Consider the following 230,686-nt stretch of genomic DNA (forward strand, 5'->3'; position numbering starts at 1 on the left):
GTTCGTTTCAGATTTGACTTCTACGGGGGAAATATCGTTATCGTGCTGAATCAAGAAATCCACCTCATAAGGTGGGTTCGTTGGTGTCCAGTACCGAAGTTACCTCAAACTGTATGTTCAATGTTTGAAGGACATGATTCTCGGTTAATGCCCGCCTTGAACTCAGTAAACAGCCGATTGCATTCGCCGAATGCAGTTGGTGCGAGCTGTGCCAGTCGGCGAAGCAGACCTACATCCACGAGATATATTTTGAAAGCAGAGGGATTGTCGTACGCCGATATCGGCAAGTTGGGCGCGTTGCTTCGGGAAATCTTATGCGCCAGACCGGCGTCCACCAGCCATTGCAAAGCGTCCTCATATTCTTGGGAGCGTGCACCTTCCTTCATAACTCGGTAGATGAATTTCTTGTTCTCTCGTGCAGGCTGAGATGGCATTGGGAGTCAAATCATTGAAATTTTAGGGAATTCGTTGGTATTAGGATGTTTGGCAAAATCTCGCTCATAGGCACCGATGATTCCGGACAGTGATTCTTGCAAGGCATTGACATCCCGTGCTTCCGTCCATATTTTGACGGATTCTGGCATGTCTCCGGTCACATAATACATCTTCAGTTTTTCGCACAGAGGATTGAAAAAGCGTCGGGAATTGGTTCGATGGAATCCGCTGTTGTGACATAGTTTGCGAGATTCTTGTCTCCGTTGGACAAGAGGAACTTGGTAAATGTCATCGGGTCGATTTGCATGAAGTTGACTTTGCCGACCGGAGGAAAGGGGTTTTCGCTAAGGTGATGCCCAGAAGAGAAATGGCGCAGGCGATGTGATACTGTGGCGCGTTATCGCAGAAGTATTTCGTGGAGTTGATGACTTTGGGGCAATCCTGAACTTGATCGAAAATAATCAACATTTTTCCGGCAGGATTTTCTGTCCGCTGTCCAGCATCAGATTTTGCAAAATCCGTTCTACGTCTTTTGTGGTTTCAAAGAGCTGCTTGTATTCCTCGTGTTCATCGAAGCTGAAATAAGCGGTGTTGTCGCAATGACGCTTGCCGAATTCCTTGAGTATCCAAGTTTTGCCGACCTGGTGCACGCCTTTTGAGAATCAAGGGTTTGCGATATGGGAATGCTTCCAATCCAGTAATTTCTGCAAAATTAGTCGTTCCATATACGCGCCACAACCACACTTTTATACCAAATTTTACTGGTTGTTCATCACATTTTTATAGCAGTTTTAGTGTACAGTAATCACACTTTTGTTATATTCATGTGTACTACTGGGTACGAGTTTATTCGCAAAAGAGTGTGTTTTCTCGGTATTTTTGTCGTGGGATGCTGGCGAATCGGGCAGGTTTCATGAGTTGGATCCTTATGTGGACGGCTGCTTTCTATAGAAGATGCCTGGGCCGGCGGGGCGTGAGTGAGCGGGATTAGGGGGCCTTGCGGGTTGACTCCCTGATGATGAGCTCGAATGGAGCAATGTCATGAGAGGCAAGAGGTGCATTCGTGTGCTCGATGCCGTCGTGGTGCAGTCTTTCTGTGATACGTTGCACGATGAGTTCTGCCATACGTTCCATGTTGATGGCTATGGTGCTCAATGGCGGATTGTAGAACGCTCCGTATGCGGCACCGTCAAAACCTATGACCTGTATGTCATCGGGGATTTGTAGTCCGGCGTCTATAAGGCCTCGCATTGCGCCTATTGCAACGGTATCGGATAGTGCGAATATGGCGTCTGGGGGATTGCTGGTTGTTCCGATACGATAGGCGGTCTCTCTCGCATGTTCAAAATCCCAAGTGGTGGGGATGCATTGTTCGGCAGTTAAGGTCATGCCGTGTTCTCGAAGTGCTTGCTGAGCTCCTTGTACGCGGAGTCGATGGACCGCATTGCTTTGTTCTGGATGGGCGATGCAGTCAGGTGATGGACCGAGTAGGATGGGGCGTCGCGCCCCTGTGCCGAGCAGGTGGGCCATGGCGGTGTATGAACCAGCTTTGTTTGGTGTATTTACTGTGGGCGCGTTGTTGTTGCCGGTATGCTCGTCGATGAGAATGAGTGGCCTATGTTGTGCCAGGCGTTGTGCTTCTTGACTGCTGATCTTCGGGGTTGCGAGTACGAGCGCGTCGCAGAAGAGTGAGGCGTGCTGCATGACATTCTTTTCACGCTCGGCTCGATATGATGTTTGTCGTACCGATGTTTGCATATTGTGCCGGTCTGCGGCAAGGGTGATAGCGCTTGCGAGTTCCGAGTAAAAAGGGATGTTGAAATCTTGAATGATCAACTCGATGATATTGTTGCGGCCGGAGCTGAGCGTACGTGCCGCGAGGTTTGGCTGGTAATCGAGCCGTTCTGCGGTTTGTAATATGCGCCGCCTGGTGGCTTCGCTCACGTTTGCGCGGCCGCGCAAGGCGTTGGATACAGTCATTTTGGAGACGCCGGCAGCTCTGGCGATGTCGGATAATGTTGCCAATGGTCTCCTCCTTATGTGAGAAACGCCTTATGTTGACAAGTGTAGTCCTACTGATTATCCTCTTTGTTTACCGATAAGTTTACCGATAAATATTCAGTATTGCAAATCTGAATATTGCGGGCACAAGCAAAGGAGCGTATGCCACATGTCAGCAATTCGGAAAGTCTTGGGAGCTGGGGTCGTCGCGGCGATGGCGGTGTCGATGGCCGCCTGCGGAAGCGCGTCGAGCGGGGCTGCCGGCGAAAATGGGAAAACAACGGTAACCGTTTGGGCATGGGAGCCTTTGATTCAGAAGTCCGTGGCAGGGTTCGAGAAGGAAAATCCTGATATTACCATCAAAGTTGTGAATGCCGGAACCAATAACGATGAGTACACGGCGTTAAGTAATGCGATTAGCGCGGGGTCCGGAGCTCCGGACTTGGTGCAGCTTGATTACAATGCCGTTCCTCAATTCGCCTATTCTGGGGCCTTGGAAGATTTGAGCACCTTCGGAGCAGAAAAAGAGATGGACCAGTTTACTACTGGAGCGAGAGCCGGTGTGACTGTTGACGGAAAGGTGTACGGCATGCCGATGGGAACCGGTCCTATGGCATTGTTTTATAACAAAGTGATTTTCGATCAGGCCGGCGTGACGGAGGCTCCTAAGAGTTGGGATGATTTCTACGAAGCGGCGAAGAAGATTCATGCGTTGGGTGATGACTATTACATTACGTCCGATTCCGCTGATGCGGGCTTCGCGCTTTCCATGATTTGGCTTGCTGGCGGACAGCCTTTCTCGATTGACGGTGACAAGTTGAGCATTAATCTCACTGACGACCCGGGAGTTAAGACTTTTACCGATTTTTGGCAGAAGATGATTGATGAAAATCTTGTTGATACCAAGACTGCTGGATGGTCTGAGGATTGGTATCGTGCCCTTGGCGATGGGCATATCGCATCGCTGATAACAGGTGCCTGGATGCCGATTACGCTCGAGTCAAGCGTGGCTGACGCTGCCGGCGACTTTCGTGTAGCGAATACACCCACCCCCACCGGCGAAGCGGTGAATTCAGAGAATGGAGGTGGAGCGTTGTCGGTAGTCAAGGGTTCGAAAAATGCGGAAGCTGCTTATAAATTTGCGCAGTACATCAGCTTGGGCGGAGGCAATAAGACGTTTACCGAGGGGGGAAGCTTCCCTCCGGATACCAAGACTTTGGAAGATGAGAATTTCTTGGGGAAGGCGGATGACTATTTTGGCGGACAGGAGGTGAATGCTGTTTTGGCGCAAGGCGCGAAGGACGTAAAAACATCATTCACATTCTTGCCTTATCAGGTCTATGCGAATTCGATTTATTCCGACACCGTGGGTAAAGCGTTCACTGATCCGTCCACAACGTTGATGGATGGATTCAAGCAGTGGCAGCAGAAATTGGTCGAATATGGCAAGCAACAAGGTTTCACTGTAAATCAGTGACAAGTTCATTTTGCTTGGTGATGTGTTTGCGTGGCATTACTCGGTGATGCCACGCAAACGCCTTTAAAGCTGTGGGGTATGGGAAGTGAGCGAGACCGTGAAATCGCCGTTGTTGTATGCCTATTTTCATGGAGATGAGCGGCGTGATAATGATCAGCAAATCTATTTCGCAGTGAGTGAAGATGGGCTCCATTGGGACACGTTGAATGATGGTCAGCCCATTCTATGCTCAAGCGTGGGGGATTGTGGAGCGCGCGATCCGTTCTTAGTGCGTTGCGCTTCAGGAGAAGTGGTATTGCTGGCGACGGATCTGAATACCAAGGCGTCGCAATATGCAGGTGATGATCATGCTCCGGATTGGCGGAAGATGGAATGCAATGGGCGCAAAGATTTTTTGATGTGGCGTACGTCGGATCTGGTGACATGGTCCAGCCCTCACATGGTGAATATTGCCGAGGGGCTGGGCGTAGGTAATGTGTGGGCTCCAAAGGCCACGTGGGTTCCTGGCGCCGGCGCTTATTTGGCGTATTGGTCAAGTACTCATGTGAGTGATGGATATCGCAAACAGCGTCTGTACGCGGCGTGGACGCGCGATTTCCAAGAGTGGTCGAAGCCGTTTGTGTGCGTAAACGCTGAACATTCGTGTATTGATGCGAATATCACTTGGCTGCAGGAGGCGGGGCAATGGCTATTGACTATCAAAAACGAGGACGCAAAGACGATTGGAATGTTTTTGTCTCCTCAATTATTTGATAGTAATGATCGATGGGCATGGCCGAATGGCATATCGTTGGATGATTTACCGCAATGCTTGCTGAGCTCATGTTTTAGGGCTTTTCGGCAAGAGCATGTCGGTGAACTGCATGGGGTTGAGGGGCCTTCCTTGGTGCTATTCCCCGATAATTCCGCAATTTTGTATGTGGACGAGTACATGGGTCTAAAGCGTGGGTATATGCCTTTATGTAGTGCAAACACGGCATTAGAAAATTCGTTTACATTGGCGGGTGACTATGCCATGCCGGTTGGGGCGAGACACGGTTCTGTGCTGCATGTAAGCAATGAAGAATATGCGTCCCTTGTGGGACGGTGGCGGCGTGGCGATACGACCAGGGGGCGTACGATGCGGTAGCTGCAGCGCGTATTTCTAGCTGCGAGGGGCTGAGCTTTTGTTGGGCAGCCGCGTGCTTTGTCATTCGGCGTCGTAGGGTTCTGACATGACAAAATTTTTTGGAGGGGGCTGGTTGTTGTTAGAGGGGTTTTGCGGAAGAAGCTCGGATGACGAGGTTGAGAGGTAGCTGCACGTGTTGTGGTAGGGGCTGGTCGATAAGTTCAATTGCGGTTTTAGCGATATCCTCGACAGGTTGTTGGAGGGTGGTCAGTTGTGGGCGCAGCCACTGTCCTATGTGTATGCCATCGCAGCCTATCACGGAAAGATGGTCTGGAATGGAGATGCCGTACTGTTCGGCAGCCCCGAGGAGACCGACGGCGGCTATATCGGAGCCGCAGAAAATCGCGGTTGGACGCTGCGTGGACTCAATGAGATAGGGGAAAATGCTGCTGCCAAATTCCTCGGTATAAGGTCCGGAAAATATGAGCTCTTGATCCAGGCGGATTTTCGCGTTAGCCAGAGCTGCGGAGTATCCTCGGAGCCGTTCGGACGAAGTGCTTAGGGAGGCGGGTCCTGATAGGTATGCTATGCGCCGGTGACCTAGGGATATAAGATAACTGACTGCTTGGTAAGCTCCGGAGTAGTTGTCGACCACGACACTGCTGACGTTTTGCAGTTTGGGGTCGTCTATGGTCTCATCTAAAACCACGAGGCGCATTGTTGATGCAGCGATTCGTCGTAGTGAGGGGTTGGACTCATTGAGTCCCGCATACAGTAGTCCGTGGTATCGGTTTTGTGTGGCAACCTCTTCAACGAGGGAACGTTCTTGTTCTCTATCGGCTTCGGATACTTTGATATCCAATGTGTAATCTCGGCTGTGTGCCGCTTGTGAGAGATTTTGGGCAAGCGAGCTGTAAAAGGGATTTTGTAGGTCCGGTACGATAAGGGCGAGAGTCCGTGAGTCTGTGCGAATACGGGGGCTATATCCATATAGGAGTACGGCCTCGTTGATTTTCTGTGCAGTGTCTGGCTTGAGGGCTAGGGATCCACGTAGATATCGGGATACGGTTGACGCAGAGACGCCGGCATGATGAGCTACCTGTGTTATGGACATCTTTTATCTCAAGCTTCGTGGGTATTGGCTATGTGTCCATTGTGTCTCGGCAGGAAGACATCTATGATTTGCGCAAAAATGATGCCTGCTAAATAGTTGTAAACAAACAAAAAATATCTATTAAAGTAGAGTGACTTGCGCAAAAAGCGCAAATGTTGTATCCTTCTTTTATCGATTTTGAAGACCAATGACGGTTGATGAATCGATGAGCCATATGAACAAAGGAGTTACCGATGGCCAAAGTATTGTTAGCTGGGGAATCGTGGATTTCCGCGACCACGGAGTATAAGGGTTTCGACCAGTTTACTAGTACAAAGATAGAGATCGGCTGCGAGCGTTTTTTAGAAGCTCTATCTGGCGCAGGACATGATGTCTGTCATCTTCGTGCGCATGATGTTCCAGAGCTTTTTCCTTGGACCATGGAAGAGCTTGACCGGTATGATGTCGTAATCCTATCCGACATTGGGAGTAACTCGTTGCTGCTGCCGGTGCCGGTGTTCGTGCAAGGGAAGCAAGCAGTGAATCGTTTGGATCTGCTGGGTGAATGGGTCAGGGGCGGCCATGGGTTATTTATGGCTGGAGGCTATTTATCTTTTGCCGGATTTGAGGGGAAGGCGCATTATCATGGTACGACGGTAGAGCGCGTGTTGCCTGTGCAGATTGCCCCATACGACGATCGGGTGGAAACGCCTCAGGGAGTCCAGGCACGATTGGTGAATGATCATCCTGTGATCGAGGGGTTAAGGGAGTTGTGCGTTGACAATACCCTTCCCCCGATACTGGGGTATCAGAAATTGTTGGCGGACGCTGGCAGTGACGTTTTATTGCAGGTCGACGACGACCCCATGCTGGTTGTGGGTACGTATGGTTCTGGGCGGACTGCTGCGTATGCTTCAGATATTTCTCCGCATTGGGCTCCCGAGTCTTTTATGGATTGGGAAGGGTACGGTCGCCTATTCGGAAATCTCGTCGCGTGGTTGGCGAAGGAGCGGTGATGATTACTGCTCGGCCATATTACGATGATGAGTTTTACGCAAATGGGTACAGGACTTGGTATCGAATCACGCCCGGAGCGCAGGGTTTGGAATCGGGGAAGGCTCCGCTGCTTTGCTTACATGGAGGTCCGGGTGCTGGGCATGACTATCTGCGGCCATATGCTGATTTAGCAAAGACCGGCAGAACAATTATTCATTATGATCAAGTGGGGTGTGGGAGGTCTTCCCATTTTCCTCGACGTGATGGGAGCTTCTTTACGGTCGGATTGTTTGTGGAACAATTGCATGCGTTGATTGAGCATTTGGGATTACGGGAATACCATCTTCTAGGACATTCTTGGGGTGGCATGCTTGCTGTGGAGCATGCGGTCGCGCGACCTGCGGGGCTGAAGTCCTTGATCATTGCGAGTGCGCCGCCATCCATCTCCGCCTGGATGAGGACGGCTCACGATCTATGGAAGCAGCAAAGTCCCGAACAGGAAATGGCCTTGAAGCGAGCTGAAGTCACTGGCGATTACGGTTCTCCGGAGTTTCAGCAGGCTAAAGATGAGTATTACCGTCTGCATTTAGGTGATTTCTGCGATAAGCCAGAGTGTCTCGCCGTGTCCGATGCGGAGTCAGAGCACGATGGGCATACCTATGAAATTATGTGGGGACCTTTCGAGTTCATGGTGACCGGTACTTTGCGGGACTGGAATCATGAGGGTGATTTATGGCGTATCAATGTGCCGACGTTGGTCATGGCAGGTGAGCATGATCAGGTAAATGAAGATACGGTCGGACCTTTCATGAAGTATATTCCCGAAGTGCAATCCCAATGGATTGAGCGCTCTTCGCATGTACCTCATTTAGAGAATCCACAGGCAACGATGCAAGTGGTTTCGCAATTTCTTATAGAACACGACTGATGATTCAAGGAGGTTTCATTATGTCGGATTTATCGCGGAAATCTGCTGATGATGGCGTTCAAGCTGCGTTGGAATCGCAGGGGTATAAACAGGAACTTCGACGTTCTTTGTCAACATCTGCCTTGGTGGTGTATGGTTTGGTTTTCATCGTGCCGATTGCGCCGATGTCGATTTTTGGCGTGGTGTTCAACCTTTCGCATGGAATGGTTGCGCTCACGTATATCATCGGTTTTGTTGCAATGCTATTTACTGCGATGTCGTATCGGATTATGGCTTGTACGATTCCGACGGCTGGTTCTGTGTACGCCTACGTTGGGAAGGGATTGGGTAAAAAGGCCGGGTTTTTGTCTGGTTGGATGATTCTCCTGGATTATTTGCTGTTTCCTACTTTGGCCTCCGTGCTTGGCGCAGTGGCGATGCATGCCATTGTTCCTCAGGTGCCGCAAATAGTATGGGTGCTCATTTACATAGCTCTTTCAACCGTGGCAAATTGTTTTGGCGTCCAATGGGCTGATAGCTTGGACAAGATCCTCTTGGTCTGTCAGCTTATAGTGTTTGTCTTGTTCACGTGGTTTGCAGTTTCTGCAGTAATACGCGGAGTAAATGGCGCTCATGTAACTGCGAGGCCGTTCTTTGATGCATCAAATTTCTCTCTGGATTTCGTGTTCACAGCTATCTCTGTAGCAGCGCTTAATTTTCTTGGATTCGATGCCATCTCGACTCTGTCCGAGGAGGCAAAAGGCGGCGGTCGTGCAGTGGGGCGAGCCATTATTATTTCGCTGGTACTGGTTATTTTCTGTTTTGTTGCGCTCACCGCACTTGCCACGTGGCTTGTTCCCGATGTGCAGAGTTTCGTTGGAGATAATCAGATTAATGAAGCATTCTTTAACATTGCCTATATGGTAGGAGGCACTCCGCTTAAGGTGGCTTGCGCGGCGGGTGTCTCTATTCTGTCGGCCGTAGGCAATGTGTTGACTTCGCAGGCAGCGGTATCCCGTGTGCTGTATAGCATGGGCAGGGACCACATGCTGCCAGGTGTTCTCGGTAAGGTTTCCTCGAAGTATCAGACTCCGTACGTTGCTATTTTGCTGGTAAGCGGTGTTGCTTTTGTGCTGGCTTGGATTTTTGTTGGTGACGTATCCATGATTTCATCATTGGTCAACGTTGGTGCCTTGGCATCGTTTGCTCTGTTGAATCTCTCAGTGGCGGTGCTGTTCCTCGTGAAGAAAAAGGAAAGGGGTTGGAAAGCTATAGTCACCAAGGGCGTGTTCCCAGGTATTGGCTTATTGGTCTTGGTGTACGTGTTGGCACACGCTCAGATGAATGCTCTCATTGTTGGCGTCCTTTGGCTGGTCGTGGGAGTTGCTGTGCTTGTTGCGCAACGCATGATGGGACGTAACGCAGAGCTCGAATTGTAGCTCATGCGTTGCCGGTGGAAGTAATAGGCGGGGGTTCCGAATTATCCGGTGCCCCCGCCTGTAAATTTTCTAGCGCAGCGGGCAACCTGCGCATACGAGGGATTCCGGGTCGGGCTGGCATCCGCCGGTGCCGCAGCCTGCCCGGGTGTCAAGCGATACTATGTCGAGCGTGCCGCGCTCGCGTGCCATGGTGACGATTTGCTCGACGAAATCTCGGGGAAGTCGGTACTTGTGAGCGCAATCGGCGACGGTGAGCCCGGCAAGCAGATCATGCACAATATGGTCGACGATTCCAATGCGGCGAAAGTCGCTCCCGCTCATAGCAGCCACCGCAATGCTTGGAAGGCGATAACGGCGAGCAGATAGGCGCAGATAAGACTCAGACCTACTGATTGCATGGCGACGCGAGTGCCGAATTGTCGCCGGAGCTCTGCGATCGTTGCCAGACAGGGTGTGTAGGCCAAAGTGAATAGCAGGAAAGCGATTGCCGCCGCCTTGCCGTGTCCGTTCGAAGCCTCATTGAATGACGAGCGAATTGCCGATCCGAGCATGCCTTCACCCTGTTGGCGCTCGCTTTGATTGTCGGTGTCGATGCTGTAGGACTGCGACATGGAGCCGACCACGACCTCTTTGGCTACGAATCCGGTGATGAGCGCGGCCGAAGCATGCCAATCGTCGAATCCTGCCGGAGCGAATACCGGTGCCACCGTATCGGCCACCACCCCATATACGGAATCGTGCACGTCGTCGACATGTCCGAAGCTGCCGGCATTCGCGGTGGCGGGGATGCCTTGCAGGACCCACAGTGCGATGATCGTGGTGATGATGATGGTGCTGGCGCCGCGCACAAAACCCCACAGGCGCGTGATAACGCTACGTACCAAGGTTATCACGCGTGGACGCTGGTAAGCGGGAAGACTCATCGCAAACGGCTCAGGTTTCAAGTCATGGAAGGCAAATCGTCGCAGAATCAAGCCGATAAGTAGGATGACCAACACGGACATGAGATACATGGCGAAGACCACCAGTCCGGCTTGGTTGCGGAAAAACGCGTAGGCGAGCACTACGTATACGGAAAGTCGCGCCGAGCATGAGGAGAAGGGGATCAGCATGCCGACGAGTACGCGCTGCCGGGAGTCGGGTAAGGTTCGGGTGGCCGCCAATGCAGGAAGATTGCAGCCGAAGCCGACGATAATGGGCAGGAATGCGCGGCCGTCAAGTCCTACTGATCGCATGGCACGGTCCATGACGAATGCGGCTCGTGCGAGATAGCCGGAATCTTCCAGAAGCGACAACAGTAAGAACATGATGCTCATTGGCGGAATGAATGTGGCGACGGTGATGAAGCCGTCTAAAATGGCATCGACCATCAGCCCGTGGAGCCAACTGTCCGTAGCGGTTGGGCCGAAGAGGTTGAAGATGATGTTGATGCCGCTGGTGCACCATCCGCGCACAGTGGTGTCAAACCATTCCTGTCCGGGGCCGGCCAGTGTGGTGGTCGCTTGGAACACGCCGAGCATGACAGCGAGGAATATGACGATACCCAATATGGGGTGGAGTAGAAGTCGATCGATGTAGTCAGAGATGGTGGCATGGTCGCGGCCTGCAAAATCGCAGTCGTCGATGATGCTGGCGGCCCAGGCGAATCGTTCGTCGGCACCGTCGTGCACCCATGCGTCGAGATCGGTGTGTTCCGGATCGTAGGGAGCGAGGCCGTGGGGCAGCGGTGTGCCGTCGAAACTTGCCTCGATTGCATCAAGCAAGCGTGCGCTGCCGCGTCCGGTGCGGCCGTCGACTTCCACTACGGGGATGCCGTCCAATGCTTGCGACAGGCGTTGCGGGTTGATGCCGGCACCTTCGGCTCGTGCCAGGTCATTCATGGTGAGCGCGACGACTGTGGGACGGCCGAGTTGCACGATCATGGCGAGGAAATATAGGGAACGGCTGATGTTGGTGGCGTCGACGACGGCGACGATGGCATCGGGACTCCTGCGGTTGCCGGTGCCGGTGAGCATGTTGACCGTGACGCGTTCGTCGGGGGATAGCGCCAGCAAGGAGTAGGTGCCGGGAGTGTCGACCACGTTCCACAGTTCGTTGCCGCGACGGTATCGGCCTTGTTCCAGTAGCACAGTTGTGCCGGGAGCGTTCATCACTTTGGCATGTGTGCCGAGAATGACGTTGAACAGCGAGGATTTGCCGACGTTGGGATTGCCCGCGAACGCGACGGTACGTGTCGGTCGGTTCGTGTTGCGGTGGGTATCGTGCTGCGAGCCCGACGGTGTGGTGCGTTTGAACACGGGTGATTTCGGCGCTGCTGACGCTGCAGGGTTGGTGCCATCAGTGTTGGTGTTGGGTGCGGTGTTGTTGGCGGCCGTATGTGTGGCACCTGGGTTCAGAGCGTTGTCGCCATGATCGGAGCAGCTGCATGCGCAACCGGATTCGGGGCATCGGGTGCGGCGGCTAGGCAGGAGAGCGGCGATGCCGCGTCGGCCGTGACAGGCGTGATGGTTGCTCATACGTCGATCCTTGTGTTTGTTGTGTTCGCTGGGTTCGCCGATTTCGTGGGTTTTTTGGTGTTGTACGTGGCGTTGTGTGAAGTGCTGCGAGAAGTGAGGCCTGCGTCTTGGCTGGGCGCGTGTGAGGTTTCCTGGTTGGCGTCAGATCCGGTGGGGCGTACTGGTGCCACAAAGATATGCGCCGCTGTGTCGCGGTCGAGGGCGATGCGAGCGGTGCCGCATGCCAGGACGCGTCCGCCGAATCCGGTTCGTTGTACGACGCGCACGGTCATGCCTGGACGTATGCCCAGTTCCGCTAGGCGAAAGGCGTGGCGGTCGTCGAGCGCGATGTCGGTAACGACCATGTGCTCATGCCGTTTTGCCGTGGATACGGTGATGTTGCGCTCGGTGGCTTGGTGTCCGACTGCTGGGCGGTGTGTTGGTCCGGTTGCTGTGCCGTCTGCCGTGCCGCCTGTCATGCCAGGCGGCATGCTGTCTGCGGTGCTGGCTCGTTCGCCGATTGGCGCGGCGCTTGTCTGCGATGACGCGATGCGCCGCTGGTATGCGTCATATTCAGTCATAATGCTGTTATTTGTAGCTGAATGATCGTCAATATACAAGAGTTTTGGAGAATTTTGTTCGAATTTTATCGTTTTGTGGAACATTGTCCGTATTCGTGGGCGTTATCACGCTCCTGGCCGCTCCTGTAGTGCGTCACCATGTTGCGAGCGTTCGTATGGTGTCTATGCCGTTGTTGCGGTATACATAATTGTTCCTTTTTGAGAATAGTTTTGTATATTCACGACTGGAGTTCTTAACGGAAGTCATGCTAAAAATGTGTGCAATACCAATGTTCGAGACCGTCACGAGTGAATCATGTATGCTGCTCTCGGCGCCAGTCACAGGCGGCAAGCGGTACTTCTGCTCGTCTCAGCTTTTGCCACAATGGTTCTCTGGCGATCACGTCGGCGAATGAAAACCGAACAACCTTATCCACGATTAGCCGGAGTTGATCCTCTCGGTATTTCTCATTGAGCAGTGTTTGTCGAAGATCGCCGTTGTGCAGCATGTGGTCGTCGGCGTATTTCACCTTGCCATCCAGCTCTCCAACAATGATTTTCCCCTGTGCCGATGTCCACAGAAAATCAACGCGATACTTTCGGGTGGGATCAGTGGGATTGGTAACGGTTTGTTGCAACTGTGGAAGTGCAAAACCGAGCTCTATCATCACGCCGTAGGCGAATGATTCACCCCCGTTGTCGGTTTTCCCTGTAGCGTAGTGCAACGCTTGGTCGAATTGGGCTTTGCCGTATCCTCGGAAGGCTGTTGCGGCCTGCATCAATTTTGGGAGCGTTGTCGTTCCGTGTCGCAATGCTGCGTCTGCTACTGCCAGTCCTTCGGGAAATGAATAATGTCTGGCGCAGTCAAACACTGTTCTTTCCAGGGAAGTTACGCGGACCCCGTCGAGTTTGACGGCCTTGATGTCTGTGGCGGCGCGACGCCGGCACGACGGGGTGCTGCGTATGTGCGATTTTGACGAAGTGGCTACTTCGATGGTCTGCAAGCGTCGTCCGATGCCGTCGAGCCCGTGCATTACTGCTGCGGATGCGTGGGTGAAAATCCAAGTCGGATGATTCTTGGATAGTGTGCGCAAAACTATGCGACAGCGTTCCGTATAGTCGTGTGACATCCACCATTGTCGCCGGGCATACAGGCCACGATAAGGTTCCACGACCTCTCCCTCGAGCATGCGCGCACGGAGCGAACGTCGCAGGCTTTCATTGTCTGGGTGGATGCATAAACGCGCGGATTCCGCAGACGCCAGTTTCTGTTCCAAAGCTGCAAATCGTCTCATGACGTGCACTATAGAGGGGTTGGGCTTGGGAGCGTGGCGCGGAGGGCATGTGTGGTCGAAAGCTAGGGGTGGCGTGTTGGGTGTGTGGTGGGGGCGGGGCGTCGGGAGTGCGTCATGGTTGGTTGGGGAAGCGTCGGGGCGTGCCTGGCATGTTTCGGCCGGCGGTATTTGCATGTTGCGGGCGCGTGTCGGCGCTCGCGGTCCGCAGCGCGTTGGGCTTGGCTCCTGTGTTGTCTGGAATTGTGCTTTTACCCTATCGGGGTGCCCCGCTGGCGCATAATCTATCGTCTTCTCCACCTGAAATTGTGCATTTACGCCATCGGAATGTCCCGTCAGCGCATAATGCATCGTCCGCTTCCCCGAAATTGTGCTTTTACCCCATCGGAATGGCCTGAATTCTGTGCTTTTTCCAACTCTAACTATCAAATTGTGCTTTTCCGACATCCGTAGGTGTGGTTTTGGGCCGCTACGGGTGATGTAGATGCACATTTCTCTAAGTTGAGTGATGTATATGCACACAAAATAGCCGCTATGAGTGGGGTAGTAGCACATTTTCTAAAAAGATTCGCATGGACTCTGGCTTATATGTAGGTAAATGCACATTTTTTGCTGTATGAGTGATGTGGATGCACATTTGTAGGGGGATGTATGCCCAGTCGCCGCGTTCTGTTTGCTGGCCTGCTGTTTGCTGGCCGCTTTTTAGTGGCGGGCTGTGGTGATCGGCTGGGGCTGCAGCAATTGGCTTTTGGTGGCTGGCTGGCGGCAGTTCGCCCCCGCCATTAGTCCTCCGTAAACCTGGCCCAAGCCCGCACTGCCCAAGCCCGCCCTGTCCAAGCCCGCCCTGTCCAAGCCCGCACTGCCCAAACCCGCCCAATTGCCACCCTCCGCGCGATGTAATTCGTATTTGGTGATACCTCGGACTAATATCGAACGGGTTCGAGACGGGGTGTGCCATAACATACCCGTTGTCAGCAATCACATGCAAGGAGGAACCGTGAAGAACAAGGTGCAGCTCATCACATACGCTGACCGCCTCGGTGCCGGCACGCTGAAGTCCCTGACGGACATGCTGCGCACCCGCTTCGACGGTGTGTACGATGGCGTTCACATTCTGCCGTTCTTTACCCCGTTCGACGGAGCGGACGCAGGATTCGATCCCATTGACCACACGACCGTCGACCCGCGACTGGGCGATTGGAACGACGTTGCGGAACTTTCCCGCACGCATGGCATCATGGTCGACGCCATCGTCAACCACATGAGCTGGGAGTCCGAACAATTCCAAGACGTTCTCGCCAAGGGCGAAGCTTCGGAACATTACCCGATGTTCCTTACGATGAGCTCCGTATTTCCCGAAGGCGCCACGGAAGAGGACCTCGCCGGCATTTACCGCCCGCGCCCGGGTCTGCCGTTCACGCACTACAATTTCGGCGGCACCACGCGTCTGGTATGGACGACGTTCACTCCGCAGCAAGTGGACATCGACACCGATTCCGATGCTGGCTGGGCATATCTGATGTCGATTTTCGACCAGATGGCCGCTTCGCACGTCAGCTATATTCGTCTCGACGCCGTCGGGTATGGGGCCAAAGATGCCAACAGCAGTTGTTTCATGACCCCCAAGACGTTCCAACTCATCAGCCGTTTGCGCGAAGAGGGCGTCAAGCGTGGCCTGGAAATCCTCATCGAAGTGCATTCCTATTACAAGAAGCAGGTGGAAATCGCTTCCAAGGTGGATCGTGTCTACGATTTCGCGCTGCCGCCGCTGCTGTTGCACTCCCTGTTCACCGGCGATGTGCAGGCGCTTGCCAAGTGGACGCAGCTGCGTCCGAACAACGCCGTCACCGTGCTGGATACGCACGATGGCATCGGCGTGATCGACATCGGCTCCGATCAGCTCGATCGCAGTCTCAAGGGGCTTATTCCCGATGAAGATGTCGATAATCTCGTCAACACCATTCACGCCAACACCAATGGTGAATCGCAGGCGGCAACCGGTGCGGCGGCCTCCAATTTGGATCTATACCAGGTCAACAGCACGTACTATTCGGCATTGGGTTGCAATGACCAGCATTATCTTGCCGCCCGCGCCGTGCAGTTCTTCCTGCCGGGCGTCCCGCAGGTGTATTATGTGGGCGCGCTTGCCGGCGTGAACGACATGGAGTTGCTGCATCGCACCAATGTCGGCCGCGACATCAACCGCCATTATTACTCGGTGGAAGACGTCGATGCGCAGCTGCGGCGTCCGGTGGTGCAGGCACTCAACGCGTTGTGCCGCTTGCGCAATGGCCTTGATGCGTTCGACGGTGAGTTCTCCTACGCCGTGGAAGGCGAGACGATTCGTTTCTCGTGGCAGGGTGAGCGCACCAGTGCGACGCTCGCGTTTACGCCTTGCGCCGGCTTGGGCGTCCAGAACACCACGCCGGTCGCGGTGCTTGCATGGACCGATGAGCGCGGCAGCCATGAGACGCATGATTTGCTGAACAATCCGCCTGTGGTGGAATAAGACGCTGATGCCGCACGGAGCTGGATGAAAAGCTTCGTGCGGCATTGCTATGAGTGAATACACCTTCTGTGATCAGTGTAAGAGAGGAACTATGGCACAGAAAATAACCTCGACGGAGGACGAGCAGGAAACGAGCTTGCATGATCCGTCCATTGTGAATGCGGGAGTCCAGGTGGCACGCATGTCGGAAAATCCAATTGCGACTGCGGAAGATCCCGACCCGCAGTCGGCGTTCATGGATTTGCGTGACCCGATGATGGCCGGCAATGGTACGCGGCCTTCGGTACGCGATGTGGTGCGGCTGACCGTTGGTTTCACGGTGAGTCTTATCGTCACCGGCATTGTGTGGACGGCGTTGTCGTCGATTCTGGTCCCGCAGCTGGTCGATCAGATTGCTCCGGGCGAGCGTGCGGCGTTTATCGGTTTGATCAACGGCGTGGGCTCGGTGGTGGCGCTGGTCGCCAACATTATGTTTGGTACGTTTTCTGATTTGACTCGTTCGCGGTTCGGTAAACGTACGTTGTGGATTGCCAGCGGCGGCGTATTGTGCGGTTTGTGCGTGTTCGGCCTGACATTCACCAAGTCGTTGCCGGTGATTTTGCTCTTGTGGTGCGGCATGCAGTTGTTCTATAACTGGATGAACGCGCCGTTTGTGGCGACAATGTCTGATCGTGTGCCGGATAAGTTCCGCGGTACGGTATCGTCATTCATGGGTGGCGGCGGCGTGTTGGGCCAGACCGCCGGTGCCTTGGTTGGTTCGCTGCTGATCAACAATATTTCGCTGGGTTTCTGCTACGGCGCGTTGGGCTTCGGCTTGATCGGCATCATTGTGGTCGGTATTTGGCCGCGTGAGCCTTCGAACGTGGATGAGGCGCGTGAGCCGTTGAGTCTGCGCATGGTGCTGCGTGCGTTCGTGCCGCCATTTGGCAAGAGCGCCCATAACTTCTACTACGCGCTGTTCGGGCGAATGATGATGGTGGCCGGTTATCAGATGATTACTGGCTATCAGTTATACATCATCAAGTACTACACGCTTGGTGACAAGGGATTGAGCGCGAAGGAGCTGTCGGTGCAGGCAGCGTCCATTATTGCAGTCATGTCGGTAATCACTATGGTGGTGTCGCTGATTGCTGCGGTGGTTTCCGGGCCTATCGCCGACCATTTGCATATGCGCAAGGTTCCGGTTGCGTTGTCAAGCTGCTTGTTCGCAGTGGGTGCGGCCATGCCGTGGATTTTCCACAATGCATTTGGTATGTACTTGTTTGCCGCCATCGCTGGTTTCGGATATGGCGTGTATAACGCGATTGATCAGGCGCTCAATATTTCGATTCTGCCGAATCCCAAGGAGGCCGGTAAGGATTTGGGTATTTTGAATATGGCGAATACGCTGAGTTCGGTGATTGGCTCTGCGTTGGCGTCTGCCGTCGTGATGTTTACCAATAACTACATGTATGTGTTCCCGGTGTGCATTCTTGTGGTGTTGCTTGCGGCGGTTTTGATTATGAAGATTCGTGATATTCGTTAATGCGTGATGCGGTGTCTGTGTGCCTTTTCCCGCTGATAGGGTCGCCGTTCGCGTGTTGGCGGCGTGGCCGTGGGCCGCGGCCGCGATGTGATGCGTGGCCTGCGTATTGGCATATCGCTGTGTGAGTTGGCGTGTCTCATGAATTGGCGCGGTCTGCATGTGCGGGCCGCGCTTTTTCATATGCGGAAGTGTGGCGACGCTGGGGTTGCGGTGTTTGTGTGCCTTTCCCGCTTGTGAGTCGCCGCCTGCGTTTCCCGTTTCGCTTGCTGTCCGTGTTCCCCGTTTCGCTTGCTGTCCGCTGCCCTTCGTCTCCGTTTCGGTAGGTCGCACGTCCGCGCTCTGAACTGCGCCCGGTATCTCCGTCTGGAAGCGTGCCGTTACCCCACTGATGCGGTTGCTGCCTGTGCTTCCCGTTTGAAAACTGTGCCTTTTCCCGCTGATAGGGACGCCGCCAGAGTTCTCCTATTTGGAAAGTGTGTGTTTACGCCACTGGTGGGTGGTGTTGTGTGTGTTTATGACACTCTGGAATGGAAGGTGTGTGTTTTCCACACTCGTGGAGCCCTGAAACCGAATGTACGGATGGTGGAAACATACATTTTCGTCTTCGGGGTCGGAGGAGGCGCGGTTTTTCGCCCCTATCGGTGCTGGAAACACACACTTTTGCGCGGGGCTGTGGTTGGGGGCAGTAGATGCGAGGTTGGCTGGATGCGAGGTTAGCTGGGTATGAGGTTGGGCGGGTTGGTGCACATGCGTTTCGGCCAACCCAGCCCCGCCCCGAACCCTGCTGGGCGTAGCATTACAACAGTTCTCCGTATCGCCGCACGTAGAGTGCTTTGGCGATGGTGGACAGTGTCAGATAGGCGATGACCGTGAGCGCAAGTGCGCCGAAGAACGGCAGCGGCACGGCTGCCAGGTCGAGGCCTGCTCCGAGCGGTGTGAATGGCAGTGCGGTGAGGGCAATGATGCCGAGCAGTCCCACCAGTGATGTGGGCAGGCTGGCGCGGCTGCCGATGAAAGGCAGACGCTGCGAGCGGAGCATGTGGATCACCAGTGTTTGCGTCCACATGGATTCGATGAACCAGCCGGCCTGGAACGTGGCGATGAAGACGGCGCGCTGTGCGGGGGCGTGCAGCTGGTCCCAGCCGAGGCCACCGGTAGCCATGGGGCAGATGACGAAGAACATCAGCGCATAGGTGGTCAGGTCGAACAGTGAGCTTACGGGGCCGAACCAGGTCATGAACCGCGGCAGCGAAGCGGCGGTCCACGGGCGTGGCTTGCGCAAATAATCGCTGTCCACGTTGTCCCACGGCAATGACGTGCAGGTGATGTCATACGCCAGATTCAGGGTGAGCAGTTGCACGGCGCTCATGGGCAGGAACGGCAGTGCGATACTGGCTACCACCACGGAAAGCATGTTCCCGAAGTTCGACGAGGCGGTGACTTTGATGTATTTCATCATGTTCGCGTAGATACGGCGGCCTTCGATAATGCCGTGTTCCAACACCATGAGATCTTTGTGCAGGAGAATGATGTCCGCGGTTTCCTTGGCGATGTCCACAGCGGTGTCAACGGAAATGCCAACGTCGCTAGCGTGCATGGCCGGTGCGTCGTTGATGCCGTCGCCCATGAAGCCGACGGTGTGACCTCCGTCGCGCAGCGCCCGCACAACCCGGGCTTTGTGCGCGGGGGAAAGCTTGGCGAAGATGCTGGCGTTGCGAGCGGCTTGGGTGAGCTGTTCGTCATCCATATGGTCAATGTCCGCGCCGAGCAGCACGCCGTCGTCGCCGAGTCCGACTTCGCGGCACACCGCCCGCGCCACGGCCTCATTGTCGCCGGTGAGTACTTTGACATCTACGCCGTCATCGCGAAGCGCGCTGATTGCCTGTGGAGCGGATGCCTTCGGCGGATCGAGGAACGCAAGATAGCCGATAAGCACCATATTGGATTCGTCGACGCATGAATATGACATCGTGTCGTTCGACGTATGTTCCAATCGCTTATGAGCCACGCCGATAACGCGCAAACCGTGTGTGTTCAACTGGGTCACGCGCTCGCGAACCTGCTCGGCGAGGGCGTCATTTATGGCAAGTACGGCATCGCCGATTTGCACATGGCTGCACGCAGTGAGCATTTCCTCCACGGCACCTTTGGTGATGAGCTGGCGTTTGCCGGCATTGTCTTGCACGACTACGCTCATGCGGCGTCGTGTGAAGTCAAAAGGAATCTCATCGATTTTGTGGTATCGGGTGTCGATGTCGCGCAGCTGCGGATCGTTGGTGGAGTGCTGCAGGGTGCGAGTGCGTTCGATAATGGCTGCATCGATGAGATTGCGCAGTCCGGTTTGATGGTAACTGTTGAGGAACGCGTGGCGAAGCACGCGAGTGTCCTCGCGTCCGGTGACGTCGAGGTGGCGTTCCAGAACGACGTGGTCTTCGGTGAGCGTGCCGGTTTTGTCGGTGCACAAAATATCGATAGATCCGAGGTCCTGCATGGCGTTGAGATTTTTGACAATGACCTGCTTGCGCGACATGGACACGGCACCTTTGGCCAGGCATGTGGTGACGATCATGGGTAGCATTTCGGGGGTCAGGCCCACGGCGACGCTGATGGCGAACATGAGCGCATCGAACCAGTTGCCTTTGGTCAGGCCGTTGATGAGCAGGATGATGGGCGCCATGACAAGCATGAATCGCACCAGTGTCATGGAGGCGGCTCCTACGCCTTTGTCGAAGCTGGTGCGGGTGGCCCGCGCGCTTTGCACGGTGGCTGCGATATCGCCGAACATGGCGTTGCTTCCGACGGCGATGACTATGCCGATGGCGCTGCCGGAGACCACGTTGGTGCCCATGAATGCCATGTTGGTGTAATCTGAGGGGCCGCAGTCGGCCGGGTTGGTCAGCGGTGCTGCGGTTTTTTCAGAGGGTTCGCTTTCGCCGGTGAGGGTTGCCTGATTGATGAATAGGTCGTTGGCCTCCACTATGCGCAGGTCGGCGGGCACCATGTCTCCGGCGGCGAGCTGCACTACATCGCCCACCACGACGTCGTCGAAGGCAACGTCCATGTCGCGCCCGTCGCGGCGAACTTGGCATGTGGTGGAAATCATGGCGTGCAGCCGTTCTGCGGCGTTGCCGCTTTTGGTTTCCTGCACGATACGCAGCGTGCCGCTGATGGCGACCATGGTCAGGATGATGATCATGGTGGTGGGGTCGGGGCGTGCGTCGAGCTGTGCGATTACGTCGGTGTAGCAGGTGATGGCGGCGAGCGTGAGCAGGATCAGGGTGAAGGGGTTGATGAATGCTTGGCGCAGCCGGGTGGGCCAGGAGGTGGTGCGCCTCCGTTCGATGATGTTGCTGCCGTGTCGTTCGGCGGATTGTGCGACAGCTTCGGCGGTGAGTCCGTTTGATGAGCTGTGTGTGGCGGCGTAGACGCGCTCTGCGGTCATGGTGGACAGGTCGCTGAGGCGCAGGCTTTCGGTTGATGCTGCCGGTGTGGTGATTGGCGTAACCGTTGCAGTAGCTGCTGCGGTTACGGTTGACGTGATGTTGGTATTGTCGTTGATGGGCGATGTGGTGTGCCGCTGGGTAATCATGCGCAGGGTCATGGGTTGGCCTGCCTTCCCTTGTTGTATTTCCATAGTGGACGTATCGGATATGCCGGCATAGCGGCATGGCGGTATGCATGTGCCGTATGCGTGGTTGTGTTGGCGTGTGAGCAACGATATGCCGGAGTGCTGTGTGGGCGACCGCAGTAACGGTGCGCATGGCGACTCGGTCTTGCCGGTTTGCTGCTGTATGGCGTGGATTGCGCCATGCATGGTAGCTCCGTTCACCGGCATCAAGTGTTGACTGCCGGTGAACGCAGGACGTGGCCTGTGCTTCATGCAAAGTTGCGGCTAGCGCTGATGGCGTGCGCCTGTCGGGGTGTCACACGGTTTATTGTCGTCGGCGTTGTCGGCGGTGCATAAGTCCGCTCCGGTACTGGAACTGCTATCCATGTGTTCACCTCCTTGCGCGTGTGAGGCCTCGGCCTCGTAGAAATTAGGCACTTTATCGATAAGTGCATTGCGAACTCGTCTACCATACCCGTTGCCGACGCATATGCCAAACTGGCATGTCGCAGTGTGGGCGCAACTATGGAAAACGTGCGTTGCGCTACCGGCAAAGGGGGGCTTATGTGCGATAGCGTGGGGGTAAAGAGTATGTGAGCAAGGAGGAGTTGGCTATGGACCCGGAACGAATGGAACCGCAGTCACTGCGGGGCGAGGCTGCGCAAATCGAGGTTGCGCGTGCCGAGCGCAATCACGGCGATGATAGCTCCACCGCTCGCCGTTTGCCGCTGATCACCCGTATATACGGGGGATTGGTATTGTTGGACGGCTTGCTCACCCTGCCCCAAGTGGTGATGGCCGCGCTGTTGGCAATCCGCGAATGGCGGCGAGGCAACACGCACGTCGACGCGCTTGACCTGACCACCATATTGAGCATCATCCAAGCTGGGCTGCTCATCGTGAACGCCGCTGCGCTCATCGTGTTTGGCGTTTTTCTCTTACGCAACTGCCGTCGATATGCGGCTCGCTGGGCCTACCTACTCATGCCGCTTACCCTTGCTGAAGGTATGTTGTCGCTGGCGCTGCGTGGATTGGGGCTCAACCTGGTGCCGCCGTTGATACAGTTGGTCATTCTGGTTGCGCTGTCCATCACGCTCGACCCCGCGCTGCTCGAGGAACGCCGCTTGCAGCGCGCCCTTAAGCGCATGGACGAACGCGACATCTACGAAGATGAACTCTCCCGCGGCATGGTCGGGCGCGACCCCAGCGGCAAAGGGTACATCGCTCTCGATTTCTTCAACATTTTCTGGTTGTTCATGGTTGGTTCCGTATTTGGGCTCATCATCGAGACGATTTACCATTTTGCGATTTTCGGCGAATATCAGGACCGTGCGGGAATCCTATGGGGGCCGTTCTCCCCCATCTATGGCTGTGGGGCGGTGATTCTTACGGTGTGCCTGAACCGTCTGTGGAGGGCTCATCCGCTGCTGATTTTCTGCACGAGCGCGGTGATTGGCGGCGCATTCGAATATGCGGTGAGCTGGTTCATGGAGGTGGCATTCGGCATTACCGCTTGGGATTACACGGGGCAATGGTTGTCGATTGACGGCCGCACATCGGGTAAATACATGTTCTTCTGGGGTCTGCTTGGGTTGCTGTGGATCAAGCTTATGCTGCCGAAGCTGTTGGCATTGATTAATTTGATTCCTTGGAAGATTCGCTATTCGGTAACCGCGGTGGTGCTGGTATTTATGTTGGTGAACGCGACGATGACGTTAATGGCGTTGGATTGCTGGTATGGCAGGGTTGCCGGCACGGCCCAAGATTCACCGGTGGCGCAGTTCTTTGCCAAGCATTTCGATAACGAATTCATGCAACATCGTTTCCAGACCATGCATCTTGACCCGTCGAAGGCTGGTCGAGTGTAGGTGGGGTTTGCTTGGTTCGCGCAGGTGCTGACCGGCGTTGCCAATAGGTGGGGCGGCTTGTTTCATATGCGGGCCGCCCCCTTTACGTTATGGTATTTTCGTGGCGCTCGCTAGGCGAACCGTTGCTAGTCGTCTACGTTAAACCGTAGTTCGAGTTGGTTCTCTGCTTGGTCGATGGTGTGTTCGATGTTGGAGAGTTCTTGATCGAGCTTCCAGAACGTGTCTCGGTCGATGGTTCCGGCGCGTGAGGCTTGTTCCACTCTGTCTTCGAGTAGGTCTTGTTCTCTGTCGAGCGCGTCGAGCGGAGCTTTGGCGGTGACGTATCCGTTGATGCGGTCGGTGATGGATTGGGGGACTGTTGTGGCGAGGGCAGTATTCACCGCTTCTTTGGTACGGTTGCTGAGGTCGTCGATGCTGGTGCTCAGACTGGCGGCGTCCGTGCCGGTGCTGCCGCTGTTGTTTCCGGAGTTTGTGCCGGCGTCGGAGCCGCTCGAGGTTCCGTTCCCGTTTGCGTTGCTGTTGGAGTCCTGTTGTTTGAGGGCGTCGATATCTTGTTGCATGCTGTTCAGCTGCGCGAGGATTTTGTCATCTGATGAGCTGGAGAACGGTGAACATGCGGTGAGTGCGCCGATGGCGAGGGTTGCGCCGAGTGCGGCAGCTGCCAGGCGGATGCCGGTTGATGATGTTGAATATTTCATGAATCTAGCGTAGCGAATAATGCGACGGCTTCACCTATATATCGCATACTATATGTGACATCTTCACAAGATTAGTCAATGCCTGAATGCCGCTCAGTAAAGGATGACAAGAGTCGGGCGTCCGCGCAAAGTGTAAGAAACGCAAGGAGAAGATGAGGCTAGGCGCGCTTTTTACAGAGAAGTTCTTTACGATGTGCACAGTTGCTGTTGATGCAAATCCACTGAGGACGACCTATGCGACAGGTTGCGTGGAATGGAGTGCTTGATGTCATTGCGTAAACGTATTTGCGATTGTGCCGTTGCGGTTGTCTGCGCGTCGATGCTGGGATTCGGATTCTCACCGTCAGCGATAGCGCAAGAGACCGATACACTGCAGACCACAGTGAGTGATTCTTCCACAGCATCGAGTGACGCCGGAGCGGAGGACAACGCGCGCGTGGAAGATCAGGACTCCGCCTCAGACTCACAGGACTCGCAAACTGAGGGTGATGTGGCTTCGCAGAAGGCAGATTCGGTTGGCGGAACAACCACGAATAGTGCCTCTTCGGCGGCGCGAACGTTAGGTGATCAGCCTGATGCAGTGTCGGCGGCCATGCCGGAGAATCCCTCGTATACGTTACCTGAACGTGTGGCGGACTCGTTGCCAGATGATGCTTCGGTAGTTGGTCCTGATGCTGTTGCGTTGGGTGATGGCACGTATGTGTCGCTGAGTACAGGTGAACCGCTGCAACTTGATGCAAGTGCGTTCGGTGATGAAGGGCAGGTCGATCCTCTAGCCTTGTCTGGTGGTCGTCATTTCGTGCCGATTACGGTACGGCAGGTGCGCGAGGCTATGGAGCAGCCTGCGAACCATGCGGAAACGTATGCATTGCCAGGCAACAGTTACGGTGCCTATTGGGGAACGTATAATGATACTCCCGCGTTTTTTGAAGCAGATGGCACGCTCTTTGCGCAGCAAGCCAAGGGTGTGATTGATGTTTCCGAGCATCAGGGAACGATTGACTGGCAAGCGGTGAAGAACGCTGGCGTTGATGGCGCGATTATTCGTGTGAGCTTCGGTCGATATAACCGTTTTGATAAGGAAGCGCAGCGCAATATCAACGAATGTAAGCGTCTGGGCATTCCGTTCGGCGTGTATTTCTACTCGTATGCATATGACACGACGTATGCCTCCGACGAAGGCTCAACGGCAGTGTCGTACCTGCGCCAGTTGGGCGTTGCGCCGGGTGACCTGTCATATCCGGTGTTCTATGACTTGGAAAACTGGCTGGGGCAGTGGCCTGGGTATGCACCTCCTACAAGTCCTTCAGCATATGAAGCTATCGTGAATGCTTGGTATGCCAAGCTCACCGCCGCAGGATACACCAATCTCAGCGTATACTCATATACCTCGTACCTTAACGGTCCGCTGAATACTTCCAGCATCAGAAACAAAACACGGTGGGTGGCAAGCTACGGCACACGCACCGGGTTCACCTTCTCTACCAACGATCGTGGATGGCAATACAGCGAAACTGGCAGCATCGCAGGTATTAGTGGCCCGGTGGATTTGAATGCGTTTGGCAACAAGGAGTATGTCCATGCTGATTTTCCTGGCATGGATTTAATGCAATTGGGAACTCCTAAATGCGACATTGAACCGGGAACGTATTATTTATTGTTGAGGAATGGGAAAACTCTAGATGTGGATCATGCATCTTTGGCTGATGCGGCAAATATTGTTGCTTATCCGCTAGAAGGTTCATCTAACCAGCGGTTCGTTATTAGATCAAAGTCTAATTGTCAGTATCAAATTTCAGCAGAGCACTCTGGGAAGGTGTTGGATGCGTCAGGTCCTTCTTCGAGAAACGGAACGCCGATAATACAGTTCGCTGATAACGGACAGCTTAATCAGCGTTGGGAGTTTTACTGCAATAGCGCTGGATACTGCTATATAGCATCGGTATATGCGGGCACGGAGAATAAAGTGATTGATGTCGTCAACGTTGATACATCGGGGGTTTCTTCGGTTAACTTGTGGGCTGCGAACGGTGGTGATAACCAAGGTTTCAGATTAGTGCCGTCCGGTGATTATTTAGCTGATGCTGATGGATGGGTTGTTCGTGATGGTGTTCGCAGGTGGTATGACAAAGGAATCATGGCGAGAAATAAAGAAGTTTATGATCCATCTCAAGGAGCATGGTATTTCTTTGGGACTGATGGTTTGCCGACGACGGGTATTGTGTCCTTGTCGGATGGCAGAGAGGTCTACTACGATGCAGATGGAAGGATGCTGTACGGGCAGCATTACATTGGGGGAAATTGGTATTACTTTGATCCAGCATCTGGCAGCATGTCCCGCAACGTTGATGTTTGGCTTGCGGAAGATAGTAAGTGGGTTCATTATGACGAAGCTGGACATATGGTTTATGGGCAACATTACATCAATGGGGCTTGGTACTTTTTTGATACGGTAACTGGTGCTATGGCGCATGGAGTTACATGGCTGTCCGATGAGAGTAAATGGGTATACTACGATATTGTGACTGGTAGGATGCAGTATGGCTTGCTGAATCTGAATTATGACGCTGAACATATTGGATGGTATTATTTCCTGCCTGGTTCTGGTGCAATGCAAAAGGGATCGGTTTGGGTACCTGAATGGAATCAGACGAGGTGGTTTGACCTCTGGTCGGGAAAACTTGCCGATTAAGCCAAGTATCTATGACTTTGGGCTTTTGTGTTGCTACATTAGCAGTAGTGGATTTAACGTAAGGAGAGGTTGAGACTATGAGCCTGGTAGAGTTTTCTAAGGAGGGTCATGCTCCCATAATTTTCTTTGTGCTTCCTTGTTATAACGAAGCTGAGGGACTCTCGTATACGGCGAATGTCCTTATGAAGAAGTTTCAAACCCTGCTGAACGGCAATGAGATTTCGACAAAAAGCCGGATTTTTTTGTAGATGATGGATCTACTGATTCCACTTGGGAGGAGGTGTCTTTACTCCATTCCACTTATCCGGACATATTTGGGGGAGTAAAACTAGCTCATAATCGAGGTCATCAAAATGCTTTATATGCAGGATTGATGTACGCCTATCAAGCGGGGTGTGATGCTGCCATATCGATGGACGCGGACTTGCAAGACGACGTTGATGCAGTTGACGAAATGATTCATAAATTTGCTGTCGAAAAATGTGAAGTTGTGTATGGTGTACGCTCTTCCAGGGGGCAAGATACATGGTTTAAGCGTGCTAGTGCGGAAATGTTTTATAAGATTTTTGCATGGATGGGGGCTGAAACGATTCCTGACCACGCAGACTATCGTCTTATGGGGCGGTCTGCGCTTGCAGCTTTGGCCGATTACGGCGAAGTTAATCTATTTTTACGTGGTATGGTTCCTTCCATCGGATTCACGTCTGGGAGGGTTTATTATGTGCGTGGGGTTCGTAAAGCTGGAGAATCTAAATATCCTCTAAGAAAAATGTTGGCTTTTGCATGGGAGGGAATTACCTCATTTTCAACAAAGCCGTTGAAGTTTGTCACAGGCTTAGGGATTTTTTCTTTATTGGTGGGCATCGTAGTGCTTGGATATACTCTTTTTTCGGTTTTTTCTGGGCATGTTGTAGCTGGGTGGGGATCCTTGATGTGTTCCTTATGGTTCGTGGGTGCATTTTTATTGCTGTCTATGGGAATCATTGGCGAATATGTCGGAAAAATATATATGGAGTCCAAGAAGCGTCCTCGATATTGCATCGAGAAGGTTCTTGAGTAGATCGCGCGCCTTTGATAGTCGCTTTTCTGACTGCCAGGATAAGAAAGACTTTTCACACTACGTTCGTAGTTGTCTTGGCGGATGTTTTAGGCGCAAAAGCGATAACTGCGGATTATACTGCCTTTTCGTATGTGGCGGGGTGATCTGGGCTTAGCGGAGTGGAAGGTATTTAAAATTCATCGCATTATGATTGTTGGTGCATGGTTTTGTAACATTGACGAGTGAATTTCTTGTTTCTGGAAGTCTCTGGAATCTAAGCTTAATACCTACGGGTCGATAAGATGCTTTTACTGTACGTCGGTGCGGGTATTTATACCGTTAGATGATATATCAGTGATGGAACGTAGTGCGAGGGCGATTGATCGGAGGGAAAATGGTTTGTTCTTCCTTATCTCGGCGAGTGTATCGTTTTTGTGTAGTTTTCTTTTTGATGTGTGCCTTTCTCATATGTGTGTTTTTGGGGATTGGCTCTGTTTTTTCTACAGCTTTTTTCCGAGTCGCCGATCAAGATATAGAAGTTAATCCGCTTAACGAATCAATAATGATCACGGCTGGTTTGCCTTCGGTATTTTTTTTGTTTGGAGTACTTGCAATCTTATGTATAATTCTGCCTTTGAGTGGGTTGCTGCGGTGGTGTCCGTCAAGGTGGAGACCGGCAATGCTGTTTATGGTAGTTCTCGTTATTTCATGTGCTTGGCTTTGTTTTTTGCAAGCGAAGGGTAGTTTTTGGTATAACGATTCGCAGTCGTTGCTGGAATCAGCGGCAGCATTCGTGCAGGGGGACTATGGTCGGTTCGTATCTGGGCAGCCTGAGGTAAGATTTGGCGTACCTAATTTTTATAACTATTTTTCATGGTATCCATATCAGCTTGGTGGCATGTTGTGGTTTGCTGCGCAGCTGAAAATAGTGGGCGTGGGAAACATCTTTGGACTTCAGATAATCAATGCATTTTTGACGTCTGGCATGGCGGTATGCATTTATTACATTACGCGAATGATGGGAATATCGGATAGGGTGCAACGTGTATTAATGGTGGTTATTGCGTTGTTTCTTCCCATGGAGATGCTTTCAGCATTTGTGTATAACAATACTGGTGGCTTATTTTTTGTTGTCGTGGGGATGCTATGTGTCCTCAGCGCGTGTCGTGCCGTCTCGCCAAGTAGGCGTTATGTTCTTCTTGGAACGGGTTTTTTGCTAAGTGCGGTTGCAATGAGCATAAAAGGTACTGTTGTGATCTTTGTGATCGCAGTGTCAATTGCATCTGTGCTATTTTTTTTGATGAGAAAGCAGTATGTAGGTGCAATTGGGGTTATTATTCTGTTCGTGATGGCAAAGCAAATCAGTAATTTGCCAGTTTTTGTTGTTGAACATATCACAGGCGTGTCTTTTGGCAAGGGTATTCCTCAACTTGCATGGGTGCAGATTGGTTTGGAAGGGAATGGTAATAATTCAGGGTGGTGGACCTCGGTTGCGTTGGATGCATACAATATCTGTGGGGGAGAGCTGTCTTGTCAGTCCAAGATGATTTCCGAATCGTTGAGGTCTATTGTGTTGAATTTTATGCAGAATCCTATTTCTGCCATGGATTTCTTTGCGCATAAATTAACTTCGGAATGGGCGGAGCCGACTTATCAGAGCTTATATTATTCCGGGGCTTCGGGAAATGGTGTTAGAATCTTACTTAATGATTTTCCTCGGCTATATAAGCTACTTATATCGTATATGAATGTGTTCCAGTCGATTCTTTATATTTTTGCCGCAATGGGGTTGTGGAAATCTTATAGAGAGAATGATGAAGTAGCCGGCTTTGTAAGGGGCTGCGTTGCGCTTACCGTCATTGGTGGTTTTACTTGTTTTCTTTTCTGGGAGGCAAAGAGTGTTTACACTTTCCCCTTCGCGCTAATGATGACGCCCTTTGCGTCACTTGGAATAGAAGACCTATTCCAAGTGATAAAGAGGCATAGAGGTTTTAGAGTCAAATGATGTGGAAGTGGCGTTCTCGGCACTTCCACGCTGGATTAAAGTCTTTTCCCTTGTAGTGAGGGATAGAACAGCACGTTTACTTTTGGAATATGGTAAAGCCCACATGCCAGGACGCAATCGAATGTGAACCGGATTAGAAAAAGCACAAAACCGGTGGCATGACCATCTGTCAGTGATGTAACTATGGGCATGACGATATTCCATGGGATTGTATCATCCTCCAAAAGATGTACGCAAAGCAGGGCAAGTGTGTATTGTCCGCAAAAAGCTAGGGGTGTGGCGATAAAATTAAGGTATCGGTCCAGTAATGCACTTATGCCCACTATGCAGGTGGATGCGGCCAATGAGCCGATCAGAGCGAGGAGAACATACCATCCTTTCCCGTATTGGTTTAATGCAATATTGAGTCCAGGGTAAAAGAGCAAAAAGACTATCCATGCCGCAGCTGGTATTGAATATAGCAATGTATGTTTATTGAGTAATGTGAATACGTTGTATTTTCTCAGTAGATAGCCCAAGTATACGTATAACGAAGCGGTCATGGCCGCTTGAATGCTCAGAGGGAACCAAAAGATGGATGAGCTGAAGTAACCCATGCAAAACGAAGCCAGTACGGCTAGTGGAGCGTATCTTTTGGCGGCAATGTAATGCACGAATAGTTGAGACCAGAATAATGCAAGCAAGAACCAAATGGCACCTATGCGGTAAGGTACTGGCCATAAATAATTAGGGGCTATATCACCCGCTCCATAAAATGCGGCGGCAGTCCAGCCCGCAAAAATTTCTTTGGCTCCGGTGTGGGTGCAGTAGGCGTATACAGAGTTGAGGAGTATAACGCCGGCTGCGGTAATTGAGTAGGTGTAGAGAAGTTCCTGTTTTTTTTCTTCCACGAGAAAGGACGTTCTGGTTTGAGGAAGTATCCCGACAATATGAAGAAGAGCGGCATGTGGAAAGAGAAGCATAGGTTCAGTGCCCAACTTTGGATCGATGGAGTGGAATATTCTGAACGTAGGATGCTGTGGCTTAAGATTACGCTCATTATGGCAATGCCTTTTGCAATGTCAAAATACCGTATTCGTGTGGCTTGCATCTGTTATCCTTCAAGAGTTTAGGTTGGCTGGATAGGTTGCTAGCTAACCAGTAGGTGAGTCGGATCTCTGCAAGAAAGTTTATACTCCCCAGGGGAAGAACACTGGGGAAGGCCGCGATGTGGTTCTGTTTATTCTAAAATCGTGCGTATGGGGCTAGCGAAAATGATGGCTCTGTCAAATTCGTATACATCGGTGAATGGGGAAAGATGATAGAATCTATGCGTCCGGAGCATTTGCGATCTTACGGCGAATTGGCATCTGTATTGAGAGAACTATGCGTTCATGAAAACATTGAAGAAGACGGCTCTCTTGCGGGATATACTAAAAGAGTTACTTCTATTTTGAATGAGGAGACTTCTCCTGAATTATTATCTTTGGGGTTTGCTGCTCTAGTGTCGAATGGTGTATGGAATACACCTTGGTGTTTGGATGAGGTTATCCGAGATGCCGAAAGACAAAGTGGCAATTTAGGTAAGATTGTCGTGTTTCTAGATTCTGGAGAAGGAAATATGCATCCGGATGACATCCGTTCGGATGCGTTCATGCTCCTTTACAAGCTGTGGCGAGAGTCGATATGGCTCTCTTTCCAGTTAACCTGTATGCACAGTGTACGAAATCACGTAAGTTCTCAAATCCAGGATTCTTTTGACTCTGTTGATCAGAGGCTGAAGGAAGTGGATATAGCCATGAACAATGCGGCGGATGACGTGCGTAAATTGCAAGAGAGGTCGAGTCTAAGTCATGTAGGAGTACTAGGCATATTTGCGTCGGTCGCACTCATTGTAAATGCAGGTATTTCTTTTTCTGGGGCGGCGGTAGAAGCGTCTGCAGGTATGAGTTTTACCAATATTGTGTTCGTTGTTGCGCTTATGGGCTTCGTCGTTCTTAATGCAACGGCGTTGTTGGTAATGTTCTTGTGGAAAGTTATCAAAGAGCAAGCTCCCTTTTCACGAGGCGCCATCCTCATATGGATAGTGACGAATATCCTACTCATAACGGGGTCTGCTGTGTCGATTGCACTGTGTCGGTAGGGTTATCAGCTTATGAAGCATAAAGCAGCGACTAACGATATTTTGGCGCACTTGATAGTATGATTATCTGTCAGTAATTTCTTTTATGGAGGCTATTGGACTCATGACAACATTAAAGTTTGCGAATGTGTTGCTGGAATCTAACCCTCGTGCTTTGGCTTACCCTTCGATGTATTGCGTGTCGGATGCACTGTTTACTCCAGATAACGGGGCGTGGTTGCTGCAAGGCGCAGGCGTGTTTGATTTCACCACGTATTTCAATGCGTTGTCGGTGCGGAAGTTGCGTGAGTTTACCACGGCTCGTGAGTTTTCCTTGCATGTGGAGCTGCGTGGCGCGTCGTGTGTGGTGGAGCAGGCGATGGGGGATGCGTTTGCGGCGGAGCCTTTGGTGGTGGAGGGTGTCTCTGCTTCGGTGCCGGCTTCGGACGAGTGGCGTTCGGTGGATTTGCCGTTGCGGGTTACGGACGATATGGTGCTTGTTGGGTTCCGTATTGTATCGGATGGTCCGGTGTGGCTGCGTGATGGGTATTATGCGTTGGAGTGCGACGGCGAGCTGCGTGACGTGGAGTTGGTGCTGTCGACCACGACGTTTAAGAAGGAGTCGTTCATCGAGCGCAACATCGCTTTGGTCAAGGATCAGATTCTGGGTTGCGATGATGACATTTCGCGTCATTTCACGATGTATGTGATCGACAATGGTCGCACGTTGGATGCGGTCGCGTTGAGTTCGGATCGTGTGCATGTGCGTCCGAACGAGAATGTGGGCGGTGCCGGTGGCTTCACTCGTGGCATGATCGAGGCGATGGAGCAGTCTCCCAAGGCGACGCATGTGTTGCTGATGGATGATGACGTGGCGGTGTCGCCGGAGAGCATCAAGCGTACGTACAATCTGTTGCGGATCGTGAAGGATGAGTACCGCGAGCGTATGATCAGCGGCGCGATGCTGAACTACGAGGTAGGCGAAGATCAGTGGGAAGATTTAGGACATATGACGCCTGTCGGCACGTTTGCTGCATGCAAGCCTCCTCTGCGCACCACGATATTCGAGGATTTGATTTATAACGAGTTGTATACTCCCAGTAAATGGCAGCAAGACAATATGTACGCAGCATGGTGGTATTGTTGCATCCCTCTGTCGGTGATTGAACGCAATGGTTTGCCGTTGCCGGTGTTTGTCCGCTGCGATGATGCGGAATATGGTATTCGCTGTAAGACAGGCTTTATCACGATGAACAGCCTGTGTATTTGGCACATGTCGTTCCACGTACGGTATAACGCAGCTGTGGAGAGATATCAGACCACGCGCAACACTATGATTGCGCAGGCGACCACGGGCATGGCTCCAAAAGCTGACTTTATGTATGAATTGCATAACAATATTCGTCTTGAGTTGAAGAAGTTTGGTTATGAGAACGCGGAGCTGTGTCTCGATGCGTTCGAGGATTTCCTCAAGGGGCCGGGGTTCATTTCGGCGAAGGGGCAGGCGGAGCGTAGCTTCATGGAGGCGAACCGTCGCAAGGAGCAGTTGGTCGGGTTCGAGGAGCTGCAGCGGATTGTGCGCGAGGATCCCGATCTGGCTGGCTTCGATTTGGCGTCGGTGGACAGGCAGCTGATCGACGGGGACAAAGCCCGAACGCGCGTGCAGCGTCTGCATGATTTGGTGACGGACAATGGGCAGCGTTACCTGAAGTCGGAGGGCGAGGGGTATGCGGTGATTCCGTTCCAGGGCTGGGTGTATCCGGCTGGTGTGATTCGTGGCAAGAAGAAGTTGATTGTGTTGGATTGGTACAACCGCAGGGGAACGATTCGGGTCAAGGATTCCGCGCGTTACGAGGCAATCAAGAAGCGTTACTCGCGTGATTTGCGGTACTACAAGGCGAACATTGATCGGCTGCGCAAGGAATACGCCGCGGCTCGCGAGGAGCTGACGTCCGTCGGGTTCTGGAAGAACTACCTCGACATGTAAGATGTCTGAAGATTTTCGCAGTGTCTCCACCTGCTGTTAAAAGGGCGGAGACACTGTATTTTGTTTTTACCGTCCGTTATAGATAACTTTGTTAGTATGGCATGCGTGAAAAAGATGGTTGATAGATTAGCGGAACGCTACGGCTACGCTTGGATTGTGCTCCGTGGCTTGGTGAAAACTGATTTTCGCCTACGGTACCAAGGTTCCTTCCTTGGCATTGCTTGGTCGGTGCTGAAACCGCTGATGATGTTCTGCGTCATGTACGTGGTGTTTGGCAAGTTTTTGCGTATGTCCGACGGAACACCCACATATCCGGTGGTATTGCTTTTGGGTATTAGTTCCTGGCAATTCGTTACGGAGTCAACAAATATAGGATTGCGTTCGGTGGTCGACCGTGGTGATTTGTTGCGCAAGATTCATTTCCCCAACTATATCGTAGTGGTTTCCGCCACCATGGGTGCCTTGATTAGCTATGCTATCAACCTGCTTGTGGTATTGGTGTTTGCGTTATTCGCGCGAGTGCAATTCACATGGCGAGTGGTTATGCTGCCCCTTAACGTGTTTGAACTGTATCTGGTCACGTTGGCAGTGACTTTGCTCATGTCTACGATGTACGTATATTTCCGCGATATCGCGCATATCTGGGATGTGGTCCAACAGTTGATTTTCTATGCCATGCCAATCATTTATCCATTGAGTTATGTTACGGATCGTGGCGGTATGCTCGCTACACTTGCGCGTCTGGAACTGCTGAACCCCTTCGCACAGACGATTCAAGATATTCGGCACAATTTCATTGCGCCGGAAACTCAGCCGACCATCTGGACGGAATTCGCCAATCCCTTGGTACAGATTATCCCCATTGCCCTGACGATAATTTTGCTTATCCTGGGTATTTATGTATTCCGTCGCAATAGCCGTAAGTTCGTCGAGGTGATGTAATGAGCGAGGAACAACACGAACATAAAGACTCTCCCGTAGTCCTATCTGCGGAACATGTCTCCAAGTCTTTTAAGCTGCCGACTGAGCAAGCCACCGGCATGAAGCAGGCGTTCATCAACTGGACTAAAGGCATCAAAGGCTATAAGAAGCAGGAAGTCCTCAAAGATGTAAGCTTTGAAGTGCATCAAGGTGAATTCTTTGGCATCGTCGGCCGCAACGGTGGCGGTAAATCAACCCTGCTGAAACTGATTTCACAAATCTATTATCCAGAAACCGGCAGTATCAATGTGCGCGGTAAACTCGTGCCGTTTATCGAGCTGGGAGTTGGCTTCAACCCGGAATTAACCGGTCGCGAGAATGTATACCTCAACGGATCGCTTCTTGGTTTTACCCGTGAGCAAGTCGATGATATGTATGACGACATTGTCGAGTTCGCAGAACTTGAAGAGTTCATGGACCAAAAACTCAAGAACTACTCCAGCGGTATGCAGGTAAGGCTGGCGTTCTCCGTTGCCATCAAAGCTCAAGGCGACATATTGGTGTTGGATGAGGTTCTGGCCGTAGGCGATGAAGCATTCCAACGCAAATGCGATGACTTCTTTACGGAAATTAAAAAAGACCCCACCAAAACCGTTATCTTGGTGACACATGACATGGGTGCGGTGAAGAGGTACTGTAGCAGAGCAATGATGATTGCTGACGGGCGCATAGTGACTATTGGCGATCCGGAGACCGTATCGCAGGAATACACGCTGGCAAATTTGGCAAGTGAGAGGAAACTGGCGGCTGAAAATACGCAAGCCCGAGGAGGGTTTGCGAATGGACTTAATGCGCAATGCCCCGTATTGCGCACATATCCGCTGGAAACAAAAATTTACCGTTCTTCGGATGTGTTCTCTTTTGCTGTGGAGTACCAGTATGATGAGCCGGGTGATTTTTATTTAGCGATTGCATTACATGATCTTCGTCGGGGAGGCATTAGCTATGACACCGGGGCGAAAGTATTGAAGATGCGTAACCACGGGCATCGAATTGTTCGATTTGAGTTTCCTCTTAACGTATTTAATGATGGTGAGTTTCGACTTATTACGTCATTGCGGGTTCCCAGTACATCGGATGACAATATGACGGATGCTGTGGGTGTTGCATTGGACGAAAACGCATGTGATTTCGTCATTCGAGATGAGCGTAATCGTGATTATGCGCTGCTGAGTGACCGAGCCCTGATGATTACGCAGGTTGGCGAGGACAGTGCTGAACCGCACGATGCGGCGTAATGGGCATGGCGGAAAGTTAACGGAAAGGACGGGAAACATGGCTGCAACCAAAACGTCAACCGCGTGGGAAAGTGTGGTTCGGGTGGTGTTCCCCGTCCGGGACGCCGACGAGGTATGGCCGTTATATGCGTTGGATTGGACGCAGCCCGTAGTCCCTGAAACGTTGCTTGATCCACGTATCGATATGCAACAGTTGGACATGCAGCGAATGAACCAAACGCAGATACAGTCATTGGTGCGGCGGAGTTTGGCGGGAAACAAAGCTCAAGGTGCCACGAATCGGGCGTTCTCGTTCGTTGGTCGTAATGAACTCATGGTGAGAGTGGGTGCCCGCGCTTCATTGTGCACATTCTTCAATGCATTTCCTGCTGCATATTGGCGTCGATGGACGCAGGTGCGCACAATCCGACTGGTATTAGAGGCTTGCGGTGAAGGAACAGTTGCTGCGCAACGGTCCAACGGACGTGGGTTGCTTTTTCCCGCTGGCACGGTCGCGGTGAACGGTGACGAGTGGCAGCGTTATGAAATCAGTGTTGCGCTTACTGACATGATGGATGGGGGTTATTGCTGGTTTGATGTCGAGGCTGGCAATGATCACGATATCCGAGTGCGCAATGCGCAATGGCAAGTACCGGCACAATGTCGAACCGCGGTTGCAGATACGTCGTTGTCCATTGCGATAGCCACATTTAACCGTCCTTCATATTGCTTGAGACAGCTGGAAACCATTGCGGCAGAGCCACAGTTGCGCGACCGTCTTGACACGGTGTATTGCACCGATCAGGGCACTGATTTGGTGTCGCAGCAGGAAGGTTTTGCGGCAGTGCAGTCGGAGCTTGGGCCGCAGCTGACGTATATTCGGCAGCGGAATTTGGGCGGATCCGGCGGTTTTTCTCGCGGCATGTACGAGACAGTTCGTCATGGTGTAAGCGCATATTGCTTGTTGCTTGACGACGATGCAATCAGCGAGCCGGAAGCGATTCTTCGCGCGGTGCAGTTTGCTGACTACACCATTAAGCCAACCTTGGTTGGGGGCGGCATGCTGCATCTGGACAATCGCACCATGTTGTATACGCAAGGCGAGAGAATTGACTGGCGGCGTATGTGGATGCACCCCTCATTGAATATGGGATACAACCATGATTTTGCCGCTGAGCCATTACGTGACACCCCTGCTCGTCACCAGCGCATTGATGAGGATTTCAACGGTTGGTGGATGTGCCTCATACCGGTGCGAGTATTGGAAGATGTCGGGCTTTCGTTGCCGGTGTTCATTAAGTTTGATGATATTGAGTATGGACTTCGTGCCAAACGTGCGGGGTATCCTACAGTTTGTCTGCCGGGAGTTGCTGTGTGGCATCAGGCATGGCACAGCAAGGATCCTGCACGGGGATGGGAAGAATATTTCACTGAGCGCAATCGGTGGATAGCCGCCTTGCTGACACAGCCTGGGAAACCGGTATCGCGTGTGTTGTTTGAGTTCTTGTATGGTGACGCGAGTCTTGGCTTACGCTTTACGTATTCGGCAATGGCGTTGCGGCATCAAGCATTGAAAGATGTTATGCGTGGACCTGCATACATCGTGGATTGTTTGCCGACCAAACTGGGCGAGATTCGCGCGTTGCGTTCCACCTTTGAAGATGCGCAGTCCGAAGACTCGTTTGAAGCGTTCCCGGACCCTGATCATGATGGTATCTCTCCTCGATTGCGGCCTACCGACGCCAAATATCGGTATCGCAATGCGTTGAAACTCATTGCAAAAAGCATGGTGTCGCGTAAGGATGCGAGTAAGGCGGAACGTCCAGATGTCGCTATTTCAGCGCAAGATTCCTCGTGGACATGGCTGGCATTTGAGGGTATTGATTCCGCATTGGTGACTTCTCCTGACGGTAACTCGGTAACCTGGTTGAAGCGTAATGACAGGCAGTTCCGAGCGTATGTGCGCGAGGCATATCATTTGGTCAGGAGTCTCAACAAGCATTGGACGCGTTTATCGGCGCAATATCGGAACTACAATCTGCCTTCTATGGAGACGTGGGAACGAATTTTTGCTAATGACATAAATGTGCAAAAGTTCGATAACAGCGGTGATGGCAGTGTCGAACATAAATAATGTTCGATATGATGTCAGTAACATTGACGATGCTTGAATCAGAGGAGGAATCCGCATCATGACGCAAACAACTTATCCTGATTTGGTGGTGGTGGGTGCCGGCTTGTTCGGTTTGACGGTGGCCCAGCAGGCCGCGGAGCGCGCGGGTGCGACCGTGCATATCATCGATATCCGCAAGCATATCGGTGGCAATGCGTATTCGTATTTCGATGAGGAAACAGGCATCGAGATTCATCAGTATGGCGCGCACTTGTTCCACACGTCGAATAAGCGTGTGTGGGATTACGTCAATCGGTTCACGTCGTTCACCGACTATGTGCATCGTGTGTGGGCGACCCATAACGGTGAGGTGTATCCGCTGCCGATTAACTTGGGCACCATCAACCAGTTCTTCCATGCGCATTACACTCCGCAGGAAGCGCAGAAGCTGATTGAGGGGCAGGCCGGCGAATACGCCCATGTGGAGCCGGAGAATCTCAACGATCAGGGCATCAAGCTGATTGGACGTCCCCTGTACGAGGCGTTCATCAAGAACTATACGGGCAAGCAGTGGCAGACCGATCCCGGCGAACTTCCGGCGAGCATTATTCGTCGCTTGCCAGTGCGCTTCAACTACGATAACCGCTATTTCAAGGATACGTGGGAAGGTCTTCCTGTGGATGGCTATACCGCGTGGTTCGAGCGTATGATCGAAGACCCGAAGATCAGCATCGAGCTTGGCGTTGATTTCTTTGACGAGAGCCAGCCGTTCAACAAGAAGGCGTTGGCCGAAGCGGGTGTTCCAGTGGTGTACACGGGTCCTGTGGATCGGTATTTCGACTATGAGTTGGGCGAGCTGCAGTGGCGTACCGTGGACTTCAAGGAGGTTCGTTATGCGGAGGACAACCATTTCGGCTGCCCGGTTATGAACTATTCCGATGCGGACGTGCCGTACACCCGCGCCATCGAGTTCAAGAACTTCAATCCCGAGCGTGCCGATCGGGTCAAGGCCGGGCAGACCGTGGTGTGGGAGGAGTATTCGCGCTTCGCCAAGCGTGGGGACGAGCCGTATTATCCGGTGAACACGGATGCGGATAAGGCGTTGTACCAGCGTTATGTCGATTTGGAGGCCGGGGAGAAGAATACGGTGTTCGGTGGTCGTTTGGGTACCTACAAGTATTACGACATGCACCAGGTCATCGATACGGCGTTGACGGCGTACGAAGAGCAGGTGGCGCCGCTGTTGCAGCGCTAATTGATGCTAAGGCGTGCCAGCTGCTTGAGCGGTTGGCGCGCCTTAGTGTAGACAAGTGCAGCTGCGGAAGCATCCATGCCGCAGTAGGCAATGAGGCTTAGGCGGAAAACTTGAATACGCGTTGCCAATAAGCGTAAGAGGTAGACGATGGAACGGCATAGCAACGGGCAAGACGATCGTAAGAGCGTACAAGCAGCAATTCATGCTGGAGTGGAGACTCGGTTGGTGACCCACGATGAAACCGTGGTGTATGAATCGGATGACACTACCAATTTTGTTGTTATTGACGCGCAAGTTTCGCCAGAACCATCACAGGGCGAGCCCCAGGAAGAATCGTCGACGACCTATCACGTTCAATTCGCTCAGATTCGAGGCGGTCAGCCTTCTGCAGTGTGCGTTGCCCGGCGCAGTGACGGCAAACTACTGCTGGTGTTGCACTGGCGTATTGCCACCCAAACATTTGAATGGGAGTTTCCGCGCAGCGTAGGGCTGGAAGGCGAAACCATAATAGGAACGGCTCGACGTGAGCTACGTGCTGAAGTGGGGTTGGAAGCGGACACGGTGGAAATCATGCAAACCATGCATGCCAATACCAGCAAGCTGCGCGACTCCATAGCCATCGTAGACATGAGCGTACAAGATGCGGAGGCAATGAGCGCGGACGAAGGAACGTACTGTTCGGATGGTGGCGCCGAAGTGAAGTTCATGTGGCGTGACGCTGCGCAAATCGACGCCATGATCCAAGCTGGCTCCATTATGGATGGTATTACTTTGGCGGCGTACGCCGTGCACCGTGTGTACGAGCGGTTGCGCTAATACGCTGCCTGGAAGATTATCGAACTGGAAGGGGCAGCGCTGCGGCGAGAGAGTCAATGTCCCTGTGCTTGATAGCGTTGTTCGGTTTGCTTTTTGGAAGGCCCCCACCATTGTTGATGGGTTTGATACCAGTTAATGGTGCTGTCTAGACCTGCTGCGAAATCAGTGAATTGCGGCTCCCAATGCAGTTCTCGACGTATCTTGCTTGCGTCCAAAGCGTAACGCCGATCAGCGCCGGGACGGTCGGCAACATGGTCAAAATCCTGGGGGCGATGCCCCATGCGCTCAAGAATCATGGCGAGCACATCGATATTGCTGTGTTCACCATCAGCTCCTATAAGATATGTTTCGCCAATGCGTCCTCGGGTGAGTACGGCCCATACTCCGGAGCAATGGTCTTCGACATGGATCCAGTCGCGTACGGCAAGGCCGTCGCCATAGAGTTTTGCGCGTAAACCGGCAAGCAGATTGGTGATTTGTCGGGGGATGAACTTCTCCACATGCTGCCACGGTCCGTAATTGTTGCTGCAGTTGGAAATGGTGACGGGCACGCCATACGTTCGATGCCATGCGCGGACTAGATGGTCGCTGGCGGCTTTGGAGGCAGAATAGGGGCTGGAAGGCCGATAGGGGCTCTCTTCGGTAAAGCGGTGTGGGTCATCGAGTGCAAGATCGCCGTAGACTTCATCGGTGCTGACATGGTGAAAACGGAGGTTGTGCCGTCGCGCGGCTTCCAGGAGTATATGGGTGCCGTCAATATTGGTGTGTAAGAATGGGCGGGCGTCGATGATGGAATTATCGTTATGCGACTCCGCGGCGAAATGGACAATGGCGTCCACGGCTGGACGTGGGCTGATATGGGTTGAATCATTGCCGAAAGCAGGATTGGTGATGTGCTCTACAAGCGCAGCGTCGGTGATATCGCCATGCATGAACGTGATCTGCTGGGGGTCGCAACCTTCAAGATTGGCGAGATTGCCTGCGTAAGTAAGAGCATCAAGCACGGTGACATACACTTCGGCATGGTGACGGGCAACGTAATGAACGAAATTCGCCCCAATGAAGCCAGCTCCGCCGGTTACTAGGATATGGCGGGGCTCTTCGACGGTGAATGAAGTTGGGCTCATGCAGCACATTGTAGGCGCAAGGGGCATACACTGGGAGAATGCGTAGGTTGATGATACCCCCGTGCGTAAAGACTCCACAGCGGGCTATTGGATTGCCGATGGTGTGACGCTGGCGTCATGGGCGTTGTATTGCGCGAAGAGATAAATGGATGGCCGACAAACCGTCGTCGGGAAGCACAGTTCAAGATGCTAAACTGCATCGTTGTAGCGTTCCGTTGGCAATACAGTTGATAAGACAGTTGAGGGGCGGCATATGAGTGAAACCGGCATGCACGACAACACCGGACAGACCGAGACGGGCGATGCGGTCCAACCGGTAGTGGATTCCCGAGAAGATGATTCCGTGACACAGGGGTCTCGCACTGTCGGTGAATATACGCTCAGTGATGGGCAGCAGGAGGCTATTGCTGTTTTGTCGAGCGCGAACGAATATACCAAGCAGTCGAAATGGCTCACGTTGCGCGAGCTGCCGTGGCGGGAGAAGCTGCCGTTTTTTGCTCAGCATTTTCTGGTGGGGTTGGTGGCCATCGTGGCTGCCGTCTCTATCGTCGGGGTATTGATATTCCACTTCGTTACCAAACCGCCGGAACCTAATTTGGGCGTCGGCATTGTGAACATGGGCAAGTCGTCATCAAAAGTGGAGCAGTTGGTCTCGTCGGCGGCCTCCAACGAAGGCTTGGATGCCGACTTGGTGTCCAGTGATGCAAATCTGACGCTAAATGTAGATTCGCAAGGTTTATATAGTGAGTCTGGCGTTATGGATTCCACGGTGTCGTTGACGGCTCGTATTCAGGCGGGTGATATCAATACGCTGATCGCTCCCCGCGCCACCTTTGAGTCGATGGCAGAGCATGGATGGATTGTGCCTTTGTCGCAGGTATTGTCAAAGGGTGTGGTGAACGTACTCGAACAAGGTGGCGTCACGGTGCAGGCTGACGTGCAGACTGGCGCGCAGGGAGATAAGCAGGCCGATGCGAGCAATAATGGCGATGCCAAGTCGGGCACATCCGGCAATACTGTTGAGAATGGGGCATCCCAGTCGCAAGTGCCTGCTGGCTTGGATTTGTCTCACGCGTTGCCGTGGACGGAGCAGGGGTTGCCGGCCGACGCTGTGCTGGCGTTCACGTACAGCAATCGTGGCGATGATGGGTATCGGCAGGCGCTAGTCGGATATTTCTACGAGGGGGCTCGCCGCCAGTAGGCTGTGAACGTCGCATGTCCTTCATGGCGTCGGTCTACACTGGCGGTCATGAGCAAACATCGCGATCGCAGCTGGGCTCCCGCTCCCGAACCGTTGCCGGCGGACGCCCGGGTCATTGACAATCACACGCATGTGGCGTCGGTGGTGCCTTTTTCGCGTGCCATGAGTCATGAGGCGGCCGCTAAAGGGCAGCCGGATGTGCCGGTGTATAGCGTTGATGAGTTGTTGGTGCAGGCGCAGTCGGTGGGTGTCGAGGGCGTGATCGATTGCGGGTGCGAGTTGCCTGCCTTGATGACGGCGGTCGATATGGCGCGTGAACATCCCGGCGTGGTGCATGCGGCCTTGGCGATTCATCCCAACGAGTCGGTGCTGCACGGGCATCGTGGGGCGCCTGGTCCTGATGGGTTGCCAGTGCGGTATAAGCCGCATCACGATGTGCCGTTTGACGAAGCGTTGCAGGAGGTGCGTCGCCTGGCCTTGACGTATTCGCGCGAGGTGGTGGCCATTGGCGAGACGGGTATGGATCTGTTTCGTACGGGTGAGTCGGCTATGGCCTTGCAGCGCCAGGCGTTCCGTGACCATATCGCGTTGGCCAAGGAGTTGAATTTACCGTTGCAGATTCATGACCGCGACGCCCATCGTGAGGTGATTGAAACGCTGTTGGCCGATGGCGCTCCTGAGCGAACGGTATTCCACAGCTACTCGGGTGACGCTGAGATGGGGCAGATCGTGCGGGAGCAGGGTTGGTATATGAGCTGTTCTGGCACGGTAGGGTATAAAGGCAACGAGGGTATCCGTGAGTCTGCGCGTATCGTGGGATTGGGGCACATTATGGTGGAGACGGATGCGCCGTATTTGACGCCGATGCCGTATCGTGGGCGAACTAATGCGCCGTACATGATTCCGTATACGTTAGATGCGCTTGCTCAAACGTTGGACTTATCCGTGGCCGATGTGGCTCGGGCGACTCGTGCCACCACGCGTGACGTGTATGGAGTGTGATTGCCCGGAAGCAAGGTTTCGCAGGGCTTGAGGGGTGTAGGGGGTCGGGTAGCCAGCGCTCATGTGGCATAATATAAAAAATTGTCAATCATATGTTCCCAAGGCGTAAAAGTTGCTGATAAGAACCGTGGTGTGTGTATTTCGTTAGGGAATGTGAGCGATGTAACAATGATTGTGTATATGCTGTGAATTATTGTGCGTATCGATACAATATGTTACATTTATATGTACTGTCGCACTATCTGAATCGAAGTATCAGTGGTGATAGGAGCAGTCATGGGTGGCAAACCTGTGGTGACCATTCTGGATGTGGCACGAGCCGCCGGAGTATCTACGGCGTCAGTATCGAACTATCTCAATGGCCGCCCATATATGAGTGACGCTATGCGTCGAAAAATCGCCGCAGCAGTTGATTCGCTGGGGTATCAAGTGAATGCTGCGGCGCGTAATTTGCGTTCTGGCCGCACCCATTTGTTGAAGTTGGTAGTGCCGGATCTGCATCAAGTGTATTTCGCCGATTTAGCGGAGGCGGTGTTGGCTCGCGCTCGCGAGCGTGGGTACGGTGTGATCGTCGAATCGACATCGAATAGCCGCGAACGTGAGCTGCAAAGTGTGCGCTCGATGGGTAATCGTCCGGCGGATGGTCTGTTGTTCAGCCCGCTGTTGATGGAATCCATGGATGCGCATGAGTTCGACGGCAACTATCCACTGGTGATGCTGGGCGAGCGATTGTTTGGTATTGCAGCACCGCATGTGGTGATTCGCAATCGTGAGGCGTCTGCAGCTGCGACCAAGCATTTGCTCGATGCTGGATGCCGTCGTATTGCGGTTATTGGCGGCCTGCATGAGTGCTTGCAAACCTCGTCGCGCAGCTTGCGGACCTTGGGGTATCGGATGGCGATGCGCGAGGCGGGGATTGAGGTTGATGAACGGTTGATTGTTGAAACGGAATGCTGGGATAGTGCTAGCGGTGCCCGGGCTGTGTCGGGGCTGCTTGACGCTGGTGTGGAATTTGACGCGGTGTTTGCGTTGAATGACAGCTTGGCGTGGGGTGTGTTGCGGACGTTGGTTGAACGCGGCAAGCGTGTGCCGGCGGACATTCAAGTGATGGGCTTCGACGATGTGGAACAGTCGAGTTTCACCTATCCGTCGCTGTCTACTGTCAATCCTGGGCGTGAGGATATCGCTACATTGGCAGTGAATTCGGTGCTTGCCCAAATCGAGTCGGGCGAACGTGGTAAGGCGGAGATGGTTCCGGTCTCATATTCGCTGGTTTTACGTGAGTCTTCCCCCGCTTTGTCGTAAATACTCACCAAATATGTGGCCCCACACGCTGTGTCGATCGTACCCCACTCGCTCATGGCGTGGGGTCGAAGGCATTCGCCCTCAGCATGGGATGCAAACACCTCGAAGTGGTCACGGAAACCGGGCCTGGCGTGAACGACAGACGGTGGAAGATAAACCGTATCCTCGCAGACCCCACCGTGAACGTCATCATCGTGGAGCATCGCGACCGGCTGGCGCGCATGAACGTGGGGCTGGCGGAAAGTGCCCTGAAGGCGCAGGCCAGACGGCTCGTCGTCGTGGACGGTACGGAGATGGAGGACGTTTTGGTTCGCGACATGACGGAATCGCTGACCTCGTTCCGTGCGCGGCTATACGGGCGGTGGGGCGCACGTAACAAGGCGCGGGAGGCGTTGCGGGCGGCGCGTGATGCTTGAGGCGGTGAAGATAGCGTTGGACTCCGCGCCGTGGCAGGAACGGATGAAGCTGAGCCGTATCGCGTCCGTCTTCGACAAAACTGTGCATTCGCCGCGGTCTTACGGCCTCGGCTAGGCTCCTCGAGGCAAAGGTGTGTGTTTACACCACTGGTGGGGTCGCGATCTCGCGCATTCACCACCCCCAGCCCCCAAAAAAGTGTGTGTTTGCGACATCGGTGGGGCCGCAATCCCGAACCCCTCTCCGTCCCCAATCCCGAAGGTGTGTGTTTCCGGCATCCGTACGTCCGGTTTCGGGATTCCAGGAGTGTGGTAAACACGCACCTTCCGGCCCAGGGTGTCGAAAACGCGCACAAAACACGATCCACCAATGGCGTGAACACACACTTTGCAAATGGGGTGTTCCGAGGGAATTTTTCCACCGGAGGCGCCTACCGAAACGGAAACGTGGGCGGGGCGTTGGTGGGGAAGTTGACGGTGTTGCAGGTGGGATGGCGCAGGGATGGTCTGGGGAGGTTGGAGGAGCGGGCAGTGATGTGGGCGGAGAGGACGGTATGGGTGGGCAAGGATGGAGTCGCGGGAGATGGTTGAGAATCATGGGGGCCGGATACGTGGTAGTGCTTCGCTTGTCGGCTCGATATGTTGCCGTGAAGAAAGTATTGGAACACAAGGTGGTTGCGGACCAGCCGGCTCCGTTCTCAAGGTAGCGTGCATCAGATGAGCGCTGATTATGCCGCCAATCCAAGTAAACTTCCAATGGAAACTTCCATTGGAAACTAGTGTTGGGGCGTTGGTTATATAGTGTGGACGCCCCAACGAATGGTCATCTGTACGTGGCTTAGGCGCTGAATGCTATGCCGAGCCAGCTGATTGGCGGCAGATTCACACTCAGCGAGCCGTCCTCGACACTACACTGAACGGCTTGCGGCGTGACGGCTTCGGGCTCTTGCGCGGTATTGGTGCGCTTGCAATCGTCGTCGTGCAACAGTTGCGCATCCGTGACGGTCAGATTCGCGGCCTCCTTCCCAATCACTGATGCGACAACGGCCGTGAAATCGTGGGCGATGGTCTCGTCGCGGTTCACGGCGAGCAAGCATCCTGTGCGCGACTCGGCATCCCAAGTCAGCACTGCTTCGATGGCCGGCACATCACCATACGTTTGCGTGCTGATGGTGGCGGTGCGCTCGCCGGCCAGCTGGTAGGCGGTGCCGTGTGCATGCCGTGCCGCGAACGCGAAGGGGTAGAAGGTGGTTTGTCGCCAGGCAGGTCCGCCCGGCTCGGTCATGATGGGAGCGATGACATTGACGAGTTGGGCGCGGGAGGCAGAGCGCACGCGGTCGCAGTTGGCGAGCAGTGTAATCATCAGCGATCCTTCGACCACCGCGTCGGCCACCGTATATACGTCTTCCAGCAGATGCGGGGCGATGGGCCACGGTTCGTGGTGTAGGCCTTCGCTGGCGGCGGCTTTCCATTCGGCTTCCTGCTGGTTCCATACGTCGGAATACCACACGCCCCATTCGTCGAAGCTGAGTGCGATGTCTTTGGAGCCGTTGTTGGCGTGTTTCGCGTCGTCGGCGGCTTGGGCGACGGTGGCAATGAACTGCTTCATGTCTTCGCTTGAGGCGAGGAAGTCTTGCATGCTTGCGGCGCCGCGATCGTAGTAGTAGGCGTGGCAGGACACGAAGTCGAGATGCGCATAGCCTTTGGTGAGCACGGCTCGCTCCCACTGGCCGAAGGTGGGCATGTGGGCGCTGGATGATCCACAGGCTACGAGCTCGAGGCCGGATTCGGCGAGTTTCATGGCATGGGCCACGCGTTCGACTTCCGTGGCGTAGGTATCGGGGTCCATGTGCCCGACTTGCCAGGGACCATCCATTTCGTTGCCGATGCACCACATGGCAATATCCATGGGCTCCGGGATGCCGTTGGCGACGCGGCGATCGGCAAGTGCGGTGCCGGGGGCGCCATTGACGTATTCGAGTTCGTCGAGTGCGGCGTGCAGGCCGCGGGTGCCCATGTTGACGGCAAGCATGATTTCGGTGCCGGTTTTGCGGCTCCACCGGTAGAAGTCATCAATGCCGACTTCGTTGGTTTCGGTGGTGTGCCAGGCGAGATCGCGGCGCACCGGGCGCTGTTCGCGCGGACCGGTGCCGTCTTCCCAGTTGTAGTTGGAGACGAAGTTGCCGCCGGGGTAGCGCACGCAGGTGACGCCGAGTTCGTTGACGAGGTCGATGACGTCTTGGCGGAAGCCGTGTTCGTCGGCGGTGGGGTGGCTGGGTTCGTAGATGCCGCCGTAGACGCAGCGTCCAAGGTGTTCGACGAATGAGCCGAAGATACGTCGGGGCACCGATGCTACGGTGCGTTGTGGAACGACAATGGTTGCGATATCTTGCATGGTTCTTTTATACCCCATAACTATTGTAATTTCAGCGTTTCGAGGTTTGTATTTGCGTAAACACTAAAAGCGTGTTACTCTGAAATAGAACGATACAGAAATTGGACAATAAAGTCCAGTTGTGTCATCCGAGGAAGGAAAGGACAGAACGATGAAGTTCGCAAAGAAGGCTGTTGCCCTAGTTGGCGCGGGTGCCATGCTTGTTTCCGTGGCAGCGTGCGGCTCCAGTAGCGCGTCTGACACCAAGACCGATGCCGACGGCAAGATTCAGCTGACCGTATGGTCGTGGGACTCCACGCTGCCTCGTACGGTGAAAGGTTTTGAGAAGGAAAATCCGAACATTACTGTCAAGGTCACCAATGCCGGTACGAATACTGATGAGTACACCGCTTTGAACAATGCTTTGCAGGCTGGCTCTGGCGCTCCGGATATTGCGCAGATCGAGTATTACGCACTGCCCGAGTATGCGATTCGTGACAGCCTTGTTAATCTGTCTGACCTGGGTGCTTCGGACTACTCCGACTTCTACACCCCTGGCACCTGGAGCTCCGTGAATGTCAATGGCGGCATCTATGCGCTGCCGATGGATTCCGGCCCGATGGCGCTGTTCTATAACAAGGATGTCTTCGACAAGGCTGGCGTTACTGAAGTGCCGACCACGTGGGATGAATTCTACGAGGCCGCCAAGAAGATTCGCGCGACTGGCGCCTACATTACCTCTGATTCCGGCGATGCAGGTTTCTACGATTCCATGACCTGGCAGGCCGGTGCGAAACCGTTTGCCACCAAGGGCGAGAATGTCACGGTTGATTTGGTCGGCAATGAGAAGGCCGAAAAGTGGAATGAATTCTGGCAGAAGATGATTGATGAAGATCTCATCGACACCAAGACCGTTGGTTGGTCGGACGATTGGAACCGTGGCCTCAACGATGGATCGATCGCTTGTCTGCTGACCGGCGCTTGGATGCCGTACAACCTGCTGTCGGGCGCTCCCGATGGTGCTGGTAAGTGGCGTGTGGCTCAGATGCCAACGTGGGAAAAGGGCGGCACCGAGAATGCTGAGAACGGTGGTTCTTCGTTGGCTATCATCAAGTCCGACGATGACGCCAAGGTCAAGGCTGCCTACAAGTTCATGGAGTATGCTTGCCACAATGCTGACGGCATCAAGGTGCGCGTTGACGGCGGTGCGTTCCCGGCTGACAATGACACGCTGTCCAGCGACGACTTCCTGAACATGACCGCGTTGTCTGACTCCGAAGGCAATCCGGTTGAGTACTTCGGCGGACAGAAGTTCAACGAAGTGCTGGCTCAGGCCGCGGCTGACGTGATTACCGGATACCAGTTCCTGCCGTACGAAGTGCACGCTCGTACCATTTTCGCCGATAACGTTGGGGCAGCGTTCTCCGATAAGTCCATCACGCTGGATGAAGGCATCAAGGCGTGGCAGAACAAGCTTATCGAATACGGCAAGCAACAGGGCTACACCGTGAACGAGTAGCATTTCTCCTTTGCACACACAATCAATGGCTGCCGGATGGCGTCGCGTACTGCGGCACTGTCCGGCAGTATTCGTTGTGGCGGGGTAGATCCGCCGAGAGGGGTTTGGACGTCAGGGCTATTGGCGCTGTGGCGAGGGGTATTCGTCTAGGGTCTTCTGGATGGTTTGTGATTGTCGCGAACCCGCATAATCGGCAGTGCTGCGGACTTGCAATACCGACTGGGTAGAGAGCCTCGACTACAATAGAGGGACACACGTGGGCGCAGTGCCCTCTAAGGGAGGAAAAGGAATGGCGAACAAGCCAGACGATTCGTTGCTGAAGGCGGCAACGTTCACGAATGCACCTAAGGTTTCGCGTCGCAGTCTCACTAAGGAAGAACGCGAGGAGCTTGCCAAGCAGCAGCAGGCGGAAAGCAAGGAAGCCGAGAAGCTCGACAAGGTGGCCTCCAGGGGTCCCCTGGCACGCTGGTGGGTGCGTCTGCAATCCGGGCCCGACAAGGTGAGCTTTGCCATGGCTGTCGTTGCGTTGGGCGTGGTGTATGGCGACATCGGCACATCGCCGTTGTACACCGCGCAAACGTTCCTCTCCGGACAGGGGGGTCTTGCCCACACTGATCGTGAAGCTGTGCTGGGTATGCTGTCGCTGGTATTTTGGTCGTTGACTCTGATCACCACCGTCAAATATGTGCTCATCGCCATGCGAATCGACAACAAGGGCGAAGGCGGCATTTTCGCGTTGTATTCGCTGATTCGTAAATATGGCATGTGGCTTGCGATTCCTGCCATGCTCGGTGGGGCGGCATTCTTGGCGGATTCCGTACTGACGCCGGCTGTGTCGATTTCCTCGGCGGTGGAAGGCTTGCGGTCCTTACCTCCGCTGGAGCCGTTGTTTGAAAACAATGAAAACATTACGTTGATGATTACCGTCGTCATCATTTTGGTGCTGTTTTCGGTACAGTCGCGTGGTACGGAGCGCATCGGCCGTGTGTTCGGATCGGTGGTGATGGTGTGGTTTGCCTTCCTCGCCGTTGTTGGCATCATGGCTATTGGCAACGATTGGTCCGTGCTGGCGGCGCTGAACCCGTGGTACGGCATGAAATTCCTGTTTAGCCCACATAATGCGGCGGGCATCGCGCTGATGGGCACGGTCTTCCTGTCCACTACCGGTGCCGAGGCGCTTTACTCCGACATGGGGCACGTTGGCCGTGGCAATATTTATTTCACCTGGCCATTCATCAAGGTTGCGCTGGTCTTCAACTATTTCGGTCAGGGCGCGTGGATGCTGCGCAACCAAAACAACACGGAACTGGCGAATGTGGATGGTTTGAACCCGTTCTTCCAGATGATGGACCCGAATGTGCGTTATGTGGCCGTCATTCTGTCAGTCACCGCCGGCATTATCGCCTCGCAGGCTTTGATCACCGGTGCGTTCACCATGGTGTCCGAAGCCACGGGTCTGAATTGGATGCCGCATCTGCAGGTGCGCTATCCTGCGCGCACCCGCGGGCAGTTGTACATTCCCGTCATCAATGTGGTGTTGTGTGTGGCGACGCTTGCCGTGCTGCTGTTGTTCAAGGATTCCGAACATATTTCTGCGGCTTACGGTTTGGCGTTGACGATCACTATGATCACTACCACCGTGCTGCTGGCGGTGTACTTGTGGTATCAGGGGCACCGGGTCGGAGCCGTGGTGTTCACCGTGGTGTTCCTTGCGATTCAGGTGCTGTTCTTTGTGGCCTCCATGGCGAAGTTCCTGCACGGCGGCTGGTTCACCATCTTGCTGACACTGGCGATTTTGTTTGTGATGTACACGTGGAACGAAGGGACGAAGCTGGAACGTTCGCAGCGTCGTCATATGACGAAGAAAGACTTCCTGCCGACGTTGGAGAAGTTGCATTCCGACATTCGTATCCCGTATTTCGCCGATAATATCGTGTATCTGACGTCCGATACGGAAATGAAGCGCTTGGATACGGATATTTTCTTCTCGATTTTCGCGGACCATCCCAAGCGTGCACGCGCTTGGTGGGCGGTTTCCGTACAGACGACGGACGAGCCGTTCACGCGTGAGTATTCGGTGGAAAACTTCGGTACGGATTATCTGTTCCGCGTGCGCATTCGCTTGGGCTTCAAGGTATCGCAGTCGATTCCGGCGTACCTGCATCAGATCATGCATGATTTGTCGCGTTCGGGCGAGTTGCCGCAGCAAAAATCCGTGTACCCGAAGGTGGATGCCGATCCGGGCATTGGCACAATTCGCTACGTGCTGATTCATAAGGCGTTGATGCCAGAGTCAAAGGTTTCCGACCACGGTGCATTGTCGTTGCAAGTCAAGTATGCGATTCGTCACGTGGCCGGTTCGCCGGTGAAGTGGTTCGGTTTGGCGCCATATAATCCGCTGGTGGAAACGCAACCGCTGTTCGTTACGACAAAGCGCCCGCCCAGGTTGAAGCGCACTGCCAGTGGGTACCGCGGTGGAGCGCAAAGTGGGCGGAGCACGGATCTTGGACGCGGTGCCGATGGTGGCAAGTCCCAGGATACTTCTCGCAGCATGGGGCGTTCGGAATCGTCCAAAGCTTCGGCCAACAAAGCCACGGCTGCCGATGGCGTGACCACTGCGGTGATTCAGAAAGTCACGGATACGGCCGACGGCGCGAAAGCTGCGGATGTTGCCAACTCTACGGATGTTGCCAAGGCCGCTAACACGACAAAGGCCGCTAGCTCCGCTAATGCTGCGGAAGGTGCTGCGAGCAAATCCTAAGTCTACGGCCGAGTTTTGAGTGCCAGATACGAGGCCCGAGTCTGCGTAGCCGAGTCCGTATGGTTCGGTGTGCGAGGCCGATCATGATTCTGAGCCCGCATCTCATTTTGGGGTGTGGGCTTTGCTTTTCTTAATTCTCCTCACCGGAGAAATGGTGCTTTTACCACACTGGTAGGGCCTGTTTTGTGTGCTTTTTCCGTCTCGTAGTGGGAAATTGTGCCTTTCCCGTAGTCTAACTGGGCTTTGATGGTCCGGTAGAGTATGGTTTTAGCACAATTTGATGCTCCGGATGGGGGTTTGCGCACTTTTGTGGTCCCTCTAGTGGGGTATTTGCACATTTTGGTTGGCTTATCTCGCTGACAGTCCGTAAAAGTGCGGTAAAAACACACTTTGGAAGGCTGTTGGTTTGGAAAGCTGCTGGTGGGTATAGGAGCAGTTTGCCCGGCACGGCGGAGACGTCGACGAACGGCTGGTTTCGTGTGACTCTGGGATGGTGGTGTTTCGGTGGCGTTGTCTTGTGTGCCGTTGAGATGGGTTGTGTGGCGGATGTGGTTTTTCTTGCATGCTGCCGGGGCGGAATAGGCATAACTGACGGATTTCCCGCATGCCTTTAGAATGGGCTATATGGCCGATTTGATCCCCTCGCTGGAACGTATTGAAGAACTGCATCGCAACATTGCGCCGTCGCAAGCGGCCTATGAGCTAATTCATACGCATTGCGTGATTGTTTCGCGCATCGCGGTAATGCTGGCACGGCATCAGAATGCGTTATGGGTGCGGCAGTGCTCGGCGTCGGGAGCGCAGGACGGTGCGCGGGATGGTGGAATATATGGCGTGCAAGCGGGTGAGGCGTTCGGCATGGAAACCGGAGCGGTGCACGGCGGCCGTCGTCCCATGCGGTTGCTGGACGAGCACCTGGTGATGGTTGGCGGTTTGCTCCATGATATTGGCACGTATCGCGTACTGGCACATGATGGTTCGGATGGGAATCCGCTTCAATTCGATGGTCCGCGTTACATTCTGCACGGTTTGTTGGGGTATGAGTATTTGCTGGAAAGCGGCATTGATGAGTCGGTGGCACAGTTTGCTCGTAATCATACGGGCATCGGCTTGACGCGCGAACAGGTGCGCAGCCAGGGGTTGCCGCTGCCGGAGGATGATTATGTGCCGGTGAACATCGAGCAGGAAACCGTGATGGTGGCAGATAAGTATCACAGCAAATCCACGCCGCCGAAGTTCTTGACAGCGCAGGCTTACGAGCGTAAGGCGGCGAAATTTGGTGAGGAGAATGCGCAGCGGTGGCGTGATGTGCTTGACCAGTATGGTGTGGTTGACGTGTCCGCGATGGCGGAAGAATATGGGATGAGCGTGCGCGCGTGACGAGAAGCGCCAATAAGCAAGGGCGGTCGGCTTGAGGAAACGGCGGCTGGCGTGAGGGAACAGTGGGCCGGCACGATGTTTTTCGAGTCGGCCCACCCACATGTGTGCGGAGGATTAGCGCACGGTGATGGCACTCCACGACACCGGCGGAAGGGTGATGGATACCTTGCCGCCGTGCGCGTCGAGCGTCGCGGAATCATTCGGATGCAGGGTCACGCGGTTCTGGTCGTCCAGGGTATTGCGTGCCCACATGTCGTCGTCGTGCAGGGTGACGGCTTCGAGTGATTGCCAATTGCCTGCGGGCAGCGTGATCTCGAGGGGGCGCTCGCCTTCGAGGAGACGGTTGACGGCAAAAATGGTTACCGAGCCGTCGGCTCCGCGAACGGCGACCGCGTTGAGTTCGGGAACGTCACCATAGCGTTCGGTGTGGAACGTGCCGGTGGACAGCTTCGGTTCCAGCACGGTGCCGCCCTTGGCGAGGCGTGCCGTGGTGGCGAAGGGGTAGAACGTGGTTTGACGCCATGCGGGGCCGCCCGGTTCGGTCATGATGGGGGCGATGACGTTGACCAGCTGGGCAAGGCTTGCGGCGTGGACGCGGTCGGCGTTGCGCAGGAGGGTAATCATGAGGTCGCCGAATACGACGGCGTCGGCGGCCGAGTAGATGTCTTCCAGCAGACGCGGGGCGACGGGCCAGTTGCCGATGCCTTCGGGATTGCGGCTTGGTTCTTCGTTGAGATACCACACGTTCCACTCGTCGAAGGAAATGTAGACGTTGTGCTTGCTCTTGAGCTTGGCTTTGGTGGCGTCGATGGTGGCGGCGACATCCTTGATGAAGCCTTCCATATCGACGCCGGCGGCCATGAAGCTTGCCATGTCGCGGCTGCCGTCTTCCTGCAGTTCGGGATGGTAGTAGGCGTGGCAGGAGATGAAGTTGACTTGTTCGTAGGTTTTCTCCAGTACGGTTTGTTCCCATTCGCCGAAGGTATCCATGACGTGGGAGCTGGAGCCGCAGACAACGAGTTCGACGTCGGGGTCGATCTGCCGCATGCCCGCGGCTACGGATGCGGCGAGCGTGCCGTAGTCTTCGGCGGTTTTGTGACCGAGTTGCCAGGGGCCGTCCATTTCGTTGCCGAGGCACCACATGCGAATGCCGAAGGGCTGATCGGCGCCATTGGCGCGGCGTGCTTCGGATAGGGCCGTTCCGGAGGGGACGTTGGCGTATTCGAGGAGATCGAGGGCGTCTTGCAGGCCGCGTGTGCCGAGGTTGACGGCTTCCATGAGCTCGTTGTTGCCGGTTTTGCGCAGCCATGAGGCCATTTCGTGCAGTCCGAACTCGTTGGTTTCGGTGGAATGCCACGCGAGGTCGAGGCGACGGGGGCGTTGGTCCTTGGGGCCTACGCCATCTTCCCAACGGTAGCCGGAGACGAAGTTGCCGCCGGGATAGCGCACGGTGGTGGCGCCGAGTTCGCGCACGAGGTCAATGACGTCTTGGCGGAAGCCTTCGTCATCGGCGGTGGGATGGTCTGGTTCGTAGATGCCGGTATAGACGCAGCGGCCGAGATGTTCGACGAAGGAACCGAACAGGCGGTCTTGTACTGGGGCTACGGTGAAGTCGTTGTCAACGACGAATGTTGAGGGCTCTTTCATGATGGTCCTTCCTTATTGGCTGTATCGCAAAAGAACAACGTTGTATCTCTGCGTGCGCAACGCCGGGGTTGCGCGAAGGGGTACAGTAAAAAGATACAACCTTGTACTTATAAATTCATGGTACCCTATCGAAAACTATTACGCAACATGTGGAGTTCGTTTATGAAAGATTATGCGATATGCATATAACGCTGAGAGGAATAAATGTCGGTTTTATGGGGCAAAATATGCGACAATGAAGAGAGAACCTGTTGCAAAGCAGCATGGGTATCGTGTCCGATGTGGAGGTATCAGCATGAGCGGGCGAGTGACCATCAAAGACGTGGCGAAGGAAGCTAACGTCTCCATTAAGACCGTGTCGAACGTGTTGAACCATACGGGGAGCATGCGTCCGGAAACGAGGGAGCGGGTCGAGGCGGCGATTAAGCGGTTGGGGTATACCTTGAATGTGGCGGCCCGTGCGATGAAAGTGGGCGGAACCCGGCTTATCGGTCTTAATATTTTCGATTTTTCGCAGCCGTTCGCTCCGTATTTGGCGGATTGCGTGATTGCCAGCGCTAAGCGGCGCGAGTATGGCGTCATCATTAACACGTATGGCATGTCGGTAAATGGCTTGCCGGAAAGCATCGCGGATACCTATCGTCTTGGTGCCGATGGTTGGATTTTCTTTACGGGGATGCCGTTGGCGCAGGAGGGGCAGCTTTTGCATCAGCCGTATCCGTTGGTGCTGGCGGGCGATTATTTGTCCTATGGCAAATCCGATATGGTTACGATGCCGAACATTGATTCGGTGTGTGCGACGGTGGGCAAGCTATTGGATTCCGGTGTGGATGATATCGCGTTGATTGGCATGCGCACGGATGAGCGGGATTGGCGGACGCTGGCCACTGCTACCGAAGGCACGGATGTGCTGCGAGCCCAGGGCTATGTCAAAGCGTTTGAGATGCGTGGCAAGCAGTGGAATCCGCAGCGGTTGCTCACGATGGATCAATGGACGCATACCGGAGGTTCGCAAGCAGTTGACAAGCTTTTGGATGGCGGTAAGCATCCGCAAGCCATTCTGTGTATGAATGATGCTTTGGCGTTGGGTGCGATAACACAGCTGCAGCGTCGTGGTTTACGCGTGCCGCAGGACGTGCAGGTGATTGGCTACGACAATGTGCCGGAAACCAAGTATGCCATGCCGGGATTGACTACGATGGATCCACATGTGGAGCAATATGCCGATCGTGCGGTGCAGATGGTGATTGAACGCATTGAGGGCTACGACGGTCCGGCCCGCACGTTTGTGACGCCGTATGACTTGGTGGAGCGCGACTCCACGATGCTCTAAACGGCAGACCGTCGGCATGGATGTGGTGACGAGCCTGAGCGTTGCGATACGCGAGCATGGTCTCGACTTGCACGGCTGTCCGTGGTAGGGATGGATATACCCTCCCGATAGGTAGCCGCATGTACCCTCGACATTAACCGCATATCGCGCACGCAACCAAGGAGCACTAATGAGCGCTGAACTTTCCACAACCGCAGCCAATGCAACTGCTGTCAATCCTGCATCTTGCACAGATGTGGCCGGCTCGGCCCACGACGCTGAATCCGGCGCTGCCTCTGCCGCTTCTGTGCCGTCTACCCTTGGCCCTGCGTCCAGCGGGTCGCCCGAGTCGCCGGACGCCGGGCATATCCGTACCGCGTACTTTGCGGGTGGCTGTTTCTGGGGTTTGGAACGCTACTACCAGGGCGTGGACGGCGTGGTGGACACCACGGTAGGCTATGCGCAGTCGCAGGTCGACCATCCGAGCTACGAGCAGGTTTGCCACGGCGAAACGGATGCGGTTGAGACGGTGATGCTGCGTTTTGACGAGCGTCGGGTGTCATTGCGCACGTTAGTCCTGCTGTTTGTGGATGTGGTGGATTGTTTCTCGGTGGATCAGCAAGGTCCCGACCGTGGTCGCCAGTACCGCAGTGCGCTGCTGTATCTCGACGATGCGCAGCGTGAGACATATTCCGAGGTGATGGCGTTGGTGGAACGTCGGGCACGTCGGGAGCCTGCCGTACTGGTCGAGCCATTGCGCAATTTCTTCCCGGCGGAGGCGTACCACCAGGATTATCTGATGACCAATACCGGTGGATACTGCCATATTTCGTTGGAAGCGATTCGTGATGTGGCGCGTCGCCAGCGGTATATCGATCGAGTGTGGCAGTTGGATGATGAACAGTTTGCGGTAACGCAGCTTGCTGCTACGGAGCATCCGTTTGACAATGCGTATGACCGGGAGTTCCGTCCGGGAATCTATGTGGATGTGGTGAGCGGAGAGCCGTTGTTCACGTCTGCTGACAAGTTTGATTCAGGGTGTGGCTGGCCGGCGTTTAGCAAACCGATTGATGGCAGTTCCTTGACGGAGCATCGTGACCTGACGCTGCCGGGGCGTCCGCGGGTGGAGATCCGCACTGCTGAGACACAGATTCATTTGGGGCATGTGTTTGATGATGGCCCTCGTGAACTCGGCGGTAAACGATATTGTATGAATTCAGCGGCTTTACGTTTTATTCCCCTGGAACGTATGGAGGAAGAGGGCTACGGGGCTTATGTACCGTTAGTGAAGACTCGTTCGTAATGATGGTGAACACAACGTCAAGTACTTGTTATTTGATAAACTATTGACCGATTGTGCACGCGCGATTTTGCAGGGGAGGACTGCATGGCATTCGAGGAACAGCTCGTGTCTCAGCGGAATGGTCGTAGCTCCGATGCGGAAAATACCGATGGCGGCATTACGCTGATGGATCTCATCCGCATTATTCGCAAGCATTCGATTACCGCGATTGTTGGTTTTGTGGTGATTTTCTTGGGCGTGTGCGCGTACACGGTGATTACGCCGGCGAAGTATTCGGCTACCGCGCAGACGTTCGCCACGTATAGCGATAGCACGGGCGATGATGGCGATATTTCCACGATTAATAGCGCCAGTTCGTATATCGCCAATCAGATTAAGTCGTATCCGTCTTTGGCGACTACGGAAGCGGTGTTGCAGCCGGTGATCGATAAGTTGGGGTTGACGACGACGGTGAGCGATTTGGCAGCCACGTTGACAGTGACGAATCCCGACAATACGGCGTTTGTGAATATTACCGCCACGTCGGAAAGCCCACAGGAGTCGGCTTCGGTGGCGAACGCGGTTGCCGATTCGTTGAGCAATGTGGTGGAGCATTCCTTGTATGCGTCGAATCGTCAGTCGCCGGTGAAATTGTCGGTGGTGCAGCAGGCGCAAGATCCGGTTGGGCCTAGCTCGCCTAAGGTGGCGTTGAATCTCGCCATTGCCGTGGTAGGCGGCGTGATTGTGGGTATTTTCGCCGCGCTGCTCAAGGATTTGTTGGCAACGCGCGTGCAGGAAGTGCGTGATTTGCAGGATGCGATTAATGCGCCGATTATGGGTCGTATTCCTACGGACGACGTGCTCAAGCGGAGTGCTCCCGTGGTGGTGACGGCGCCTGGCGGTGCGATTGCCGAAGAATTCCGCCGCGTGCGCACGAATTTATCGTTTACGGCTCCAGTGTCCGGTACCAAGGCTCGTTTGATTGTGATTTCATCGGTCAGTCCGAATGAGGGAAAGACGACGACGTCGGTGAACATCGCGGCAGCTTTGGCGGAAAATGGTGCCAGTGTACTATTGATTGACGCTGATTTGCGACATCCTTCGGTGGCGAACAAGCTCAATCTTGAAGGCAATGCTGGACTGACCCATGTGTTGTCCAAGCAAGCGGCGGTACGCGATGTGGTGCAACCGTATTGGAAGCCGAACCTGCATATTATGCCTGCTGGTCCGAAGCCTCCGAATGCGGCGGCTTTGTTGAACTCTACGACTATGAACGAGTTGATTAAGCAGGCGTTGAACCAGTACGAGTACGTGTTGATTGATACCTCGCCGATGATTGTGGCCAATGATGCCGCGGTATTCGGTACGCTCGGCAACGGCGTGGTGCTGGTGTCTGGTCGCGATGTCACCGATAAGCGTGAACTTCGTGACGTGGCGATGCAGCTGGATAACTTGGATGTCGCCGTTACGGGTTTCGTGTTCAACTTCGCGAAGGAAAGCAAGAAGTCGAGCAGCTACGGCAATTACTACTATGAGGATGAGCAGCCGAAGGAGGGGCGTCCCCGCCGGTCGGCTCATTCTCGCTGATTGAAGGCGATACATATCTATGACTGGGGGCGGCTGCCACTATGGGCAGCCGCCCCCAGCGCGTTTACGATCGATGTGTTATGCCTCCAGCGTGGTACGTGATGGGGCGTAGTGTTTAGCGCACCATATGGCTAGACCACACTGTGCGGCGTAGGACAGATGGCGCAGCGTGTGATATGCGTGCTTGTAGCGTAGTCTCAGCAACGCGTTGCATCCCCGTGGCGGTTATCGGCAGTATTGTGCCATGTTGTACGGTATACGCCGTATTGCGGCTTATTGTGGTTGCGTGGTTTGCGCGATAAGTGATAGCGCTTGGTTGATGTGGCGGTAAGCCTGTTCGAAATACTCCATGCTACGCCGGTACGGGTCGGCGATATTCAATGGATCGGGTAGCATCGGACGGATCATCGAAGCTTGGAATATCACGCTTTCCAAGCGTTCTTGACGTGTGGAGCCTTGCATGAGGCCGTTGTTGGCGCAGTAGGCGCACATATTGGCAAAATCGGCCAAGAGGAAAGTCCGACGGCTTGCGGTGGGGGCGATAGTGGCGATTTCTGTGCGCTGTGGCTGCTCAAAGCACAGAATTAGGTCGCTGGATTGCACAAGTTGAGGAGTGATCCGTTTGGAACGGAAGCCGCTGGCGTCAATGCCGTTGGCTTGTAGGATGTGTCCGCTGGAGGGGTCGATGGGATGTGAAGGCAGACCGCGTGTGCCGGCGCTGTCCGCAATCATGTCGGGTTCGGGAATATGTATGGGCAGCAGCAGCTCGCCCATGGGAGATCGACAGATATTGCCAGTGCAAACAAACAACCACTTCATATCCTCCACGATACCGGTTCGTGACGGCAAATGTGGGGATGTGACGATGTGTTGCGTGCGGTGTTGTTATGCGCGGCAGGCGAATCGAGATAGGGTGTGTGCGGTTGGATATAGCAAAGCCTCCGGGGTCTCCCGGAGGCTTTGTCTGATTAGGCTGTGTCGTAAACGACTAGCTCATTCAGCGAGCGTGAGCCTTGCGGATGGAGATCACCGCGATACCAGCGGCGGCCATCAGCACCACGGCAATGGCATAAGGAGCCACAGACGCGCCAGTCTCCTTCAGCGGGGTCTTGGTGGTGCCGGTGGTGTTGTTGTTAGTGCCAGTGTTCGGGACCGTAGCTTGAGCGGTCTGAACAGCGCCGGTTTCTTCATCTGTAGCAGTAGCCTTGATCACCGTGCCCGCGGAAACATTCTTCTGCAGGACATACTTCACGTTCAGGGTACCCTTGGCGTCAGCGTTGAAGGTCTTGGAGGCAATCTGTACGACATCCGACACGGTGGCAGTGTCATACGAGACGGCTACCCGGCCATTGGGAGTGAGACCAGTGAACGAGAACGATACGGATGAGCCGTCCGTGCTCGGCGTGGCGTATCCTTCGGCCATAGCAGTGCCCGTGATGGACAGCGCGCCGAACAGGGTAGCGACTGCAGCCACGAGAGCGATAATATGCTTCCTCATGATAATTCCTTAACTTTCTTACTCTATTTTGCAAAATAGTGCTTGAAATGAATCAACTCGCGGGGGGGGGGCTATCCATTAAGCCGCCCGTCAGGAGGTGTCCCTTCTCGCACACTTTGACAGTGTATCACAATCCCGTAATTTATGTGGAAGCAATATTACGTTTTGGAACTATCTAGTAAAAGCGTTGTAATTTTCGTAATTAAAACTATGAAGGAAGTGTAATGTAACGCTATAAAATAGATGTTTACGACAGTGTGTGTAATAAAAATATTCCATATCGTCGTATTTATATTGGAAAAATCTACAGACGGTGGATATCGTGAAGAATTGGCAAGTTGCCGGGAATGTTGAGCCGGTACGGGGGTGTGCCCCGTGGTGGCCGCGACGCTTCATGTCGCCGCAGCCACCACATGCGACACCGCTACTTCACGGTAGCGGGCAACAGATTCACCTCGAAGCGGAAACGCTCATCATTCAGGCGGTAACGGTCCTGCAGTTCAGGGCCGCAACTGTTTGATCCGATGCCGCTTTGCTGGTAGTCCACACACACCACCGTCGCCGAGGCGCGGTGCAACTCATAGTGATGGGCGCACGCGGTCAGCTCCTCCTGGGTATACGGCAACGCTTGGAAATCAAATCTCCGCAAGGGGTGGTCGGACGTATGCTCCGGGTTGGGTTGCGCTTGCAGCAGATGCAGCGACACATCATCATCCGAGATGCACGCCCAATCGCAGCCGTGATGATTGCCGTTCTCCTGCGGACGCACATACGGTTCAACAAAGGCATCAGGAGTGCCGTGGAACACACCATAATAGCTGGCCTGATGCTTGTCGACATAGCTTTCCGCAGGGCCCAGGCCGCAGTAGGAGACGCGATCCATGCGTTCCGGCAGGAACATGCGCAGACCGAAACGCGGCAGGAATGGCATCGCCATATCGCGCTGCACGTCCATTGATAGGCTGATCAAGCCATCCGGACGCACCTGCCACACGGTGTCAACGGTGGCGATACGCTGTACGATCGGCGCCACCAACGCGATGCGGCACTGTATGGAAACGCTTTGGTCTGTGGAATCGACATGTCCCTCAAGTGCGCGAGCATAGGCTCTGTCATATTGCGCGGACAGCCACTGTTCCTTGATATACCGGTCATTGTCGGTGGGGGCGCGCCAGATGTTCAGCTCCATCGGACGCTGCAGCAACTCGCGCTGGTTCACGCACAGTGACGTCCACAATCCCGTTCGGGTGTCCAATACGTAGCGGAACGTCGGAGAAGACACCGCAATGGTGCGGTTGGTGCGCGTAACGTGCAGCGGTGCGTGCTGTGTTGCGTTTGGCTCGGTCGTGCCGGCAAGCAGCTGCGTCACATGGCGATTGCGCGTGTCAGCGGTAGGAACCGCAACGTCATCGAAGCCGAGCATATCGTCCTGGTGTACGAACCGCGTGTTGCCACGTTGGCGATAGCGCACCAGTAGCGTAACCGTGCCGGTGGCGTTGCCTCCCAACGTGCGTAGGGCATCATCCCAGTGGGCAATGGTTACGGTGCCTTCCTTGTGCGGCGCTATGGCAAGGTCGCTATTCGGAGTGAGCGTGCCTGACCACACGGCCTCACCGTCATGGCGTAGTTCGACATCAACCGTAACCGCCCGGTCGAGCGTGAGGAAATCAAGATAATTGTGCAGGGTCAACGTGCCGGTTGCCGCATCGAAAGCGGTGACACGAGCCGGGCGATACACATTCTTAAACTCCAGCAATCCCGTATGCGGTGTGCGATCTGGATATACCAAGCCGTCCATGCAGAAATTGCCATCGTGGGGGTATTCGCCCGAATCGCCGCCATACGCATACATATGGCGTCCATCCGGCGTGGTGCCGCGGTCGATGGCATGGTCGCACCACTCCCATACAAATCCACCGGCAATGGCATCGTAGCGTTGAATCAGCGCAAAATAATCTTCCAAATCGCCTGGGCCATTGCCCATAGCATGGCTGTATTCGCACATCACATACGGTTTGGCGCCATTGTCGCCATCGTCGCCGTTGTTGCCATCGCCCTGCGGGCCTTGCGGCGAACAATAGCGTTCAACCTCGTCCAGTCCCGGATACATGCGGCTATGCACGTCAAGATTGCTGAAATCATACGTGCCTTCGTCGCTGACATACCGGGCGCTCTCATAATGGGTCAGGCGGCTGGAGTCGAAGGTTTTCGTCCAACGCAGCGCCTCCTCGAACGTGCGACCGAACGCGCACTCGTTGCCCATTGACCACATGATGACGCATGGCCGGTTCTTGTCGCGCTCCACGCAGCGACGAGTACGATCCACCGTCGCTTCACTATACGCAGGGTTATTCGCAATGCGCTCGTTCCAATGCTGCAAAGCGCGATCGCGCTCCTCGGGCGGTAGTATCGCCGAAAACGTGCCGTGGCTTTCGTTATCCGCCTCGTCAACCACATAGAAGCCAAAGCGGTCGAACAACGCGTAGAAATGCGGTGCGTTGGGGTAGTGGCTTGTGCGCACAGCATTGACATTATGCTGCTTCATCACTGCCAAATCGCGCAAGAACTGTGCTTCACTAATCGCCGAGCCGGTGACCGGATCACTGTCATGCCGGTTCACGCCATGCAGCACGACAGGACGGCCGTTGACGGTAAGCACCGATCCATTGGCTGCAACCTCGCGCACGCCCAAATATTCGTTAATCACCTCGCCCGGCGTGCGAATCACCACCGTATACAAATACGGGTCTTCGGCATTCCACAAATGCGGATGGTCTATCGTGAAATGCAACGTCACATCGGGGCGGAACTTGTCCGGAGCTTGCTCGCCGCCAATCGTAGCGTCACGCAACGGCTCATCCGGGTCATAAATGGCGCGTCCCAGCGAGACGCCGTCGGCGTCAATAATTTCCATATTGACCGACGTGTGCACGCCATCCAGGAACTGCACATCGCAATCCACCTGTGCACGGGCAGCGGTAAGGCCATCGGCATTTATCTCATGCAACGACGTATGTATGAAGAAATCCCACAGTGCTTCCTTCGGGCGGCGGGTCAGATACACGTCACGGAAAATACCGCTCGTGCGGAACTTGTCCTGATCCTCCATGTAACTGCCATCGCACCATTTGAGCACCAGCACCGCAATCGTATTCGTACCCTCATGCAGCAAGTCGGTGACCTCAAACTCACTCATGCCGTGCGAAACCTGCGAGTACCCCACGAAAGAACCGTTCAACCACACATAGAAACACGAATCCACGCCCTCGAATGTCAAAATATTGCGGGGTGCCAGCGGATCGGGAACGAACGTGAAATCACGTACATACGTGGCGCAAGGATTGTCCAACGGCACATGCGGCGGATCAAGCGGGAACGGATAGTTGATATTCGTATACTGATGGCCATCCACGCCAAGGTTCTGCCACACGCTGGGCACCGTGATGCTGCGATAGCCCTCGTCGGGCGTGTGTGGTGCGTTCGCCTCATAAAACGCCGGTTGATGACGTTCGGGCGCACGGCGAACCTCGTCGTCGAGAACATACAGATTGTCGTAATAGCGAAAATCCCATTCGCCGCTCAACATCAATATGCGTCCCGAAGAGACGCGGCGCTCGCCGCGGGTATCGCCGGGTTGCCGGGCGGGCACATAATACGCGCGATTAGGCAAGGTGCCTACGTGTAGATGCTCCATATCCTCGTGATAGTGGTGCACCAAAGGAATGAAACCGTCTTCGACCGTGCGCTCGGTGCCGTCGCAAGACCAGTGCGGGAAAGATGGGTTATCCATGCCAGGACTCCTTTGAAGCTGACGAAATACTCTTAAATTCTAAACCATGAAACACGTATGTGGGAGGGAAGGAGTCGCCAATGTGCATAAGTGGATAACTACACGGTATGCAGCGGCAAAATAAGCGAGGCGCGTGCCGCACCTGAACCGGTGGCACGCGCCTTGTAAAAACACTTGTTGGGAACCCTATGCTTGCTTGCGTTGGGTGAGCTGATAGGCGATGAGCAGAATAGCCAGCCAAATCGGGCCAACGATCACCGCCACCAAATAGCTCGGCGAGAAACACATCAGCACTACCACGCAGGCAAGAAACACCAACGTAATCCATGGGGATACGGAAGCGAACGGCATCTTGAAATGCAACCTGCCAAGCGCTTCCTCACCGCGCAGTCCCGCCAGCTCGCCCGGGCCTTCGCCCGCCGCCACACGCTTGCGGAAATGCATCTGAGTGATCAGCACTATGGTCCAATTGATAATGCCCGCAATCGTGGCGATCGACATCAGATAATTGAACGCAAACGCCGGCCACAGGAACACCACCACTACAGCAACCGCAGTAATCACTGCCGAAGTGAGCACACCTGCAACCGGCACGCCGCGCTTATTCAGCGTGCCCAGATAGGCCGGTGCGTTGCCCTGCTTGGCAAGTGAATACAGCATGCGCGAATTGGCGTATAGGCCGGAGTTATACACGCTCATCACCGCAGTCAGGCACACAAAATTCAGAATGCCGGCAGCGGCATGCACGCCCACCGAGTCGAAAATCTGCACGAATGGGCTGGTCTCACCGTCCAAGGTATCCCATGGCACCACGGCCATAATCACACCCAAAGCGGCAATATAGAACACCAAAATACGCCAAACGATGCCGTTGGTGGCCTTGGGAATCGTCGTGCGCGGTTCCTGTGCCTCACCGGCCGTAATGCCGATCAATTCTGTGCCGCCAAAGCTGAACATTACCACGCATAAAGCCATCAGCAGACCTGTCCACTGGCCGTTTGCGCCGCGAGACAGCAAGCCATGCGGCAGGAAACCATCGCCAACGGTGAACCAATTGGCAAACGACGCGGCCACGCCGGATGCGGTCGGCAAATGCAATAGCAGCACCAGCAGACCGCCCAGAATCATCGCGATAACCGCAACGATCTTGATAATGGCAAACCAAAACTCAAACTCGCCGAACTTACTGACGCCCAGCAAGTTGATGGCCGTGATCAACACAAGGAAAAACGCCGCCGACGCCCACTGCGGAATCGCAGGAAACCAATAATTCACAAAAGAGCCGACTACCGCAAGCTCGACCATCGACACCAGAATATAGTTGAACCAGTAGTTCCAGCCCGACACAAAACCGGCGCGCTTGCACCAGTAATGGGTCGCGTAATAACTGAATGCACCAGCCTTCGGATCCTCGACGCTCATCTCGCCCAATGCGCGCACGATCATGAAAATCGCAAGCCCGCCGACCAGATAAGCCAACAGAATCGAGGGGCCAGCGAGCGAAATCGACTCGCTGGATCCGTAGAACAGGCCGGTGCCAATCGCGCCACCCAGCGCAATAAGCTGGATGTGGCGGTTCTTCAACGACTTACGCAGTGACGCTGTGGCGGGCAATTCGCCGCCATCAGGCGCACCGTTGGTGTTGATTGGTGAGGAAGTCATGCCTCGTCGCCCTTTCTTCTCATGCGGCGCTGCCTGTAATGCGCCGCAGGGTTGGGGGTAATCTACGGCAGCGCATGTTGCGTGCGGATGAATTGTCCAGCATACGGGAAAATTGGGCGATATTGCGGACATTGGTCGGTGTGGGCGTTTTCTTCTGGCGGCATGTCGTATTTTGCGGTTTAATGGATACACAGGCTAACCCGTTGCGGCAGCGTGGTTCGTGGTGGGAGGTACGGCATGGCGAGCATTGTTTTTGAACACGTCGTCAAAGAGTATCCTGCAGGTCGAAGCGTGATCCGAGCTTTGGACGATGCCAGTTTTACGGCAGATGAAGGCAGGCTTACCGTCATTCTCGGGCAATCCGGCGCTGGCAAGACCACGGCGTTGAATATTCTCGGCGGCATGGACACCGCCACCAGCGGTCGGGTGATCGTTGCAGGGCGAGACATCGCTGCGTTGCGGGGGCGCGAACTCATCAACTATCGGCGTAATGACATTGGCTTCGTCTTCCAATTCTATAATCTCGTGCCCAATCTGACCGCTCTGGAAAACGTCGAATTGGCGGCGCATATTTGCGAAGACCACTACAACGCCGCTGAGACCCTGGCCCGTGTGGGGCTGGCGGACAGGTTGAACAACTTCCCGGCGCAGCTTTCCGGTGGCGAGCAGCAGCGGGTCTCCATTGCGCGGGCGCTTGCCAAGAAGCCTACATTATTGCTCTGCGACGAGCCGACGGGCGCCTTGGATTATGAAACCGGCAAGGAAGTGCTGCAGTTGTTGCAGGATATTTGCACGGACACCGGCATGACAGTGATCATCATCACGCATAATTCCGCGCTGGTACCGATGGCGCACAAGGTGATTCGGTTTCGTTCCGGCAAAGTGGTAGGGCAAGATGTCAACGAGCATCCCACGCCCATCGCCGATATCGAATGGTAGGCGCGAGATGGTGCGGGGCAGGCATGCGATGCGCGGCAAAAGCCGTGCGGGCAACGTATTCCTCAAAGATACGTTGCGTATGTGGGCGGGGAATTGGAAACGATTTGTATCCATCGCCGTCATTGCCATGCTCGGCGTAGCCGTGCTCGTGGGCATGTATGCGGGATGTCAGGATATGTTCCGTGGTGCGAGCCGGCTATACGAGGAGCAGCGGTATTACGATGTGCAAATCGTCTCAACCGCAGGTTTGACGGATGCGGATTTACGTGCGCTTCGGCAAGTGGACGGTGTGCAGAGCGTGCAGGGCGAGCATATGCAAGCCGCGCAGGTGTCGGTGAAGGGCTCGCGTAAGTCGGTGACGCTCACTGCGCTAGGCAGCCAGGAAATCAGCCGTCCCTACGTATTGCGGGGCTCCTTGCCTAAGCGCAGCGATCAGATTGCGGTTACCGAACAGTTTGTGGCGGATAGTGGCTTGGATGTGGGCGATACGGTAACGTTAAGCGCCGATAGCCAGCAAGAGACCGGTGAGCCTGCTGACGGGCAGACAGGCGGGCAACTGGGCGAACCGGCCGATGGGCAGGAGGGCGAACAGTCGCAAGCCGTCGATGTTCCCGAACACGCCACGATTTCGGCGGTGGTCATCGATCTCAACGATTTATCCAACCCCAATGGCTATGCAGGTGTGGCGTTTCGTAAGAACGCCGCCAGCGACTACTCGTTCTTCACCATGCCCACAGATGTCGGAGCGCCTTATGCGGCGGCATCGATACTGGTGGATGTGTCCAATCGCGAGCAAACCTTCAATGATGTGTATGAGCGCGAAGTCAACGATGTGGTGCATCGTATCGAGCGCAATGTGCAACAACAGCGTGAACAAGCACGGCATGACGAATTGGTCGATCAAGCAGTCGATATGGCTGCCGCGCGTATTGCCGCCGCGCAAGCCACGTCCACGCTCGACCGCGCCAGCGTCGAAGCAAGCGTGCCGGCAGTCACCTGGTACGTGAACACCAGAGCCACCACCGGCAGCTACAGTACGCTGAAATCCGACGTGCAATCCATCGAATCGCTGGGCCGTGTGTTCCCCGTCGTGTTCGTCCTCGTCGCCGTACTCATGAGCCTCACCGCCATGACCCGTATGGTCGAAGAAGACCGCGGGCTCATCGGCACATACTTGGCGCTTGGGTTTGGCCATCGCACCATCGCCCTGCGTTATCTCGGCTTCGCGCTGCTTGCCTGCCTCATCGGCGCCGGCGTGGGCGACCTTGTAGGATTCCTCGGCATACCGGCGTTTCTGCTGGTGGTTCTGCAAGGCCTGTATCTCGTGCCCACGGTGTCCCTGCAATACGACTGGGCATACGGCAGTATCGGCGTGCTGATTTTCGTAGTAGGCATAGGCATCGCCACCGTCATCGCGTGCTGGAACGAAGTACGGCACACCCCGGCTACGCTGATGCGTCCCAAAGCCCCCAAAGCCGGCTCGCGCGTACTCTTGGAATACTGCACTCCACTCTGGCGTCGCATGAGCTTCCTCAACAAAGTGACCGCCCGCAACCTCTTCCGTTTCAAGGGCCGACTGCTCATGACCATCGGAGGCGTCGCCGGATGCACCGCATTGATCGTATGCGGCATGGCCATCAACGACACCGTCGACACCTTGGGCGCTCGCCAATATCATGACATCGATCATTATGACATGTTGGTCGTCACTGACCCAGGGTCCTTCGAATCGCTACGAGAGCGCATCGCCGACGACGGTAAAGCCACGCATACACTGCCGGCCGAAGTCATCAACGGCGATATGAGCATCGGCGGCGAACAATCCGCAGACATTCAGCTGGTAGTCATCGACGATGCCGACGCCAAGGCGATAGGCACTATGATGAGCTGGCGATCCGTAGAAGACCATGAGTCCATCAGACTGGCCGACAACGGCATCATCGTGACCCAAAGCGCCGGCAACTCCCTCGGCATACGGGCCGGTGACACCGTAACCGTGCGTGGTGACGGCGTGCTCGGACAACGTTCGGCGCGGGTAGCTGCCGTCAGCCGCAACCTCATCGGCTCAAACGTATACATCAGCGCCGCATACTACCGCCAGCTCTTCGGCGAAGACATGACACCCAACGCACTTTACGCCACGCTACGCGGCAGCGACACCGCCAACATCGACTACGTCGACACACTCGCCCACGAAAGCGAAGTACTCTCCGCAACCAGCACCGCGCAACTGCTGCGCGACTTCACCTTCGACCTGATGAGCGCCGTCGTCGCCCTCATCATCGGCCTAGCAGGCGGCCTCGCGCTCGTCGTACTTTTCACCCTCGCCAATACCAATATCTCCGAACGAGTACGTGAAATGGCAACGCTGAAAGTCCTCGGATTCTTCAACCGAGAAGTACACGTCTACGTACATAAGGAAATGCTCATCCTCACCATCATGGGCATCGCCGTAGGCCTACCTCTCGGAGCATGGATCGCCGGATGGCTCACCGAAGCGCTGGCCATGCCCTCACTGTACTTCGCCGTATACATTGCGCCCACCAGCTACCTCATCGCCGCAGGCGTCACCTTCCTCTTCGCGCTCATCGTGCAATGGCTCACCAACCCCGCCCTTGACCGCATCGATCCCGTAAGCTCGCTCAAAAGCGTAGAATAAGCACGGCATCAAGCGTCGGTTAGAGAAGGAGAACGGTATGGCAACGCCCCGTGCGAACGAACAACCCTGGGTGGCGGTAGGAGCGCTCGGCGGCACTATTTCCATGACCACCGACAGCCACGGCGAAAGCGCAGTGCCTACACACGGAGCCGCAACACAAGCCGCATGGTTGACCGGCGGCGGAGTGGACGGCATAACCGTGCGCTCGCAGGATATCGCATTGGTTGGCTCACCGTCCATGACCGTGCGTGTGCTGCTGCAGGCGTTGGCGTTTGCACGGCAGGCCGTGGAAGATGGGGCGAGCGGCGTTGTGCTCACGCATGGCACGGACACCATGGCCGAAGCTGCGTATTTGTTGAGTGTGCTGTGGGATAAGGAAGCGCCGCTGGTGTTCACCGGAGCGATGCGTCCCGCAGATGTGCCGGGCAGCGACGGGCCTGCGAATTTGGCGGGTGCCGTAAGGGTGGCTGCTGATCCGTCGATGCGCGGTCTCGGTGTGCTGGTGTATTTCGCAGACTTTGTGCATAGCGCCACGCTGTGCGAAAAAATGGATTCGACATGGGTAAGCGCATTTGATTCGCCGGGCTGGGGGCCGTTGGCGCGTGTGGATGCGGAATCCATTACCCGCGTGCTGGTGCCGGGTTTCCGTTTTGCGCCGTTGCCTGATCCCGATCCCGAAGTGCCCATTCATATTCCTATCGTCACCGCCACGTTGGATGGGGATGGGTTTGCGTTGGCCGCTTTGGCGCAGGGCGTGCGCGAGCGTGAGGCTGATGGTGAGGGTGACGGTGTGTGCGGGCGATGCGAGGCCGTAGTGTTGGCAGGTGCCGGCTCGGGGCGCGTGTCGGCGCAGGCGGCGCAGTATGCCAAGGCGCTGGTGGCGCAAGGGGTGACGGTGGTGTTGGTGCGCAAGCCATCTCGTGGCGTCACTACGCGGGGAAGCTATGCGTATCCGGGGTCGGAAACGGATCTGATTGCCGGCGGGTTGATTCCGGCTGGCTTGCTGTCACCGGAAAAGACGCGATTGTTGCTGCATGTGCTGCTGCAAGCGGGGTATCGTGGCGAGGAATTGGCCGCCGAATTGCGGCGCCGCTGCCTGGCGTAACAGTACATGATGCAACATCGCGCCACGCGGGGATTTTGCCTTGGCATAGGTTGTGGTATTGTATTCACGTTGTGTGCTGCGTCAGCAGTTCGCAGTGGAGGATTCGCCTAGTGGTCTATGGCGCACGCTTGGAAAGCGTGTTGGTGTAACAGCCTCACGAGTTCGAATCTCGTATCCTCCGCCATCAAAGGCTTTGGCATTGCGCCAAAGCCTTTTTGTTTTCTCGAAGATTGATGGTGCGTGGCAGAAGTTGCGGCGCAGCCGAGTCGGGCAGATCCTGCGGCGCCGCAACTGTTTCGCTGCGATACAAGTCGCCGTCATAGAATGTGCTTGCGTGTCATCCTTATCGATATCGGTATTGCGCAATACCATCCGTGAATATATTCAAATCCAGATAGCGCAATACCGCGGCGATTGCCATAACCATGGACGCCACGAACGGTTGTTGCGCCGTGGTCGTGCATCGCGGCACTTCCGTTAGGGCTTCGCTGCCGTTCGTTGTGGCTGCGCGTTGTGTAAGGGTATTGTTGGCGGCTTGTAGAACGATTGGCGGGCGTCAGTTCTTTTTTTTGGGGGGGCATACGGTCCCTTCCTATCACCACTTGATATACGCAACAACACGCCGAATAATGCAAGGTTGCACTTGTGTGGAGAGCGCCTAGAATTGACGGCGTTTGCGGATGCGACGATAGTGCGGTCGTGGAGAGAGCGGCCTATATGTATTGGCTACGTCGGGCGTGAATCGTGGCGGCAACGAATGGCCGCGTGCCGGTAGGCCGGCACATTGACACACAGCAAACAAATCCAGAGAATGCGAGGGTTCCCTCACATGTACGTCGACCCCAATCGTAATCAGCAAGCCAGCAACCTGCGGTGGATCCTGCCATATTGTAAACCGGATCTACCTCGTATTTTCGGCTCCATCCTGTTGTTTATCGTCAACGACACCATGGCGCTTATCGTGCCGCTGTTATCGGGCATGGTCGTGGATCGTGTCATCATGCAGGGGCGTGTCGACGAGTTGACGCGCCTATGCGTCATGATGATTGTCGTCACTGTCGTGCGTGTGGCGTCTCGATACGGCTACCAAATGTGGATGGAACGCTTTGGCCAGAACAGCGTATTCCGCTTGGTTTCGGACGAGTACGAAAAGCTACACAACCTTGACTTTACCTACTTCAATCACACGCGCACCGGCGACATTATGAGCCGCATGACCTCGGACACGGACGCCATACGACATTTCTTGAGCTGGGTCACATACCAAGTGGCCGATTGCGTGGTGATGTTCGTAGGCGCATTATGCGTCATGGTCACCATTGACTGGCGTTTGGCGCTCGCATTGGCGGCGCTCACGCCCATTATCTTCTTGCTGACGCGGGGACTGTCAAGCCATGCACATCCACTGTTTTACGCGATTCGTAACTCGCTGGCATCGTTGAACTCGATGGTGGAGGAGAACATCGAAGGCAACCGCGTGGTCAAAGCGTTCGTGCGCGAGCCTTACGAGACGCACAAGTTCGACGATCACAACGACGATTACCTACAACGCAACATGGATCTCGCCTACAATTCACGGCGATACATGCCATGGTTGGACGGCTGCGGCTTCTCCCTGCAGCTCATCACATTGGGCCTTGGCAGCTGGCTGGTTATTCGCGGGTATATGACGCTCGGCAATTTGGTGAGCTTCAACAGCTACCTGTGGATGATTGACGGGCCGGTTCGCCAATCCGGCTGGCTGATCAACGATTGGCAACGTTTCAATGCAAGTTGCATTAAGATTCGTCGTTTGCTGACCTCGCATTCGCGGATCGTGGAAAAGCCTGACGCCCAGGAGGCGGTCAAGCAAGCGGTGGCGATTCAGTCTCAAGTGGGCGGTGCCAAGCCGGTGGCTCCCGACCGCATCGGCGGTGAGATTCGGTTCGACCATGTGAGCTTTGCCTTCCCGGATGACCCGGAAACTCCGATTCTGCGTGATATTGACTTCTTCATTCCCGCCGGTGGCAAACTGGGAATCCTGGGCGAAACCGGCGCTGGCAAATCCACATTGGTCAACCTGGTATCACGCTTCTACGATCCGACGCTGGGCCATGTGCTCATCGACGGCATCGACGCAAGGGACTGGCCGTTGACAACGCTGCGCTCGCAGGTGTGCATTGTGGCGCAGGATACGTTCCTGTTTTCCGACACCATTGGTGGCAATATCGGCTTCGGCGCGCGTGACAATTACGACGAGGAGTATATCCGACGTATGGCGCAGATCGCAGGTGCCGACGGGTTTATTCGTTCCATGCCGGAGGGGTATAACACCGTAGTGGGCGAGCGTGGCGTAGGGCTGTCTGGTGGGCAGAAGCAACGCTTGTCGTTGGCTCGCGCATTGGCCGATAATCCTTCGATTTTGATTATGGATGACACCACTAGCGCGGTGGATATGGAAACGGAAGCGGAAATCCAGCAGCATCTGCGTGAGATGGATGGGAGTAAAACCATTATCACCATTGCGCACCGCATTTCTTCGGTGAAAGATGCCGATTTGATTTTGGTGTTGGAGCGTGGTCGTGTGGTGGAGCGTGGCACGCATGCTGATTTGGTGGCCGCTCATGGCCGGTATTGGGAGATTTATCGCAAGCAGTTGGGCCTGCAGTCTGGCCAGTCCCAAGGTTTTGGCGAGTAGCGCAGAAGGAGAGGAGGAATCGTTATGGCACAACGTAATACATATCGTGAAGACGAAGAGTTGGTCGAGCAGATTAACTTCCGCGATATTCTGCGCATCAGCGCATATTTGAAACCGTATATGCCGCAAGTCGTGCGGATTTTGGCGGTGGTGATTGGCATGAGCTGCATTGCGGTAAGCGTGCCGTATCTGACCAAAATCATGATTGACGATGCCATTCCGAACAAGAACGTGCATGAACTTGGCGTGCTTGCTGCGGTACTGGCGGTATTGATTGTGGTGTACGAGCTGGGGCTGCGGTATCGCACGGTATCGATTACCCGCGTGGGGCAGATGATGCTGAAGGATATGCGCCGTGACTTGTTCACGCATATTCAAACGCTGCCGTTCAGCTACTTCGATTCGCGCCCGCACGGCAAAATTCTCATTCGAGTCGTGAACTATGTCAACACGTTGTCGGATACGTTGTCGTCCGGTCTTATCAATGTGATTTCCGACGTATTTACGTTCCTTATCACGCTGGTGGTCATGTTCGCGATTGATTGGGAATTGGCGCTATGGAGCCTGATGTTGTTCCCCGCGCTGATCGTGTGGGTGCGTGTATTGCAGTATTTCCAACGCCGGGCGTATCAGAAGCTGTCGAATAAGCAGAGCAATCTGAATGCGTACATTCATGAATCGATTGCTGGCGTGAAGACTACGCAGACCTTTGCTCAGGAGCAGGCGCAGTTCCGCACGTTCCAGGAACAGCAAAGCGAGGTGCGCGCTGCGTGGATGAAGGCGGTGCACATTCAGTTCCTGATGTGGCCTGGCGTGCAGCTGATTGCCACGTCCACGGTGGCGTTCATCTATTATGTCGGCATCATGGGCTTCGGCGGCGTGCAGGTGACGACCGGTGTGCTGATCGCGTTTGTCGGGTATGCCAATAACTTCTGGAATCCGGTAATCAATATCGGCAATTTCTATAATCAGCTCATTACCTGTTCGGCGTATTTGGAGCGCATTTTCGAAACGCTGGATGTCGAGCCGGAGATTACGAATGCGCCCACCGCGTGCGATTTGCCGCAGATTCGCGGCAAGGTTGACTTTAACGATGTGGTATTTCGTTATGAGGAGGGTGGCCGCAACATCCTCAACCTGGTGGACTTGCACGTTGAACCGGGCCATACAGTGGCGTTGGTCGGCCCTACTGGCGCGGGCAAAACCACGATTATCAACCTGCTGTCGCGATTCTATGATGTGTCCGAAGGCTCGGTGTGCATTGACGGCTACGATGTGCGCGATGTTACGTTGGAGTCGTTGCGGCGTCAGATGGGCGTCATGTTGCAGGATACGTTTATTTTCACCGGCAATGTGCGTGACAATATTCGTTACGGCAAGCTTGATGCGACGGACGAGGAGATTGAACGGGCCGCCAAGGCGGTGCACGCGCACGAGTTCATCATGGAATTGCCCGATGGCTACGACACGGTGGTGGAGGAACGTGGTTCGACGTTGTCTGCCGGTCAGCGTCAGCTGATTGCTTTTGCCCGCGTGCTGCTGGCCGATCCACGCATTCTTATTTTGGACGAAGCCACCTCGAATATCGATACGCGTACGGAGGAGGCATTGCAGGCTGGGCTGAACCATCTGCTCAAGGGGCGTACGAGCTTCATCATCGCACACCGCTTGAGCACCATTGAGAATGCGGACGAAATTTGCTACATCGATCATGGGCAGATTGTTGAGCATGGCACGCACGCGCAGCTGCTGGAGGCCAAGGGTGCGTATTACCGCCTGTATGAGTCGCAATACGCGATGATTCGTGTGGCCGTGGGAGCCGACGGCGTGTGACGGCCAGTCTGTCGCAGTGTGGTTGCGTGCGGCACGTGCCTGGTTGGGTGCGTGCCGCGTCGTCGTATGTCGGGCGGAAAATGCGCGTTCGCGGGGCTGTCGAACTCGGGGAAGATAGCGAGGTTCGGGTAAGTTGGTGGCTATGGCGTTAGCACTGTATAGAAGGTATCGTCCCGACACGTTTGATGGTGTTATTGGGCAGGATCAGGTCACTGTACCGTTGAAAAGAGCCTTGGACGAGGGCAAGCTGACGCATGCGTATCTGTTTTCCGGCCCGCGCGGATGTGGCAAAACGAGTTCGGCGCGTATTTTGGCTCGATGCGTGAATTGTGAGCAGGGGCCGACGTCGCATCCGTGCGGCGAGTGTGCCAGCTGCCGTGATTTGGCGACTGGTGGACCTGGTTCCATTGACGTGGTGGAAATCGATGCCGCCAGCCACAACGGTGTGGATGACGCGCGTGATTTGCGTGAGCGGGCGGGTTTTGCGCCGGCGCGTGACCGGTACAAGATTTTTATTTTGGATGAGGCTCATATGGTGACGCAGCAGGGTTTCAATGCGCTGCTGAAAATCGTGGAGGAGCCGCCGGAACATGTGATGTTTATTTTTGCGACAACCGAGCCGGAGAAGGTGATTGGCACGATTCGTTCGCGCACGCATCATTACCCGTTCCGTTTGGTGCCGCAGGAGATTATGGGACCTTACTTGGAGGAAGTATGCGCCAAGGAGGGGTTGAGCCCTGAGCCGGGTGTGCTGCGTTTGGCGATACGTTCGGGCGGCGGTTCGATGCGTGACACGTTGTCGGTGCTTGACCAGTTGATGGTTGGTGCCGTGGATGGGGTTATCGGGCATGATGCTGCGGTGGCGCTGCTGGGCTTTACGCCGGAAACGTTGATTGGCGAAGCGGTTGACGCGGTGATTGACGAGGATGGCGAGCGGCTGTATGGCGTAGTGCAGCAGGTGGTGGTCGGCGGGTATGATCCGCGCCGGTTTATTGAGGATTTGTTGGCTCGCGTGCGCGACATTTTGGTGTTGTCGTTGGGCGGAGAGCGTGCGGAGCGTGTGTTAAGTGATGACGCTGCCGAGCGTATGGAGGATGTGCGCAGGCAAGCGCAGGCGTTGTCGTTGGCTGATTTGACGGCGATGGCGGACACGTTGAATGACGCGCTCAAATCGATGTCGGGCACGACGTCGCCGCGTATGCGTTTGGAACTGCTGGCGGCGAAGTTGTTGGCGAATCGGCAGCAGCCGGTGGCCGCGTCACGCGCTGATGTTGCGATTGCGGGCGGGGGGGCGGCGTCGAATGGTGCGGTGGAGTCGGTCGTTGCGGCTGGAGGTGCGGCTGGCATGGCGGCAGGTGTCGCGACTACCGCTGCCGTTCAGTCTGCCGGGTCTGCCCCGGTTGCGGCCGTCGCACCTACTGGCAGTGCGCGAAGTGCGGCGTCCTCGGCTTTGGCGGCGGTACAGGCCGCACGCTCCGCGTATGCTCCATCGACGTCTGCGCGTATATCAGGAGCGTCAGATTCGCAAGGTGTGGCGACTACCGCGGCTGCCCCGGCAACATCTGAAGCATCTACGATGCGCACGGCCGCTGCCGCTCCTGCTGGTGCGGCTGCACAGTCAACGCGTTCGCTAGACGAGCGTTGGGATGCGGTGGTTGCTGCCCTGCCCGAATCGGTGCGTGATTATGTCACGCGCGACAAAGTTCCCACAGTTGCTTTGGCTGTCGATGGCAGTGGCAAGTCGCGTTTATCGATGACGTTCGACTGTTCGTTAAGTCAGCATGCGTTCGCGTTGGCGGTGGATACCAGTGCGCAATCGGGCGGTGAGAAAGCGGCCAAAGTGGTGTTGGCAGCGGCTCGTGCCGAGTTTGGTGCGGGGGTCATGATTGCCCCGTCGCAGGTGGCGGCCAATGGTGAACGGGTTGAGGCGGTAAGCCGCATGAGTCCCGAACAGTTGGCCCAGGTGAAGAAGCATATTGCTATGGTTAAAGCGAACGAGGCGTTGGCGGGGACGCGTAGTGCGGGGGCTGATGGCGCAGCTTCACGAGAGTCGCAGACGCAGGCTGAGTCCACACATGGTGATGCCGCGTCATCGTCTACTGATGACGACCATCACCGGGAGCATGAGGATCACCGGGAGCGGCGGGAACCGTCTGAACATCCCGGAGAGTCCCGACAGCGTGACGATAGCACGCAGCAACAGCATGATGCTGATCCGTGGGCGGAATCCGACCCGTGGGATATGTCTGCGCAGCAGGAACATACCGAGTCGACGGCGCAGTCTGAAGTGACCGTCGCGTCGCAATCCGGTAGCAAACATGTGGATGTGCCGGATGTAAGCGACGATATTGACCCGTGGGCTGACCAGCCGAGTATGGAAGAGTTGCGTGAACGTGCAGCCAAGGCGCAAGCCGAGCAGGCGCAGACGTCCGTGCCATCGAGAGCTGCTGCGATGATGCCTGCAGAGCATGCTGATTCGTCGGTTGTGGCTATGCCGTCTCATGATGTGCTTGGTGGGCAGATGAAGCCGTCGGCATTTGACGAGTGGTCGCGCAGCAATACTGCGCCCGACGCACCACAAGTCGCCGCTGAAGAAGATGAGTATTCGTTGTCAGACGAGAGCTTGAGCACGTCCACGTCACTGGATGTGCAGGAGTTGTCGCGGTTGTTTGAGGTAAAGAAAATCGAGGAGTTCGCGGCTGGAGATGCACGTCATCCGTTGGCGAAGACCCATCAGTAGCGGTTGTGTTATGGGTGAAGCCACTTGGCATGTTTCCTCATCATTCTGAGAGATGGTCGTGTGCGGGACAGCCGGGCGTTCGCCCTATGTCGCACTCGCGCGGAGTGGCTGTCGGACATCTCGGTATGATGGCGTGCGTATGCCATGCGCGACTGCGGACGAAAGGAAAGCCTGATGGCCTTGATGTATGACGGTGCGGTGCAGCGGCTGATTGATGCGTTCTCCGGTCTGCCGGGTATCGGTCCCAAGGGCGCGCAGCGTATTGCCTTTCATTTGCTAGGGGCCAGCGACGAAGTGGCACAGGGGCTGGTGGAGGCCATCACGGAAGTGAAGGAAAAAATTCGATTTTGTGAAATATGCGGCAATGTTTGCGAATCTTCGCCGTGTCCGGTATGCGTCGATCCTCGTCGTGACCATACGGTGATCTGCGTGGTGGAAGAGCCCAAGGATGTTATGGTGATCGAGCGCACGCGCGAATTCCGTGGTCTGTATCATGTGCTTGGCGGCACCATTAATCCGATGGCGAATGTGGGGCCGTCTGATTTGCGTATTCCCGCATTATTGCAACGGTTGCAAAATGGTGACGTTACGGAGATTATCCTCGCGCTTAATCCCAATATCGAAGGAGAGGCCACGACCACGTATGTCAGCCGGCTGCTCTCGCCTCTGGGCGTGAGGGTCACCCGGCTGGCCAGTGGTTTGCCAGTGGGGGGCGATTTGGAATATGCCGACGAGATTACGCTAGGTCGAGCTTTGGTGGGCCGCCGCGATGCATGATGCTGCTAATGGGAAAAATTGCTGCCTCGGGCGAAAAGGTCGTTGCGTTGCAAACATGGCGGTATTGATGCATTGTTTCATGGTTGGTTTCGCATGATGGGCGTGGATTGTGTGCGAGACATGCTCTTTTTCTATAATTAATTCCGGTGCGTAGACTAAAAGGCACAGTGTTCGAGCAGAAGACGGGAATATCGTGGCGCTGATCGTGCAAAAGTACGGCGGATCATCCGTGGCAGACGCGGAGTCGATTAAACGTGTCGCCAGACGAATCGTGGAAACTAAGAAAGCCGGGCATGACGTCGCGGTTGTGGTGTCAGCCATGGGGGATACCACGGATGAGCTTATTGATCAGGCGTTGAGCATTGACACCAATCCGCCTGCCCGTGAAATGGACATGCTGATGACTGCCGGTGAGCGTATCTCCATGAGTTTGCTGGCTATGGCGATTCATGCTGCGGGCGGGCAAGCGTATTCGTTTACCGGCTCGCAAGCGGGATTCATGACCGATGCGCAGTTCGGAGCCGCGCATATCAAGGCCGTCAAGCCTGACCGGGTGCAGCGTGCGCTGCGCAAAGGGTGTGTGGCTATTGTCGCCGGATTCCAAGGCATTAACGAAGGCGGCGACTATACGACGTTGGGGCGCGGCGGTTCGGATACATCGGCGGTGGCGCTGGCGGTGGCGTTGGGCGCTGACATTTGTGAGATTTACACGGATGTGGATGGCGTGTTCACCGCTGATCCCCGCATCGTGCCAACCGCCAGGCGCATCCCGGTCATCGACTATGAGTCGATTCTGGAAATGGCATCCTGCGGCTCCAAAGTGTTGGCATTGCGGTGTGTTGAGTACGCGCAGCGTTTCAACATGCCGTTGCATGTGCGCAGTTCGTTCTCGCATAGGCGGGGCACGTTGGTCGTGCCGGACGGCGCCGACCCGCGCACGCTGCCGAATATTGGATAACGGGTGTTGTCGGCTATCCGGCGGCAGCCGCCTGGGCGGCGGCCGACCTGCAATCGAGCGCAACTGCCGCAAAGTACGGCACGAGTTGAGAATGCTACACATAACTGAATAATCGACCGAACAACGAACCGAATAATGCGGAATCATCCGAACGCATGCCGGCCGGCACGATGGCCGACAGGCGACAAACACACAGTGGGAGGTGGCAATGAGCCAGGAAACGAGCCAGCAGGAGTCACGCCAAACATCGCTGGGAGATCTGTTCCCCGACCTGGGCCCGGAAACGCCCGTGATTTCCGGTGTTGCCCACGATCGCACCGAATCGTTGACCACACTGCGCGGTGTACCCAACGAGCCGGGCATGGCCGCCAAGGTGTTTACCGCTTTGGCGCAGGAGGGCGTCAACGTGGATATGATTGTGCAGGCTGGCGCAGGCATCGGTACCGCGGATATTTCATTCACCGTGCCCGGTGCAGTATCTCGCCGTGTGCAGGAAGTGTTGCAAGATAAGCAGGACGAGCTGGGATATCATTCTTTCGATGTGGATACCAACGTCGGCAAAGTTGCCGTTGTTGGTGTCGGTATGAAGACCCACTCGGGTTTGGCGGCGAAATTTTTCACGGCATTAAGTGAGCATGACATTAACGTGTTGATGATTTCCACATCGGAGATTCGTATCGCCGCGTTGGTGCCATTGCCTGAGTTGGATGATGCGGTCAAGGCGTTGCACACTGCCTACGGATTGGATGCTGACCAAGTGGAAGCCGTCGTGTACGGCGGTACGGGCCGGTAAGGAGGGACGACAATGGCACGGATTCATGATACGGGCGTCAACGTAGCGATTTTGGGGGCGACTGGACAGGTCGGCATGGTGATGCGTCGGGTGCTGGATGAGCGTGATTTTCCTGTAAAGGAGCTGCGATTCTTGGCTTCGTCGCGCTCTGCCGGGACGGTAGTGCGTTGGCGTGATGTCGACGTGACTGTCGAAGATGTGGCGACTGCCGACCTGAGCGGCATTGATATCGCTTTGTTTTCCGCTGGCGGCGGTACTTCCAAGGAATGGGCGCCGAAGTTTGCGGCCGCCGGCGCCTATGTGGTGGATAACTCCTCGCAATGGCGCATGAGCGACGGTGTGCCGTTGGTAGTGGCGGAAGTGAATCCGGATGATCTGGATGTTATCGAACGCCGTATTGTTGCCAATCCCAACTGCACTACCATGGCGTGCATGCCGGTGTTGAAGCCGCTGTCCGATGCGTTTGGTCTGCGTCAGCTTATCGTCAGTTCATATCAGGCCGTATCGGGTGCGGGGCGCGCCGGGGTTGAGCAACTGTTGCGTGAGGCCGGTGTGGCATTGGAACAAGGCGCTGATCAGTTGGTGTTTGATGGTGATGCCATTGATTTTCCCGAGCCCACACCTATCGCGCGCACTATCGCATTCAATGCGGTGCCGTTCATTGGTGCACTTGCGGCTGATGGTTCGTTGGAGACTGATGAAGAGCAGAAGCTGCGTAACGAAAGCCGCAAGATTCTGCATTTGCCGGATTTGGCAGCTTCCTGTACATGCGTACGTGTTGGGGTTTTTACGGCTCATGGTATGAGCATTAATGCGCGGTTTGATGCTGTGGTGGATGTTGACCGCGCTCGGGAGGTGCTGCGGAATGCGCCCGGTGTGCAGTTGGTTGATATTCCTACGCCGCACATGGCGGTAGGCAAGATGCCTAGTTTTGTGGGGCGGGTCCGACGGGATCCTGCGGTAGAAGATGGTACGGGGCTGGCGTGTTTTGTTACCAACGATAATCTCCGCAAGGGCGCTGCGCTGAATGCGGTCCAGATTGCTGAGTTGATCGTGCGTAAGCATATCGTGCGTCATTCCTAGGAATATCTGGAATTTTCCCATATGGGGAAGTGTGTCTAAGCCTCTTCGTCGATCGATGGGGGTGCCGAAGAGGCTTCGTTTGCCGTGAGTCGGAATGGAATCCTGAATCGCAATGATGCGAGTGGCTCCTTCCGTGTGGCGGGGGGGGGGGATTGTATACTATGTTTTATCTATTTTGTACAACAACTCTTGAATTTTTTTTAGGAACAGAGAGACGCGGTTCGTTCTCGTTCACATGAGAGGAAAGAATGATGAGAGCTTGGGAATCTAAGCTGATTGGCGCGACACTTGCTGTCGCGACGCTGATGGGAGGAGGCGCTGTCGGCGTGATGCCCGCGATGGCGTCTGAATCCCCGCGAACGTCCGTGAATGCGGCGTCAGGGACGATTACCTTGCATGGTAATGGTGGCAGTTCCGATGGCAAGAATACGATAACCATCGATGCGGTGCAGGATTCTTCTGGATCATGGAACACACCGTTGCCTCCCAACACGTTTGTTAAAGAAGGTTATCGTTTCTTAGGGTGGTCGACATACCAAGAAGGCGCAAATCAGGGGCATGTAGATTATGCCGATGGAGCAACGTTATCGTTGCAGAACGCGAATCTCTATGCCGTGTGGGCTTCTGCCAACGATGTCTATACCGTACGTTTTGACGCCAATGGCGGTTGGGGATCCATGCCGGCCATTTACGTGAAGAAAAACGGTAGCGTGACATTGCCCGACGGACAATTTCTGCGTGATAACTATAAGTTCCGCGGATATGCACGTACAGCCGATGATACGGTTAATGTGTTTGTACCGGGACGTCAATTCACGGCTACTGAAGACACGGTACTGTATGCCACCTGGACGAAAACGAACACCAATATCGGTGGCGCCGCACCGATGTTTGCTGGGCAGGATGTGATGGCGCGTGGCGTGGCGTTGCCCGAGGTTGATCTGACGTTGCCGGAGACCTCGTTGGGTTGGGATCCGACGTATAACTGGTATGACATCTACCAATATGACTCGAACTACTGCTGGGCGGCGTCTGCAAGTAACGCCCTGCACTGGTGGGTGCAGAACAACGCCGAATACATCAGCCGGTATTCCACCTATACTGGCAAGGACTACACGGAAACCTATAAAGCTGATCGGTCAAGCTCCATTTTTGATAAGGTGGGTTGGAACTTCGCCAACATTGGTGGGTGGAGCAGCAACATGTTCAATTGGTATCTGACGGGGAAGGTCGGCAACGACAAGACCGGTTATTACCGTGATGTGCTGGGTAACCACGATGTGGCCGACGTCATTTCCGTGGTGACAAAGGCCTCGTTCAACGCTACCGTTCGTGACGCCTTGATGAATGACAAGATGATTGCGGTTGCCCAACCGGGGCACGCTTTTACGATGTGGGGCGCGCATTTCGACGAGGACGGTTTCGTCGATAGGGCATACTTTACCGATAGTTCCAACATCAGCGGCGGCTTGTATGAGATGAATGTCTACTACAAGGACGGCAAAGCGTGGATTTCCCGCAGTGATACCGATCCGGAAGTTGACATCACGCAGATGACCACGGTGGATCTCAGTCAAAACGTGTGGGAGGAGTATTTCCGCCAGCATCCGAATCCACCCAAGCAGACCGTGCAAACTCGGGAGGCGGTTGGCACCGCCACCACCCAGGTCAAGGATTTGTCTTCCCTGAAGTCGGCGTTGAAGAACTCGCAGTACGGTACGATTCAGCTCACTGGTGATATTACCGTGGGCGCGAACGATACTCTGACCGTGGACCGTAGCGTCACCATTGACTTCAATGGACATAATATTTCCCGTAACCAATCCAATGGCAGCGTCATGACGATCGGCAGCTCGTCCGGCGGATCGATCGAGGTGACATTGCGGGGAAGCGGCGCCGTATCTGGTGGCAAGGCTGGCGTTACCGGCGCTGGTGGCGTGAACGCTGTGGGAAAGGGAACCAAGGTTACGATCGATGGTATCGATGTGCGTGATAACACTGGTTTGCTGGGCGGCGGTGTCCGTGTCGCCGCAGGCGCGTCGGTTACCTTGAAGAGCGGTACGATCAGGAACAATACCGCCGAACAGTCACGTTCCGGTAAAGGCGGAGGCGTGTTTGTCGAACAGGGTACCTTTACCATGGACGGCGGTACGATTACCGGCAATTCGGCGGATTTCTCCGGCGGCGGCGTAGCGGTTTCCTCCGCAGGCACGATGACCATGAACGGCGGGTCCATCACTGATAATCAAGTGACCAATGAGACCGCGTCGATGATTGCTGGTGGAGCCGGTATCGGTGCGTACAACGCTGGTTCCACCATCGTGATCAAACAAGGAACGATTACCGGCAATAAGGCATCTGGTGCCAATGCGTACGCCGGTGGTGTGTTGGTCAATGGCGGATTGTTGACCGTGTCGGGATCCGGTGTGCAGATTACCGACAACACGGCAACCAATACGACGTTCGGTTCCAACACCAGCAATGTGGTGCTTAATGGCGTCGCTGACCAGCAGGGACTTGAAGTTACCGGAGCCTCCAATGGCAGTCGTATTGGCGTGCAGTTGTTCGGCGATGCCACCGGCATGGTGGCGCCTGGCAAAGCTGCCGGCAAGAACGCAGCGTATGCAACCGTATTGGTCAGCGATAATCCCCACTACGAAATGACCGCCGAAGGCGCGTTGCAAAACAAGGGTACTGACTACATCAGCTTCAAGACGCAAGGTGAGATGTCGACCTATTACGGCGATAGCACCACATTGCGTTTGGCGGTGAAGGTCAACGGCGTCAATGCTACGAGTGGCAGTGTGACGGTGATTTTCCCGGATGGCACCGCAAAGGAAGCCGTGCGTCAATCGGATGGCTACTATACGGTGGATTTCGGCGTTGCCTCCCAAGGATTGGGCATGCACGTTGGGGACAATGCAGTGAAGGTCGAATATCGGGCTGCTCAGCATGCCAAGGCGAATGCTGCGGCAACGGCAAGCACTACCGTGAACTACACGCTGTATCCGTACACGTTGACGGGCGATACACTCGCATGGCATGGCGACAAGGGCAGAACCGTGGGTGACGGAAAGAGTGTCACGGCCACGATCAAGGAATCGGCCATACTGGCGCAAGACGTCGGCAAGGTCAATGTCGTGGTCGACGGCGGCAACGCGCAGACAGCCGGCAACCACGCCGCGCAGGCGATTGCGCTTAGCGGTTCACGTGCGGAATTCTATCAACTTGAACCAAGTTTGCAGCCGGATGAATGGCAACATGCGTACACCATTACGGGCAACGGTTTGGCTATTGATGTAACCCCGCAAGAGACCACGGCAAAGCCGGGCCAAACTGTCTCCTTTGATGCCGTGGTGAAGTCTGATGACACACCGGTACGTGAAGGAACGTTGACGCTGACCACCGCGAAGGGCAAAGCGTTGGGCGAATCGGTGCAGGTGTCCAAACAGGGCTTTGCATCGGTGTCTTACACAGTGCCTCAGGATGCCGATAACGGTGACACGGTGTTGACGTTGACGTACAGCGGCGATGGCTTTGCACGGTCCACGAGCGCGCCCGTAACCGTACATGTTGCCGCTCAGTTGAAGACACTGCACTTTGACGGCACGTTGGAAGCGTCCGGTCCATACAAGACCTCGTACAACGGTTTGGCCATCGTGAGTAAAGACGGGACCTTGCCGACGGATGACGAAGGCAATAAGGTCGAAGGCAAATGGAAGTGGCGCGTCGATGATTACAGTGCCTACCCGGAGGTTGCGGATACAACGCTGCAAACGGTGATTTTTGTGCCGAAACGTCACGCTTCTCAGTACGCCGAACTCATTCGCCAGGTTGATCCGAAGATCACCAAGATCCAAGGACCTAAGCCGGGAATGTGGTCCGGGAAAGCCACAGCAACGGCAACGACTGTGTCGTTGCCGCGAGTGGAAGATACCTTGAAGAATGACGCTCCTGCAGAATACGCGATCGCAGAGGTGGGAAAAAGCCTGTATATCCGACGGATAAGCGTGTATGGCAGCGGTCGCCGGTGTTCACTGGATTGCAGCCCAATACTCAATATGTCTTTGTCGTGCGATACGCCGAGACCGATAATTATCTAGTATCCTCGCCGTGTGACGATAAAATCACAGTAACTACGTCATCCATTTCTGGGGTCACCGCGTATGTAGCTCAATCGCCGACCGCGACGGCCGTCTATGGTACGAAGGGCAGCGAAATCACGCTGTCCGGAGGCGAAGTCAAACGCGACGGTCAGACGGTATCGGGAACATGGAGCTGGAAGAATACGCCATCGGATAATCTCAATGTCGGCAATACGCAAAGCTTCGTCGCGCAGTTTACGCCAAGCGACGGTACGCGTGGAACGCTGGAAGTACCCGTAGTTCCGGACATTACGCCGAAAAAACTTGCGACGCCAAGCGGTGTTGTCATTGCAGCTGCAACCGAAAATAGCGTGACGTTGAACGTGGTGCCCAATGAACAAGGTATTGCTGCGCAATACGGCATCGCCTCAAATGCGCAGGGAACCGATGCGTGCTGGCAATATGGTTCCCGCTTCGATGGCCTTGCGTCCGGTACGCAATACTGGTTTGCGATTCGTTATGTGGGTGAAGGTAATTACGCATCCTCGGACGTCACCGCATGGCAGGAAGCCTTGACTCAGGGAGAAACCGCTCCTCCAGTTGCCAATCCCACGGTGACGGTGACTGATTCCGAGAAAACCATTCACTATGGGGATGCATTAGCCGTCAACGTAACGTTGGACCATGTATCGACGGAAGGTGCGTTGACGCTGGTTGGAGCCGGCGATACTACCTTGGCGACAGTCCGCGTACAGCCGAATGCCACGCAGGCAACGCTGGAATACCAGACCGCGGGAGGGGTGCTGGATGCATCAACCTACACCTCGCTTCGTGTGGAACTTGCCGTCAATGGCAAAAAGGTATCGGCTGCGGTGCCTTCCGTGACAGTCACGCCCCGTGACGTGACTGTTACGGGCCTTACTGCCAAAGCTCGTGCATATGACGGGACAAAGCGTGTGGACATCGAAGGCACGGCAGCGCTGAGCGGACTTGTTGATGCCGATAGCGCCGATGTATCGGTTGCCGGCACGGCCCAAGGCACGCTATCGACAGCTGATGCCGGAACGCAGAACGTGACGGTATCTGGATTGACGCTCACCGGCGCCAAGGCCAGCCGATATACGTTGAAGATGCCTACCCTGCAAGTGGACATAGCCAAAGCTCCGGCGACGGTATCGGCACCGGAACGTGTGGAAGCTGTGGAAGGCGATGCATTCTCCAGCATTGCCAATGCGCTGCCGACCAAGGCAACCGGTGTTGACGGGAAAACCATTCAGGGATCGTTTGTATGGAAGGCAGATGGGAAGCAGCTGGAACAGGACACTAAGCTAACGGCTTCCATGACGTCGCTGGCCTATACCTTTACGCCGGATGGCAGCGCCAAGAATTATCGGAGCACCAGTGGTGAGGTATCGCTTAGCGTGAGTGCGTTCAAGCCCACCGTGACGATATCCTCTGCAACCACACACGTCACCTATGGCGATGTGCTCACCGTGGTCGCTCGTGTAGCTGGTTTGCATGGTCGGCAGGGTGAGATCTCGCTGCTCACGCAGGAAGGTTCCAAGCTGGTATCTACTTCCATGAGGAATGATGGTGAAGTCAAGCTTGCATACGATACGACGAAGCATGGTCTTGCCGTAGGCGATGCCGCTGGTTTGCGTGTGGTGCTCACTGTCGCCGACAACACGGCGACGGCCGAGCTTCCACAGCCAGTTGTGCTTGAGCAGAAGACACTTGCTGTGCAGTGGACGGGCACCGATTCGCGTGTGGCCGGTGACGGTAAGAAGGTACAGGCTTCCTTCGCGACGCAAGCGGTATCGAAGGGAGACGATGTGTCCTTGACGTTGCAAGGCGTCAATGATGACATCGTGGGTGCGAAGACGATTACGGCCAAGCTCACCGGAACAGACAGCGGATATTATCGACTCGATAATCCGACCGTACAATTCGAGGTAAAGGCTCGTGGCGCTCAGGTCGCTGCTAAGAACGTGACCGTGACGTATGGCAAGCATGCGGACGTGAGCGTTACGGTGAGTGGCGACGCGGCGACGCCGACTGGTTCGGTGAAGCTGTATGCTGGCGACTCCGCAAAGCCGCTGGCAACAAGTTCCTTGAACGGACACGGCACGGCGACATTGTCTTACGATACCGTGGCGAAGCAGCTTCCTGTAGGAGCCAACACGGTGACCGTGCGATATGACGGCGATACGACATATGCGTCTGCGGAGCACGCCATTACGATTACGATTGAACGGGTTGCGGTGACGGTACGTGGCTTGAGCGCCAAGAATCGTGCCTATGATGCCACGGCAAACGTAGCTATTGAAGGAACGCCGGTTTTGGAAGGCGTCATCGAGGCTGATCGTGATCAGATTCGCGTGGAATCGGTGCCGCAGGTTGGCACGGTGCAGACCCCGAATGCCCAGGCTTCGGCTCAGACGGTGCAGATAGCGGATATGGCATTAACCGGGCAGGGTTCCACCTATTACGAGTTGACACAGCCGCAGCTGACGGTAACCATCTCGCCGGCGCAGTACGCCGTGTCTGTGCCCTCGGCGCTGAAGGTGGTAGAAGGTGATACCTTCTCCTCGGTACGTGCACAGCTGCCGACCGACGCTGCCGGCGTTGGCGCGGAGCGTGTGCCCGGCACATTCGCGTGGTCGGTGGATGGAACGGAACTGAACGACGATACGACGATGGCGATGTCCATGAAGCAGCTGTCATATACCTTTACTCCGGCTCCATCGGCCACGAATTATGTGGCGGACCCACAGTCCGGCACGGTTGATTTGACCGTCACGCCGTTGCCTGATCCCGAGGTGACGGTTGCGGCATCGGCTTCGCAAATCACCTACGGCGATACGCTGACGCTAATCTCCCATATCTCTGGTCTGCACGGCCGTCAGGGAAAGATCGAACTCATTGTTGACGGCAAGCCATATGGTGATGCGCAGATGGTATCGAAGGATGGCGATGTGACGTTCCGCATCGATACCGCAGCAAAACAACTTGCCGTCGGCACGCGCACCATCGAAGCCAAGGTAAGCACGGCGTCGGTGCAAGTGCAGTCCTCCGCGATTGCGGTACAGGTAACGGCCAAGCCGATTGCATTGGTGTGGAGCAATGTGAACGATCGTAAGGTTTTGGACGGGTTGCATGTTGGTGTTGCTCTCGCGCAAGACAGTCTTGTGGGCGGCGACGAGGTGTCGGTGGCAATTACTGAAGACACCAGCGCCGTCGCGCAGGATGATCGTACTGCCGGTGATCATACGGTGCGAGCGCAACTATCTGGCAAAGATACCCAATGGTATACAGCGGATAACGCCTCGGTTACGTATACGATCGATAAGCGTACGGCGGGCATCGGGCATGATGCGGCGGCAGAAGACGGAGCTGACGCCAATATCGTGGAATATGGCAAGGTGTTGTCGTGGAAGGTTAGTGTGCAGGCGCCGGGGTTGCGACGCAAGGCGAGGTCTTTGGCCGAAACCCAAGGTACGTCTGATTCGGCGATGCCGATTCCCTCCGGTACCGTGCAGTTAATGTCGGAGAGCAAGGCCCTGGGCGAGCCGGTCGCATTGGATGATCAAGGTACGGCGGTGCTTTCGTATGACACATCATCGCGATTGCTGGATACCGGAATGAACCGAGTAGCTATCCGATATTCGGGCGATGCCATGTATGAGGGATACGATCAGAGCGTTGAGGTAAAACTCGACCCCATTGTGTTGTCTGCCCATGGTCTGGTGGCGGCTTCTCGTGCCTATGATGGTACGACACGAGTCAACGTGATATCGGATGAGGCGCTTCTGGATACGTCAGCTGTCCGTCAGGGAGATATCGTCACTCCGGTGTGGCCTACGGAAGGCACGGTTGTCGACCGCAATGTCGGTACCGGGAAGCAGGTCCATATCTCCGGCGTATCGTTGGCTGGTGATGCTGCCACATACTATACGGTGGCATATGAGGACCCGATCACGGTAGACATCACACCAGCCACGCTTTCGGCGTCGCAGTTGCCGGGAGTCTGCACAACGGTGGATACAGTGCTGGCACAAGATCTGCCAACCGTGTTGACCAGCCAGTATGGAGACACCGTCAAAGGCGCATTCACCTACATGCTGAATGGTCAGGTCATCGACCCGAACAAATTGAGGTTTGCTTCCCCGGGTGTCTATGAATTGCGGTACCGGTTCCAGCCTGATGAGTCAGATGCGAATTATACGGCTCAGCCGGTGGAAGGTACTGTGTCGGTGACCGTATTGGCTCGGTCGCAACAGCCGAACAATCAGGAGAACTCCTCGTCATCGAACCAACTCACCGAGGGCGAAGCGCAGTCGGTTCCGCGTATCGCGGATACGGGTGCGGCCACTTCCTTCTTGGCATGGTCGGCAGGTTTGCTGGCCTTGGCCGGAGCCGCGATGAGTTTGTGGCGTCGCCGGGTGCGGTGAGGCATCCAGTACACTGGAAGGTATGTCACGAGCAGCAATAGAGGCGAGTAAGCAGCTGGAACGTATCATTGCGTTGGGGTATCCCGACGTGGCGGATATGAGTGCCGATGCGTTCCGGGCGCTTGCTCGCCCTTTGCTTACCGCTTTGGCGCAGAGTGATCTTGGCGCAGGCATTCTTCTGGTACCCACGCGTGAACTGGTATCTCCGGAATCGTTGATCGCTCGAACCAGCATTAACCGTATGGCCGGATTCACCACCATGCCGCCGCGCGATATCGCCAGTTTCCTACCGCACGATGGTTTTGAACCTCCTGAGGGACCTTTCTACATTGTGGTGGATCCACATACTGGCACTTCCTACGTGAATCGTGAGCCTGACGTAGCCCGTAAGCTTATTGATTCCGATGAACGTTTGCCGCTTACGTTGGAGGAAGGTTTGGCTATCGCCACCCAGCACCCCGAATGGCTTCTCGAGAAAAACGGGTTCAACCTCTTGGGCTCGCGGAGTACCGATGGCAGGGTTCCTAGTATTTGGATGAGTCAAAACGCGCCGCGCTTAGGTGCGGTGTGGCCGAATTCGCGGCATACATGGTTAGGTAACGCTTACTGCACCGCCCGACGTGGTGTGAGTCTGTTTCACTAGAGGACACAACTGGCGGTTGCTTGATTGCTGCAGCTGATGGTAGAGATAGGGATGTTCTTTCGCTACAGCAATTTGTGCAGTCCGCGCAGCACCCCCATCAGTGCCCCGCCTACAAGCGTGGCGACCGTGGCGAACACCGTGGGGCGTCGCAGCTCATTGCGGATGCCGATGGCGTCGGTAACGCAATGGTCGGCGATGAAGATGCGCAGTTCGTTGCTTGAATAGCGGCCCACCACATCGGCCCAGGTGATCATACGCGTGTCATAGTCGGCCGGCGCTGCTTCGTGGAATGTGAACAGTCGGATACCGCGCAGTCGGGATTTCGGGCCATAGCAGGTGAATCCACAAGTTGGGGCGTAACCCAAATCCATGTCGTGCACATGTCCGACGAATGAGTTCTTGTGGTCGTGACCGCAGTACAAGGCGAAATAGCCGCCCGCTTTGCGCATGGCTTCGATTTGCCCCACATTCACGTCCGCGCAGCCAATGGCTTCGCCCAACTTGGAGCCAGGGCGGCATACGGCAGTGTTTAACGTGAAACATTTCCCGGCGAAGGCGCGGGCTCCTTCGACGGCGTTTGGTGTCCATGGTGGAACTTCGCGCAGGCAATCGTAAAACTCTTGCGGGGGAATGTGCTGGAACACGATGGAGGGTACGGGCTGGTCGTCGCCATTGGCCTGCGCAAGCTGGTGTTGCACGTCACCCAGCCAGGAGATGGCTGATTCGCTGGGGGTGCCGTAGCCATCGGCATCCGCCAAATCCAGTCCACGCGCATTCACCGAATAGGCGCGATACTGACTGTCGTCCTCGGTGTTGTGGGGGACGGGTGCGTCGTCGGGGTCATCGTCGGCATAGTCTCCGGAATTGACCATCATGATGCTCATGGCAATGCGTGAGTTGTCGTGCGTGCGGATGGGGATGGCGAAGGTGCCCGGTTCGATGCGGTACTGTTCGGCATCGCCCTCGGCGGGGTTGAGGCAACCGGGAAATTCACGGTACAAATCGTCTTGTTCGTCGGCAAGGATGCCGCATTGGAAATCGTGATTGCCGTAGGTGGCGGCGAATGGGACTCCGGCGTCGATGGCGGGTCCTAGGAACGCGGCGAAGGTGCGACGCACTTTGTCGCGGGTTTCCTGCATAAACTGCGGCAAGCGAGGATCGGCGCCGGCAATGGTTGGCTGATGACGTTGGGTGATGCCCGCAATCCACGCTTCAAATTTGGTGACTGCTCGCACGCGCGCGCCGGGATGTTCGCCGCGCCGACGCAGAAACGTGTCGATGTATGCCGGGTCATAGCCGCGAATTTGGTCGCCGGTGAACACGATGAGATCTGGGTCGGTGTGCGCAATGGCTTCACGAATCAGCCGAATGGTGTCGGGGTTGACTTCCGGACCATCTTGGACGTCGGCCATCTGTAGCACACGGAAAGTGCCATCCTTGCGAAAATGCATCGTCGTCATGTTCACACTCTAGCGCGTGTGCCTGAATGTTGGTTTGTTGTGTCGTCTTATGTGAGTGTAAGGCGTTCATGGCCTGCGTGTACAGGTGGAGATGTGGGCGCCGGTGAGCATCGTGAGTAATGAGCATATACGGCATTGATATAGCCTTATCAAGGTGTATGTCGCCACTTGGCGGAGAAATTGTGCATATATGATATTGGTAGTGACGAGATTGGACGCTGTGAGGGTGCATATCGCATATTGTGCTGGTATCAGCGGGGGTTTATGCACACTTTTCGCCGTGGTGGCGTCGGTAAGGCGGGTGTGGTCCGGGGTATGAGATGCCCGACGTTCGCTACGCGGAACGCCGTGGTACATAGGTGACATACAACGGCGTTATCATAACGAACCAATCACGCTATGGCGTAAGGGAACGAGCATTGGATGTTGTCGGTGGTTTTGGCCCAGATGCAATGCTTCGGTAAGGAGGAGAGATGGTTGGTGCAACGTCGGTGTTTGATCTGGCTCCAGTGGCGGCGGCGAACAATGGAGGCAATAATGATCCGTTGCTGCCGGCGGCGAAGTTTATTGGCGCCGCACAGCGTCCCAGCCGCATGCCGTATATGAAGTACGCGGCGTACGATCGGCAGATTCCCTTCGATTATCCCGAACGCACTTGGCCGGGCAAGCGGTTGCGGCGTGCGCCGCGTTGGTGCTCGGTGGATTTGCGCGACGGCAATCAGGCGTTGGCCAATCCCATGGATTCGGAACGCAAGCTGCGATTCTGGAATTTGCTGGTTTCCTTGGGGTTCAAGGAGATTGAGGTTGGGTTTCCGAGTGCTTCGGAAACGGATTACACGTTCATCCGCATGCTGATCGAGCGTGAGCTGATTCCAGACGATGTCACGATTGTGGTGCTGACCCAGGCGCGTGAACATTTGATTCGCAAGACCTATGAGTGTTTGCAGGGTGCTCGTCATGCCATCGTGCATTTCTATAACTCCGTGTCGGTGCTGCAGCGTGAGGTGGTGTTCGGCAAGGATAAGGCCGGCATCATGCAGTTGGCGGTTGACGCCGCCAAGTTGTGCAAGGAACTGGAGTCGGAGGCGGCCGGTACGGATTTGTACTACGAGTATTCGCCGGAATCGTTTACGGGCACGGAACCACAGTATGCGGTTGAGGTGTGCAATGCGGTGATTGATGTGATTCGTCCGACGCCGGAACGTCCGATGATTATTAATTTGCCGGCAACGGTGGAGATGACCACGCCGAATGTGTTTGCCGACCAAGTGGAATATGTGTCGGCACATTTGCAGGATCGTGATGCGGTGGTGCTCTCCGTGCATCCTCATAACGATGAGGGCATGGGCGTGGCGGCTACTGAGTTGGCGTTGCTCGCGGGAGTCGACCGTGTGGAAGGCTGCCTGTTGGGCAATGGTGAACGCACCGGCAATGTTGATTTGGTGACGGTGGGTTTGAATTTGCTCACGCAAGGCATCGATCCGCAGATTGATTATTCGAACGTGCCGGATATTCGCAAGACGGTGGAATATTGTAATCAAATCAAGATCTCCGAACGGCACCCTTATGCGGGTAATTTTGTGTTTACCGCATTTTCCGGATCGCATCAGGATGCAATTAAGAAGGGGTTGGAAGCTCGGCAGATTGCCGCCGACCGGGCGGGTGCCGATCTCGATCATTTCCTGTGGATGGTGCCGTACCTGCCGATTGATCCCAAGGATATTGGCCGCACGTATGAAGCGATTATCCGCGTGAACTCGCAGTCTGGCAAGGGCGGCATGGCGTACTTGCTGAAGACGAACCATAATCTTGATCTGCCGAAGCGTTTGCAGGTGGAGTTCGACCGTGTAGTGCAGGCGTATGCGGATGCGACCAAGAAGGAAGTCAAGGACGAAGAGATTTGGCGTCTGTTCAAGGATGAGTATCTGGCGGTGGAGGAGTCTGGCGTGACTGCCGCCGGTGCGGTGGTCGGCGATAGCAATGACGACACGTTGGAACAGTGGGGTCGTTTGAAGTTGCTGAAGGTGTCGGTGTCATCTGGCGAGGATGGGTCGGATACGGTGCTGAAGGCGCGTTTGCTGGATCGCGGGGCATGCCATGAGCCGGGCGCAGAACCGATGGTGCGTGAGCTTTCCGGCATGGGTAACGGTCCGATTGCCGCGTTCTTGAATGCGATTGGAAGTCTGGGCGTCACCGTGTCGGTAATGGACTACGCCGAGCATGCGATGACGGCCGGTACGGACGCTATGGCGGCCTCGTATGTGGAGTGCCAGATTGGCGAAGAGTCACAGAGCGAGATTATTTGGGGAGTGGGTATTGATTCGTCGATTACCACCAGCTCGCTGAAGGCGATCATTTCCGCCGTGAACCGCGCGCAGCGCTGATTATTGCGTGGTTACCGGGCAGCGCGCGGTAGCGGGCTGCGGTGTGACGGTACTGGTATGGAGACGGTACAAGGTCGGGATGTCGATGGTACGAAATCCCGACCTTGTTGGTAGTGTGCAGAGTATTGACGCGTGGTATTGGTGATGACTGGTTAGTCAATAATCCGACTTGTCGACAATCCAGATTGTCTGCAAGTCTATCATCCACCATTGTTACCGGAGTTGTCTCCGGACGTGCCTCCTGGTGTGGTGTTTCCTGTACCGCTGTCTGTCGACCCGCCAGGATTGGCATCGTTCCCGTTGTTGGTGGAGTCACTTCCGCCGGATCCTCCCGTGCCGCTGTTTCCAGTTCCTCCGGTGCTGCCAGATCCGTTGTTGGTGGCGTCGGAGGAATCTGTGCCGCCGCCTGTGACGTTACCATTGGTTGTGCCAGCTGAACCGGTGGAGGAATCCTCATCGGTAGTGGGTTGTTGTGCACTATCTTGCCGTTGCGTGGTGTAACCAGATCCGTATCCCCATGTGCCGTCAGGACCGCCGATTTTGCCATCGTCAGTGGCAGTGGGGAATGTTTCGTTGGCTGTGCCGGACAGAGCCTGCTTCATGTATTGGGTGAACAGGTGCACGGGGTAGTCGCTGCCGCCGCTCCAGCGTCCGAATGCGGGTATCTTCTGCGGGTTTCCGTTGGCGTCCGGATACCACATGGCAAACACGCTGACGACTGACGGGGTGAAGCCCACGAAGCTTGCGGCAAAGGAGTCGTTGGCGGTACCGGATTTGCCGGCGATGGCGTGTCCGATGGAGCGTGCTTCTGTCGCCGTGCCTGATTGCACGGTTCCGGTCATGGCTTTGGTGACCAGAGCTGTATCGTTGGCGTCGAATACGCGTTCGGTAGTGGTGGGAGCTTTATACAGTTCCTGATCGTCGTGGCTTTTTACGCTGGAGACGATGTGGATGGTGGGACGGTTTCCTTGGTTGGCGATGGTGGAGTACATGCGCGCCACGTCTTCGGTGGTGAGGGCATTGTTGCCCAGTACGGTGAAGGGGTTGGAACCATCGAGTGCATCGCTTTGCGCGCCTGCGGTTTTGGCGATTTCGGCGATTTTGGCAGCGCCGAGTTTTTCTTGCACTGCCATGTATACGGTGTTGACGGAGTCGGCGGTGGCAGTGTACAGGTTGATGGAACCGTAACTGGTGTTGCCGAAGTTGGACACGGGATCGCTGATGCCGTCGAAACGCTGTGGTGAGTTGCCGTTGAACCTGGTGTCGAGGCTGACTCCGCTTTGCACTGCGCCGAGGAGGGCCATGGGCTTCATGGTTGAGCCGATTTCGTACACCGACTGCGTTGCTTGGTTGAGTTGCTTAGTGAGATAGTCTTCGCCCGCGTAGATGGAGATGATGGATCCATCTTTGGGATTAACGGAAATGCTGCCGAATTCCATGCCGTCGGGTACGACGCCTTGCATCCCGTTTTGGGTAGGGCTGACCGTTTTATACATGAGGTCTTGTTTGGCTTTGTCGATGGTGGTGACGATACGGTAGCCGCCGGTGTCCAGTTCGTCGGCGGTGAATGCTCCGGAGTTGATGAGTTCGGAGCGGACCATTTGCAGCAGATAGCCGTTTGGGCCTTGATACACGTTTTGCGACGTGTAGTCGATGGTTTGAGGCATGCGCGCTTCTTGCTGTTCTTTGGCCGTGATGTAGCCGTCTTCCTGCATGATGCGCAGCACGCGCTTGAACCGCGATTCCGCCTGCTTGGGGTTGACTGCCGGATCCCAGGCGCTCGGCGCGGGTATGATGCCGGCGAGCATGGCGGCTTCGGAAATGGTCAGGTCTTTGGCGTCTTTGTTGAAGTATGCTTGGGCGGCGGCTTGGATGCCGTAGGCGCCGCGGCCAAGGTAAATGGTGTTCATATAGTTGCACAGCACGTCGTCTTTATTCTGTGCTTGGGCAATTTTCAGTGCGAGGAATGCTTCGTGCAGTTTGCCAAGATATGAGGTGGTTTCGCCCAGATAGTAGCGTTCTGCATACTGTTGGGTGATGGTTGAGCCGCCTTGGCGTGAGCCGGTGGTCACATTATTAATGAATGCTCGTGCAATGCCGATGGGATCGATGCCTTTATTGGTGTAGAACGAACGGTCTTCGGAGGCGACGATCGCTTGGCCGACATATTTTGGCAGGACGCTGCAGTCGATGATGTCACGGTTTTGTTCCGCGAACGTACCCATTGGGGTGGAGCCATCCGCGTAATACACGGTGGTGCGTTCCGCCATGGCGAATTTTTCGGGCTGCGGGATTTCTGTGGTGGCATACAGGTAGATGAAGGTGCCGATGCCGCAGGCGAAGAGGAAGCCAAGGATTCCTAGGGTCCATTTGAGTACAAGATGCTTATTCTTGCCTTTTGGTTGCGGGCCTTTCGAGCCGCTGGCCCGATGGGTGCCGCCGCCGAAATGGCGTGCTGCCGGTGTGCGCTTGTTGGTGTGTTTGGTGCTCGTGCGACGCGTGCCGGTTGCGCTGCCGGAACGGCGTGTGCTGCCGCCTTGTGCGGTGCCGCTGGTGGTGCGGCTGGTGCTGCCGCCGGTATGTTGCGTGCCGGAGCGTGCGTTACGATGCTGTTCAACCATGCGTTCCACGGTAATCTCATCCCCTGAACAACTGCGGGCATATGAGATGTAATGTGGCTTTTTTTGTGGCTTTTTCCCCTGAACTCTCACAAACGTGTGTATTCTGCGACGGTCGGTAACGCGATATTCAGCATATTGTCGTATAGCTGTCAGCTTGTTGCGATGCGGCGGGGTATGCTAAGTGGCGGTACTAATTCGTTGTATCGAAACATAATCGAGAGGAGCTGATCGAACCGTGAGCATTCGAGTGGCTATCGCCGGCGTGGGCAATTGTGCTTCATCGCTGGTGCAAGGTGTGCAGTATTACCATGACGCACAGGATGACGATAAAATTCCGGGTTTGATGCACAACAATTTCGGCGGCTACCGTGTGCGCGACATTGAGTTCGTGGCAGCGTTCGACGTTGATGCGCTGAAGGTTGGCAAGGATTTGAGCGAAGCCATCAAGGCCTCGCAGAACAATACGATTACGTTTGCCGATGTGCCGAATCTGGGCGTGGAGGTCCTGCGGGGGCCGACGTACGATGGCTTGGGCGACTACTATCGTGAGATGGTCGACGAATCCGAGGCCGAGCCGGTGGATGTTGCGCAGGTGTTGCGCGATAAGCAGGTGGACGTGTTGGTGAGCTATTTGCCGGTTGGTTCGGAAGAAGCGGACAAGGCATATGCGCAGGCGGCGCTGGATGCGGGCTGCGCGTTTGTGAACTGTCTGCCGGTGTTTATCGCCTCCGACCCGCAGTGGGCGGCGAAGTTCCGTGAGGCCGGTGTGCCGATCGTGGGCGATGATATCAAGAGTCAGGTTGGTGCGACGATCACCCATCGTGTGATGGCACGGCTGTTTGAGGATCGTGGCGTGCGTTTGGATCGTACCTACCAGCTCAATGTGGGCGGCAATATGGACTTTATGAACATGCTGCAGCGTTCGCGGTTGGAGTCGAAGAAGATCTCCAAGACTCGTGCGGTGACGTCGGTGGTGCCGCATGAGATGGAGGAGCGCAATGTGCATATCGGTCCGTCGGATTATGTGGCGTGGCTGGATGACCGCAAGTTTGCGTTCGTGCGTCTGGAGGGTACAACTTTTGGAGACGTGCCGTTGAGCTTGGAGTACAAGCTGCAGGTGTGGGATTCGCCGAACTCGGCGGGCATTGTGATTGATGCGGTGCGTGCGGCCAAGATTGCGTTGGATCGTCATTTGGGTGGTCCGATTTTGGCGCCGAGTGCGTATTTCATGAAGTCCCCTGCCGTGCAGTATGAGGATGGACAGGCTCGTGAATTGGTGGAGCGCTTCATTGCCGGCGAAGTGGAGGCCACCGAGGAGCAGTTGGATGCCGATGTGGCTGCGGCGAAGGCTGCCGGCAAGGATGTGTGGCGGGCGTAAGCACGTGTGACGTCCGAATATTTGGTTGAATAATCCCCGTGGTGAGTTGTTTACTGCGGGGATTCTTTGTAATTTGCGGATGATATACCGTTGTAACTATTGTGTATGACAACGTAGAAATTCTTGCAGGGATTCATATGGGATAAATACTGACATTGCAATATTTCAGCTATGGTCCATGGTCTCGATTGGTGGGATGCTCGCCGTATTTATAGTATAGTGATACGTTTTAATATATAGATCATTATCGTAAAAATGTCCATTTTTTGGGCATTAATATTGTTCACTATCTCTTTGTCTGTATTATTGCGCTCACCTATCTACCCATTCAGGGGGATGTAGAGTGAAGGGATACCGACCATGACTCATCGACGGTGGCCATCGTGGGTGGCTGTTGCTGTTGGAGCTGCCATGTTGGTGGCGACTCCCGGCACGGCGACTGCCGCGACTGGCAATCACATTGTGTTGCCGACATCAGTGCAATTGCCTTCTTCGGTACATTTATCGCCGCAGCTGGCGCAGACCACAGGCACGATTGATGCTTTTATCCAAATCGAAAAGCCTGCGGCGCTGGAAGCCAGCGAGCAGGCGAAGGAGCGACTGGACCGTTTGCGCAGTGCGGTGCCCGAATCGGTGAAGGAATCCCAGGCGGCGGCGGTGGGTGAGCGCAGCGCGCGGCAGGCTGTGACGACCGCCGACGATGTGTTCGAACAGCTGCGCAAATTGGACGGCAATGCGGTCAAACTGTATTCCACGGGGTATAGCATCGCTGGACTTGCGGTGAGGGCGGACGCCGAGGCGCTGCGTACGTTAAGCGAACGTTCTGGTGACGTGCTGCGTGTTTCGCTATTGCCGGTATATACTGTCTCGGACAGCGCGGTGGATACTCCGAGCGATGATGAGCAGGCGTCGCATGAGGGAGATACGAAGCATACGCAGGATGGTGGCGTATCCGAACGCGTCGATGCATCTGTGGCTGATGAGTCCAGTGAACAGAGCGCTCTGCCGAGTACCGAGGAGTCCGGGAAACAGGCTGAGGGCGTGGCGGCGAGCCATGAGGCTCCGGCGTCCGATGATGGTACGGATTCGACCCCGGTTCCCGAACCTCAGCTGCCCGCCAACGCCAACAGTGATCAATTGGTAAAAGCGGTGAATACTTGGCAGAAAACTCAAAAGACGGGCGCTGGCGTCAACATTGCCATCATGGACACCGGATTCGACTACACCCACGCCGATTTCGGAGGTAAAGGAACCAAAGAAGCCTATGAAACCGCGCTGAAGTCAACGGCGAACCCCTTGACCGACCCGACATTGAAAACCTTGTTGGATGCCAACAAGTATAAGGGCGGCTATGATTTTGCCGGAGCGAATTACGATGGCATGAACGTTATGCAGACCACGCCGGACGACAATCCCATCGATGGACCGGGCGGACACCATGGCACGCATGTTGCGGGTACCGCTGCAGGCTATGGCGTGACTCGCGATGGCAAGACCTTCACGGGTGATTATACGAAGCTCACTAATGCCGATGTGGCGGACATGGCCATCGGACCGGGCTCAGCTCCGCAGGCTGGTGTTTACGCGCTCAAGGTGTTTGGCGATAACGGTGGTAGCACTGGTTTGGTGCTCAAGGCGCTTGATTGGGTCGCTGAGCACAATCTGCAGGCGAAGGCTGCTGATCGTATCTCCATCGTCTCCATGTCGTTGGGAGGTTCGTTCGGTACTCCGGACGATCCGGAGAATGTAGCCGTAGATACACTATCGAAAACTGGCGTGCTGTCGGTGATTGCCGCCGGCAACGAGGGTGACGTTACCGATATCACCGGTTCTCCGGGCACGGCTGCCTCGGCGCTTACTGTCGCTGCCAGCCAAAGTGGCAAGGCCTTGCAGGATGCCGTGGGGATTAGCGCTGCTGGCATGGAGAACAAGAAGGTGGCCGGACAGTATTCAAGCAGCTATGGACAGTTCGATACGTTGAATCTCACCAGTCAAGTGGTGCGTGTCAAGGATCCGAATAACCTGGACGGCTGTGCCGCTTATTCTGAATCCGATAAGGCGGCGGTCAAAGGCAAGATTGCTTTTGTAGATTGGAAAGATGACGCGGTAGCCTGCGGCAGCAAAGTGCGCTTTGACAAGGCCCAAGAGGCCGGTGCTGTGGGTATTATGTTTGCCTCTCAGGCCAATATACCCGCGGCTGGGATCGCTGGTAACGCCACGTTGCCTGGTTTCCAACTTGCACGTTCTGTGGCCGAAGACCCGCAAGTCGTCAAGGCCATTGACGATGGTACTTTGCAGGTCCATATGGCCGGTAATCTCCGGCTGAGTCTGAACGCCGATTACTCTCGTGAATCAGAGGATACTATTGCACCGTTCACGTCGCGTGGTCTGCACGGATTCTATGACGGTACGGTTAAGCCTGATGTGGCAGCACCTGGTGTGGGTATTGTCTCCGCGTCGGCGGGCTCGGGAACCTCGTTCGAGGTCATGAGTGGTACCTCCATGGCGACTCCTCTGACGTCAGGCGTTACGGCTTTGGTCAAGCAAGCCCACCCCGAGTGGCAGGCCCAGCAAATCAAGACGCAGCTCATGAATACTGCCGACCATGACGTGCTGACGGCCGATCGCACTCGGGCCTATGGTCCCATGCGTGTAGGCACAGGACGTATTGATGCTTACGCTGCCGTGAATAACGACGTGCAGGTGTCTTCCGAGAATGCGACTGCTGTTACCGGGCAGTTTGGTATGGTTCTCGTGCCTCGTTCAGGCTATTCGCAGACCAAAACCTTTACGGTAACCAACATGTCTGATCGTCAGCGTGTTTACAATGTGGAATATTCTCCGCGGACCGAAACCCCGGGAGTGACGTATACGTTGAACACCAAGACTGTGACGGTTCCCGCGAAGGGCACTGCACAGTTCACGGTAACCTTGTCCATTCCCGACCAGTCGCTGTTGCGCCATACTCGAGACGTGACGCAAACCGCAGAAGAAGGAGGCAAGACGCGCAGTTATGTGACCGATGCTAGTGGCGTAGTGACGCTTACGGAGCAAGGGGCGCAGGAAGCGTTTGGTCTTCGTGTGGCGGTTGCCGCAGCTCCTAAGCCTGTTTCCGACACGCACGTGGAGGCGCAAGCAACTGCGGCCGGCGAAGGCGCGTTGCGCATCAGTGGTGCTGGATTGCATCAAGGCGAAGGCGCGGAGGCGTATATCGCTAAGGCGTATCCGATGATGTTGGGTGCGGAAGACCCGGCCGATGCTCAGTATGGACAGCCGGACCAGACCGCCAATCACAGTCTTGCCGCAGCCGATATCCGCGCAGTTGGGCAATCGTCTACCGCTCCGCAACTTAGTGATCCGTCACAGGGCATGCTCAATATTGGTATCGTCACGCAACGTGCGTGGAATCGATTGGGTAATTTGCTGTCCCCGATGGTAATCATTGACAGTACCGGTGATGGAAAGGCCGATTACGTCATGACCGTGAACACCAAGGTGGGCAGGTCTCAGACGGATACGGTATGGACCACGACATATAACGTGCAGGGCAGACCCGCCAAAGTCGTTGACGAGCAGCCTATCGACGATGCGTTTATCTCCGATTCTAATGCGGTAGTGCTGAGCGTAAAGCTCTCGGCATTAGGCTTCACGGCGCAAGATCAGCATGCGAAGATTCAATATTCCGCGGTCACGCAATCACGTTATGCGGCTAATAGCGCTGATGAAATCGACGGCACGGTGGAATTTGATGCATACCATCCGCAGGTGTGGTTCGGCGATGCCGGACAGCAAGGTGAAGGTACCTCTGCGATTGATGATGTGGACGGCGCTACGATCGCCATGCATGCGCAACCCGAAGAAAACGAGCCTTCTACCGGAGCCCATGCCAAGGCGCGCGCGGCTGCTGAAGACCCGTCGGTGATCCTGCCGTCCGTATTGACCATTCATTCTCGGGCTGCGGCTCCTACCGCGGACATCGATCCGGAGAATCCAGATGCGGTTTCGCCAACAATCGATATCGTGGATCCTGCGGTGGAGCATCCCGTTGACAAGGAAGCATTGCAGCAGGCCGTGGATCAAGCCAACGGTATGCAGGCCGACGGTTACACCGAAGCCTCGTGGGCTGCCTTTGCCAAGGCATTGGATGCGGCTCGTGCGGTGTTGGCGGATGATCATGCCAGCCAGCAGGATGTGGATGCGGCGTTGAACGCGTTGGCTGAAGCTCGTGCACAGTTGGCTCCTCGTCAGGAAAACAAGCCGGGTCAACCGGAGCAGCCGGCGAATCCCGGCCAGTCTGCTCAGCCTCGGCCGACCGTAACGCAGTCCTCACAGTCAGGTGCGCCGTTGCCGAGCAAGACTCCGTCGCGGACTGCTACGTCCGGCAGCGCAGTACTCGCGGTGCTCGTAACATCACTGGGTGCTGCAGGTCTTGGTGCCGCGCTCGTGTTGGGACGGCGCATCCGTCGTTAGGTTAACGCCATCTAAGACAAAGGGGGTTGGCAGTGATGCCTGTCGCATCACTGCCAACCCCTGTCATATGTGCGGATATGCCAGGCGCCCGGGTCCTGTGGAGGATATGCCGTGTGTTCCTCTTAGGACCGCACGTCCGGCTCCCGTTTACTGTACAAGCATTGGTGCAACGCTCTCCTCGTAAGCGGTGAGTGCGGTATCGATCACCTGGTGCATGTCGTAGTAGCGGTACGTGCCGAGACGGCCGCCGAACACCGTATTGCCCTCCTGCGCGGCCAATGCTTCGTACTGGGCGTACAGCGTCTTGTCGTCGTCGGTGTTCACCGGGTAGTACGGCTCGTCGTCGCGGGTCGCGAAGCGGCTGTATTCCCGCCATACCACCGTGCGTTCCGGGTTCTGTCGGTCGGCGCGTTCCGGATTGAAGTTCTTGAATTCGATGGCGCGGGTGTAAGGCACATCCTCGTCGGCGAAGTTCATCACCGGGCATCCGAAATGGTCGGCTTCGTCGTAGCGGACCTCTTCAAACTCCACCGTACGCCACTTCAGATCGCCCAAGGAATAGTCGAAATAGCGATCAATCGGACCGGTGTATACCACCGGCACTCCGGCCTCGCGCAGGGCTTCCTTGTTCAACGGCTGTGCGGTATCAAAGAAATCCACACCGAGGCGCAGTTCGATCTTCGGGTCTTCGATCATGCGCTCCATCCACGCGGTGTAGCCGTCAACCGGCAATCCCTCCCATGTGTCCTTGAAGTAACGATTGTCGTAGTTGAAGCGCACGGGCAGACGTTTGATGATGTCGGCGGGCAACTGGTCTGGCGCGGTCTGCCACTGCTTGGCGGTGTAATGCTTGATGAACGCCTCATACAGGGGTCGGCCGATCAGCGAAATACCTGTATCGTTAAGGTTAGCCGGATTGGTGCCCGCAAGTTCGCCGGCCTGTTCGGCAATCAGCGCCTGGGCTTCCTGCGGTGTGTAGTGCGCGTGGAAGAACTGGTTGATAGTGCCCAGGTTGATGGGCAGTGGGAACACTTCGTCGCGATGCGTGGTGTACACGCGGTGCACGTAGTTGGTGAACGATGTGAAACGGTTGACGTACTCCCACACGCGCTGGTTACTGGTGTGGAAGAGGTGCGCTCCGTACTGGTGGATTTCCGCGCCGGTTTCCTCGTCGAAACGGCTGTAGGCGTTGCCGCCGATATGGTTGCGAATGTCGATGATGACCACACGCACGCCTGCGCGTTCGGCTGCTTGCTGGGCTACGGTCAAGCCGAACAAGCCTGCCCCGACAATTACCAAGTCGGGGAATTCGCTTGTTGTGCTCATGTGATGTCCCTTCTCATACGGTGACGATTAATGCCGTGACGCGGTCCGCATGTCACTGCATGCGGCGGGCAGAGTGCTGTCGGCGCATGACATGCGGGAGAAAGCATCGGGCCTCGGACGCGTCGTATTGGTTTCGACCATAGCAAGGCATCGGACGTGCGCATGCCGTTCGCCGTGGTGCCGTTACAACTTATGCGCATTCGAAGCTATGAACGAGTTCGTGGTGGGGTGAAATAGCGGATGGGTGGGATCAAGTCATGACGTTCATATCAGTGGCTGCCCGACACGCGCGACTTACGAAGGTCCCCTTGTTCGTGTTACGGTTACGGCTGACTTTCGGAAACTGTGCGAGGTTTGCCATCGGCATATGATATCGGGCGTCGTGAGCGTGAAGCTTGGATCGCCTGGCTGGTCGTACGGTTTTTCTTTGCCGGCTCACGATGTGCGTCCGTCGATGATGTGCGTTTGTTGTTCGCTGCATAAGCATTTCCCTGTACAAGCCTGGCCGTGTAGGCCATAGTGAGAGAGGTTGATGCTGCCCGTGACTGAGCAGAATGTAGTGAAGAATCCCCATAAATTGATGACAGGTTTATATCTTGGCGCTTTTCTAGGCATGCTGTCAGAAACGTCGATGAATATTGCGCTGCCTGCGTTGTGCGATACATTTTCTATCACCGCAGGTACCGCGCAATGGATGGTGGTCGGATATATGCTCGCCATCGGCGTAGTGCTGCCCTGCGTTGGGTTTTTGCTCAAATGGGTGAAGGCAAAAGTGCTGATATTGGTGGCGTTGGGCTGTTTTGCCGTGGGGGCGGTGTTGTCTGCCGTTGCCCCAACATTCGCGCTATTGCTGTTCGGACGCATGTTGCAGGGGGTGAGCACGGGCGTGGTGCTGCCGACCATGTATGCGGTGATTATGCGCGTGTTCCCGGTGCGCCAGTTGGGTGCGGCCAATGGCGTGGCCGGTTTGGTCATCATGTTTGCGCCGGTGATTGGCCCGACGTTGTCTGGTGTGCTGATCGGGGCGTTTTCGTGGCGTGCGATTTTCGTAGTATTCGCGGTTGCTGCCGTGGCTGCGATGGTGTGCATCGCCGCATTCTTTGTTACGCCGATTCCGGTGACGCGGCCGAAGGTGGATGTGCTCTCGGTGATTGGCTCGGTGATTGGTTTCGGGTGTCTGGTTGCCGGCGTGAGCTTGGTCGCGGATATGGGTATGAGTCCATTGGTGATGTGCTTGCTGGTAATCGGTGTGGTGGTGTTGGCTCTGTACGTGTATCGCCAGTTGCATATTGCGTCGCCGTTGTTGGATCTGCGTGTGCTGGGCGTTGCTGAATTCCGTGTGCCTGCGATGATGGTGATGTGCTCGTTCGGGTGCACCCTGGCGGTGATGTATTTGGCTCCGCAGGAATTGCAGCGGGGTCTGGGATTGGATGCGACCGTGGCCGGCATGCTGATGTTGGCGGGCGGAGTGGTGAACGCCATATGCTCGTTCGTGGTGGGTCGTTTGTATGACTTCCATGGCGCGAAGTTGCTGTCGCGTATCGGCGCGGTCGTTGCCATTGTGGGCGCGCTCATGTTCGTCATGGTGGGCGTGCATACCGCTCCATGGTTCTTCGTGTTGGCGCATGTGGTGATGATGATCGGCATTCCGTTCATGCAGCAGTCGGTGCAGTCGGCTGCGTTGCGTGGATTGTCGCAGGAGCTTGCCGCCGATGGTTCTACGATTCTCAACACGTTGCAGCAGGTGTTTGGCGCGATTGCCACGTCGATCGCTACCTGTTTGCTTATGGCCGGCCAATCACAGTATGCGGCTAAGGGCGGAACGCAGGCGGCGCAAGGCTTCGTTGAGGGTTCTCGCTATGGCTATTGGTTCGCCATCGCGCTGATTGTGGTGGTGTTCTTGCTGTCGCTGGTGCTCAAGGAGCGCCGGCTTGACGATGTAGTAGGAGCATAAGGCCGCTGTTGGTTCTCCGGAATCATGCGCGCGAGTGGCGTTGGGCCGCAATAGGCGTGGTTGCGGGAATGAAGATGCCGAGCGGATGCACTGCTTCTGAAGGCGAATTTCTCCCTTTTCCTGGTTCGCCCGAGACTAGATGGGGTAGAGAGACGGATAGATAGGATCTTCTGCTCTCTCCCCATCGGCGGTGGCTGTGTTCATCTGCGCCGCTGGATGAAGTTGTGCTTTTACCCCGTTGGTGGGGCTGGTTTTGTGTGCTTTTTCCGTCTCGTAGGGCGAAATTGTGCTGTTTGTGCACTCTAACTGGGCTTTGGTGGCTTGTGGGAGTGTGGTTTGTGCACATTTTGGTGTTCCGGGTGGGGTGTTTTCACATGTTCCAGGCCTTATCAGTGGGGTATTTGCACATGTTGGCTGGCGCGTCTTGCCGCCGCGCCGTAACAGTGAGGTAACAGCACATTGTGAATCTCCGCAGGTGACGCATATGCACACTGTGGCGTCAGACTTTATGGCGTTGCGCTGGTCTGGGGATGGTGTACACTAGGCAGAGCCTCCATGTGGCGTTATGTCACCCAACTCCCCCAGGGCAGGAATGCAGCAAGGGTAAGTGGCCTCTGACGGGTGCGTGGAGGTTTTTCATACTCTCCTTACTTCCGAGTTTCCATAGACTCTGTGGCTATTGGCGTATGCGCAGGTATGGGTGTTTTGTTGAGCCTGATGGTCTGCCAGCAGCGCGTATTGGGGTGCGCTGCATTGTGGGGCATACCAGTTGGGGTGCCGTATGAGAGCGCGCAATGTGTTGGTCCGGCCGACGGATTGTGCGCCCATCGCGTGTGCTCGCATTGTTGATTTGTGCAAGTTTGCTTGGGGCTTGCCGTGTAGCGGCGTATTCGGCGGGGAGAGGACGTAGAGTTTGAGTCATGACCGATGAACAGCAACCCGTGGTACATGACCCTCAGGCTCCGGTGAATATGGTGGCGCAGGCTTCCGCTCAGTCCGCTGCGCAGCCAGCTTCTCTGTCCTCTGGACAAGCGGCGCCGCCCGCGCCGCCGGTTGCTGGCGATTCGTTGAATGTGCCGTTGATGGTGCCGACCGTGGGGGAGTCGACCAGTCGTGACGAGCGTAAGGGGACATTCCCATTCGCGTCAAAGCCGGTTGTGCAACCCCAGGAATCCCAGCCAGTCGCGCTGCAATCGATCGCATCCCCGTCGCAACCCGCATCTTCTCCGATGCCGTCTGCTGGTCGGCCGGTATTCTCCGGTCAAGGCTCGGTGTTTGTCGTAGCGGACGAGTCTGCGTCGGCGGGAGATGTGGAACGTGGCTTGGCGCGTCTTGATCCGCTTACTCGCCGTCCGCGCGTGTCCACGACTGTATTGTGCGTCGTGTGTGCGGTGGTGATAGTGGCGCTCGCGTTTGGCGTGTGGTGGCTTGGCGTATGTACGATGGATGGTCAAAGTTTCGATGATATGGCCACGATGTCGTATGCCAAGTCGATGCCAGGTTGGTTATCGTCGCGTATGTGGCCGTTGAGTAAGTCCATGGTGGTGTTTGCGGTTAGCGGGCTGATGGCTGTGGTGGCGGTATTGGTGGCTGTGATGCGCAAGCGTTGGTGGTTGCTGGGACAGATGGCTGCGTTTGCGGCGGCGGTGCTGGCGGTTGCTCACTGGCTGAAGCCGGCGTTGCCGCGTCCATTCATTATTAACGTGCAAACGGCGACGCATAATTCAGCGCCTTCGGGGCATGTGATGATTGCGGCGGCGGCGTCGATGTTGTTGCTGTTTGCGGTGGGCCGTGCGTGGCGAGCGGCTTGTGCCGTGTGGGGGTTGCTGTTTACTGCGGGTGTGGGTCTATCAGTAGTGGTTGACCGTTGGCATCGTCCGACTGACGTGGTGATGGCGGTGTTGTTGGTTGGCGGCATGTCGTTGCTGATGCTGGCTGCTACGCGTGGTTCTGGGATGGATGCGCCGGGCGCGCGTATGTCGTCGGCGAGCGTGCAGATTGTGGGCAGTGTGATGATTACTGCCGGTGTGTTGGCGTGCGCGTATGCCGCGTATATGGTGTGGCAGGTGTTGCCGGGATTGTCGTTGAGTGCGCAGTGGGCGCTCGGCGGCGTGGTGGCGAGCGCGACGTGGGCTATGTTGGGCGTGATGGCGTTGATGTTTGGCTTGGTGTTGGCGTTGAGGCAGCTGTCTGCCGCGCCGTTGACGAAGCTTGGTTTGGTGGGTGCGCCTCCTGCTCCGCCGCGAGGATAGGATAGAAAACGGATAAGCTGTATCAAGACGGTAGTAATGGTATAGATGGTGTTATCGTCTGCGAATGGCGCGTGGCTGGTTGTTTGGCGCTTACACGCGGTGTTCGCGGCTCGCAATGTCGCGTGGCTATGATGACCTTGCGAGACAACACAACCAGAAGGAGCGGCAATGACGACTGGGAGCAGGCTGGTTATCGTGGAGTCCCCGACCAAGGCGCGCAAGATTGGCGGTTATCTTGGCAGCGGGTACACGGTGATGGCGTCGGTCGGTCATATTCGTGATTTGGCGCAGCCGAGTCAGGTTCCTGCGTCGGATAAGGAGCGGTTTGGCCGGTTTGGCGTGGATGTCAATGATGGGTTCAAGCCGTATTATGTCGTGGGCGCGGATAAGAAGCGCACGGTGGCGGATTTGAAGTCGGCGTTAAAGGATGCCGACGAGTTATATCTGGCTACTGATGAGGATCGTGAGGGTGAGGCGATCGCCTGGCATTTGGTGCAGACGTTGAAGCCTAAGGTGCCGGTGCGTCGTATGGTGTTCCATGAGATTACGCCTGAGGCGATTGCCGCGTCTCTCGAGGCCACGCGTGACGTGGATGCGCATATGGTGGATGCGCAGGAGACGCGCCGCGTGGTGGATCGTTTGTATGGCTATGAGTTGTCGCCGGTGTTGTGGCGCAAGGTTGGGCCGGGGTTGTCGGCTGGACGTGTGCAGTCGGTGGCGACTCGTTTGATTGTGGAGCGTGAGCGTGAACGTATGGCGTTCGTGCGCGTGCCATATTGGGATGTGACCGCGTCCCTGCGGGCGTTGGATGCTGCTGGTGAGCGCACGACGTTTGATGCGCGTATGGTGGCGCTTGATGGCAAACGTTTGGCGGGGTCTAAGGATTTTGGCGCGGATGGAGTGCTGGTGCCGGCTGCGGCGCGCGAAGAGGTTCGCCATCTGGATGAGTCGGTGGCGGGTGAGCTGGCGCAGGCGTTGCGTGAGTCGTCGTTTACGGTGACGTCGATGGAAACGAAGCCGTATCGTCGGCGTCCGTTGCCGCCGTTTACCACGTCGACGATGCAGCAGGCGGCTGGCAACCGTCTTGGCATGAGTTCGCGGGCCACGATGCGTGCGGCGCAGGGTCTGTATGAAAACGGTTACATCACCTACATGCGTACCGATTCGGTGACATTGTCGCAGGAGGCGATTGCGGCGGCGCGTAAGGCCGTCGAGGAGCAGTTTGGCCGGCAGTACCTGTCGGAGGCGCCGAAGCAGTATGCGACGAAGACGGCAGGCGCGCAGGAGGCACACGAGTGTATTCGTCCGGCTGGCGCCACGTTCCGGGCGCCGCAGGAGTTGGCGTCGGTGCTGCCGCCGGATCAGTTGAAGCTATATACGTTGATCTGGCAGCGCACGTTGGCGTGTCAGATGGCGGATGCCACGGGTTCGACGGCTACGGTGAAGTTGGCCGCGCAGGCTGGTTCGCTGGGCGAAGCGGTGTTCCAGGCGTCCGGCACGGTGATTGAGTTCTTTGGTTTTATGCGGGCGACCGGCGAGGGGCGTCGTGCGGCGAAGCCTGCCGGTGAGGTAGCGGAGCGCGCGAAGTCGGAAGATGATCAGTCGTCGTTGCCGCCGTTGACGTCCGGTGATGTGTTGCAGGCCGAGTCGGTTGAGGCGGATGGTCATGAGACGCAGCCTCCGGCACGATATACTGAGGCGTCGCTGGTCAAGACGTTGGAGGCCAAGGAGATTGGCCGTCCGTCGACGTATGCGAGCATTATTTCCACGATTATCGACCGCGGTTACGTGTATGAGCGTGGGCGGGCGCTGATTCCGTCGTGGCTGGCATTTGCGGTGACGAAGCTGTTGGAGACGAAGTTCCCGCAGTATGTCGATTATGAGTTCACCGCTGACATGGAACATGGGCTTGATGACATTGCGCACGGCAAGGATAGCGGGCGTGATTGGTTGACGCGCTTCTATTTTGGCGTGGGCGATGATGCGGCGCATTCGCGTGAGGATGTGCATGATGGTTTGCAGCAGCAGGTAGCCCAGTTGGGTGAGATTGATGCGCGTGCCATCAATACGATTGCGATTGGCGAGGGCTTGCAGGTGCGGGTTGGTCGTTACGGCCCATATTTGGAGGATACGACGCAGCTGGATGCGGAAGGCAATGCGAAGCGTGCGGCGATTCCCGATACGCTCGCGCCTGACGAGCTGACGGTGGCGGTTGCCCATGATTTGATTGAGCATCATGCCGGCGGCCCGCGTGAGCTGGGTGTCGACCCGGCGACGGGTGGCACGGTGGAGGTGCGCAACGGTCGTTTTGGTCCGTATGTGGCGTTGGTGATGCCGCAGCCGCAGGAGGATTCCGAGCAGGGCGACAAGGCCGAGAAGAAGGCGAAGAAGAAGGCTGATGCGGCGGAGCGTCCGAAGATGGCGTCGTTGTTCAAGACGATGGATCCGGAAACGTTGACGTTGGATGATGCGTTGAAGCTGCTGCATTTGCCCCGCGAAGTCGGTCGGTTCGACGAAGTGGATGGCGAAACCGGCGAGCTGCGCGAGGCGGTGGTCGAGGCGAACAATGGTCGTTATGGCCCGTATTTGACGAAGACTGTGGGCGAAGGCAAGGCGGACACGCGTTCGCTGGGCAGTGAGGATGAGATCTTCACGGTGACGTTGGATCAGGCGAAGGAACTCTTTGCGCAGCCGAAGTATGGTCGTGGACGCGGCCGTGGCACCGCGAAGCCGCCGCTGCGTGAGTTGGGTGCCGATCCGGAAACCGGCAAGCCCGTCACCATTAAGGATGGGTTCTACGGCGCGTATATTACGGATGGCGAAACCAACCGCACGCTGCCCAAGCAGTATACACCGGAGTCGATTGAGCCTGCGGAGGCATTCCGTTTGCTGGCGGAGAAGCGCGCTGCGGGTCCGTCGAAGCGTCGCACGCGCAGTACTGCGAAGAAGTCGACCGCCAAGAAGACAACCAAGTCGACTGCCGCGAAGAAGACGACTAAGACAACCACGAAGAAAACCGCCACGAAGTCTACGGCCACAACCGCCGCGAAGAAGGCGTAGGAGCGTAGACGATGGCGCAGCATACGGGGTTGTTCGTTTCCTTCGAGGGCATTGACGGCGCGGGGAAAACCACGCAGGTGACTCGTTTGCGTGATGCTATGCAGGCTTGCGGCCGCGAGGTGGTGGTGACCCGAGAGCCGGGAGGCACGGCGTTGGGCGTGCAGATTCGTCGTATGCTGCTGCATGGGGTGGCGGCCGCTGGGCAGACTGACGCTGCGGCGGATATTGCTCCGCGTGCCGAAGCCTTGCTGTTTGCCGCCGATCGTGCGCAGCATGTGGCGCAGGTGATTCGCCCCGCATTACAACGTGGCGCGGTGGTGATTACCGACCGCTACTTGGATTCGTCGCTGGCGTATCAGTCCGGCGGCCGCGAACTGACGGCCGAGGAGATTCGCCATTTGAGCATGTGGGGTACCGGCGGTTTGCTGCCGGATCGCACGTATGTGCTTGATCTGGATCCTGCGTTGGCGCGCCGCCGCCGTGCGGGGCAGGACGATCGCATGGAATCGGCTGGCGAGGATTTTCACCGTCGTACGCGCGAAGCGTTTCTGGAGTTGGCGCGAAGCGAGCCGGAGCGGATGCGTGTGGTGGATGCCAGTGGTGACGCCGACGCGGTGTGGGCGCAAATCGAATGTGATGTGAGAGGCTTGCTATGAGCGTGTGGGACTCGATTGTCGGTCAGCAGCGTGCTGTGGAGCTGTTGCGTGCCACCGCGCAGGGCGATCCGGGTTCCATCGCGCAGTCGTGGCTAATTTGTGGGCCGGCCGGCTCGGGACGTTCCAATATTGCGCGCGCGTTTGCCGCCGCATTGCAAAGCGAAGATCATGGCATGGGGGATGTTCCGTCTGCGGTGACGAGTCAGGTGCTGGCAGGCACGCATCCCGATGTGACGGTGCTGGCTACCGACAAGGTCACGATTAGCATTGATGAGGTGCGCGAGCTTATCGACAAGGCCGATGAAATGCCGTCGACCGCGCCGTGGCGCATTATGATCATCGAGGACGTGGACCGTATGCAGGAGCGTACGTCCAACGTGTTGCTTAAGGAGATTGAAGAGCCGAGCGAGCGCACGATTTGGCTGTTGTGTGCACCCAGTGCGCAGGATGTGTTGCCGACGATTCGTTCTCGCACGCGTATTGTGAATCTGGCGTTGCCGCAACCGCAGGATGTGGCAAGGTTTTTGGTTGATGCTTGTGGGGCTGAACCGGCGGTGGCGTCCCGTGCGGCACGTCTTGCCGAGGGGCATATCGGTATTGCGAAGTTGTATGCCACGGATGATGCGGTGTTGGCTGACCGTGATGAGCTGGTGGTTGGTGTGCTGTCGATGCGCCGCGCTTCCGAAGCGGTGGTGTTGGCGGGGCGTTTGATCGATTCGGCGCAGGCACAGGCGCAAGCGGAGGTTGATGCTCAGGCGCAGGCTGCGGAAGCGGAGTTCCGCCGCGTGCATGGGTTGGGGGAGAAGGATCGTGTGCCGCCGAAGTTGCGTGGCGCGTTGCATGAGATCACCAAGAAGGATGAGTTGAAGCGTAAGGCTACTCGCCGTTCGCGTGATGTGTTGGATCGTGCGTTGACGAGTATTGCCAGCGTGTATCGTGATGTGATGGTGATGCATCATGGTGCCGACCGTATTTCGGGGTTGATTAATGCGGAGAACGCGAATGCGGTGGCGGAGTTGTCGTCGCGGTTGCGTCCGCAGGATGCTGTTGACCGGTTGGAGCGGATTGAGGTGGCGCGTCGCCGTCTTGCGGGCAACGGCAATCCTACGTTGGTGTTTGAGGCGTTGTTGTGCGCGTTGTTGCCCGCGCCTTCTCGCCGGTAGCCTTCTCGTTGTTAGGCGTTGGCGCATCTAGGTTTGCTGTGCATTGTTATGTGTGGTGATGTCGCTGTTTTGCTGCGCTTTCTCGTGATTTGAGGTGTCGTCTTTGTGGTTTCGTGGTTCGACACGCCGATAAGACATTATGATGATATGACGATATGATGTATTCGCGTATTCGCTGCTGCCGCGACTGGCTGCGGCGCACTGCGCAGGCAAGACATGCGCTTGGGCAAGCGTATGGAGTGATCGTCAGGAAACGCAAGGAGGCATCGTGCTTGGTCAGTATCTCAACGCCGATGACATCGACTATAGGCAGTCCGTGGCCGATTGGAAGGAGGCCGTGGATATCGTTGCCAAGCCACTGCTGGAACGCGGCACCATCACCCCGGATTATGTGACGGCTATCAAGTCGTCCATTGCCGGACCGAATGGAACGTATATCGATCTTGGCGGCGGTGTGGCGTTGGCGCACGCCCGTCCTGAAACTGGTGTGGTGCATACGTCGCTGTCCGTCATGCATGTGACGGAAGCGTTTCTGCTTGCCGATGATCCCGCCCATCCCATTACGACCATGTTCTGCCTGGCGGCCCAGGACTCCAATTCCCACATCGAATTGATGCAGGCGTTGGCTGGTCTGCTGACGGATCAAGCTCGTCGCGAGCGTCTGGACGCCGCGCGCAGCGTTGAAGACCTCGTTGAAGTGTTATGTAAGTAGCGTTTGGCTCTAAGGAAAGGTATACCTATGAAGATTTACACCGCATGCAGCACTGGTCTTGGCTCAAGCTTCATGACCCAGCTCAACATCGAAAAGGCGTTGGGAGAGCTTGGCGTCACTGGTGTGGAAACCGATCACACCGATATCGCGTCGGTTACGGAAGGGACCTGCGACGTGCTGTTCGTTGGCCGTGATATCGCCGAAGCGGCCGAGGGCAAGGGCGATGTGGTGGTGCTCGACAGCCTGATCGATATGGATGAGATCACCGCCAAGGTGGCGGCGGCGTTGGAACGTCATGGCATCGAAGTGCCCAACAAGTAAGCATTGAGATATAGCGTAAAAAGGAGAGCTTGAATGAACGGTGTGCTGTCGTTGCTGCTGGATATTTTCCGGCAGCCGTCTGTGATTGTCGCGTTGATTTCGTTGATTGGCCTTGCGGTGCAGCGCAAGAAGGCAACCGATATCATGAAGGGTACGATTCGTACGCTGGTCGGATTCTTGGTGTTGGCCGCCGGCGCGACGGTGGTGTCCGATTCGTTGACACCGTTCGGTGACATGTTCCAGCACGCGTTCCACGTGCAGGGCGTAGTCCCCAACAACGAGGCCATTGTAGGCACGGTGTTGGTGAAATACGGTTCAGAGGCGGCGTTGATCTTCTTCTTCGGCATGATTGTGAACATCATCTTGTCGATGACGTCTCGTTTTAAGTACATCTACTTGTCGGGCCACGTCGCGTTCTATATGGCAACGATGGTTGCCGTGATCTTCGAAGTGGCGAAGTTCCCGATGTGGGGCGTATTGCTGTGGGGCTCGATCGCGCAAGGTTTGATCGTGACGATTTCCCCGGCTCTGGTACAGCCGTTTATGAAGAAGGCCACGGGTACGAACGATGTGGCTTTGGGCCATACCGGCGGTGCCGGCATTGCCTTGGGCGGATTGGTCGCGCGTCTGACCAGCTCGAAGAAGCATCCCTCGAAGTCCACGGAGGAGATCAAGTTCCCGGCCGGCTTGGGTTTCTTGCGTGACACCACTGTGTTGATCGCGTTGTCAATGGCGGTTATTTATGTGATCGTTGCGCTGTTCGCCGGCCCGCAGTACATTGAAACGAAGTTGAGCGATGGTCAGAACTTCATTGTGTTTGCGATTTTGCAGGCGGCTACGTTCTCGGCCGGTGTGTTTGTGATTCTCGCTGGCGTCCGCGTGGTGTTGGGTGAGATTGTTCCGGCATTCAAGGGCATTAGCGAGAAGCTGGTGAAGAACGCCAAGCCGGCGCTCGACGTGCCGATGACGTTTACGTTTGCTCCGAATGCCGTGCTGATTGGCTTCCTGTCGAGTTTTGTCGGTGGCATTGTGGGCATGACCATTATGGCGGTTTCGGGGACGACGATCATCATTCCTGGCATTGTCGCCCACTTTATGACTGGTGGTGCCACTGGCGTGATCAGCAATGGTCAAGGTGGCCGTCGCGGCTGCATCATCGGTTCGTTTGTCAACGGTTTGGCAATTACGTTCCTGCCGCTGTTGCTGCTGCCGGTGCTGGGTGACTTGGGCATGGCGAACGCCACGTATTCGGATGCTGATTTTGGCGTGGCCGGTGCGCTGCTGGGCTACACGAATCAGTATGGCGGTCAGACTGCATTGATTGTTGCCGTGGTGGTTGCCGTGGTCCTGTTCTACGCGGCGTCGCTGCTGATGTCCCGTCGTGACCGTGCCAAGGCCGATGCTGCTGCGGATGAAGCGTAAAGTGTTATACGTGTAACACGAAGTGGTGTTCCGCCCGGGACGGTTGATTGCCGGCCTCGGGCGGAACAACTGTCGCATAGTGATGTGTGGCGGGCCTCAATGAGGAATGGGGAAAAAGTTCGTATGGTTGCTGGCGTACCGAAATATGTGTCGGTGAGGGATAATTTGCGGTTGCGCGCCCAAGCTATGGAAGTGGGTGAACAGCTTCCGCCCGAGCCGGAACTGTGTCAGCAGTATAACGTCAGTCGTATTACGTTGCGTCACGCCATCGGCGATTTGATTCAAGATGGTTTGTTGGTTCGCGAGCAGGGGCGCGGGACGTTTCGGGCCGAAGGCAATCGTGAGACGCAGCGGGAGGTGATCAGCGACCATATTCGGGGGTTTTATCGCCAACAGCAGGAGCTGGGGAATGTGGTGGCGACGTCGGTGGTGTCGAACACGGTGGTGCGGGATGCTGCCGCGGCGGCGAGGTTGGGGTTGTCGGCGGATGACGATTTGATTCGTTTGGAACGGCTCCGTTATGTGTCCGGCGTGCTCAAGCAGCATGTGGTGACGTACTTGGAAGCCAAACGGTTTTCCAAAGTTTTGGATCATGATTTTTCCAGCGGCTCGCTGTATGGATTTTTGGAACAAGCGTATGCGGTTCATATGGTGGAAAACGAAGTGGTGGTGCGTATTGAGCCGTTGGGGGAGAAGCTTGCGCAGATATTTGGTGTCAGCGAGGGTTGTCCGACGTTGGCCATGGATTCCACGGTGGTCGATGGATTCGGCTCGATAATTGCTTTTGGCACGGCTTTGCACGCGCCCTCTCAGGCGGAAATTAAGTTCATTATTCGTGGCCGGAAAGATGTCGGACCGGTTGCGCATTAGCGCTGGCGGGAACGGTATTTCTACGGCTATGCATATGCCGTTGAGACGTTTAGTGGATGGTCGATTGTCGTTGGGCGACGTTCACTGGTAGCGCCAATCGTAGGGGTGATTCTTTGGTGCCTTCGGTTGGGATTTGGGGGTCGAGGATTCGCAACGCCTCGGAGGCTATCCGGAGGTATGGCGGCCGCATGCTGGTGAGGGGCACCATGAGTGTGGGGCATTGCGGTTGGTCGCCGATGCCGATGACCTGCACATCTTCGGGAACCCGGACTCCCAGCGCGAGCAGAGCGGCGAGCGTGCCTGCGGCGATGCGGTCATTGGTGCATACTATGGCATCGGGGTATTGTCCGCTACCGTCGAAGATGCGCATGGTGGCTTCGTAGCCGTGTCGCGAAGTAGCTTTGCCGAATTGGGTCCAATCGGAGGCGGTGGTGAGATGGAGCGCGCGCACGCAGGTTTGGAAGGTAAGCAGTGTGTTGGCGGCGTTTGTCGAGTCGATGGTGCCTCCGAAGAGCGCTATTTCATGGGCGCTATGTGTGGTGAGGTAGGCGAGTGCGAGCTCGATGGCATCGGCTTCGGTGATGCCTATCCATGGGATGCGGTCATGCAGTGGTGTTCCGCCGACTTGCAGGACGGTGGTGACTTCGGCTGCGCGTATGGCTATCTGCGGTAGGGATGAGGAGGGGGCGAGGATGACTAGTCCGTCGATTTTGCGCTTGATTAATGTCTGGATGCGTTCGGCTTGGCTGGTCGGATTGTCGCTGATGCTGAGCAGCAATTGTTTGCCGCGGGCATGGGCGGCCGGTTCGAAGTGATCGATGAACGCGGCCGCGAAGGGATCGGTAAGCGAGGTGGCGATGACGCCGATAGTGTTGGTGACGTCGCTGCGTAGGGCGCTGGCCGCGAGGTTGACTGAGTAGTTGAGGTCGGCTGCGGCTTTGCGCACGCGTCGGGCGATGTCGTCGTCCTTGGTGCGTCGTCCCGAGAGTACGCGCGATACGGTGGCGGTGGACACGTTGGCGACCGCGGCGACGTTGGCGATGGATGCCGGTGACGTGTGTTCGCTGTGATTGGCCATGAGTGCTCCGGTGCGACGGTGTGTATACGCCGTGGCTTACGGGTGGCGTGCGCCGTTGGCGTAATGGTTGGTTGGGTACGTAGGCATTATACGAAGATGCCGTCAACCGTGGTGCGCCACAGTTGACGGCATCTCATGCATGATAAGGCATCATTCGGAGGCGGTCAGGCTGGCGAGCAGCTGATCGGCGACGGTCTCGGCGTTGTCGCCTTCGACGGTGAGGGTGACGCTGTCGCCCTGCTTCACGCCCAGGCCCATGATGGACAGGATCGAGTTGGCCGGGACTGCGGCGCCGTCGCCCTTGGCGATGGTGACGGTGCAGCCGGAAGCAGCGACGGCTTGTGCGAACGCGGCAGCCGGACGGGCGTGGATGCCGACGGGATCGTTGATGACGGTGGTGCGAGTTGCCATGAGCACTCCTTCGTTATGGTCATATACGTGTTTCGTGCCGCGGGGGTCTAGATTCCTTGACGCTGCGGCGTTTCTTCATAATAGCACTTATATGAGAAAACCCCGAAAACGTTTACCGTTGCCGTGCCGGGAGTTGTGCGTGTATACTGACACTACTTGACAACACAATACCTGCGATGGCGTGGGTGTGCTTGCGTGCCTTGTTCCGTTTGGGGTGGCACGGCTACAGTGCGCCGCGTGGCAACCGACATAAGGAGTGTTCGTATGATGATCAAAGGTGTGGGCATTGGTCGTGGCGTAGCCGTGGGCAACGTGATTCGTATGGCGGAGCCGCTGGAGGAGCCGCTGGATGTGCCTCGCGCGCAGGAGATTACTGCCGAGGCGGAAAAAGAACGTGTCGCCAAGTCGATGGCGTTGGTCAATGAGGATCTGAATAAGCGTGCGCAGGCTGCCGCTAATGGCGATGAGGGCGCACAGAAGGCTGCTCCGATTTTGCAGGCATTGGCCATGTTTGCGTCTGATCCGTCGTTGGCGCAATCCATCGACGGGTTGATTGAAAGCGGCAAGACGGGTGAGCGTGCGGTACTGGAAGGCTTTGCCGCTGTCGAGGATATGTTCAGGGCGATCGGTGGTTATCAGGCGGAACGCGCCGCTGATTTGCATGATGTCGGACAGCGTGTAATCGCGGATTTGCGCGGTGTGCCTGCTCCGGGTGTGCCGTCCAGCGATACGCCGTTTGTGTTGGTGGCCGATGACTTGTCTCCGGCGGATACCGCTGCGCTGGATTTGGACAAGGTGCTGGCCATCGTGACCATTCAGGGTGGTCCGACGTCGCACACTGCGATTTTGGCGCGCGCTCGTGGCATTGTGGCGGTGGTGTCTGCCGCTGAGGCCGTGGAACTTGCTGATGGCACGACGGTGGTGGTGAACGCCGCCAAGGGTGAATTGACTGTGGATCCGAGCGCTGAGGAAATCGCCGCTGCGGAAGCCGCCAAGGCGCAGGCTGCCAAGGCCAAGGAGCTGCGCGGTCAGCCGGGCCAACTGAAGGATGGAACCCGTATTCCGTTGCTGGCGAACGTGGGTAAGCCTGAGGATGCTGACCCGGCGTTGGAGTACGGCGCGGAGGGTGTAGGTCTGTTCCGCACCGAGTTCCTGTTCATCGGCAATGCCGAGCCGCCGAGCGTCGAGGAGCAGACCGAGGCGTACGCCAAGCTGTTGAGCCGTTTCCCCGGCAAGAAGGTCGTGATTCGTATGCTCGACGCCGGTGCGGATAAGCCGCTGCCGTTCCTGACGCCGGAAGACGAGCCGAACCCTGCGCTGGGATTGCGTGGTTTGCGCACGCTCAAGGCGCATAAGGACGTGTTGGAAGGACAGCTGAAGGCGTTGGCCGCGGCTGATGCCCAGACGGATGCCGACCTGTGGGTGATGGCGCCGATGGTGGCTGACGAGCATGAGGCTGATTATTTCGTCAAGCTTGGCAAGTCCTTCGGTTTGAAGAAGGTCGGCGCGATGGCCGAGGTTCCTTCCATTGCGTTGATGGCGGACAAGGTAGCTCAAGTGGCGGATTTCGTATCCATCGGCACCAACGATTTGACGCAGTACACGCTGGCTGCCGACCGCATTCTTGGTTCGGTGGCGAACTATCAGACCGCGTGGCATCCTGCGGTGCTGCGTGCGATCAAGATGATTGCCGACGCAGGCAATGCCAACGGTATGCCGGTGGGCGTGTGTGGTGAGGCCGCCGCTGATCCGGATTTGGCAGTGGTGCTGGCTGGCTTGGGTGTGAATTCGCTGTCCATGACGCCGGTGGCCTTGGACGATGTGCGGGCTGAGTTGGCAAACGTCACCATGGAAGAGGCCAAGGCCAAGGCCGAGGCTGCGCTCAACGGCGATTTTTATCATCCGGCGCAATAGCGAACGCGTGCGCCGCATGCCCCTAGGAGTGGCGGTTGCCCGTACCGCTCTGCTCCGCGAGCGGTGGCGTTGCGCTGATCGGCATTGCTGACGCTGTTGCCGAGCGGTGTTCCTGAGCGTTGTTGTGAAACTGTCCGCCTGACCGGAAGAACGGTCAGGCGGACAGTCATATGTGGGGTGGTTCTCACCGTATTGTGACGGTTCTCACGTTGCTGATTGAGTATGTTGCTGGTGTCACGTCATAGTGATGCGCGATACTGGAGACATGAAGATTTCTGCTGATTTTCTCGTGATCCCGGACGCGTATGCCAAAGCGGCTCCGCCCGAGAATCGGCTGGCCGGACGGCCGATCGTGTCTCTGCCGTTCTACATTGATGATCTTGACCCCTCGGTACGTTACCTGCACTGGTGGTTTACGGATCCTGATTCGATTCCGGTGTGCGGTTTCGAATGGATTCACTGGTCGGTGGCGAACCTGCCGGTGGATGCGCTGATGTTTGATTTCAATGATTCGCACGCGCTGCAGATTCCCGCTGATTTTTCGCGCGCGCTGCCCTCGATGGTGCCCGAGGCTGTGCAGGGGCGCACCTCCGCAGCGTCAAAGTTTGTGGGAGAGACTGATCCCGGCGTCATCATGCGATACAACGGACCGCAGCCGCCGGACGCCGACCACGGATATCGTCTGCAGGTGTTTGGTACGCGCGAACCGCTGGCCGGGTTGCGGCAGGGCTTTTGGCTGAACGAAATGATGCATGCGCTGGATGCGGTGTCGCCTGATCCCGACGCTGCGGCCATCGTGCTCACTGGTCGGGCGTAGGGCATGAACGTCTCGCCGCGGCGCGATAGAATCGGAAACGTTTGCGCGTGTGGCCGTTTGGCGTTCGACGTGTAGCGTTCGATATGTTCGGCGGCTGTGCGTGACGAAGGTTTGGAACAACTAAGGAGCAGTAGGAGCAGGTATGGCGTGCACCACGATTTTGGTTGGTAAGGACGCGAGCTATGACGGTTCGACCATCATCGCCCGCAACGAGGATTCGGCGAACGGCGAGTTCTGCCCGAAGCGTTTTGTGGTGGTGACTCCGCGGGAGCAGCCGCGGCTGTATCGCAGCGTGCTCAGCCACGTGCAGATCGAACTGCCCGACGATCCCATGCAGTACACCGCCGTCCCGAATGCGGATCTGAAGGAAGGCATCTGGGGCGAGGCCGGCGTCAACGAGGCGAACGTGGCGATGAGCGCCACCGAAACGCTGACCACGAATGAGCGCGTGCTGGGTGCCGACCCGTTTGTAGAACTGGTGCCGGCGCATGGCAAGGAAGGCGACGCCGATTATCGTCCCGAAGTGCCGGGCGGTATTGGCGAAGAGGATTTCCTGACCCTGGTGCTGCCGTATGTGCGCACCGCGCGTGAAGGTGTGCGGCGTTTGGGCGCTTTGCTGGAGGAATACGGCACGTATGAGATGAACGGCGTGGCGTTCAGCGACGTCGAGGAGATTTGGTGGCTGGAAACTGTGGGCGGCCATCATTGGATCGCCAAGCGTGTGCCGGATGAGGCGTACGTGACCATGCCGAACCAGTTGGGCATTGACGAGTTCGACTTGGAGGATGCGCTGGGCGAACAGCTCGACCACATGTGCTCCGAGGATATGGCAGAGTTCATTGCCTCCAACCATTTGGATCTGGCCGTGGAGTCCACGTCGCCGCTGAATCCGCGTGACGCCTTCGGCTCACATTCCGATTCCGACCACGTTTACAACACGCCTCGTGCGTGGAGCATGCAGCGTTTCCTCAACCCGTATGACGAGATGTGGGACGGCCCGGACGCCGACCATCAGCCGTGGAGCGATAATATTCCGTGGGCTCGCCAGCCGGAACGCAAGATCACCATCGAAGATGTGAAGTATGTGCTGAGCTCCCATTACCAAGGCACGCAGTACGATCCGTACGGCAAGCTGGGTGACGAGCGTTCGCGGCACATGTTCCGTCCGATTGGCATCAACCGTCAAAGCCAGTTGGCGGTGTTGCAGATTCGCCCGTACCGTCCGCAGCCAAACCGTGCCGTGCAGTGGATGGCGTATGGATCCAACCCATTCAACACCTTGGTGCCGTTCTATCCGAACGTGGATACGACGCCGAAGTATTTGGAAGACACCACGACGCGCGTCACTACGGAAAACTTCTACTGGGCGAACCGTGTCATCGCCGCGCTGTGTGACGGCGCGTTCGCCGATACCGCCAACGCGGTGGAACGTTACCAGCAGAAGACCGGTGCGCTGGGTCATCGTCTGGTGGCGCACACCGACGCGCAGGTGGCCCGCCTGCTGGGTGTTGAGGCTTCTGGCGAAGACGTGGTGTCGATGGAGTTTTCCGCCGAGGACGGCGAGCGTGACGTCGATGCGATGGAACCGCAGGAAATCATTGAAGCCGTGCGCAACGAACGGGTGCGTGCAATCCTGCAGGACGCCAACCAGCGTATGGCGGACCAGTTGAAGGAAGCCACGGAAAGTCTGCTGGACTCGGTGTTGTACACCAGAAGCATGGCCATGAAGAACGGTTTCCACATGTCCGACTTCTAACCAACGCGCCGACGGCTCACACCGTCGGCGCTTCTCATTGTTTCCGATGTTCGACCACCCACAGAAAAGGAGCGCCACATGAGCGGCATCGAACAGTTCACCAGCCAATACGGAGTCTTTCGCAAGATCGACGCGTTTGGGTACATGGAGCAATTGGCTGCGAATCCCGACGCGCCACGCAAGCATGGCAAGGTAGTGTTGGTCACTGCTGATACGCCGTTGAAAGCGTCTCGAGGCGAAGGCAAAACCACCACAACGATCGCGTTGATTGACGCGCTGCGTGCGCGTGGCATTGATGCGGCCGCAGTGCTGCGTCAGCCGAGCATGGGCATCACCGCGGCAGGGTCCAAGGGCGGCGCTTCCGGCGGCGGCAAGGCATCGTTGACGCACCCGGAGCTGATTGATTGGGGTTTGACCGGTGAAATGGCGGCTATTGCGGCTGCGCAGAATCTGCTGGCTTCGTTTGCGGAAAAGGCCATCGACGAGGGTATGTTGGACACGGTGTTGGTGCCGCGCGTTTCTGAAGTGCCATCCCGTTCGCTGCGTGCCATTACGGTGGACGCCGGCAAGAACAACGTGGCCGAGCGCGTGGTGCTGACGCCCACGTGCGAGCTGATGCAGATTGTGGTGTTGTCGCGTTCGATGCAGGAAATCGCCGACCGTGTGGCAGCCATGATCGCGGGCACGAAGGACGGCAAGCCGGTCACGTTCGGCGAATTCATCGACCTGTGGCGCATTACCAATATGTTGGCGGGTGCGGTGCAGCCGGTGCTAACCGAGACGATGAACGGTTCGCCGGTGTATGTGCATGGCGGACCGTTCGCCAACGTGTCGTTGGGCATTCCGACGTTGGTGTCCGTGGAAATGGCGTGCTCGCTGCATGATGTGGTGATTGTCGAAGCGGGCTATGGCGCGGATGCTGGTGCGCAAAAGTGGCTGGATATTGCGTGCCGCGAGTATGGCGCGCAGTGGCCGTCTGCTGCAGTAGTCGTGACTCGTGCCTCGACATGGCGCGATGATCCGGCGTTGGCGTGGAGGTACCCGTTCCACGTGCAGCGTTTGGAAGGCTTGGATATTGCCACATTCCCGCTGGTCAATCTGTGGGAAGGTGAGGACGATCAGGTGCAGTCCTTGCGCAACACGGCCGCGGAGTTGGGCTTGCGCGAACCGGTGATGGGTAACCTGTATCGTGACGGCGGCGACGCGCTGGCACCACAGTTGGATGCGATGATCGAGACCCTGCAGTCGGCCGCTGCCCCTGCCGAACCGCATTCGCATCGCGGTATGGCGCTGGTGGAGAACGTGCGCTGGATTGCCGAACACGCGTACGGCGTGCCCGCCGATCGCGTGGTGCTGCGTGATGGTTTTACCGAATCCTTGGAGGAAGCGTCGGCGCTGTGCGAGGGCTTGGGCCGCAGCATCAGCGATATGGCGGTAGTGGCGGTGAAGTCTCCCGCCACCATGACGGATGATGATACGGCGCCGGCCGAGCAGCGCACGGTGACGTTGAAGAAGGTGGAGGTGCGCACGGGTGCCGGTGTGGTGCACGTGAACCTGACCACTTCGTTGACCACCCCGATGCCGAAGATCGTGTGACGCGGATACACGGAACATCGATATGCACGTGGGCCTGCCTTGGGAGATTTCCCTATGGCAGGCCCACATCGCATATGATCTCCTCGGCGCACGGACTGTGGTTCCGCCAGTGTGCCGTGGTGAGTAACGTCGGGGGATTGCAGTGGCTTCGGAACTTAGAAGTTGCCGCCGTTCCAGCCCCAATCGCCGGTGGCTGTGTAGCGAATGTACGTGCGGTCGGCCGGTACGCCCAGCTCGTCGCCCAACGCTTGCATAATCTGTTCGCTCATACGCTCCCACAGGCTGCGATCCACGTTTGAGCCCAGAATGTTGACTTCCACGTAAGCGGCGGGCTTGCTGTCGTCACCGCCGAAGTAAATCGGCATATTGTCTTCGAACGGGCACATCAGCCACCGTTCGGTTTTGCCTGGCAGCGTGGTGATGATCTTGCCGTAGGCGGTTTTGAGCGCCTCGCGCTGTTCGGGCGTGGTGGCGACGGATACGTGAGTATGAATGACTGGCATGGAGCCTCCTTGGTAATGCGCCGTGGCGCGTTTGGTTGATGGTCTCAGTGTATCGCCGTATCGTATGTATTGTGCATATTGGGCACCGCTGTATCGTGTGTTGCGGCGCTTTGTGTAACGGCGTTGCCTATATTGAGGATATCGTGTGTGATGTTGCCGCCCGTTTCGGATACGGTCAGTGCGGCTCGCTTTAATGGCTATGTGAACAAATTGATTGAGCAGGTAGTGAAATTTGGTGTCGTCGGTGTGGTGGCGTTTGTAATCGACTGGGGTATCCTCAATGTGTTGGTGGGATTGTTCCATATGCACAATGTGCTGGCGAGCACGATTTCGTTTTTGATTTCGCTGGTGTTCAATTATTTGGCAAGTATGAAATTCGTATTCACGCATCGCGAGGATATGGCGCGATGGATGGAAGTGGTGATTTTCGTACTCGTCGCTGCCGTGGGGCTGTTCATCAATGATGCGATTATTTGGCTGAGTACATTTGGTATGAACCATGATGCGTTTAACTCCCAGCATGCAGAGTACTTGTTGCGGACGAATATTGGCAAACTGATAGCCACTGTAGTGGTTGCAGTGTGGAATTTCATCATCCGCAAGTGGCTGCTCGATGACACGCGGGAACATGCGTTGCAGCGGCTGCAGGCGAAGGGTATGAGTGAGTCGGAGGCTGTGGCTCGTTGGGAGCAAGGGGTTTCGCATCGTCTTGGCGTATGGTCGTTGAAGCACACGCCGCGCGGCAAGGAGTAATAGCCGGCCTGTGTTTTGGTCGGCGAAGTGTGCTTTTCCAGTCTGCTTAGGAGTCCGCTGGGGTTTGTTGCCCGTGGTCTGTCTGGCGAAGTGTGCTTTTCCGTCTGATTGGGCGGCCTCCGGGTGTTCTGTTCGGCAAAGTGTGCTGTTACCCCACTGGTGGCTTTGCTTTTGTGCGCATATACCCCACTCGAAGGCCGAAATTGTGTCTTTGCCATACTCGTGGCGGCCTGAATCTGCCTCTACGGGTGTGGTAAAGGCACATTTTGATGCTGGGAGTTGGTAAAAGCACACAAATTCGGCCCTATCGGTGGGGGATATGCACAATTTCGCAAAGAGGGGACAGAAGAAGTCGCCCAGAATGCTGCACATGCACATTTTCGGAAAACGTATGGCACGGCAGCGGGGCAGATGGATACCGGATGTGATGTGACGAGGGCGGTGACGGTGATATGGCGACGCCCGTAGATTGCGGTTGCAATACTACGGGCGTTATCGTGAAGCGCTGAGACAAGTGGGCGGGGGAATCGTTTGATGAGCTGGTGTCGGCCACTGATAGGCCACTGATAGGCCACCGCCGAACACCTGTAGCTGCGCTGCCGCATGCAGTTGGACGCTGCCCTGCCCTGCTGGACGCTGTCCTGGTTCTGCCGGATGCTGTCCTGTCTTTGTCGAACGCTGGCCTGGTTCCACCGGACGCCGCGCTGCCCCGTTGGTCTGTCCCTGCCGAACGCCGGACTGGACCGACGTCCGGCTCCACATCTATCTCGGCAGCCGTATCGGTTGTGGCTGGAGTAAAGCCTGTTGGCACCCAGCTACACGCTGACTTGCATAAGCGTAGGTGTTTCCGTACTGCTCTTGATTTGGCGGAATCCGATGAGCGCGATGATCAGCGAACTCATGGCCAGCACGGTGACGACCATAAAGCCGCCGTGAGAACCCATCCGGTCGATGAACTGTCCGGCGATGGCCGAGCCTGCAGAGGAGCCGATGGAATTCATGGCGCCCATCCATGCCACTCCTTCCGTGAAGCGGGTTGGTGGCACGAGGTGCAGCATGAGCTGGTTGCCGTTGATCCATGTCGGCGCTTGGCACACACCGATGGTCAGATAGATGAGCATAATAACCCACAGGTGCTGGGCGAACAGGAACGATGCGATGCCGATGTTGACGACCGCAAGACAGAAATAGAACCGCTTCCATAGGGGAATCGTCCAGTTTTTCGCGCCGTAGACCAGCGCTCCGATCAATGAGCTGAACGAGAAGCATGCGAACACGAAGCCGGTGTATTGCTTCATATGCTGTTCGGTGGCAAAAGCGATGATGGAGATGCCGGTAGCTGACTGGAAAGCGCCGAGCGAGAACCAAGTAATGCATACGGCAATCATGCCTGGCCCCCAGATGGAAGTACGGGCAGCCGAGCCTTGCTCATGTTCCGTTGCTTCGCGCAATGCCGCAGCTTTGGCGGCTACCTGGGCGCGATATTCGGCACGAGTCATGCCCGCTTCCCTGGCCAGTTGTGTTTGCGACGGTGGTTCTGTAGTACGTTCGGTGAGGAACATCAATGCGCCGATGAGCACACAGGCCCCGGTAAAGGAGAACGCCAGCAGGCCCGAGATAACGGCTAGCGTGGACGCGAGTGGATTGCCGACCACCCACATGCATTCGTCGAATACTCCAGAAAGACTTAACGCGCGGTTGGTGCGCTCGCGATCGCCTTTGAGCAGATGGGTCCAGCGGCTGCGGCTCATGGCACCCCATGGTGGAATGGCGGCCATGAATGGAACGATGCAAAACAGAATCCATGGGGATACTCGAGCGGTGATGCAGGTGGTGAGCGCTGTGGCGGCAATCATCCACACGATGATCGTGGGGAAGGCGACCTGTCGCTGCCCGAATTTATCGACGAGTTTGCCAAGCAGCGGGCTGGCGACGGCTAGGCAGATGGCTTGTACTGCGGTAAGGGCGCCGGCGAGTGCGTATTCTCCGTAGTAGTGTTGGACGGAGATGGTGATGGTCATGCCGACCATGGGGAATGGCATACAGGCGATGACCGCGCCGATGGCATATCGCGCGGTATGCGGGATGCGTAAGAGTTCGGCGTATCCGCCGAAGAGTTTGTGCCCGAGTGTGGCGAGTGCGCCGATGGGCTTGCTGGACATGGCTACTCCTTGGACAATGCCGTAGGGCCGTCGTTGTGCGACGTTGCGTGGTTGTGATTATGGATGGCTGTGCTCGCGCCACGATGGGGGGTGGGTTGCTTGGTCTGTCCGGCTGTCATGGTGGCCCGTCACGCCTGTGTTCTTCACTAGAACTTTAACGATGTATCGCGTTCGACACGCGGCGAAAATTATCAAAAAAGTCATCATCATTACCTGCAGTGAGGTTGGCGCGATCAGTGTGGCATGGCTGGGAACGGTCCATGCTGTTGAGGTCCTTTCTTTGGGGCGGAGCCGCTATGATGGAACGCAGGTAATTGACTTCGCGACGAAAGGTGCATGAGCGATGACGGCTACGACGATTCACTTCATTCGACACGGCGAAGTGTTCAATCCCGATCACGTATTGTATGAGCGACTTCCCGGTTTTCATCTTTCGCAACGTGGTGTGCGCATGGCCGATGCCACGGGCCGTTATGTGGCGCAAAGCCCGCAAATGAACACGGTTGCCGCAGTGTATTGTTCGCCGTTGGAACGGACGCGTGAAACAGCGGAACATGTGGTGGAGGCATTGAATCGTACACGTGGGCAGCGAGGTGAGGATCCATTGCGGATTGTGTGTGATCGTCGGGTCATCGAGGCTCGCAATGAGTTCCGGGGCAAGCGCATTGGGTATGGTGATGGAGCGCTGTGGAAGCATGGGAATTGGCGTCTCGTGACGAATCTATGGAAACCTACTTGGGGCGAGAGCTACCGCCAGATCGCTTCTCGGATGAGTGCTTTCGCCCAAGATATGATTGGACGGCATGCGGGCGAACAGATTATTGTTGTCAGCCATGAATCACCGATCTGGTCTTATCGGCATATGTTGGAAACTGGCCATCCCGAACATAATATGCTGCTGAGGCATACCGCCCTGGCTTCCATTACGTCCATTACCTATGACTGCAGCAATGGCAAAGTGATGAGCATCACTTATGTCGACCCTGCGGGATCGGTCAAGTAGGAGCACAATAAAAGCATTAGCGTGTCGGCGGTTGTATACCGCCGCGCGCACATCGTCCAGCGAAGGAGCGAATGATCATGCAGATTGATGTGCAGCAGGCCTTGCGTCTGTCGGAAGAACCATATGTGCGTCAGGCGGCCGCCGCGGGTGCGTCATTGATCGGCCTATGGCCGCTCCATGATCCGTTGCGGTTGGACAACGACGCGAAGTATGCCGAGACCCTGCAGGTACGGTTGACGCGCATCATGGCACGTGTGCTCAGCGGTGAGGATGTGAGCATCGCCGATGCGGAATTCGTATACGAGGGAGCGGACGAGATTCCCGGGCGGCCCCAGGCCATAGTCGACGCACTCCTCGTCGCCAACGATGCCTACGATACTGTCGCCGCTTACGAGGATGACCATGACGCCGGCGTAATGGAGGATGCTGCGCGGCTGATCGCCCCAGACGATGCGGCATATTCGAACCTCTGCGCGGCTACGTCGCATGAGGTGCAGGAGGCGGTGCTTGCCGCATGTATGGAGTCTCTGGGTGCGGAATCGCGAGATATCGCGGAAGAAGACCGTGTGGCGTATCGCTTCGCGGTAATGCTTGTGGCCTGGGACGCGTTGTCTCGGGCTCTGGCGATCGCTGACGATGAGGCGGGAACCCGTCGGCGGTTACTTGCCGTGCTGATGTTCATGAATGAATTGAGCGAACGTGTAGCGGTGCCGCGTCTTGCAGTGACCGACGATGCTTTGCGCGGGCTGGCTGGGCATTATGCCGGTCATAGTGAGGATATCGCCGAGCCGGCACGCGTGCTGTCGAAGCTGGCTGGCGAAGAGTGGACGAAGCATTACGAGGACGTGTTATGGGATCCCGTCGAGGCGAAGAAGCGTGCCAAGGAGGAGGACGAACGCAAAAACAAGGAGGCGCTTGCGGCGAAGTTCGCACATATCAAGGACGATCCGAACAAGGAAGAGGTCGAGCTGTGACGGTTTTGGGTTGTGCGGAATGTCAAAACCCAACCGGCAATTATCGGCGAAACCAATAAAAAAGGGGCGCACGCCTCCTTGAGGGATTGTGCGCCCGGAAAAACAGGGCTAAGCCTACAACCGTCTGATTGTCAGCCACGCCAGCAGGAGCAGCAGGAGGAGAACCGTAAGGTTCGCCGTCCATTGGCTCACCGCTTTTGCGACGCATAGGAGGCATATCGCCTTCAGCAGGTTGGGTGGTTGGCTGTCGCCTTTGTTGTTTCCTTTCATTTAATCTTCTTTTCTTGAACGAGTGCCTACCGTTTCCGGTAGGCACTCGTTTTATACACACGTCTTCGTGTAGTATCGGTGGTGACGGATGGCGGGACGACTTTCCTCCAAAACGAAGAAGCCCACCGCAGACAGACTTTCGGGGAATGCGCCAACTGTCAGGAATGGCAACATTCCACCTTTCATTAATTGACCTTATTGGCTGAGGGCCCGCCGGAAACGGCGGGCCCTCAGCGGTTTTGGTGTTCTATATCTTGCTGCCTGCCGGTTTATTCGGCTCGTACCGTAGCGTGGTGGCGTCCTCGCCGTGCACGTGTGATGCGAATGGGCGAGCCGCCATGTCGGGGCGTGTTCTTCCCCATGGTATTCGTTGCGTCGAAACGCTTGCCAGCGGGTACGGACGGCAGGACCATAAGCACGATATCGGCAATCGCAGTGATTGCCATAATGATCAGACCGGCTATGGTGGCGTATACACCACCGGTCAATAAGGGTTTTGTGGTGGCGGTCAGGATTACAGCCACTCCTGCGGTCATGCAGGCGAAGGCGATGATAGCCCCGCCGATGATGGCCCATAACCAGGCGGCATGGAGATTGGCGTCATGAAGTCGCCGGGCGCTCAACGACAGCAGCGGAACGAGGGTAATCAGCTGCCAAATGATGAGTATGATACCGAAGGCATGCTGGCTGTAGGCATTGAGTAGGTAGAGTGGCGTGCACACTACGGCGTACACGAGTAGGACCCACCAGTATTCGCTGCGCGAAGCGCGTCCGGTGAACGTCAGACTCTGCTGGACGCATCGTATGAGGGCATGCTGCGGCGGGCATCGATAATAAGGCTCGTTGAGCGATGACGGTGGCTTTGGCCCGGCACTTTCCTCTTTGGAAGGAATGAACACGGGTGCGTCAGCTTGTGCGGTGGTTGTCTCCGGTTCGGTATCCTCGTGCATGTCCGGGGTGGTGTCGTGCTCGACGACATCCGCTGCTGTGCCTTCGGAGTCCTCGTCCAAGTGGGTTTGGCTGCTGGTGTCTGTGGAAGCGTAGCTATCCAACGAGTCGGAGGATGAGGGTGTTGGGTTTTCGTGCGGAAGATGCTCTGGGGAATCAGCTTCCTGGTTGCCGTCAACATGAGTCGTTGTGTCATTGACGTCGGTAAGTCCGACGGTTGACTCGAGTGTCGGAACGGTAAGGGAAGGGGTCGCCGGCGTGTCGAACGAATCGGTGGTGGACGTAGCGTCCGGAGTGCCGTCAAGCTGCGTAGTCATGAAGCCTCCTGCATAAGTCGTGCTAAATGCGCGACAAAAAGATAACGACGTGAATGAATATGTCTAGTATATGCCGCAGGAGGACACATACTAGACATGCATGAGGTGGACTGCGGCGGAGACAAGCATCGTTCCCACCGCAGCGCTGTTATTCTGCTTGTGCCGGCGATTGTGGCCGTGGGCCTTCCTCGTGAGGGTCGGACTGGGGCTTGTTTGGGGTTACGCAATGACCTTCGTTGTGAATGGTGCCCGTATCGTCGCCAGATGGTTGGGCATTATCGCTGCCGGTGTGTTGTTCGGTGGCGAAGTCGTCTGCCGTTGGTGTGTGCGGCCGTGTGGTTTCGTCCATCGGCTGCGGAGTCTGCTGGGCCGTCGGAACATGCGTCGGCTGAGTGTATGGAGGTTGCGCGAATCCGTTGGCGGGTTGCTGTGGCGTGCCGAACATGGGAGCCTGCGGCCGTGTTTGCGGTGTGACGGGTGCCGGCGCTTGCGGGGGTGCGTCAAATCGGGCGCCCGCAGGATTGGTGCGCGCGACTAGCAACACGATGCCGGAAATCAGTGTGATGAGCGAGAGCACCACGGTGATTCCGAGGACGGCGAGCAGTTGTTCGAACTGGCGCTCGATGATGCTGGAAATCATACTGTCGCTAAGGCCGTTCTGCATGAGTCCAAATGAATTCTGTAGGCCGTCGGATTGCATCGCGTATTCGAGGAATCCCCCGAATCGCTCGAGCTTTGGCTCCAGCACGATCAGTGATATCAGCATGGAGACGATGTGCGGGACGACTGGCAGTAGGACCCACCATCCGCTTTTGTTGCTGTCGTGCAAGCGTCGCACGGCGGCTGCAACGAGTGGAATGCCCAGAATGACGGTGATGACGATGGACGATGCCGCATTGCTGATGTCGAGTATTGACGCCAACAAAGTCAATGCCAATGAGGCGAGTTCGAAGAATAGGAAGCCCCACCAGAATTCGCTGCGTGAAGCCCGGCCGGTGAATACGGCGTATTTGCTGAGGAATCGTTTGACTGCCTCAGGGAACGGGCATCCGTAATAGGGCAGTGCCGGTCCGGGGTTTGCCGAGGGCATGCCGTAGCCGTAGTTCGTGTGATACATGGGAACGCCTTGGGGCAGCGGTGTTCCTGTTGGTTGTTGGTATCCCTGTTGTTGATACGCCTGCTGGTATCCGGGCGCGTAGGGCTGTTGAGGGACGGATTGATATGGTTGCTGTCCCGGTTGCTGGGATTGGGTGTATGGGTTTCGTGTCGCTGTTCCCGGCTGTTGTGGTGCCGGTTGCTGTGGTGTCGGTTGCTGCGATGGGGTGTTGTCCGGCTGCTGCCCGTTGGGCATGAACGGATTTGGATTACTCATAGTCGCTCCTTGACATATCAAGAATGGTCGTTGCCTTCCATACTATGGGCGTGAGCTGGATATTTGCCGAAAGCGTGATGGATATTCTTGCCATGTCGGTTTGGAGATACATGGATGCCGTGAGGCAATCATGGATGTGATGGACGTGAACATCGCAGTGAAACCCGAAGGAAGGGCACGATCAGACTGCCGTTGATGATTCACTGGACATTGACGTCACCGTTGCCGTCGTCGCATCCGATCAGCAGCCGTTCCGTTAGGCTTACCGCACCCAGCAGCAGCGCTGTCAGTGCGACTACGACTACGGTGGCTGCGAAGATCAGCGGCGTGCGGAATGAATTGAATGCGGCCTGCAACCAAATGCCCAAACCGTTGACCGCGCCAAGGTACTCTGCGGTCACGGCGGTGCCGAATACATATGCCGCGCTGATGCGGATGCCGCCGAAGATGTCGTGGGCTGCGACTCGCATCCGTACGTGCCATAGCGTCCATGTGCGTGTGGCGCCGCAGGTTAGGGCCACGTCGTCGTAGAACTGCGGTACGGCGCGTAATCCTCGACAGGTTTGTACGGCGATGGGGAAGAGTCCCAACACGGCGACCAGCACGATTTTGCCTAACTCATCGAAGCCAAACCAGATGACGAACAACGGGGCGATGGTGATGAGCGGAATGGTTTGTGCGGCTACCATCAGAGGGTTGATTGCCGCATACAATATGTGCGAACGGTAGAGTCCGATCCCGATGAGCATGCCGGCAACGATTGCGACGGCGAATCCCATCAGTGCTTCGGTGGTGGTTACGGCCGTAGCCTGCATGAGCGCTGGCCATGTGTGCCACATTGCCACGACGATGCTGCTGGGGGAGGCGAGTGTGCGCTCGGAAATATGTCCCCAGCGCACACTGCATTCCCATATGATCAGCAATGCCCCTATCGTTGCCACTGAGGGCAGGAGGTGCTTCTTGCTCATGGCTAGGCCTTCGTCGAAGGCAGATATTCGTTGGTGGAGAGTTCAGACACCTGCGGTGCTTGCTTGGCGTGTTTGCCATTTACGTCGTAGGTGCCTGCCTCATATTGGAAGCCAAGGTAGGATTGCGCATCTTCGGCATTTACCGTACCGGGTAGCTGCTTGGGTTGGTCGGTCGTCCAGTAGCCGCCCTGGACGATGGTGTCCATGGAATGGTGGACCAATTCGCTGTCAAGTTGAGCGTCACTGGCGGCGTTGACGAGGATGTCGGACGCTTTGCTCGGATGGTCGAGCGCATAATTGTATCCGCGTATGGTGGCTTGTAGGAATTTACGGAGCAGCTGCTGGTGTGCATCATCTTTCAGCCAAGCATCGTTCACGGCAAATCCCAGCTGATCGGGGTTGCCGGGGACGCCCCATTCGTCGGCGACGAAGCAGTTCAACGCTGGTCCGTGCAGTTCGCTCTCCACGTTTTCCCATGTGGCGTAGAATCCGGCGAAATCACCTTTCCCGGAGGTGAGGGTGGTAAAGGTGTTAGTGCCTGCGGTGGCGGTGGAGAAATCGCCGGTACCGCCCGCGGTTTTGATCATCTGTTTGAGTACGGCGGTTTGCTCGGCCGAACCGAAACTCACAAACGTTTTGCCGTCAAAATCTTTTGGCGTGGTGATGTCGGTGCGGCTGGCCAAGGCGCACCAGCGTGCCACGGGGTGTTGGGTGAGGTCGAAGACGAATTTTAGGTCGGCGCCCTGCGCGTTGAAGGCCGCCACGTTGCTGAGCGTGGTGAAGCCGACGTTGGCGACGTTGTTTTCGACGCTGGTTTCTGCGCCGGCCTGTGCGGTGGGCAGAATTTTTACGTTGATGCCTTCGTCCTTGTAGTATCCGAGTTTTTGGGCTGTGTACAGGCCGATATGATTCGTATTCGGGGTCCAGTCCAACATAAAAGTGATGGTGTCTTCGGTGTTGGCGTTTGAGGCGCCGCAGGCTGACAGGGCGTAGGACAATGCCAACGCTCCTAGGGCGGCGGTTATGGTTTGTAGCGTGTGGTGCAGCGTGGCACGCGTGCGATTCATGGTCACCTTGCTTCCTGCGCTGATGCGCGTGTCATCCACGATCATCGGGGAACGGGAAGGTGAGGAGCCCGCGCGATGCATCGTGATGTTGTCCCCTTTTTTAGGCATATGGTTCGTGATGTTGGACGTGCGTGTGCGCGTACCATGATCGGTCATTGCCTCAGGGGTGTTGTGTTGTTTTTGTACGATGCCGGCACGGCTGCTGCCACCAACCGCGCGAACGACACCAGTATAGAGATGTTGCGGACATCATGGTGGAGTGGGGAACGGTGCGAGCGGGATGCTGACATGCATACGGTGCCGCCGTCCCTCTTGCGCGGCACAATGGAGCGTATGAGTGAAGCTGATATCAAAGATTGCAAGCCGCAGCTGCCGGAGCAGGTTCGCGTGCGTTTTTGTCCGTCTCCTACTGGCACGCCTCATGTGGGCATGGTCCGTACGGCGCTGTTCAACTGGGCTGAAGCCCGTCACACCAAGGGAACGTTCGTGTTCCGCATTGAAGATACCGATGCGCAGCGTGATAGTGAGGAGAGCTATGCTCAGATTCTCGATGCGTTGCGTTGGCTGAACATTACGTGGGACGAAGGTGTCGAGGTGGGCGGCCCGGATGGCCCGTACCGCCAGTCGCAGCGCGCGGACTTGTATCGTGATATCGCGAACAAGCTATTGGAAGCTGGCTATGCGTATGAGTCGTATTCGACTCCGGAGGAGATCGAGGCGCGCAATGTGGCGGCTGGCCGTCCCAAGGCGTTTGGCTACGACGGGTATGACCGTACGCTGAGTGAGGAACAGAAGGCTGCGTTCCGGGCCGAGGGACGCCAGCCTGCGTTGCGGCTGTGTATGCCGGATGAGGATATTGCGTTCGATGATTTGATTCGTGGCCGCATTGAGTTCAAGGCCGGTTCGGTGCCGGACTACGTGATTGTGCGACCGAATGGCGATCCGCTGTACACATTGACGAATCCGGTGGATGATGCGTTGATGCGGATCAATGTGGTGCTGCGTGGCGAAGATTTGCTGAGTTCCACGCCTCGTCAGATTGTGTTGTATCGCTATCTGATGGAGCTTGGCGTTGCCAAGGAGATGCCGTTGTTCGGCCATATGCCGTATGTGATGGGCGAAGGCAAGAAGAAGCTATCGAAGCGTGATCCGGAGTCGAATTTGTTCCTGCATCGCGACAATGGTTTCATTCCTGAGGGGTTGTTGAACTACCTGGCGTTGTTGGGCTGGTCGATTGCTCCTGATCGCGATGTGTTCTCGATGGAAGAGATGATTGAGAAGTTTGATGTGCGCGATGTGAAGGCCAATCCTGCGCATTTCGATCTCGACAAGGCGATTTCCATCAATGCGGAGCATATTCGTATGCTGAATGAGCAGGATTTCTTGAATCGTGCCGTGCCGTACTTGCATCGTGATGGCGTGGTGAGCGCCGATTCGTGGGATGCGCTGACCGATCGTGAGCGTGCGGTGCTCACTGCGGGCGCTCCGCTGGTGCAGCCTCGGGTACGTTTGCTGGGAGAAGTGTCTGGCATGATCGGTTCACTGCTGTCTTCTGAGGGATATTTGGAGCCCGATGATGATGCGCGCAAGCAATTGAAGGATTCCGCCGGTGACGTGTTGGATGCGGCGATTGCCGCATTGCGTGATGTTGAGGAGTCGGCGTGGCTGACCGATCATCTGCATGATGTGTTGAGTAAGGCGTTGGTGGAGGATGGTGGTTACAAGCCGCGTCTGGCGTTCGGTCCTGTGCGCGTGGCGATGTCAGGTCGCCGTGTTTCTCCGCCGCTGTTTGAGTCGATGGAGATTGTCGGCAAGGCGGTGTCGTTGGCGCGTCTGGAAGGATTGCGCGCGCATCTGTGATGTGGGCGTGATGCCGGTGACGAACGACGGGCGGCATGTGGTGATTACCGCATGCCGCCCTTTCTTTTGCTGCGACACGCCGTTGTTGCATTGTCTGCCAGAACTCGGTATAGTCATCACCTGTTGTGCTTCACGGCGCGGCAAACAATTGAAAATGCCCCCATCGTCTAGCGGCCTAGGACTACGCCCTCTCACGGCGCCAACACCGGTTCAAATCCGGTTGGGGGTACGAAGACGAAACAATCGTTTGATTGTACGCCTCCTATTGGGGTGTGGTGTAATTGGCAACACAGCTGATTCTGGTTCAGCCGTTCTTGGTTCGAGTCCAGGCACCCCAGCCAGTAACCCTCGCTTAGGCGAGGGTTTTTTTGTTATTGCAATTGTATTTTCTTGGTGCGGCTCGGCGTCGCATGGGAGCATGTCGCAAACGTTGATGTTGGTTTGATTGCTTGTGGGGGATTCGCTTCCGTAGGTAAAACGATACAACTGTGTACCTTATGCAGTATTTAGACATTATGTCTATAAGATATAGGCAAAAAATAATGACGGTGTCTAAACGGTACAATCGTTGATATGTCAAGAATATGTTGATGAGTGTATATATGGCGTCAATATAAACTAGGCATTTCGCGGTGTGTTGCGGGGGGGGGTAGACACTTCTGCATATAATGAGAAATAAATTGTCATGTGTTCAGGTTTTGTCATGCCATTTTTTTGACGCATAAATGACATGCCTGTCGGTGAAGAGTTGAGGAAGGTACACGATGGACCGTTTTCGTGGTGCGTTGAATGTGGTTGTCGGTGTGGTGCTGGCGTTGATGATGATGCTCAGTGGTGTTCCGGCGTATGCGGCGGTGTCGGCGTCCGAGGGGGTGACGGGCGACGCGGTGCTCTCGGGCGTGGAGCCGGGCGATCTGCTGGCGGATGGTTCGTTGCCGGTGGATGTGTCGGTGCAGGCGCCGGATGGGTCCGATCCGTTCGCGGCGTCGTTCGCCGGGGGCGCGTTGGCCGATCCGGGCACGCTGGGCTTCCAGGCGCCGGAACGGCAGGCGGACGCGGGACAGGAAGGCTCGCAGTCGGACGGTTCGCAGGACCAGGCCTCCCAGTCAGGACAGTCCTCTTCTTCGTCCGGCTCGCAGTCGGACGGCTCGCAGGGTCAGGCCTCGCAGTCAGGCGGGGCGGCCCAAGACCAGTCCGGTCAGGCCCAGTCGCAGGGCGAAGCCGGTGCGTCGCGGGCGTCGCGCTCGGATGGTTCCTCGGCCGGTTCGGTGACGGTGGGGTCCGTGGATGGTTCCGTCGCGTCTTCCGATGCTGAGGTGACGCCGTCGGCGGCGGTGGGCGCCGCGGTGGCGTCGGTGGCGGGCTCGGGCGTGCTCTCGTCGGTGGCGGGCGCGCTGGCGGGCGCGCTCTCGCCGGTGGCGTCGTTGCTGACGGGTCGCGTGGCGAGCGCGGATCCGGCGGCGAACACGTTCGTGCCGGACCTGACCGTATCCTCTTCCTCTTCTTCTTCGTCTTCTTTCTCTTCTTCCTCTTCTTCTTCGTCTTCTTCCTCTTCTTCTTCCGATTCGTCTTCTTCGTCGGCGGCCTCCCGGGCCGCCTCCTCCGATGCTTCGGCCGGGGCGTCCACCTTACCTTCCTCGGACGCTTCGGCCGAAACCCCCTCCTCCGCGGATTCCTCCCCGTCGGATTCCGCTTCTTCCTCGTCTTCGGCTGATGCGGATGCGTTGGCGCGTGACGCGGCGACGCTGTCGGGCCTGCTGTCCGATCCGTCCTCGTACGAGGGCGCGTTCCTGGTGGATTCGGCGGACGGGTCGCTGGTGCGTGATTCGTGGGGCAATCCGTACCGGGTGCTCGCGGCCGACAGGCGCGAGGAGAATGGCGCGACGCGTTACGTGGTGTCCGGTTCGGACGAGGTCATGCAGTTGGGTTCGGGCCATGAGATCGTGCCCACGTGGAAGGCGGACGCCTCCGGCGAGCCCCTGTCCGTGAGCATGGCCAGGGAGCGGGAGTCCGGGAACGGTCTGGAGTCCCGGTCGGCGAGCGTGTCCCCGCGTGATCTGGGCAACAACCCCGTCAACGTCAAGGTCTACTACTTCGACAACATCAACAACCCATACCCAGCGGGGAATTTCTCTACCGACAAGCTTAAGGATGCGACTTTCTCTGGTGGCTCTCTTGCGTCTGGTAGTGACCCGTCGGTATCTTCTCGGAATGGTTCGCAGCTGCAACAGAATGCCAAGTTTGCGTTTGCCGAAGTAGTGAAATATCCATATAACTCACAGCGGATTGAACATTACTCGTTGAACTGGGCATCGGCCGATAAGGGTAGTCCTGATTCTTGGTATTGGTCGCTTGACTCGACTGGAAGTACCGGCGTATATACCAAACCTACCATGGAATCTGGGGCCAGTGTTGAGATCATTTTGTATTATCAGTCTATTTCTGATACTGAATTCCCGGTAAATGTCAAGGTCACGGATAATCAAGGACAGCCAATCACTCCTGATTCAGATGCGGTCAAGAATGGTGATATCTCCTGGAATTACGAGCCTTATTACGATAAGGGCAAAAATCAAAGCGGGAAGGTGGGAACTTGGTCGCTGAATATCCGTGCGTCCGATGACTGGGCGCGTAAGTATACGGTTGGCGCTGTATCTTTCAAACTGGATAATCGTAATCAGGCAGAGCCCTTGGTTTCTACTGTGGCCAACGACGATGGTCGAGGAGTTACATATACATGGGGTATCTATGGTGATTTTACCGGCGCTGCAACGGTGAATTTAAAGGTTGTGCCGACTACGACCTATGAAGTGACAATTAGCAATATCACTGTTGACAATACGACGACAATCAACAGTGGAAAGACGCCGTATGATAATCCGTATATCGTCGATACGTATGGCACAAAGGATACGTTGGGTAATCCATATCAGAGCCAGACGAAGAGCGCAGGCATGCAGTATTGGGGCTATGCCCGTTTTAAGAATAATGCCAATGTGAAGAAGGTGCAGGTTTCTACCTCCGGTGGAGAGTCAACCGTGCAGTTCGAGAATGGGTACATTCCTGATTTGCAGAATATTAATGATCCTTCAGATCCGGACTACAGCGGTGTCGAATATCATCTCTCCTCTATCACTGTTAATGGTGAGAAGATCTCAATCCCAATGTTTACCTCGGTGAATTTCGACGGTTCCGGTGGTCTGAATGGATTCAAACTTGTGAATCCAAATACACCGCCAGAGCAGACGTATACGCTGCGTAATGGTGTGGCTGCGGGAACAAACATTACCATCAACCGACGGTTCAAGAAGATTATCCGCGGCGCTCAGTCTACTGATTGGACTGCTAGCGTTTATAAGGACCTACGGTTGGGTGAATTCCTGTTCTATTGGGATGTGAAGTTCTCCAATATCAAGGGGCCAATCAGTATTGATGCCGTGACTTGGCAGCAGAACTATGACAAGTCCTATACCGACATTCAGTATGACGATTCCAAAGTCAACCGTTTCTACACGGTACAAGATACTGATAGCCATGGAACGCATACAGTCCCACGTATCGAATACAAGTCTACTAACAAGGCTAATGGTCGATCTACTGACGAATGGGTGGATGCCGATGAGGATCCGTTCTGGGCGGACACGTTTGGGCCATATTGGGAAACGCCTGGTAATGTGGGATACACCGGTCAGTGGCGTGTGGTGACTAAGAATGGGTACACGCCTAGAGTCACATGGCGCCCGAATCCGGACACAGCGACCACGTACAGCAAGAGCTTGACTGCTGATAGTGTGTCGGCTGGCTCAGAGAGCGTAAAGAATGGGCAGAATTCGTATTACCTGTATTACGCACAGAGCCCCAATCAGATGGGGTGGTTCAAGAACATTGATGCTCTGAATGTTGAGGATCCCAACGTTACATATAAGAGGTATAAGTTCAATCGGCCGCTGTTCTTCACTGATAGGACTCAGGGAATTTTACCTTCGGGGACGTATTACGTGGGTGACATGAATAACCAGACGATGTTGAAGGCAATTCGTACGTCGTACAACATCAATGAGGTGTCTATGAACGTCAGCGCCTCGGCATTGAATTATGACATCACTTACGACAAAGGTGCGGTTAGTGGAGCCGCGGGCATGCCTGAAAGTAAGGGATACCTCAATATTGATTACAGTCCGCGTGTTGCTGCTTCGGCTGTAACCCCGACCGATCCCAGTGGTAGCAAGTATTTCACCGGCTGGAAAGTGGTTGTGCAGACCAATCCCAAGAAGGAGGGCAATAGCTCGTATATTACCGATAGGCAGATTGATACGGGTATTACCCTGCGTGCAGGTGGATGGATTAGTCTCACCGACATCTTCAAAAAGGACATTCCGGAGTCCACCATCGCTTCGAATTCGGATCCGACCAAGGGCATTATGCAGGTCAAGCTGATTGCTCAGTGGGCGGATAAGAATACTAGTGAGTCCGGTGGCATCGTCCAGTCTGAAGTACCTGTGTATGACAATACGGGGCGTAAGGTTACCACGGTCTCGCTTTCGCTGCCTCAGGGCACATATCCTGTGCTGACGGACAGCGAAAAGACTAAGATCGTTGAGGAGATGAAGAAGAAGACGTTCACTGTGGAACCTCAAAAAGGAACCGGTGGGCTTTATAAGCAAACCTATTCGCTTCCATCGTCAGCGGATAAAAATAATGTGACTTTTGAGCGGGGCAGTAGTCCCGCTGGCGGTAGCGGCTCCATCGGTAAGATTGTAGTGAATGGTTTTGTCGCTCTTACCCAGGTCGCTTTTGCCGCTGACCCCAATGGTTTGAACCCGAATAAACCGCAAGAGACCATCTCGGATGTTCCTTCGGCGTGGTGGGCATATTATGACAGTCATTCCAGCAAGTCTTTAGCCGCAACCTATAAGGCTAACGTCAATGCTGGAAGCTGGGATTATACGTTGCCTAACCCGACTGACGTAAGTGTCCCGACGCGATATAATGGTGCGGATTTTGTTGGCTGGACATCATACTTGCTCGACAGTACTATGATTTCAAATTGGGGGAATGTCGTATACAATGCGGGATCACGTATAACGGTACCCGCAGGTAAGACAATCCTGTTCCTACCGCGATATACCACGACGGTTACTCCCCAATATCCAGCATTGGATAACAAATATGGCGGAGAGAAACTTACTCTCGGCGGACAGTTGACGAAAGTGTCAGTAACGCTCACAAATGGCAGCGATTATAACTACTCTCTCGGAACTGTCAGCCAAGGAACTGAGACTACCGCATCATTGGATCTTGGAAAAGCGCTTGATGATGCTGCATCAAAGAATAAGACTAACCTCAAGATTAAAACAGTGCTGCTGTACCCTGGTCAGACTAACGCTACGACGGGGGTGGCTAATACCTATGCAAAAGAAACCTCGCAAATAGGACGTCGCACTGGAATCCGTGTCGAAGGCAACCTTGCCACCGACAATGCTCAGACGCAAGTGAAGCTGTATTCCAGTGAGGTTTCCGGCGCTAGCACATGGCGCACTCTTAGCGGAGATTCGCTTGTTGGGAATACTTGGAATCCTACACTTTCGGTTGGTGGCCCGTATAAGTCGTTTATCGATACGGGCAGTGATCGTCCGGACGATTATCCGGTCACTTACTATGTGAACAACCAGTGGTCTGTGCGATTTAATAAGAATGTTGGCACCGGCTCGAAGTCAGATGTTAAAGGCTCATTCAATTGGGATGGCGTTACCTACGCACCGGACAACAAGGATGGTAGTGCAACCGGTAACGGTGTTGTTTCTACAGCAGCGATCCCCAATGGCGGGAAGACCACACAACCGACGAAAGCTTCGGATGAAACCAATGTGTGGCGTCCCGGTTACTACCTGAGTGGGTGGAAAGACGGCAATACCAGTTGGAACAGTACGGTTAAGATTACCAAGGCAACAACCTTGACGGCCCAGTGGACTGAACGTACTTTCACCATCAATTTTGGGTGGGGTAATGGAGCGCATCCTGAATCCGACTTGCCTGAGCCGAAAACCGTTTCTTGGACTGGTGCTGTGGGCAACTTGGATGGGTTCCCGCCTGCTAATTGGCAAGTTACCGGGTGGGGCTTGTATGATGGGTCGAGCGTTGTTGTCGATGATTTCAAGCTGGAGAAGTCACTGGAAAGCCAGCTTCTGACGAAGTATGGTAACTCCAAGTATGCCGACATTCCGTCAACCTTCACGTTGAAGCCGGTTTTGAAGAATACCCTCAGCAAGGTGAAGTTCAACTTCAACCAGCTTGGCATGAAGTATGCGTTTGATGCGGATGATGCTAATTATCAATATGCTCTGGCGAATAATGGCTCTATTGGCACTCTGCCTACTATGAAGAATCGCGGACAGAGCGGTTTGGCGTCGAGCTCCGATCTGGTTGAGAACCGAGTTATTGATGCATGGTGGGAAGGCGGCTTACACGCAAACAATTACATTGAAGGATGGTACACCAAGGCTAGTGGAGGAGAGAAAGTCGCTAGCGATTGGAAGCCATCTGAGCATCTCAATGATATCGATGTAGTCGATGGAGCGGTGCAGCTTTATGCTCACTGGACTAATCGTGTATACATGGTTGGTGATTTCAGTGGTGCAGAAGATAAAACCAATCTGAAAGTCGGCTATAAGAACACAGCCTCGCAGTGGCAGGTAAAGATTCCTGTGACGGATATGAAGATCGGTGACACTCCATATACGGGAGCGGGACAAGGTGATCTTCAACCGAGACTTGTTGGTATGTCTTGGGCGGGGTCTTCACCAAATTCTGAGGGCGATTGGACCGTTGATAAGTCCAACATATCGGCAGACGCCGGCAAGGGGCTGAAGCTAAATAGTGATGGGACTATCACCCTGTCGATTGCGCTCAAGGCAGGTAAGGGTGCGGGAACCTATACGGGCAAGTGGGTGCTGACTTTTGATGCCGGCGATAAAGCTGGTGGTTGGAATGATACGGTCACTAAAGAACTGACCCTTAATGCGACGGTATCATTGAACGAGCGCAACAAGCCGAAGATGACGACGGATTACGCGAAGGAAACTGTTGCTTTTACCGGTGCTTCTGAAGGTGACACGAACGGATGGAAGACCTCCGCGCTGACCACTGCAGAAGGTGGAACTCTGTCCACTATTAACGCGGACAATACTGCGTATGGTGTTACAAAGTTGTTGGATGCACAATCTAGCGGGGGAAAGCATTCCTTTATCCTGCAGAAGAATGAGGATACGGTCTTCTCTGCCCTGACGGCCAGCTATGAGATCCCGGAGCGTCCCGATGCTCCGGCTGTCGGTAATGGAGAGGGCCAGGTTAAGGTCACCAACGCAAAAGATGGTAATTTAGGTTCCATTGTTGTAGGAGGAAATGACCCTAACGTCGTCTATCAGTATTACCAGGTTAATGGCAATTCACTTCCTTCGGACACTCCGGCTCCAAATATGTGGAAGACGTTAGGCAGCACGGGTCACGAGAAGACGGATTTGGCTCCGGGAACGTATTTGGTCCGCAAGTCTGCGGTAACTACTGGGAGCTCTCCGGCGTTTGCGTCCAAGTTCGTTGAGGTAACCGTTAATCAAACCTATACGGTGACGTTCAAGCATACGGGTCCTGCGGATGCCGACATGTCCAACAGAGTGCAGGGCAATAAGGCGAACGAGGTCAAGGGCAGCAAGGTTGTCGATGCCAACAGCCAGCTTACTCTGCCGTGGAGCACCGCCGCAGGTGTTGGCGAGGTCAACATTCCGCAGTATGTGCTGAAGACGGTGAAGTACCAGACTGGTGATGGAGGCGCGCAGAACGTGACGCAGAGCGATCCTCGTGTCACCATTACCGGCACCACCACCATCACCTACACGTGGGATGTGGCCGCCACCAAGGTGAAGTTTGACTTTGCTCAGGACGGTATGGAATATTCCGCGCAGTCGCAGCCCAGCATGTTTACCTACGATCTGTCTAATGGCGGTATTGGTAAGCTCCCAGTGCAGAAAAACCGTAACCAGGATGGGATTGATTTCGCGTCTCAGCGTATTGTTGACGCGTGGTGGCCTGATAGCGCGGAACAGTCCAAGAAGAATCTCAATTACATTGCATACTGGTATGCGACCGGCACAGGCGGTAAGGAAATCAAACTCAGCGGCAACGAATCCGCAGCTGAACTCATCGACCAAGGTGTCACGCCCGAAAATATGAGCGGTGCGAGCACCATCGTGGTGCGTGCCAAGTGGGCCAACCGTACCTTCAACGTGTCTGCAGACAACAGCACCATTTCGAAGGGTTTCACCGCTGGAAGCAGTGTGGATGAGGCTAAGTGGGATCTTAAGCTCAATTTGAGTGACCTGGATCTCGCAGGTTCGCCCATTGCCTCTCCGGGTAAGGATAAGTTGTATCCGCGCATTGTGGGCATTACGCCTACTGGCGGTAATACGCAGCTTTCCATTACCACTTCCGGTCTTTCGGTCGGAGCCGGCGACGGCCAAGGCGTGCACGCCGATAACAGTGGTGTGTTCACTTTGCCGGTCAAGCTTTCCACCACCAACGGCGGCACATACACGCGCAATTACACCATTACGCTGGATGCTGGCACGCAAGCCGGTGGTTGGAACTACAAGAAGACCGTTGACGTGACGCTCACGGCGAACGTGAAACGCAAAGCTCGTACCACGCCGAAGCATGAGATTAAGTATGTCGATGAACAAATCAAGTTCACCGGTGCCGAGCAGGGTGATGAGAGCAACTGGACCCTTACCGGCCTAAGCTCTAGGCCACAGAAGGTATCCGTTGATGGTGCTGGAGTCAACCTGACATCCTTGCTGGACGGCACACCTTCCAGCGGATCGGCATTTGCATTGCACCTGGAAAAGGTGCAAGACAACGTGTACGAGAAGGGTGCGGGCGATTACACCGTGCCGCAGCGTCCCGAGGCTCCCAAGCTGAAGTCGGCTGGTGGCATGGTCGAAGTAACCAATGCCAAGGACGGTGCACAAGGCACGATCGTCGTTCATGACAATGCCCCGAACAATACGTATCAGTACTATCGTGTCGGCGAAGTCTCGGCTTCTGCTCCTTCCGTGACCCCGGCCCCGGGGCAATGGCAGAATCTGGGGAACACTGGGCAGCAGGGTTCTTTCGACCCCGGCACGTATCTGGTGCGCAAGGCTGCTGTGGAAGGTTCCTCGTTCGCTTCGAAGTATCTCGTCGTGAAGATCTATCAGCAGTACACGGTGAGTTTCGAGTACTTCGATGACGGTGGCACCAACATCAAGGACCAGGTGAAGCGGGGAAGCTCGAATGCTCCTGAGCAGAAGGTTATTCAAGGAGACTCCAAGACCTTCTCCTACAACGTGCCGTGGGATCTGACCGCATCCGGATACGCGCTTGACTCGGCCACCTACAAGATTGGCGGTGCCGACGCGAAGCCAGTGCCGGACGGCCACACCATTTCCCTCAGCGGTGCGACCACGATTCGCTATACCTTCAACCGTAGCGACGCGACCATCAAGTTCGACTACTTGAACGGTCCTGACGGTCGGAAGAGTGGCGCGCAGTTCGTAGACGGCGTGTCCGAAGGCACGCTGGGCGCATGGGCCAAGAGCCGTAGCGTCGCCATGTCCGGAGCAGTCGGCGATTTGCCGAAGCCCGGTGCGGTGGAAAACAAGCCCGATGAGTCCTCCATGGTGGTGCCGTTCTACAAGACGGACGCCAACGGCGGCTACAAGTTCCTCGGCTGGCAGGTCAAGACCAATACCGACCTTGGGCAGACCTACGGCGAACTCGTCACCGAGAAAACCGCGGTAAAGGACATCATGGGCAGGGGCACCAGCGTAACCCTCGTGCCCAAGTGGGATACCAACGCGACCAACTACAAGGCGTCGTGGGCCGTAGACAAGCAGGAAATCTCGTACGGAGAAACCCCGTCGAGCATGACGTTCAAGCTGGACGAAGGAACCGGAAAGGGTGCCCGCATACTCAGCGTTACCACCGGAACTCAGCAGTTCACGCCAGCCAAGGGCGGATCTGCTGAAAACAAGCAGTGGCTGTCCGCCACCGTGCAGGGGCCGCAGGCAGCAGGTAACTTTGATGGTGTGCCGGCGGCTTCCGGAGTGGATTGGAACGCCGGTACGTACACCGCTCAATTCACCGTCTCCTATGATGGCGGCACCGAAGGCGGATTGGACATCGGCGGCAACATCAAGTCGGCGACCGTGACCGCCACCTTGACCATCAAGAAGGCCGATTGGGACCTGAAGTTTGGCACGGTGAATTATGCGGATGAAACCGTGCAGGTGACCGGTTCGGGCACTGTGGCGGATCAATCCGAGGCGACGTTGACCGGTCTGCCGTCCGACGTACGGCAGTCCGATGTGCTGTCTGCCTCGCAGGCGGGTGGAGCCATGACCCTGACGCTGACCAAGGCATTGGATAGCACGAAGGATAGCGTTGCGCCGGCTCGGGCCAGGAAGGCCCGCGCTGCCGATGCGGTCAATCATTGGGGCACCCCAGATGCGAAGGTCACGCTGACGCTGACCCGCGCAGGAGACGACAACCACAACGCAACCAGCAAGACGCTGGACCTGACCACTCGTGCGGCGGCTCCGGGCGTAACGGCGACCGACGCGTACGGAGCAGGCGAAAAGGGTCGGTTGACAGCAACCAGTGTGCCTAGCGGACGCAACGTGGAACACACGCATAAGGATGGATCGTGGGTTGCCAACGGTTCGGGTCTGCATTACTCCGATGATCTTCCGGGCGCGCATAAGGTGCGTTTGACGGCGGATACGTCCAAGAAGCTGTTCCATAGCCGCGAGAGCGAATCCATCGTCATCCAGCAGTATTACAAGGTCACGTACAAGACCGAGTTGGAAGAAGGCAGCGTCGGCTCGGTGCATGCGGGTACGGATCCGGGCACGGGCTCCAATTTAGGCGACGTGGATATATTCCGTTTGGGCCGTTTGCAGAAGACAAACGGAGCGATTACCGACGAGAGCGACCAGTTCTCCTCCATCGTCAACGATTACACCGAAGGCAAGGCCCATGGCGTTGGTGCCACCGCTCAGGGTGTTGGCTCCGGCTGGGCGTTGGCGCAGTATAATTCCGGGGATGACAGCTTCGGTGCGGCGAACTACACCATGCCGGTGTTCGGTTCGGCGAAGAATAACTGGGATACGCCTGGCTACGACATGGTCAAGATTGCCAAGACCGTTGGGTCAAGCACTTCAGACGTTGTCGGCACTATTGGAACCGCGGGACCTGGCGGGGACGCCAAGCTGGATGACGGCGGGTCGAATGCTGCTTACCAGCAGTCCACCGTTGACGTGTCTGGTGACGCAACCATCACCTCGACATTCCGCGAGCGTAAGGTGTGGGTCACCTGGTACATGGGATTCAACGGCGATGCGGCGTTGCGGAAGAAGCGTTCCGCCGAAAGCAAGGCAAGTACGACCCCGCCTGATACCGAGAATCCGACCATGCCGACCACGCAGTACGTGCGTTGGAGCGAAACGGTGCGTACCGCCTACTTGGGCAATGGCAAGTGGCCTACGAGCGAGGAAGATATCAAGACTTACTTCCCGCAGTTGGGATCGAGTCAGTCTCCGGTCGATCCGGAAGATGCTTCGGTAGGCTATCAGCCCGCCATGCCAACCACCCGTGCTGCGGAGGCCAGCCCTGACTATGTGCGCGATCCGTGGAAGCTGTTCACCAACGCGGCGGATCCGCAGGAAGGCGACGCTTTCCAGGTCGCTTCGCCGATTGGCGGCATCTGGAACGCCGATCCGAACCAATATGGTCTGTCCGGTACTCTTGAACAGGCTCAAGCGGGCAAGGTGAAGGTTAATCAGGGCGCGATTCCGGGCTCGGTAAGCTCTCAAGCCAATGCCACGCAGCATGGTTGGCGTACTACGAACGCAGTACGTTTCGGTGCGGTGTACACCTACGACAACGGCACGTATGTGGTGAACTTCCAGATCGGCGATTCGAACGGTGCGGTGAAGACTGACAATCCGTCGGACGCCAAGACGCATCGCGCATTCGTGGAGCAGCATCTGTTTGTAAATGGCAATCAGACGTACCACCGTGCGAGCTACGTGCTCGGCGCGTCCAAGTTCCCGGACGTCACCGTCAAGCCATTGAACAACTCGGAGCAAACCAAGAAGTACACGGCCGATACGTCCAAGTGGTTGGTGTCTGGGTATTATCCAAGCGCCACGGCGCAAGGCGATTCGAGATTGGTCGATGGCAATAGGCAGCACTACTCGCAATCATTCATCAATAATTGTGTTAATAAGGGTGCGCGTTGGGATGAGAAGGCTAGCTTCAATGAGAATCTCAAGACAATCCTCACATCGACCAATGGCGAGTGTGCGGTAACGCCGTATACTTCCGAAGAACTCGACGGCAAGAAGAACCCGACGCCTGAACAGGCCGCGGATTCGCCTTCTCAGCTGGGTTGGAACAAGGTGCAGCTGCACATGATCGCCCGCTTGGAGGATTACAACCTGTCGGTGACGAACCCGCTGCCCGCCACGGTGAAGGACAGCGAGCTTAAGACTGCGGCCATTACGAAGGATCTGACCTTCAAGCCGGAGATGTACACCGACGGCGGCGTATTCACCTTGGGCGATGTGGCGTTCAAGGATACCACCAGCTCGAAGGCATCCGAGGGTGACTGGCTGAAAGTCAACGGCGAGGGAGTCTCGTGGGGTGGCAATACCATCAGCGGAACCAACGCGCAGGCCGGTACCAAGCTCAAGGGTGTGTCCATCAAGCAGGGCCTGTCCCAGGGCAAGTACTCGGGCGTCATCACGGTGACCTACCAGTACGAGGCCAGCAACCATGACACCACGAACATCATCAAGAACAATGTCAAGTTGGAGATTCCGGTCTCCTTGGTGGTGACCTCCGACGACCAGTCCTCGGGTGATGGCGATGGTACCTACACTGCCATCCTGCACGACTACGCGACGAAGCTTGAGGACGTGACCTCCAAGCAGGAATTCAACGACAAGTCGACCACGGCCAAGACGCTTGGCTTGACTGTGTATCACACGGATGAGAACGGCGTGCAGAGCGTGGTGTATGACGCGACGCAGAGCGATCCGCAGGTCGACAAGTCCCATACGGTTACGTTGAATGACTTCAAGGTCAATGATGTTGAGGCGGCCAAGCCGGCTGACAAGCTGACCAAGAAGGGCGACTACAAGTTCCAGGCGCAGGTGAGTGTGCAGTCTGGTTCCAAGAATGTCTCGCTGACGCCGACCTCAACCGTGCACGTGTCGCAAGAGGGTACGCCGAACCTGTTCTGGGATACCGTGAACATCACGTTGCCGCAGAAGGATTCGCACGCCACGAACCTGTATGACTGGATCAAGCAGCAGATGAACGTGCGCGCCTACGACCAGAACAACAACTGGGTTGAGGTGCCGAACGCCACGGTTACGGATATCGCGAGCGTGCAGCAGTTCGGTGATGCGCCGGCTTCCGTGAAGCTCGCGAACGCCGGTCCGGGTCAGGTCAAGGGTGCGGACAGTGGCAAGCCGTCAGGCGCGGCCACCGCTACCGGTAAGTTCTCAGTCACACTGTCTGGTGGCAATGGTTCTAATCCGGATGGCGGATCGGCGGGAACCGTTGCCGAAGGCGCCGTGACGCTGGTGAAGGCCAGCCTGAAGAGCGCCAAGGCCACCAAGCCGACCTGGAACACAAACAAGACGAGCGCTTCATCGCTGACGTGGAATGCGGTCGCCGGATACGTTGAGGATGGCACTGGCGAGCCGGTTGACGACACGGCGCGCGCGGCATCTGGATCGCGTTTGGGCGAAAGCTACGCGCCGGTGGTGCAGTACACGCTGGCCGCTGCGGATGGTGGACAGGGCACGGTGCCGGAGAGTGCGAAGAACACTACGGCGACGACCGCGTCAGGTTTGTCGGCGAACTCGAAGTATCAGGTGACGGCACGGTTCGTGCCCACCTCGACCAACAACGCTGACGAGGTGTACAAGGACGACGCGCCGTCCTCGGATGCGTCCGCCGTCACGTGGACGGCTCCGTCGACGGTGAGCGTTGGTTCTACGGACACTACCGGAGCAAACATCGCCGATGTGCAGGTAACGTTTGCCGATGCGCCTCGCACCGAAACCATCAGCTGGAACCGTACCGTCAAGGAAGGCGACGGCAACGTTGTCATCATCTCTAACCAGCTTGGCGGCAACACCACGGCCGGTTCTACCGGAGACCGCAACGAGGTCAGCATCGTTGGCCATGCGGGTCAGCGCGCTTGGTTCTATGCCAAGAGCGCAGGCAGCAATCTGGTGTCCAACCAAGGGGCGAATACGGAATACAATGTGCCGGCTCGTGCCGATCGTCCGGTGAACCTGACGGCGACGAACCCGCAGGTTCAGGGGCAGAACGGTACCATCAGCGGTTTCGATCCGCGCTATATCGACACCGCTGACGCTGACGGCCAGCAGGCCGCATCGCTGTACGAGGTTTCCAGCAATGGTGGTGCGAAGTGGTCCGCGATCACCCTGAACAAGCAGGATGAGAAGTGGACGTACTCGGCTCCCGCGGGCAACTACCTGTTCCGCGTGGCGTATTCCGACCAGAAAACCGAAGGCCACAACTACACGTGGTATCAGAAGCAGACCTTCGTATCGGAAACCAGTGAGAGGGTTACCGTAGGCACTGGTTTGTCCATCGATGCGAAGAACTTCACCATCGGTGTCAACGAGCTGCAGAAGGGCTGGGTATCCGGAGGGGAGTTCGTATCCGCAAACTCCGACTTGGTTGCCTTCCTTATCGGTCGCGCCGATGCGCAAGCCTCTGGTTCAGATGCAGCCAGCTATAAGGTTGCGGTCGAGCTCGGATCCGCCAAGCCCGTCGAAGGCGTCTATAAGGATGTGAAGTTCAAGCTCGAACCGAAGAGCGGTTCCGCAAACGGACTTGATGTCTCGAAGACGGTCACCATGACGGTAACCTCGCAGGGTGGCGGCGACGGATCGAATACGCAGGCCTCGATCTTCGCCTCCGATTTCGCGGTCTCCCTTGAGGAGATGACGAAGACTGCTGGCGAGTACACGATGGATGACTTGAACGCGCTCATGTGGAAGCGTTCTGGCGCCCACGGCTTTGATACGAATGGAGCCACACCTCTGCCGTCGGAGTTCGATAAGCAGAAGATTGATGTGGTCGTGCAGCGCAACAATGCCGATGTGCCGAACGTCGCTGACCTCAAGGCAGGCGCTACGTATCAAGTCACCTTCACGGTGACGGGTACGGCCGCGCACGTGACCGTGGATATGGCGGTGTTCGCCAACGGTGGTGGCGGCGACGGTTCCGGTGGTCAGGACGCGAACGGCTATGCGGTGTTCTCCAACCCGTTCAGGGCCTCCGAGAACGAACTGGCCGATGGCACGGGCAAGATCTCCGAAACCGAGGTCAAGAACCGTGCGGGCGTGGCGGCCTACCATACGGATGCGACCAACGGCACGGTCACCAAGATTGCTTTCGACGACATCAAGCTCGATGGCGCATCCACCTTGTGGGGCAAGAAGGCCGGCGCGACGGACGCCAAGGCGGTATTCGCTTTGGATACGTCCAAGTACACCGGTGCCACGGCGAAGTCCACGTCGAAGGTCACCGTATACAAGAACGGCGATGGCTCCGAAGACGGCAAGTATCTGATTGCCGCCCAGGACTTCACCATCTCTCGTGACGCCCTGAAGAACAAGACCAAGATGGACGGTTCTTCGAAGGCATCGAGCACCGCCGAACTGTTGTACGGCTGGGCGCGTGTCACCGGTTTGTATAACGGGGCAAAGCTCACCAGGGACAAGGTGACGGTTGCTGCGAGTGGTATCGCTGAGCTGGAGCAGGAGACTGCATGGGCGAACGACTCCTACACGGTCACCTTCACCATGACCGAAAATGGTTCCTCTGTGCAGCATGTCGCAACGGTGACCATGACCGTCAAGGACAATGGCGGCTCGACGCCTGACGGTCAAGGTGGCTGGAACGTGGTGTTCTCCGATGACTTCGACATGAGCGTCAAGGAGCGTGACACCCTGCTGGCTGCAGGCGATAACAACTACCAGGCGCTGCAGAAGCGGGCCAACGTAGTGGCCTATCACTTGAACGCCGACGGCATCCAAAGCGAAAACTATGCGCCGAGCAAGGTGTTGGTGGAAGGCGTCGAGCAGCTCAAGCAAGTTGCTGCGGGCAAGACCGGTACGGTAACCTTCAAGGCGCCGAATTCTGGTGATCGCCAAGCATCTTCGATCAGCACGGCAGCCGTCCATGCGGACGGCACGACCGTTGACCCCGATCCGGAACAGCCGGGTAGACCCGGCGGTCAGATCTGGGCGGATAACTTCGTCATGGATCTGACGGAGTTGGGGAAGAGCACACCTCAGGATGTCTCAAGCGTGAAGTCGAAGATGTTCGATGTGGCCCGTGTTAACGGTTACCTCAACACCATGTCGGACAATTCCGTGGCCGGTCAGCAGAAGCTGACTGCCGATACCGTTGACGTGGCTGTGGAGCCGCAGGATGCTGCGTGGGATGTCAAGAATTATCAGGTTACGTTCACCGCGCAGGGAGACGACCGCGTCAAGGCCACCGTCACCATGACTGTGTTCGAACATTCCGGTAGTGGCGGCGACGGTGACGGCTCCCAGTCGCAGTATCGCGTGTTCTCCAACGACTTCACGGTCGGCGAGAACGAAGTCAAGGACGCGAAGACTCTGTCGGACGAGCAACTGATCACGCTGGGCAAGGCCACGGTCTACAAGGCTGATGACCTCACCACCCCAGTGGATAAGCAGATAGACGTGGATCGCTCCAACCTGACCGGTAAGAAGGCAGGGGAGTTGGCGTCGGTTGACTACTCGGTGACTGATGATGCGGTGAAGACTGCAACTGCCACGTCAAACGTGACCGTTACCAAGGGCGGCACTACCGATCCGGAGACGGGTGCGTACCTGCACGCGCAGGATGTGTACGTGTCCAAGGATGAGTTGAAGGGCCAGAACGAACAAGCCGTACAAAAGCTGCTGTTCGAACGTGGTCATGTCAACGGTGTGGATGCCAAGAAGCAGCCGATTACGCAAACTGCGGTCACTGCTTATGTGGGAGCCAACGCTTCCGACAAGGCGACCGCCGACAACGTCAAGGACGGCGTGACCATCACCTTCAAGGCCTCCGACAATGGCAGCAACGCCAAGACGTTGACGGCTCCCGTGGTCGCGCACGTGTTCGACCACGGCACGGTAACGCCTGGCGGTGATGGATCGTATTACGGTATGTTCTCCATCGACGCGCAAACCGAGATTGGTCAGCTGAGCACGGTAACCGCAGAAACAGACAATTATGCGGCGTTGCGCAAGCTGACTGACGCCACTGCGGTGCAGTACGACGCCAACGGTTTGCCCACGGTGCTGGATGGTGCGACCGCGATTGTGGTTGATGCCGAATCGGTGAAGACTCTTGCCTCGACTGCCAGCGGTTCTGCAGCCCAAGTGCCGTTCACTGCCAAGGCGACGGAATCCCAAGAAACCAAGGCGACCTCCACCTCCACGGTGTCGGTCTACGCCGACGGCGCCATCGATCCCGACAACCCGAAGGCATCCGTGAAGGCGCAAAGCTTCGCCGTGGCGCTCGACGATGTCAAGAAGGTGCAGGCGGGCGATGCTCGTGCCCAATGGCTGTTCGAACAGGCCAAGGTGACTGCCGTTAGCAAGGACGGCAAGAATATCGCCAAGAATCAGGTAACCGCCGATTCCTCCAGTCCGCTCGTCGTCACCTTCGGTGGCAAGGCGCTGGATCAGGCAACTTGGCCAAACGCCAAGGGCGATTACTCGGTGAGGTTCCAGGTTGCGGGTACGAAGGCCTCGGTCACGGTGGCCATGAGTGTGTTCGACCACACCAGCGGCGGCGACGGAGATCAGGATGCGAAGTACGTGGTGTACTCGAACGACTTCCGTCTGGCGGAAGGTGACATCACCACCACCAACCTGATTGTCGACAAGCTCATTGCGCTCGGCAACGCCAAGGTGTACGACAAGACGACCGGACGTCCGGTGACATCGCCCGCCCTTACGGTGGATGATGCGAAGTTGTACACCGATTCGGCGAAGACCGAGGGCAAGAAGGCCGGTGCTACGGACGCTGCTGTCACCTACAGCGTGACGGAAGGCGACAAGACTGCGTCCTCCACATCGAAGGTCGACATCTACAACGGCGGCGGCACAGACCCGGACAACAAGGCCAGCATTCATGCCTACGACATCTACGCCTCGAAGGACGAGCTGTCCAAGGTCAAGGCGGCGTCGGCGTTCGCACAGTTCCTGTTCGAGCGTGCGGGCGTGGTCGGCACCACAGCCGACGGCTCCGCGCTGACGAAGAACGATGGATATGACGTGAAGGTCGGCAACGATTCCGCGACTGCGCAGAACGTGGTCGACGGCGCTCGCGTCACCTTCACGGTGACCGGCACCAAGGCTTCGGCGACCGTCACCGCCCATATCTACGACAACGGCGGCGGCGTTGACGATGGCTCGAAGGGCAGGAACTACGTGTTCTCGAACGACTTCGACATGAGCGTCGAGGAGCGCGACACCCTGCTGGCGAATACCGGCAACTACGCGGCGCTGCAGAAGCGCGCCAACGTGGTGGCCTACCATACGAACGCCGACGGCATTCTGGATGCCACCTACACGGGCGATCAGATTGAGGTGTCCGGCGTGGACGCGCTCAAGAAGGTTGCAGCTGGCAAGACCGGAACCGTAATGTTCAAGACTCCGGCCGATAAGGGCACGCAGGCTTCCTCGACGAGCACGGCGAGCGTCCATGCGGGCGGCACCACGGTCGATCCGGATCCCGATCAACCGAACCAGCCTGGCGGCGAGATCTGGGCGGAGGACTTCGTCATGGGCCTCGACGAGCTGGCCGGTAGCACTCCGGGCAACCTCGATGCTGTCAAGGCGAAGATGTTCACGGCCGCGCGCGTCAAAGGCTACCTCAATGCCTTGCAAAACGCTGAACCTACTGCGCTGACGGATCAGAATGTCAACGTGTCGGTTGATTCGTCGGATACCTCTTGGGCTGTCAAGGCGTACCAGGTGACGTTCACCGCGCAGGGCGACGGCCGCGTCAAGGCCACCGTAACCATGACCGTGTTCGAGCACTCCGGTGGCGGCGATGGCGATGGTTCGACCGGTACGTATCGCATCTTCTCCAACGGCTTCGAGGTCGGCGAGAACGAGATCAAGGACACCACCGGTCTGACCGACGACCAGCTCATCAAGCTGGGCAAGGCCACGGTGTACAAGGCCGACGATCTGCAGACTCCGTTGCAGTCCGACTCGAGCACCATCACGATTGACCGTACGAATCTGACCGGCAAGAAGGCAGGCGCTACGGATGCTGCCGTCACCTACAAGGTGGCGCAGGAGCCGAGCACCATGTCTACCTCGAAGGTAACCGTCACCAAGGGCGGTACCACCGATCCGGAGACGGGTGCCTACCTGCACGCGCAGGACGTGTACGTGTCCAAGGACGAGTTGAGCAAGCCCACCGGAACCGCGGAGAAGGCCAAGGATCTCAACAACCTGCTGTTCAAGCGCGGCCATGTCACTGGTCAGGACGCCAAGGGCAAGGCTTGGACGTCCGACACCGTGACTGCGTACGTTGGTGATGCCAAGGCGACCGCCGGCAATGTCACGGACGGTGCAACCATAACCTTCAAGGCCTCCGACAACGCGGATAGCAGCGCCAAGGAACTCACGGCCGCCGTGACCGCGCACGTCTCCGATGATGGCGGCATGGTCCCGGTCGATCCGACCGACCCGACCAAGCCTGACCAGAACGGTTACGTGGCGTACGGCATGTTCTCCGATGACTTCACCATGAGCATCGAAGAACGTGAGACCCTGCTGGCTGAGGGCGGCAACAACTACGCGAAGCTGCAGCAGCGTGCCTACACCAAGGCCGTGGGCATCAAGCCCGATGGCATCGCGGTTGACCTCGGCCGTGGCTCCGACGTGGTGAACGTCGGCAGTCTCGACGCCTTGAATAAGGCCGCCGACGGCGACACCGCCGACGTGGCCTTCACCAACGCGAAGGCCACGATGGACGGCAAGCCGACCTCGACGAGCACGGCCACCGTGTATGCGGGCGGTTCGACCACCGAAGACGGCAAGCATTGGATCTACGCGCACGACTTCACCGTCGGACGCACCGAGCTAGGCAAGATCGAGGACTCCAAGCGTGCCGCCGAATTCCAAAAGCTCGCCAAGGTGAGCGTGGATGCCGATAACTCGGTCTACGCGGTCGAAGTGAATTCTGGCAACGGTCAGTGGACCGCGGTCGACAAGGTAGCCTCTTGGAACGCGGCGTCGTACCAGGTGCGCTTCACTGCCAAGCAGGGCAGCCTGACCGCCACGGTCACCATGAACGTCGCCGGCAGCGCCGACCAGGATGGCAACGCGAAGATCGCGGCGAACGACTTCGCCACCAGCGTGAGCATCCTGGGCAAGGTCACCACCGACAAGGCCAAGTGGCTGTTCGGGCAGGCCAAGGCGTCCGCGGTTGGCGCGGACGGTAACGCCATCACCGCCGACCAGGTGAGCGCAACGGACTCCAGCCCAATTGTGGTCAAGCTTGACGGCAAGCTGCTGTCCGGCGCGGATGCTGCCACCTGGCCGAACGCCAAGGGCTCGCATCAGGTGTCCTTCACCATCAAGCAGTCCGGCACTATGAGCCGTGACATCACCGCCACCGTCACCATGACGGTATACAGCAACGGTGGTGGCGACGGCGGCAACGGCGGCGGCTCTGAAGGAGACACCTATGTGGTGTTCTCGAACGACTTCACCGTCTCCGCCGAAGAGCGCGACGCCAACAAGCTCACCGATAACGAGCTGATCCGTCGCGCCGGTGCGGTTGCCTACCTGAAGACCGACCTCACGAAGCCATCCGGTACCGTGACGGTGCTCGAATCCGGTAAGGATGCGCTGCAGGCCGCCAAGCCGGGCGACACCTTCGCCATGACCTTCGGTGTGAGTGAAGACGAGAAGGCCACCGCCATCTCCCAGGTCACCATGACCAAGGGCGGCACCACCGATCCGGACAAGAATGCGGAAATCTTCGCGCATGACTTCACCATCTCGCGTGAAGACGATATGCCGGATGCTTGGGCCACCGACAAGGTGCGTGAGGAACTGATCAAGCGTGCCCGTGTCACCGGCCAGCTCAATGGCAAGGCTGCGGACGAAACCAACGTGACCATCAAGGTCAACGACACGGTGACCATCGCGCCGAAGTCCTCCAACCCGGCGTCCCGCGTCATGGACGCGATCGCCAGTGTGTTCGCGGCGTCCGAGTCCAACGGCATCGACTGGACTCAGGACGAACACAAGGTGGAGTTCTCCTTCGACGGCACCAACGCCAAGGCCACGGTCGCCATGCATGTGCGTGACAATGGCTCCGGCGGCGGCGATGGTGGCGACACCGACGGAAAGGCAACCATTTACGCCAACAAGCAGTTTGTGGTGGCGCGTGGCAGCCTGACCGCCTCCGGTGCCAATGCCGCCCAAATCGCCTACGAGGGCGCTAAGGTGTCCGGTACCGACAAGGACGGCAAGCCGCTCACCCTTGATGGCGTCGACGTCATGATCGACGGCAAGCAGCCAAGTGCGATAACCGATTGGAACGCCAAGTCCTACACGGTGTCCTTCGCCGTCAAGAACACGGGCTCCAACGGAACCGGTGCGGTGAGCGTCACCTCCACCATGCTGGTGCGCGACCACGTCGACCCGGTCGATCCGGGCGACGGCGGTACCGGCAAGGCATTTATTGCGGCCGACAACTTCACCATGAGCCGCAAGAGTCTGACCGCTCAAAACGCCGATCTGCAGGATCTGCTCTTCAAGGGAGCCGGCGTGGTCGGCGCCACCAAGGAAGGCGCGGAACTGACCAAGGACGGCGTGGACATCACCGTTGACGGACAGTCGATCGAGCAAGTCGCCAAGACCGGTTGGGCCAAGCCATCCTATGGCGTGACCTTCGCCGTGAAGAACACCGGCAAGAAGGTGACGGTCGACGTCACCATGGGCGTGTTCGACGACGGCACCACCGATCCCGACTCCAAGGCCTCGATCTTCGCCGACAACTTCGCCATGAAGCGTGACGATCTCAAGACGGCCGGCGATACGCTGTCGCAGAAGCTCTACACGGCGGCCAACGTCACCGGTACCGACAAGACCGGCGCGGCGCTGACCAAGGATGGCGTGACCATCACGGTCGACAATGACGACCTGTCGTCGGTCACGGATTGGGCGAAGGACTCCTACCAGGTGACCTTCACCGTCAATGGCACGCAATCCAAGCCGGTGTCGACCACGGTCACCATGAGCGTGCGCGACGATGGCGGCACCACCACGGATCCGCAGTCCAAGGCGAAGATTTACGCCAATGACTTCGTCATGTCCCGTACCGAGCTGGAAGGCGACACGAAGGTTAAGGACCTGGCGTCGCTCATGTACGGCCGCGCTCGCGTGGTCGGCACGGACAAGGACGGCGTAAAGCTGACCGCCTCCGCCGTCAAGGTAACCGTCGGCGAACAGTCGGTGGCTGACGTCACGGATTGGTCGAAGGACTCCTATCAGGTGACCTTCGCGGTGTCCAACGATGAGACGGCCAAGGTGACTCGCACCATGACCATCGTCAAGGACGGCACCGATCCGGACAAGCCATTGGCTCGCGTGAGCGCACGTGACTTCCGTGCCTCGCTCGGCGATCTCGCCAAGGTATCCGGTGCCGATGCTCGTGCCAAGTGGCTGTTCGAGCAGGCCAAGGCCAGTGCGGTGGATGCCAACGGCAATGCCATCGAAGCCTCGAAGATCACGGCGGGTGAGACCAGCCCGGTCATCGTCAAGCTTGACGGCAAGACGGTGGATCAGGCTTGGCCGACTGCGGAAGGTGCGGTAGCCGTATCGTTCCAGGTCGCCAACACCACCGCGACCGCCACCATCACCATGACCGTATACGATGCGGGCAGCGGCGACGGCGGTGACGGCAACCAGCCGGGTGACCAGTACACGGTGGTGGCGAACAACTTCACCATCACGGATGCCGAACGCACCAGCGGGAACAGCGCGTATCTGGATGATGCGGCGTTGATCGGCCGTGCGGACGCCTATGCGTTCAAGACGAGCGATCCTACGCAGTCCGGTACCGTCACGGTGGCTGACCGTGCGCGACTGGCAACCGCCAAGGTCGGTCAGAGCGTGCCGGTGAAGTTCGGTGTCGACGGCGACAAGGCGCAGGTGCAGGTCATGGCCACCATCGTCAGCGGCGGCACCATCGATCCGGACAAGGATGCCGAACTGTGGGCGTCTGACTTCGCGGTGGCGTTGAGCGAGAAGCCGCAGAATTGGACGCTGGGCGAAACCCGCAGGCAGCTGTTCGACCGGGCGAGGGTCACCGGCCATTACGGCCAGACCAAGGCCACGGCCGACAACGTCACCATCACCGTGGACGGCAAGGAGCTGGCCTTGGCCGCACGCGGCCGGAGCATGGCGGCTCGCGTCATGGATGCGATGGCCTCCGTGTTCGCCGATACGACGGCCTCGTCCAACGGCATCGACTGGACCAAGGGCGCGCATACCGTGGAGTTCTCCTTCAAGGGCACCAACGCGAAGGCGGGTGTGTCCATGCAGGTACGCGAGGACGGCGCTCCGGTGGATCCGACCGATCCGGACAAGGGCCAGGCCTCCATCTTCGCCGACGACTTCGTCATGGATCGTGACGAGCTCAACAAGGCCGATGCCGATCTGGCAGGTGCCTTGTACGCCGCGGCGAACGTGTCCGGTACCGACAAGGCCGGCGCGGCGCTGACCAAGGATGGCGTGGCCATCACGGTCGACGGCACCGCATTGGCGTCGGTCAAGGATTGGGCGAAGGACTCCTACCAGGTGACCTTCACCGTCAACGACACGAACGGCAAGGTATCGGTGACCCGCACCATGACCGTGCGCGATCACGGCACGCCGGTGGATCCGACCGATCCGGACAAGGGACTGGCCTCCATCGTCGCCGACGATTTCGTCATCGGGCGCGACAAGCTCACGGCCCAGGGCGCGGACGCCAAGACGCTGATCTATCAGGGCGCCAAGGTGTCCGGTACCGACAAGGCCGGCAATGCGCTGACCGTCAACGGCGTGGGCGTCACCATCGATGGCGGTTCGTTGGATGCGGCGGTCGCCGACCGGTGGTCCAAGCCGAGCTACACGGTCACCTTCACGGTGAACGGCACCAACAGCAAGGTGTCGGTGCCGGTGTCCATGCAGGTGCGCGACCACAGCACGCCGGTCGACCCCGAAGACCCGAACTCCAAGGCGTCGATCTACGCGGACGACTTCGCCATGAAGCGTGATGAGCTCAAGGCGGCCGGCAACGGCCTGGCGGGCAAGCTGTACGCGGCGGCCAACGTCACCGGTACGGACAAGGCCGGTGCGGCGCTCGATGCCGGCAAGGTCACGGCAACCGTGGACGGCCGGCCGGCCAGCGAGGTCAAGGATTGGAGCAAGGCCTCCTACCCGGTGACCTTCACGGTCAACGACACGAACGGCAAGGCCGCGGTCACCGTGACCATGAGCGTGCGCGACAACGGCGGCAGCTCCACGGATCCCGATTCCAAGGCCGAGATCTACGCCAATGATTTCTTCATGGTGCGTAGCGAGCTGCAGGGAGACAAGAAGGTCGCCGAGCTGACCAAGCTCATGGCGGACCGTGCCCGTGTGGTCGGTTTGGACAAGGACGGTTCGAAGCTCGCCGCGGCCGACGTCACCGCCAGCGTGCAGGTCAACGGCGCGTGGAAGCCGGCGGTTGAGGTCGAGCGGTGGGATGCGAACTCCTACCGGGTGCGCTTCGCGGTTGCGGCCGATCCGACGGCCCAGGTCGAGGTGACCATGAGCGTGCGCGAGGACGGCGGCGATGCGAACAATCCGCTGGCGCGGATCAGCGCGAGCGACTTCGCCGCCAGCCTCGGCGAGATCGCCAAGGTCGACGGCGGGGCCGGCAAGTGGCTGTACGCCAAGGCGCGGGTCGCCGGTACCGACAAGGCCGGCGAGGCGTTGGATGACACCAAGGTCACCGCACGCGTCGAAGGCGTGGCCGACGGCAAGCTGCCGACCGAATCCGGCCGCTACACGGTCACCTTCGCCATCAACGGCACGGACGCCACGACCTCGGCCATCATGACCGTCTACGACAACGGTGGCGGCGGCGGCGATGGTGACGGCGGACAGAACGCGAAGTACGTGGTGTACTCCAACAACTTCGACGTCTCCAAGAGCGAAGTCGATTCGCTCAGCGAAGCGGACATCATCTACCGTGCCGGCGCGGTCGCCTACCTCAAGAGCGACGCCACCAAGACCGGCGAGGTCACCATGGTCACGAAGCCGGCCGACTTCGCCGCCGCGGTCAAGGCCGCCGGCGTCGGCGCCAAGGTGCCCGTCACCTTCGGCGTGAGGGACGACACCGCGACCAGCGTCTCGCAGGCCACCGTCTACAAGGACGGCACCGGCCCGGTCGACCCGAGCAACCCCGACCAGGGCTCCGTATGGGCCAACGACTTCCTGGTGCAGCGCTCCGCCGCACAAGGCCTTGACGATGCGGCGCTCGCCGAACTCGTCTGGCTGCGTTCCGGCGCTCGCGGCACCACGGCGGACGGGGCAAGGCTCACGGTCGATGACGCGACCATCACGTTCGGCCAGGCCAAGGCGCGTTCCGCTCAAGGCAAGGCGGCGATCGACTGGTCGGCGAAGGACGTGCCGGTCACCATCCGGGTCAATGGCTCCAAGGCATCCGCTTCGGTGGTCATGATGCTGGCCGACCAGGTGAACCCGACGCCCGACCCGGACAACCCGTTGGCATCCATCGGCGCGGACGACATGACCTTGGAACGCAAGGAACTGACCTCGGCCAAGGACGCAACCGCGGTGCTGGTTGACAAGGGCAACGTACGTGGCACCACGGCCAAGGGGCTGTCGTTGTCGGCCGCCGATGTGGACGTGAAGGTCGCTCCGGCCGACGCGCAGTGGCAGGTCGGCAACTATCGGGTCACGTTCACGGTGCGCGGCACCGCCGCAGCCGTTACGGTGGCGCTGCGCGTGGTGGATTCCACCGTCAAGCCGTCCGATCCTAACGGCGGGTCGGGCTCCGGGCAGACAACCACGCCGACTGGTGCGGCTGTGGCCGGCGCTGGCGCGCTGGTGGTTATGCTGGCTGGTGTGGCTCTGGCGTTGGTCGCCGGCAAGCGCAGGCGCGAAACCCACGCGGGACGCTGACCGGGTGCGGTGAGGCCTGTGCCGCTCGGTCAGGGCTGCAGGGTTGAACGGCAGCGGTAGCGCCGGACGTCGGGCGGGCGTGCCTGTCACCGATCGTGTCTGACGGCTGAGAAAAAGGGAGCGGGTGATGAACCCGCTCCCTTTTTTCGTATGGTTCGGTTCCGGAATGTATTCAATCGTTGCATGATTGCTTGCCTATGGGTGCTGGGGTGAAAAGTGTAGCGTAAAAACGTTTTATTCTGGTTTCTATCCTATGCCTGTTGCGCCTGTTGTTTTTCGGCTTGCGCAAGCCTTTGCTGTCGTTGTTTTGCGCGGGCTGTATGGATATGGGGCTTGGGGGCCGCCCGTCGGCCGTGCCGGTTTGCGGGCGGTCTTCCGGTGTTCTGCATGTTGGGTGCGTTTCTTGCCTTTGGGAATAATTAGGCATTTTTGTAAAAACGGTACAAGCATTGTGTCGTTTGGGCTTTGCTGCACAATATGTGGCCCATGTCACATATTAATAGACATAATGAAGCGTGTTGACGGGGGGGGGTGGACGTTTCGGCATATACTGACTTATATATTGCTATTACTGCCAGTTTTGTCATGCCTTGGCGTGGCAATGTCTAATAAGTTTAACGTTGTAAGATGAGGAAGGTGCCCGATGGCTCGGCTGCGTGATGCGTTGCGTGCGGTTGTTGGTTTTCTGTTGGCGTTGATGATGTTGGTGGGCGGTTCGCCCGCGTATGCGGCGGTGTCCGCGTCGGAGGGCCCGACGGGCGATGTGGTGCTGTCCGGCGTGGAGCCGGGCGACCTGCTGGCGGAGGGCTCGCTCTCGGTGGATGTTCGTGTGCAGGCTCCGGGTCGGTCCGACCGGTTCGCGGCGTCGTTCGCCGGCGGCGCGCTGGCCGATCCGGGCACGCTGGGCTTCCAGGCGTCGACGCCGGAGGCGGACGCGGGCGAGGGGCAGGCCGGCCAAGACCAGTCCGGGCAGGCGGGCCGGGATCAGTCCGATCAGTCCGATCAGGCGGGCAATGCCTCTTCGGACGGGCAGGGCGATCCGACGTCCAACGGTCAGTCCGACGATGCTTCGGAACAGTCGGAGCAAACGCCGCAGGGGGATCGGTCTGCCGGTAGCCAGTCCAGCCAGTCCGGGCAGTCGGCGGACGGGAAGGACGAGGCTGCTTCCCAGGCTGCTGCGTCCGCGGCTTCCGAGCCTGTGGTGACTCCTGCGGACGCGGTGGGGGCCGCGGTCTCGTCGGTTACGGGTGGCGACGTGCTGTCCACGGTGGCGAGCGCGGTGGGCGGCGCCCTGGCGGGCATGCTCTCGCCGGTCGCATCCCTGCTGGCGGGCCGCGTGGCGAACGCGGACGCGCAGGCGAAGACCTTCGTGCCCGACCTGTCCGTGCCGGCGCAGTCCTCGTCCTCTTCCTCTGGGTCTTCCTCGGCCTCTTCCTCCTCTTCTGATTCCTCTTCTGACCCCTCCTCTTCTTCCTCCTCTGACGCCGCGTCCGGTTCGGGCGCGGCATCCGGTTCTTCGACCGGGGCATCCACCTCACCTTCCTCGGACGCTTCGGCCGAATCTTCTTCTTCCTCCTCTTCTTCGCGGGATGCGTCGACGCTTGCCGGTCTGCTGGCCGATCCGTCCTCGTACGAGGGCGCGTTCCTGGTGGATTCGTCTGACGGCGCTCTGGTGCGTGATTCGTTGGGCAATCCGTACCGGGTGGTCGCGGCCGACAGGCGCGAGTCCGATGGTCCGACGCGTTACGTGGTGGCCGGTTCGGACAAGGTCATGCAGTTGGGTTCCTCCCATGAGATCGTGCCCACGTGGAGCGAGCCGGAAACCCAGTCCGAGCCCCTGGCCATGACGCTGGCCAAGGCGCAGGCGCGTTCCGGTTCGGCCACCGTCCTCGCCACCGGCGATGCCGATAGTCAATGGGGACAGGTCACGGGAATCTACAAGGAGATCGACGGTATCCTGGAATCCAGTCCCACGTATACCTATCCTGGTGGGTATGTGAAGGACAATACGCCGTCGCTTGATGGGTACACGTACCTCGATTTTTATATCGAGATCAATGGCGTTCGGTATCAGCTGGATTTCCTCGCGACCATCGGCGACAAGATTCACTATGCCATCAAGGGCGCGGTGACCGGTGGCACGGATGTCACCTTGGTGACCTCGATCAAGAGCAATGACCAAAGAATAATTGCGTCCTTCCGCAGCAATGCTGAGCCGGTAAGCATTACATACGGTACGATTTCGTATACGTATCCGGGCCATCAGCCGGAGAACGCGCGTTGGGTGAAGCAGACAAAAACCGCGTACAAGGGAGGACAAGCCTCCTTCTCCATCATCGTTCCCGAGGAAAACACTCTCCATCTGACCGTGAGCGGTGCCCGATATGAGCATGTGTCGACGAAGGGTTGGCTCCAGTCTTACAAGCTGGTCGATATTACCGGGAATGTGAGTGTCGGGGCGAGGATTGAGCCTTGGTCTACGAATTGGAAATTCAACTTTACGATGAACGGCTACAAGCCGACTACAGATGCCGAGGCGCTCAGTTATGGTTACCTGCATGTCGGAGGTGTTTATGAGAGCGGAGTGAAACCGGTTTGGTATCCAGATGCGTATGGCTACCCTCGGGCAGATGCCGCACCGACGGAAGGTTTTATTGCCAGTAACTTTAGCGCGGGAGCCAAGGCGGTCAAGCACTCTCCGGGTGAGGGTGTTGCTGTTTATAAGACTAGAGGGAGTTGGGATCAGCCGAGGCTTTCGTTTACGCAGGGAATCAGGCAATATGTTGATAAGCCCACGTGGGATGCCATCACGGTAAAAGGCATATGGGATACGGTATATAGCGAACATGAAAAATGGAGCGAGGTGCCCGTGTCCATAACCGTCGGCGATGAGACGGTTGCGTTGCCCTCGATGTCCGATGCTGTGAATAGCTCGACGACGACAAGCGTTTTGCAGACGGGCGCCGACGCCGGTACGGTGGTGACCGTCAACCGATGGCAGTATCTGAGCAATAAAGCTACGGGCTCATGGTCCCCGACCATGGACATAACGGTCAGCAAGATACACTCCGATGTCAGCGTGCAGGTCAACTATGGTCCGGCTTCGCAGCGGTATCTCGTGCCGGGGCAGAACCTGGGCGTTGAGGCTGAGATACGGCAATGGCAGGATTTTTCCCCGTGGGTTTCGGGCGGCTTCGTCCCGTTCAATAGCGGAGGGAAATACTATGTTAAGAATGCTGCTGCACCTGGTAACAGCGAAACCGGTGATGATCGCTACGAGATTCGGGTCAGGCCGAAGAACGGTTGGGAGATTGAGGGGGTATCCGCGGCGAGTGGGGCTCATATAACACAGACAGGGGTGTCTGACGGGTGGACGTATTATAAATTTGATGCGGTTCAGGCTGTTCGTGTGGAGGCATTAAACTTTTCGGCCAAGCCTGTGCAGTATTCTGTCGAGTACTCGCCGGCCGGGGGCGCTTATCCTACGGGGAAAACGCCGGTCGACGAGACGAAATACGACATCGTGTATGCCAATTCCATTCCGATTGCAACCGAGGCGCCCGTTAAGAACGGAGCCTATTTTGAGGGTTACAGGGTGCGGGAAGACGGGAATGCTGTACTCTTCAAGCCGGGAGAGACCCTGGATTTGACCAGGCTGAATTTGCAGGGCTCGTCATCCAAGACCCTTCATATAGAGGCCCAGTGGAAACAGGGGCAGGGAGTAGGTACACTTGTTAATAAGAAGGTCAATATCGATAAACAAATCGAGACTTCTGATTCCTCTGTCCAGTACAAGACTGATCATACGGACACGGTAAAGGTTGCGTACGGCACAAATTACGATATTGCTGATTACAAGGAAGAATATGTAGACGGTTCGGATCGTTGGAGCCTATCGGCGAAGACAGGTATTTCCGGCACGATTGGCGAGGCGGAAGTCATCGCCACGTTGCAGTATCGCCACGAGGCAACCGTATCATTCGATGGTGATGGTGCTGTGGCTAAATCCGAATCTTCTGCGCCGGTTGCCATGGGTAAGTATTCGTATGATACTATCACGCTCCCGGGGGCGGCGTATACCAAGCCCAATAATGAGCAGATTGGCTGGCAGACCAAGGACGGCACCCAAAAGTTCGGGTTGACAGATCAGATCAAGGTGCCATGGGATTCCATCACGCTGGTGCCGACTTGGAAAACTGTTGCGACCAAGGTGAAGTTTAACTTCATGCAGAGTGGAATGCAGAGCTCCGTGGCGGAATCCAAGTACGAATACAACTTGACCAATGGCAATCAGCCGGGTCTGCTGCCGCAGCTGGTGGATCGTAGCCAAAACGGTCAATCCAATCTTGCGGATTCGTCCATTCGGCGTATCAATGCTTGGTACACCAACAATACGCAGGTCGAAAACAATTACATCGAGGGCTGGTATACGGCCGCGAACGGCGGTGGGACCAAGGTCAGCGCGACCACTGACCTAACCGCGTTGCCGAACGTGACCATTTCCGACGATGCCGTACAGTTGTATGCCAAATGGGGTCCGAGAACCTTTGATACGGAGGTCAGCGGGAACGAGTCCAAGGACGATCTGCAGGCTGGCTTTACTCAGGCTGACGCCATCTGGAACGTCAAGATCGCATTGAAGGATCTGAAGCTTGGCGGAGAAACGCTCACCGGCAAAGGCAAGGAAGCTCTCCAGCCGCGCATCACCTCGATCGAGTGGAATTTCGATGGTGCGAAGGGTGAGTTCAACATCGATCGCAGCGGAATGAACCTCGGAATAGAAGCCGGCAAGGGCTTGAAGCCAGACGATAATGGCGTGTTCACCATTCCGATCAAACTGGTGGCCGGTAAAAATGGGGCCGGAAGCTATGTCGGCAAGTGGAACGTGCGCATCGACGCCGGCGAATATCAGGGTGGTTGGAATTATGCTCGCACAGTGGCGGTGGAATTGCACGCCACCGTGAACCTGAAGCAGCGTACTGTTTCTGACCCGAAGTGGGATTACGAGAAGGAGACCGTTACGCTGACCACCACGCCGTCAAGCGAAGCCGGAGACTTCTCGGCGTCCGGTTTGGGCGGTATGACCTCGCTGCAGGCCAACGGTACGGCTGAGAGTGTCACCAAGGCGTTGGATGGCCTGTCCGCCGATGGCTCGGCCACGCAGGTGACTTTGACCAAGGGCGCCAATGCCGAGTATGCGCAAACCACCAAGACGTTCAACATCAAGCATCGCTCGGCGGCGCCGACAGTGAAGACCACTGCCGCAGTGGATTCCGCGAAGGGATCACTAAGCATCGACGACAATGATGCCGGCCATCATTACCAATACCGTTTGAAGAACGCGAAGGCTGACTGGACGGATATGGAGGGTGCCGGCAAGGATGCTTCCGTTCCCGCGGGCGTTTACGAAGTGCGTCTCAAGGGCAGCAACACCGGTCAGTACTTCGCCTCGGCAATCGCCACTGCGGAAGTCAAGCAGCAGTGGACGGTGACATTCAAGCATGTGAATGACGCCGGTGTGGATATCTCCCAACAGGTGCAGGGCGATCAGCATAACCAAGCTACGGGCAAGCAGGTGGTGAACGCCGGCACGCTTTCACTGCCTTGGAGCAGTGCGGCAGGACAGGGCCAGATTTGGGTTGCCGGTCACACTCTGACCAAGGCCGCCTATCAGTTGGGAGACGGCAAGATCACGGACGTGGAGTCAAACCATACCGTCAATGTGACAGGCCCCATGACCATCATCTACACGTGGCAACGTGCCGATATCACCGTGCGGTTCCACTACGGCGAGGGCACCAAGTATGTCGGCATGGACCAGGCTCCGGAATGGGCTCGAAGCCAGCAGCACGGTTTGAACGATGTCATTTCCCTGCTGCCTGTGCCGGGAGCGAACAGCAGTGATGCGGGTACCTTCCCGTTCTACCAGGTTGATAAGTACTTTAACGGTTGGCAAACCAAGGAAACTGGCGGAACCGTAGTGCAACCCGGAATCAAGGTCTCCGACATCGTAGGCGATGGCAGTGTCATTGACTTGTATCCAATATGGCTGAACGCCGCATACACCGCGACATGGCCGAAGGCTGAGTGGAGCGCAGTCTACGGTTATGATGCAGGCAAGTCGGCACAAACCTCCAAGCCCACTGCCGAGACCGGCAAGGTCGACCAGCAGATAAAGCTCAACCCGCAAGTTACCTCGGCAAGCTTCAAAGCCTCGGACGGACAGCCCGCCGATTGGGCGAGCGTCACCATGCCGCAGCATACGCCGACCAATGGTTTGTCCGGAATCGAAATCACGCCCAAGGCCGGCTTGGCGGTCGGCACGTACACGGGCACGGTCACGGTCGGCTACCAGGCCGGCACCACGGGCGGTCTGAACTTGGGCGAGAACGTCAAGAAGACGACGTTCGAAGTGACGTTCAAGGTCACCAAGGCACCTCGCGGTCTGAAGGTCACCAAGGTGAACTACGGCAGCAACGCGGCCGTGCAGTCCAACGAGACCATCGTGTTCGGGGGCAACGGCGACGGCATCGTGAGTAAGGATGAGATCAGTGTCGCCGGACTGCCGTCCGATGTGAGCTCCGACAGCGTGCTGAGCGTGGCCAACGGGCAGGCCACCTTGAACCTCACTCCCGCATTGAATTCGACCGCGTCGTCCGAGTCGAAAGCCCGTGCTACCGCGAACAATTGGGGCGCGGCGAACCAGCAGGTTACGCTAACGATTACGCGCAAGGGCGACGACAATCACAGCGAGCATACGATTACGGTGACGCTGCGCACGCGCTCCGCGGCGCCTGGACACACGGCGACTCCGGCTTACGGCGCGAATTCCAAGGGCGTGGTAACGCTGACAACAAGCAGCGGAGCTGCCGAGCCTTCAGATGGTCGTCGCTGGGAGCACCTGCATGCGAATAGCGACACGTGGATTGCCTTGGAAGGCAGCGCCGGCGCCACCAACCAGTGGAGCGACGGCGCGGGAACCTACCAGGCGCGCATCGCGGCAAAGACCGCGCAGGACACGCTGTCCGGCGACTCAATCACTCTGAAGGGATATTTCGCGGGGCGTGCAGCCACAAACATCACCATCGAGCAGTATTGGAGCGTGAAGCTGCAACTGGCCATGGAAAACGGCAGCAAGAGCTGGGTCCAGACCGCTGACGATCCGTTCGTGGACGAAGACACCAGCGGCCCCAAGCAGGTGTTCTATCTGGGAACGGTCAAGCAGAATGGTTCGATCCAGACCTACGCCAACACCGGCGATTACACCAAGGGCGATTTGGAGAACGAATTGCTCAAGGAGTGGAACGACACCTATCAGGCTCCATCCAGCAGCGATCGGCATACGGTGTGGGTCAAGGCCGGCGAACAGTACACCTTGCCTACATTCGGTGACAAGGCCGGCAACTGGGAGACCCCGGGCTACGACCTCGTCAAGCTCACCGCTAAACAGGGCGACTCCGAAGCGGTCGATCTGGTGACCACTACGACGAACCCCGGCGGCACCGCGGGAACTCCTGCCACCGACGCCACAGGTTCGAACAACGTGTACCAAACCAAGGCCGTCGGTAGCACGAAGGATTCGGGAGGCATCACCGGAGACACGGTGGTCACCGCGGTGTTCCGCGAGCGTGCCATCGACGCGACCTGGGACATCAGCTGGATCGGTGGGGACAGCCACAAGATCACTAACGAGCAGGGTCAGGAGATCACGATTTCCAAACCATCCGAGAACGACAAGGTATTGCCGACCACGCAGCACTTGCTGTGGAGCGACGTGGTTCGCACCCAAGCGTATGGCTCGTGGACGGATCTTGATCGCGTGTTCCCGAACGAGAAGAACCCGGTCGATCCCGAAGACAAGTCTGTGGGATACACCAAGAACCAGTACGCGCAGTATTTTGTGCGTGACCCGTGGCAGCTCAAGGGCAACAAGGAGCACGGCGATAAGTATCAGGCGTTCCAGGTGTCCTCTCCGATCGGCGGCCTGGCGACCGTAGCGCCGTCGACTTGGGGTCTTACGTCCGCGAACGACTCCAAGGATGCGACTGGTTGGCGCGATCTGCACGCCATCACGTTCGGTGCGCGCTACACCTTCGACACGGGCACATACCTGGTGAACTTCCAGATCGGCGACGCCTCCCTCGTCAAGGGCGCGCAGCAGAACGATCTCGCCAAGGCTCAACGGACGTTCCTGGAGAACGGCAACGGCACGTTGTACAGGGCCAGCAAGCTGACCGCAGGTAGCAAGTTCACCAATCCGACCGTGACAGTAAATGGCGACGTGTCAGCCGTATCCCCTGATGAGGTGGATTACCGGAACCATATGACAGCCGACCCGTCCAAGTGGGTCTTCGCCGGGTACTATCCGTCCACGGCCAAGCAGGGAGGAATCTACGATCCTGCGAATACCAATGCGGATTATCAGTGGAACGAAAACGAGACGAGCGAAAAGAATATCGCGGGTGTCTTCACCGAAGGCCATGTGCCGGAACCGGGCAGCTACACGTTGTCTAATCCGACTCCGGACCAAGCGCAGAAGGACTCCAAGAAGCACGGTTGGAACGAAGTGCAGGCGCATCTGGCGGCCCGTATGGAGGACGCCAACCTTTCGCGCGGCGATTCGACCCTGCCGTTGACCATGACCGTCGACCAAGCCAAGAACGGCGCGACCGGCACCTTCTCGGTCAAGCCCGAGAAGTGGTACACCGATTATACGGGCGACGGCGCGGCCGGTGCGGGCGGCGGTACGTTCACGGTGACCAAGACCGAGTTCAAGGCCACCACGCGCGACAGCGCCGACGGCGACTGGCTGAACGTCTCGGACGCCACATGGGACAACGACGGCAGCTTCCAGGGCGAAGGAGGCACGCTGAGCGGTGTTACCGTCAAGAAGGGCCTGAAGCAGGGCAACTACACCGGCGTGATCGCAATCACCTATGGCTACACCACCAAGGACGGCAAGTCCGGCAAGTCCGGCATGACGGTCGAGCTGCCCGTGACGCTGTCGGTGACCGACAACGACACGACCGATTCCGACAAGAACGGCTTCACCGCCAGCATGCACGACTATGCGGTCACCAAGGCCGACGTGGCGGACAAGCTGAAGGACACGACCACCATCGCCAGGAACCTGGGACTGTCGGTCTACTACAAGAATGCGGAAGGCGTGCAGACGCTGGTCTACCAGAACGGCGCTCAGGTTGCTGGATTCGATGGCAAGGTGGCCCTGAACGGCTTCACCGTGACCAAGAAGGGCGACAGTAGCGTCATTAATGACCCGTCCAAGATCACGCAGACCGGCGATTACACCTTCACCGCCGACGTCGCCGCACGCACTGCAAACGGGCAGGACGTCAAGCTCGCCCCGTCCGCCACGGTGTTCGTCTCGGATGCCGGCACGCCGAACCTGTACTGGAACAACGTGTCGGTCACGTTGCCGCAGAAGGACGCCCAAGGTGCCGCGGTGAACGGTTGGATCCAACGGCAGATGGACTTCCGTGCGTACGACGAGCAGAACGGATGGGCGCCGTTGGATTCGGTGACCATCGTCAGCGTGATGTCGCAACAGCAGTTCGGCAACCCGGCCGCGAAGATAAGCCTGCAGGACGCGGGTCCAGGCCAGGTCAAGGACGCCACCAGTGCAACACCGTCTGATAACGACGGCAAGTCGACCGGAGTGTTCGACGTGGTCGTCAGCGTCGGCAACGGCGCCCAACCAGACGGCAGTCCTATCACTAGGTACAACGTCGAAGGCGCGGTCACCGTGGTGAAGGCCGACATCGACAAGGTGCCGACCGGGCCGGTTCAGGACAAGAGCGCGCTGACGGATAGCGTCATCGCATGGCATGCCGTACCGAATTACGACGACAACAGCACGATGCGGCTGAACGTGGACTACTGGCCGGTCGCCGTCTATCAGGTCGACGGTAATGGCGCGAATGGAGACGCCTTGCAGGTCAATGGTCTTGGCGCCAACACCAAGCATACGGTGAAAGCCAAGTACGCGGTAAGCGCGCAGAACGCATCCGGCGAAGTGTTCAACGACAACGGCGAATACTCGGACGGCGCGGTCATGTGGACCAAGCCGACCGCGCCGGACGTCAGCACGCAAGGCGCGGACGTGAGCTACACCTACGAGGCCGAGCCGGGGCGGGAAAAGCTCACCTGGAAGCCGAAGATCACACAGGGCGACGGACTGGTGACCGTGCTGACCCAAGATCTCACCGCGGGCAGCACGGCCCGTCGACGTGCCCGCGCTCTCGCCGACGAGGCGAGGAGCCAGGCTCCGATCGTCGGCGTCGAAGGAGGGACGGTCGGCTTCTACGCGCAGAGCGAGGACACCCAGCTCACGTCGGCCGGAGAAAGCACCATCACCGTGCCGACCCGTCCTGCGACACCGAAGCTTCACGCGCAGAATCCGGATATCGTCGGACAAAAGGGAGTGGTCTCCGGTTTCGATACGCAGTATATCGACACCGAGAACATGCAGGGCGATACCGCCGACACCATGTACGTTGTGCAGGTCGACGGCAAGGGCGATTGGATTCCGGTATCCCTGAAGAAGGTCGGCGAACAGTGGACATACGAGGCGGGAGCCGGCCATGCGTACACGTTCCGCGTGCGTTACAGCGACGGTGCGAACTACGGATGGCATAAGGACGTGAACTTCACCTCTTACAGCTCCGATTCGATGCGAATCAACGCCGGCACCGACCTCGCCGTCGACAAGACGTTCAGCGTCGGACTGGACGAACTGCAAGGCATCGGCGGGGCCGTCGGCTCCGACGGTTCGCTGAGCCTGGACCAGGGCGGCAAGCTGCTGCGGCTGCTCATCCAGCGCGCGCACGCCAAACTGACATCCGGCGACACCAATGAATTCGCCATCAAGGTGGACCTCAACGGAGCCAAGGCGGTGCGAGGCGCCCATGCGATAAGGTTCTATGTCACGAGTTCCGATGGAGAAGAGCGCCTCATCGAACGCGAGTCCACCATGATGGTCACGGATTCGGGCGGTGGCGACGATCGGAACGAGGCAACCGTCTTCGCCAACGACTTCATGGTCGGCGAGAACGAGCTCAAGCGCGACGGGCAGCCGGTGGGCATCGACGAGTTCAACCAGATGGCGTGGACCCGTTCGAGCGCCCACGGCACCGACGCTGACGGCGCGATCCTGGCGCTGAGCGAGGTCGATGTCACGATTCACGACGGCGAAACGACCGTCAGCGACCTGTCCAAGCTCGCGGCAGGCAAGGTGTACCGCGTCACGTTCCAAGTGACGGGCACCAATGCCAAGGCCACGGTGAACATGACGGTCACCGGCAACGGTGGCGAATCCTCCGACGGCAAGTACCTCATCTTCTCCGAGAGGTTCCGCGCTTCCGAGAAGGAGCTCAAGGCCGGCGGGCCGACGCAGTTGAGCGACGTGCAGGTGAAGACCAGAGCCAAGGTATCGGCTCTGCATCGTTTGGAAAATGGCATGTACGAAAGCGTGTCTCTGGACGATGTCAGCCTGGACGCCACCGGCCTGTGGAACAAGCAAGCCGGAGCGCAGGACGCCAAGGCAGTGTTCTCGGTGGGCGAAGGCGACAGCATCGCTTCCTCCACGTCGCTGGCTACCGTCTATCAGGATGGTACCGGTCCGACCGATCCGGATGATCTGTCCAGTCTGTTCGCCAACGATGTGTGGGCGTCCAAGGACGAATTGAAGGCGGCCGATGGTGAGCACGGGCTCCGGCAGTTCCTGTTCGGCGCGGCTTCCGTGGCGGCCACGGACAGGGACGGCAGCATGGTTGCGGCGGGTGATACCGGCAAGTACACCGTGAAGGTGGGCGATGCCGATCCGACGGTGGACAACGTCGTGGACGGCGCCAAGCTCACGTTCGCGCTGGTGTCCAATCCGCAGGTCAAGGCTACGGTTACCGCGCATGTGTCCGATCATGGTGGTTGGGTGCCGGTCGATCCGACCGATCCGAGCAAGGGTTCGTACGGCATGTTCTCGGATGATTTCCGTGTGGAGGTCGACGAGCGTGGCGGACTGCTCGCGGCGGACGGCAACTATGCCAGGCTGCAGGAGCGTGCGCGGACCCGTGCGCTGCTCATGGACGCGAACGGTTCGGTGGCCGATCTGGGACGCGGCGCCGACGCGGTCGAGGTCGGTTCGCTCGACGGGCTCAGGTCCGCGGCGGCCGGCTCGCAGGCGCGTGTGGAGTTCTCCGTCGTGCCGGGCGCGGGCGGTGTCGGGGTCGCGGGTGCGGCCGAAGCGGCGTCGGGCGGTTTCTTCGAAGCGGCCGCGGTGCGTCTGGCCTATGCTGTCGAAGGTGCGTTGGGCGTTGCGCGGCGGCCGGCGGCCTCCGTCGCCCGTGCGGCGTCGGTGTCCGTGGCGAGCGTGTACGCGGATGCGGGTTCGGGTTCCGGCGATGCCGGCGGGACGGCGCCGACTGGTGCGGCCGTGGCCGGTGCGGGTGCGCTGGTGGTCGTGCTGGCGGGTGTGGCGCTGGCGTTGGTCGCCGGCAGGCGCCGCCGCGAGGCCCGGGCGGGGCGCTGACCGGGTGCTGTGGGGTCTGTGCCGTCCGGTCGGGGCGGCAGGGCTGGACGGCAGGCAACAGCAGCCGTCGGGCGGGCGCGTCTGGCGCTGATCGTGTCCGATGGCTGAGAAAAGGGGAGCGGGTGATGGGCCCGCTCCCCTTTTTCTTGTGTGGTTTCTTGTGTGGTTTCTTGTGTGGTTGGTTGTGTGGCTGGTTGGTCTGGCTGTGTGGTTGGTTGGTTTGGTTGGTCGTGCTGCATCCGTGCGAAAGTGTGTGTTTGCGCCATCCGTAGCGGTTGGTTTGGTTGGTTGGTCTGGCGCTGTTTTCGGAAGGTGTGTGTTTTCGCCACTGGTAGGTTGTGATCACGGTGTCTTTTTTGGTTCCGGGTCGGAAGGTGTGTGTTTGCGCCATCCGTAGCGGTTGGTTTGGTTGGTTGGTCTGGCGCTGTTTTTGGAAGGTGTGTGTTTTCGCCACTGGTAGGTTGTGATCCCGGTGTCTTTTTTGGTTCCGGGTCGGAAGGTGTGTGTTTCCGCCATCCGTAGCGGTTGGTTTGGTTGGTTGGTCTGGCGCTGTTTTCGGAAGGTGTGTGTTTTCGCCACTGGTAGGTTGTGATCCCGGTGTCTTTTTTGGTTCCGGGTCGGAAGGTGTGTGTTTCCGCCATCCGTAGCGGTTGGTTTGGTTGGTTGGTCTGGCGCTGTTTTCGGAAGGTGTGTGTTTGCGCCATCCGTGGGAACCGTTGTGGGGTTCTGTGGGTGTGGTAAACACGCACTTTGGTGGTTGGGTGTGGTAAACACGCACGTTTGTGGGTGTGGGGATGGTGTTTTCACACACTTTTGTGGGGGGCAAACCTTCGGGTGAACCTTTGGGGAGAGGTCTTCGGGGAATCCGCCTGAGGGTCTTCTCTTAGAAATCCTCTGGGCGGATCGTTGGCAGGCGGGTGGACTGGCGTCGCGCATGGCGTAGCCTCGGGTGGTGCGCTAGGCTGGGATTATGGCTAGTGAGTGTGGATCCGCGGGGCAGGCGCCTGGTGACGAAGTGACATCTGCCGTGTCTCAAGAGGCGTCTCAAGAGGTGCAGTCTCGAAAGGCGTCTTTGGATGCGCCGCCGCAGATGACGTCGGAACGCTCGGCGGTGTCGGAGCGTTCGGCAACTCCGCCAGTATCGGTTTCCGCGCGGCTGGGGCGGTTGCAGTTCCATCTTTCCGGTAAGTTCCGCGTCCTGCAGGTGTCGGATATTCAAGATGGGCCGAAGATTTCCCCGGATACCATCGCCTTGCTGGAAGCCAGTGTGGATGCGTCCAGACCGGATGTGGTCGTGTTCACCGGCAATCAGATCGCCGGGTATGACGAAGCCTATGCGGCGACCTTCCGCAAACGTCGCTGGACTCCGGTGTCGTCGGCCGCCGACGATGGTGCTCGTGCGCGCCGACGTGCCGCCGATATGCAGCATACCCGCGAATTGGTGCGGTCCTTCATGGGGCGTATGGTGCAGCCATTGGTTGACCGTGGCATTCCGTGGGCGGTAACCTATGGCAATCATGATGCGCAGTGCGGTTTGGATGTTGCCGAACTGGACGCCATGTATCGTGAGTTGCCTGGGTGTCTGAACCCGCCTTTGGAGAGCCGGGAATCCCTGGAGGAGGCGGATTCTGTGGCGGCTGCGCCGCGGGTTGGGAAATCGGCGCCATCCAAGCGGCGGTCGCGTATGACGCGTGTCATGGCGGATTACGCCGGACTGCCGCAGCAGCCTGTGTATGCGTGCGAGCCGGGCACTCTGGCCCTGCCGGTGCTGGATGAACGGGGCGAGCATACGGTATGCGCGCTGATGGTCGTCAACTCTGGCGATTATGTGCCGCAGGGCGGCTATGGCAGCCCTTCCGCGCAGGCGCTGGAGTTCATGCAGATGATGCCTCGGTGTTTGGGCGCTCGCATACTGGCGTTCCAGCATATGCCCATACCGCAGCATTACGATGTGTTGAAGCGGGTTCGCCCTACGGCCGCGCATGCCATCGAGGGGTATCGTACGCGTGCCGGGCATACGTTTGTGCTGGATGATGCCAAGGTGATGCCGGGAAGCTATTTGGGTGAGGGCATTAGCTGTCCTGACGAGGATTGCGGTGAATTCGCCATTCTGCGCAAGGGGCAGTATGTGGGGTTGTCGGCCGCCCATGACCATCGCAATGGTTTTGTGGGTGTGGTCGATGGGGTGATGCTGGCGGCGACGCCAACGTGTGGGTTCGGCACGTATGGTCCCGTGCCGGCCAAGCGTGCCGTGCGGTTGTTTGAATTCGATATCCGCCATCCGCATGAGCCGCGTACGCAGTTGCTGGAATTTGGGGAATTGGTTGGCAAGCCGAGTGCCGGCAAGGCGTATACGTATGCGATGACGGGTGAGTCCAGGCCTGATGAGGAGGGTATGGATCTGCTGCGCAAACGCGGTTGGTGGGGCGGTTTGCTTCAGGCGTTGCGTCGCTTTGTGCGTCACTAGCCGTATCGGACGTCACTGACGGATGGGAAGCGGCGGATGGCGAAAGATCGGAATATGTGACGGCGGGCTACCGTGTGTGGCAGTCCGCCGTCGTCGCTGAGTTCTCGTCGCTGATGCGCCTCATGCGGAGGCGGTTGTCTACCGGTTGGCGCTGGCCTTGGCCAGGGCGTCGGTGAGGTATTTGCCGGCGGCCATGACCAACGGCGCGTATCGTCGTCCTGGGGACGATCCCATGCGTCCGGTCGGGCCGGAGATGGAGATGGCGGCGATGACCTGCCCCGAAGAGTTACGGATCGGTGCGGAGATGGAGCACACGCCTTCCTCGCGTTCGTTGACGGATTCCGCCCAGCCGCGTTTGCGTACTGCGGCGAGTTTGGTGGCGGTGAATTTGGCGTGGCGCAATCCTTGGTGCAGACGGTCGGAATCTTCCCAGGCGAGCAGGATCTGCGCGGCGGAACCGGCGTGCATGGAGAGCATGGCGCCTACGGGGATGGAATCGCGAAGTCCGCTGGCGCGTTCCACGGCGGCGATGCAGACGCGCTGGTCGCCTTGGCGCCGGTAGATTTGCGCGGATTCTCCGGTGCGGTCGAGTAGGGTTTGCAGGATTGGTCCTGCTGCGGTAAGCAGGCGGTCCTCTCCGGCTGCGGCGGCGAGTTCGCCGAAGCGCGATCCCAGCACGAACCGTCCGTGTTGGTCGCGCAGGACGAAGCGGTGTCGCTCCAGTGCGATGGCCAGCCGGTGCGCCGTGGGGCGTGCCAGATGGGTGGCCGTGACGAGCTGTCCGAGGGTGGCGGGGCCATGTTCCAAGGCGTCGAGTATTTTGACGGTCTTGTCGAGGACTCCTACGCCCGAGTGGATGGCGCTGCTGTCGCTGTCGTCCGCGGTGTCGTGCGGCGCGGCGTCGGTCTTTGGTTCGTCGTCATCTCGTTCGTTGAGATGCTGGTTGGCGGCGATGGTCATAATGCTACTCATTTCCATGGTGTTGCTTTATTAGGATTATGCCATCTCATATTCCGAAACACAAGTGTCCACGCCGTGGTGGGCGGCGCCATACTGTCATAGGGGAGGCCGCGCGGCTTGGCGTGGCGTCATATTCGTGGCCGATGCGGCGCAAAGGAGGCCGACCATGGGAAGAACGCTTGCCCGGAAAGTCTGGGATGATCATGTCGTCCGACATGGATCCGACGGCGAGCCGGACCTGCTGTACATTGACCTGCAGTTGATGCATGAGGTGACCAGTCCGCAGGCGTTCGAAGGGCTGCGGTCGGCGCATCGCACGCTGCGTCACGCGGATTTGGCCATCGCCACCGAGGATCACAACACGCCTACGGTGAATATCGACCGGCCCAACCCTGATGCCACGAGTGCGGCGCAGCTGCGGACATTGGAGCGCAATTGCGCCGAATTCGGCGTGCGTCTGCATGCGCTGGGCGACGCCGACCAAGGCATCGTCCACCAGGTCGGTCCGCAGTTGGGACTGACCCAGCCGGGCATGACCATCGTGTGCGGTGACTCGCATACGTCCACGCATGGCGCGTTCGGCGCGTTGGCCTTTGGCATCGGTACGTCGGAGGTCGAACATGTGATGGCGACGCAATGTTTGAGCCTCAAGCCGTTCAGGACGATGGCCGTCACCGTCGATGGCGCGTTGCCCGACGATGTGGGCGCCAAGGATCTCATCCTTGCGGTCATCGCCCGAATCGGTACGGGCGGCGGCCAGGGTCATGTCATCGAATATCGGGGGCAGGCGATCCGCTCGTTGTCGATGGAGGCGCGCATGACGGTGTGCAACATGTCCATCGAGGCAGGGGCTCGAGCCGGCATGATCGCGCCCGACGAGGTGACGTTTGCGTATCTTCGCGGTCGGCCTCACGCGCCTACGGGGGCATTGTGGGATCAGGCGGTCGCGTATTGGCGCACGCTGCGCACGGACGGCGACGCGGTGTTCGACAAGGAAGTGCGCTTGGACGCCGCCCGATTGCGCCCCTTCGTGACATGGGGTACGAATCCCGGACAAGGGGTGCCGATTGACGGTGAGGTGCCCGATCCGGCGGCTATGGGCGATGAGGAGTCCTGCGCCATGGCCAGGCGTGCCATTGGCTACATGGGGCTGCGTCCGGGAATGCCCATCAGGGATATCGCCGTGGATACGGTGTTCATCGGATCGTGCACCAATGGTCGCATCGAGGATTTGCGCGAGGCGGCTGCGGTGATGCGCGGACACCATAAGGCGAAATCCATCCACCGCGTGTTGGTGGTGCCGGCGTCGTCGCGGGTGCGCTTGCAGGCGGAGCGCGAGGGACTTGATCGGGTGTTCCGTGATTTTGGCGCCGAATGGCGCAATGCCGGGTGTTCGATGTGCCTGGGCATGAACCAGGATCGTCTGGTGGCGCATGAGCGCAGTATTTCCACGTCGAACCGCAATTTTGAAGGTAGGCAGGGTCGTGGCGGCCGCACGCATTTGGCGTCGCCTTCGGTGGCTGCGGCAACCGCTATCCGCGGCACCATCAGCAGTCCGGCGGATGTATAGTCTCGCAGGGCTGTTTCGTTGCCGGGGATTCGCATGGTGAAGATCTATGGCGATCGGTGTGTGCGGTCTTGTCCGTGGTCGTCACGTTGGGTTGGCTGGCGGTGTGTGGGAACGGCGTGGGCGGCCGGCGGATCGTGAAGGGTTTGGCAGGTGGCATTGGAGGAAGGAATAGGATGCAACCGTTGACTGTGGTGACTGGTGTGGGAGTGCCGTTGCGACGCTCCAATGTGGACACCGATCAGATTATTCCCGCGGTGTTTCTCAAACGGGTGACGAAAACCGGGTTTGAGGACGCGTTGTTTTATGCATGGCGTCGCGATCCGCAGTTTGTGTTGAACCGCGACCCGTACCGGCGGGGTTCGATTTTGGTGGCGGGTCCGCAGTTCGGCATCGGCTCGTCGCGTGAGCATGCGGTGTGGGCGCTGCGCGATTACGGATTCCGCGTGGTCGTCGCCTCGAGTTTTGCGGATATCTTCTACGGGAATACGGCGAAGAACGGAGTGCTGGCCGCGGTGGTGCCGCAAGAGCAGGTGGAGCGCCTGTGGCATGCGCTGGAGCGTGAGCCGGGTATTGAGATGACGGTGGATTTGCCGGCGTGCACGATTGCATGCGGTGAATTGCGCGTGCCGTTCGAGGTGGGTGAGTATACCCGGTGGCGGCTGATGCACGGGTACGACGACATCGACCTGACCTTGCGCCATGAGGATGACATTGCAGCGTATGAGGCGATGCGCGCGCGGCGTTTTCCATTCAAGCCGACGACGTTGCCGTCGTTGCATGAGCCTGTCGAGCGGATTGAATCGGCGCGAGAGCCGCAATGCGAGGACTGGCCGGGGCCGGTCGGTGGCCGGACCTAGCCAATCCTTCTAGCGTGGTCGCACCCATCGGACGAGGGCCTGGGCGTCGTCGTCGCGCACGGCATGCAACGACAGCGAGGACTCGCCGGCGATGACGAACAGGTGCATCTCGACGCCGCCTACCTGTCGTTTGGCGCGCCATGGCGTGGTGGAGACGGTGAGGTACTGGATCCGCGAACGCATGGTGACCGTGGTGCGTACGGTCAGCAGCGAAGCGTTTTGGATGATGGCTCGCAGCGTGGTGTTGTCGGCGTCCGGCTCGTCGCGCAGTTCGTATCCTTCCGTGCGGTAGCACAGCACGCGGTTTGCCGTCCAGATGGCGCCGATGACCAATACGCCCGCGGTAGCCCATCGCATCCAGGGCTGCCACAGCAGTGTGGCGACGACGCAGCCGATGGTCGCCACGAGGGTGGTGGCCACCGGTGCGGTGAGGAAGTATCGCAATAGGCCGCGTCCCGTATGGCGCAGACGGGGTTGGCTGATGCGCCATTCGGGCAGGATCCGCTGGAGCAGGTCGTATACGCGGCGGTCAGTGGTCAGTGGCAGCAAGAGGGTGGAGGCGTCGTCGGAATCGTTGCCGTCCGTCTGATTGGCTCCCAGACCGATTTCCACGGTGCACAGGTGGAATAGGCGTCGCAGCAGAGATCGCTTGATGGTGACTGATTGGATGCGTTCGATCGGTGTGGTGGTAACCCGTTCGGTGAGCAGGCCGCGCGTCACGATGATGTCGTGGTCGGTGCGACGCACGGTGAAGCCGTAGAACCGTATGATGGCGCTGACCAGGCTGATGGCGGCCAATGCCAGAACCGCCAGGGCGATGAACATTGCCAGAATGGCGACGCCGCTGTGCACGATTAGCTGCGTGGCGGAATCGACGATGCCGTTGGTGACGTTTTCGGGCAGGATGTCGCTGGCTTTGCCCCACAGGGTTATGCCGCCGAGCAGACCCGCCAGAACGCTGGCGTCGGTGAGCGCGAAGAGGATGATGTCGCGCCAGCTTGCGCGGAACAATGGCGGGGCATCGGCGAGTGCCGCACCTTCGTTGGTGGCCGGCGCTTCGCTGGGTGCCATTGTTTCATCGGACGCTGTGGCGGCGGTGGCGTCAAGGTCGGCATTGACGCTGGGGAGCTGATGCATTGCCGTTGGTTCGCTGAATCCGGGCACGGTCGTGGCATCCCCTGCGTGCGTGGCCTGCTGCTTGCGCCGTCGCAAAGCGTGTACTACCGGCGCTTCCACGACGGGCAGCGTGATGTTGGCGTCGTCGTGCCCCGCGGCGGTGATGGTGACCCGCATGAGGTGCCATGGGCGCGCGTACCACGGCGTGGAGGTGTTGATGGCGTGGATGTTCTCGTAGCGGATGGTGCGCTGGCTGCGGGCGATGACGCCCTGGCGCAGGGTGATGCCCGTATCGTCCATCCGATAGGTGCAGCGCCGCCATATGAGGATGGAGGTCCCCACCGTCGCAACCACGATGAAGGCTACCGCACCGATGAAAGCCGCGATGACGAGTGGCTTGGCGAAGATGCCGTCTGCCTGCTGTGAGCGGAAGAAGCTCGTAAGGACCATGACGACGATGATGCCGCCGATGGCGCGTAAGGTATCGAAGGTGTGCAGCAGCATCGCTGCGGGGTGGCAGTGCTGCCATCCGTCGGTCTCGCTGGTTGTCGGGGCGTCCGTTGCGTCAACCGTCACGTTGGACATGCTGTTGTTGTCGTCGCTGGTCGTTGCCTCGCCGTCCGTAACGTCGGTTCGGCCGGGGGTCGTGTTGGTTTCGATGCCGTTGTCCGCAAGGTTGTCGGTCGTATCGGGTGTCATGCGCTCGCTCATCACATGTCATCCTTGGTCGACAGCACGCGTGCGGTGATCAGGTGCACGGTGGCTTGGGCGTCCCGGTTGCTGAGCGCGGCGATGCTGTGTTCGCCGGACGCGGTGTGGATGACGACTTCCGTCATGCCGAAGTGGCGCAGCAGCGGGCCTTGTTGGGTGTCGACGTGCTGCACGCGTGTGAACGGAATGGTGGTCGTCGTGCGCCAGAGCCAGCCTTTGGACAGTTGCATGTCGTGTTGGTCGATGAGGAACTGGTGGAAGGCATATTCGTAGCGGGTCTGCAGTGGCTGGGTGAGCAGGTCGATCGCGCTGATGGCGGCGAGGATGGCGATGGCATACGGTTGCCATGTCCACCACTGCCAATGCCAACAGGCGATGGCTGCGGCAACGCAGGCCGCAAGAAACGCTCCGGTGGTCAGGCATTGCCTCGTCATCCATAGGGTGCGCACCTGTTCGGGGAGTCGGTGCCATTGACCGTCGCCGATGGCGGATGCGGTGTCGTTCGCGGAGGCATCCATGAAGGCTGCGTCGTTCGGCGTAAAGGCTGGTTCCGGGGCTGTGGCGTCTGTCATGGTTATCCTTGTCGTCCATCGCGCGCTGCGTCGGTTTTGCGTCGCGGTGCGATGATGATGCGAAGTCATGAAATATTACATTCCATATTGTAATGCCTAACTTGCGGTGCGGCATGCACAATTCATATGGTGGAATCGACCGATGAGTGGGAGTGGGAGGACTGTCATGAGTGAATTGCGTGGTTGGCGTTTGTCCGCTTGCCAAGGTGACGCCGAAGAGCGGCGTGATTCGGCTGTGCCGCAGTGGTTGCGGGCGCGCAAGGCGTTGAGCGTCGCGGCTGTGGCGGTGCTGGCCTATCAGGCGCTGATGATGGCCGTGGACGCCGTCGTGAGCGTGGCGTATGCGCTGCCCTCGATGACGTCCGGGCGTAGTCCCTGGTCGTGGCAGACGGTCACGCAGGCGGGTAAGGCCAACAATGGCGTCATCACCGCGGCCATTTGGGTGGTCGGTCTTGCGGCGCTGGCGTTGGCGATGCGCAGGCGCATTGTCCGACGTGATTTTTGGTTGGGCGATGATTCCTCCAAGCGCATGGGCGTACGCGGGCTGTTGATGGGCATGGTGATGATCATGGGCGTGCAGGCGGTGTTCATCGTCGTGCAAACCGTATGCGCGGCGCTTGGCGTCACGCTGTCTTCGCCCAGTTCGCAAAGCCTGAGCCAGAGCGCCAATGGGGCGCTGGCCTGGTGCTCCATAGGGTTGCTCGGTCCGATTGCCGAGGAACTGCTGTTCCGTGGGTCGGTGCTGGTCAGGCTTCGTCCCTATGGGCGCATGTTCGCTTTGGTCACGTCCTCGGTGATGTTCGGCATCTATCACGGCGACCTGTGGCAGGGCACGGTCACCGCATGCTGCGCCCTGGTGTTCGGCTACGTCGCCATGGAGTATTCGTTGCTGGCTGCGATCGTGCTGCATGTGTTCAACAACGGCGTGCTGGGAGGCGCGTCGTTCGCCCTGTCCGCCGTATTCGGCGCCGGCGCGGAAAGCTGGTATGCCATGGTCGTCATCATTGTGGGACTTCTTGGCGTGCTGGGCTTCGCGGTGATCAGGAGGGCCGCGATTGCGGCGTATTGCCGCGAGCATCGCTCGCAGCATGGTACGTATTTGGCATGGAGCAGCCTGGGGTTCGTGGTATTCGCCGTCGTGAATATCACGATGGCCGTGGCTGCGTTGCTCAACGCCGCCGGGCGGTAGACGGCGAGGCGTCCTTTCGTTTCCGCTAAGGTGAGACCGGCAAGCCGTCAACGCGCCATCGCAAGCAGGAAGGGCATGAATCGTGAACCAGGGTCTTTGGCCGTTCTACGACGTCAACCGCAGCTATGAAGACAACTACCGCGAGGGGCCGTTCGGGCAATTCGCCGATATCCTGGCCGATGGGTCCTGCCATGGCGCGGCGATCTCTTACAAAGAAGCCGGACGTCCCGGCGGTGATTCCTCGGCCATGCAGGCCGTTTGCGGCACCGGCGCGCGTTTCCTGGGACTGCCCGTGAACCTTCCGTTCGGCATTCCCGCCGGTCCGCTGCTCAACGAACGGTACACCACCGCGGCATTGCGCATGGGATTCGACATCGCCGTGTACAAAACCGTGCGTTCGCGCGCGTGGGGCTGCAATGCGTTTCCCAACGTGCTGTCGGTGCATCCGCGCTCGCAGGACGGCGCATTGATGCCGGGCGATCCGGAACTGGACGAGGGCGTGCTGGCGGATACGCGGTATGAGTCGCCGGTATCGATTTCGAATTCGTTCGGGGTGCCGTCGCGCACGCCTGACGAATGGCAGCCCGATATGCGCGCGGCGATTGCGGCTGCGGGCGAGGGGCAGGTGTTGCTGCCGAGCTTCCAAGGTTCGCGCGTGGCTGGCATGAGCGACGAGGACTATATTGCCGACCATGTGACGACCGCGAGGCTGGTGTGCGAGACGGGTGCGCAGGCCATGGAGATGAACACCAGCTGTCCCAATGAGGGGCATGACCGCCTGCTATGCCATGATCCGGCGTTGGTGGGGCGGATCGCGCAGGCGGTGAAGGAGGAGATCGGCGACCGGCCGTTGATTATCAAATTGGCGTTTCTGCCCACGGATGAGGCATTGGAGCAGATGGTGCGTCAGACCGCGGCACGTGGGTCGGTGCAGGCATTCAGCGTCATTAACACGATTTCGGCCAAGTTGGTGGATGCGCGGGGGCATCAGGCGCTGCCGGGGAAGGGGCGTGAGCGCAGCGGCGTGTGCGGCAATGCGATTCGTGGGGCTGGCTTGACGATGGTGCGTCGCCTGGCTGCGGTGCGCGAACGATTGGGGGTGGAGTTCTCCATTATCGGTGTCGGTGGCGTGTCGGAGCCGGAGCATTATGCACAGTACCGTGCTGCGGGTGCGGATGCTGTGATGAGTGCCACCGGTGCGATGTGGGATCCGTATCTGGCGCAGCGTATCGCCGCGTCGGTGGCGTGAGCGTGGGTGCGTATGGCATGATGCGCCGCGCGGTATAGTGGCATCGCGAAGTGCAATAAAAAAGGAGGGCCGATGCAGTGAATGCGTCGGCCCTCCTTATGCGTTTGCTGAAAAACGACGGCCTATTCGGCCGCGGCCTTCATGGCCACCGCGCCCACATAGTAGACGGGCTTGTCGAAATTCGGCTGGAACAGGAAGTCCACGTTCGCGAGGTCGTCGATGGTGAAGTGCGCCTGGATCGCCATCGACATGACATTGGCGGCGCCGGAGATGTCGGCCTTGGAGCAGAACTGTCCGCCCTTGACCTCGCGCGTGTGCGGATCCCATGCCAGCAGGCTGGTCACCGGAGTGGTGGTGAGCATGAAGTCGGGGCGGAAATCTTCGGTCAGCTCGGTCAGACGCACGTCCAATCCGCGGCGTTCCGCGCCCGCCTGGGTCAGGCCCGAGGCGGCCAGGGAGAGGTCGTAGAGCTGTACGGCGGACGTTGCTTGGGTTCCCATGTAGGCGCGGGTCGGCCGTTCGATGTTCTGTCCGACGAGCAGGCCTTGGCGCACGGCGTTGGTGGCCAGCGGAATGTAATCGTGCTTGCCCGTGGGGTTGTAGAACACGGTGGCGGAGTCGCCGGCGACGAATACGTCCGGAGCGGAGGCGCGCATGTATTCGTCGGTGATGATCGCGCCGTTGTCGAGCATGTCGAGCTGTCCCTTGAACAGGTCGGTGTTCGGCAGGAAACCGACGGCCAGTACGGCGAATTCCGCGGTATATTCGCCCTTTTCCGTGACGACGGTCACGCCTTCGGCGCTGTCGCGGAATTCCGTGACCTTCTGGCCGAGCGCCAGTGTGACGCCGTGCTCTTCGAAGGCCTGTTCGACCTGATCGGTGATGGGCTTGTCGAAGTTGTTGGCCAGGGCGCGGTCGAGTCCGTCGACCAGCGTGGTCTTGACTCCCGCGAGGCTGAACTGTTCCGCCAGCTCGGCGCCGATGTAGCCGGAGCCGACCACGACGGCGGACTTGGCGTCCTTGGCGCGTTCCTTGATGACCTTGGCGTGATCCCAGTTCTTGCACAGCAGCACGTGCTCGGAGTCGATGCCGGGAATCGGCGGGATGACCGGTCGCGAACCGGTGGTGATGACAAGCTTGTCGAAGTCCAGCTCGCCTTCCTCGCCGCTGTCCAGGCCGCGGTAGGTCAGGTGCTTGCCGGCGACGTCCACGCTGGTGACGTCGGTGCGCATGTGCATGGTCGCTCCGGCGGCGGCGAGGGCTTCGGGCGACGAATAGAACATTTTGTGCGGGTCGGAGACATGGTTGCCCACCCACAGGGCGATGCCGCACGAGAGGAACGACAGCGTGTTGTTGCGTTCGAAGACGTGGCATTGCCAATCGGGGTGTTCGGTCAAGATGGATTGGGCGGCGAATGTGCCGGCGTGCGTGCACCCGATAACGGCGACAGTGGTCATAACAAGCTCCTTTGCTGATAGTGCATGGTGTCGGTACGATCTTGCGGGACTGATTTCCTGCAAAGAGTTCAACGATTCCACACTATCAGGGATGCTGACTGTTTCCTGGCAATGGCGTGGCGTGATGGCGGCAGGTCGACCGGGTATGTCTGTTCGGATTGTCGCAATATTAAAAAATAGTCATTATGTTGAATAATGTGACAATTGTTGGCCACCCGTATCGATATGCTGAAGTGCGTTGCGCAATGATGCGCATGTCACATCTGAGAAAGAAGGAATTATGGCAGAAAAGCCAATCGTTCGCGCGGCGGTCCGTCTGGGGGCACTCGTGGCGGCGTGTGCGGTTGCCTGCACGATGCTGGTGCCACGTGCCTCGGCGGCGACCTCGACGAATGACGTCGCGTCTTCGGTGCGGCCGGTGGGTGCCGGAGCGACCTATACGATATATCCCAATCCGCAGTCGGTGACGTATGGCGACGACGCGTTGGTGTTGCGCGATACGGCCAACGTGGTGCTCGAACGTGGAATCGACGCGGATACCGCGGCGCGTCTTGACGAAACGCTGGCGCTTAAGTCGGTGAAGTCACATCGCTGCGATGCGTTGGACGCGCGGGCCGGAGCGCTGAACATCGCGGTCGGCATTCACGGCTCCCACGGAGTGGTGGATCGCTATGCGCAATCGTTGGTGGACAGCGGCCGCATGAGCATTCCGGCCGATACGTTCGGCAAAACCGACTCGTACGTGCTGGCCGCGCACAAGGGCGGCGACGGACAGGCCGATACGATCCTGGTCTGGGGTCGAGATACCGATGCCGCGTTCTATGGTTTGACGACGCTGTATCAGATTGTCCAGCAGATCAATGGGCTGGCCGTGCGCGATATGGTTGTCGCGGATTGGGCCGATGTGAAGTCGCGAGGGTTCATCGAAGGCTACTATGGCAATCCCTGGAGCGTGCAGGATCGCGTGAATCTTATGAAATGGGGAGGCTATTACAAGCTCAATGCCTATATTTACGCGCCGAAGGACGATCCCAAGCATCGTAACGCGTGGCGAGAATCATACACGGCTGAACAGATCGAACGGCAAATCAAGCCGCAGGCCGTTGCCGGTAACGAATCCAAGGTGCGTTTCGTATATGCGTTGGCGCCGTTCTATGACGAGGGTGAGGGGCTGCGACCGTTCCGTTTCGACACGGACGAGCATTACGCCGAAGATCTTAAGGTGTTGGAGGGGCGTTATCTGCAGGTCATCGACGCGGGTGTGCGGGAGATCGCGTTGCTTGCCGACGATGCGCGTAACTGGGGCAATGATAATTATTTGCGGCTGCTCAGAGATTTGACCGATTGGCTGCACGAGTTGCAGCAAGAGACGAATGCCGACGGTACGCCCAAGTATGAGGGGCTGAAGGACACCTTGCCGTATTGTCCGGCAATGTGGACGTATACGGGGCATGGCGAAGCCTGGTACGCCGACATGCCCAGCAATGTGCAGATCGTCATGACCGGCGGCCGTACCTTCGGTTTCGTGACGCAGGAATTTTCCGACTCGTTCGTCAAGAACACCAAGGGGCGCGCTCCGTTCATGTGGGTGAACTGGCCGTGCACCGATCCGACGATGGGCGTCGACTGGAATTACCTGGCGATGGGCGGTCAGAACACGTTCCTGCGTTCGGGGCTCAAGTCGCAGTCGTATGACGGCATCGTGCTCAATCCCATGCAGCAGTCCGAGCCCAGCAAACAGGCGATCTTCACGCTGGCCGACTACGCGTGGAACCTGTGGGAAACCGACGATCAGGGCAAGCGGGCGTGGGAGGATTCGTTCAGTTATATCGACCACAATTCGCCGGTATCTACCAGTGCTTCCGATGGTCTGCGCGATCTGGCGATGAACATGCGCATCCTGTACACCAACATGAGTGCCGACAAGGGCCAGCCTGGCTACGATGACGGCAAGGGGTGGTTCGTGAACGACGAATCCGTTGACTATCAAGGTGCATTCAACGTATATGAGACGTTGAGCGCGGTGAAGTCAAAGGTGGAGGCGGGCACGGCGACCATCAAGGATCTCGATGCGGCCGGAAAGATATACCGTCGCCTTCAGCAGGCTGCGGCTGAGTATCGCGAAGGCCACGGTGACGAGCGTTTCTTCTCGCAGGTGGAGCCGTTTATCGCCGTGTGGGATGATGTGACCGCCGCCGCGCTTGGGTATATCCAGGCCGCCGTGCAGCGCATGCTTGGCGATGCCGATGCCGCGGATGCTTCATATCGGCAGGCCAAGGCGAGGCAGTCGCAGAGCACGACGCATATGATTCAATATTTGGACAAGACCAAGTACGCTTCGGTCGGTCATGTGATCGTCACGCCCACGATGCAGGCGTTGGGAGCGTTTGCTGCCGGCGACGGCACGCATCCGCCGTCGGCCGTCGTGGACGCCAAGGTGTCGCTGTCCGGTGGCCTGGCCACCGGATACGGGCAGCCGGATACGCGTGAGTATGTGGTTGACGGCAAGGACGACACGGCGTATTGGATGTGGACTCCCGGTGACGACATCGACCCGGGCGCGTCGATTACGGTGACGTATTCGCGGCCGGTGCGCACGCAGCGTTTCCGGATGGTACAGGAGGATGGCACCGGCGATAAGGGCGACGCGCTGTCTTCGGCGACGTATGAATATCAGGATGCCGATGGCGCGTGGCATACCGTGGGCAAGATTGCCGATGCCCGTGCCGTATGGGAGTTTTCCTTGGACTCTCCCGTGCAGGTGAGCGCGATTCGGGTGACCAACGATGCGCAGACGCATCGGTGGTGGAAGCTGTTCGATCTGTCCTGCGCGCCCATCGTTGATGCTGACGTCAGTCTGGATGATCTGCGTGCGGCGCTGGCGCAGGCGCGGCAGATGGACACGGGTGCGTGGACGCGGGCCGCTCGGCAGGATCTGCAGGTCGCCATTGGGCGCGCCCAGTCGGTGGTCGATTCCGGCGCTTCGCGGGCGACTGCGGTGTTCTTCGCCGCCACGGGGGAATCGGTGCGGTCGGCGTTGCAGGCGTTGCGCGAGGCAATGCAAGGCGAGGAGCGCTATACGGCGATGACGGCCGACGATTTGCGTAACTCGGCGATCGCCAATGATGCCGGTGTCTACGATGCGATGACGTATGCCGCATATCAGCGTGCCTATGAGGTGTTTGCCGTGGCCATGGGCGATGCGGAGAATGTCGCCAAAGGTGAGGGCGAGCGGTATGAGAGGGCCATGGTTGAGGCGCGCAATGCTTTGCAACGTGAGCAGACCGCCCGCGATCGCGCCATTCTTACGCTGCGTGATGGATTGCTGGTTCAGCAGGGTTCCGCCTCAGATGCCGAATATGCGGCGTTGCGCGAAGCGCTGGAGCGGTTGCGGGCGATGCTGCAGGCGGATCCGGCCGGTACGCTTGAGTCCGGCCGGTATGCGGTGGTGTCGGATGCGGTGAGCAAGGCCGTGTCGGACGTCACGACTCCCGATGAGCATCCGGGCGGGAACTCTGCCGATCGGCCGAACGGTCAGCCGGATGGTTCGGCCGATCCGACAACACGGCCGGGCGGCCGTCGCAACGAGTCGACTGCGGGCGCTCGCACCGCTGACACGGGTGCGAGCGTTGGTTCGGCGCTTGCCATGGCTGTCTGTGCGGCGGTGTTGGGCGGTGCGGTAGCCGTGGCTCGTCGCAAGCGCGCATAGATTGGCGGCTTGGTTCGCCGGCGGGTGCGGCGTGTCGGTGTCGGTGCCCTTGCGCCGGGGCGCTGGTATCGATGCCCCGTCCTCGCGGTGAGGCCGTACGGTGAGGCGCCTGGGTTGTCAAACCTGGGCGCCTCATTGGTGGGGGCGTTAGGCCGGGGATGTCGTATGTGGCTCGCTGATTTCACTGGCTCAACACAAGCCATGTGGCACACTGGAAGATAGTGTGTCGACGGCGTCGGGCAAGCGTGTGTCCGTGATTGCCGTCGCGGCAGGTGAAGGCGACTTGGAGGAGTTGGACGGCGATGGGCGATCCTATGGACGATGTGTTGCATGTCGAAGGCGGTAGGCCGCTGAACGGCACCATTAAGGTGCGCGGCGCGAAGAATCTGGTCAGCAAGGCCATGGTGGCGGCGTTGCTGGCGCCGGGAACGTCGGTATTGCGCAATGTTCCTGAGATTCGTGACGTGCATGTGGTCTCGGATCTGCTGCGGCTGCATGGTGTCGGCGTGCAGGTCGACGGAGCCGAGGGTGTGGTGACGATCGACGCCACCAACGTGCAGTTGGCCGACGTCGCTGATGTTGACACGCTGTCCGGTTCCTCTCGCATTCCGATTCTGTTCTCCGGTCCGCTGCTGCATCGTTTGGGCGAGGCGTTCATTCCGGCGTTGGGCGGGTGCAATATCGGTGGCCGTCCGATCGACTTCCATTTGGAAACCCTGCGTAAATTGGGCGCGAATGTGGATAAGGAACATCGTGACGGCATTCATATCACCGCGCCGAACGGGTTGAAGGGCGCGAAGATTCATCTGCCGTATCCGTCGGTGGGAGCGACCGAGCAGACGCTGCTGGCTGCGGTGTTGGCGGAAGGCAAGACGGAGCTGTCCGGTGCGGCCACCGAGCCGGAGATCATGGATTTGGTGTGCGTGCTGCAGAAGATGGGCGCCATCATTTCCGTGGACGTTGACCGCACGTTCCGCATCGAAGGCGTCAAGGAGCTCAAAGGGTACGTGCATACGGCGCTTACCGATCGCATCGAGGCGGCGAGCTGGGCGTCCGCGGCGCTGGCCACGCGCGGTGACGTGTTCGTCAAGGGGGCGACCCAGCCGGAGATGATGACCTTCCTCAACGTGTTCCGTAAGATCGGCGGCGAGTTCGACATCACCGATGCCGGCATTCGGTTCTGGCATCCGGGCGGTGACCTGAAGCCGGTGGCGATCGAGACGGATGTGCATCCCGGATTCATGACCGATTGGCAGCAGCCGTTGGTGGTGGCGTTGACGCAGGCCAAGGGTTTGAGCATCGTGCACGAGACGGTGTATGAGAATCGTTTCGGCTTTACTAAGCCGCTGGTGCAGATGGGGGCCACCGTGCAGCTGTATCGCGAATGCCTGGGCTCGTTGCCGTGCCGGTTCCAACAGCGTAATTACAAGCATTCCGCGGTGATTTTCGGGCCCACGCCGTTGACGGGCCGTGATATCGACGTACCGGATCTGCGGGGCGGTTTCAGCCACCTGATCGCTGCGTTGGCGGCGGATGGGCCGTCGAACGTGCATGGCATTTCGTTGATCGACCGCGGTTACGCCGATTTCCGTGGCAAGCTCGCCGCGCTCGGCGCGTGCGTGGATTAGTCGATGGCAGTGGATTGGCCAATGGTGTTGCGTTGGCGGCCCTCCGAAGTGTGATGGCTTCAGAGGGCCGCCGCGTTATGTGCCGACCGTCGTAATATTCTAAAACCTAATTGGCTCAACGGTTTACGCAATGATTTTCGGTATACTGAAAATTTGACGTCAATATTGGCTTTATTTTTGTTATACATGAATATCGAACAATATTCGGCTATAATATTCGTTGTAATGAACGTATGGGCGCAGTGGTTAGGGTAACCGTGCGCTGGCGGACGGAGGTATGGTCATGGCGCGGCGGTTGATTGCACGGCCGGAGTTGATGGCACAGTTGCGGCGGTATGCCAACACCGATCAGGTGAAGGTGCTGGTTGGTGTTCGTCGATGCGGCAAGTCCACTTTGTTGACCATGTTTCGGGAGCAGTTGGAGCGCGAGGGGGTGGAGCCTCGCAATATTTTCGCCAAGCGGATGGATGGTTTCGATGTGCCGTTGGGGTATACGGCCGATGATTTGCACCGGGAGTTGGAGGCTGCCGCGGCTCGAAGCGATGCGTCGAAGCCGTGGTATGTGTTCTTGGATGAGGTGCAGGATATTGATGGCTGGGAGCGGGTGGTGCGCCGCCTGCAAAGTCGTGAGAATACGGATGTGTATATCACGGGGTCGAATTCGCGCTTGCTGTCGGGCGAACTGGCCACGCACGTGACTGGCCGTTTTGTACAGGTTGCTGTATATCCGTTGTCGTTCAGCGAATACGTCGGGGCTGCACGAAGCAATGGCGAGCAAGGGCGGGAAATGTCGGCTGATGCGTTGTTCGCGCAGTACATGTGCTATGGCGGCATGCCTGGGTTGGTGTCGTTGCGCGAAGTTGACGACCGATCCGCCGCCGATGTGTTGGGAGGCATGTTTGAATCGGTGATCATCCGCGATGTGGCGCAGCGGTATGGCATTCGTGATTTGGCGGGATTGGAGAAGTTGTCGCGGTATTTGCTGGCCACGTCTGGCAATGTGTTTTCTACCAACAATGTGGTGAACGCGTTGCGATCCGCAGGCAGCAAGATGTCATATGCCGCGGTGGACAATCAGATTCGCGCGTTGGAGCAGGCGTTTGTGCTGTATGCGGCGCAGCAGGAGGGAGTGCGGGGCAAGGCGTTGCTTCGGCCTCAGCGCAAGTTTTACCCGGTGGATCATGGGTGGCGCAATTTGATGAATAATTTCGCCGCTACAGATCGTGGGGCGCAGCTTGAGGGCATCGTGTACATGGAGTTGCTGCGCCGTGGATGGTCGGTTACCATCGGCAAAACCAACGAGGGGGAGATTGATTTCGTCGCGCGCCGCAACGCGGAACGTATGTATGTGCAGGTGGCGTTAAGCATGGTGGAAGCATCGACGCGGGAGCGTGAGCTGCGCTCGCTTCAGGCGCTTACCGACGCCTTCCCACGCATGGTGTTGACGCTTGACCGTTACAGCGACGGCATTACTGATAACGGTATCCATGTGGTGAATGTCGTCGACTGGTTGCTGCGGCCATAGTGTACGTGGCGGCCCTCCGAAGCATGAGCGTATGTATATACAGGTGACGGTAAAGCATGGTGGCTGCGCAGGGGAATGCGCCTATGCGTGAGCCACGACGCGCTTGATATCCACTGCAGTCATCGTCAGAATCAGCATGGTGGCGATGGTGATGGCCGCTGGAGGTATGGTGTCGTAGGCCCAGCCGTAGACGATTTGCGCAAGTGGCTGGGAGCATAGCGCTACGGTGCTGAGCAACGCCATAATTTTGCCGGTCATATGGTCTGGTGTGCGCAGCTGTACGGTGGGAATAACGGTAAGGGAACTGAACGCCGCTGCGGCGGCCATGAGGCAGGTCGAAACGGTAAGCAATATCAAACGGATGGTGGGATCTGCCGGTAAGGCATAGGCGGCAAGCGAGGGAGCCATGCAGGCGGTCATGGTGAGCAATTGACGGGGCAGGTTTGTTAGGGTTAGCCAGCGTATGAAGATTCCTGCGGCGAACGCACCCAAGAGGTTGGAGAGCCCGACAAGTCCTTCGCTGATGCCGTAGGCGCCCGCCCCGAATCCCCAAAGGGTGCGGATGGAGTAGGGGAATCCAACGCTGCTGAATCCGCCGATCAGAAAATTGATGATGGCTATTGTGGCCATAAGGCGCATGATGATGCGTTGTTGGGTGGTGGCGAATCGTATGGCTGTGCGCATGTCGTCGAGCAGTCCCGAGATGCGCAGCGGTTGTGCAGGGGCGGGCGGGGGCAAACGCAAAGTGGTCTCGATGCCTGCTGCGATGGCGAAGCAGCAGATGGAGGCCGTAAGCAATGGTGTTGCGCCCCAGAATGCGTAGAGTGTGCCGCCTAGGAAGCTGGGAATGAGGGTGCCGAGTTGCTGAATTTGGTTGACGACGGTCATGCCGCGGCGTAGGGCTTGATCGCCGTGTGCCCGCAGCAGTTGAGGAAGAGCGGCTTGAACGGTGGGGGTTTCGAAGGCGCTCAGACAGGCGAGTGCGATTTCCAGCGTGACGATGACTGTGATGGAAAACCCGAAGTGGAAGAGCCAGAGTGCGGCTAAGCAGGTGAGGAGGGCGCTAAGCGCGTCGAGCGTGACCATGATGGTGCGCCGGTTGACTCGGTCGACAAGTGTGCCGGCCAGCGGCATCAGCAGGCAGGTGGGCACGATGGCGGCGGCGAGAATGCTGGCGAAAAGAGTGGCGGATCCGGTGACATCGAGAATCCACATCGATAGAGCAAATCGTAGCGTGGCATTGCCGAACAGCGATATGGCTTGGCCGGTGACCAGCGTCACGAACGCTTTGTCGGATATCAGTGCATGGGGGTGTCGCATGATGATGGCTTTCTGTGTGAGTCAAGTCCGGTCTGGACTGATGTCGTATCGGTTGGTGCGGCGTCGGCATCGTTGGGTGTATCGGCGTCGTCTGAGGTGACGAGCAGCGTCATGGCGTGCCGTATGTGAGCAATGGTCTGTTCGTCGAAGATTCGGATGCCGATGGCGTTCATCATGGTGGCTAGGCATCGAATGCGGCGGGTGATGGATGCTTCGTCTGCCGGGTAGAACAGGGGCACGAGCCAGTAATTGCTCAGGAGAGCGAGCAATTGGGCCGCTTCCTGGGGGTATTCGGTGTTGATGGATCCGTCGTGAAGGCCTTCGTCGATGAGTTCGTTGAGCAGGTCGGTCAAATCGGTGCGCCAGCTGGCGAGGTTGTTAGCGAGGGTTTTGGGGTCGTTGAGCATGGGCAGCATGGCGCGGATGGTGGTGAGGTGCTCCGGCTCGCCGCAGTAGTCGAAGGTAATGGTGCGGAGTTTGTCTAATGCGGTGGAGTCGGAAGCGCGAACGGTGTCTACCGCGGCTTGATACTGACGTATGTCGCTTGCGCTGAGTGCTTCCAATATGGCTTCTTTGGAGGGGAAGTGATGGTAGATGGCTCCCTTGCTGAGTGCGGTGGCCGCCATGATTTGTTGGATTGAGGTGTGTTCGTAACCGTTGGCGGCGAAGAGGATGCGCGCCGCGTCAAGGATTCGCTGGCGGGTGTGTTCGGGATGAGGGTTGCGACTCATGGTGTCTCCTGCATTATCCGTATCTTAATGTATCTTTTACTATACAGACCGACGGTCGGTTTGTATAGTAGGCGTGTCGTTGTGCAGGGTATCCTATGGTTCGCGGCTTCGTTCACACGTTGCGGCACAATGGGAGGCATGGCATCCAAAGGAAAACCGTCACCGCGTAGCGCGGTCAGCCCACTCAGCGACGAGCAGGTAGCAAAGCTCGCCTCGCGGCATACGTTGGTGGACCCCACACGGTATTACCCCACTGGTGCGCGCACCCCGAACGTGGAGGAAATCAACGCGCAGAATCCCAAAGCCACGGAGCGGCTGCTCGAAGGCGTGTCCAAGGTGTTGCGCAGCCGCAGCAAGGTCAAGGCGTGGGGATTGGAGCATGTGCCCGAAACCGGCACGTTCATCACCGCGGCCACGCACGTGACCATGTATGACGTGTTCGTACCCATGATGTCGCTGTTCCACATGGGACGACGCCCGCGATACATGGCCAAGGCGGAAATGGCGAAATGGCCGCTGATCGGCAAGTGGTTCCAGCTGGTGGGCATGCAGCCGGTGCCGCGTCGCAGCGGCAAGGCGAAAGCAATCGAAGCCGAGTCGATTCGCATCGTCACGTCGGGTCGTCCGCTCACCGTCTGGCCGGAAGGCACGGTGACCCGCGATCCGCAAAAGTGGCCGATGAGCATGAAGAACGGCGTGGGTGTCATCGCCTTGGAATCCTCGCGCCGTCTTGGCTATCAGGTGCCGCTGTTTTGCGCCGTCACCTGGGGCGCGGCCAGCATCAACCATTGGTGGCCGTGGCCGCGCAAAAACGTCGTCATGTGCTACGACGCGCAACTTGATTACGCCGACCTGCTGGTTGACATGGACACATGGGGCGAGGAGCCTCCCGAACAGGCCGCCGACGAGCTGACACGCCGCATCCGCGAACGCATGACGCAGATCATGAGCGAGATTCGTGGCGAAAAAGCGCCGCAAGGCTACTGGGATTACCGCACCATGAGCCGTGTTCACGACTGAAACGCGCTACTATTACGCAAGAGCTACGAATAGGCAGGAGCAGACATGAACATCACCGTGTTGGGCGCAGGCGCCTGGGGCACCGCTTTCGGACAAGTGCTGGCCGACGCCGGCAACAACGTCACCATGTGGGCCATCGAACCGGATATCGTCGAAGGCATTCGCGACCGGCATTGCAACGAGGCGCGTCTTCCTAGCGTGACCCGTTTGCCTGACAACATGACCGCAACCGGCGACAGAGCGCAGGCCGTTGCGAACGCCGACATCATCGTCGTGGCCATTGCCGCACAGTTCGCCCGCGTGGCATTGGAACCGTTCGCAGGCCTGATCGGCGAGGATGTCACCGTCGTTTCCCTGATGAAAGGCATCGAACGCGACAGTGGCAAACGCATGGACGAAGTCGTCACCGAAGCGCTGCGCCTACCGCAGGAACGGTTCGCCGCCGTCTCCGGGCCGAACCTGAGCAAGGAAATCGCCGCCCGTGAGCCTGCCGCAACAGTGGTCGCCTGCTCGGACATCGAACGCGCCCGCACCGTGGCGCACGCCTGCACCACGCATTATTTCAAAGCATTCGTCACCACGGATGTGATCGGTTTGGAAATGTGCGGTTCGCTGAAAAACGTGGTGGCGCTCGCCGTGGGTATGGCTCGTGGCGCTGGATATGGCGAGAATACGGCTGCGCTGTTGGAAACGCGTGGTCTTGCCGAACTCACTGCGCTGGGCGAGGCTGCTGGCGCCGATCCGAAGACCTTCTCCGGGCTGGCCGGTGTGGGCGATCTGATTGCCACCTGCGGTTCGCCATTGAGCCGTAACTATACGTTTGGTGCGAATCTTGGCAAGGGGATGAGCGTCGAGGAGGCTACGCGCGTGAGCAATGGCGTGGCTGAAGGCGTGCCGACCACGGATGCCGTAGTGGCGTTGGGGCAGCGCTTGGGAGTGGCCACGCCTTTGGCTACGGCGATGAGTCATGTGCTTGACCAAGGTATCTCGTGTCAGGAGATGCTAGCCGAGTTGTTCGGACCGGATATTACCGAAGAGTAATGTTGTCGATAGTCGATAGAGGTGTGGGGTCGCGGCGAATACCGCGGCCCCACACTCATAATGGCGGCATGTGATATGCCCGCCTATGTGTTGGCTAGTTCCGTTCGACTAGTCGCGCAAGACACCTTCAATCAGCGTGGTGATCAGCTCGGTGTAGGGTAATCCCGTTGCCTGCCATGCCTTGGAATACATGGAAATAGGCGTGAATCCAGGCATGGTGTTGATTTCGTTGACCATAATGTCGCCATTGGGGGTGACGAACGTGTCGACACGACTCAAGCCGGTGCCGTCCACGGCTTTGAACGCGGCAATGGCGAGTTCGCGCACGCGCTGCAAAGTATCGTCATCTAGGCGTGCGGGCACTTCCACATGGGAGGCCTGGGCGTCCATGTATTTGCTGTCGAAATCGTAGAACTGGTCGTCGCCTTCGGCCAGACGGTCCAGCACGATTTCTCCGGGCCAGCTGGCCCGGGGTTCTTCGCCGGCTACGGGGCAGAGTACCGCGCATTCGATTTCACGGGCGTCGATGCCTTGTTCGATGAGCACGCGCCAATCGTGTTGCGCCGCCTCCCAGACGGCCTGGGCGAGGGTGACGGCGTCCTGTCGTTCCACTTTGGTCACGCCGAAGCTCGAACCGGCTCGGGAGGGTTTGACGAACAGTGGGTATTGCAATCCGGCGTCCTGCACGGCTTGCGCGAGTTGCTCCGCATTGCCGTCGAAGGTATGGGCGGCGTCGTAGACTCGGGTATCCACCGTGATGCCGGGCGACACGGGAATGCCCGCGGCTTGCAGCAGCAGCTTGGTGTAATGCTTGTCCATGCAGGCGGAGGAGGTGAGCACGCCGCAGCCGACGTATGGCACGTTCATCATCTCGAGCAAACCTTGGATGGTGCCGTCTTCGCCGTAGGGGCCGTGCAGTACGGGCAGCACGGCGTCGATATGCCCCAGGGAAGCGAGTGTGCCGTCGCTCTGGCGGGCGAAGAAGCCGTCGCCGCCGAGGGAGATATCCAGCACCACGCGGCGCGATTGCGCTGTTTCCTCCACGGTAGGCAGGCCTTGCTCCAAGCTCCAGCTGCGCGGGTCGACGCCGTCGGTGATCCAGACGCCCTCGCGGGTGATGCCGATGGGTACGACGGTGAAGCGTTCGGTATCCATCGCGTTGAGGATGCCGGAAGTGGAAATGCAGGAAATGGAATGTTCATCGGCTTTGCCGCCATACAGCACGGCGATACGTTTCGCAGCCATGATGCTCCCTCAATGTCGAATGTCGTCGTTCAATGCCGCGTCCCAGCATACCGTGTCGGCGTGAAGCCGCGGTGAATGCGCAGTCGGCTTACATGAGGTTGTCGCGCTCCCATGCATCTAGCGCGTCTATCAGAGGCTTGCGCTTCTCGTCGGTGAGGAATGCAGCCTCGAATGAATTGCGGGCGCATTGTGCCAACTGCTCAAGCGTAAGGCCGATGCTGGCCAGCGCTTCGTAGTTGTCGCCGATGTATCCGCCGAAGTATGCGGGATCGTCGGAGTTGATGGTGACGCGTATGCCGGCATTCAGTAGGTGTAGTGTGGGTAGGTCGTGCAGATCCTCGACGACTTGTAGGCGGCGGTTGGATAGCGGACACATGGTGAACGGTATGCCTTCCGTAGCGAGACGAGTGACCAAAGTAGGGTCGTCTGCCGCATGATTGCCGTGGTCGATGCGCTCGACGCGCAGTATGTCCAAGGCCTCGTGCACATACTCGGCTGGTCCTTCCTCGCCGGCGTGGGCGACGACGTGCAGGCCGAGTGCGCGGGCACGGGCGTATACGTTGGAGAAGAGGCGCGGTGGGTAGCCGACTTCCGCCGAGTCCAGTCCGATGCCCAGCAGGTCGTGGATGCGATGTTCCGCGGCGTCCAAGAGCGCTTCGGCGGATTCTACCGGCTGGTCGCGTAGGATGCACATAATGAGGGCGCCGTCGACGCCCCAGCGTTCGCGTCCCAGGCGCAGTCCTTCCAGCAGGCCGTCCATCACGATGTCAAGGTCAGTGCCGTTGTTCATATGGACTTGCGGGTCGAAGAAGATTTCCGCGCGGCGCACGCCGTCATGGGCGGCGCGTTCCAGATAGGCGAGCATAAGATCGCGGAAGTCTTCTTGGGTGCGCAATACCGCCATAAGCTGGTAGTACAGGTCGAGGAAGGATTGCAGATTGCTGAAGTTGTACTCTGCGCGAAGCTCGTCCAGTGACTGCCAGGGCAGGGTGATGCGGTTGCGTTCGGCGAGCTGCATGGCCAGCTGTGGTTCTAGTGTGCCTTCGATATGTAAGTGGAGTTCGGCTTTGGGCATGCTGATGATGGCAGCATGCAGGTCTGGGGTGATGGTCGTGGCGTGCCGCACGGGGCCATGGGTGCTGTGTTGTGGTGCCGACATAACGTGTCCTTTGGTTGGTTGCCTGCGTTCTTGATACCAGCGTACACGTCGTTGACGGTGTGATGGGTGAACTGCGTGCGGCGGCGGTTCTGGCGTCAGCTTGGGTGTTCGGTGTGGTCGGAAAGTCGGTTGGCGCGAGTCATAGTGCCGCTGTTGCGGGCCGTGGCGGCGTTGAAGAGTAGGGAGGCCGCCTCCAGGAGGTGACGTCGGTCATCGTCGGAGAGTCCTACGAAGGTGCCGACCATGCTCGGCAGCGCTTTGATGCCGGTTTCTCGTAGCTGGGAGAAACTGGTGGCTCCACTGGCGGAAAGGATGGCAAAGAGTGCATTGACGGCGTGTTCGCATTGTTCGGGACTGAGTGTGGAGAGCCAAGAAGTGAGGGATTGGTTGAACCGCCGAGAGCTGGTGCTTACGTTTGGCGCTTGCACCAATGCTCCTTGATGGATTTGCCATGAGAATGCCCAGTGTTGAAGCGGACCTTTTTGATTGGAGCGTACTACTTGGCAGTGTTCCGGGCTTTCGAGAATCATGCCGACGATGGAGGCATCGGGAATGATTTTGATGATGTCGTTGCTGATGGCTTGGTATTCTGGCGAGTTGACGACGTGCGCGGGAAACCCCGGGCCATCTAGTGAATAGATGGCTTTGATGCGTTTTCTGGTGTTGTCGTCGGCGTTCATGGCGGCGTAGATGGCGAGATTGCCGCCTTTGGAGTGGCCTATGAGCAGCAATGGTGCGGCGCGCCAGATGGAGGCGACGCGCTGCAGGTATTCGGCGGCGCGATATTGCGCAGGAACGGGGTATTGGAACGCCATGGTGAAGTCTTCCTTCCACCCGGTGAAGGAGTCGTCGGTGCCGCGGAACACGATGGCAAGGGTGCCGTCGGGCAGGCGCATGGTGACGGCGGCAAATTGGGTGGGGTTGTCATGGTTGAGCTGTTCGTCGTAAGCGTCGAGGGCGATGGTGGCGAATCGGGGATTGCGGGCGGCCGCGATGATGAGGTTTCGGGTCGGTTCGTCACCGCCGATATCGTGTTTGATGCCGCATGCAAGGTCACGCAAGGTGAGCGCGCAGAATGGCGGGCGACGAAGGCTGGATAATTGGCGTAACGCGCTTATTGGGTACCGGAAGTCTATCTGTCGTATACGAGCCTTCCAGCTGCCGCTTCGGTGTATCGTTTCATCCAAGGTTGGTATGACGCTGGGGATGTCGTAGTAAATAATGCAAGAGAGCGCCAAGGCATCCGGTGGGCCAAAGGGCATATCGTCGAAGGGGCGCGACTCGTCGGATACATAGTCCATAACATTGCCCATAGTGCGCTCCTTTGCTTGTGTTCTTCTTCAGTCTAGTCAAGACAACGGTGTTGCGTGCAGAGCAATAATATTGGTGTCGTCGACGTTGAAAAAGACGCACCGTATATACGACACCTTGTTGTAACGGCGGGGGTGTGACACCTTATGGATGCAACGTTTTCTATATGATGTAGGGAAAGTGATATTTATACGGTGAGACATTACGCACAACATGATTTGCTGACTAATAATATTTGAGTAATGATAGGTGTCGGATGTATTCTGGTTTGTTTCTCAGGAAAGGAGCGCAGTCGCATGCCTCGTCCACGTCGAGACTCGGAAATCCTCCCTGCGAAGGAGCGTTTGGAGAATGCCTTCTGGGAGTTGCTGGAAGATCGGGAATATCATAAGATCACGGTTACGGATATCGTTCGTGAAGCCAATGTGAACCGTAATTCGTTTTATTATCATTTCAGCGGCTTGTCGGAATTGGCGGATGCTGCGATTTTACATACGGTAGAACAGATGCCGTTGTCGCAGCTATCGATGGATCGTCCCGAACTTGTGGAGGATGAATGGCGCGAACATGTCGATGGCATGGTTGGCACTCGTGCGCAGCATGATCGCCTGACTCGCCTATCGCTGCTGGCTGGTCCTCACAGTTCGCCTGAATTGATGGCGGCGTTGAAAGATTTCACTCGTATGTCCATCATCGCGATGTTGGGTATCGATGACCGGAATATGTCGATGGAAACCCAGCTGATGCTCGACTTCACCGTTGGAGGCATGCTTGCCGTGCTGGAGCGTTGGCCGGAATTGGAAGATCGCGTGATGTCCGAACGCTTGGTGAATGATAATTTTGCCATGCTGGCGTTCGGCATGTATATGCAGATGTCCAGGGAAGATATGCTCGAACGGTGGAACCGTATTTTCCGCGAGGGGCATAAAATCTGAATGTTGCGGTAACTGATACCGGGTATTGTGGGTGCCGACGGGCGTGAACGCTCGTCGGCATTATGCTATGCGGTTGTATGACGGCTCGTGTCGTATGCGCGTGGCACAGGAAACAATTGGCAAAAGGGGCGCGGATGGAACTGGTCATGCAATGGGTGCAGCTGCACATGGTGCGGATAGTTTTCCTGGTGGTGGTGATTGTCGTCGCTGTGGTGTCGACCAAGGTGCTGGGGCGCCTCATGCGCAAGGCATTGGACCGTTCGAATGTGCCCAGTGCATCGATTTTCATTAATATCATGCGCGTGGTGATTTGGGCGGTGGCCATCGGCATTGTGCTGCAACCGGTGTTCGGCATCAGTCCCACTACGTTGCTGACCGCCTTGGGCGTCGGAGGTGTGGCGTTGTCGCTTGGCTTGAAAGATACCGTGTCCAACGTGGTCAGCGGTTTCGGGCTGATGGCAGGCAAGGTGATTCAACCCGGTGATCTGGTGACCATCGGCGGCACTAGCGGCGTAGTGAAGGATATTACTTGGCGGCAAACCGTGGTGCGCGAGCGTAGTGGCAACGAGATGGTGATTCCCAACTCGGTGCTGAACACGGCCATGTTGGAGCGGTTGACGCCTTCCAGTGAAAGCTGCGTGGCTGTGCGGTTTGTGGCCAAGGGTGGTTGCGATGTTGAGGCCGTCAGCAAAGCCGTCATCGACATCGTGCAGGAGGCTGCACGGGATCTAGCGCAGTCGGATAATCCTCCTGTGGTGAAGTTCACCGGTTTTTCAGCGTATGGTGTGGAAGGCGAAGTGTGGGTGTATGCACGAGAAGGCGCGTATATTTCCGCGGTCAAAGATGCGGTGACGCGTGCGTTGGCAGGAGCCGACTTCCTCGAACAGCGTGCGGCCATAGGCCAGTGACGCGGTCGGACCCCCAACTAGCCCAGGTGCCATCGTGCGATGCAAGGAAACTGGGGAAGCATACATGGATTTACTGCATTTGCAGCAGCATGATGGCGATAATGATGGCGACGGCAACTGCCGCATAGACAATGCTTCCCGGGGTCAATAAGGTGGTTTTCCAGCGCGAGCCAACCGGTAGCTCCCGCGGAGTTGTGTAAAACTCCAGATGCTGGCAATGCCATACCAGCAGAACAATGCCAACAATGCCTGCGGCGAACTCGCATAGCGCATACACGGTCAGGGCGCGCATGTCCGTAAGCGAGAAAGGCACGACACCGCCAAGGAAATTCAACGCCATGTGCAGCGCGATCGTGTAGCGCAGCTGGCTGGTGCGCATATACACGTATCCGAGCACCATGCCAATGCCGAACGCGTAAAACATTTGGAAAAGATTGAGGTGAAACAGTGCGAACGCGGCCGCTGAATAGACGATGGCGACGCGCTCGCCGTATTGGCGCAGACGGCTGATGAGCTGTTTGCGAAATAGCCATTCTTCAAAGAATGCAGGGCCGATGGCGGTGAATATGAGATTGACCCAGAGGTTTCGCGTGTTCAGTTCTTCGATTGGATTGATGGCTTTGCCACCGGACAGCCCGAGGGCGAGCACGTTGCCGATGATATTGCCAACAAGCATAATGCCGATGCAGACGAGGAGCGCCGAAGCCCAGGAGCGGCCCGACATGGGGAATGTCGTAGTGGGTATCGGCCGAATCGTATGCATGACGTATATGGCCAGCGGCATGGCGGCGCAATACAAAGGGACGGAGGAGAGCGCGTTGATAAGCCATTGCGGCAGATCGCTGCCCAAGAGTAGCTGGCATAGTGCGGTGAACAGGATGTTCAGACCGATCCACACGAGAACCATGGCGCATAACGCCCACCCCGTCACGGAAAAGTTACGACGAGCTGCGAACCAGTGGTTCGTGGTTGGCGCCGGTGTGGTTGGCGGGGTCATGATTGGAGGTGCAGTCGGCGACGTCATATTCGCATAATCCGGTGCATAGTGGTCTGCGACGGCAGGGAACTCTTGTGGTGAAGGCTGTTCGGTGCTCATGCCAATTCCTTTCGTACCAGCAAGACGCGTTACTGTCCGGCGTTGGGGCAGGTGTCTTGCAGGGGACAGTGTGCGCAATCCGGAGTGCGCGCGTGACAGGTATCCCGACCGAGCAAAATAAGCCGGTGAGATAGATCAGTCCACTGTTCCGGTGGGAAACACGCGGTGATTTCACGCTCGACAGCCACCGGATCTGGCTTGGGGTCGGTAGGATGCGAGCGCCAGCGCAGTTTGCCGCTGACGCGCATCACATGCGTATCCACCGGAAAGCCAGGAATATCAAAAGCATTGCCCAAGACCACATTGGCGGTTTTGCGGCCCACACCGGCAAGGGTGGTGAGTGCTTCCATGTCAGCCGGCACGTCGCCGTCGTAATGTTCCACCAACTGCGAGGCAAGCATAATGAGATTGCGAGCCTTGGCGCGGTAGAACCCCAGCGAATGGATGATGTCCTCTACGTCTTGCGGATTGGCGGCGGCCAACGCTTCTGCGCTGGGATAACGACGGAACAACTCAGGCGTCACCATATTGACGCGCTTATCAGTGGTTTGTGCACTGAGCACAGTGGCGATCAGCAGCTGCAGTGGCGTGCGAAAATGCAAGGCGCACTGCGGGTGCGGATACACTTCGCATAACCGCTCATATTCCTGCCGCATACGCGCGCGCCGTGCGGTAAGACTTTCGCGCACCATGATTATTCGTCTCGCAAATCTTCGGTGGCTTGCGGTGGATCAAATCGATACCCCACGTTACGCACCGTGCCGATCACATGCTCATATTCCGATCCAAGTTTGGCGCGAAGACGACGCACATGGACATCAACGGTGCGTGTGCCGCCGTAATAGTCATATCCCCACACCGCCTGCAACAGTTGCGCGCGAGTAAATACTCGTCCAGGATGGAGCACCATATATTTCAGCAGTTCGAACTCTTTATACGCCAAATCAATAGGCGTGCCATGCACGCTCGCCGTATACCCGTTCGTATCCACAATCAAATCGCCGGAACGAATCAACCCATCGTCGCTTTCGATCACCCCGGTATCGACAGCCTCCTGTGTGTTGGTAATAACCACGGCGGTACGTGCGTTAATCAACTTCAGACGGCCCTCAACCTCCGCGGGACTGGCGCTGGAGACAACGACATCGGCGATGCCCCACTGCTCATTGACCACCGTGAACCCCCCCTCCGTCAACACGGGAATAATAGGCGTGGTCAATCCCGAAGCATGCACCAGACGGCAAATGGTTTTGGCCGTAGCCAAATCATCGCGCGCGTCCAACAGCAAAATGGTATTCTCCGGCATTTTAATCAAACTCGCCGCATCCATCGGCAACACTCGTACGCGATGGGATAACAACGTGAGGGCGGGCAGCACGGAAGCGGGATCTTGGGCGAAAGTCATCAGCGTCAGATCCGTCACCATATACCCCTTTACTGTTGCGCAGTGGCAGTAGGCGTGATGCTACTGGCATGTTCCTTGACTTCATTGTAGGCGCATTATGTGGACACTAGCCGCTACATTGGATATCAGTACGTCGATGCAAGGAGTGAACAATGGCGCAAGTGCAGTCACCGCAGGCACAAGACGGGCAACAGGAAGCCGTATCGCACGCAGCATGGGTGCGACAAGGAGCGGCGGCGCAAGGCGTAGCCCTGGTAGTGATGGCGTTGGCGATATGCCTATCGTTATGGTTGCGGTCGAGCGTAGCCCTGCATGCCGGACACCGGTGGCCGGAGACATTGCCCGTCACGTTGACTGCCATAGCGACGCTTGCGGTATTCCACTGGTGTTGGCCATTGCGTTCCGGGAAGTCCGGGCGCGTAATCAGCGGCATCAGTGCAGTGTTGGCGCTTACTGCATCATGGTGTGCAAACGCGATGCCGGACGTGCTGCAACTGCGCAACACGCTCTGTTGGATTTCCCCTATCGAAGGCTGGTTTGCCGTCGCGGGCAGTCTTATGGTGGTGTTGATGGTGGCATCGTTCGCTGCGCAGATGGCTCGCGTGGAACGCACCCATCTCATTCGGGCGCTCTCACATACCGTGACCGGCGGTATGGCAAGCGTTATGATGACCGGCTGGTGTTTCGCGCCGCAACTCATTGTGCTTGTCGGTCGCGGCGTCACCGCAACAGACCTCAGTGAACAGATCGTTACCTGGGTGGTAGTTGCCATCGTCGTAGCGGCAGCTCCCGGGCTATTCCTCTCCTGCCGCGCATGGTTACGAGAAGCCGACCCGGCGCCCGGTTCAACCATGCCGTGGCTCGGCATCAGTCTTCTGCCCATGATGATATGGGGCGGCGTAATAGCCGCAGCATGCCTGGTGTTGTCGGTGCTGTGATACTTCGTTGCAATGACGCTCGCATACCATGTGGGGCGACGTTCCGAACAGGAGCGTCGCCCCACATACGTATCAATAGGCGGTGTCATAAAACAGGCCGGAAGGCCTTGAGGCACCGCGCCGGATCAGTGCTCGGAAGCGGCCAGACGCTCGCGGGCGTCCACGATTTCCTTCTCCGCCTCAGCGGCACCGGTCCAGTAGTCGCCCGGCAGCACTTCCTTGCCCGGCTCCAACGCCTTGTACTGCTCGAAGAAGTGCTTGATTTCGGCCTTGTGATATTCGGACACGTCCGCAATATCCTTGATGTCGTCGAAGCGCACGTCGGCAGGCACGCACAGCACCTTGTCGTCGCCACCGGCCTCATCGACCATGTGATACAGGCCTACGGCGCGGCACTCGACCACGCAGCCCGGGAACACGGAGTTCGGCAGCATGATGAGCGCGTCCAGCGGATCGCCGTCCTCGCCCAGCGTGCCCTCGATGTAGCCGTAGTCATCCGGGTAGCCCATGGACGTGAACAGGGTGCGGTCCAGGAACACGCGACCGGTTTCGTGATCGACTTCGTACTTGTTCTTGGAGCCGCGAGGGATCTCCACTACGACGTTGAATGTTTCCGCCATCGTCATCTCCTTATGTTGTGTAAGTGTCACCACCACCATACCGCAAAGGAGGGCGCAGTGTGACGGGGGTAAAAGTTATCGAAGTGTTATCGAACAAAGAATGGTGTTCGTTTCTCTTGGTATAGGGTGTTTCCAAGGTTTACGCAAGGTTGCGTTAAGGGAGTGATGACACCAGCTTTGCGTGGCCGTCATAACTGAATATAGACATTGAGGGATGCGTCCAGTGTTTTGTCTCTGGACGTGGTATCAAAGGAGGCCTGTATGGGCGCTGGCAGGTTGCAGAATGTCAGTTTTAAGTTCGGCAAGCGTGCGGCGACTGCTTCAATCGCGATGCTGTCTACGGTATGTCTCATGGGTGGCGCGGTGTTAGCTGAAGGCACAGCGGCATTCGCGGCAAATGACACCAATATTATTAAGAATGGTGATTTTGAATCCGGCACCACATCATGGAAGAGTGGTACCGTTTGGGCAGAGGATAAGTCGTCCATCGCCGTGGAAACCAGTGATGTGCATGGTGGTTCTCAAGCATTATCGGTGGCGAACCGCCAGTCCACGGATGCCGGTGTACACCAGGCGTTGGAGGGCGGCAAAGTTGTAGCCGGCGGAAAGTACACCGGCAGCATGTGGATTAAATCCGAAAGCGAAGCCAACTTCAATATCACCATTTGCTCGGGCAATGGTTCCGGGTGCGCGCAAATTGCGACTGCCAAGGTTAATGCCGGACAGTGGACCGAGGTGTCGGGCACCAATACTCTGCAGTCCGATACGGCCGATTTTGCTAATCCGTATCTGGTGGTGGAAACGGTGTGGAACACCACCACAAATGATTTCTTGGTTGACGATGTCAGCTTGGTGGACGTCGGTAATGAGCCGGTGGTCAGGCCGGAAGGAACCGCTTCGCCTGCCAAGAAAATCGGTATGAGCAATCCAATTATCGATTACTGGTATGGCGCTGATCCATGGGCCATGGAATACAACGGTCGTGTGTACGTGTACACGACTGGAGATGGCACGGCAGTTAATGATGACGGTACGTTGACCTACGACTATGAATATGACGGTACTGGTGCTATCGCCAACAATTCGTTCAGCAAGGTGCAGACGCTGAACGTGCTGTCTACCGACGATATGGTCAACTGGCGTAACGAAGGATATATCCGTGTCGCCGGTGAGCATGGTGTTGCCAAGTGGGCGAACAATTCATGGGCGCCTGCTGCGGTGCACAAAACCGTCAACGGACAGGAGAAGTTTTACCTGTACTTCGCTAATGGCGGTAGCGGCATTGGCGTGTTGGTGGGCGATTCTCCGGTAGGTCCGTGGAAGGACGGCGGTAAAGTCGTGGCTCCAGGAACGGCCGAGTCGCAAGGAGTGGTCTGGTTGTTTGACCCGGCTGTGCTCGTTGACGATGATGGCACTGGTTATCTCTATTACGGTGGTGGCGTGCCTGAAGTTACCGACGACAATCCTAATGCGCTTGAGCATCCGCAGACCGCGCGCGTAATCCAGCTCAGTGACGATATGACGCATACCGTTGGCGAGCCGAAGGTAATTGATGCGCCAGCTATGTTCGAAGACTCTGGTATCGCCAAGATTGGTGATAAGTACTATTACTCGTACTGCACGAACTTCTCGCATAACAATACGATCGATGGTAACAAGATTGGTTACGGCAATATCGCATACATGACATCGGATAGTCCGATGGGGCCGTTCACCTATCAAGGTGAAATCATGCAGAACCCGAGCACGTTCTTCAACGTTGGCGGCAATAACCATCACGCAATGGTGCAGTTCGATAATCAGTGGTACATGGTCTACCATGCGCAGACCGTGGCTAAGGAATTGATGAACGGTGGTAATTTGGAGGCGGCTCAAGGCTATCGAAATACGCATATGGATCCCATGTCCATCGATGCCAATGGTGCTATTGCGCCGATTACCATGACCTATGCGGGTGTGTCACAAACGAAGAATTTCGACGCCTATCCGGATGGCGGCATTTCGGCATCCACGATTGCATGGGACTCTGGTATTGCGGATGCCTATGACTTGTCGTCCGGCGTTCGTGTTGTTGATTTGACGACTGACAATAGCCAAGGGCAGAAGCTGAGCAATATCAATGATGGAGAATGGGCATCGTTGGCGAATGTTGATTTTGGCTCCGACGGTGCCCAGTCCATTGCCATCAATGCTGCGGGTAGGGCCGGTGGAGAAGTGCAGGTTCGTTTGGACTCGTTGGAGTCCGATCCCGTGGCGGTGGTGAGCATTGAAGCTGGCGATGGCGTGTCGTACAAGGAATACTCGGCGGCTTTGAAGACATCCGGTGTGCACAACGTGTTCTTTACGTTTGTCGGCGGAACAACGGTTAAAGCTGATGAAGACAATCCCGAATTGTTCGATATCGCCAAATACCGTTTCACACCTGTGCAAACATCGGTGCCTTCTGAGGTTGATAAGTCTCGGTTGCAGGATGCTGTGAACAAGGCTGACCAATTGAAGCAGTCTGACTACACTCCTGAATCTTGGGCTGCCTTCTCTGCGATATTGGCTGATGTGCGCGTAGTGCTTACTTCGGATACCTTCTCGCAAGAGGCGGTTGATGACGCATACCGTACGCTGATAGGATTCATGAACGCGTTGGTTAAGGTGTCTTCCGGGACTGAGAATAACAGCGGTTCTGGTTCCGAGCCGAACAATCACAGTCAAGATGAGTCGTCTGTAGTCAAGATACCTCAAGCTGGTTCCGCGGTGGTAGGTATCGCAGTAACGGCACTTGCCTTGGTGGTTGCGGGCGGCGTCGCTCTCAAAGAAACCAAGAAGCGCAGGGCCTAGGCCATGCCTGGTGTGGGCGCTTTGCGCACATCGCAGGATCGCGGTTTGCGCAAAGCGCCCATCTGTTTATGTGTTAGGGGAAATTATGAAGATACGTGCTGTAGTGGCAGGCTTCGCATTGTGGTCGCTGTGTGGCTCGTTGGCGTTGCCGGTACAGGCCGCTGAATCTAACGAGATTGAAAATATGCCGGCGCAAAGTGGATATACCACCACGGATACTGGCAGCGGGGCATATGGGATACCTATGTTGAATACGGATGTTCCAGATATAAGCGTTATGCGTTTGCCCAAGGATGATCCGAAGAATCATGATGGTCGTGATGTGTATTACATGGTGAGTACCACCATGGAGCTAAGTCCAGGTGCGCCGATTATGAAATCGTATGACTTGGTGAATTGGCAAATGGTCACCTATGTGTACGACCGTATTTCAATGAGCGACGCATCGTCGTTGCGCAATGGAGCGAGTTCGTACGGCGAGGGTGAGTGGGCTCCGTCGTTGCGATATCATGACGGGAAATTCTATGTGCTGTTTAATACGAATAATCTTAATGGCGCATATCTCTATATCACCGATGATATTGAGCATGGCCAGTGGCAGAAAATTGCATTGAATCGTGGTTTTCATGATCCATCGTTATATTTCGACGACCAAGGTCGCGCTTGGATTATATCGGGGGTCAACGAGTATCGCCTTTCAGATGATCTGCAAACGGTTGTGGAAAGTCATGAAAATATTATTACCGCTGAACAATTTGCCGATGATATAGGCGAAGTGCCTACGGGATTTGAAGGGTCACAGACCTTTAAGATTGGGCAATATTATTACACGCCGACAATCTACTGGGGGCGTGACGGTCGTACGGTAATGCTGCTGCGCACTACGGATCTGTTGGATGGTTCGAAGTACGAAGCAAAGAAATATGCGTTGGGTGGTTTTGCCCAAGGGAGCTTGGTTGAAGTCGCCAATGACGATGGAGGCACAACCTGGTATGGGTTCTTCTTCCGTGATACATATCCTACGGGACGCATTCCGGGTTTGATACCGGCTGTGTGGAGCGATGACGGTTGGCCTGTATTCGGGGATAACAATACCGTGAGCACGGGCGACGTTTATGACAAGCCCATCTCCTTGCCGGATAATCTTAACGATTATGTAAGGATGCAGTCGTTGGTGGCTTCTGATGATTTTGCTAATGATGCTCCTCACCAAAGCTATCAAGATCAGGATTGGTGGACATTGCCGACCGCTCCTGATGTTGATGAAAGCCTCATCGGTACTGAGCTTGTGGAGAACGGAGGGTTTGAGCAGAGTATTGAGTCATGGACGCCGCAGTATGGCGGCACGTTGTCGGTAACGGAAGACAGTGTGTTGTCTGGCGGCCATAGCCTTGAGGTGACCAATAGGGGTACGCTCAATGGTGCCGGTCCAGGCCAGTCGGTGGAGGGGAAGATTCAGCCGGGCGTGACATATCGTGCATTGGCTACCATCCGCTATGATGCAGAGCTGCCGGATGTTAATCCTGCGATACAATCGCATCAGTTCTATGTGGCATTGAAATATAACAATGAGATACACCAAATCGCTGTTGGCAATGTACAGCGTGGCGTGGCAACCACCATCGAAGGCACATTCAGCGTGCCGACCGATGCTGTGCTGACCGATCCTATGGTGATTGTGGAAACGCAGTGGGGTGCTGAAGGAACCTGCGTTGATTATGTCATTGATGATATTTCGCTGATGGGATTGGCCGACCAGAAAGAATATCCGGTCGAAGACGAGTACCTTCCGAATGGTTCGAATCTTGACATGGCGTGGGAATGGGCGCACAACCCAGATAACCGATATTGGTCATTGACCGACAGGGCGGGTTGGTTACGTTTGACCAATGGGCATTTAGTCAGTGATGATGCTCAGTATATGAAAGGGACGCATGGTGATCTGACCTATTTCGAAACAGCACGCAATATGCTGTCGCAGCGTACATTTGGCGGACATATGTCTGCCGAGACTAAGCTTGACGTCAGCCATATGCGTGATGGTGATACGGCTGGTATCGCTACGTATACGCGTTCCTTCTCGTATGCGGCTGTTCGGCAGGATGGCGATTCAAAGACCTTGGGCGTAGTGTCTCGCGTCTACGACAATTCACAAACGAATGCTGATGGATCCATTATCGACGACACTATTGATCGAGATGCGGTGGAGTCGTTTGTTCCTGGAACTGTTGTGTCCCTTCCTGCCGGTGTGCAGGATGTGTGGCTTAAGTCCGATAATGTACTTGATAATACGTCCGGCAATTTGACCATACAATACTGGTTCAGTTTGGACGGCCATAGCTGGCAACAGTTGGGAGGCCAACAGGGTCCGTTTACTTACGATTGGAGTCTATCGCATTTCAAGGGGTATCGAATCGGTTTGTTTAACTATGCCCGACAGGCCACCGGAGGGTATGTGGATTACGATTACTACTACTTGAGCGATAAACTCAGTAGTGATTATGACACGGTGGATACTGCTCAGTTGTCGATGGCTATCGCTGCGGCAAAGGCGTTGCGTGCTCGTGAGTATCCTGCGTCTGACTGGCAAGAGTTGCAGAAATTGGTGGAACAGGCAGAAGAAGCCTTTGTCTCACAACCGTCCACACAGAATGAGATAGATGCTCCGCAACGGGCGTTGAGCGTGCAGCTTGCTTATATGAAATTGGTGAGAACGGATAACACCGGATCGGGTGGCGGCTCCGAAGGTCAACCTCCAGCAGATTCTGGAGACGAGCCAACGGCCGATGGGGAAAGTTCGTATCAGGATGAGCATGCTGGCGGTGTCTCTGAAGGCGGCGTGCGAGACATGCCTCACGCTGGATCGGCTGTTATGGCTGTGGTGGTATCGGTACTGTTGTCGGGTGCTCTTGGCGTCGGATTGCGAAGCCGCTGGCGCAACCATCGATAATGATGCATAGTGGGGGGCGTGGCCATATCGGCCATGCCCCCCACTTATGTTGTTGATAGTTGTTATCACACCACGGTAAGGATGTGCGCGACATCGGCCCACGGGGCGAGGGATACGAAGTTGTGCTCTCCCCAGGTGAAGGTGCGGCCGGTCAATTCGTCGCGCACGGTGATGCCGTCGCCTGGCCGCAGACCGATTGCGGTCATGTCGATATCTACGGTGGCCTGTTGCGCGTTATGGCCGTCAAGGTTGACGACCACGATGAGGGTGTCGCCGCGGCCGTTGTCGTTGGTCTGATGCTGTCCCGCGGTGTCGAGGCAGTGGCTTGGCGTGTGTCGTGCGAATGCCACGATATGCTCGTTGGAAGTCGGCAGCACCGTCAGATTATGGTAGCTGCGTGTGCACGGGTGGGCGTGGCGAATACGGTTGAGTGCGGTGAGCAGTTGGGCGATGCCGTAGCGTTTGGCTTGCGACCAATCGCGTACCTTGATTTCGTATTTCTCGTTGTCGGCCTGCTCTTCGACGCCAACGCGCTGGCGATTCTCAATCAGCTCGTAGCCGTTGTAAATACCCCAGCTTGGCGATCCCAGCGCCGCCAATACCGCGCGCACTGCGTGCCCGGCGATGCCGTTGTCACGCACGTAGGCGGTAAGAATGTCCGGCGTGGTGGGCCAGAAGGTGTTGTGCTGGTAGTAGCCCGCGTCACTGTTGGTGGTTGCCAAGTATTCATCCAGCTCCTCCTTGGTGTTGCGCCAAGGGAAGTAGCAGTGCGACTGGGTGAATCCGACGTAGCTCAGCGCGCGCATCATGCCCGGGCGCGTGAACGCTTCGGCGAGGAACAGGACCTCCGGATGCTTCGCCGTAATGGCGGCGATGACATCCTGCCAGAAACGTACCGGCTTGGTATGCGGGTTATCCACACGGAAGATGGTTACCCCCGCTTCTATCCACAAGGTGAGGATACGGATGACCTCGCGTTCGATGCCAGCCATGTCCTCGTTGAAATCGATGGGATAAATGTCCTGATACTTCTTGGGTGGATTCTCCGCAAACGCAATGCTGCCATCGCTCTTGTGACGGAACCAGTTCGGATGTTCGCGCACCCATGGATGATCGGGCGAGCATTGCAGGGCGAAATCCAACGCGATTTCCAGCCCCAACTCGTGGGCGCGTGCGGTAAACGCGCGGAAATCCTCCATGGTGCCGAGCAGCGGGTCGACCGTGTCGTGGCCGCCGAGTTCGCTGCCGATGCCAAACGGCGAACCAGGATCATCCGGCCCGGCAACAAGCGCGTTGTTGCGTCCCTTGCGGTTCGTCACGCCAATGGGGAAAATCGGCGGCAGATACACGATGTCGAACCCCTCGTCCGCCGCACGTTGCAAACCTTGCAATGCCGTGCGCAGCGTGCCGGGAACCATGCGTTGCGTACGCGTGTCAAAGGTGGCGCCTTCCGAGCGGGGGAAGAATTGATACCACGCCGCAAAACTCGACGCAGGACGCTCCACACGCACGCGCTGCGCCGCGCTGCACGATAGCGCGTCTCGCAAAGGATGCTCCCGATGAATGCGGGTCAGCACCTCGCTGTCGCAAACAGACAGACGTTCGGCGGGATCCAAGCTCGTATCGGCAAGTTGCTCGGCGGCGGTCAGCACGGTTTTGCGCTCGCGGGCGCCAAGCGCGGCGTCGGTGTCGTTGGCCCAGCGTCGCAGCAGCGCGATGCCGGCGTGCAGTGCGTTGTCGACATCGTCATTGACCTGTACTTTGATGCGGGCGTCGTGCAGCCAGGCGCGGTAGGAATCCTCCCAACCTTCGATGGTGACGGTCCACAGGCCCAACTGTCGCTTGACGGCGGCATAGCCGTCCTGCCAGGGTTTGCAGTCGCTGGCAGTGCCGGCGTACAGCACGGCGGTCCAGCGGTCAAGGCCTTGGTTGATGCAGGTCATGGGCAGACGCTGCATGATTTTGCCGCGTGGGTTGCGCAGCACGGCGGTGGCGCCTACGGTGGCCCGTCCTTCCATGAACACTTGGGCGCTTACCGTGAAGGGTTCGCCTAATTCGACGCGCGCGGGATAGCGTCCTTGTTCCGCGCACGGGGTGATGTCCATGATGACGACGCGGCCGAATTGGGTGTCGTCGGTAGTGGGGATGGTGGGTGCTCCCAGCTGTCCGTCGGTGGTTGGCTTGGAAGTGCTGCGGCGAGCCGCTCGCTGTGGTGTTGCTGCCATACGCCCATTGTATAAGGCGTTGCGGTTATGGTGAGCGGAGTTATCCACAACACGCCGTAGTGACGGGCCTTCGACCACCACGCTTGGTTATGCGCGACAGGCACTCGTTAATTATGTGAGTCTCGCTAGTGCGGTGTTCGGCGTTCCTGCCGTGCCTACAAGCGAAAGGACATATTATGAGACGGGTCATACGAAGCGTGTTGGCGGCGGTGTGCTGCTGGTGCGCGGTATTGGTGATGGGGATGACGCAGGCTGGTGTGGCGGTGGCGGCAACGAGGCTGGCTTCCGCGCCGGAGGGAATGTCATTGCCATATCGTCATGCGAATATTCCATTGCACATTGGCGCTTTGGGAATGCAGGATGGGCATCCGGTGTACTGCATTGAAGCAGGCAGGACTTCCACGTTGATGGTCACTGAAGAGCGCGGGATTGCTGACGGCGATGCCGCAAGGCGTGTGGGGGGTTGGCGAATCGTTACCGCGAGCAGCATGATCCGTTAACCCATGCGGCCATTGCCGTTTTGGCGCATGATCATTTCGACCTCAACGGTGCGCAATGGCAGGCTCGCCGCAACACGGTGATGGCGGCGTATCCGCAGGTTGTGGGGCGTGCGGATGAGCTGTGGCAAGAGTCCAGTAGAGCGGTATCCGCTGACGTTCATGTTGATCAGCGTTATGGGGAGGGCAGGCGTGCTGGCACGTTGATGGTTGAGGCCACCGACGGCGAAGGGCATCTGGTGAGCGGCGTGCCGTATCGGGTGACATTGCAGGGGCCGGCGGTATTTGACGATGGCTCCGTTACGGCGGCCGGGGAGTCCGGCGACGAGCCGCGGCAATATGCTTGGCATGCCACGGGAGCCGGTGACGTTCAGGTTGCGGTGGAGCGAGGGTATCCTACGCTTCGCCAGTTGGTGAGCAACCAGGATTATGTTCGTTTTGCCGATACGGCATATGAACCGCGTGAAGGAATTCACATTGCCGTGCGGAAGGATTTTGCACCGGTGGTAACCACGCATGTGGAGCGCGTCAGCGTGAAGCCAGGAGATCCGGTAATCGATGTGGTGACGTCGGGTGTAGCGGATGCGGAGAGTCCTTGGGCTTCGGGCGTTGAACTTACCGCACATGGTTGGTATGTGGAAGGTATTGATATTGCGCGTGCTGGAGCTACGGTTGCGCCACATGCGGGGGAGCAAGCCACTGATTTTCTGGCGCGATTGCGCGAGCGAGGCGTGGTCCCGGCTGCCGAAGCAACGGCCACGTTCAGCGGGCCGGGGCAAACCGTGCAGGCTCGTGCCGTAACCGCGCAAGGCAAACCGTATACGGCTAAGGCGAACGGCACATTGGGAACATGGATTTGGGCGTTTGAACGCGAACGCCAAAACGAACGAGCACGTGACTATCTGACCGGCGACTTTGTCAGCGCGTATCTGGAACCTACGGAAACCAACGTCAACGCCAGTGCGGTGACAGTATGGTCTACGGTGACGGATCATTCCGCCATAGTGGGAGCGGAGTTGAGCGACACCATTCACGTGTCCGGATTCCCCGAAGACCACGGTACATTTGGTGGCAACGCTGCAATTGGTTTGCGCGCCGATACTCGCACCGCAACCGTAAGCGTGTGGTGGGCCGGCGACGAGCACGACCCCACGGCCACCGACACGTACCGTCCATCGACCGAACAGGTACCACAAGAAGATGAACATCATCGTCGTATTGGCACGTGGGAATACCCGGCAGTAAACGGTACGTTGCGTGTTGGCGGCGGCGTGCCGGATGCGCACGGTAATCCCGTCACCATAACCGCCGACAAACCAGGATGGTATGTATTCGTATGGAATTTTGCCGGCGATGATCGAGTGATGCCCGCCGCCAGCGCGTACAACGACGGCTGGGAACGCACCAAGGTAGAACCACTGCCGGTGGTGCGACCGGTAAGCATTGTCACGCAAGTATCAGCGCCGCAAGTCATGGTCGATGAAGCATTCCATGACACGGCTCGCATCAGCGGCGATCTTCCCGAAGGCGCCTACGTGCAGTTCACCGCATATCGCGCCATTGCGTATGATGCAGACCCGGCACAAGCGGCACACGCGCGCAATGGTGAACCCGCCGAATTGCTCAAAGAGGCACGCGTGCCACTTGACCACACGTTGGATCAGCAGCAGGTGAGTAGCCCGAAGGTGCGCTCGCCGCAGACCGGAGTGGTGTACTGGCAGGCTTCGGTGATGTCTGCTCAAGGTGATGTGCTGGCGACCCACGCCTTGGGAGTGGAGGGAGAGTCCGTGCGGGTCATGATGCCTGAGCCCCAGTTGGCGCATACGGGGTCGTCCGTCCTGCCATTGATTGGAATCGGCGTTGCTGGAGGACTGCTTGGTGCCGGCATGCTGGCGGTGATTCGACGGCGGACTCTGCAATAAGTCGGCGTTGGTCCAAGACGCAAGAGTGGCAACGAAAAAGGGCTAGGAATCATAATGATTCCTAGCCCTTGTTTGTTGGTAGCGGGGACAGGATTTGAACCTATGACCTCTGGGTTATGAGCCCAGCGAGCTACCGAGCTGCTCCACCCCGCGTCGGCTGCTTGAAAACAGCTCTATCTACAATAGGTGTGAGTTGCGAAAAGTCAAGTCGGCGTGTTGCGTTGCGGTCGTGGTGGCTGTTGCACTGCTGCTGCATCGGTATAGCGCCGCTGTCGCTGTGCCCGGTGTCGGCACGGTCTTATCTGGTGCCCCTCTGGTTGTAGTGTCGTGTGCCACTCGGCAATACTCATTATTGGACATGCGGTATGGCACATACAAGGTTGTCGTCATAATAGAGGTATGCCGATCACGATTCCTCTTGACCTTCCGGCGCGCGATATTCTCGATGCCGAGCGTATTTTTGCTTTGGACCAGTCTCAAGCGCGTGGGCAGCGCGTGCGTCCGCTGCGGGTGCTGCTGCTGAATCTCATGCCGAAGAAAATCGAGACGGAAACGCAGTTGCTGCGTCTGATATCGAAATCACCGTTGCAGGTGGAAATCGACTTCATGAAGACCTCCACGCATGAGTCCACGCATGTGAGCGCCGATCATTTGGTGAAGTTCTATGAAACGTTGGATGCGTTGCGCGACAACTATTATGACGGTTTCATTGTCACGGGTGCGCCGGTGGAGCATCTGCCGTTCGAGCAAGTGGACTACTGGGATGAGTTTTGCGAGATTCTGGAGTGGGCGTCCTCGCATGTGTTTTCCACGATGTATCTGTGCTGGGGTGCGATGGGGGCGTTGTGGAAGCGTTATGGCGTGCATAAGCGCGATCGCGCGATGAAGTTGTTCGGCGTTTTTCCGCAGTATCTGCAGGATGAGTATTGTTTCCTGACCAACGGCTTTGACGAGATTGCCTTACAGCCTCATTCGCGTCTTGCCGACGTTGATGAGAGCGATGTCGCGGCGTGCGCTGATGTACAGGTGTTGACTTGGGGTCCGCAGTCTGGCCCGGGGTTGTTGGCGACCCGCGATTTTTCGGAAGTGTTTGCCTTGGGGCATTGGGAATACGGCAAGGACACGTTGGCGCAGGAGTATGAGCGCGACATGGCTCGCGGGTTGGAGAACGTGCCGTTTCCCGAGCATTATTTTCCCCATGACGATCCGTCGTTGGAGCCGGTGTTTGCGTGGCGTGCGCATGCGAATCTGCTGTGGCGCAATTGGTTGAATTGGGTGTATCAGACGACGCCGTATGAGTTGGAGCAGATTCCTCAATTGCGGGCGAGTGGGCGTTTGGGTACGGATCGGTCGTTGCGTCATGAGCCGGCGTCGCCGCGATGCGATGATTTTGCGCCGTTGCTGCGCGATGGGTATGGTTTGGTCGAGGCAAGTCGTTGAGGTCCTTGTTGGGGCGGGGTTGTTGATGTGGTGCATTGGCGTAACGCTTTGCGTCTGCGGCACTGCGGCGTTGCGTCGTCAGTGGGTCGGTCTTCGGTTTCGGCTGAGTCGTATGTTCTGGTCGCGCCGGTGTGGCCCGTGTGTTTCATCGTTGCCATGTTGATACGGCGGGTATCGTCGCGGCTGACATCTCGTCGATATGCATGGTTCGCATGGTGAGATAACGTCCGTTGGTCGATGCTTTTGCTGATATTCGAGGCACAAAAGTCGTGAACGACACGGTAACCTGCGCGACAAATTGCACTATTTTGCGTCACTTACCGGGGAAATCCCTAGGGAAATCCATGAAAATCGTTGCAAGAAACGCCGCGCAAGCATTGTGCCGTAAGGGTTTTGCCATCATGTCCGACACCAGTTGCACAATCAACATCTAGCCATTCGCAAGCGGCATCTGGCGCACGTGAGGCTTTCGCCGGACGGGTGCTGGGCTTGCGGATAACGGCTGGACGGACGTGTTTTCCAACGTCACATTCGCCTCAACCGTTGCATAGGCCAGGCATCAGAATTGGTCGAAGAATTCTAGGAGGCATGGATGGTTGGTATGGTTGATGCGGGCATGTCGCTCGCCTCAGGTGCTGGTTTCCAGGCGCCGAGCATCGACGAGTTCCTTCCCCCCGAAATTCTCTTCCAGGGGACGCCATTCGCGGTAAACCGCATCATCTTCATTCGTATCATTGCCACGGTGGTAATGCTGCTCGTGCTGGGTATCACAGCCAAGCGCGCCAAGGTAGTGCCCGGACGTTGGCAGGGTGCGGTTGAATGGGTGATTGATTTTGTGCGCAATAACATCGTCTACGAGGTGATGGGACCCGAACGCGGCCGCCGTTATGTACCCATGATTACCACGATCTTCTTGACGATTTTGGTATTCAACATTTGCGGCGTCATCCCTGGTATGAATATCGCAGCGACCGCGACGGTGGTTATGCCGTTGCTGTTTGCCATGTGGACGTTCTGCCAGTATTGGATTGCCGCGGTGCAGGGCAAGGGCTTGGGCAAGTTCCTTAAGGAGGAGCTGCTTCCGGAAGGTGTGCCGTGGCCCATCTACATCATTCTTGTACCGATGCAGTTGCTGGATATTGTCATTATTCGACCGGCATCGTTGGCGATTCGACTGTTTGCCAATATGATTGCCGGGCACATTCTGGTCGCGTTGTGTTTCGCGGCCACGCAATTTTTCTTGATCGACGCGGAGAACAAGCTGTTTATCGGCTTGGGCGCGGTGACGTTTGCCAGTGGTTTCGTGATGACATTGTTTGAAATGTTCGTCGCCGCCATGCAGGCATTCATCTTCGCCACGTTGAGCACCGTGTACATCAATTTGAGCTACCCGGAAGAGTAGGTTATTAACCAGCACATCGTGTGTTGTGTACAACACGCTTCATACGGGAACCATAAGAAAGGAAATAACCATGGATCTCATTACTCTCGCCGAAGTTGCGGGCAACCTCAGCACCATTGGCTATGGTCTTGCGGCCATTGGCCCTGGCATTGGTATTGGCATCGTGTTCGGCAAGGCTATCGAGGCCACCGCGCGTCAGCCTGAATTGAGCGGCCGTATCCAGGTGCTGATGTGGCTGGGCTTTGGTCTTATCGAGATTCTTGCGCTGCTCGGCTTTATCGCGTACTTCATCTTCCAATAAATTGCGTCGGTATCCGAACAGAGAACGAACTAACGAAAGGAGGCAGGCGTGGAACCTATGGCTGTGGACGGCATCAAGCTGTTTCTTCCTGAAACCTACGACTTGGTGTGGTCGCTCATCATCTTGGTGATTATTGCCATTTTCTTCTATAAGTTCTTCCTGCCCAAGTTCCAGGCTGTGTTCGACGAGCGTGCCGAGAAGATCGAAGGCGGCATCGCCAAGGCCGAGCAGGCCCAGAAAGAGGCCGACGAGGCGAAGCACAAGTATGAGGCTCAGTTGAGCACGGCTCGTGTGGAGGCGTCCAAGATTCGTGATGACGCCCGTGCCGAAGCGTCGCATATTATCGCCGATGCGCGTTCGCGTGCGGAAAGCGAAGCGGCTCAGATCACTGCCAACGCGCAGCGTTCCATTGAGTCGCAGCAGCAGCAGGCGATGGTGAGCTTGAAGAGTGAAGTCGGTGCGCTGGCTACGGCGCTTGCCGGCAAGATTCTTGGCTCGCAGTTGCAAAGCGACGCGGTGCAGTCGTCGATGATCGATCAGCTGATCGATGAGATGGATGGCGACAAGCGCTGAAGGCGAACATAAGAAAGTGAGGTGACACATGCGAGGTGAGGCATCGCGTATCGCGGATCGCGTATCTCGTGACTCGCTGGCACCCAAGCTGCGTGAAAGCGGCGAGCGGGCGTGGAGGATCGGCAACGAGCTGTTTTCCATGACCGGTGTGCTCGATCGCAACAGCAGGCTGGAACGTGCGCTCACCGATCCTGCCCGTCCCGTGGCGGACAAGATTACGTTGCTGAACTCGCTGGTCGGTGACCAGGTTGATCCCATGACGATGGAGATTCTCACCGATGTGGTGGGACGCAAGTGGAGCCGGGTGTCCGATATCGCTAACGCGGTGGAGGATTTCGGCGTGGACGCGATGATGTATTACGCCGACGCCACTCAATCGACGCTGCGTGTGTCCATCGAATTGGCGAAGCTGCATTCCGCACTATTGAATCTGCCGGTGGTGCGTTCGGAGCTCTCCGATGATCATGCCGATGCGCAGGCTCGCATTGCGCTGTTGCACAGTGTGCTTGACGGCAACGATTTGGATAAGGTCACCATGAGGCTCGCGGAGCATGCCACGTGCAATCTACGCAATCGCAGGTACCTGTCCACCGTGCAATGGCTGATCAATAAGTTCTCCCGGCATATGGGCGAATCGATGATTACGGTGACCACTGCGTCGGAGCTCTCCGACGACCAGATCAAGCGTTTGGTCGCGGTGTACACCGACAAGCTGGGTTATCCGGTGCACGTCAATTCCGTGGTCGATCCCATGGTGATCGGCGGTATGCGGGTGCAGGTGGGCGACGAAGTGACCGACAATACGGTTGTCGCGCAGTTGAAGCATTTGCAACGTGCGGTGCATGCGAACGCATGAGCCTGGCGCGGAGCAACAAACAGACGTAACAGTCAAATGAATAACAAACCAATAAGGAGTGATCATGGCAGAACTGACCATTGATCCCGCCGCGATACGCAAGGCGCTCGACCAGTTTGTCGAGTCGTACAAGCCGTCGGACGTGCCGACCCAGGAAGTGGGGTATGTGGCTACCGCCGGCGACGGTATTGCGCATGTGACGGGACTGCCTGGTTGCATGGCCAATGAGCTGCTCACCTTTGAGGATGGCACGCTTGGCTTGGCGTTCAACCTGGACGCCCGCGAAATCGGTGTGGTGATTCTCGGTGATTTCGCTGGCATTGAGGAAGGCCAGGAAGTGCGTCGTACCGGCGAGGTGCTGTCCGTGCCCGTGGGCGACGGGTATTTGGGACGTACCGTGGATCCGCTGGGCAATCCGATTGATGGATTGGGCGAGATCAAGAGCGAGGGACGTCGTATTCTTGAGGCGCAGGCGCCGGACGTGATGCATCGTCATCCGGTGGATGAGCCGATGTCGACTGGTTTGAAGGCTATCGACGCGATGACGCCGATTGGTCGTGGCCAGCGTCAGCTCATCATCGGCGACCGTCAGACGGGTAAGACGGCTATTGCGATCGACACCATCATCAACCAGAAGCAGAATTGGTTGAGCGGTGACCCCACCAAGCAGGTGCGTTGTATTTACGTGGCAATTGGACAGAAGGGTTCCACCATTGCTTCGGTGCGTCAGAGCTTGGAAGAGGCCGGCGCGATGGAGTACACCACCATCGTGGCGAGCCCGGCTTCTGATTCGGCTGGTTTCAAGTACATTGCTCCCTACACCGGTTCGGCCATTGGCCAGCACTGGATGTACCACGGCAAGCATGTGCTGATTGTGTTCGATGATTTGTCGAAGCAGGCCGAGGCGTATCGTTCGATTTCGCTGTTGCTGCGTCGTCCGCCGGGGCGTGAGGCGTATCCTGGTGATGTCTTCTACTTGCATTCGCGTTTGCTGGAACGCTGCGCGAAGCTGTCCGATGATTTGGGCGGCGGTTCGATGACCGGTCTGCCGATCATCGAGACAAAGGCGAATGACGTTTCCGCTTATATTCCGACGAACGTCATTTCGATTACCGATGGTCAGATCTTCTTGCAGTCGGATTTGTTCAACGCCAACCAGCGTCCTGCCGTGGACGTCGGTATCTCGGTGTCCCGCGTCGGTGGCGCGGCGCAGACCAAGGCGTTGAAGAAGGTGTCTGGCACGTTGAAGATTTCGCTGGCGCAGTATCGTTCGCTGGAATCCTTCGCCATGTTCGCTTCTGATTTGGATGCAGCTTCCAAGGCGCAGCTGACTCGTGGCGCTCGTTTGACCGAGTTGCTCAAGCAGCCGCAGTTCTCGCCGTATTCGATGGAGCAGGAAGTGGTGTCGGTGTGGACCGGTACGCACGGCAAGCTTGATGACTTGGATTTGGTGGATGTGTTGCCGTTCGAGAAGGGTCTGTTGGACTATCTCGACCACAACACGGATATCCTCACGACGATTCGTGATACCGAAGATTTCACCGCTGAGGCTGAGGCCAAGCTGGACAAGGCAGTTGAGGCGTTCCGCACGACGTTCGTGACGAATGCCGGCAAGCCACTGGTGGACAAGAAGCCCATGCCGCGCCCGCAGACGCCGGTCGAGCAGGAGAAGATTGTCGCCAACGCGGACAAGCCTGAGACTGATCCGAAGCATCCGATGGCAGGAGAAAAGAAGTAAGTCATGGGATCGCAGCTCGCATTCAAGTCACGGATTGCCTCCACGGCGTCGTTGGAGAAGATTTTCAACGCGCAGGAGATGATCGCGTCCTCGCATATTGCCAAGGCCCGTAAGGTGGCTTTGGACGCGAGGCCGTACGCTGATGCGATTTTCGATGCCGTTCAGGCTTTGGTCGCCCACACCCATATCACGCATCCGATTGTGCGCAAGGAAGAAAACAACCCGCGGGTTGCGGTTCTGGCGCTGACGGCTGACCGTGGTATGGCTGGCGCATACACTTCGTCGATTATTCGTGAGACGGAGGGGTTGCTTGCCCGTCTGGATGCAGACGGCAAGCAACCGGAACTCTACGTGTATGGCAGGCGCGGCGTAACGTACTACAAGTACCGTAACCGCGATATTGTCGCCACATGGGAGGGTGATACCGACAAGCCTGGTGTGGAAATCGCTGAAAAGATTTCAAACGCTTTGCTGGATGCCTATATGAAGCCCGCCGAACAGGGTGGCGTGAGCGAACTGTACATTGTATTCACCGAGTTCATCAACATGGTGGTGCAGAAGGTTCGCGTGCTGCGCATGTTGCCGGTGGAGCTCGTGGGGAGCGAAAGCGAGGAAGAGGATGCGCAGGTCGCGCCTCTGTATGCTTTCGAGCCGGGTGTGGACGAAGTGCTGGATGTGGTGTTGCCCAAGTACATCCAGTCGCGTATCCACGAGTGTCTGCTCGAGGCCGCGGCATCCGAAACGGCAAGCCGGCAGAACGCCATGCATACCGCTACGGAGAACGCTCGAAATCTCATTGATGTGCTGACTCGCAAGCTCAACGCTTCCCGTCAGGCATCGATTACCCAGGAACTTACCGAAATTATCGGCAGCGCCGACGCGCTGAACAAAGAGGAAGAGTAGGAACGCGAAATGGCTGAGAATCAGACCACTGCGGCTCCTGAGGAATCGGCGGTCGAGCCGGTGAGCGGACGCATTACACGCGTCCAGGGCTCGGTTATCGACGTCGAGTTCCCGGTGGGCCACCTGCCCGACATTTATAACGCTCTGAAGGTGCAGATCACCAACGTGGGCAACACGGAGGGCGAGACTCTTCACGAGATCACCCTTGAGGTGGAGCAGCACTTGGGTGACTCCACGGTTCGCGCCGTCGCCCTCAAGCCGACTGATGGCTTGGTGCGTGGCGCTACGGTGGTGGATACCGGCGGCCCGATTATGGTGCCGGTTGGTGATGTGACCAAGGGACATGTGTTCGATGTGTCCGGCAACATTCTCAATAAGAAGGAAGGCGAGCAGGTCACGATTACCGAGCGTTGGCCTATTCATCGCAATCCTCCGGCGTTCGACCAGCTGGAGTCCAAGACCCAGATGTTTGAAACCGGTATCAAGGTCATCGATTTGCTGACCCCGTATGTGCAGGGCGGCAAGATTGGTTTGTTCGGTGGCGCTGGCGTTGGCAAGACCGTGTTGATTCAGGAAATGATTCAGCGCGTGGCCCAGAATCACGGCGGTGTGTCCGTGTTCGCTGGCGTGGGCGAGCGTACCCGTGAGGGCAACGACTTGATCGGTGAAATGGAAGAGGCTGGCGTCTTGGAGAAGACTGCGCTGGTCTTCGGTCAGATGGATGAGCCGCCGGGAACTCGTTTGCGCGTGTCGTTGACGGCTCTGACGATGGCGGAGTATTTCCGTGATGTGCAGAACCAGGATGTGCTGTTGTTCATCGATAACATCTTCCGCTTTACGCAGGCCGGTTCCGAGGTGTCGACCTTGCTGGGTCGTATGCCGTCCGCCGTGGGTTATCAGCCGAACCTGGCTGATGAGATGGGCGCTTTGCAGGAGCGTATTACGTCTACGCGTGGCCATTCGATTACGTCGCTGCAGGCTATTTACGTGCCTGCTGACGATTACACGGATCCTGCTCCGGCGACGACCTTCGCCCATTTGGATGCGACGACCGAGTTGTCTCGTGAGATTGCGTCGAAGGGTATTTACCCTGCGGTCGATCCGTTGGCGTCCACGTCGCGTATTCTTGACCCGCGTTACGTCGGTCAGGCGCATTATGACTGCGCCAACCGCGTCAAGGCGATTCTGCAGCGCAACAAGGAGTTGCAGGACATCATCGCCCTGATTGGTATCGACGAGTTGAGCGAAGAGGATAAGACCACGGTGAACCGTGCTCGTAAGATCGAGCAGTTCTTGGGCCAGAACTTCTACGTGGCTGAGAAGTTTACGGGTCGTCCCGGATCGTATGTTCCGGCGGAGGAGACCATCGAGGCGTTCACCCGTATTTGCGACGGCGTGTACGACGAGGTTCCCGAGCAAGCCTTCTCCGGCATCGGCGGCATCGAGGATCTGGAACGCAAGTGGCATGACATGCAGAAGGAATTTGGTGCGTAATGGCCGGTTCGATTATGCAGGTCAATATCGTTGCAGCCGATCACCCGGTGTGGGAGGGCACGGCGAAGTCCGTGACCATTCCCGCGTCGGAGGGTGGCATGGGCATTCTGCCGGATCATGAGCCGGTGCTCACTCTGATCAAAGAGGGTACGGTGACGGTGATTGATCCCGATGGCGAGCGTCATGTGTTTGAGGTTACGGATGGGTTCATTTCCTTCGACTCGAACAAGCTGACGGTGGCTGTTGAACGCGGGCGCGACGTGGTGAGAACCGCTGGCGAGGACTGATAGGCGACGTATGGGTGGTCTGCCGCGCTGGTAAGCCCGGCAGGTATCTTGCCGGTGCGGTTGCCTCGGTTCGCCAGGTGGCGAGAGACCACGAGCGGACGCGCGATAAGTGTGGGCGGTAAGCGTATGGCTTGCCGCCCACGCTGTTTTTTTGGGAGTGTGAGGTGCGGCGTGGCGGCGTTGCCGTGCATGGTTGCATGCCGCATGGGGTACAGTGGTTTGGGTGCGAATTATTGTTGCTGACTGTAGTGCCGTGTATTCGGGTCGTCTTTCGGCCTCGTTGCCGCAAGCGAAGCGAGTGTTGCTGATTAAGGCTGATGGCAGTGTATTGATTTTTTCGGAGTTGGGATCGTACAAGCCGCTGAATTGGATGGCGGCTCCATGCGATATGCGTCAGGTTGAGCCGACGGAAGGGCAGGAGGACGCGCATACGGTTTTGCGCGTAAGCGCGGCGAAAAGCAGCGACGTGTTGGAGGTCACGTTGCATCACGTGTATAGTGACGAAACCTATGATTTGGGAGAGGATCCTGGACTGACCAAAGAAGGTGTTGAAGATCATTTGCAGCGCTATCTTGCCGAACAGATCGAGCGTATTGGCGAGGGGGCGCGTCTGGTGCGTCGTGAGTATCCGACGGCGATTGGTCCGGTCGATATCATGGCGGTGGATGCCGAGGGTACGCATGTGGCGATTGAAATTAAGAGGCATGGGGGCATTGATGGGGTCGAGCAGTTGACACGCTACTGCGAGCTGTTGAATCGTGACCCTCTGCTGGCTCCAGTACGCGGTATTTTTGCCGCGCAAAGTATCACCCCACAGGCTCGTGTGTTGGCGCAGGATCGTGGTTTTGAGTGCATGATCTTGGACTATGAGGACATGAAGGGTACTGATAACGGAGAAATGCGGCTTTTCTGAATGCATTTGGGAGATATGTGAGCAAAAATCAAGGTTTGCCGCTAGGGTTGCTCATATGCGTATGGTGACATTTTCTCGTACTATGGTCAAAACTATGGCCGCGGCTTGCGCGGTGGTATTGTCGCTGGGCTTGACGGCTTGTTCGTCAAGCAAGACGGCCGATAAGAGCGATTCCGCTTCCGATTTGCATCAGATTCCTGGTTTGTCGGTCTCAACGAAGCCTGGCGAAGAACCTAAGTTGGTGTTTCATACGCCCCTTGAGGTGGAGGACGGCGCATATGCCATCGTGCAAAAAGGCAATGGCGATACGGTGCAGAAGGGCGATCGTGTCTGCATGCAGGGCGTGAGCTATAACGCGACGGACGGCTCCAAGGTGATGAGCACGTGGGAGAAGAATACGCCGGATTGCTCGGTGGAACTGACGGATTCGCAGATTAAGCAGTACCCTTACATGCAGTTGATGGTGGGGCAGAAGATTAATACGACGTTGGCGATCGGTTCCAATGACACTTCGTCATCATCGAGCGTCCCATACATTATGGCGATGACGATTGTGTCGAAGTCCAAGGACTATAAGCGTGCAACCGGCGAAGCGGTGAAGGATATTCCCTCCAACCTGCCGAAGGTAACGTTGGCCAAGAACGGCAAGCCTTCCATCGATATGAATGGGTATCAGCCGGGGGCGGACTTGGTAGTGCAGCCGCTGATTAAGGGCTCGGGCAAGACGGTGGAGTCTTCGGATACATTGAAGGTGCAGTACACGGGTTGGCTGACCAATGGCAAGCAGTTCGATTCGTCGTGGGATCGCGGCGAGGCGTCGTCCTTCTCCTTGTCGGGCGTGGTGAAGGGTTGGCAGGAGGGTCTTGCCGGTCAGACGGTTGGCTCGCAGGTGCTGCTGGTGATTCCGCCGGATCTGGGGTATGGCGACCAAGCGCAGGGTGAGATTCCCGCCAATTCCACGTTGGTGTTTGTGGTGGATATTCTCGCCGCGTATTAATCGTGGGGTTGGTCGGTCGGTCGGTATTGTCGGGGCGGCGCGTATTGCTTGCCGCCCTGACGTGATGTGGTGAAGTGGCAGGGGTATATCGTTTTTGCTGTGGGAGTACGATGCTGCCGTTACGATAGTGAAAGTATGAGCACTCACGAAAAGACTTCGGGTTCGCACCATGTGCGACGTGAACCTACCAGGCACGCTAAGTTTATGCGTGGCGTGGTCACGCCTATCTTGGGCTTGTTGGCGGTTGCGTGCATGGCGGTTGGTGTACTCAATGCCACGGTATGGAAGCCGGATGCGGTGATTGCTGCTTCAGCCTCGGTGCGTAATGCGCGATATGTGGTGTCCGATCCGGGCGTGCTCAATATATTGGACAGTGACGTGCAGGTGACGGTGCGTGCCGCCGATGCCTCGCAGCATGTGTGTCTTGCGGTGGGCAGCGCGAAGGACGCTGTTGGTTGGGTCGGTTCCGATGCGTATACGCGCATTACGGGTTTGTCGGATTGGAAGACGCTGTCGGTGGGGTCGATGCTGGCTTCGGACAAGCAGGAGCAGGCCGAGGGCGAGGTGGCCTTCCAAGATGCTGATATGTGGCGTTCCGTCACGTGCGGTACGCAGGTGGTCCATGCCGAGGTCAAACAGGCTTCGGCGGATGAATCGTTGATTGTGGATGCGGGCGAGGACCCCGGTCGGGTGACGGTGTCGTTGCGGTGGCATCGACAAAGTGTGCCTGATTTCGCGACGCCGTTGTATATTGCGGCCGGTTTGTTGATGCTGCTGGCGGTGTTGGCGGCTTCGGTATTTGCGATGGAACCACATAAGCGCCGTCGTGGCGGTACTACGGCGAATGTTGCACCTGCGCAGCATCGTGTTGCCGAGGATGTTGGTGTATGGGAGGCATTATCGGGTACTGTGATGGCGGTTTGTGCTGTTGTAACTGGCGGTTCGCGACGCCATGCGAAGCGTGCGGTTGGACGGCATAGTGGTGGTGCGTCCGCTGTCCCCAAGATCGTTGATCCGAGACACCGCAATATGGTGGCCGAACGGCAGGCAGACGATGCTGT

Annotated in this window: 136 protein-coding genes, 4 tRNA genes, 1 other RNA gene and 2 pseudogenes (2 of these 143 only partly in view); 97 read left to right on the plus strand and 46 right to left on the minus strand. The window is 57.2% G+C overall.

Features of this window, described 5'->3' with window-relative positions; genetic code table 11:
• The 5 genes from AC1AWK_RS00205 to AC1AWK_RS00225 form a co-directional block, all read right to left on the minus strand.
• Positions 1-54 carry the 5' portion of a hypothetical protein gene (locus AC1AWK_RS00205; protein WP_476567317.1) on the minus strand. The gene continues 171 nt to the left of window position 1, outside the view, so 54 of the gene's 225 nt are visible here — the first part of the coding sequence; its start codon is at positions 52-54; its stop codon lies beyond the left edge, outside the window.
• Positions 55-104: 50 nt separating this feature from the next.
• On the minus strand, positions 105-434 hold the full coding sequence (locus AC1AWK_RS00210) for a DUF4143 domain-containing protein (protein WP_476567318.1): 330 nt from the start codon (positions 432-434) through the stop codon (positions 105-107).
• Positions 435-440: 6 nt separating this feature from the next.
• The gene (locus tag AC1AWK_RS00215; protein ID WP_476567319.1) at positions 441-596 is read right to left on the minus strand and encodes a hypothetical protein; all 156 of its coding nucleotides are present in this window, start codon (positions 594-596) and stop codon (positions 441-443) included.
• 300 nt (positions 597-896) lie between these two features.
• Entirely contained in the window at positions 897-1,085 is a 189-nt protein-coding gene (locus AC1AWK_RS00220) for a hypothetical protein (protein ID WP_476567320.1), read from the minus strand.
• Between the two features lie 337 nt (positions 1,086-1,422).
• Positions 1,423-2,460, minus strand: coding sequence for a LacI family DNA-binding transcriptional regulator (locus AC1AWK_RS00225; protein ID WP_476567321.1), 1,038 nt, complete (start codon positions 2,458-2,460; stop codon positions 1,423-1,425).
• Positions 2,461-2,605: 145 nt separating this feature from the next.
• Between AC1AWK_RS00225 and AC1AWK_RS00230 the strand changes: the two genes are divergently transcribed.
• Entirely contained in the window at positions 2,606-3,913 is a 1,308-nt protein-coding gene (locus tag AC1AWK_RS00230) for an ABC transporter substrate-binding protein (protein ID WP_476567322.1), read from the plus strand.
• 85 nt (positions 3,914-3,998) lie between these two features.
• Positions 3,999-5,042: a glycoside hydrolase family 43 protein gene (locus AC1AWK_RS00235; RefSeq protein WP_476567323.1), complete on the plus strand. Its 1,044-nt coding sequence runs from the start codon at positions 3,999-4,001 to the stop codon at positions 5,040-5,042.
• Between the two features lie 118 nt (positions 5,043-5,160).
• On the opposite strand, the gene AC1AWK_RS00240 is transcribed toward AC1AWK_RS00235, so the two are convergent.
• Positions 5,161-6,135 carry a LacI family DNA-binding transcriptional regulator gene (locus tag AC1AWK_RS00240; protein WP_476567324.1) on the minus strand — a complete coding sequence of 325 codons (975 nt, stop codon included), beginning with the start codon at positions 6,133-6,135 and terminating at the stop codon, positions 5,161-5,163.
• Between the two features lie 233 nt (positions 6,136-6,368).
• Between AC1AWK_RS00240 and AC1AWK_RS00245 the strand changes: the two genes are divergently transcribed.
• The 3 genes from AC1AWK_RS00245 to AC1AWK_RS00255 are packed head-to-tail and all read left to right on the plus strand — an operon-like array spanning position 6,369 to position 9,456.
• Positions 6,369-7,130, plus strand: a complete 762-nt coding sequence (locus AC1AWK_RS00245) for a glutamine amidotransferase (protein WP_476567325.1) — start codon at positions 6,369-6,371, stop codon at positions 7,128-7,130.
• Positions 7,130-8,038 (plus strand): proline iminopeptidase-family hydrolase, encoded by a 909-nt coding sequence (locus AC1AWK_RS00250; protein WP_476567326.1) that lies wholly within the window; start codon positions 7,130-7,132, stop codon positions 8,036-8,038. The genes AC1AWK_RS00245 and AC1AWK_RS00250 overlap by 1 nt, the downstream gene beginning before the upstream one ends.
• A gap of 20 nt (positions 8,039-8,058) precedes the next feature.
• Positions 8,059-9,456: an APC family permease gene (locus AC1AWK_RS00255; protein WP_476567327.1), complete on the plus strand. Its 1,398-nt coding sequence runs from the start codon at positions 8,059-8,061 to the stop codon at positions 9,454-9,456.
• 69 nt (positions 9,457-9,525) lie between these two features.
• Here AC1AWK_RS00255 and AC1AWK_RS00260 read toward each other — a convergent pair whose 3' ends face one another.
• Together AC1AWK_RS00260 and feoB are read right to left on the minus strand one after the other, a co-directional pair.
• Positions 9,526-9,777, minus strand: coding sequence for a peptidase M20 (locus AC1AWK_RS00260; RefSeq protein ID WP_476567328.1), 252 nt, complete (start codon positions 9,775-9,777; stop codon positions 9,526-9,528).
• A complete protein-coding gene (gene feoB / locus AC1AWK_RS00265; protein WP_476569482.1) occupies positions 9,774-11,642 on the minus strand; it encodes a ferrous iron transport protein B in 1,869 nt (622 codons plus the stop codon). The genes AC1AWK_RS00260 and feoB overlap by 4 nt, the downstream gene beginning before the upstream one ends.
• Here feoB and AC1AWK_RS00270 point away from each other — a divergent pair.
• Positions 11,629-11,868 carry a hypothetical protein gene (locus AC1AWK_RS00270; RefSeq protein ID WP_476569708.1) on the plus strand — a complete coding sequence of 80 codons (240 nt, stop codon included), beginning with the start codon at positions 11,629-11,631 and terminating at the stop codon, positions 11,866-11,868. The two genes, feoB and AC1AWK_RS00270, sit on opposite strands and share 14 nt — an antisense overlap.
• 100 nt (positions 11,869-11,968) lie before the next feature.
• On the opposite strand, the gene AC1AWK_RS00275 is transcribed toward AC1AWK_RS00270, so the two are convergent.
• Together AC1AWK_RS00275 and AC1AWK_RS00280 are read right to left on the minus strand one after the other, a co-directional pair.
• Entirely contained in the window at positions 11,969-12,616 is a 648-nt protein-coding gene (locus tag AC1AWK_RS00275) for a FeoA family protein (RefSeq protein WP_476567329.1), read from the minus strand.
• Positions 12,617-12,825: 209 nt separating this feature from the next.
• Positions 12,826-13,806 (minus strand): type IV toxin-antitoxin system AbiEi family antitoxin domain-containing protein, encoded by a 981-nt coding sequence (locus AC1AWK_RS00280; RefSeq protein ID WP_476567330.1) that lies wholly within the window; start codon positions 13,804-13,806, stop codon positions 12,826-12,828.
• A 994-nt stretch (positions 13,807-14,800) separates the two neighbouring features.
• On the opposite strand from AC1AWK_RS00280, the gene gtfA reads away from it, so the two are divergent.
• Positions 14,801-16,312, plus strand: coding sequence for a sucrose phosphorylase (gtfA, locus tag AC1AWK_RS00285; protein ID WP_476567331.1), 1,512 nt, complete (start codon positions 14,801-14,803; stop codon positions 16,310-16,312).
• Positions 16,313-16,403: 91 nt separating this feature from the next.
• A complete protein-coding gene (locus AC1AWK_RS00290; protein ID WP_476567332.1) occupies positions 16,404-17,837 on the plus strand; it encodes an MFS transporter in 1,434 nt (477 codons plus the stop codon).
• A gap of 796 nt (positions 17,838-18,633) precedes the next feature.
• Here AC1AWK_RS00290 and mgtA read toward each other — a convergent pair.
• The gene (gene mgtA, locus AC1AWK_RS00295; protein ID WP_476567333.1) at positions 18,634-21,438 is read right to left on the minus strand and encodes a magnesium-translocating P-type ATPase; all 2,805 of its coding nucleotides are present in this window, start codon (positions 21,436-21,438) and stop codon (positions 18,634-18,636) included.
• Between the two features lie 620 nt (positions 21,439-22,058).
• Here mgtA and AC1AWK_RS00300 point away from each other — a divergent pair.
• Positions 22,059-23,312: a putative ABC transporter permease gene (locus AC1AWK_RS00300; protein WP_476567334.1), complete on the plus strand. Its 1,254-nt coding sequence runs from the start codon at positions 22,059-22,061 to the stop codon at positions 23,310-23,312.
• Positions 23,313-23,437: 125 nt separating this feature from the next.
• On the opposite strand, the gene AC1AWK_RS00305 is transcribed toward AC1AWK_RS00300, so the two are convergent.
• Positions 23,438-24,010 carry a hypothetical protein gene (locus tag AC1AWK_RS00305; RefSeq protein WP_476567335.1) on the minus strand — a complete coding sequence of 191 codons (573 nt, stop codon included), beginning with the start codon at positions 24,008-24,010 and terminating at the stop codon, positions 23,438-23,440.
• A gap of 265 nt (positions 24,011-24,275) precedes the next feature.
• Between AC1AWK_RS00305 and AC1AWK_RS00310 the strand changes: the two genes are divergently transcribed.
• The 3 genes and pseudogenes from AC1AWK_RS00310 (at position 24,276) to AC1AWK_RS00320 (ending at position 29,746) form a co-directional block, all read left to right on the plus strand.
• Complete coding sequence (locus tag AC1AWK_RS00310) at positions 24,276-26,702, plus strand: GH25 family lysozyme (RefSeq protein WP_476567336.1); 2,427 nt, start codon at positions 24,276-24,278, stop codon at positions 26,700-26,702.
• Positions 26,703-26,779: 77 nt separating this feature from the next.
• Positions 26,780-27,762: pseudogene (locus AC1AWK_RS00315) on the plus strand (glycosyltransferase family 2 protein).
• A 658-nt stretch (positions 27,763-28,420) separates the two neighbouring features.
• Positions 28,421-29,746: a hypothetical protein gene (locus AC1AWK_RS00320; RefSeq protein WP_476567337.1), complete on the plus strand. Its 1,326-nt coding sequence runs from the start codon at positions 28,421-28,423 to the stop codon at positions 29,744-29,746.
• Between the two features lie 733 nt (positions 29,747-30,479).
• On the opposite strand, the gene AC1AWK_RS00325 is transcribed toward AC1AWK_RS00320, so the two are convergent.
• Positions 30,480-30,836: an acyltransferase family protein gene (locus tag AC1AWK_RS00325; RefSeq protein WP_476567338.1), complete on the minus strand. Its 357-nt coding sequence runs from the start codon at positions 30,834-30,836 to the stop codon at positions 30,480-30,482.
• A gap of 219 nt (positions 30,837-31,055) precedes the next feature.
• On the opposite strand from AC1AWK_RS00325, the gene AC1AWK_RS00330 reads away from it, so the two are divergent.
• From AC1AWK_RS00330 to AC1AWK_RS00360, 7 genes are all read left to right on the plus strand, one after another.
• Positions 31,056-31,868 carry a hypothetical protein gene (locus tag AC1AWK_RS00330; RefSeq protein ID WP_476567339.1) on the plus strand — a complete coding sequence of 271 codons (813 nt, stop codon included), beginning with the start codon at positions 31,056-31,058 and terminating at the stop codon, positions 31,866-31,868.
• Between the two features lie 103 nt (positions 31,869-31,971).
• Positions 31,972-33,834: a glycosyltransferase gene (locus AC1AWK_RS00335; RefSeq protein ID WP_476567340.1), complete on the plus strand. Its 1,863-nt coding sequence runs from the start codon at positions 31,972-31,974 to the stop codon at positions 33,832-33,834.
• 114 nt (positions 33,835-33,948) lie between these two features.
• Complete coding sequence (locus tag AC1AWK_RS00340; protein ID WP_476567341.1) at positions 33,949-34,776, plus strand: ABC transporter permease; 828 nt, start codon at positions 33,949-33,951, stop codon at positions 34,774-34,776.
• Positions 34,776-36,053 carry an ABC transporter ATP-binding protein gene (locus AC1AWK_RS00345; protein WP_476567342.1) on the plus strand — a complete coding sequence of 426 codons (1,278 nt, stop codon included), beginning with the start codon at positions 34,776-34,778 and terminating at the stop codon, positions 36,051-36,053. Before AC1AWK_RS00340 ends, AC1AWK_RS00345 begins: the two co-directional genes overlap by 1 nt.
• A gap of 37 nt (positions 36,054-36,090) precedes the next feature.
• Entirely contained in the window at positions 36,091-38,166 is a 2,076-nt protein-coding gene (locus AC1AWK_RS00350; RefSeq protein WP_476567343.1) for a glycosyltransferase, read from the plus strand.
• A gap of 58 nt (positions 38,167-38,224) precedes the next feature.
• Entirely contained in the window at positions 38,225-39,400 is a 1,176-nt protein-coding gene (glf, locus tag AC1AWK_RS00355; protein WP_476567344.1) for a UDP-galactopyranose mutase, read from the plus strand.
• A 147-nt stretch (positions 39,401-39,547) separates the two neighbouring features.
• Entirely contained in the window at positions 39,548-40,216 is a 669-nt protein-coding gene (locus AC1AWK_RS00360) for an NUDIX hydrolase (RefSeq protein WP_476567345.1), read from the plus strand.
• 53 nt (positions 40,217-40,269) lie between these two features.
• Here AC1AWK_RS00360 and rfbB read toward each other — a convergent pair whose 3' ends face one another.
• A complete protein-coding gene (gene rfbB, locus AC1AWK_RS00365) occupies positions 40,270-41,352 on the minus strand; it encodes a dTDP-glucose 4,6-dehydratase (protein ID WP_476569484.1) in 1,083 nt (360 codons plus the stop codon).
• A gap of 244 nt (positions 41,353-41,596) precedes the next feature.
• Between rfbB and AC1AWK_RS00370 the strand changes: the two genes are divergently transcribed.
• From AC1AWK_RS00370 to AC1AWK_RS00385, 4 genes and pseudogenes are all read left to right on the plus strand, one after another.
• On the plus strand, positions 41,597-42,544 hold the full coding sequence (locus AC1AWK_RS00370; protein WP_476567346.1) for a hypothetical protein: 948 nt from the start codon (positions 41,597-41,599) through the stop codon (positions 42,542-42,544).
• A gap of 48 nt (positions 42,545-42,592) precedes the next feature.
• Positions 42,593-43,546: a TatD family hydrolase gene (locus AC1AWK_RS00375; protein WP_476567347.1), complete on the plus strand. Its 954-nt coding sequence runs from the start codon at positions 42,593-42,595 to the stop codon at positions 43,544-43,546.
• 276 nt (positions 43,547-43,822) lie between these two features.
• Positions 43,823-44,851: a LacI family DNA-binding transcriptional regulator gene (locus tag AC1AWK_RS00380; RefSeq protein ID WP_476567348.1), complete on the plus strand. Its 1,029-nt coding sequence runs from the start codon at positions 43,823-43,825 to the stop codon at positions 44,849-44,851.
• Between the two features lie 68 nt (positions 44,852-44,919).
• Positions 44,920-45,267: pseudogene (locus AC1AWK_RS00385) on the plus strand (IS607 family transposase); the annotation flags it as partial.
• A gap of 835 nt (positions 45,268-46,102) precedes the next feature.
• Here the strand turns inward: AC1AWK_RS00385 and AC1AWK_RS00390 are convergent.
• A complete protein-coding gene (locus tag AC1AWK_RS00390; protein ID WP_476567349.1) occupies positions 46,103-47,659 on the minus strand; it encodes an alpha-N-arabinofuranosidase in 1,557 nt (518 codons plus the stop codon).
• Positions 47,660-47,810: 151 nt separating this feature from the next.
• Between AC1AWK_RS00390 and AC1AWK_RS00395 the strand changes: the two genes are divergently transcribed.
• From AC1AWK_RS00395 to AC1AWK_RS00405, 3 genes are all read left to right on the plus strand, one after another.
• Entirely contained in the window at positions 47,811-49,157 is a 1,347-nt protein-coding gene (locus AC1AWK_RS00395; RefSeq protein WP_476567350.1) for an ABC transporter substrate-binding protein, read from the plus strand.
• A gap of 289 nt (positions 49,158-49,446) precedes the next feature.
• Entirely contained in the window at positions 49,447-51,918 is a 2,472-nt protein-coding gene (locus AC1AWK_RS00400; RefSeq protein WP_476567351.1) for a KUP/HAK/KT family potassium transporter, read from the plus strand.
• Positions 51,919-52,542: 624 nt separating this feature from the next.
• The gene (locus tag AC1AWK_RS00405; RefSeq protein WP_476567352.1) at positions 52,543-53,298 is read left to right on the plus strand and encodes an HD domain-containing protein; all 756 of its coding nucleotides are present in this window, start codon (positions 52,543-52,545) and stop codon (positions 53,296-53,298) included.
• A 114-nt stretch (positions 53,299-53,412) separates the two neighbouring features.
• On the opposite strand, the gene arfA is transcribed toward AC1AWK_RS00405, so the two are convergent.
• Positions 53,413-54,945 carry an arabinosylfuranosidase ArfA gene (gene arfA, locus AC1AWK_RS00410; RefSeq protein WP_476567353.1) on the minus strand — a complete coding sequence of 511 codons (1,533 nt, stop codon included), beginning with the start codon at positions 54,943-54,945 and terminating at the stop codon, positions 53,413-53,415.
• A 295-nt stretch (positions 54,946-55,240) separates the two neighbouring features.
• On the opposite strand from arfA, the gene AC1AWK_RS00415 reads away from it, so the two are divergent.
• The 3 genes from AC1AWK_RS00415 to AC1AWK_RS00425 all read left to right on the plus strand — a co-directional run bounded on the left by AC1AWK_RS00415 (position 55,241) and on the right by AC1AWK_RS00425 (position 59,126).
• Positions 55,241-56,278: a LacI family DNA-binding transcriptional regulator gene (locus AC1AWK_RS00415; protein ID WP_476567354.1), complete on the plus strand. Its 1,038-nt coding sequence runs from the start codon at positions 55,241-55,243 to the stop codon at positions 56,276-56,278.
• Between the two features lie 169 nt (positions 56,279-56,447).
• Positions 56,448-57,560, plus strand: coding sequence for a peptide-methionine (R)-S-oxide reductase MsrB (msrB, locus tag AC1AWK_RS00420; RefSeq protein WP_476567355.1), 1,113 nt, complete (start codon positions 56,448-56,450; stop codon positions 57,558-57,560).
• Between the two features lie 84 nt (positions 57,561-57,644).
• The gene (locus tag AC1AWK_RS00425; protein WP_476567356.1) at positions 57,645-59,126 is read left to right on the plus strand and encodes a tyrosine-protein kinase domain-containing protein; all 1,482 of its coding nucleotides are present in this window, start codon (positions 57,645-57,647) and stop codon (positions 59,124-59,126) included.
• 273 nt (positions 59,127-59,399) lie between these two features.
• Here AC1AWK_RS00425 and AC1AWK_RS00430 read toward each other — a convergent pair whose 3' ends face one another.
• From AC1AWK_RS00430 to AC1AWK_RS00445, 4 genes are all read right to left on the minus strand, one after another.
• A complete protein-coding gene (locus AC1AWK_RS00430) occupies positions 59,400-59,945 on the minus strand; it encodes an arsenate reductase/protein-tyrosine-phosphatase family protein (RefSeq protein WP_476567357.1) in 546 nt (181 codons plus the stop codon).
• 178 nt (positions 59,946-60,123) lie between these two features.
• Positions 60,124-60,624 carry a hypothetical protein gene (locus AC1AWK_RS00435; protein ID WP_476567358.1) on the minus strand — a complete coding sequence of 167 codons (501 nt, stop codon included), beginning with the start codon at positions 60,622-60,624 and terminating at the stop codon, positions 60,124-60,126.
• Positions 60,625-61,048: 424 nt separating this feature from the next.
• Positions 61,049-64,414 carry a glycoside hydrolase family 2 TIM barrel-domain containing protein gene (locus AC1AWK_RS00440; protein WP_476567359.1) on the minus strand — a complete coding sequence of 1,122 codons (3,366 nt, stop codon included), beginning with the start codon at positions 64,412-64,414 and terminating at the stop codon, positions 61,049-61,051.
• A 186-nt stretch (positions 64,415-64,600) separates the two neighbouring features.
• A complete protein-coding gene (locus tag AC1AWK_RS00445) occupies positions 64,601-66,076 on the minus strand; it encodes an amino acid permease (protein ID WP_476567360.1) in 1,476 nt (491 codons plus the stop codon).
• Positions 66,077-66,313: 237 nt separating this feature from the next.
• Between AC1AWK_RS00445 and AC1AWK_RS00450 the strand changes: the two genes are divergently transcribed.
• The 14 genes from AC1AWK_RS00450 to AC1AWK_RS00515 all read left to right on the plus strand — a co-directional run bounded on the left by AC1AWK_RS00450 (position 66,314) and on the right by AC1AWK_RS00515 (position 90,819).
• Positions 66,314-67,015 carry an ABC transporter ATP-binding protein gene (locus AC1AWK_RS00450; RefSeq protein WP_476567361.1) on the plus strand — a complete coding sequence of 234 codons (702 nt, stop codon included), beginning with the start codon at positions 66,314-66,316 and terminating at the stop codon, positions 67,013-67,015.
• Positions 67,016-67,022: 7 nt separating this feature from the next.
• Positions 67,023-69,674, plus strand: a complete 2,652-nt coding sequence (locus tag AC1AWK_RS00455) for an ABC transporter permease (RefSeq protein WP_476567362.1) — start codon at positions 67,023-67,025, stop codon at positions 69,672-69,674.
• Between the two features lie 37 nt (positions 69,675-69,711).
• A complete protein-coding gene (locus AC1AWK_RS00460; protein WP_476567363.1) occupies positions 69,712-70,779 on the plus strand; it encodes an asparaginase in 1,068 nt (355 codons plus the stop codon).
• Positions 70,780-70,875: 96 nt separating this feature from the next.
• Positions 70,876-70,963: transfer RNA gene (locus AC1AWK_RS00465), tRNA-Ser, on the plus strand.
• Positions 70,964-71,608: 645 nt separating this feature from the next.
• On the plus strand, positions 71,609-73,456 hold the full coding sequence (locus AC1AWK_RS00470) for an ABC transporter ATP-binding protein (RefSeq protein WP_476567364.1): 1,848 nt from the start codon (positions 71,609-71,611) through the stop codon (positions 73,454-73,456).
• Positions 73,457-73,480: 24 nt separating this feature from the next.
• Positions 73,481-75,289, plus strand: a complete 1,809-nt coding sequence (locus AC1AWK_RS00475) for an ABC transporter ATP-binding protein (RefSeq protein ID WP_476567365.1) — start codon at positions 73,481-73,483, stop codon at positions 75,287-75,289.
• 142 nt (positions 75,290-75,431) lie between these two features.
• The gene (dnaX, locus tag AC1AWK_RS00480; RefSeq protein ID WP_476567366.1) at positions 75,432-78,029 is read left to right on the plus strand and encodes a DNA polymerase III subunit gamma/tau; all 2,598 of its coding nucleotides are present in this window, start codon (positions 75,432-75,434) and stop codon (positions 78,027-78,029) included.
• A gap of 174 nt (positions 78,030-78,203) precedes the next feature.
• On the plus strand, positions 78,204-78,806 hold the full coding sequence (gene recR / locus AC1AWK_RS00485; RefSeq protein WP_476567367.1) for a recombination mediator RecR: 603 nt from the start codon (positions 78,204-78,206) through the stop codon (positions 78,804-78,806).
• 193 nt (positions 78,807-78,999) lie between these two features.
• A complete protein-coding gene (locus AC1AWK_RS00490) occupies positions 79,000-79,764 on the plus strand; it encodes an aspartate kinase (protein WP_476567368.1) in 765 nt (254 codons plus the stop codon).
• Positions 79,765-79,972: 208 nt separating this feature from the next.
• Positions 79,973-80,557, plus strand: a complete 585-nt coding sequence (locus tag AC1AWK_RS00495) for an ACT domain-containing protein (RefSeq protein WP_476567369.1) — start codon at positions 79,973-79,975, stop codon at positions 80,555-80,557.
• Between the two features lie 12 nt (positions 80,558-80,569).
• Positions 80,570-81,640 (plus strand): aspartate-semialdehyde dehydrogenase, encoded by a 1,071-nt coding sequence (locus tag AC1AWK_RS00500; protein ID WP_476567370.1) that lies wholly within the window; start codon positions 80,570-80,572, stop codon positions 81,638-81,640.
• 248 nt (positions 81,641-81,888) lie between these two features.
• On the plus strand, positions 81,889-85,743 hold the full coding sequence (locus tag AC1AWK_RS00505) for an IdeS/Mac family cysteine endopeptidase (RefSeq protein WP_476567371.1): 3,855 nt from the start codon (positions 81,889-81,891) through the stop codon (positions 85,741-85,743).
• On the plus strand, positions 85,713-90,176 hold the full coding sequence (locus AC1AWK_RS00510; RefSeq protein WP_476567372.1) for a YDG domain-containing protein: 4,464 nt from the start codon (positions 85,713-85,715) through the stop codon (positions 90,174-90,176). Before AC1AWK_RS00505 ends, AC1AWK_RS00510 begins: the two co-directional genes overlap by 31 nt.
• A gap of 22 nt (positions 90,177-90,198) precedes the next feature.
• Positions 90,199-90,819: a DUF5701 family protein gene (locus AC1AWK_RS00515; protein WP_476567373.1), complete on the plus strand. Its 621-nt coding sequence runs from the start codon at positions 90,199-90,201 to the stop codon at positions 90,817-90,819.
• Between the two features lie 62 nt (positions 90,820-90,881).
• Here the strand turns inward: AC1AWK_RS00515 and AC1AWK_RS00520 are convergent, their stop codons facing one another.
• Positions 90,882-92,279 carry a metallophosphoesterase family protein gene (locus tag AC1AWK_RS00520; protein ID WP_476567374.1) on the minus strand — a complete coding sequence of 466 codons (1,398 nt, stop codon included), beginning with the start codon at positions 92,277-92,279 and terminating at the stop codon, positions 90,882-90,884.
• A gap of 473 nt (positions 92,280-92,752) precedes the next feature.
• Between AC1AWK_RS00520 and leuA the strand changes: the two genes are divergently transcribed.
• Positions 92,753-94,663, plus strand: coding sequence for a 2-isopropylmalate synthase (gene leuA, locus AC1AWK_RS00525; protein WP_476567375.1), 1,911 nt, complete (start codon positions 92,753-92,755; stop codon positions 94,661-94,663).
• A 200-nt stretch (positions 94,664-94,863) separates the two neighbouring features.
• Here leuA and AC1AWK_RS00530 read toward each other — a convergent pair whose 3' ends face one another.
• Positions 94,864-97,284 carry a transglycosylase domain-containing protein gene (locus AC1AWK_RS00530; protein WP_476567376.1) on the minus strand — a complete coding sequence of 807 codons (2,421 nt, stop codon included), beginning with the start codon at positions 97,282-97,284 and terminating at the stop codon, positions 94,864-94,866.
• Between the two features lie 235 nt (positions 97,285-97,519).
• Between AC1AWK_RS00530 and AC1AWK_RS00535 the strand changes: the two genes are divergently transcribed.
• Together AC1AWK_RS00535 and AC1AWK_RS00540 are read left to right on the plus strand one after the other, a co-directional pair.
• Positions 97,520-98,662 carry an inositol-3-phosphate synthase gene (locus AC1AWK_RS00535; RefSeq protein ID WP_476567377.1) on the plus strand — a complete coding sequence of 381 codons (1,143 nt, stop codon included), beginning with the start codon at positions 97,520-97,522 and terminating at the stop codon, positions 98,660-98,662.
• A 360-nt stretch (positions 98,663-99,022) separates the two neighbouring features.
• Complete coding sequence (locus tag AC1AWK_RS00540) at positions 99,023-103,132, plus strand: S8 family peptidase (RefSeq protein WP_476567378.1); 4,110 nt, start codon at positions 99,023-99,025, stop codon at positions 103,130-103,132.
• A gap of 147 nt (positions 103,133-103,279) precedes the next feature.
• Here AC1AWK_RS00540 and glf (AC1AWK_RS00545) read toward each other — a convergent pair whose 3' ends face one another.
• Positions 103,280-104,458, minus strand: a complete 1,179-nt coding sequence (gene glf / locus AC1AWK_RS00545; RefSeq protein ID WP_476567379.1) for a UDP-galactopyranose mutase — start codon at positions 104,456-104,458, stop codon at positions 103,280-103,282.
• A gap of 541 nt (positions 104,459-104,999) precedes the next feature.
• Here glf (AC1AWK_RS00545) and AC1AWK_RS00550 point away from each other — a divergent pair.
• From AC1AWK_RS00550 to AC1AWK_RS00595, 10 genes are all read left to right on the plus strand, one after another.
• A complete protein-coding gene (locus AC1AWK_RS00550) occupies positions 105,000-106,412 on the plus strand; it encodes an MFS transporter (protein ID WP_476567380.1) in 1,413 nt (470 codons plus the stop codon).
• A gap of 544 nt (positions 106,413-106,956) precedes the next feature.
• An RNA gene (gene ffs / locus AC1AWK_RS00555) (signal recognition particle sRNA small type) lies at positions 106,957-107,053 on the plus strand.
• A gap of 279 nt (positions 107,054-107,332) precedes the next feature.
• The gene (locus AC1AWK_RS00560; RefSeq protein WP_476567381.1) at positions 107,333-108,664 is read left to right on the plus strand and encodes a phosphatase PAP2 family protein; all 1,332 of its coding nucleotides are present in this window, start codon (positions 107,333-107,335) and stop codon (positions 108,662-108,664) included.
• A gap of 168 nt (positions 108,665-108,832) precedes the next feature.
• A complete protein-coding gene (topA, locus tag AC1AWK_RS00565) occupies positions 108,833-111,724 on the plus strand; it encodes a type I DNA topoisomerase (protein WP_476567382.1) in 2,892 nt (963 codons plus the stop codon).
• Between the two features lie 11 nt (positions 111,725-111,735).
• A complete protein-coding gene (gene tmk / locus AC1AWK_RS00570) occupies positions 111,736-112,380 on the plus strand; it encodes a dTMP kinase (RefSeq protein WP_476567383.1) in 645 nt (214 codons plus the stop codon).
• Positions 112,377-113,543, plus strand: coding sequence for a DNA polymerase III subunit delta' (locus tag AC1AWK_RS00575; RefSeq protein WP_476567384.1), 1,167 nt, complete (start codon positions 112,377-112,379; stop codon positions 113,541-113,543). The genes tmk and AC1AWK_RS00575 overlap by 4 nt, the downstream gene beginning before the upstream one ends.
• A 268-nt stretch (positions 113,544-113,811) precedes the next feature.
• Entirely contained in the window at positions 113,812-114,255 is a 444-nt protein-coding gene (locus AC1AWK_RS00580; protein WP_476567385.1) for a PTS sugar transporter subunit IIA, read from the plus strand.
• Between the two features lie 27 nt (positions 114,256-114,282).
• Complete coding sequence (locus AC1AWK_RS00585; RefSeq protein WP_476567386.1) at positions 114,283-114,576, plus strand: PTS sugar transporter subunit IIB; 294 nt, start codon at positions 114,283-114,285, stop codon at positions 114,574-114,576.
• Between the two features lie 33 nt (positions 114,577-114,609).
• Entirely contained in the window at positions 114,610-115,998 is a 1,389-nt protein-coding gene (locus AC1AWK_RS00590; protein WP_476567387.1) for a PTS ascorbate transporter subunit IIC, read from the plus strand.
• A gap of 123 nt (positions 115,999-116,121) precedes the next feature.
• A complete protein-coding gene (locus tag AC1AWK_RS00595) occupies positions 116,122-116,868 on the plus strand; it encodes a GntR family transcriptional regulator (protein ID WP_476567388.1) in 747 nt (248 codons plus the stop codon).
• A gap of 49 nt (positions 116,869-116,917) precedes the next feature.
• Here the strand turns inward: AC1AWK_RS00595 and AC1AWK_RS00600 are convergent, their stop codons facing one another.
• A complete protein-coding gene (locus AC1AWK_RS00600; protein ID WP_476567389.1) occupies positions 116,918-117,946 on the minus strand; it encodes a LacI family DNA-binding transcriptional regulator in 1,029 nt (342 codons plus the stop codon).
• A gap of 150 nt (positions 117,947-118,096) precedes the next feature.
• On the minus strand, positions 118,097-118,357 hold the full coding sequence (locus AC1AWK_RS00605) for an HPr family phosphocarrier protein (protein WP_476567390.1): 261 nt from the start codon (positions 118,355-118,357) through the stop codon (positions 118,097-118,099).
• A gap of 264 nt (positions 118,358-118,621) precedes the next feature.
• Between AC1AWK_RS00605 and ptsP the strand changes: the two genes are divergently transcribed.
• The 4 genes from ptsP to AC1AWK_RS00625 all read left to right on the plus strand — a co-directional run bounded on the left by ptsP (position 118,622) and on the right by AC1AWK_RS00625 (position 124,440).
• Entirely contained in the window at positions 118,622-120,271 is a 1,650-nt protein-coding gene (gene ptsP / locus AC1AWK_RS00610; RefSeq protein WP_476567391.1) for a phosphoenolpyruvate--protein phosphotransferase, read from the plus strand.
• Between the two features lie 265 nt (positions 120,272-120,536).
• Positions 120,537-121,088 (plus strand): YbhB/YbcL family Raf kinase inhibitor-like protein, encoded by a 552-nt coding sequence (locus AC1AWK_RS00615; RefSeq protein ID WP_476567392.1) that lies wholly within the window; start codon positions 120,537-120,539, stop codon positions 121,086-121,088.
• 142 nt (positions 121,089-121,230) lie between these two features.
• Entirely contained in the window at positions 121,231-122,844 is a 1,614-nt protein-coding gene (locus AC1AWK_RS00620; protein WP_476567393.1) for a C69 family dipeptidase, read from the plus strand.
• Positions 122,845-122,922: 78 nt separating this feature from the next.
• Positions 122,923-124,440 carry a formate--tetrahydrofolate ligase gene (locus AC1AWK_RS00625; RefSeq protein WP_476567394.1) on the plus strand — a complete coding sequence of 506 codons (1,518 nt, stop codon included), beginning with the start codon at positions 122,923-122,925 and terminating at the stop codon, positions 124,438-124,440.
• 155 nt (positions 124,441-124,595) lie between these two features.
• On the opposite strand, the gene AC1AWK_RS00630 is transcribed toward AC1AWK_RS00625, so the two are convergent.
• The gene (locus AC1AWK_RS00630) at positions 124,596-124,943 is read right to left on the minus strand and encodes a phenylpyruvate tautomerase MIF-related protein (RefSeq protein ID WP_476567395.1); all 348 of its coding nucleotides are present in this window, start codon (positions 124,941-124,943) and stop codon (positions 124,596-124,598) included.
• A gap of 225 nt (positions 124,944-125,168) precedes the next feature.
• Here AC1AWK_RS00630 and AC1AWK_RS00635 point away from each other — a divergent pair, with 225 nt between their 5' ends.
• Positions 125,169-125,696, plus strand: coding sequence for a GtrA family protein (locus AC1AWK_RS00635; RefSeq protein ID WP_476569486.1), 528 nt, complete (start codon positions 125,169-125,171; stop codon positions 125,694-125,696).
• An 815-nt stretch (positions 125,697-126,511) separates the two neighbouring features.
• Here AC1AWK_RS00635 and AC1AWK_RS00640 read toward each other — a convergent pair.
• Entirely contained in the window at positions 126,512-127,858 is a 1,347-nt protein-coding gene (locus tag AC1AWK_RS00640) for an MFS transporter (RefSeq protein ID WP_476567396.1), read from the minus strand.
• A gap of 343 nt (positions 127,859-128,201) precedes the next feature.
• Between AC1AWK_RS00640 and AC1AWK_RS00645 the strand changes: the two genes are divergently transcribed.
• The gene (locus AC1AWK_RS00645) at positions 128,202-128,861 is read left to right on the plus strand and encodes a histidine phosphatase family protein (protein ID WP_476567397.1); all 660 of its coding nucleotides are present in this window, start codon (positions 128,202-128,204) and stop codon (positions 128,859-128,861) included.
• Positions 128,862-128,932: 71 nt separating this feature from the next.
• Entirely contained in the window at positions 128,933-129,835 is a 903-nt protein-coding gene (locus AC1AWK_RS00650) for a hypothetical protein (RefSeq protein WP_476567398.1), read from the plus strand.
• 539 nt (positions 129,836-130,374) lie between these two features.
• Here AC1AWK_RS00650 and AC1AWK_RS00655 read toward each other — a convergent pair.
• The 4 genes from AC1AWK_RS00655 to AC1AWK_RS00670 all read right to left on the minus strand — a co-directional run bounded on the left by AC1AWK_RS00655 (position 130,375) and on the right by AC1AWK_RS00670 (position 134,777).
• Positions 130,375-131,370 (minus strand): DUF805 domain-containing protein, encoded by a 996-nt coding sequence (locus AC1AWK_RS00655; protein ID WP_476567399.1) that lies wholly within the window; start codon positions 131,368-131,370, stop codon positions 130,375-130,377.
• A gap of 148 nt (positions 131,371-131,518) precedes the next feature.
• The gene (locus AC1AWK_RS00660; RefSeq protein ID WP_476567400.1) at positions 131,519-132,487 is read right to left on the minus strand and encodes a DUF805 domain-containing protein; all 969 of its coding nucleotides are present in this window, start codon (positions 132,485-132,487) and stop codon (positions 131,519-131,521) included.
• Between the two features lie 455 nt (positions 132,488-132,942).
• Complete coding sequence (locus AC1AWK_RS00665) at positions 132,943-133,710, minus strand: ABC transporter permease (protein ID WP_476567401.1); 768 nt, start codon at positions 133,708-133,710, stop codon at positions 132,943-132,945.
• Positions 133,711-133,712: 2 nt separating this feature from the next.
• Positions 133,713-134,777 carry an ABC transporter substrate-binding protein gene (locus AC1AWK_RS00670; RefSeq protein ID WP_476569488.1) on the minus strand — a complete coding sequence of 355 codons (1,065 nt, stop codon included), beginning with the start codon at positions 134,775-134,777 and terminating at the stop codon, positions 133,713-133,715.
• A 333-nt stretch (positions 134,778-135,110) separates the two neighbouring features.
• Here AC1AWK_RS00670 and gltX point away from each other — a divergent pair, with 333 nt between their 5' ends.
• The 6 genes from gltX to AC1AWK_RS00700 all read left to right on the plus strand — a co-directional run bounded on the left by gltX (position 135,111) and on the right by AC1AWK_RS00700 (position 178,023).
• Complete coding sequence (gene gltX, locus AC1AWK_RS00675; RefSeq protein ID WP_476567402.1) at positions 135,111-136,637, plus strand: glutamate--tRNA ligase; 1,527 nt, start codon at positions 135,111-135,113, stop codon at positions 136,635-136,637.
• 156 nt (positions 136,638-136,793) lie between these two features.
• Positions 136,794-136,866: transfer RNA gene (locus AC1AWK_RS00680), tRNA-Glu, on the plus strand.
• Positions 136,867-136,903: 37 nt separating this feature from the next.
• Positions 136,904-136,978 (plus strand) — tRNA-Gln (locus tag AC1AWK_RS00685).
• A gap of 423 nt (positions 136,979-137,401) precedes the next feature.
• The gene (locus AC1AWK_RS00690; protein WP_476567403.1) at positions 137,402-163,012 is read left to right on the plus strand and encodes a hypothetical protein; all 25,611 of its coding nucleotides are present in this window, start codon (positions 137,402-137,404) and stop codon (positions 163,010-163,012) included.
• 643 nt (positions 163,013-163,655) lie between these two features.
• Complete coding sequence (locus tag AC1AWK_RS00695) at positions 163,656-175,556, plus strand: hypothetical protein (protein ID WP_476567404.1); 11,901 nt, start codon at positions 163,656-163,658, stop codon at positions 175,554-175,556.
• A 1,090-nt stretch (positions 175,557-176,646) separates the two neighbouring features.
• Entirely contained in the window at positions 176,647-178,023 is a 1,377-nt protein-coding gene (locus tag AC1AWK_RS00700; protein ID WP_476569490.1) for a metallophosphoesterase, read from the plus strand.
• A gap of 138 nt (positions 178,024-178,161) precedes the next feature.
• On the opposite strand, the gene AC1AWK_RS00705 is transcribed toward AC1AWK_RS00700, so the two are convergent.
• Entirely contained in the window at positions 178,162-178,983 is an 822-nt protein-coding gene (locus tag AC1AWK_RS00705; RefSeq protein WP_476569492.1) for an IclR family transcriptional regulator, read from the minus strand.
• A gap of 166 nt (positions 178,984-179,149) precedes the next feature.
• Here AC1AWK_RS00705 and leuC point away from each other — a divergent pair, with 166 nt between their 5' ends.
• Together leuC and leuD are read left to right on the plus strand one after the other, a co-directional pair.
• The gene (leuC, locus tag AC1AWK_RS00710; RefSeq protein ID WP_476567405.1) at positions 179,150-180,553 is read left to right on the plus strand and encodes a 3-isopropylmalate dehydratase large subunit; all 1,404 of its coding nucleotides are present in this window, start codon (positions 179,150-179,152) and stop codon (positions 180,551-180,553) included.
• 173 nt (positions 180,554-180,726) lie between these two features.
• The gene (leuD, locus tag AC1AWK_RS00715) at positions 180,727-181,410 is read left to right on the plus strand and encodes a 3-isopropylmalate dehydratase small subunit (protein WP_476567406.1); all 684 of its coding nucleotides are present in this window, start codon (positions 180,727-180,729) and stop codon (positions 181,408-181,410) included.
• A 9-nt stretch (positions 181,411-181,419) separates the two neighbouring features.
• Here the strand turns inward: leuD and AC1AWK_RS00720 are convergent, their stop codons facing one another.
• Positions 181,420-183,237 carry a PH domain-containing protein gene (locus AC1AWK_RS00720; protein ID WP_476567407.1) on the minus strand — a complete coding sequence of 606 codons (1,818 nt, stop codon included), beginning with the start codon at positions 183,235-183,237 and terminating at the stop codon, positions 181,420-181,422.
• Positions 183,237-183,809: a PH domain-containing protein gene (locus AC1AWK_RS00725; protein WP_476567408.1), complete on the minus strand. Its 573-nt coding sequence runs from the start codon at positions 183,807-183,809 to the stop codon at positions 183,237-183,239. The genes AC1AWK_RS00720 and AC1AWK_RS00725 overlap by 1 nt, the downstream gene beginning before the upstream one ends.
• A 166-nt stretch (positions 183,810-183,975) precedes the next feature.
• On the opposite strand from AC1AWK_RS00725, the gene AC1AWK_RS00730 reads away from it, so the two are divergent.
• Both AC1AWK_RS00730 and AC1AWK_RS00735 read left to right on the plus strand, forming a co-directional pair.
• Positions 183,976-184,998: a lysostaphin resistance A-like protein gene (locus AC1AWK_RS00730; protein WP_476567409.1), complete on the plus strand. Its 1,023-nt coding sequence runs from the start codon at positions 183,976-183,978 to the stop codon at positions 184,996-184,998.
• 82 nt (positions 184,999-185,080) lie between these two features.
• The gene (locus tag AC1AWK_RS00735; protein WP_476567410.1) at positions 185,081-186,247 is read left to right on the plus strand and encodes a diguanylate cyclase; all 1,167 of its coding nucleotides are present in this window, start codon (positions 185,081-185,083) and stop codon (positions 186,245-186,247) included.
• A gap of 122 nt (positions 186,248-186,369) precedes the next feature.
• Here the strand turns inward: AC1AWK_RS00735 and AC1AWK_RS00740 are convergent, their stop codons facing one another.
• Positions 186,370-187,704, minus strand: coding sequence for an NAD(P)/FAD-dependent oxidoreductase (locus tag AC1AWK_RS00740; RefSeq protein WP_476567411.1), 1,335 nt, complete (start codon positions 187,702-187,704; stop codon positions 186,370-186,372).
• Between the two features lie 280 nt (positions 187,705-187,984).
• On the opposite strand from AC1AWK_RS00740, the gene AC1AWK_RS00745 reads away from it, so the two are divergent.
• From AC1AWK_RS00745 to AC1AWK_RS00755, 3 genes are all read left to right on the plus strand, one after another.
• On the plus strand, positions 187,985-191,413 hold the full coding sequence (locus AC1AWK_RS00745; protein WP_476567412.1) for a beta-N-acetylglucosaminidase domain-containing protein: 3,429 nt from the start codon (positions 187,985-187,987) through the stop codon (positions 191,411-191,413).
• A gap of 302 nt (positions 191,414-191,715) precedes the next feature.
• Positions 191,716-193,041, plus strand: a complete 1,326-nt coding sequence (murA, locus tag AC1AWK_RS00750; protein ID WP_476567413.1) for a UDP-N-acetylglucosamine 1-carboxyvinyltransferase — start codon at positions 191,716-191,718, stop codon at positions 193,039-193,041.
• A gap of 283 nt (positions 193,042-193,324) precedes the next feature.
• A complete protein-coding gene (locus AC1AWK_RS00755) occupies positions 193,325-194,566 on the plus strand; it encodes an ATP-binding protein (RefSeq protein WP_476567414.1) in 1,242 nt (413 codons plus the stop codon).
• A gap of 81 nt (positions 194,567-194,647) precedes the next feature.
• Here the strand turns inward: AC1AWK_RS00755 and AC1AWK_RS00760 are convergent, their stop codons facing one another.
• Positions 194,648-195,847, minus strand: coding sequence for an MFS transporter (locus tag AC1AWK_RS00760; protein ID WP_476567415.1), 1,200 nt, complete (start codon positions 195,845-195,847; stop codon positions 194,648-194,650).
• A gap of 17 nt (positions 195,848-195,864) precedes the next feature.
• Positions 195,865-196,617 carry a TetR/AcrR family transcriptional regulator gene (locus AC1AWK_RS00765; protein ID WP_476567416.1) on the minus strand — a complete coding sequence of 251 codons (753 nt, stop codon included), beginning with the start codon at positions 196,615-196,617 and terminating at the stop codon, positions 195,865-195,867.
• A gap of 138 nt (positions 196,618-196,755) precedes the next feature.
• Between AC1AWK_RS00765 and AC1AWK_RS00770 the strand changes: the two genes are divergently transcribed.
• Together AC1AWK_RS00770 and AC1AWK_RS00775 are read left to right on the plus strand one after the other, a co-directional pair.
• A complete protein-coding gene (locus AC1AWK_RS00770) occupies positions 196,756-197,637 on the plus strand; it encodes a lysophospholipid acyltransferase family protein (protein ID WP_476567417.1) in 882 nt (293 codons plus the stop codon).
• Between the two features lie 45 nt (positions 197,638-197,682).
• Entirely contained in the window at positions 197,683-198,678 is a 996-nt protein-coding gene (locus AC1AWK_RS00775) for an NAD(P)H-dependent glycerol-3-phosphate dehydrogenase (RefSeq protein WP_476567418.1), read from the plus strand.
• 108 nt (positions 198,679-198,786) lie between these two features.
• Here the strand turns inward: AC1AWK_RS00775 and AC1AWK_RS00780 are convergent, their stop codons facing one another.
• The 3 genes from AC1AWK_RS00780 to AC1AWK_RS00790 form a co-directional block, all read right to left on the minus strand.
• Complete coding sequence (locus AC1AWK_RS00780; RefSeq protein WP_476567419.1) at positions 198,787-199,923, minus strand: D-alanine--D-alanine ligase family protein; 1,137 nt, start codon at positions 199,921-199,923, stop codon at positions 198,787-198,789.
• An 88-nt stretch (positions 199,924-200,011) separates the two neighbouring features.
• The gene (locus AC1AWK_RS00785; protein WP_476567420.1) at positions 200,012-201,082 is read right to left on the minus strand and encodes an adenosine deaminase; all 1,071 of its coding nucleotides are present in this window, start codon (positions 201,080-201,082) and stop codon (positions 200,012-200,014) included.
• Positions 201,083-201,177: 95 nt separating this feature from the next.
• Entirely contained in the window at positions 201,178-202,395 is a 1,218-nt protein-coding gene (locus AC1AWK_RS00790) for a DUF2974 domain-containing protein (RefSeq protein ID WP_476567421.1), read from the minus strand.
• A gap of 294 nt (positions 202,396-202,689) precedes the next feature.
• Here AC1AWK_RS00790 and AC1AWK_RS00795 point away from each other — a divergent pair, with 294 nt between their 5' ends.
• Together AC1AWK_RS00795 and AC1AWK_RS00800 are read left to right on the plus strand one after the other, a co-directional pair.
• On the plus strand, positions 202,690-203,328 hold the full coding sequence (locus AC1AWK_RS00795) for a TetR/AcrR family transcriptional regulator (RefSeq protein ID WP_476567422.1): 639 nt from the start codon (positions 202,690-202,692) through the stop codon (positions 203,326-203,328).
• Positions 203,329-203,462: 134 nt separating this feature from the next.
• Positions 203,463-204,236: a mechanosensitive ion channel family protein gene (locus tag AC1AWK_RS00800; RefSeq protein WP_476567423.1), complete on the plus strand. Its 774-nt coding sequence runs from the start codon at positions 203,463-203,465 to the stop codon at positions 204,234-204,236.
• Between the two features lie 70 nt (positions 204,237-204,306).
• Here the strand turns inward: AC1AWK_RS00800 and AC1AWK_RS00805 are convergent, their stop codons facing one another.
• Genes AC1AWK_RS00805 through AC1AWK_RS00815 form a run of 3 tightly spaced genes read right to left on the minus strand, consistent with a single transcriptional unit; the run spans position 204,307 to position 206,755 of the window.
• On the minus strand, positions 204,307-205,332 hold the full coding sequence (locus tag AC1AWK_RS00805; RefSeq protein ID WP_476567424.1) for a lysostaphin resistance A-like protein: 1,026 nt from the start codon (positions 205,330-205,332) through the stop codon (positions 204,307-204,309).
• Between the two features lie 29 nt (positions 205,333-205,361).
• Entirely contained in the window at positions 205,362-206,021 is a 660-nt protein-coding gene (nth, locus tag AC1AWK_RS00810; RefSeq protein WP_476569494.1) for an endonuclease III, read from the minus strand.
• 5 nt (positions 206,022-206,026) lie between these two features.
• Positions 206,027-206,755, minus strand: a complete 729-nt coding sequence (locus AC1AWK_RS00815; protein WP_476569496.1) for a winged helix-turn-helix domain-containing protein — start codon at positions 206,753-206,755, stop codon at positions 206,027-206,029.
• Positions 206,756-206,889: 134 nt separating this feature from the next.
• Here AC1AWK_RS00815 and AC1AWK_RS00820 point away from each other — a divergent pair, with 134 nt between their 5' ends.
• On the plus strand, positions 206,890-207,675 hold the full coding sequence (locus AC1AWK_RS00820) for a hypothetical protein (protein ID WP_476567425.1): 786 nt from the start codon (positions 206,890-206,892) through the stop codon (positions 207,673-207,675).
• 125 nt (positions 207,676-207,800) lie between these two features.
• Here the strand turns inward: AC1AWK_RS00820 and AC1AWK_RS00825 are convergent, their stop codons facing one another.
• Positions 207,801-208,295: an inorganic diphosphatase gene (locus AC1AWK_RS00825; protein ID WP_476567426.1), complete on the minus strand. Its 495-nt coding sequence runs from the start codon at positions 208,293-208,295 to the stop codon at positions 207,801-207,803.
• Positions 208,296-208,556: 261 nt separating this feature from the next.
• Here AC1AWK_RS00825 and AC1AWK_RS00830 point away from each other — a divergent pair, with 261 nt between their 5' ends.
• A complete protein-coding gene (locus AC1AWK_RS00830; protein WP_476567427.1) occupies positions 208,557-211,127 on the plus strand; it encodes a family 43 glycosylhydrolase in 2,571 nt (856 codons plus the stop codon).
• Between the two features lie 85 nt (positions 211,128-211,212).
• Positions 211,213-214,077 carry a beta-xylosidase family glycoside hydrolase gene (locus AC1AWK_RS00835; RefSeq protein ID WP_476567428.1) on the plus strand — a complete coding sequence of 955 codons (2,865 nt, stop codon included), beginning with the start codon at positions 211,213-211,215 and terminating at the stop codon, positions 214,075-214,077.
• Between the two features lie 65 nt (positions 214,078-214,142).
• On the opposite strand, the gene AC1AWK_RS00840 is transcribed toward AC1AWK_RS00835, so the two are convergent.
• Positions 214,143-216,302 (minus strand): alpha-1,4-glucan--maltose-1-phosphate maltosyltransferase, encoded by a 2,160-nt coding sequence (locus AC1AWK_RS00840; RefSeq protein WP_476567429.1) that lies wholly within the window; start codon positions 216,300-216,302, stop codon positions 214,143-214,145.
• Between the two features lie 176 nt (positions 216,303-216,478).
• Between AC1AWK_RS00840 and AC1AWK_RS00845 the strand changes: the two genes are divergently transcribed.
• Entirely contained in the window at positions 216,479-216,802 is a 324-nt protein-coding gene (locus AC1AWK_RS00845; protein ID WP_476567430.1) for a hypothetical protein, read from the plus strand.
• A complete protein-coding gene (locus AC1AWK_RS00850; RefSeq protein WP_476567431.1) occupies positions 216,766-218,721 on the plus strand; it encodes a peptidase in 1,956 nt (651 codons plus the stop codon). Before AC1AWK_RS00845 ends, AC1AWK_RS00850 begins: the two co-directional genes overlap by 37 nt.
• Before the next feature lie 76 nt (positions 218,722-218,797).
• Here AC1AWK_RS00850 and AC1AWK_RS00855 read toward each other — a convergent pair.
• Positions 218,798-218,874 (minus strand) — tRNA-Met (locus AC1AWK_RS00855).
• A 246-nt stretch (positions 218,875-219,120) separates the two neighbouring features.
• Here AC1AWK_RS00855 and AC1AWK_RS00860 point away from each other — a divergent pair.
• The 12 genes from AC1AWK_RS00860 to AC1AWK_RS00915 form a co-directional block, all read left to right on the plus strand.
• Entirely contained in the window at positions 219,121-220,161 is a 1,041-nt protein-coding gene (locus tag AC1AWK_RS00860; protein ID WP_476567432.1) for a homoserine O-succinyltransferase, read from the plus strand.
• A 592-nt stretch (positions 220,162-220,753) separates the two neighbouring features.
• Positions 220,754-221,563, plus strand: a complete 810-nt coding sequence (gene atpB, locus AC1AWK_RS00865; RefSeq protein ID WP_476567433.1) for a F0F1 ATP synthase subunit A — start codon at positions 220,754-220,756, stop codon at positions 221,561-221,563.
• Positions 221,564-221,633: 70 nt separating this feature from the next.
• Positions 221,634-221,864, plus strand: coding sequence for an ATP synthase F0 subunit C (gene atpE / locus AC1AWK_RS00870; RefSeq protein WP_476567434.1), 231 nt, complete (start codon positions 221,634-221,636; stop codon positions 221,862-221,864).
• A gap of 57 nt (positions 221,865-221,921) precedes the next feature.
• Positions 221,922-222,437, plus strand: coding sequence for a F0F1 ATP synthase subunit B (locus tag AC1AWK_RS00875; RefSeq protein WP_476569497.1), 516 nt, complete (start codon positions 221,922-221,924; stop codon positions 222,435-222,437).
• 28 nt (positions 222,438-222,465) lie between these two features.
• Positions 222,466-223,293: a F0F1 ATP synthase subunit delta gene (locus AC1AWK_RS00880; protein ID WP_476567435.1), complete on the plus strand. Its 828-nt coding sequence runs from the start codon at positions 222,466-222,468 to the stop codon at positions 223,291-223,293.
• Between the two features lie 64 nt (positions 223,294-223,357).
• Positions 223,358-225,031, plus strand: coding sequence for a F0F1 ATP synthase subunit alpha (gene atpA / locus AC1AWK_RS00885; protein WP_476567436.1), 1,674 nt, complete (start codon positions 223,358-223,360; stop codon positions 225,029-225,031).
• A 3-nt stretch (positions 225,032-225,034) separates the two neighbouring features.
• A complete protein-coding gene (locus tag AC1AWK_RS00890; RefSeq protein ID WP_476567437.1) occupies positions 225,035-225,934 on the plus strand; it encodes a F0F1 ATP synthase subunit gamma in 900 nt (299 codons plus the stop codon).
• 9 nt (positions 225,935-225,943) lie between these two features.
• Positions 225,944-227,428, plus strand: coding sequence for a F0F1 ATP synthase subunit beta (atpD, locus tag AC1AWK_RS00895; RefSeq protein ID WP_476567438.1), 1,485 nt, complete (start codon positions 225,944-225,946; stop codon positions 227,426-227,428).
• Positions 227,428-227,715, plus strand: a complete 288-nt coding sequence (locus AC1AWK_RS00900; protein WP_476567439.1) for a F0F1 ATP synthase subunit epsilon — start codon at positions 227,428-227,430, stop codon at positions 227,713-227,715. The genes atpD and AC1AWK_RS00900 overlap by 1 nt, the downstream gene beginning before the upstream one ends.
• 223 nt (positions 227,716-227,938) lie before the next feature.
• Positions 227,939-228,628 (plus strand): endonuclease NucS, encoded by a 690-nt coding sequence (gene nucS / locus AC1AWK_RS00905; protein ID WP_476567440.1) that lies wholly within the window; start codon positions 227,939-227,941, stop codon positions 228,626-228,628.
• Positions 228,629-228,683: 55 nt separating this feature from the next.
• Entirely contained in the window at positions 228,684-229,625 is a 942-nt protein-coding gene (locus tag AC1AWK_RS00910) for an FKBP-type peptidyl-prolyl cis-trans isomerase (protein WP_476567441.1), read from the plus strand.
• 135 nt (positions 229,626-229,760) lie between these two features.
• A protein-coding gene (locus AC1AWK_RS00915) for a hypothetical protein (RefSeq protein ID WP_476567442.1) crosses the window boundary here: on the plus strand, positions 229,761-230,686 show its 5' portion. Its footprint extends 466 nt past the window's final position; 926 of the gene's 1,392 nt are visible here — the first part of the coding sequence; the start codon lies at positions 229,761-229,763; its stop codon lies beyond the right edge, outside the window.

This window comes from Bifidobacterium sp. LH_491 (assembly GCF_056356495.1).

What these genes read in the sequence shown, in the direction of transcription:
- AC1AWK_RS00785 (WP_476567420.1), bottom strand. Translation starts at nt 201,082, where the DNA reads ATGTCGGCACCACAACACAGCACCCATGGCCCCGTGCGGCACGCCACG.
- AC1AWK_RS00630 (WP_476567395.1), bottom strand. Translation starts at nt 124,943, where the DNA reads ATGCCAGTCATTCATACTCACGTATCCGTCGCCACCACGCCCGAACAG.
- AC1AWK_RS00375 (WP_476567347.1), top strand. Translation starts at nt 42,593, where the DNA reads ATGAGCAAACATCGCGATCGCAGCTGGGCTCCCGCTCCCGAACCGTTG.
- atpA (WP_476567436.1), top strand. Translation starts at nt 223,358, where the DNA reads ATGGCAGAACTGACCATTGATCCCGCCGCGATACGCAAGGCGCTCGAC.
- AC1AWK_RS00910 (WP_476567441.1), top strand. Translation starts at nt 228,684, where the DNA reads ATGCGTATGGTGACATTTTCTCGTACTATGGTCAAAACTATGGCCGCG.
- AC1AWK_RS00670 (WP_476569488.1), bottom strand. Translation starts at nt 134,777, where the DNA reads ATGAATCGCACGCGTGCCACGCTGCACCACACGCTACAAACCATAACC.
- AC1AWK_RS00350 (WP_476567343.1), top strand. Translation starts at nt 36,091, where the DNA reads ATGGCTGCAACCAAAACGTCAACCGCGTGGGAAAGTGTGGTTCGGGTG.
- AC1AWK_RS00650 (WP_476567398.1), top strand. Translation starts at nt 128,933, where the DNA reads ATGATCATGCAGATTGATGTGCAGCAGGCCTTGCGTCTGTCGGAAGAA.
- AC1AWK_RS00400 (WP_476567351.1), top strand. Translation starts at nt 49,447, where the DNA reads ATGGCGAACAAGCCAGACGATTCGTTGCTGAAGGCGGCAACGTTCACG.
- AC1AWK_RS00335 (WP_476567340.1), top strand. Translation starts at nt 31,972, where the DNA reads ATGACAACATTAAAGTTTGCGAATGTGTTGCTGGAATCTAACCCTCGT.
- AC1AWK_RS00575 (WP_476567384.1), top strand. Translation starts at nt 112,377, where the DNA reads ATGAGCGTGTGGGACTCGATTGTCGGTCAGCAGCGTGCTGTGGAGCTG.
- AC1AWK_RS00240 (WP_476567324.1), bottom strand. Translation starts at nt 6,135, where the DNA reads ATGTCCATAACACAGGTAGCTCATCATGCCGGCGTCTCTGCGTCAACC.
- AC1AWK_RS00415 (WP_476567354.1), top strand. Translation starts at nt 55,241, where the DNA reads ATGAGCGGGCGAGTGACCATCAAAGACGTGGCGAAGGAAGCTAACGTC.
- AC1AWK_RS00835 (WP_476567428.1), top strand. Translation starts at nt 211,213, where the DNA reads ATGAAGATACGTGCTGTAGTGGCAGGCTTCGCATTGTGGTCGCTGTGT.
- mgtA (WP_476567333.1), bottom strand. Translation starts at nt 21,438, where the DNA reads ATGACCCTGCGCATGATTACCCAGCGGCACACCACATCGCCCATCAAC.
- AC1AWK_RS00210 (WP_476567318.1), bottom strand. Translation starts at nt 434, where the DNA reads ATGCCATCTCAGCCTGCACGAGAGAACAAGAAATTCATCTACCGAGTT.
- msrB (WP_476567355.1), top strand. Translation starts at nt 56,448, where the DNA reads ATGAGCGCTGAACTTTCCACAACCGCAGCCAATGCAACTGCTGTCAAT.
- AC1AWK_RS00790 (WP_476567421.1), bottom strand. Translation starts at nt 202,395, where the DNA reads ATGGGCAATGTTATGGACTATGTATCCGACGAGTCGCGCCCCTTCGAC.
- AC1AWK_RS00605 (WP_476567390.1), bottom strand. Translation starts at nt 118,357, where the DNA reads ATGGCAACTCGCACCACCGTCATCAACGATCCCGTCGGCATCCACGCC.
- leuC (WP_476567405.1), top strand. Translation starts at nt 179,150, where the DNA reads ATGGGAAGAACGCTTGCCCGGAAAGTCTGGGATGATCATGTCGTCCGA.
- AC1AWK_RS00590 (WP_476567387.1), top strand. Translation starts at nt 114,610, where the DNA reads ATGAACGGTGTGCTGTCGTTGCTGCTGGATATTTTCCGGCAGCCGTCT.
- AC1AWK_RS00600 (WP_476567389.1), bottom strand. Translation starts at nt 117,946, where the DNA reads ATGGCCAATCACAGCGAACACACGTCACCGGCATCCATCGCCAACGTC.
- AC1AWK_RS00780 (WP_476567419.1), bottom strand. Translation starts at nt 199,923, where the DNA reads ATGGCTGCGAAACGTATCGCCGTGCTGTATGGCGGCAAAGCCGATGAA.
- AC1AWK_RS00740 (WP_476567411.1), bottom strand. Translation starts at nt 187,704, where the DNA reads ATGACCACTGTCGCCGTTATCGGGTGCACGCACGCCGGCACATTCGCC.
- AC1AWK_RS00770 (WP_476567417.1), top strand. Translation starts at nt 196,756, where the DNA reads ATGGCATCCAAAGGAAAACCGTCACCGCGTAGCGCGGTCAGCCCACTC.
- AC1AWK_RS00300 (WP_476567334.1), top strand. Translation starts at nt 22,059, where the DNA reads ATGGACCCGGAACGAATGGAACCGCAGTCACTGCGGGGCGAGGCTGCG.
- AC1AWK_RS00460 (WP_476567363.1), top strand. Translation starts at nt 69,712, where the DNA reads ATGGCAACGCCCCGTGCGAACGAACAACCCTGGGTGGCGGTAGGAGCG.
- AC1AWK_RS00290 (WP_476567332.1), top strand. Translation starts at nt 16,404, where the DNA reads ATGGCACAGAAAATAACCTCGACGGAGGACGAGCAGGAAACGAGCTTG.
- AC1AWK_RS00450 (WP_476567361.1), top strand. Translation starts at nt 66,314, where the DNA reads ATGGCGAGCATTGTTTTTGAACACGTCGTCAAAGAGTATCCTGCAGGT.
- AC1AWK_RS00705 (WP_476569492.1), bottom strand. Translation starts at nt 178,983, where the DNA reads ATGACCATCGCCGCCAACCAGCATCTCAACGAACGAGATGACGACGAA.
- AC1AWK_RS00500 (WP_476567370.1), top strand. Translation starts at nt 80,570, where the DNA reads ATGGCACGGATTCATGATACGGGCGTCAACGTAGCGATTTTGGGGGCG.
- AC1AWK_RS00530 (WP_476567376.1), bottom strand. Translation starts at nt 97,284, where the DNA reads ATGGTTGAACAGCATCGTAACGCACGCTCCGGCACGCAACATACCGGC.
- AC1AWK_RS00640 (WP_476567396.1), bottom strand. Translation starts at nt 127,858, where the DNA reads ATGTCCAGCAAGCCCATCGGCGCACTCGCCACACTCGGGCACAAACTC.
- AC1AWK_RS00325 (WP_476567338.1), bottom strand. Translation starts at nt 30,836, where the DNA reads ATGCAAGCCACACGAATACGGTATTTTGACATTGCAAAAGGCATTGCC.
- AC1AWK_RS00430 (WP_476567357.1), bottom strand. Translation starts at nt 59,945, where the DNA reads ATGAAGTGGTTGTTTGTTTGCACTGGCAATATCTGTCGATCTCCCATG.
- AC1AWK_RS00340 (WP_476567341.1), top strand. Translation starts at nt 33,949, where the DNA reads ATGGTTGATAGATTAGCGGAACGCTACGGCTACGCTTGGATTGTGCTC.
- AC1AWK_RS00825 (WP_476567426.1), bottom strand. Translation starts at nt 208,295, where the DNA reads ATGGCGGAAACATTCAACGTCGTAGTGGAGATCCCTCGCGGCTCCAAG.
- AC1AWK_RS00690 (WP_476567403.1), top strand. Translation starts at nt 137,402, where the DNA reads ATGGACCGTTTTCGTGGTGCGTTGAATGTGGTTGTCGGTGTGGTGCTG.
- AC1AWK_RS00880 (WP_476567435.1), top strand. Translation starts at nt 222,466, where the DNA reads ATGCGAGGTGAGGCATCGCGTATCGCGGATCGCGTATCTCGTGACTCG.
- AC1AWK_RS00455 (WP_476567362.1), top strand. Translation starts at nt 67,023, where the DNA reads ATGGTGCGGGGCAGGCATGCGATGCGCGGCAAAAGCCGTGCGGGCAAC.
- AC1AWK_RS00255 (WP_476567327.1), top strand. Translation starts at nt 8,059, where the DNA reads ATGTCGGATTTATCGCGGAAATCTGCTGATGATGGCGTTCAAGCTGCG.
- AC1AWK_RS00440 (WP_476567359.1), bottom strand. Translation starts at nt 64,414, where the DNA reads ATGGATAACCCATCTTTCCCGCACTGGTCTTGCGACGGCACCGAGCGC.
- AC1AWK_RS00345 (WP_476567342.1), top strand. Translation starts at nt 34,776, where the DNA reads ATGAGCGAGGAACAACACGAACATAAAGACTCTCCCGTAGTCCTATCT.
- AC1AWK_RS00520 (WP_476567374.1), bottom strand. Translation starts at nt 92,279, where the DNA reads ATGACGACGATGCATTTTCGCAAGGATGGCACTTTCCGTGTGCTACAG.
- AC1AWK_RS00615 (WP_476567392.1), top strand. Translation starts at nt 120,537, where the DNA reads ATGAAGATTTCTGCTGATTTTCTCGTGATCCCGGACGCGTATGCCAAA.
- AC1AWK_RS00505 (WP_476567371.1), top strand. Translation starts at nt 81,889, where the DNA reads ATGATGAGAGCTTGGGAATCTAAGCTGATTGGCGCGACACTTGCTGTC.
- AC1AWK_RS00745 (WP_476567412.1), top strand. Translation starts at nt 187,985, where the DNA reads ATGGCAGAAAAGCCAATCGTTCGCGCGGCGGTCCGTCTGGGGGCACTC.
- AC1AWK_RS00360 (WP_476567345.1), top strand. Translation starts at nt 39,548, where the DNA reads ATGGAACGGCATAGCAACGGGCAAGACGATCGTAAGAGCGTACAAGCA.
- atpD (WP_476567438.1), top strand. Translation starts at nt 225,944, where the DNA reads ATGGCTGAGAATCAGACCACTGCGGCTCCTGAGGAATCGGCGGTCGAG.
- murA (WP_476567413.1), top strand. Translation starts at nt 191,716, where the DNA reads ATGGGCGATCCTATGGACGATGTGTTGCATGTCGAAGGCGGTAGGCCG.
- recR (WP_476567367.1), top strand. Translation starts at nt 78,204, where the DNA reads ATGGCCTTGATGTATGACGGTGCGGTGCAGCGGCTGATTGATGCGTTC.
- AC1AWK_RS00665 (WP_476567401.1), bottom strand. Translation starts at nt 133,710, where the DNA reads ATGAGCAAGAAGCACCTCCTGCCCTCAGTGGCAACGATAGGGGCATTG.
- AC1AWK_RS00695 (WP_476567404.1), top strand. Translation starts at nt 163,656, where the DNA reads ATGGCTCGGCTGCGTGATGCGTTGCGTGCGGTTGTTGGTTTTCTGTTG.
- AC1AWK_RS00775 (WP_476567418.1), top strand. Translation starts at nt 197,683, where the DNA reads ATGAACATCACCGTGTTGGGCGCAGGCGCCTGGGGCACCGCTTTCGGA.
- AC1AWK_RS00660 (WP_476567400.1), bottom strand. Translation starts at nt 132,487, where the DNA reads ATGTATCACACGAACTACGGCTACGGCATGCCCTCGGCAAACCCCGGA.
- AC1AWK_RS00625 (WP_476567394.1), top strand. Translation starts at nt 122,923, where the DNA reads ATGAGCGGCATCGAACAGTTCACCAGCCAATACGGAGTCTTTCGCAAG.
- topA (WP_476567382.1), top strand. Translation starts at nt 108,833, where the DNA reads ATGACGACTGGGAGCAGGCTGGTTATCGTGGAGTCCCCGACCAAGGCG.
- AC1AWK_RS00395 (WP_476567350.1), top strand. Translation starts at nt 47,811, where the DNA reads ATGAAGTTCGCAAAGAAGGCTGTTGCCCTAGTTGGCGCGGGTGCCATG.
- AC1AWK_RS00655 (WP_476567399.1), bottom strand. Translation starts at nt 131,370, where the DNA reads ATGACTACGCAGCTTGACGGCACTCCGGACGCTACGTCCACCACCGAT.
- ptsP (WP_476567391.1), top strand. Translation starts at nt 118,622, where the DNA reads ATGATGATCAAAGGTGTGGGCATTGGTCGTGGCGTAGCCGTGGGCAAC.
- AC1AWK_RS00765 (WP_476567416.1), bottom strand. Translation starts at nt 196,617, where the DNA reads ATGAGTCGCAACCCTCATCCCGAACACACCCGCCAGCGAATCCTTGAC.
- AC1AWK_RS00845 (WP_476567430.1), top strand. Translation starts at nt 216,479, where the DNA reads ATGAGACGGGTCATACGAAGCGTGTTGGCGGCGGTGTGCTGCTGGTGC.
- AC1AWK_RS00700 (WP_476569490.1), top strand. Translation starts at nt 176,647, where the DNA reads ATGACGTCGGAACGCTCGGCGGTGTCGGAGCGTTCGGCAACTCCGCCA.
- AC1AWK_RS00730 (WP_476567409.1), top strand. Translation starts at nt 183,976, where the DNA reads ATGAGTGAATTGCGTGGTTGGCGTTTGTCCGCTTGCCAAGGTGACGCC.
- AC1AWK_RS00320 (WP_476567337.1), top strand. Translation starts at nt 28,421, where the DNA reads ATGCTGTTTATGGTAGTTCTCGTTATTTCATGTGCTTGGCTTTGTTTT.
- AC1AWK_RS00840 (WP_476567429.1), bottom strand. Translation starts at nt 216,302, where the DNA reads ATGGCAGCAACACCACAGCGAGCGGCTCGCCGCAGCACTTCCAAGCCA.
- AC1AWK_RS00890 (WP_476567437.1), top strand. Translation starts at nt 225,035, where the DNA reads ATGGGATCGCAGCTCGCATTCAAGTCACGGATTGCCTCCACGGCGTCG.
- atpE (WP_476567434.1), top strand. Translation starts at nt 221,634, where the DNA reads ATGGATCTCATTACTCTCGCCGAAGTTGCGGGCAACCTCAGCACCATT.
- AC1AWK_RS00860 (WP_476567432.1), top strand. Translation starts at nt 219,121, where the DNA reads ATGCCGATCACGATTCCTCTTGACCTTCCGGCGCGCGATATTCTCGAT.
- AC1AWK_RS00820 (WP_476567425.1), top strand. Translation starts at nt 206,890, where the DNA reads ATGGCGCAAGTGCAGTCACCGCAGGCACAAGACGGGCAACAGGAAGCC.
- AC1AWK_RS00515 (WP_476567373.1), top strand. Translation starts at nt 90,199, where the DNA reads ATGTCACGAGCAGCAATAGAGGCGAGTAAGCAGCTGGAACGTATCATT.
- AC1AWK_RS00755 (WP_476567414.1), top strand. Translation starts at nt 193,325, where the DNA reads ATGGCGCGGCGGTTGATTGCACGGCCGGAGTTGATGGCACAGTTGCGG.
- AC1AWK_RS00720 (WP_476567407.1), bottom strand. Translation starts at nt 183,237, where the DNA reads ATGAGCGAGCGCATGACACCCGATACGACCGACAACCTTGCGGACAAC.
- glf (WP_476567344.1), top strand. Translation starts at nt 38,225, where the DNA reads ATGACGCAAACAACTTATCCTGATTTGGTGGTGGTGGGTGCCGGCTTG.
- AC1AWK_RS00230 (WP_476567322.1), top strand. Translation starts at nt 2,606, where the DNA reads ATGTCAGCAATTCGGAAAGTCTTGGGAGCTGGGGTCGTCGCGGCGATG.
- AC1AWK_RS00900 (WP_476567439.1), top strand. Translation starts at nt 227,428, where the DNA reads ATGGCCGGTTCGATTATGCAGGTCAATATCGTTGCAGCCGATCACCCG.
- AC1AWK_RS00470 (WP_476567364.1), top strand. Translation starts at nt 71,609, where the DNA reads ATGTACGTCGACCCCAATCGTAATCAGCAAGCCAGCAACCTGCGGTGG.
- AC1AWK_RS00280 (WP_476567330.1), bottom strand. Translation starts at nt 13,806, where the DNA reads ATGAGACGATTTGCAGCTTTGGAACAGAAACTGGCGTCTGCGGAATCC.
- AC1AWK_RS00275 (WP_476567329.1), bottom strand. Translation starts at nt 12,616, where the DNA reads ATGTTCCACAAAACGATAAAATTCGAACAAAATTCTCCAAAACTCTTG.
- AC1AWK_RS00800 (WP_476567423.1), top strand. Translation starts at nt 203,463, where the DNA reads ATGGAACTGGTCATGCAATGGGTGCAGCTGCACATGGTGCGGATAGTT.
- rfbB (WP_476569484.1), bottom strand. Translation starts at nt 41,352, where the DNA reads ATGTGCTGCATGAGCCCAACTTCATTCACCGTCGAAGAGCCCCGCCAT.
- AC1AWK_RS00425 (WP_476567356.1), top strand. Translation starts at nt 57,645, where the DNA reads ATGGCATTCGAGGAACAGCTCGTGTCTCAGCGGAATGGTCGTAGCTCC.
- glf (WP_476567379.1), bottom strand. Translation starts at nt 104,458, where the DNA reads ATGAGCACAACAAGCGAATTCCCCGACTTGGTAATTGTCGGGGCAGGC.
- AC1AWK_RS00270 (WP_476569708.1), top strand. Translation starts at nt 11,629, where the DNA reads ATGACGTTGAACAGCGAGGATTTGCCGACGTTGGGATTGCCCGCGAAC.
- AC1AWK_RS00595 (WP_476567388.1), top strand. Translation starts at nt 116,122, where the DNA reads ATGGTTGCTGGCGTACCGAAATATGTGTCGGTGAGGGATAATTTGCGG.
- AC1AWK_RS00495 (WP_476567369.1), top strand. Translation starts at nt 79,973, where the DNA reads ATGAGCCAGGAAACGAGCCAGCAGGAGTCACGCCAAACATCGCTGGGA.
- gltX (WP_476567402.1), top strand. Translation starts at nt 135,111, where the DNA reads ATGAGTGAAGCTGATATCAAAGATTGCAAGCCGCAGCTGCCGGAGCAG.
- AC1AWK_RS00645 (WP_476567397.1), top strand. Translation starts at nt 128,202, where the DNA reads ATGACGGCTACGACGATTCACTTCATTCGACACGGCGAAGTGTTCAAT.
- AC1AWK_RS00805 (WP_476567424.1), bottom strand. Translation starts at nt 205,332, where the DNA reads ATGAGCACCGAACAGCCTTCACCACAAGAGTTCCCTGCCGTCGCAGAC.
- AC1AWK_RS00310 (WP_476567336.1), top strand. Translation starts at nt 24,276, where the DNA reads ATGTCATTGCGTAAACGTATTTGCGATTGTGCCGTTGCGGTTGTCTGC.
- leuA (WP_476567375.1), top strand. Translation starts at nt 92,753, where the DNA reads ATGGTTGGTGCAACGTCGGTGTTTGATCTGGCTCCAGTGGCGGCGGCG.
- AC1AWK_RS00795 (WP_476567422.1), top strand. Translation starts at nt 202,690, where the DNA reads ATGCCTCGTCCACGTCGAGACTCGGAAATCCTCCCTGCGAAGGAGCGT.
- AC1AWK_RS00560 (WP_476567381.1), top strand. Translation starts at nt 107,333, where the DNA reads ATGACCGATGAACAGCAACCCGTGGTACATGACCCTCAGGCTCCGGTG.
- dnaX (WP_476567366.1), top strand. Translation starts at nt 75,432, where the DNA reads ATGGCGTTAGCACTGTATAGAAGGTATCGTCCCGACACGTTTGATGGT.
- AC1AWK_RS00405 (WP_476567352.1), top strand. Translation starts at nt 52,543, where the DNA reads ATGGCCGATTTGATCCCCTCGCTGGAACGTATTGAAGAACTGCATCGC.
- AC1AWK_RS00380 (WP_476567348.1), top strand. Translation starts at nt 43,823, where the DNA reads ATGGGTGGCAAACCTGTGGTGACCATTCTGGATGTGGCACGAGCCGCC.
- AC1AWK_RS00620 (WP_476567393.1), top strand. Translation starts at nt 121,231, where the DNA reads ATGGCGTGCACCACGATTTTGGTTGGTAAGGACGCGAGCTATGACGGT.
- AC1AWK_RS00830 (WP_476567427.1), top strand. Translation starts at nt 208,557, where the DNA reads ATGGGCGCTGGCAGGTTGCAGAATGTCAGTTTTAAGTTCGGCAAGCGT.
- AC1AWK_RS00725 (WP_476567408.1), bottom strand. Translation starts at nt 183,809, where the DNA reads ATGACAGACGCCACAGCCCCGGAACCAGCCTTTACGCCGAACGACGCA.
- tmk (WP_476567383.1), top strand. Translation starts at nt 111,736, where the DNA reads ATGGCGCAGCATACGGGGTTGTTCGTTTCCTTCGAGGGCATTGACGGC.
- leuD (WP_476567406.1), top strand. Translation starts at nt 180,727, where the DNA reads ATGCAACCGTTGACTGTGGTGACTGGTGTGGGAGTGCCGTTGCGACGC.
- AC1AWK_RS00875 (WP_476569497.1), top strand. Translation starts at nt 221,922, where the DNA reads ATGGCTGTGGACGGCATCAAGCTGTTTCTTCCTGAAACCTACGACTTG.
- AC1AWK_RS00585 (WP_476567386.1), top strand. Translation starts at nt 114,283, where the DNA reads ATGAAGATTTACACCGCATGCAGCACTGGTCTTGGCTCAAGCTTCATG.
- atpB (WP_476567433.1), top strand. Translation starts at nt 220,754, where the DNA reads ATGGTTGGTATGGTTGATGCGGGCATGTCGCTCGCCTCAGGTGCTGGT.
- AC1AWK_RS00475 (WP_476567365.1), top strand. Translation starts at nt 73,481, where the DNA reads ATGGCACAACGTAATACATATCGTGAAGACGAAGAGTTGGTCGAGCAG.
- arfA (WP_476567353.1), bottom strand. Translation starts at nt 54,945, where the DNA reads ATGAAAGAGCCCTCAACATTCGTCGTTGACAACGACTTCACCGTAGCC.
- AC1AWK_RS00305 (WP_476567335.1), bottom strand. Translation starts at nt 24,010, where the DNA reads ATGAAATATTCAACATCATCAACCGGCATCCGCCTGGCAGCTGCCGCA.
- AC1AWK_RS00540 (WP_476567378.1), top strand. Translation starts at nt 99,023, where the DNA reads ATGACTCATCGACGGTGGCCATCGTGGGTGGCTGTTGCTGTTGGAGCT.
- AC1AWK_RS00370 (WP_476567346.1), top strand. Translation starts at nt 41,597, where the DNA reads ATGAGTGAAACCGGCATGCACGACAACACCGGACAGACCGAGACGGGC.
- AC1AWK_RS00245 (WP_476567325.1), top strand. Translation starts at nt 6,369, where the DNA reads ATGGCCAAAGTATTGTTAGCTGGGGAATCGTGGATTTCCGCGACCACG.
- AC1AWK_RS00445 (WP_476567360.1), bottom strand. Translation starts at nt 66,076, where the DNA reads ATGACTTCCTCACCAATCAACACCAACGGTGCGCCTGATGGCGGCGAA.
- AC1AWK_RS00260 (WP_476567328.1), bottom strand. Translation starts at nt 9,777, where the DNA reads ATGAGCGGGAGCGACTTTCGCCGCATTGGAATCGTCGACCATATTGTG.
- AC1AWK_RS00435 (WP_476567358.1), bottom strand. Translation starts at nt 60,624, where the DNA reads ATGAGGAAGCATATTATCGCTCTCGTGGCTGCAGTCGCTACCCTGTTC.
- AC1AWK_RS00390 (WP_476567349.1), bottom strand. Translation starts at nt 47,659, where the DNA reads ATGCAAGATATCGCAACCATTGTCGTTCCACAACGCACCGTAGCATCG.
- AC1AWK_RS00330 (WP_476567339.1), top strand. Translation starts at nt 31,056, where the DNA reads ATGCGTCCGGAGCATTTGCGATCTTACGGCGAATTGGCATCTGTATTG.
- AC1AWK_RS00250 (WP_476567326.1), top strand. Translation starts at nt 7,130, where the DNA reads ATGATTACTGCTCGGCCATATTACGATGATGAGTTTTACGCAAATGGG.